We start from the raw sequence: 230,686 nt of genomic DNA, 5'->3' as shown, positions 1-230,686 counted from the left end.
TATGGGACGGCGCAGATTCCCGAGACCTACATCATCGATAAGCAGGGCGTGTTGCGACGGAAGTTCATCGGAGCGCAGGTATGGACCAGTCCCGAGATCACCAGCTATCTCTCGAAGATGTGAGGCCGTTGAAACCTTCCGTTTTCACAAAATTAGCGACTACCCCTGAATCCTCGTCCTACCGGCCGCAAAGGGAAATCTGGCAGATATGGCGAAACGGGTGACGGCGTGACTGGTATCATCGAAGCCATGACACAGCTTGATGTTCTTTACCGCTATGGAGTTCCGCCGACCGAAGCCTCCGTTGTGGCGATGGCGAAGATGCGCGAGGTGTACGGGGTGCGTCACATGGCGCTGGACGAGGCGAAGAAGACAGTGCGAATCGAATACGACGCGACTCGTTTGACCGAGCCGGTGATCCATCAGCTGCTGCGTCGCGCTGGGCTGGATATCGTCGAGACGATGCCGATGTTCACTCCACCCCCTCCGGCTGAGCCTGCGGTTACAACCTAGTTGCTTGAGGATTGTTTCTCCGGTATTTTTAGGATGCTCTTGTAGTTCACTTCCCTGTTTTGCGCGCCCGTAGCTCAGCTGGATAGAGCATTTGGCTTCGAACCAAAGGGTCGGGAGTTCGAATCTCTCCGGGCGCACCACAAATATCAATTGGTCAGGCTTACCGCTACATTCGTATCGGTGCCTGTTGTGCCTTGAGACGGTGATCGTCGAAGGGTGCCGTGCGCGCTCTGAGATCATATCGTGCCGCTAAACATATCTTGAGATCTGCAGCCCCGTTGAATTTGCCTTCGGTTATGAGAGTCTAGATCGTCGGCTCCTGCTTGCTGCGTGGGGTCTTACATGGTCTGCAACCTCGAATGGAGCGTGTCTTAGATGTCGACCCAAAGCCGCAGGGGATTTATCAAGAGTATGGCGTCAAATGCGATCGCGCTTTCAATTGCGAAGAGCGGGATTGCGCAGTCTCGAACTCATCGAGAGAGCGAGAAGTACGTAGTCGCCGCTTACTACTTCGGTAACTATCACCAGGATCCCCGCAATGATGTCGCCCACGGCAAGGGGTGGACCGAATGGCAACTGGTAAAGGACGCCAAGCCGCGTTTTGCCGGCCACAAACAGCCCAAGGTTCCTCTATGGGGTTACGGGGATGAGTCTGATCCAAAGGTCTTTGAACAAAAGATCAGTGCAGCTGCTCGTGCGTCAATCTCCGCTTTCATCTTCGATTGGTATTGGTATAACGACGGTCCTTTTTTGCAGGGCGCTCTCGAGGAGGGCTATCTACGCGCGACTAACCGCGCAGATGTCGAGTTCGCCATCATGTGGGCGAATCATGACTGGTTCGATTTGCATCCTGCGAAGTTGACGGCTCCGCCACACCTTCAGTATGCGGGCGAGGTCACGGCCTCCACGTTTGAGAAGCTCACAACCCACATCGTCAATAACTACTTCAGCCAGGACAACTATCTCAAGGTCGATGGGTGTCCCTACTTTTCCATCTACGAGCTGTATCGATTTGTGCTCGGAATGGGTGGGGTTGAGAAAGCGGCGGCAGCGCTACAACAATTTCGCGATAAGGTGAAGGCAGCGGGGTTCAGAGACTTGCATTTTAATGCAGTCACCTGGGGTGTCCAACTGTTACCGGGGCAGACGGAGGTGACAGACTTGAAGGATCTGCTCGCGCGTTTGAACGTCGACAGCACAACCTCCTATGTGTGGATCCATCACGCACAGCTGGCAAAGTTTCCCGCCTCGGAGTATCAGGATCTGGCCTCTGCTTACGAAGTTTATCGAGCTACAGCGTCCGCGAAGTTAGGAAAGCCCTATTACCCGAACGTCTCGATGGGATGGGACTCCTCGCCACGGGCATGTCAATCTGACATCTATACCCAATCGTCGTATCCGTTCATGCCCGTAGTGCAAGGGAACACCCCGCAACGATTTGGCGATGCCCTTCGTTCGGCGAAGCTCTTTCTTGACAACTCTCCTGACCTCAAGACGAAGCTGCTCACCGTGAACTCATGGAACGAATGGACTGAGGGGAGTTATCTTGAACCCGACACGGAACACGGATATGCCTATCTCGAGCAGATCCATGCAGTCTTCGGCAGCAAGGCTTGATCTCGATCGCGCGGCGCGGATTGGCCGTCCTTCTGCACTTCTGTGAGGAGAGGGATCAGGCGAGATGCGCGCTTTTGCTCGCCGGAACCAGCAAATCCTCAATACGCACCGGCAGATCGCGCACGCGAATACCGGTCGCGTGATAGACGGCACTGGTAATCGCCGCGGCAATCCCTGCAAGACCGATCTCTCCGACACCTCGAGCTCCAAGAGCATTGAGCTGATAATCCGGATAGTCGAGAAATGTGACGTCTATCTCCGGCGTGTCCGCGTTGACCGCTACCACATAGTCGGCCAGGTTATTGTTGATCGGAGCACCCGAGCGTGCGTCGTACATCGTCTCTTCGAACATCGCCATACCGACGCCCATCACCACCGCACCTTCAATCTGGTTGCGAGCCGGCCGCGGATTCAAGATGCGTCCGGCATCGATCACCGTGACAACCCGGCTGACACGAAGGCGTGCGATCTCCGGCTGCCAGGTCACCTCGGCAAACTGCGCACCGTAGGAGTGGAACGAAACCTTGGGCTTAGAGGCTCCGAAGGTACCATCCGACTTGTTGGTGCCCGAGACCGAGTTGACTTTGGCGATCCGCAGAATCTCGGCCATTGGCACTGCGTCCTGCCCTTGTCCTTTCAGGCGAACCGTTCCGTCGACGAGTTCGAGGTCCTCCTGCTTCTTGCCCTTGAACGGCGACCCATCAGACTTGATCGCTGCGAGCAAGAGAGCCTTGCCTGCGTTCTGGGCTGCTCCAAGCACTGCCGGCGTCATGGAGGCCGTGACCCAGGAGCCGCCCGAGATCGGCCCCGGCGGAAGCGAGGAGTCGCCGAGTACGACATCGATCCGGTTAACCGGAATACCCGTCTCATGACTAACGACCTGAGCCATGACGGTATAGGTTCCTCCGCCGATGTCCTGCGTGCCGCAAGCGACTCGCGCTGAGCCATCCTGGAGAAGCTCGACTGTCGCCTCAGTCTCGATTCGCGCCGCCAGCCACGAGCATGCGGCCATACCCCAGCCCAGCGTCAGGCCATCGCGCTTCATCGAGCCTATCTCTGGAGTGCGCTTCGCCCAGCCAAACTTCTCTGCCCCAACCGTCAGACACTCCTTCATGTGACGAGAAGAGAATGGAATATTCAGGCTCTCGTCGAGCGCTGGTTCGTTCTTCAAGCGCAGCTGCACAGGGTCCATCTTCAGCGCGATCGCCAGCTCATCCATGGCCGATTCCAACGCGAACAATCCCGGCACTGCACCCGGCCCTCGCATCGCCGTTGGGTTGCCGACGTTACGGCGAGCGAGTCCTCCGGTCACCAGCAGGTTTGGCGTGCTGTAGAGGAACGGCGTGATCTCGCCGCAACCTTCGTCGTAGTCATCGAGCATCGATGTGTGATTGACGTAATCCTGTTGCACTGCGGTTAGCTTGCCATCGGGTTCGGCCGCGAGCTGAATTCGCTGGTCGATTGCGGGCCTGTGGCCGACGCTCTGGAACATCATCTGGCGGCTCACCACCAGCTTGACGGGACGCCCGAGGTTGCGTGCACACGCGGCAGCCAGTAATCCATGGGGCCACGGCCACAACTTGCCTCCGAATCCCGAGCCCAGGAATCGGGTAATCACCTGTACCTGCTCGGTGGGAACGCCCAGCATCTGCGCCATCACATCGCGATGATTCACAACTGCCTGCGAGGTCTCATACAGCGTATATTTCTTTCCGTCGAAGACTGCTACCGAAGCATGCAACTCGATCGGGTTGTGGGTCTCGACCGGAATCTTGTATACCGCATCCACCTTTACCCTCGCCGCAGTCAATGCCGCAGCCGTATCCCCGCGCTTACTTTTTTCATCAGGCTTGTCGGTTGTGAGCGGCGTTCCCAACAGCTTCTCGCCGGTGTCCGGCTTCTCTTTGTTGTAGGTCACCCTCACACTCTCGGCTGCGGCCCGCGCCTGTTCGACCGTTTGCGCTACAACGACGGCGACATACTGGCCGTAGTAGCGAATCGTGTCGTCCTCGAGCGGAGGGCGCTTCTCATCGATGATGAGCGTGAACCCGCTTGAAGGAGGCACACGGTAGAGCTTCCCAATGTTTTCTCGATGGTAGACAGCGACGACGCCGGGCATCTTCTCCGCTCCGGCCGTGTCCAGGTGCGCAATCTTCCCATTCGAAATCGTTGCGCAGACCGGCCACGCGTAGAGCAGCCCGGGAAAGTGGTGGTCCGAGGCGTACATCGCCGAGCCACTTACCTTGAGCGGGCCATCGATCCGCGGCGTCGAAACGCCAATCACCTTCGACTCAGTCACCTGATCCATCGTCATCTCCTTAGGCGCTTCGACTCGCCTGTCCCATCGCGTGCGTCAGGCAGCGTTTTGCCAGTTCAACTTTGAATCCGTTCTGGCTCTGAGGCTTCGCGCCGTGCATTGCCGCGTCCGCTGCAGCCAGGAAGGTTGACGAGGTCGCAGACCTTCCGAGAAGCGCCTTTTCAGCTTCCGTGGAGCGCCATGGCTTGGTTCCAACCCCGCCCATCGCAACGCGAATGAATTCGATCTTTCCGCTTGAGTCCTGCTTCATCACTATTGCCGCTGAGGCCAACGCGAACTCATAGGAGGCGCGATCACGCAGCTTCAAGTACACGCTCTTTGCGCCGACGGGCAGCTTGGGCAGCGTGATTTGCGTCACCAGATCGCCTGGCTCCAAAACAGTCTCACGCTGCGGAGTAGATCCGGGAACAAGGTAGAACTCCGCTATGGGCACAGTCCGCTGGCCCTTCACTCCCTCGATATGAACCACAGCGTCGAGCGCCATCAATGCGACGTTCTGGTCGGAGGGGTTCGTCGCAATGCAGTGCTCGCTTGTACCCAGAATCGCCAGCATGCGGTTGTAGCCGCCGATAGCAGAACAGCCAGAACCCGGTTCACGCTTGTTACACCCGGTCGCGGTATCCCTGTAGTGGACGCAGCGTGTCTTCTGGAGCAGATTGCCTCCCGTCGTCGCCATATTGCGCAGCTGCGGTGACGCACCGGCCAGCAGCGCCTGCGAAAGCACCGCATACTGCTCCTTCACGGTTGCATTCTGAGCCACGTCGGCGTTGCGTGCGAGAGCTCCGATCTTCAGCCCGCCGTCGGCCGTCTTCTCGATCTGGTCAAGCGGCAGACTGTTGATGTCCACCAATCGGCTAGGCCGCTCGACGTTCAGCTTCATGTAGTCGATCAGGTTGGTTCCACCCGCGATGAATCGCACCTCGGCGCCATTCTGGGCGGTGGACGATTTTGCCTGAGCCTTCACCGCATCCGGGACCGTCTGCGCCGTCACCAGTTCGAAGAGTTCCATTGCCGATCTCCTCCTATGCCATTCGCCGAACTGCCTGGACTGCCGCAACGATATTTGGATAGGCTCCGCAGCGGCAGATATTGCCGCTCATGGCCTCCTTCACATCGCTATCCCCTGTTCCCCACGGCTCCTTCACCATGGCGACCGCGGACATGATCTGTCCGGAGGTGCAGTATCCACACTGAAAGCCGTCGTGCGCCACAAACGCCTCCTGCATCGGGTGCAGGTGACCGGGTTGACCGAGGCCTTCGATTGTGATGATCTCGACGTTTTGTTGCATGCCCGCGAAGGTAAGACAGCTGTTCACGCGCCGGCCATTGATGTGCACCGTACAAGCGCCGCATTGCCCGTGGTCGCAACCCTTTTTAGTGCCAGTGAGATGCAATGTCTCGCGCAAGGTGTCCAGCAGCGTTGCACGCGGATCAATCTGAACCGAGTACGACTGGCCGTTCACCTTGAGAGTCACTGGCATCGTTCCTGGGATGGCCTGCGCGTCAGGAACTGTCCTCTCCTGCGTCTCAGCTATCGCTGAAGAGACGACTAGCGGAGTGACCGCTGTCGCGGCCGTCGCAACGCCTGCGGCTCCCATGTGCGACAGAAACGATCTGCGGCTCAGCTTCCCTAAGGAAGACGTTGGTTCTTTTGTGTCTCTTTCATCAACCGCCAAGATCCACCTCCGGACGCAGCGCTCTTTGAACGTACGAAATTATTTCATACATGCGACCACTTAACCGCCAGCGACCTCCGAAGATTTTTCCTGATGCGTCCGGAAATCAATGGGACAAGCGGTCGTCATCTCGGGACCAAAGAGTCTGCAATCAAATCTCTTCAGACTCCCCGTGTCTAGAGCATTTTTGCCTTCGGTGGGCGATCTTTCGCTGGACTTTTGCTTGCCGGGAGAGACTTGCCGGTCCTCACTTCCGATGTATGCTCGGCTTGCCGCAAAGAGCGAAATCCTATATCTTTAAAAGGTTGCAACCCACGCAATGTGCGCCCGTAGCTCAGTTGGATAGAGCATTTGGCTACGAACCAAAGGGTCGGAGGTTCGAATCCTTCCGGGCGCACCATTCCATCCCAAATTCCAGATCTCAAAATCCAGAATCGTTAGGGCCGCAGCCAAAGATCTTTCCGTGAGAGCTTGCTGACCCTATTCGAACTGCCGGAGACGTTTGTATTCATCGCGGACCAGCACGATGATCAGTCCAAAGATGACGCCGAGTGTGTCTATCATCACGTCGGACCGCTCAAACGCGTTGTTGTAGATTACGTGCTCCAGAAATTCTAGAAGATATCCGAAGAACACTACGACCGCGGCCAGAGCAACTCGAGACCGCAGGGAAGTTACGCTGCTGACCAGCAAAAGGGTCATGGTAAGGAAGGCCACGACGTGGCCCCAACGATGGTAGTGCCCGGTCGTGTGTAACAGTAGCTTGTCGTGGTTGGGCAAAAAGGACAGGACGGCAAGCATCACCATCCAGACGCAACCCAGAACGATGACGGTAGAGCGGCGCTTACGTTCTTCCAACATATATCGATGGTCTCATTTATCGATGGTCTCATTCGGTGGTGTCACGGGTCGATGAGACTTTGGTGACATTTCGAAAGTGCAAGTGTGCAGGCGGCTCAAACTTCGCCCGCAAAACCCCCGAACCCTAAGTTTAGACGTATTCGATCCCAATTGCTGCTTGCGTGAAGCCTCGAACGATCGAAATCTACTGGCCCAAACTGCGATAACTGAACCCTTTTCAAACCTTGCGAGAGATGCGGTGAAGCATCACTCTGCGGACCTCGATGAATCCCATTCGAAGATAGAGCTGAATGGCGTGATCGTTCGTGGCTGTGACGTGAAGCCAGGACACGAGGCCATCGCGACGATGGTTTCTTACAAGCTGCCAGATTAGATTTTCGGCGTAGCCCTTGCCGCGATGGTCGGGGTGAGTGCAGATTCCGCTGACCTCCGGGTAGCCGTCGAGGGTGAGACGCTCGCCGCCCATGGCGATGAGTTGGCCTTCAGATCGTATCCCGAAGTAGGAACCCATCTCGCAGGTTCTGGTGCGAAAGAAGCCGGGGAATGCGAGGTCGGTGAGGGCTACCATCTCTGGCGCATCTTCGTTTGTAAGTGGGACGATTTCGACGGTTCGCACAGGCGATGTTATCTCTGCGGGAAGGACCATCTGGAGACACTCGAGCCTTTGTTCGAAGACGAGCTCCGGCAGATGGGGGTAGCTTTCGCCCACAATCCAGACAGATTCGCCCGGTACCAGGAGAGAGTGAAGCTGCTTCAGTGCGGCTTCGTTCGGCGAAGCTACGGCTGCAAAGGGAGCGACGTCGGCGGGATAGCGGCAGGCCTCCCCAGCTGAAAGGGCGAAGCGGCGGTGCTTCGTATGGAGGGCATTCCACACCGGATTTGCAAAGAGGCTCTCGGGCAGATCGGTCATTCTTATAGAGAATACGGTGTTCGACCGTCTGGCTCGAGTATCTGGCGGGTAGAAATTCCGGCTGATAATCGGGCAGCTTTGATTGACGACCAATTTAGTCCTCATTACACTAGATAGTGGAACGAGGGGTTGATCCAACCTCGTGGAGATGGGCTCGGGGCTGGCGGTTGCCGGCCTGCCGGAGCGCCGCCAGGGAAGAGAAAGACGTTATGTTGCAGGCATTTATCATCACGCTCCGCGAGGGGGTCGAAGCATCGCTGATCGTCGGCATCGTCTTCGCCTACCTATCCAAGATCGGAAGGCCGGAGCTGAAGCGGACTGTCTTCTGGGCCCTGGGCTCAGCAATTGCTGCCAGCGTCGCGGGGGCAGTGGTAATTGCCCGGAGCCAGTTCAATACGGACATCTTCGAGGGCTGGGTGATGCTGGGCGCCGCCGCTTTCGTCATCAGCATGATCTGGTTTATGCATAAGACGGCTCGGACGATGAAGGGATCGATCGAGGAGAAGATCTCTCAATACACGGGCCCGGCGGGCGTCTCGAAGGCGGGGCTGTTCTTCTTCGTATTTCTGCTGGTCCTTCGCGAAGGCGTCGAGACGGTTCTGATTCTTTCCGCAGTCACCCTGAACTCGACCGAGCTGCTGAGCTTTACCGGAACGCTGTTAGGGATCGCGGTTGCGGTGGTGTTCGGCGTGCTGTTCATTCGGGGCAGCGTGAAGATCAATCTGCAGCGGTTTTTCCGCGTCACCACGGTCATCCTTTATTTCGTTGCGTTCCAGCTGATCGTCAGCGGTCTGCATGAGCTGAGCGAGAATGGCGTGCTGCCGTCGAGCCCGACCGAGATGCGTCTCATCGGCCCCATCGTCCGCAACGATCTCTTCTTCTTCGTAACGATGCTCGCGCTGGCCGGACTGATGATGCTGTTGGAGTACAAGCGTCGCACGCCGGCCGTGTTGAGTGCGAACGCGACCCCCGCCGACAAACGCCGCGCCGAGTGGACCCAGCGGCGCGAGAAGATGTGGATGACCGCCGTTGTTGCAACCAGCTTCGTCTTCATCTTTCTCTCCACAGCCGAGTTCATCTACGCGAAGAGTTCGACTACGCTCTCCCCTACGGCGGCGGTGACGCTGGTGGGTTCGCAGGTGACATTGCCTACGGGTGACGTCAACGACGATAAACTGCACCGCTACGGCGTTCACCTTGACGATGGCAAGGGTGGGAACGTGGAGATTCGATTTTTGCTCTTCAAAAAGCCCGACGGAAACATCGTTTCTGTTGCCGACGCCTGTCAGATCTGCGGGCCGGTTGGGTTTTATATCGGCGATCAGGGAGTCACCTGCAAGATGTGCGCCTCGCCTCTGAACGCGTCTTCGATGGGGCAGAAGGGTGGCTGCAATCCCATCCCGCTGAAGTCGACCGTCGGTGGCAGTCAACTGATCATTGAGGCTGCGGATCTTCGGTCGCTCGCTCCGGTCTTCGAACGATGAGGGAGCACTAAATGTTCTTTCGCCTCCTCATGGAGAGCTTTCGCAGACAGCGCCGCCGCAAGATGCTGGCCGGCGTAGCGATCCTGCTCGGAACCACGGCGGTGACGGCGATGCTCGCACTCGCAACCACGATCGGCGATCGAATCCATAAAGAGCTTGCAGTCTACGGAGCCAACATCATCGTCTATCCCAAGGCCGACCTGCTCGACGTGAAGGTGGGTGGTGTGGATCTGAAGCCGGCCTCGGGTGGCGCTTACCTGAAAGAGAGTGATCTCGCAAAACTTAAGACAATCTTTTGGGCGAACAACATCACTGGCGTCTCGCCGGAGTTGCCAGCCCAGATGGCGGTTGCCCGGAACGCAGGCGATCCGCTCGTTGCCGTTAATGCGGTCGGATATTGGTTCGATCACGACTTCAATGGTTTGAAGACTGGAGGGCCGGCCCTGCATCCGTGGTGGCATCTCGAAGGATCATGGCCTGTTCCGCAGAGCAATCCGGACAGCCGGAGTGTGGTCGTTGGTACGAATCTTGCGAAGAAGCTCAACATCAAGATTGGCGACACCTTCGTCATGCAAGAGACGCAGGCCGCGCCCTCTTCCCGACTGACCGCAGACGTTGCCGGCATCGTCACGACGGGCGGCGAAGATGACAATGGCATTCTGCTTACGCTCCACGATGCGCAAGCCTTCGTGGGCGCGAACGATGCTGTCCGCCGCGTCGAAGTAAGTGCGCGGACCAAGCCGGAGGATGCGTTTGCGCGGGTCGATCCTGACTCCCTCCCCCCGAAGCAGCGAGAGATCTGGTACTGCAGGCCTTATGCGAACTCGATTGCCTATCAGATTCGCGAGGCGATTCCCGGAGCGCAGGCGGAGCAAGTAAGACGCGTGGAGCAGAGCGAAGGCAATGTGCTGAAGCGAATCTCGGGGCTGATGTGGCTGATCAGCGCGGCAGCGTTGCTGGCTGCGGGGTTTGCGGTGAGCGCGGCGATGGCGACGGCGATTCTTGAGAGGCGTGGGGAGATTGGGTTGATGCGTTCTCTGGGGGCGAGTAAAGGCTCGATTGCTCTGCTGTTCTATGCTGAGGCAGGTCTGCTGGCGCTGATCGCGGGGAGCATGGGCTATCTGCTTGGTTCGGGGCTTGCCGCTTGGCTCGGCGCGAGGATCTTTGCCGGTGACGGCGGTGCGGCGGAGGCCGTGCTGATTCCGGTGTTGCTGCCTGTGGTGGTCGCGCTGGCGCTGGTGGTGGCGATCGCCGGAAGTACGCCATCGATACGGACAGCTCTGCGAATGGACCCCTCAGCGATCCTGAGGGCAGAGGCCTGATGGTGAAGCTGAGCCTCTTCGGAATGTTGCGGCGGTCGCTGGTACATCGCAGGGCGCGAAGTATCTCAGCGTTAGTAGCGATGACGGTGTCGGCTGGTGTCGCGACGGCGCTGCTTACACTCTACGCGGATCTCGACGCCAAGCTTCATAAAGAGTTTCGTAGCTTCGGCGCGAATGTTGTCCTCACTGCTCCCGCTTCGACGCCGCTACGCGCGAATGCTCTCGCTCGCGTGCAGGAGGCGGCGGGGCCAGATGCGTTGGCCGCAGAGTTTGCCTATGCCGTGGCGACGACCGATACCGGAACACCGGTAGTCGTAGCTGGAACAGATTTTGCGGCGGTCAGGCGGCTGGATTCGTGGTGGCAGGTGGAGACATGGCCTGATGCCACAGCCTCGGACGCTGCGTTGCTTGGTCAGAGGGCGGCGCAGTTCGTTGGGAATGAACACAGGGTCGCCCTGACCTTCGCAGGACACTCCATTACGCTGAACGGGGCAGGACGGCTCAAGACCGGCAGCGATGAAGACAGTCGCATTTACATGCCTCTCGCCGCCTTCATTGCGTGGACAGGAGTTGGGCCGACCGTGATTGAACTTCAGGTTCCGGGAGGCGCGGCGAAGGTCGAGGCCACCATGGCGCGTCTGCGGCAGGACTTTCCGGAGATGCAGGTGCAGCCTGTGCGGCAGCTGGTTGAAGGAGAGTCGAAGATTGTGGATCGCACCCATGCGCTGATGTATGGGGCGGTACTGCTGATTGCGCTGACGGTGGCGGTGAGTGTGCTGGCGACGCTGTCAGCGAGCGTGCTGGAGCGTCGGCGAGACTTCGCCTTGATGAAGGCGCTGGGCGGATCGCAGATGCAGTTGATGGGGATGTTCCTGCTGGAGGCTTTGGTGCTGGCGCTGGCAGGCGTAGCGGTGGGCTTCGTCGTCGGGTCTGCAGCAGCATGGGCGATCAGCGAGGGGAACTTCCACACGGCCACACGGCCGCGACCGTCGGTGCTGCCGTTGGTGCTGCTGCTGAATGTGGCGATCGCCGCGATGGCTGCGCTATTCCCTGCTCGGGTGCTGCGTGGTCTGCAGCCGGCTGCGTTGCTGAAAGGTGAGTGAGAAGATATGACTGTGAGCGAAGTGAAGGTAGTCACGGGGCCGCTGGCTGATCCAACCGGAAGCACGCGGGACGACTGCGCTGTCATCGCACTGAAGCACGTGACCCGCGAGTACGCCGGGCATGGCGGCGTCGTGCGTGCGCTTGGGGATGCCACCTTTTCGATCGTTGCCGGGGAGTGGGTCGCTATCACCGGACCCTCCGGTTCGGGCAAAAGTACGCTGGTCAATCTCATCGGCTGTCTCGACCGGCCGACGGCGGGCGAACTGAAGATAGATAACGTCGATACAGCATCCATGACCGCCACAGAGCTCGATCGTTTTCGTGCGGACAAGATCGGTTTCATCTTTCAGCAGTTCCATCTCATTCCTTACCTGTCGGCTCTTGAAAACGTAATGCTGGCCCAGTATTTTCACTCAATGACGGATGAGGCGGAGGCTCGGGCGGCGCTGGTGCGCGTGGGGCTGGGGGACCGGGTCTCGCATGTGCCTAGTGAGCTGTCAGGGGGCGAGCAGCAGCGGGTCTGTATCGCGCGGGCGCTGATCAACAATCCGCCCATCCTGCTGGCGGATGAGCCTACCGGAAATCTGGATGCGGCGAATCAGAAGATTGTGGCGGAGCTGCTGCAGGATCTGCATAGGAATGGCCACACGATCGTGATGGTGACGCATGATCCGGAGATGGCGGGACTGGCGCAGCGAAGGATCGCGCTGAGCCATGGACAGGTATTCTGCCATCCCGTCAGTGGGCCGATGGTCACCCTGCGCCGTGCGACGGATCGTTTGTAACTGGATTTTTTATTTTTTGTGGTGGATGCGCGTTTTTGCTGGGGGTTTTGGCGAAAAGAGTGCTTTGATGTGGTGTTTTGCTGGTGTGACTGTGGTGAATTGCGTGGCTGATGTGGTGTTTTAGCAGTCACTTTTTGGACGCTGAAAAATACGCCAAGTTTTTAAGATTTATTTTTGGGTTTCGCTGCGCGGGTGTCCTGCCGGACAGGCCTCCTGCGCGGAGGGCGGTCACTTCGTGACTTGTATACCTTTTCTTTCTGGAATGATGGCTGCTGGTCCTCGCGTTGCTCGGAGGAAGGACCCTGATGCCGACCATCGGGAGGCCCACCCGAAGGGGTATACCGCACGAAGTGCTAGCGCTCGCCCCATTTGAGTTTGGAGCGTAGGACGCTGAAGAGGCCGTTGGGGCTGTGGCGAAGGAGGCGGACGCTGGCTTCGGAGCGCTGGCAGTGGACCAGGTCGCCGAGCTTGAGCTGGACTGCTTCCTGGCCGTCGACGGTGAGGTAGATCTCGTTGGGGACGCCGACGACCTCGACGCTGACAGTGGAGTCGCCGGGGACGACGATAGGGCGAATGGTGAGCAGGTGGGGACAGATGGGGGTGACCAGCATGGCGTTGACGCTGGGCATGACAATGGGCCCGTCGGCGGCGAGGTTGTATGCGGTGGAGCCGGTGGGAGTGGAGACGATGATGCCGTCGGCGCGGAAGGTGGCGACGGCCTGCTGGTCGATCTCGACGGAGAAGTCGCCCATGCGGGCGATGGTTCCTTTGGCGACTACGACGTCGTTGAGGGCGTCCCACTGCTTGACGATGTGGCCGTCGCGGATGATCTCGGCTCGCATCATGCTGCGAACCTCGATTTCGGCGCAGTTGTCGCACCAGGCTTCGAGGGTGGGGTAGAGCTCGGAGAGGGGAATCTCGGTGAGGAAGCCGAGGGAGCCGAGGTTGACGCTGAGGATGGGGGTGGTGGTGCGGGCGAAGGCCCTGGCCGCCGCGAGGAGGGTGCCGTCGCCACCGAGGACGATGACCAGGTTTGGCTTGTGGTTGGGGAGGTCTACGCGGGCGATGGGGTTGACGCCCGAGACGTAGGCGGCGCTGTCGGGGTCGAGAAGGTAGTGGTAGTTGCGAGCTTCGAGCCACGCGATGAGATCGCGGAGGATCCCGGCGAGTTCCGGCTTCTGGGGCTTGGAGATAATGGCGGCCTGGAGCATGGATCTTTAGTGTAACTGTATGTCAGAAATGCTTCGTAGACGATGCGCGAGGAATCTGCCTCAGGCTCCGCATTGAGACGTTCGGAGGATCGGTCAGGTTTATCTGCTAGGGCTTTTTGGGAAAGAGCAACGCAATCTGAAGGCGCATGCCTTTGGGGCGGAACCCGGGGGAGGATTCTGTGCGGATAGAGCTGCGGCGTACAGCCATACGGCGCGCATAAGACACTCAGTTTGCGTCGAGTCGCCATAAGACGTAGCCTCTACGTCTGAAGGTAAACGGCCCGCTAATCACGTTCTACTAGTACAAATGCCAGTCTGAGGCGGAGATGGACTAGGTCCTCTCCGGAGCGAACGCCTACTGTCTAACCCTTTCGAGTGGGCGTGCAACATCGATTTTGGCGGTGGCATCAAAATTGGATACGGTACGGACGAGGTGATGGCATGGGAAAACCGGCACGGTTGATCCTGATTGCGGTGGGTGCTGTTCTGGCGCTGATCGTCCTTGCGGCTGTTTGTGTGCCGCTGTTCCTCAACACGGATAGCTTCAAGGCAAAGATTGAATCGACGTTGACCAAGTCGTTGGGGCGGAAGGTGACGATCGGGAAGGTGAATCTTTCGGTGCTGACGGGTAGCCTGGTGGCGGAGAATACGGTGGTTGCCGATGATCCTCGATTCAGCACTCAGCCGTTTATCCAGGCCGATACGGTGAAGATTGGGGTGGAGCTGTTTCCTTTGATCTTCAGTAAACAAGTGATTATTCGCGGGTTTTCGATGCAGTCGCCGAAGATTCAGCTGCTGCGCGCGGCGAATGGCACTTGGAACTACTCCACGATTGGCACTGCAAGCCAGCCGGCGCAGAGTGAGGAGACGAAGCAGGCGTTTCCGAACCTGACGGTGGGCGAGGTGAACGTCGAGAATGGGCGGATTACCGTCGGGGCCGGGCCGGGAACAACGGGAGCGGCGAGCGCGCCCAATCGTGTGTACGAAAATGTGAACTTGAAGGTGAAGGACTTTGCGTTTACGAAGTCGTTTCCGTTTGAGGCTTCGGCTGGTTTGCCGGCTGGAGGGACGGTGGAGCTGAAGGGTTCGGCGGGGCCGTTCAATCAGCAGGATGCGTCTGCGACGCCTTTTTCGGGACATCTTGAGATCAAACATCTGGACCCGTTGGCCGCGGGGTTTGCGGACGCTTCCGATGGCGTGACCGGGACGATAGATAACCTGGTGCTGGATGCGGCGTGGAGCGGGACGCAGATGCATGTGACGAAGCTGCTGGTGGATACTCCGAAGCTGACGCTGGTCCAGAGTAATGGGCCGAAGCAGCCGAAGCCTAAAAATCCGAATGCAGAGGGGGCGACGATGCTCGATAACCTCTCTGTCGACGATGCGCAGCTGAAGAATGGAACGATTACGCTGGCGACGGCGGGCAAACAGGGTAGTGCGGTCTACAGCCAGGTGAATGCTCAGGTGACGAATCTGTCTCCGAAGAGCGCCTCGCCGTTCAGCTTGAGCGGGCAGTTGCCGAATGGCGGAAGCGTGAGCGCGAACGGTACGGCTGGTCCGTTCAATCAGGCGAATAATGCGAGCACTCCGCTGAATGCGGTGGTGAACCTGAAGCATGTGGAGATTGGCACGGCGGGAGTGGTGCCGCCGGATGCGGGGATTAGCGGCGTGGCGGATGTGCAAGCAAAGATTCAGTCGAATGGGCAGACGTTGAACGCGCAGGGAGCGGCGAGCGTTGCGGGAATCAAGCTGGCGAAGGATGGTGTTCCGTCGGCCAAGCCGGTGCAGTTGCAGTTCACGCTGTCGCAGAATGAGCAGGCGAGGAACGGCGTGGTGCAGCAGGCGGTGGTGACGATTGGTAGCGCGGTGATCAATCTCTCGGGCACCTATGAGATGAGTGGACCTTCAACGGCGCTTAATCTGAAGGTGGTTGGCAACGCGCTTTCGATCAACGAGCTTGAGGCGTTTCTGCCTGCGCTCGGAGTGCATCTGCCGCAGGGCTCGCGGCTGCAGGGAGGGACGGTAACGACAACACTCGCGGTGACGGGGACGACGGCTACTCCCGTGATCAGCGGGCCGGTGAGGATTGATAATACTCAGCTGGCGGGGTTCAATCTGGGATCGAAGCTGCAGGCGCTGTCGTCCTTTACGGGAGGGAGAATTACTTCTTCTACCGGATCGGGGACTACGATTCGTTCTTTGAGTATGAATGTGCGGGAAGAGGGCGGAAATATTCGGACGGATAATATCGCGCTGGATGTGGCGGGCGTGGGGACGGCGACTGGCGCGGGGAGTGTGAGTGCTGGCGGCGCGTTGAACTACAACGTGGTGCTGAAGCTGACGGGCTTGTCGATTGGCGGAGGCGGTACGCAGCAGGCTAGCTCGGGTGGGGGTGCGGCTGCTGGGCTGGCTGGAGCGCTGTCCGGGTTTATTCCGGGCGGCAATGCTGGCGGGGCTGCGCTGGGAGGGATTGCCGGAAATGTGTTGAAGTCGGGGATACCTGTAGCGATTGGCGGAACAACGAGCAATCCTACGTTCAGCCCGAATGTGGCGGGACTGGCTGCGGGTGTGGGAGTGGGTGCGGCGCAGGGTCTGCTGAATGGGAGAGGACAGCAGCCTAATGGCAAGAAGGCTGCCGATCCTTTGAGCAATGCGCTGGGTGGTTTGCTCGGTAAGCACTGATTCATTGGTTACAACAGGCGACGGTGAAGGGTGAAGGCAAAAGCAGATTCCTTCGCTTCGCTGCGAATGACAAGCAAAAGAACAGGCAACGGCAAGGGGCGAAGGGTGATGGGTAAGGGCGAAGGCAAAAGCGGATTCCTTCGCTTCGCTGCGGAATGACAACGAAAGAACGCTAGAGGAAGCGGGTGTGGAGGAGGTACTCGTGGTTGCCTTCCATGCCGAGGATGGGAGAGTCGATGAGGTCGATGGCGGTGCCGTGCTGCTCAATGACGCACTCGCGAACGCGCTCGATGGCGGCCTGGCGGGCGTCGGGATCTCGGACGATGCCGCCCTTGCCGATGTTGGCACGACCGGCTTCGAACTGGGGCTTGACGAGGATGATGGTGGTGCCCTGCCAGGATTGATCGGGAGTGCTGAGGGCTGCGAGGACTGCGGGGAGGACGAGGGTCGCGGAGATGAAGGAGACGTCCATCGCGATGAAGGATGGGGTGAGCGTGTGGGGTATGAGGAGTTCGCCTGGGGTGAGAAGGCGCGCGTTGGTTCGCTCGCGGAGAGTGACTCGGGGATCGTCGCGCAGTTTTTGAGCGATCTGGCCGTAGCCGGTGTCGATAGCCAGGACAGATTGTGCGCCGTTTTGGAGCATGCAGTCGGTGAAGCCGCCGGTGGAGGCACCGATGTCGACACAGGGGAGGTTGGTGAGGTCGATGGACCAGTGGGCGAGGGCGCGCTCGAGTTTGAGGCCGCCGCGGCTGACGTATTTGAGGTCGGAGCCGAGGAGGCGGATTACTGCATCGGAGGAGACAGGAGTACCGGGTTTGTCGATGCGCTGCTCATCGACGAGGACGCGGCCTGCGAGGATGAGAGCTTGTGCGCGCTCGCGGGAGGCTGCGTGGCCGTGATCGACGAGGAACTTGTCGATGCGGGACTTTGGTGACTTGGTGCGCTGGAGCTGGATGGGATTGCTCATCGGTTTGGGTCTGTCTGAATCGGAACGAACAAAGTAGGCTGATTTTCTTTATGAGAATGAAATTGCATATTCGATACAGGGGAATAGGAAGTCTGCCACAGGTTGATTTTTCGGGTAAAGTAGCTCTGGTGTGCAGTAGATAGAGTAACTTTTTTGTGGTTACATAGGGTTGCCTGAGGGGACCTAAATACTTGGCGCTTTTTGCAATCTGCAATTGTAGTGGGTGCGTTTTATGTACAGAGAAACGGGACTCGTGAATTCACCACCACCCTCGGGGCAGGACGACTCTGTTCTGCTTGGCCTTGTGCAGAGGGGGGACGAGTACGCCATGGCGGCGCTGTTCGACCGCTATTCGAAGGTTGTGTACTCGGTGGCCCTTCGGGTCCTCCGCGACCCGGCCGCGGCGGAGGACGTGCTCCAGGAAATATTCATGCAGATCTGGCGTAATCCTGATGGCTTTGTTGCAACTCGCGGAAGTCTTGGCGGCTGGCTCGCGGTGGTATCGAGAAATCGGTCGATCGATGCACTGCGAAGGAAGCGCCCGATGGAATCGGTCGACGATATGTCGCTGGCTTCGAACTACAATCTTGCGAACGAAGCGGAACGAAATAGTTTGATGGAGAAGGCAAGAGCGGTGATCAATCTGCTGCCGGTGGAGCAGCGGAAGACGCTGGAGATGGCATTTTTTGATGGGTTGACGCACTCTGAGATCGCGGAGATGACGGGCGATCCACTGGGTACAGTGAAGACAAGAATCCGCAGCGCGCTGACCTCGCTGAGAAAGGCGTTCCCAGCATGAGCGAGCCACGGCGTATCACATCAGAAGATCTGGCGTTGTTTGCCATGCAGCTGCTTCCACCAGAAGAGATGGCGGAGATTGCAGCTTATGTGGAGCGGTCCGGGGAGGCGCGGCGGGAGTTGGCCGAGATTCAAGGCGATCTCGCAGTGTATGCCCATACGGTGGAGATGCAGTCGCCGTCTGCAGAGGCTCGCGAGCGGTTGATGAAGCAGGTGGGCCGCGAGAAGAAGGCAATTCCGATCGATCGTTCTGCCGAGACTGCCGCTGTTGCCAGTTCGAGTGCGAGCGTTGCTGCGAACGAAGAGTTTGGACGCGGGGCAGGAAGCATCTACTCGACTGAGGAAGAACCACCGAGGCGCGGGTTTGCCGGCAAGGTGCTGCCGTGGGTCGGCTGGGCAGTTGCTGCCGGTCTTGCCGTGGCAGCGGGCGATCTTTACAAGGAGCGGGAGACGCTTCGCAGCGCTGTGACCGAGCAGACCAGCAGGATCGATCACCTGACCGCGGATGCGGCGGCGGCGCGCCAGGTTCTGGATGCGATCACCGACAGCTCCGCGCTGAGAGTGACGCTGAACGTGAAGGGCGCGCCACCCGCTGTTCCGCAAGGCAGAGCGACCTATGTTGCGAGCAAGGGAACGCTGATCTTCCTGGCGGCGAATCTTCAACCGCTGCAGCCGTCGAAGACGTATGAGCTCTGGCTGATTCCGGCCGGCGAGGGTCAGAATCCGATTCCGGCGGGTACGTTCCGTCCGGACGCGCGCGGAAATGCCAGTGTGATTATGCCGCCGCTGCCTAAGGGCGTCGAGGCGAAGGCGTTCGGTGTGACCGTGGAGGATGAGGGCGGAGCGGCGACACCGACTCTGCCGATTATCCTGGTCGGCGCGGCTGCCGGCGAGTAAGCCTCATCGTTGGATCGAATAGAACGAAAGAAGCCATCCTCTGCGGGATGGCTTCTTTTTGTGTCCGATGAATCCGCTGCGGTGTTTCAGGGCTTCGAACTGGCTGCTAGAGGCAAAGACGAAATACCGGGGTCTTGACGGGTACCGCAGCATGAATCGGTTCGCTGCAACTGAGAGCTGTGGCCGCAATCCACTGCGTCGCGCGATGAGGCTGCGCGACTTCGGTCGAGATGACGACTTGCAGGGGGTGTCGGTTGCTTATTGGGATTATCGTGCTGCTACAGCCGTCGTTTGCTTTGCTCTAAGGTTGGGTGACGCGAACCGCGACTCCTCCACCCTGCAACGGGACGGTGGTGTCTATGACGTCCGTATCGGTGCGGATGACGGTCATGAAGTTGGAGTCCGGCGATACGACGTAGACCTTGCCAGTGGGGGTGCCGCTGGTGACAGCGATGTAGTTCGGATGGCCGTTGTTGGCCGGGGTAGATGCGTTTGGGCTGAGGCTAAGAGGAAGTGGGATGGTCGCGATGACGGTGTTCGTGCTGAGATTAATCACCGAGACCGTGCAGGTGGTGGTGACGGCTGTGACGGCAACGCCAGGAGCTGCGCAGGGCAGGCTCGTGTTTCCCTTGTTGACGACGTAGGCGCGGCTGTTGGTGGTGTCCTGCAGGACGCCGACCATGACCGGGTTGACGCCGACTGGAACGGTCGCGACGACGGTGCCGAAGCCGATGGCGTCGACGGGATTATTCAGGTCGCAGTTTGGGTTGCCGACCTGAGCAGTCGCCGAGCAGAGAGGGATGCTGATGACGCTGAGCGAGCCCGGGTTGACGCCATCGCCTGCGTTGGCCACAACGACTTCGTTGCGAACGGGTGCGAAGTCTGCCCAGAGTGGGTTGGCCGTCGCGGGATTGGTGCATGCAGGGGCGATGCAGAGTGCGATGGGATTGGTTGCGCCTGGCGGGACAGTGTCGAGCGCGTTGGTCTGCGCGTTGATAACCGAGACGGTGCCGTCGCCCTGGTTGAGGATGAAGGCGCGCTTGGCGTCGGCTGTCATCACACCGTAGACGGGGTCCAGACCGACGGCGATCGCCGCGGGGTCGATGGTATTGCTGGCCGTTTCGATAGTGGAGACCTGACCTACGCAGCCGCCGCTAACAGGCTTGCTGATGGCGTAGACGCGCGGTGCACTCGCCACTCCGACGGTATAGACGGGGGTGAAAGGGGTCGAGGTCGGACAGGGGGCGAGAGGAGGAGCAGGATTGAGCTGCTGGCGGAGTGCAAGGGGGGAGCCGGTGAACTGCGAGATGACACCCTGTCCGGGATTAATGGTGGGGTCGGTAACGTAGGTGTTGATGCCTTCGGGAAGGATTGCGACCGGGCTGGCGCCGGGGAGCAGTGTGGTCTGGAGGATCTGGCTGGTGAGCAGCTGGGTGTCGATGTCGAAGCTGGTGAAGGTGTGGTCGCTATTGAGCGTGAATCCGGTGCTCGCGTTCGAGTTCGTGGTGGTTCCACCGTTCAGGATGAGGTAGTAGGGATCCACGCCTACATTGGCCGTGATGAGGATGGTGTCTCCCGAGAAGTCGACGAAGGTCAGCAGACCGGGTTGAGGATTGGTCGCGGTGCCGGTGCTGGAGATGGCTACGGCGAACTTTTGCGGCTGGGCGGCGGGGCCGACGGGGTTGATGGCGCTGACGACGGGGCGGTAGTTGTTGCCGCAACCACTGAGCAATCCCAGGCTCAGGGCCAGGACGGCGACGACGGCTGCGAAGCTGAGTGTAGACCGGAGGGTCTGAGTTGCAGACCGAACGTGGCGCAGGTGCGACCGCGACTGAGTGGATCCTTTTGCTTCGATACTTGCTAAGTGCAAAACTGCTCCCGCGTTGGTGCTGGTGTTGGCTATGCTCAAGGTTCGATTGTAAATCACGGAATGGCATGAGGTTGGGATGGACGAGGAAATACAAGGATCTCTGAGAGATGAGCACTGGACAAAGGCGATTCCGAGGGCGCGAGACCGGAGGCAGTCCGGGTGGCTGGTTTGGGTGATGGTCCCTTTGCTGGTGCTGGGAGGGGCGTGGAGCGGTCTTTCGGCGGTCGCGGCGGGTTCGGTACGGTCGCTTCTCTTCCCTGTTGTGTTCAGCGTGGGGTTTGCGGGGTTGGTGTGGATGCTGCGGTCGGCTACGCTGCCGGCGGCCGGGGTGGGACTGCTGGTGTGTCTCATTTCAGCGCTGGTGGTGGTGAGAGTGCCGATCGGCTCTGGAGTTTTTGCGAGACCTGCCTTGTCTGCCTTGATTACGTTGTTTGTGCTGACTTTCGCCGCGACTCGATTCGGCAGGCGGAGAAAAGAGGCACGTGGTCTGGCGGAGGCTCGGAGCGGCAGGCGCGCCTCGCAGGTGGTGGCGAATCTTGGAGTCGCGGCGTTGTGCGCGGCTATGGGACGATATAGCGTGGGATGGTATGGCGGGTGTCTGGCGGCGCTGGCCGAGGCTACGGCGGATACTGTGTCGTCGGAGGTTGGGCAGGCGCTGGGTGGACCGACCTGGTTGATCACGAAGCTTAGACGGGTGCGGGCGGGAAGAGATGGGGGCGTGAGTCTTGCGGGGAGTTTGAGTGGGGTGGTGGGTGCGGGGCTGGTGGTCTTGGTGGGATCGCGTGGGTTTGCGAACTGGACGGATGCGGGTGTTGTGTTCGCGGCTGCTTGTGCGGGGTTGGTGTTTGATAGTGTGCTGGGGGCTACGGTGGAGGAGTGGGGGTGGGTGGGGAATGATCTGGTTAACTTTTTATCGACTTTGTTTGCTGCGGGCTTGGCTTGGTTGTGGCTTTGAGAGTGCTCATGTTGGGCTTCTATTTGGCTTCTACAAACTTGAAGAGGAATACGGGGGTCTCTCCACTGGGCAACCGACGGTGAAGCTGTCGATTGCTTCGGTCGAGATGACGGAGTCTGTGAGTTAGGAAGAAAAGGTAACAGCAGAAGCAGATCCCTGCGGGATGACAACAAAGGGACAAGCAACGACAACGACAAAGGCAGCAGCAGCAGAAGCAGATCCCTACGGGATGACAACAAAGGGACAAGCAACAACAGCGGCAACGGCGACGACAAAGGCAGCAGCAAACTAGACGTCGGGTTTGCCTTCGAGCCAGCTGTGCAGGAAGCTTACGTTCACATTCAGCCGGAGGGCCGTGTAGCTGATGATCTCGTGCACATAACGCATGGTGAGGTCGTAGTTGCTGATGTGGCCGAGCAGGGGGCGCGGTGAGGTGTAGACGTCGAGACCGGCGTCTTCGCAGAGTTGGCGGATGCGGAAGAGATGGGTGCCGTCGGAGACGACGACGATGTGGTGGAGATTATTTTCGCGGGCGATGGCGGCGAGGCGGTGGACCTGCTGCTCGGTGTCGATGGAGCGGGTTTCGGCGATGATGTTGGCGAAGGGAATGCCGTTGGCGAGGAGGTAGTCGCGGCCGACGCCGCCTTCGGTGTTGCCGGAGTCTTTGTCGGTGCCGCCGCCGAGGGTGATGACGAGCGGGGCGATCTGTTTGCGGTAGAGCTCGACGGCGTGGTCGAGACGAGCGTGAAGGACGGGGGATGGATGGCCGAGATACTCCGCCGCTCCGAAGACGGCGATGGCGTCGGCGGGCTGCGCGTTGTCCTGATGGGCGACGGTGTCGATCTGCACGTAGACCCAGATGCACCAGGCTGTGGCGATGATGAGCAAAAGCGCGAAGAGGCGGCGCAGGAGGAGACCGCGGGTTGTGCTTCTGCTGCGCAGATTGGATTGAGGCGCGATCATGTTTGTCCAGAGAGCGTGCGAAGGCCCAAGGCTATGCCAGAGAGTTCAACTTTTGCATCGAGCTAGTCTACAGGGTCGGACCCGTGAGGCTCGATGCAAAAGTTGTAGAGGGTGGGGGAGGAGATAAATCGCTAGTGCTGGAGGGCGAGGGCGATCTCGTGGGTGGGGATGGCTCCTTCGCGGAGGATCATCCAGGAGTTGCCGCCGCCGGAGAGATCGACGATGGTGGTGGCGGTGGTGCGGGCGGTGGGGCCGCCGTCGACGATGAGGGGGATCTTATCGCCGAGCTGCTCGAGGACGCCGCTGGCGTAGGCGCACTCGGGAAAGCCGGCGAGGTTGGCGGAGGTAGCGGTGATGGGAAGGCCGAGGCGGGTGACGACAGCGCGGGGGATGGCGGCTTCGGGGACGCGGAGGGCAAGGTTGCCGGTGTTGGCGGTGACGCGGAGGGGAAGCCTGGAGCCTGCTTTGACGACGATGGTGAGCGGACCGGGCCAGAACTTTTCGGCGAGGCGGTCGAAGGCGGAGTCGAGCTGGCGGGCAATCTCGTAGGCCTGGGCTACCTCGGCGATGAGGAGCGAGAGAGGTTTGTGGCGAGCGCGGGCTTTGAGGTCGTAGATACGATCGACGGCCTGGAGATTGACGGGATCGACGGCGAGACCGTAGAAGGTGTCGGTGGGGAGGGCGACGACGTTGCCGTTGTTGAGGCTGGCGACGACGTATTCGATGAGCGCTGGTTCGGGCTCGTCGGGATGGATACGGAGTGTTTCGGCCGTCAAATCTTGCTCCTGTGCCGGTAAGTCCGTCCGCTGGGGCCGGGTTCTGCTGCGATGCCGCAGTCTCGCACCTTAGCATACCGCCTCTGTCGGCTCAATGACAGCGGAGCGGACGGAGAAGAGGGTCGGCGTAAGATTTGGGGAGATGCAGACTCCGGAGTTGGTGGTTTCGAGCAGGGCGAATGCGCGGGTGAAGCAGCTGCGGGCGGCGTTTCAGGGCCATGCGCGGTTGAGTGGCGGGATGGTCGCGATTGAAGGTGATCATCTGCTGGAAGAAGCTCTGCGGAGCGGGATGGTGCTGAAGACGGTGTTTGTGAGTGAGCGGCGGACGGTGCCGGGGATTGTACCGCGTGGGGTTGAGGTGCTGCGGCTGACGGACGAGGTGTTTGGGAGTGTGGTGGAGACTCAGTCGCCGCAGGGGGTGGCGGCTTTGATGGTGCCGCCTGTGAGGACTTTGGCGGATTTGTTTGAAGGCTCGGGGGCCGCTTTGATTTTGATTGCGGCGGGAGTGCAGGATCCGGGGAATCTGGGGACTCTGGTGCGGTCGGCGGAGGCGTTTGGGGCGAGTGGGGTGTTGACGACGCCGGGGACAGTGAGTGCGTGGAATCAGAAGGCGCTGCGGGCCAGCGTGGGGAGTGTGTTTCGTGTGCCGGTGGTTGGGGTGACTGCTGCGGAGGTTGCGGAGTTGAAGGGACGTGGGGTTCGGTTGATTGCTGCTGTGGGGGTGGAGGATTTTGGCGTGGTTGCGGCGCGGGAGATGGATTTTGCGGTGGATTGCGCGGTGATGATCGGGAATGAAGGGAGTGGGTTGGCGGCGGAGTGGTTGGAGATGTGCGATGGGCGGGTAACGATTCCCTGCCCCGGGCCGGTGGAGAGCTTGAATGCTGCGGTGGCGGGTAGCCTGTTGTTGTATGAGGCAAGTCGACAGAGGGGTGTTTGATGTGTCCGGTATTGCGGCGCAGGTGCATCAAAGACAAAATGCGGGGGGTCTCTCCACTGCGGCGGCAAAGTACGCCGCCTCCGGTCGAGATGACGACGATTTTGCTGAGGTTGAGAAGACGGCGATTTTGCTGTGGCCAGCATAACGATTTTGCTGTGGTTGAGATGACGACTAGTTGTTGAGATTTGGGAAAAGATCGTAGCGGCAGGGAGTGAGGGAGAGGAATGAGTTTGTTTGATGCTAGTCCGATGGCCACTCCGGCTGCGCGTGGGCGGCAAGCGCCGTTGGCGGAGAGGATGCGGCCGCGGACGCTTGCGGAGTATGTCGGGCAGGAGCATCTGTTGGGGCCAGGCAAGCCGCTGCGGTTGGCGATTGAAGGGGATGATCCTACGTCGATGATCTTCTGGGGGCCTCCGGGCACGGGGAAGACTACGCTGGCGAAGATTATTGCGCAGATGACGCAGGCCAGCTTTATTGAGTTCTCTGCGGTGTTGAGTGGGATCAAAGAGATTAAGAACGTGATGGTGGAGGCGGAGAAGGCGGCGAGCTTCGGCTCGCGGACGATTCTGTTTGTGGATGAGATTCATCGTTTCAACAAGGCGCAGCAGGATGCATTTCTGCCTTATGTGGAGCGGGGGACGATCCGGTTGATCGGGGCTACGACGGAGAATCCTTCGTTTGAGATTAATGCGGCGCTGCTGTCGCGGTGCAGGGTTTATACGCTGGTCGCGTTGACGGAGGAGCAGGTGGTTGGGCTGCTGCAGCGGGCGTTGGTGGATGTTGAGCGTGGGCTGGGAGCGAGTGGCGTTGAGGCGGATGAAGAAGCGCTGGCTACGATTGCTTCTTATTCCAGTGGGGATGCGCGGAATGGATTGAATGCGCTGGATGTGGCGGCAAAGCTTGCGGAGGGACGCGGAGAAAAGCTGATCACGAAGACGCTTGCCGCGGAGGCGCTGCAGCGCAGGGTGTTGCTGTACGACAAGAAGGGCGAGCAGCACTATGACATTATCTCGGCCCTGCATAAGAGTGTAAGGAACTCGGACCCGGATGCGGCGATGTACTGGCTGGGTCGGATGCTGGAGGCTGGGGAAGATCCGATGTACTGCGCGCGGCGGATTGTGCGGATGGCGGTGGAGGATATTGGGTTGGCGGCTCCGGAGGCGTTGAATCTTTGTTTGAGCGCGCGGGATGCGATGCACTTTCTGGGGCATCCGGAGGGGGAGCTGGCGTTGGCGCAGGCGGTGGTTTATCTGGCGCTGGCACCTAAGTCGAATGCGGTTTATACGGCTTATGGAGCGGTGAAGGCGGATATTGAAGCTACGGCTGCGGAGCCGGTGCCGCTGCATCTGCGGAATGCTCCGACGAAGTTGATGAAGTCGCTCGACTACGGCAAGGACTATCAGTACGCGCATGATGTAGATGGTCGCGTGGCTGATATGGAGTGTCTGCCGGCGGGACTTGCGGGGCGGCGCTACTATCATCCGACGAATGAAGGACGGGAGAAGCTGCTGGCGCAGCGGATGGAAGAGATTTCACGGATCATTTCACGGAACAGGGGACGAAAGCGGGAGCCGTAACGTGATAAGTTGGCTCGGTTCCCGGATCATTCACTCTCTTGAGGTGCTCGCTTGGAATCCTACCCTTCGCTTATCCCCTATCTGGTTGTTCGCGACGCCGCGGCAGCGATCGATTTTTACAAGAGTGCCCTGGGGGCGATGGAGATCGTGCGGCATCACATGCCGGAGTCGACCAAAATTACGCATGCCCATCTTGTGATCAGCGATGGAAGCATCATGCTTTCGGATGATTTCCCCGAGATGAGGGGAGGCAAGGCGTCGACGCCAGAGGCGCTGGGCGGGTCCCCGGTGACGATTCATCTGCAGATGGCCGGTGTGGATAGCTTCTGGGAGCGAGCGGTTGCGGGGGGTGTAACCGTGACGATGCCGCTGGCCGATCAGTTCTGGGGCGACCGTTATGGCCAGTTCACCGACCCGTTTGGGCACAAGTGGTCCGTGGGTCAGACGAAGATCTCGTTGAGTGAGGAGCAGTTGAAAGAGGCCGCGCGGGTGTGGTTCAAGATCTAGCGGCGGTTTCATCAGAAGATAATATTAGTGGGCGTATTTGATGGAGCAGCCGTAGGGGCGGGTGCTCTCGACCTGCAATGGTTTGCCGGCCAAGGCGGCGGTTAAGGTTTCGTTGAGGTAGTTGCGTGCGCCTTTGAGGTCTTCCTGATCTGTGGTTGGCTTGTCGTCGATGGCTCCCTGATAGATGAGCTTGCCGGTGGGGTCGATGACGAAGATGTGCGGGGTGGTCTTGGCTTCGTAGAGGCGGCCGATGGCGCCGTCGGGATCGAGGATGGCGGCGGTGGGTGCGGCGTGCATGGTCTTGAGGTAGGTGTTCTCCTGCGCGGGGGTGACGTAGCCCTGCTGGCCGGGGGCGGAGGAGATGACGGAGAGCCAGACGACGCCCTTAGCGGTCCAGTCGCGCTGCTGCGACTCCATGCTGCCGCTGAGGTAGTGTTTGCGGTCGTAGGGACAGCCCTGGTTGGCCCATTCGAGCACGACGAACTTGCCGCGGTATTCGGAGAGTGTGTGCTGGGCGCCGTTGGAGTCGGTGCCTTTGAAGTCGGGGGCTGGATTTCCAGGAACTACGGCAAATACGGGAAGGCCGATGAGGAGGATGAGGGCGAAGATCAGTGTGAGTTGGGGCTTGTTGTGCAAGGAAGCACCTCCACGACTGCGGATGGCTATATCGAGGCCAGCAAAACAGTGATACGAGATTTGCCAGGCCTTGAGTGTTTAGACGCCGGAGTATGGAAGATGTGTTGGATTCGCTCGACTGAGGGGACGCGGTGATCAGGCGAGGGTTAGGAGGTTGGCGTCGCGCCAGATGCGCCACTGGCCATCGGGGCCGCGGCGGAGTGCGGTGAGGACGTTTCCAGCGTGTTTGCGAGTTTCGCCGCCTTCGACGGGAGTGAAGGAGACCTCGAGGAGATTCCAGCAGAGAGCGAGGTCGCCGCTGATGGTGATCTCCTGCACGTTGGAGCGGCAGGTGAGGTGCGCGATTGCGACCATGGCGGAGAAGGCTTCAGCGAATTGCTTGCGGCGCATGGGGGCGCTGCCGGAGGTGAGGAAGACTACGTCTTCGGTCATCAGTTGCATCTGGGCGGTGAGGTCTCCGGCTTCGGAGGCTTCGCCCCAGGCGTTGATGAGGGCGCGGATCTTTTGTTCGTCAGATTGTGTGGATTCGGCGGGCTGGGAGGTCATGGCTTCACGTCCTTTTCGAGGGCGGTGAGGACGATGTCTTTCGTGAGTAGTTCGGGGAGTACGTCGGCGGAGGAGTTCTTCATCGCGGGATAGATAACGTAGGTGGGAACGCCGCTGCGATTGACCGAGGCGAGTTGCTTGGTGATCTCGGGGTCGTACTGGGTCCAGTCGGCTTTGAGGAGGGTGACGTTATTTTTGCTGAACTGGCGCTGGACGTCGGCGGATTTGAGTACGGCGCGCTCGTTGACCTGACAGCTGAGACACCAGGCGGCGGTGAAGTCGATGAAGACGGGATGGCCGGCTGCGCGGGCTTGATCGAGTGCTTGTTGCGAGTAGGGGGCCCAGACAAGGGTGGTGTCCTTCGGTTGATAGAGAGGGATGGCCAGGCCGAGGGCGGCGATGAGGAGGGCCGCGATGGCGCTCTTCCAGCTTGCGGGCCATTTGCCGAGCGCCCAGCCTGCGATAGCGAGAGCGAGGAAGCACCAGAGGAGCCGGGCGAGGTTATCGACGCCTTGGCTGTTGCCGCTGTGGAGGTTGCCGTAGACCCAGGCGAGCCAGATGGCTGTGCCAAAGAGGGGGACGGCGGTGAGCTGCTTGAGGATCTCCATCCAAGCGCCGGGGCGAGGGAGGATGCGGGTCCATGCGGGTTGGAAGCTGAGGAGGAGGTAGGGTGTGGCCAGGCCCAGGCCGAGAGCAGTGAAGACGGCGAAGGTGACTCCGGCGGGTTGGGCGAGGGCGAAGCCGATGGCGGCTCCCATGAGGGGCGCGGTGCAGGGTGTGGCGACGATGGTCGCAAGGACTCCGGTGAAGAAGCTGCCGGTGTAGCCCTGCTTCTGTGCGAGGCCGCCGCCTACGCTGGTGAGGGAGAGGCCGAGGTCGAACTGTCCGGCGAGCGAGAGGGCGAAGAAGAACAGGCCCGCGGCGAGGACTGCGATGAAGGTTGGGGATTGAAGCTGGAAGCCCCATCCGGCCTGACTGCCGGTGGCGCGGAGAATGAGCAGGGCAGCGACGATGATCCAGAAGGAGACGAGAATGCCGAGGGTGTAAACGATGCCGTGACTGCGCAGGCGGTCGCGCTCTTCTCCGGAAGACTGCACGAGGGCGAGGCCTTTGAGGAAGAGGACCGGGAAGACGCAGGGCATGAGGTTGAGGATGATGCCGCCTATAAAGGCCAGGCCGATGGCGCTAAGTGTGGTGACGCTGCTGGTGGCGGGTGCTCCGGGGAGTTTGCTGCCTGGGATGGGGGCGACTTCGCCGGAGGTGACGGGGGCGGTGACGTCGTAGGCTTCGGTGTCGGAGAGCTTGAGGACACCGTGGAGCTGGGCGGGGAGAGTCTTGAGATCGTCGGAGCGGCGAACGAAGAGGCGAACGCCGTCGGAGGTGGGCTCGATCTGTTGGGGCGCGGCGTTGGCGATCTGATCCTGATCGGCGGGGTAGAACTCGGCGTTAGTCTCGCGGCCACCGGTGACGAGGTTAAAGGCGAAGTCGGTCTTTCCGCCAGTGATGGTGAGCTTCGCGTCGGCGGGTAGGGGCTTGGGGATGAGGGTGAGGGCCTCGCCTACGGCGCCGACAGGCTGTGCTGGAGCGGCTCCGGGGACAACGTTGAGGTTGAGGCCGAGGTGGGCTTTTCCGGGGATGCAGACCTCGCGGCAGACGAGCCAGTTGACCTTGGCGTCGAGGTGGAAGGGGCCGGGCTTGAGGGAGTCGGCAGCGGTGAGTTGGACGGGGAAGGCGACCTCGTCTTCGTAGCCGAAGTCCATGAGGGGGCCCAGCGGAAGTCGGCTGGGGATGGGAAAGAGCATGGGGCCAGCGGTGATGCCTTCGGGGAGGGTCCAGGTGATTTTGGGTGGCTCGCCGGAGTCGCCCGCGTTGATCCAGTAGACGTGCCAGTGCTCTTCGAGGGTGAGGACGAGGCCAACCTGGACGGTGCCGCCGGGGGCGATGCTGGGAGAGAGAGAGACGAGTTCCGCGGTGAGATGCTGGGCTTTGACGGGGCCGGGGCCGCCGTCGCCGACGACCTGGAGCTGGGCGTGCGCGGGTGTCTGGAGGAGGAGGGCGCAGGCGAGGGCTAGAAGTGCGGATAGTTTGCGTACGTTAGTCATTCAGTTCCAATTGTAGGGGTATCGACGTGGGGTGTTGTCATCTGGGTGCCAGGTAGCGGTGTTCGACCATGATGCAGCGATCCATGACGACTTGAATTCCTGCAGCTTCGGCGCGGTTGGCGGCTTCGAGGTTGATGATTCCCTGCTGGACCCAGAGGTTCGGGAGACCGAGCTGAATCATCTCGTCGACGATGGCGGGGATGAACTTTGGCAGGCGGAAGACATCGACGATGTCGGGTTTGATGGGAAGGTCGGAGAGTGACGCGTAGGACTGCTCGCCGAGAACCTCCGTGATGGAGGGATTGATTGGGTAGAGCTTGTAGCCATGCTGCTGCATGTAGGCGGAGACATAGTGGCTGGGTTTGGAAGGGTCTTCCGAGAGGCCGATGACTGCGATGGTGCGCGGATTTTCTTTGGCGGTCACGCCGAGCATGCTGCGGATGATCTCTGGTTCGTTCATTTTGTTTTGAGGGCCTCTGCGTCAGAGTCTATTTGGGCCATGCGCCTAAAAGGCGGCGGATGACGAGCAGTTCGCCGAGGTGATAGGCGTTGTGGTCGGCGACGAGGAGAGCCTCGCGGAGTAGATTCTGGCCATCGCCCCAGCGGAAGGGCTTGTAGAGGTCGGAGTTGGGGTTTTCGATCAGCGAGTGGAAGTGTTCAGCGTCGGAGCGGATTGCTGCGATGCACTGGTCCCAAGAGTTGGTGGCGGGTGGCTGCGGGGACTTGGGCCAGTACTCTTCTGGCCACTTCATGCCGTGATAGCCGCCGGTTGGAGGAGCGGAGAAGTTGAGTATGTCGCGCTGAGTGATGCGGAGATGCTCGAGGATCTGCCACGCGGAGTAGGGAAGGTTGGCGGGAACGGTGCCGCGGAGGTTGGCGGGAAAATCGTTGATGACTTCGTCGAAGGTAGCGTGCGCCTGACCGCCGTGGAGAAGAGATATCAACTGTTTGCGCAGAGGCACTTGTTCGTCTGGTGTTTTCTTCTTGTCGCTGGTCTTAGCTGTGCTCGGTTTGGATATGCTCACTGAGTCTTACCTCCGATGTCCCATTGTTGGATGCGGCGGAGGCGGCAGAGTTACATCGGTTTGCGGGCCATCACCACGGTGAGCGGCGGGAAGGTGGTGATCAGACTGCCCCGTTTCTTTTCGACGATAAGGCCAGCGTTAGCTAATTCCGAAGCGTATTCGCCGGTGAGTTTGTAGTCGGAGAGGAGCGCAATGCCGCCGGGTTTCAAGACGCGGACGATTTGTTGAAGCGCCTGGCGGCGGGTTGGCTGGTCGTAGATGTTGTGGATGCAGAGGTTGGAGAGGACGACGTCAAAGGTGGCGTCTGGGAAAGACATCGTCTGTGCTGGTTGGCTGAGGAGTGTGCAGTATCGAGAGATATCTTCGAGGTCGAGATTATGTTGCGTGGCTGCGGAGGAGTTGCCGCCCATGTCTATATTGGACCAGACATCGATGCCGGTGGCGTGGCCAGTGCCTGAGAGCGCGGAGATCCGTTTGGCTGCCCCGGCAAGAAGGAGGCCTCGTCCGCAGCCTACATCAAGGACTTGCTCGTCGCCACGCCACGGATGCAGGCTGAGCATGAAGTCGCGGTGACGAAATTTTCCGACCTTGACGTAGAGAAGGAAGAGAAAACCCTCTGCGATGAGGAACCCTGCAGGCCAGTAAAAGCTGCGAGCGTTCAGATCGACGGGACCGAGGTGAAGGATGTGAGGAGAGAAGATTGCAAGGAGCAGGCAGGCTCCGCCGATGAGGAAGAAGTTGCGCATGACGGCGGGTGCGTCTACACCGTAGTCAGGTTTCGTTGCTGGTGAGTTGGACAACGCCTTCTCCAAAGCGACGTCTTCTCGATGCTGGACATCAGCTGGAATCAGTATCCCTTGTCCTTAGCTTCTGCAGTAGTGGCGCTTGTCACACCGGCGGATGACAGATGTCATGCGACGTCGTCGTCCTCGGCGGACTCGGCCGGGAAGTTGCCCTCGCGGCGCATGCGCAGATAGCCGCGGATGAAGGGCTCGAGGTCGCCGTCGAGGACCTTGTCGACATCGCCTACTTCGACTCGGGTGCGAAGGTCCTTTGCCATGCGGTAGGGCTGCAGGACGTAGCTGCGGATCTGCGAGCCGAACTTGATGTCGAGTTTGGAGTCTTCGAGTTTGCGGGCCGTGGCTTTTTTCTTGTCGAGCTCGTACTCGTAGAGCTTGGAGCGCATCATCTTCATGGCGCGCTCTTTGTTCTTGTGCTGGGAGCGCTCGTTCTGACAGCCGGTGACGAGGCCGGTGGGGATGTGGGTAATGCGGACCGCGGAGTCGGTGGTGTTGACGTGTTGACCGCCCTTTCCGCCAGAGCGGTAGGTGTCGATGCGGAGGTCTTCGGTCTTGATGTCGATGACGATGGTGTCGTCGATTTCGGGCGAGACGAAGACGCTGGCGAAGCTGGTGTGGCGGCGCTTGGCGGAGTCAAAGGGAGAGATGCGGACGAGGCGATGGACGCCGGTTTCGCCGGAGAGGAGGCCGAACGCGAAGTCGCCGGTGATGGTGAAGGTGGCGGATTTGATGCCGGCCTCGTCGCCGTCCTGGATCTCGTTGATCTCGACTTTGAAGTTCTGGCGCTCGCCCCAGCGGATGTACATGCGCATGAGCATCTCGGCCCAATCCTGGCTCTCGGTACCACCAGCGCCGGGATGCACGGTGACGATGGCGTTGAGCGGATCGGTCTCGCCGGAGAGCATGGTCTTGGATTCGAGCTTTTCGGAGAATTCGACTAAAGACGGAATCTCGCGGACGAGGTCGGGCTCGGTGTTCTCGCCTTCTTTAGCGAGTTCGAAGTAGGCCTCGATGTCGTCGGAGCGGCGAGCGAGTTCGGCGTCGTCGGCGAGGAGGGTTTCGAGGCGTTTGCGTTCGCGCATGAGGGGCTGCGAGCGGGAGGCGTCGGCCCAGACCGTGGGGTCGGCTATCTTTTCTTCAATAACGGAGAGTTCGCGGCGGAGTCGGGCCGAGTCAAAGATACTCCCGCAGATCGCGCACTTTGTCGCGGACCGGGGAGTAGGAGTATTCGAGATCGCTAAGCATGAGTTCTAGTTTACGTGAATTTCGACTTCAGGCTAAAGACGAGGCCGAGCGTGGTGAGGAAGGCGCAGGCGTAGGCGAAGAGATCGCCGTGGGCTGCGTAGAAGGTGAGGTCGTGCTCGTAGCCGAAGTGGACGCGCAGGCTGGAGCGCTGGTGGCGTGGGAGAGCGGCGGTGACGTGACCGAGGGGGTTGATGGCTGCGGTGACGCCGGTATTGGTGGCGCGGAGGATCCAGCGGTGGTTTTCTATGGCGCGCATGCGGACCATGTTGAGGTGCTGCCATGCGGCGCTGGTGTCGCCGTACCAGCCGTCGTTGGAGATGTTGATGAGGACGTCGGCGCCCTGCTGGGAGAGCTGGCGGATCTCGTCGCCGAAGATGGACTCGTAACAGATGAAGACGCCATAGGTGTGGCCTCCGGTGGAGAACACGGTGCGCTGCGCGCCGGGGGAGAAGGTGCCTACTTCGTTGAGAAGATTTTTTGCGAAGAAGAAGAGGTCTTTGAACGGGACGTATTCGCCGAAGGGGACCAGATGCATCTTGTCGTAGTGGCCGTCGAAGGTGCCGTCGGGATTGATGAAAGAGGCGCGGTTGTATGGGGTGTAGCCGGATCGATTGGTGGGGCTGGGCTCGAAGCCGGTGTTGCCGACGATAACGGGCGCTTGTGCGGAGAGGGCCAGGGCGGACATCGCGTTGCGGAACTGTGGGTCTATGTCTTCAAAAGGTGCTGGGGATTCGGGCCAGACGATGAGATTGGTCGCGATGGGAGGGTTGGCTTCGGATTCTTCTTCGTCGCGAGGTCGGACGAGGTAGAGGGTCTGGGTGTCGCGGAGCTCGGGGGTGCCGAGGAGAAACGTTCTTGAGGGATGGCGGCTGAGGTAGGAGAAGGAGTCGAGGAACTGCTGGGTTGTAGGTTGCGGACCGGTGTTCGCGGCTCCAACCTCGAGATTCTCCTGGACGAGCGTTGCGGTTGCGGTGGTGGGCGACGGCTTTGGGTTGGCGATGAGACGAAGGCCGAGGATATAGACGACAACGATGATGACGCCCGCGACGGTGAGCGCGGGACGCGTGTAGCGGCGCTCGCGGAGGCGGATACGAATGAGCCAGAGAGCGTTGACAGCGGCGATGATGAAGGAGAGACCGTAGGCTCCTGTAATGGGAGCGAGGCGGGTCAGCATGGGGTTGTCGACCTGAGCGATGCCGAGAAGGTCCCATGGCAGACCGGTGATGCGGGCACGAGCGAGTTCGACAGCGACCCAGGCGAAGGGGACGAAGATCAGAGCGGATTGACGGCCGAAGCGACTTCGGAATGCGGCGAGGAGAGCTCCGAAGAGGGCGTGATAGAGACCGAGGTAGAGACAGAATAGGACGAGAATGCCTGCGGCGATGGGTTTGGCGAGGCCGCCATAGAGATACATGGTCTGGTAGATCCAGTAGCAGTTGCCCAGATACCAGATAAAGCCGCTGAGATAACCGAGGGCTGCTCCCTGACGGAAGGTAAGTGGGTTGGCGTTCTTGTCGTTAGCGAGCATCGCCCAGATGAGGGGAAGGAGTGCGACCCAGCAAAAGGTGGTTCGCCAGAGAGGCACGGGCCCCGCGATGGGAAAGGGTAAAACCTGGAGAATGCCGGAGAGTACGGCCATGGCCCAAAGTCGCGGGGGGATAAGTCGCATCGCGTCTGAAGTCTAACATTGACATAGCAATTTCCAGTTAGTTTCCAGCTGGTTGAGAGATACAATGGGATGCGCATGGATTTCGTCATTCATCTCGTTGCAAAGATTGTTGTCCCTCTCTTTTTTATCGGGATGGCGGGTTCCGCAGTTGTGATCGTGGTGAGTTTTGCAGAAGACTTGAAGGAGTTGCTGGGGGATGAAGAATAGCTGTCAACGGCGGAAGCAGGATCACACTCTGCTCTTGCCGGTGGGTGTTGGCAGTGTTCCACTTAGGTTGGGGGAGTGGCCGTCGAACATGCTGAAGTTATTCAGTATCGCTGGCTGTTCGCGTTATCAAACAGCAAACCATAATGGGATCTAAACAAACGATCAATAAGCCGCAATCGAACCGCGTCCGCCTGGTCGTGGCGTCGTCGGTGATGCTCACCTTTATTTCTTTCTGGCGAGCTGCGGCGATTGTGCTGAACGATCTGGGGTCTTCCGCGTTCTATGCGGGTGGCATCGCCGAAGAAGCGGTGGGTAAGGCTGCGCCGTGGTTCATCCTGGGTGTGATGCTGTTCAGCTTTGCGGTGCGCGCCGTGTATGTCGAGAGCTGCAGCATGTTCACGCGCGGCGGAGTCTACCGGATCGTGAAGGAGGCGTTGGGGGGAACGTTTGCGAAGCTAAGCGTGTCCGCGTTGATGTTCGATTACATTTTGACGGGACCGATCTCGGGCGTTTCAGCTGGGCAGTACATTGTCGGTCTGCTGAATGAGTTGTTGCGGCTGTGTGCGGCGCATCATTGGGCTAGCAGTTTGGTGCTGCATTCGAGCGGCTCGGCTCGACAGTTGCCGGTGGATGGGACTTCGGCTGTGATTGCGGGACTTATCACCATCTACTTCTGGTGGCAGAACACCAAGGGGATCGAGGAGTCAAGCGATAAGGCTCTGAAGGTGATGAAGATCACGACCGTGATGGTTGTGATTCTACTTAGCTGGGGAGTTTTCTCGGCGATCCATGTGGGGGCGCACCTTCCGCCCTGGCCTACTCCGGACAATCTCCACTTCAGCAAAGATGCTCTGGGATTTTTGAAGCACACAGGATTCATGCGGTCCCTGGGGCTCTTCGGAGTGTTGATGGCGTTTGGACACTCGGTGTTGGCGATGAGCGGCGAAGAATCGCTGGCGCAGGTAAATCGTGAGATTGAACATCCGAAGCTGAAGAATCTGAAACGGGCAGCGATCGTGATTGCGATCTACAGCTTCATCTTTACGGGCATCGGCACGTTGCTGGCTGTGATGCTGATTCCAGATGCGGTGCGGGTGCCGGTTTATCGTGACAATTTGATCGCCGGAATGGCAATGTTCATGGTGGGGCCGCTAGCGGTTCGGATTGGTTTCCGTGTCTTCGTGGTGATCGTAGGGTTTTTGATTCTTGGCGGCGCTGTTAATACCGCAATCGTCGGTTCGACCGGCGTACTGATGCGGGTGGCCGAGGATGGAGTACTCTCCGACTGGTTTCGTAAGCCGCAGCGCAAATATGGAACCAGCTATCGCATCGTGAATCTGGTTGCTGGGCTGCAGTTGTTCACGATTGTTGTAACTCGGGGCAACGTCATCATGCTGGGTGAGGCTTATGCGTTTGGCGTGATCTGGAGCTTCACCTTCAATGCGCTGGCGATGCTGGTGCTGCGGTGGAAGTATAAGGGCGAACGTGGCTGGAAGGTGCCGCTGAATATCCGGATCGGGAAGACAGAAATTCCTCTCGGACTACTTTCTGTCTTCCTGGTACTGCTTACGACTGCAATCGTCAATTTATTTACGAAATCGGTAGCTACGGTAAGTGGAGTTATTTTTGCGGCAGCCTTCTTCGTAATTTTTTCGCTCTCGGAGAGAGATAACAAGAGGCGTCACGATCTAACTACACTCCAGATGAGAGAACACTTTCAGCTGGAGCATCAGGATAATGTGGGACGTGAAGCATTGGAGATTCGTCCGGGCGCAGTCGTGGTGACGATGCGAGACTCGGCCGCGCCGTTTGCGTTGAAGTGGGCTTTGACTCATACCAATACGGACGATCAGGATCTGGTGGTGCTGGCTGCTCGAATGATGGGCGCAGGCGGACCGGAGTATGTCGACGCGTCGGAGCAGTTATTCAGCGAACATGAGCAGATGCTGTTTACGAAGGCAGTGTCTGTCGCTGAGAGCTTCGGAAAGCATATTTCGCTGCTGGTAGTTCCAGCTGGAGATATCTTTTCAGCGTTGGTGCAGACAGCTAACTCTCTTGATGCAGCGGCTGTCGTCTCCGGACTATCGACCAAGCTTACTGCAGAGGAGCAGGCCTACCATGTTGGCCAGGCGTGGGAGGCTCTCCCTGAGCCGAAGCGGCAATTTACTTTTTACGTTGTGAAACCGGATGGCGAGTCACTCAGCTTCCACATAGGTCCGCATGCACCTACTATCGAACCGCACGAAGTGCAGCTTGTACACCGTTTGTGGCTCAACATTCGTCGCGCGCCCGATATGCAGGACCTCCACCACAGCGACATACTCGCATATGCCCTGACCCGCATGGCGACTGAGTTTGCACGAGACAAACAAGGAACCCTGGAAGATCTGCAACGGTGCATTGATGAGTCGCATCATCGTCGTGGTTTGGGGGGCTCGCGGCACGAAGAGTTGGATGAAGCCGGACCGGGATATGCGATCCGCGCTCCCAAAACAGGACATAGAGCCGAAGACCTTAAAGTGACTGCGGCTAAAACGAAATAGTCGGATGAGTTACTTCTTGTTTGCATCACGTTAGTTACTTCTGTATCGTCATTAGGTGGCAAGAAGAATTAGTCGAAGCAGATACACCCTCGAGTAACTCGACCTAGTGATGCCACTGGAGGTAACACGTGGAAGTTAGCCGTATTATTGCCGAGATTGATGCACAGATCGTGAAGCTTCAGCAGGCGCGCGCGCTACTGGGGGGGACGACGGCAACAGCAAAGCGAACGGGCCCTGGCCGTCCCAAAGGCAGTAAGAACGCCGCTGCCGCAACGCCAGCAGCAACCGCCCCTCGCAAACGCAAATTGAGCCCTGAGGGCCGTAAACGAATCGCCGATGCGATGAAGAAGCGCTGGGCAGACCGCCGCAAACAGAGTGCGAAGGGATAGAGTTTTTCTGGAATTTCCGCTAAAGAAATAAGGCGCCTCTAGTCGAGGCGCCTTATTTTCTTTAGACGCGTGCGATTCCGCGCGAAGATTCAGGCTTATCTTATTACCGGGTGATAATGACCTCGCGAAGACTGTCTTTTGCGAGGAAAAATCGGAAATTACTAAACTCGCTGAGCAGGTTTTCGATCTTGCGATTGTTGAAGATGTTAAGCAATGGATAGTTTCCTGCACGCTGCATCTCAACTACATCGGTATCGGTCAGATGATATCGACAGAAGAAGGTCTCGGGACTGCTTGTCTGGTGAAAGAAAGCAAGCATAAGGCCTCCCGGTTGCAGCACCTTGTGGATACGGGATAGTACAGGCCCTATCAGGGGTTCGGGCAGATAGTCCGCCGTGTCCCAAAAGATGACGACGTCGAACACGCGACCGGAAAAATTGAGATTGCTCTCGAGAAAACGATCCACATCAAACTTAGGTTCCTGCCCCTCTTCGCCGGGAGTAAGCCACTCCGGTTTGGAGGCTTCGTCTACAACGCTCGCCATATAGATGCTGTGGCCGAGGCTGGTGATGTAGTTGATGTTGGTGGACGACGTTGGTCCGATGTCGAGGATGCGCAGTGATTCCTGCGTCTGGAGATGCTTCAACAGCTCTTTCCACCCGCTGGAGTGACGCGGAATACGACCGGTGTCGCCACTTCGTTGAGTACTTGTACTATCGCTACCGCCGAAAAGGCTGCGCATTGAGCCCGCTTCCCTTTCTGGTCCTAGGCCTGTGGTTGAGAGAACAGAGGAGCGCCCGACTCGACTGGGGCGGAGTGCGTCGCAACTGGAGTTGAGGACTTCGGCTTCCCTTCAGAGTTTGCTTTGAGTTCGACGCTTCCCTTCAAGATCGCGCTCTCTTCAATGCAGAGCCTGCCGGCAAGGATATCTCCGTTTACGATTGCTGACTGGCGCAGGTCGACGCGACCCGTCGCTTGAACGTTGCCGGTAAGATGACCGAAGACGGTGACATCGCGGACGCTGATGTCGGCCCGTACCCGAGCGTTGGGTCCTATGGTCAAACCGCTCTCTTTGAGAGTGATGGTCCCTTCAATGTCTCCGTCGATGTAGAGGTCTTCATCGCCGGAGAGTTCTCCGCGGATGACGACCGACTTACCGATGACGGTGGAACCCTCTGCTGGTTTCATAATCGATTTGTTCTCCCTTGAGGTCCTGCCTGCTTCACATGCACCTTGCCCGAACTATACCCAAGCTGATGCCGTGAGGCAAACCGCGCATCCTTTGTCGGGCCTCGTGAGTCATAGGAGAGAACCATAGAATGGAGAGACGAGAGGTGTGGATTGGGAAGAACTACCGTGGACGCATGTAGGGGGGCTTCAGTCAGCAAGCCCCGATTCATGGCAGTTTCAGGGCACGGGAGGTCGCGGAAGCGGACCGTCGTTGGATCTGTCCTATTGCTGTTGACCATAGCTGGGGGGGTAACAAGCGCACAGAGTGTCGCTACGACGAAAGATGTAGATGAGGCGGCCCTGCTAACGGTGCCACCCCGTTCGTGGGTAGTCGACGCGTCGAAGAATGAACTAATAGCGCTTCACCACAACGACTCGTACCTGCGGTATCGCACCCACACACTCAGCGAGAAGGGCGACGTTGTTCGCGACGTCGTTGAAAGTAAAGACGGGACTGTGGCGCGTCTGATTATGAGGGAGGGAAAACCGCTGACTGAGGAGCAGGATAAAAGCGAGCGGCAACGGCTGAACGACATGATCGCGTCGCCGTCAGCCTACTTCAGGCATATTCGGAATAGCGACTCGGAGCGGAAGATGGCGGACAAGTTAGTGCCTTTGATGCCAGATGCGGCGATTTATACCTACACCCCGGGGCAGCCGCAGTCCGGCAAAAACGGCGGCGCGCGGGAGATCGTAATCGACTACAAGCCGAACCCGAAGTTCAATCCGCCAAATACCGAAGCCGAGGCACTGACGGGGCTCGAGGGAAGAGTCTGGATCGATGCCAAGTCGCATTATCTGGTTCGCATGGAGGGGACGATCTCGCGTGGGGTGAACTTCGGCTGGGGCATGCTGGCGCATATCTATCCCGGAGGCAAACTGGTGCTGGATCAGACCAATATTAGTGAGAACAGATGGATCTTCACTTACTTTTCGATGAAGCTGAGCGTGAGAGCGCTGATGTTGAAGACGGTAAACGTGCATACCGAGTCCACGGCCAGCGACTTCCAAAAGCTTGGGCCGATGAGCTACCAGGACGCCATTCGCATGATGCTGAATACGCCTTTGCCGGACCGGTAGGGCGAATCACGCTGTTACACGAGCCTTGGCGTGGAGTGTTTGTCGGCGCACAGTGAGGGACTCGACGCGGTCGCGCTGTACTTCGAAGCCTCTGCCAATCGTGGTTGGTACCGCGATCTCGCCCTTGGCACTGACGGTGACCTGTGGCTCGATGATGTCCTGTGCCCAATAGCGGCTGGAGGCGGAGACGTCGCCGGGAAGAGAGAAGTTGGGCAGGGATGCGAGGGCGATGTTGTGGGATCGACCAATACCAGTCTCCAGCATGCCGCCACACCAGACGGGGATCCCGCGTTCCTCTGCCGCGTTGTGAACGGCGACGGCCTCGCTGAAACCACCGACACGGCCGACTTTGATGTTGATGATGCGGCAGGACTCCATGTCGATCGCAGCGAGAGCGTCGCGTCGGTTGCGGATGGATTCATCGAGGCAGATTGCGGTTTCCAGGCGCTTCTGCAGCATGGAGTGGAAGTAGAAGTCGTCGTACCAGAGGGGCTGCTCGATCATGAGCAGGTTGAAGCGGTCCCAGTCGACGATATTTTCAAGGTCCTTCATGCGGTAGGCGGAGTTGGCATCGCAACTGAGGGTGATGTCGGGCCACCGGTCGCGGACGGCTTCGAAGATATTGACGTCCCAGCCTGGCTTGCATTTCAGCTTGATGCGCTGGTAGCCTGCCGCGAGTTCGGTGGCGATTTTGTCCATCAGATGGTCGGGCGAGGGTTGAATGCCAATCGAGACTCCGCAGGGGATGACGCCGCGTGTCCCGCCAAGGAGTTCAGCCAGGGAGACGCGCCTAGCCTGCGCTTCGAGGTCCCATACTGCGTTTTCGAGCGCGGCCTTGGCCATGCGATGGCCGCGGACTTGCCTGAAGATGTTCGGGCAGTCCCCGCCGCGTTCCACATCAGCTTCGAGCAGACGCGGGGCAAGCTCAGACTCGGTGATGATCCAGGCTGTGTCGATGGTCTCGTCGCTGAAGTAGGGGTGTTCACCGGCGACGCACTCTCCCCACGCGGTGAGGCCTTCGGATTCCAGTTCGATCAGGAGGATACGGCGGCTGGTGGTGATGCCGAAGCTGGTCTCGAAGGGATGAGCTAAGGGCAGGTTGATCTCTCGGAGGTGAATCGCATCGATGTTGAGCATGTGCAGTCCTGTCTTTCCGAATTGCTGGATCGCGGCGGGTCTGGTGGGCGTGGCTCAGTGAAATTGTACTGCGAATCGGTGTGCTGATATGTCAGATCTCCGAGGTGTTATTCCAGGGACCGAGGAGGAAGCTGCCGTTGCCCTGTGTATCCCGTTCGTACCCGACGACGGCCAATCCGCGTTGAAACGCCGATTCGAGGGCCGTCCGGTTGTTGCTCTGGAGGGTTCTGGCGAGGCCTCGTTGCTGAGGGTCCTGCTTCCATTGGTAGATGGTGTGCGGGACCGTGATGCGTTCAAGAATCGGCTGGGACTGAGGCTCGCCTTTTAGCAGATCGGTTACGTGCCGGGAGCGCAGCCACCACTCCGCGTATAGCCTATCGGTCGGGAGGCCACCCTGCAACGGGGAGGAGGAAGGCCCGTAAAAGTCGGCCTGGTAGCGTCGAACGATAGCGCCGAGCCGGCTGATGTTCAGATGAGAGTTCCTGATCTCCAGAGGATCGAAGGTCCACTCCATCAGGTCGAAGCCGCGGGCGATGGCCTCGTCGCGCTGGGCGAGCTTGAGCCGGCGGCCGATGCCCGCGTTGCGATACTGCGGGAGGACGGCGAGCATGTGGGAGTGGAGATAAGACTTGCCTTCGCGGTAGCCAGGGAGGGACATAGCGAATCCGACGAGGGTATCGCCAGCGAAAGCTCCCAGCACCTGCCCGCCGATGCGCTGTGCAACTACGAAGACCCGCCGGGGGATCACATCGCCGTCACTGTAGCCCCAGACTTCGAGCTGGAGGACGACGCAGCGCTCAAAGTGTTCGAGGCTGGTAAGGGATTGGATGTGGATAGCTGTCTGAGGACTGGCGTTCATGACCTTGTCGGTTCGGTAGAGGCGTTCTTAGCTTGGTTCCATAGTATTTCGAGCTGCTCCGGGGTGGAAGCCGCCAGCGCAGCGCTATTGCCTGCAGCAGACTCCATTGCGGCGAAGCGGCGGCGAAACTTTGCATTCGTAGCACGCAGGGCAGATTCGGGGTCGACCCTGAGGTGTCGGGCGAGGTTGACGACCGTGAAGAGAATGTCTCCCAGCTCTGCTTCGATTGCGGTCATGGAGCTTGCGGCTAAGGCGGGATCCAACTCGGCCTTGAGTTCGCCGATCTCCTCGTGCAGCTTGTCGAAGAGTCCGTCCGGGTTGGGCCAGTCAAATCCTACTTTTGCGGCGCGGGAGCCGAGTTTGCCCGCTTCCATAACGGCCGGCATCGAGCGAGGGATATCGTCGAGCATGGAGGTTTGCGTGGATGCAGATCCCTTCTTTTCAGTCTGTTTGATCTTTTCCCAGTTGCGCAGAACGGCGTTGGAATCAGTCGCCTCAGCGTCGGCAAAGATGTGCGGATGGCGGCGAATCAACTTCGTGTTCAGATTTTCAGCTACATCCTGGATCGTGAAGTAGCCCGCCTCGGAGGCCATCTGAGCGTAGAAGAGCACCTGGAGGAGGAGATCGCCGAGCTCATCCTTAAGGTCGGGCCACGCGTGGCGCTCGATAGCATCGAAGACCTCGTAGGTCTCCTCAAGCGTATGTCGCTTGATGGAGTCGAAGGTCTGCTCGCGATCCCAGGGGCAACCATCGGGTGCGCGCAGACGTGCCATGATCGCTACGGCCTCAGCGATTGGGTCCGCTGTAGGTGAAGCGACATCTTGCGGGAGACTCTCCGGGCTAGACTCGGACATATATTTCAACTTTACCCGATGAACTAGTCGACGACATGGTTTCCGGCCTCGAGGTAAATGCATTATCCTTTGCACCATATGGTGCCAGAGCAGGAAGCGAACTTTAAACCGAGGCAACGCAGGAGCCGCTGGGTGCTACTGCTCCTACTGCCTTATCTTGGACTGTGTTTCCCGATCGTCTATGCGCGTTCAACACCGGCGCTCTGGGGCTTTCCGTTTTTCTATTGGTATCAGTTTGCGTGGGTCATCCTGGCCTCTGTGCTTTTGGCTATCGTCTATCGCAAACTCAAAACGTAGTCTCTGGAGTCGGGCACTCTTGGTGCTTTTCCACCATGGGGTCGGGGTTAAAGATGAACGCGCCGACAGGAACATCGGCGCGTTTCAGGCTGGTTGCATTGACTCGAGTTTAGCGAACTGACTACATCTGGCCGTTTGGTTTCGCGGAGGAAGCAGTACTCGGCTGGTCGTTGTTCATGTTCGTCATCAGCTTGATGTCGACACGACGATTCTTTGCGCGACCTGCTGCTGTGCTGTCACTTGCGACCTGCTGGTCCTTCCCGATGCCAATCAAGTAGAACTTATGAGGCGGGATGTTGTACTTCGACGATAGATAGTTGACGACGGCATCCGCACGATGCTGGCTAAGCTGGTAGTTATAGGCCGCATCGCCGACTGAGTCTGTCCCGCCGGTCACCTCAAGGATGTAACCGCGAGTACTGGTGAGGTTTGCCGCCAGGTCATCGAGCTGCTTTTTATCAGCGGCGGTGAGAACGTACTTATCGAACGCAAAGGTAACGCTCACGTCGGAGATCTGCTTGTAGTTGTCCAGGTTGGCTACGACGCCACTGAGACTGTCGACCCGGTTATACGCTTCCTTCGCGGATTGATTCGCAGCATCTGCAGATTGGCCTGCTGCAAGGGCGTGCTGGTCGGCTGTGTTCGCTGCAGACTGTGCGCCGGCGATTCCGGTCTTGGCGCGCTCGTCCGTGTCGACAATATTGCGGTGATCAGCGGCGGTCTTGGTGTCCAGGTCGTTGGTTTGTTGGATGATGGGGGTGGTCTGGGAGCGGACGTAGTTTTTGGTGGAGCAACCTACCGTAAACGTGAGGGCTAGAGCACTGGCTAAAGCGGCGGTGCAGGCAGATTTTCTTTTCATGTCCCTATATGTATTGGAGCTCATTCTCTTTCACTCTCCTGGTAGTAAGTGCTGCAACAGTCCATCCACAGCAGTTGGTAAGATGCAATCAGAGTGCCAAAACGTTGGCACAATTAACTACACTCCTCTCAAATACTTACAGCAGTTAGAGCGAATAGCCGAGTGGAGTGTTTGTTGTCGGGCGGGAACTTTTGATCGTCTGCCGCGTCAAATCTACTGAGCAAACAACTGCACACAGCAGCCCTAATGGACTGCGTCTACACTTCAGATGCAGGCTCTGACACTCAGGCATGGATCTTCATCAGAAAATTCGCACTCTCCCCACTCAGCCAGGCTGCTATCTCTACAAAAATGCCGAAGGGGAGGTCATCTACGTCGGTAAGGCGAAAAACCTTCGTGCACGGGTGCGCTCGTATTTCCTGGAGGCGTCTCAGGCTAACGCCAAGACGGGCACCCTGATGCGCGAGGCCGTCGATGTGGAGTACATCACGGTTGCCAATGAGCACGAGGCGCTGGCGCTGGAAAACAATCTCATCAAGCAGAAGAAGCCCCGCTTCAACATTCTGCTGCGCGATGACAAGACCTACCCCTACATCAAGCTGACGATGAACGATCGTTACCCGAAGGTCTTTGTGACGCGTAGGTTGCGCAAGGATGGAGGGGCCTACTACGGTCCTTATTTCCCGGGCAATCTGGCTTATCGACTGGTTGATCTGATTCATCGGAGCTTTTTGATTCCCAGCTGCAAGGTTGACCTGTCGCGATATCATCCGCGGGCGTGCCTGCAGTACTACATCAAGCGCTGCCTGGGGCCATGTCTCGAAGGGCTGACGACGCCCGAGGCCTATCGACAGACCATTCGTGACGTGCAGCTCTTTCTGGAGGGAAGGCCCAACGAGCTCGAGCTGTCGCTGACAAAGCGGATGGAAGCGGCGGCGGAGGCAGAGCAGTTTGAGATGGCTGCTCGACTGCGAGATCAGATCGTTACCGTACACCAGATGCAGGACAAACAGCGCATGGCGAGCGCCGATAATGAGGACGCGGACGTATTCGGTTATCACTACGAGAACGAGATGTTGGCGGTGAATCTTTTTCACATGCGCAACGGAAAGATCGTGGATCGCCGCGACTTCTTCTGGGAGGATCTGCCGGAGTCCTTGCTGGATGCTGCGACGGAGGCTGTCGCCGAGGTCGAGGAACTGGAGGCGCTGCCTCGCATGGAGCCTGACCCTGCTGCGCCGGCACCTGAGATCGGCGAGGGTATCGCCATCGTGCAGCATGCCGCGGTATCGGAGCTGGGAGGCACTTTCAGTCCTGGAGTATTTTTCTCTGCGCTTCTGAAACAGATTTATCTCGATCAGAGTTATGTACCGCGATCGATTCTCGTGCCCGTCGAGTTTCCTGACCGAGCGCTATTGGCTGAGGCTCTGACGGAGCGGACAGGCAAACGTATTGAGATTCTTGCACCGCAGCGTGGTGAAAAACGCTCCCTCGTCGATCTTGTCTGTCAGAATGCGAAGCAATCGTATGATCAGCGATTCCGCGTGTTGCAACCTGGGATGAAGGCGATCCAAGAGGCGCTGCAGGATGCGCTCACGCTCGAGGAACTGCCGCGCAGGATCGAGTGCTTCGACATCTCGCACATTCAAGGCGCCGAGACGGTGGCTTCCATGGTGGTGTGGGAGGATGGCGCGATGAAGAAGTCCGACTACCGGAAGTTTCAGGTGAAGACGGTTACGGGCGTCGACGATTTCGCGAGCATGCGCGAGGTCATTCAGCGTCGCTACAAACGGTTACAGGAAGATAAGAAGCCGTTCCCTTCCCTGATCCTGATCGATGGAGGATTAGGGCAGTTGAACGCAGCCTATTCGGCGCTCGAGGAGATCGGGGTCACGTTGCAGCCCTTGGCATCAATCGCGAAAAAAGAGGAGATTATTTACGTGTACGGACAGGAGAATGAACCGGTCGTGCTGGATCGCCGGTCTCCCGTGCTGCACCTGATGCAGAAGATTCGCGACGAAAGCCATCGATTCGCCGTGACCTATCATCGCAAGCGGCGCCAGATGCGCGACCGGGATAGTGAGTTGTTGTCGATACCCGGTGTTGGGCCGAGAACTCGTCAACGATTGATCGAACACTTCGGCAGCGTGCGTGGGATCAAGCAGGCTGGTCCGGACGCGCTCACTGCAGTAGTGAATACCGCAACTGCTGAGCGAATTCGCAACTACTTTGCCGCGGAGGCGTCTGGCAATGCGGTGTTGCCCGTATTGAACGAAGCGTCGTGACGTTATTCGGCGCTGTCGGTCGGCGGTACTGCACCACCGAATTTGAAGGTATTGCAGGCTGCGATCGTTCCCTGCTGGAATCCTCGTTTGAACCAGCCGACGCGTTGCGCCGACGATCCGTGGGTGAAGCTCTCCGGGCTCACCGTGCCTCGCTCCAGGCGTTGAATATGGTCGTCGCCAACTGCGGCCGCGGCTTGCAGACCAGCGGTGATATCGGAGTCGTGAACGATGTTGCGTTGCGCCGTGCTGTGGGCCCACACGCCTGCGAAACAGTCTGCCTGCAGTTCAAGATCGACAGAGAGGCGATTCCTCTCCGAAGGATTTTGACCTGATAGCTGCCGCACCTTCCCTTCGATCCCGAGAAGGTCCTGCACATGGTGGCCTAACTCGTGAGCGACGACGTAGGCCTGGGCAAAGTCAGCGTTGCTGCCCCCAAGGCGTCTCAGCTCATCCCAAAAACTAAGGTCGATGTAAACCTTCTCGTCCGCTGGACAGTAGAAAGGTCCGCTCTGCGACTGAGCGGTGCCACAGCCTGAGTAAGTACGACCGCGAAAGAGCACGAGCGTCGAGCGCTGGTAGTTTTTGCCTGTTTGCGTGGGGAGAAGCTTCGTCCAGGTGTTCTGCACATCATCCAACGTCCAGGAGACGAGCTGCGCCGCTCTCTTCTCCTGAGGCGATTCAGTTGTCGGCGGGCGGTTGGCTGCGGAAGGCGCACTCTGTTGCGTGTAGGATGGCGACGCGCTATGGCCGGAGAGATAGCTGCCGATATAGTTGCGGCCCGTGACCAGGCTGACGACAAGCAGGATCAAAAAGCCGACGATCCCAATCCCACCGCCACCAAAGCCTCCACCACCGCCTCCGGAAGAACCACGTCTGTCTTCAATGTCGCCGCTGAGTCCGCCGCCAGGTGTCCAGTCCATAGTTCACTCCAGTAGGTGCGTCTCCATCTTATAAGTAAGATGTTTTATTCCGTCTTGTTTGAGTCAGGCTTTCTCACAGATTTTGCGAGTTTAGGCGGATGGGGTGTGCTACTCTCCGGAAACCGATGCCAAACAGCAAGTCCGAACTACCTCGCGTTCTAAACGCGTCCCACGCGACTTCCATCGTCGTGGGCATCATTATCGGAAGCGGCATTTTTCTGGTGCCGCGGGAGATGATGGCTGCGGTGGGCTCGTCTCGCATGGTTTACGTGGTCTGGATTGTGGGGGGCCTGCTCTCACTCTTTGGCGCCATGACCTATGCGGAGATCGCTGCCGCTAGACCGCGGTACGGCGGCGAATATGCTTTTCTGCGCGAGGCCTACGGGGATCTGACCGGCTTCCTCTACATGTGGACCCAGATTACGGTGGCCAAGCCTGCTTCGCTTGCTACCATCGCCGCCGGCCTGGCGCGGGTGTTGGGTACCTTCGCAGTCTTCAGCTTCTTTGCGCGTCCAGCTTTCCTCCATCTTTTCTGGGGACAGATCTTTGCCATCATGGTGACGTGGCTCATCGCCATACTCAACATTATCGGGACGAGAAGATCTGCCAACGTGCAGCTTCTGCTCACGTGGCTCAAGGGACTGCTGATTCTCGTGATTGCGGGTTTCTGCTTTGGAGCCGCAGGCCAACATGGCTCGTGGCACAACTTCAGCACAGACTTCACAGGAGCACGCGGAGGTTTTACTGGGTTCATGATTGCGTTGGTCGCCGCACTATGGGCCTATGACGGGTGGAGCGATGTCGTAACCATGGCGGGCGAGGTTCAGAAGCCGCAGCGCAGCATGCCGCTCGCGTTGGTTGGAGGCGTTGCCATCGTCGGTGCGCTTTACATGCTGACCAACGCTGCCATCCAATACGTATTGCCCGCAGCAACCATCGCCGCAGCGGATCGACCTGCAGCCGATGCGATGCGACTAGTCGCCGGACCGTGGGGAGCAACCCTGGTGTCGATCGGGATGGCAGTCAGTATCTGCGCGACCTTTGTGGGATCTTCGCTCTCCGGTGCGCGCGTTCCGTTCGCAGCGGCCCGCGATGGCCTATTTTTCAAGCAGCTTGCGCATGTCAACTCACGGTTTCAAACGCCGTCGACTGCGTTGATCCTTCAGGCCGTTCTGAGTTCACTGCTGCTACTTGCGATTGGAAAGTTTCAGGCGCTCTTTTCGCTGGCCATCTTCGGCGAGTGGCTGTTCTACATGCTCACAGCCAGTACGATCTTTGTGTTTCGCCGTCGCGAGCCACACATAGCGCGTCCGTATAGCATCTGGGGATACCCGGTTCTGCCGGCCCTTTTCATCCTCGCGGCCGCGGTCCTGTTGGTCTTTTCGTTTGCAGATCAGCCGCGGAACTCCCTTGTTGGAACCGGGATCATCCTGCTTGGAGTTCCGCTGCACTATCTCCTGCAACGAAGACGAACAGCCTAACTGCGATTCTCGATAACCCGCTCATAGACGCGCACGTATTCGGCCGCCGGCTTATCCCAGGAGAAGTCCTGCGCCATACCTCTCTGCATCATTTGATGCCATTCCTGTTTATTCCGGAAGGTTTCAAGAGCGCGCTTGAGCGCATCGAAGAGTGCCCCCGCACTGTAGCCCCAGAATTTGAAGCCATTACCGCCGCCGTTAGGCTGCTCATCGATCGTGTCGTCAAGACCGCCAGTGGCCCGGACAACCGGGATCGTACCGTACTTGAGGCTGTAAAGCTGGTTTAGACCGCCGGGTTCATACCGGGAGGGCATCAGGAAGATGTCGGCCCCCGCCTCGATCTTGTGCGCCATTACATTGTCGAATTTAACCTGCACGCGCACCTTGCCGGGATGGCGGTCGGCCATCTCCCCCAGGAGGCGTTCGTAGTACTCTTCGCCGTTGCCCAGGATCACCAGCACCATGTCCTCCTGCACCAAACGATCCATGATCTCGACGATAAAGTCGAAGCCCTTTTGCGTGGCGAAGCGGGAGACGACTCCGATGATGGCGGTGTCGTCATTGACATTTTCCAGCCCGTAAGCATGAAGCAAATCTCGACGGCACTCTTTCTTGCCGGCAAGGTTTTCAGCCGTGTAGTGCGCTGCAATGTGTGAGTCGGTCGCCGGATTCCACTCGTCGGTGTCGATGCCGTTCGTTATTCCGAGGAGATCTCCGCTACGTTGCCGAAAGACTCCGTCAAGCCCGTTGCCAAACTCGCTCGTCTGGAGCTCTTCGGCATACCTACGGCTGACCGTAGTGATGGCATCTGCATACAAGACGCCGCCTTTCAGGAAGTCGACTTTGTCATAGTGTGCGAGTTTCTCAACAGTGAATAAATCCCAGGGGAGGAGCAGGGTTTCGATGGTCTGCGGAGGAAACACCCCCTGATGTCCGGCATTGTGGATGGTCAAGACCGATGGAACGTGGCGCAGGACGGGATCGAAGTAGTAGATGGAGCCGAGCATGACCGGGAGCATCGCCGCCTGCCAATCATGAACGTGGAAGACGTCAGGAATGCCGAGCATCTTTGAGGCTTCGATAACGGCGCGGCAGAGCAGCCCGAAGCGTTCCGCGTTGTCGGGGTAATCGCCAGAGGGGGTGTCATAGAAGTTCTCGCGATCGAATAATTCGGCGCAATCGATAAAGTAAGTCTGGACTCCGCCCTTGATTCCACCGTCGAGAATACGCACGAAGCGGTTATAGGACGGGAAAGGAATCGTGACACTGGGCAGTACCACCGGAGGGTTCGGTACAGCCTTCGCGACCTGCCGGTAGTAGGGCAGAAAGACACTGACGCGATGACCGAGTTTGGCCAGTGTACGTGGGAGCGCGCTCACGACATCTGCCATACCGCCCAACTTGGCCCAGGGGGAACACTCCGATGCTGCGAAAACAATATGCATACCTTCGTCCTTTATCTTTCCAACCAAACCGTTAGTCTATAGAAGAGCACAGGAACAAACCGCACACATTGGATGCTGATGAAACGTAAGCCGAAGCTGGGGCAGAATTTTCTCGTTGACGACTCCGCCCGTCACGCCATCGTTGATGCCCTTGGTGATCTTAGCAAGCGTACCGTCATCGAGATTGGCCCTGGGCACGGGGCGATTACCGACATACTGGCAGGACGTTGTCACAAGCTGATTGCGCTCGAACTCGACCGTGCTCTGGCAGCCGAAATGACCTTTCGTTTTCGCGATCACCCGCAGGTACAGATTCTCGAGTGCGATGTTCTAGAGACGGACCTGCGAGCACTTGTGCCCGCGGGGGAGACGGCAGACGTGATTGGGAATCTTCCGTACTACATCACGTCGGATATTCTGCTGCAGCTCTTCGCGGCTGGCAAAGTCGGCACGCTCGCCCGCGCCGTTCTGATGATGCAGCGAGAGGTAGCCGAACGCGTCTCGGCTGCACCGGGGGTTCGCGACTATGGCTTGCTCTCCGCGACGGCGCAGATGAACGCGAAGGTCGACACCCTCTTTACATTGCCGCCGTCCGCTTTTTCGCCTCCTCCGGACGTTTACTCCACCGTGCTCCGGTTGCACTTCGCGCCGAGGTTTGCTGAGCTTGGAGTGGATCCTGACGGGTTCAACATCTTTCTCAGGCACTCCTTCGCGCAGAAGCGTAAGACGCTTCAGAATAACCTCCGTGCCGCTGGCCACTCCGCTGAACAGCTCTCCGCGGCATGGCCACGCAGTATCCCTGTGCAGGCACGCGCCGAATCAATCGCGCTGGAATCGATGGCAGAGCTCTATCGATCCTTATCTATACCGCCGATGTCTTATGAGTAAGGTCTACGCGTGATTGCTGCACCTTCTCAGCAGAAGCTTCAAGGACGATCCGCTGCAACCTGCTCGAGCATCTTTGCCGCCCGCAAGCGAACGCGTTGGATCACCGCAGTGTCGTCGGCGATTGAGGCCAGCGTCGACGAGATCGTTCCCAATTCGAGCGCACGTCCCTCCTTCACTTCGTCGGCGAAAGAGTTCATTTCGGCATCGAGGCCGAGGCGGTCGTAACGATGCAGAAATTCCAGCTTACGGCCTTCATCCAGCGTGGAAGCGATTGCAAGGAAGATATCGGTAAGCGTACCAACCATCTTGTTCTCTGAGTAGTTGTAGACACACGATCCCGACCCATCTGAGCCATTGTAAGTGAGCGTCTTCGTGCCCGTGTCGGCTATGTTCTTCGCTTTGGAAGCACATTCGACATTGAAATGATTCAGCCCCCGCGCCGCCTTGAAGATCTTTGCGACGACGCCTGGAGTCAGGTTGATCGGCCGATCGACATGCTGCGCTGCCTGACCCCGCATCGATGTCTGCGTGGCTGGAGTCTCCGCCTGATCTGCCTGATAGGTACCTGTTCCGTTCTCATGGATCCGCAGTGTGAACCGTGGGACAGGAAGCCCCGCGTGGTCGAACTGAAAGCTAACCTCAGCCGGTTGATTTGCAGGCACAGCAGATTGTGCTTCGGGTGTCTGGGCCACGGATGAAAAAGCCGAGGCTAGGAGAAGAGCGGTGCAAAACACAACGCTCGCTGTCGTTCTCATCGGCGCGCGCCCTCGAGTTCAAGTGTCTGCGCGGTGTGGATATGGCAGATCGCAATCGCGAGCGCGTCGGCTGCATCTGCGGAATCGAAGGCGTCTTCGTTGTTGAGTAGACGCCTCACCATGAACTGCACCTGCTCTTTGGCGGCCAACCCATAGCCCACCACCGAGCTTTTTATCGAGAGCGGCGCATACTCGGCCACTGGCATTCCACAGGTCGCCGCGGCCAGCATCGCGACCCCTCGCACCTGGCCAAGCTTTAGTGCAGACTTTGCATTCGCCGAGAAGAAGACCTCCTCGATAGCGACGATCTCCGGCTGGTGCAGAGTCATCAAGGCAGTCAGCTCAGCGTAAACCTGAGCCAGCCGCTGCGGTGTCTTCTCTTTCTTGTTGAGCCGGATCGTACCGGCCGCCAGGTGAACGAGACGAGGCATGCGGGCGCCGCAATCCACCTCCACCACCCCGTAGCCGGTGAACTCCGTTCCGCAGTCGATGCCGAAGACTCGCATGGGCGAAGTTTACTGCATCTCGCGCCAGCTTCGGACTATCGAGGTTGAGTCCACCAAGGGAACTTAGCGCACTAGCGGGAGATCCCTTCAAGCGGGGAGCTGGCCGTAGCGTAGAGTTTTCGTTGCATCCTGCCCGCCAAAAAGGCCTGCCGCCCTGCCAGCACGGCGTGCTGCATCGCCTCGGCCATCAGCAAGGGGTCCTTCGCCGCAGCTATCGCGGTGTTCATCAGCACGGCGTCGAAGCCTAACTCCATCGCGACCGCAGCATCAGAGGCAGTGCCAACGCCTGCATCCACGATCAACGGCACTTCGGTGATCAGCTCCCGCAGAATGCGCAGGTTGGCCGTATTTTGCAGCCCAAGCCCGCTGCCGATGGGTGCGCCCAGAGGCATAACAGCCGCCGCACCAGCGTCAATCAGCCGCTTGGCGAAGACAATATCGTCCGACGTATACGGCAGAACGGTGAACCCTTCTTTGACCAGTACGCGGGTCGCCTCGAGCGTAGCTTGCACATCCGGATAGAGGGTCTGCTGATCGCCGATCACCTCGATCTTGACCCAATCCGACAGCCCCACTTCGCGCCCCAGTCGCGCTGCTCGAATCGCCTCGTCGGCGGTGTAACATCCAGCCGTGTTGGGCAACAGAAAATAACGCCTCGGATCAATGAAGTCCAGCAGTGACTCACTCGTTCGATCGAGATTGACCCTTCGAACCGCGACGGTCACCATCTCGGCTCCAGAGGCTTCAATAGCAGCCTGAGTCTCTGCGCCATCTTTGTACTTGCCAGTACCGACGATAAGCCGCGACTGAAAGGCCCGTCCTGCAATCACCAGAGGTTTCATGGTTAATATCCTACCGTTAGAGTGCGGGGTAAACGCAAACGGCTCGCACTCTAAGGAGAGCAGCGAGCCGTCTGGCGGTGAACTGTTGAGATTGACCTGAGGCGTCCATACTCGGACTGGGCCTCGGCGTGGACTTTTGTACAAAGACCGCCAGGACTAGAGCTATGGACGCTCTAAGCCTCAGTCACCTCACGTTGCGTTGAACTACATCTTCCATCAATTTTCATAGGCTGGACCATCCTCCTTTCCCGTGTAAAAGCAGACTACTCCCGAGGTCCGGTTGCATGCAAGTTCGCCGGTAAACAGTGATGGTGCATCTGCGCAAGTCGAAATCGGCATCAGAAATTAAGTCGCGATCTTCATTCGAAGAAGAAAGGCCTCACTCCATGAAGGCAGCAACTATTGTTGGAATTCTCCTCATCGTCCTTGGCATCATCGGGTACGCCACCGGCGGACTCTCCTTCACACACGAGAAGAAGGTGGTCGACGCAGGACCGGTTCAGATCTCGCGTAAGACTCAGGACACCCTTCCGCTCTCTCCGATCTTGAGCACGGTCTCGCTCATTGCTGGGATTGGTCTGGTGGTAGTTGGAGCAAAGTCGAATTGAGCGATCTTTGAGTGCGGCGATGAAGTCACGAGTTTCATAAGGCAGTCGAGAGGAAACTGTGCAAACTGTTACTTGAGATAGGCGCGCACGAGATCAATCAAATCTTCCCCTAACTCTGGAGTGAGAGGAGCATGTCCGTCGCGCAACAGATGCAGCCGGATATGATCCTCAAGCACCTCAGCCATCAGCCCGTTGATTCCACCACGCGCCGCCGCGAGTAACATCAGCACCTCGGCGCATTCGTGATCCTCTGACGACAGGGTGCGATCCACACGATCTATCTGGCCTCGAATCTTCTTGACCCTGTTGAGCAATTTGATCTGAGCCGACTTTGTGTGTGACATTTGCTTCACCCCATGTACCCTACCGGGGTATACTACCGTGACGGGCGATGTAGATGCAATCTTGCGATCAGAGTCGCCCGACCTTCGAAAGGCTCAATCCGTCGGCCAATTTGCACTCTGTTCACTTTCAGGGCTGAAGATAACAGTTCAATGACACGAAACCTCAACCGGAGTCGCCTGCTTGCTGGCACATGCGCGATGTGGCTATCAGCCTCTTTTTTTTCGGCTGCGCAGACGCAGTTCGCAACAGAGACGACGCAGCCATCACAGATCGATGCTCCTGCTCCAGCCGCTGTTCAAACTGATTCCCCGACCATGTTTCCGCACTGGGAGCATTCACGATTTTTCATCGGCGGTCAGGCAAACATCATCTTCCAGGCGCATGGGCCCTTCCATTCGCCCTACGAGGGCGTCAACAGCCTGCTGCCCCGCGGCGAATACAAGACCTCCCTGCTCGGCACGCTTTATCTGGGTGCGCAAGTAATCACTGATCCGAAGTTCGCGCTGGACGCTCTCTTCGACCTCGAATCTGCAGGCGGCCGGGGCGACAGCGAGGCCCTGGGACTGGCCGGCTTCACGAATCTCGATGTGGTCCGTAATCCGAACCTCGGTTCGACACCCTACATGGCCCGCGCGCAACTCCATCAGACGATCGGCTTCACCAACAAGCTCGTAGAAAATTCGCAAACACAGTTTTCCGTAGCCCGCGAAGTGCCGGAGCGACGTCTGGAGTTCCACGTCGGCAAGATGAGCCTGCCCGACTTTCTCGACATCAACAGCATCGGCAGCGACAGCCATTTGCAGTTCATGAACTGGACCGTCGACAACAACGGTGCCTGGGACTATGCTGCCGACACTCGCGGCTACACCTATGGCATCGTCAGCGAATACGATGACAAGGTTTGGTCCGCACGATACGCGCTCGCACTGATGCCGACCGTAGCCAATGGGATCGATCTGGATTGGGCTCTTCGTCGTGCCAGCGGGCAGAACTGGGAGTTCGAGCTACGCAAGCCACTGCTCGGAAGGCTGCTACCGCCCGAACGCAAAGGCACCATCCGCGTCCTGAGCTACGTCAATCACGCTCACATGGGTTTGTATCGCGACTCCAACAAAGCTTTCCTCGCCGGCGAAGGTACACGGCCGGTCATCCAGAACTCTGAGAGATTCGGCGCGGTAAAGTACGGCTTCACCTTCAATGCCGAACAGGAGTTGACGGAGGATGTGAGGGTGTTTGGCCGTCTTGGATGGAACGAAGGTCAGCATGAGTCCTTTGCTTATACGGAGGTCGACCAGACGGTGGAGTTTGGCGGCGACTACTCTGGCCGCAGGTGGTCTCGTCCCAATGACAAGCTGGGTCTAGTCTTCGTCTCCAATGCCATTAAGAAAGATCACCAGGCGTACCTCAAGCTCGGAGGTCTCGGCTTTCTCCTGGGCGACGGCAAACTGAACTACGCCCGAGAGGACATTCTGGAGAGCTACTACAACCTCCATACCTGGCGCGGAATCTACTATGCGTTGGACCTGCAGTTCATCGAGCATCCGGGCTACAACCAGGATCGAGGTCCTGTGCTTGTCGAATCAGTCCGCATGCACGTCGATTTCTAAGTATTACTCCTACCTGTACTTTTTTGGTGCAAAGTATTCGAAGGAAGAGACTTAGGTACGGACTTCCGCATTTAGCCGGTACCGTAGACTCGGCCATGAAACCGTATACTCATCGGGTGGACCAGCTCGGCATCGTTCTCTTCGCGGCGTTTTTGGTTGGACTTCTCTTTGGCAGCTTCCTCAATGTCTGTATCTCACGACTTCCGCAGCATGAGTCGGTCGTCCATCCGCGCTCACGGTGCCTGCAGTGTGGAGTGCCGATTCGCTGGTACGACAATATTCCGCTGCTGAGCTGGGTTATTCTTCGTGGCCGCTGCCGCGACTGCGGTCAACCTATCTCTTGGCGCTATTTTCTTGTAGAACTTGCCACCGGTTTATGGTTCGCAGTTGTCACACTTGAAGTGACGTCCTCTTCGTCTATCGGCCAATACGTTCAGCTTTCCTCGGAATGGTGGGCAGTTCATATACTGACCGGCATAGGTCTAGCAATCGTCGGCTTTCTCCTCATCGGCCTCATGGTGATGGACTGGCAGACGATGATCCTGCCTGACTCCTTCACGCTCGGCGGCATTGCCATTGCTCTCTTCCTCGTCTGCACCCAAGCCCTTTTCCTCGGCCCGAACGAAGATGAAGTTGTCCTGACCAAGCACCACATCCAGCTCACCAGTCCCGGCGGTGTGGTCGATCGCGGCAATCTCTTCTTTACCGGTCCGGAGAGCCTGATCTTCGGACGCATCGCGGCGGTCTGTGGAGCAGCACTTCTTCTGCTCCTCATCCGCTGGCTCTACAAGGCAGTTCGCCACCGCGACGGCATGGGCCTCGGTGACGTGAAGCTGCTTGCCATGATCGCGGCCTTTCTTGGTTTCTGGCCGGCGATCCTCTCTCTCTTTCTCGGAACCCTGGCCGCTGCGGTCTATGGTGCGGCACTTCTCGCGCGTGGCAAGGCAGGAGCGACCTCCAGACTTGCCTTCGGCAGCTTTCTTTCAATCGGCGGACTGGTAAGCGCGCTCTTCGGTAATTACCTGATCAATATGTACATAGCGTTGCTTCGATAGCCGCACACCGGCCCGACAATCGCTTGACACTTGCCAGCCGCAATCTTAGAGTCGAAGATGGCCATGCACAGTTACCCCTACATTTGGAACTACCTTCCACTCGTGCTTCAGATTCTGGTCGCGCTCGGACTTGCTGTGGGCATGGTCGGCGCCTCGTTTCTCATCGGAAAACACAAAAACTCACGCACCAAGGCCGGAGCCTACGAGTGCGGCATGGACCCGGTGGGCGACGCTCGAGGCCGCTTTACCGTGCGTTTCTACATGGTCGCGATGCTCTTTATCCTGTTCGATGTCGAAGCCGTCTTCATGCTTCCCTGGGCCGTGATCTTCCGCCGTCTCCCAGCCATCACCGGCTCGCGCATGTTCGGATTCTACGAGATGCTCGTCTATCTCGGCTTCGTCGCCGTCGGCCTCTTTTATGTGTGGAAAAAGGGCATCCTGAACTGGGCGAACGATAAAGGGGACCTCTAATGTACGATCCAGCCTCTGCGATTAAAGGCAAACAGGCTGTCTTCGAGGCGCATCCTGAAAACGCTGCGGTCAAGGCCTTGGCCGACCTCGCGACAGATGCCAAATATGACCGCGCTGAGCTGACCATCACGGTGGCTCGAGAGAACATCATCACAGCAGCCAAAGCCGCTCAGCAGGCCGGATACAACTTCCTTGAAGATGTCACTGCAGTGGATTGGTACCCGTCTGAGCCACGCTTCCAGATCACCTATCACATCCTCTCGCTCAAGTTGAAGGAGCGTCTGCGCCTCGCGGTTCGTCTCGACGGAGACGATGCCGCGCTCGACAGCATTACTTCGGTCTGGCCCTCCGCCAACTTCTACGAACGCGAAGTCTTCGACCTCTTCGGCGTCCACTTCGGCGGTCATCCCAACCTTCGCCGAATCATGATGCCGGAAGACTGGAACGGGCATCCATTACGCAAGGACTACCCCGTGGAGGGCTACCGCTAATGACTCCCCCTGTTGAAGAACTTACCGGAGTGGCGGCTATCAATCCGGGCATAGATGATTTAATCGCCAACTCAGCACGAAATCGACAGAACCCTCCGTCCGGCGACCAGACCATGATCATCAACATGGGTCCGCAGCATCCCTCGACCCACGGTGTGCTTCGGCTGGTCATCGAGGTCGACGGTGAAACCATCGTAGGGCTGGCTCCGGATATCGGCTATCTTCACACCGGTATCGAGAAGACCTGCGAGGCCAAGTTCTACCAGCAGGTCGTTCCCATGACCGACCGCATCGACTATCTCTGTCCCATGACCAACAACCTCGCCTACTGCCTTGCGGTAGAGAAGTTGCTGGGCCTTGAGATTCCCGAGCGCGCGCAGTATCTCCGTGTCCTCTTCAACGAGCTCACCCGCATCCAATCGCACCTGGTCTGGCTCGGCACCCACGCCATGGACATCGGCGCACTCACTGTCTTCCTCTACTGCTTCCGCGAGCGCGAAGATCTGCTGCGCATCTTCGAGGCGGTAGCCGGCCAGCGCATGATGACCAGCTACGTTCGCGTCGGCGGCCTTAGCCTCGAACCACCGCGGGATATCTACGACAAGATCCGCACCTTCCTCAAAAACTTTCCTGCCCACGTTGAGGAGTACGAAGGCCTGCTGCAGACCAACCCCATCTGGATGAACCGCCTGAAAGGCGTGGGGTACCTTTCAGCCGAGGATGCGATCGCACTAGGCGTTACCGGGCCGCCACTGCGTGCCTCGGGGGTCGACTTCGATGTCCGCCGCGACATGCCGTACTCCGGCTACGAGAAGTTCCAGTTCAACGTGCCGGTCTCTGATGTCGGCGACGTGTGGGCGCGCTACATCGTTCGCATGCAGGAGTTCCGCGAGTCGGTCAAGATCTGCCTGCAGGCGCTCGATGGTCTTCCCGAGGGAAGCATCGTCGCGGACGCACCGAAGATCATCCTGCCAAATCGCGAGCAGATGAAGACCCAGATGGAGTCCCTCATCCATCACTTCAAGATTGTGACGGAAGGCTTTGGCGTTCCAGCAGGTGAGGCGACCAGCTCCGTCGAAGCGCCGCACGGCATGATGAACTACTACGTCGTCTCCGACGGCACCGCCAAACCCTACCGCGTCCACATGCGCAATCCGGGATTTGCCACACTGCAGGCACTCGAAACCATGTGCAAAGGCCGTCTCCTCGCCGATGTCGTCGCCGTCATCGGGTCGATCGATATCGTTCTGGGCGAGATCGACCGCTAACCTCTGATGCTCGAAGCACGCCTCAGAGCTGAACTTTGGACCTCGTGGGCCTCACTGATCCGCTCTTACGCGGCCGCCCACGGAATGAATAGCAGGCATCATGCGGTAGTTGAAGTGGGAGCAGAAGAGATTACACTTCGTGTGGCCAGCCGATGGCTTCGCTTCACGCACGAGACGATGGAATCAAGTGATGGAAGCCGCTCTACCTTCACCATGCAGGAAGATGGAACGGTCAAATTGAACGGTATCGCCGAAGAGATGGACCTTGCCGCCGAGAGGCTGGCGCGGGAGATGATGCAGAGTGAGTGAAATAGCCAATACGATCTTTTCGCCAGAGACGGCCGCACGCTTCGACCATCTCGTCACCATCTACCCGCTCAAGCGGTCGGCGCTTGTGCCCATGCTGCTCTACGCACAGGATGAGATCGGTTATATCTCTGATGCTGTCATCGCCGAGATCGCGGAGCGCATCGACCTTCTGGAGTTGGACGTACGCAACGTGCTTTCGTATTACTCCATGCTGCGCACCAGGCCCGCCGGAAAGTACAACGTGCAGGTCTGCACCAATATCTCCTGCATGCTGCGTGGCGGCTACGAGATCCTCGACCACTGCAAGCATAAGCTGGGCATTGGCCATAAAGGCACGACCCCGGACGGCGTCTTCTCACTGGAAGAAGTCGAGTGCATCGGCGCCTGCTGCTGGGCTCCAGCCATTCAGATCAACTATGATTTCCACGACGACCTCACCACAGAGAAAGTCGACGTTCTCTTCCAGATTTATCGCGACGGCCAGGGAAAGGACGTGAAGTAGATGCCATCACTCGTCTCGCACCCCGATGAGGTAAAAGTTGTTTCCCGCCGCTTCGGTCTGGGCGCGACCGACATCGACAAGTATGTCGAACTCGATGGCTATAAAGCCGTTCAGCAGGCCATCGCCAAGGGGCCTGAGTGGATCATCAGCGAGATGAAGGCCAGCGGTCTGCGTGGCCGTGGCGGCGCTGGCTTCCCGACCGGCATGAAGTGGTCTTTCGTCCCGAAACAGTCCGAAAAGCCGAAGTACGTGCTGGTCAACGGCGACGAATCCGAGCCCGGCACCTGTAAGGATCACCTCCTCTTCCTGCACGATCCCCACGCCGTCATCGAAGGCACTATGATCGCCGGCCTCGCCATCGGCTCCAAGCTGGGCTTCATCTATCTCCGCGGCGAGTACCGCTACCTGCTCAAGATCGTCGAGAAGGCGGTCGCGGACGCTTACGCGAAGGGCTTCCTAGGGAAAAACATCTTCGGCACCGGCGTGGACTTCGACATCATCACGCAGACGGGAGCTGGGGCGTACGAGGTCGGCGAAGAGTCTGCCCTGATGGAGTCGCTCGAGGGCAAACGCGGAGTGCCTCGCATCAAGCCTCCCTTCCCTGCTGTCGTCGGGCTTTACGGTGGTCCTACGGTTATCAACAATGCTGAGACGATCGCCAACGCACCGCACATCCTGCTGATGGGTGGCGAGGCCTATGCCAAGCTAGGCAGCGAGCGCAACGGCGGCACACGCCTGTTTGGCATCAGCGGCCACGTCGAACGCCCCGGCGTCTACGAACTTCCGATGGGCTACAACCTCAAGCGGGCTATCTATGAGGTAGCAGGCGGTATTAAGGACGGCAAGAAACTCAAAGCTGTCGTCCCCGGTGGCTCAAGCTGTCCCGTCATGACTGCTGACGAGATCGACGTAGGCCTGGACTTCGACCAGATGGGGAAGGCCGGCACCATGCTAGGCTCGGGCGGAATCGTCGTGCTCGATGAGACGGTCTCGATCGTCGAATTTGCGCTTCGCACCATCGCGTTCTACCAGCATGAATCCTGCGGCTGGTGCATTCCCTGCCGCGAGGGCACCGACTGGATCAAGAAGACTCTCACCCGCGTCTATAACGGCGGCGGCAATAAGAAAGATGTCGACAACGTTCAATATCTCGCCGAGAACATGCTGGGCCGTACCTTCTGCCCTCTAGGCGACGCAGCAGCGATGCCCACCATCGCCTTCGTCAAGAAGTTTCGCAAAGAGTTCGAAGACTATATCGAAGGCAACAAAGCCGGAACCCCCATCATCACCGTTGAACAGCTGGTCGGAGCGCACTAAGCCATGGCAGACGTAACCTTTACCGTAGACGGCAAGAAACTTACCGCACCCGCAGGCACTCTTCTTCTGGAAGCCTGTAAGTCCGCCGGTATCGAAATTCCCGCCTTCTGCTACTATCCCGGCCTCTCTCTGCAGGCAGCCTGCCGCATGTGCGTCGTGCGTATTGAAAAGATGCCCAAGCTCCAAACGGCCTGCACCACACCGGTTACAGAGGGGATGGTCGTCACAAGCGAGTCTCCGGAGATCGCTCAGGCGCGCAAGGCGACGCTGCAACTTCTTCTCGGCAACCATCCTCTCGACTGCCCCGTCTGCGACGCCGGGGGCGAGTGTGAGTTGCAGGATATGACGTTCAAGTACGGCGCCGCCGACAGCTTCTACGCTGAGCCCAAGAACCACCGCGAAGAGCAGAAGTGGTCCCCCGTCGTTTATTTTGATCGCCCACGTTGCATCCTCTGTTATCGCTGCATTCGTATGTGCGGCGAAGGCATGGACGTCTTCGCTCTCGGCATTCAAAACCGGGGCAGCTCCTCGGTCATCGCCCCTAACGTCCCCGCGCAGATGTCTCCCGACGACCTTGCCCACGTAGACTGCGAGCAGTGCGGCATGTGCATCGACGCCTGTCCGGTCGGCGCGTTGACCTCCGGCACGTATCGCTACAAGACCCGCCCCTGGGAGATGAATCACGTATCGACCATCTGCACGCACTGCGGCGATGGATGCAAGACCACCCTCGGCGTTCGCAGCACCACGGATGGCTCCGAGATCGTCCGGGGCGATAACCGCGACAAGTCCGGCATCAACGTCGACTTCCTCTGCAACAAAGGCCGCTACGCCTTCGACTTTGCAAACAATGAAGACCGCATCACCCAGCCGCTCGTCCGCCAGCCCAGCGGCGAGATGAAGCAAGTCAGCTGGGAGGTCGCACTCGACTACGTCGGCAAGAAGTTCCGCGAACTTCGCGATACCCGTGGCGGTAAGAGCATTGGAGTCATCGGCTCCAATCGCACCACGAACGAAGAAGCCTACCTGCTGCAGAAGTTTGCTCGCACTGTCCTCGGCACCAACAACATCGATCACCATCGCACCGCCGATTATGTTGCCTTTGCCCGGGCGTTGGCCGGAACCAACCGCACAGCCAGTCTGAACGATACGCTGACCGCGCCGGCCATCATGATCCTCGGCGGCGACCCAACGATTCAGGCACCCGCGACAGCTTGGAACATCCGCACAAACGTCCGCAACAACCGCGCCCGCCTCTACATCGCGAACTCCGCCGAGATCAAGCTTCGCCGTCAGGCAAAAGCCTTCGCGCACATCGCGCCGTTCAGCTACAGCGCACTGGCAAGCTTCATGGCCGGAGATGACAGCGCCGTCGATTCCCTCACCCACTCCGGCGCAGACACGTCCTCTTTCCATGACTTCCGTAAGGCCGTTCGTTCGGAGGAGAGTCTCCTAGTCCTTATCGGGTCGGAGTTCCGCGGCGGCGATCTGCAGCGCCTGCTCGCATTCGGCAAGACTCTGCCCAACCGCAAGTTCGCGCTGATCTCCGACTACGTCAACTCTCGCGGAGCCGCCGACATGGGCCTGCTGCCCGACCTGCTACCCGGCTACACTCCGCTCGCAGGGAACACTACCTTCGCCGAATACAACACTCCAACCACCCCGGGTCTCGACATGCTTGAGATCTTCGAAGCAGCAGAACGCGGCGAACTCTCCGCTCTGTATGTCGTCGGTTCCAACCCCGTCTCCCGTTACGGAATCGATCCCTTATCTCTCAAAGACACATTCGTAGTCGTGCAGGACATGTTCCTCACCGAGACGGCAGCCCTCGCGGACGTGATCCTCCCGGCCGCGAATCTCTACGAAAAATCCGGCTCCGTCACCAACAGCTACGGCGACCTCCAGCTCGTCAACAAGGCTGGTGACCGTGCCGGAGTCCGCACCGACTTCGAGATGATCGTTCGTATCGCCGACAAGATGGGCGCAAATATGCAAGCCCTCATTCCCTTCGGCAAAGGCACTCGCGCCGACATGGGCCAGTCCCGCGGCGCACAGTCCGGCGAGGCCGACCGTCATGCCGTATGGCTTGCCGCAAACAACATGGAGCCGAAACTCAGCCCCTTCGATCCGTTCGCCATTCTCGATGAGATCCAGCGCCTAGTCCCCGGCTACAACCTGCTGCGACTTCAGCTGCTCAGCGGCAATGATCAGCATCTGCAGCCTGCCGTAGCTACCCACGACCTCGTTCAAATCGGCAACCGCCGCGACCTCGTCCTGCCGGCGAACGATACACTGTTTACCTCGGGCACCCTGGGTCGCTACTCCGCCATGCTCTCCGATCTGCAGCACAACGAGAGCCTCCGTCCTCCAACCGGCCTCACGCAGATCCAGCCCGCAGCCGACTAAGTAGACTCAACAGCAGACTCGAAACAACTACAGGAGCCCAACCCACCGCCGTGAGCCACCTCAGCCCATTTCAGACGTTCCTGCTGCTCAGCATCCTTAAGGTCGTGGTCGTCCTCGTCATCACGCTGATGTCGGTCGCCTACACGGTGCTACTCGAGCGCAAGGTTCTGGGTCGCATCCAGAACCGTTGGGGACCTTCTCGCGTCGGACCCTTCGGACTGATGCAGCCGCTCGCCGACGGAATCAAACTCTTCCTCAAGGAAGACCTCCTGCCTATCGCCGCCGAACGCCCTCTCTTCATCCTTGCACCTATCATCGCGTTGGCCTGTGCGCTTATTTCCATCGCGGTCGTCCCATTCGGCGGAATGCAGACCGTCAATGTCAATGGTGTTGGCGTCGAGATGTTCAACATCGCTGACCTCAACATCGGCCTCCTCGTCATTCTAGGCATCACCTCGATCGGGGTCTACGGCATCGCGCTCTCCGGCTGGTCGTCGAATAACAAGTTCGCCTTGCTGGGCAGCCTCCGCGCCACCTCGCAGATGATCAGCTACGAACTCGCCCTTGGCCTATCGCTCGTCGGCGTTGTTCTCCGCGCACAATCTCTCAGCCTCCGCGACATCGTCAACAGCCAGGGCGCTCACGGCCTGCTCTCCTGGAACTTCTTTGGTGGATTCCAGTTCGTTGGGTTCTTCATCTACATCATGGCCGCTTACGCTGAGACCAACCGCGCGCCCTTCGACCTTCCCGAAGCAGAATCCGAACTCGTCGCCGGCTATCACACCGAGTACAGCTCCATGAAGTTCGCCATGTTTTTCATGGCTGAGTACGCGAACATGATCACCGTAAGCTGCGTTGCTTCGCTGCTCTTCTTCGGCGGAGCCTCCAGCCCCCTCGGCCATCTCCTCCCAGCGGACTTCGGCGGCCCTATCCTATCGGCCATCTTTCCAATCCTCTGGTTCGTACTCAAAGTTCTGGCCTTCCTGCTTCTCTTTATCTGGGTCCGCGGCACACTGCCCCGCTTCCGTTATGACCAGCTCATGAGCTTCGGCTGGAAGTTTCTCCTGCCGCTCGCCATGGCCAACATCATCGTCACGAGTCTTGTCATTGCCTTACGGAGTTAGCTCCACGGAATACGCAACAAGGTGTTTTACAATCAGCAGATAGCCCAGTTCTTCGAAATCGGCCTCTGCCCTGTTTCAAGCGTCTCAAGCGACTCACAAAGGACCTGACGGAACATCATGCAACTGGCACTCTTTCTCATCTTTGGCGGGCTGGCCGTAGCGGGAGCGCTCAACCTCCTCCTGCAGCGCCATCCCATCAACAGCGCACTGTCGCTGGTCGTCGTCATGATGTCGCTGGCCGTCCTTTACTGGTCGCTCGGAGCCGAGTTCCTCGCCGCATCCCAGGTCATCGTCTACTCCGGCGCCATCATGGTCTTCTTCGTCTTCGTCATCATGCTTTTGAACGCCGGCGAAGAGGAGCGAACTACAGGCAGCCGCGCCGCCTACCTCGTCGGCTTTCCCGGCGCCGCAGCCATCTTCTGCCTGCTCAGCTTCGTCTTCCTGTCGGAGCGCAAGGCGCTCGGCTACACCAACATCGGCGGCTATCTCAACCACGTCACCAGCAATATCTCCGAGATCAGCACCATTCTCTTCACCAAGCTGCTGCTTCCCTTCGAAGTCACCTCCATCCTCATCCTGGTAGCCATCCTCGGAGCCGTCGTGCTCGCGCGAAAGGAGCAGTAGAGATGCTCCCACAGGTGCCCATCGCCGCTTATCTCATCCTCGCTGCCATACTCTTCTCGGTCGGCGTCGCGGCCTTCCTCATCAAACGCAACCTCATCACTATCTTCATGTCGATTGAGCTTATGCTCAACGCCGTCAACCTCACCTTCGTCGCCTTCGCGCACATGTGGCATCAGCTCTCCGGTCAGATCTTCGTCTTCTTCGTGATGGTCGTCGCCGCAGCCGAGGCCGCCGTCGGCCTTGCCATCATCATCGCCATCTTCCGCACGCGTGAAACGCTGAACGTCGACCAGATCGACCTGATGAAATCGTGAACTCTATGCCCTCTGCCTCCATGATCTCCGACTACCTCTGGCTGATCCCGCTGCTTCCCTTCGCCGGCTTTCTAGTCAACGGAACCGTAGGCCGCAAGTTGCCCCGCGCACTCGTGTCAGCCGTCGCGCTGATCTGCACCGTCATTCCAGCCGCCATCGTCGCATGGCTCTGGATCGTCATGAAGGCCGAAGGCGCGCCCGAAGTCCTCCGGGTCGTCAGCCAGCCGTGGATCGCAATCACCGGCCTCCAGATCGACTTCGCCCTCACCGTCGATCACCTTACCCTCATCATGCTTGGCGTCGTCACCGGCGTCGGCTTCCTCATTCACGTTTATTCCGTCGGCTATATGGCGCACGAAGAGGGATACTGGCGCTTCTTCGCCTACCTGAACCTCTTCATGTTCTTCATGCTCGTCCTCGTCCTTGCCGAGAGCTTCCTCCTGCTCTTCGTCGGCTGGGAGGGTGTGGGTCTGGCCTCTTATCTGCTGATCGGCTTCTACTTTCAGAAGGATTCCGCCGCCAACGCGGGGAAAAAAGCCTTCATCGTCAACCGCATCGGCGACTTCGGGTTTCTCCTTGCGATGTTCCTCCTCGTCCGCGAGTTCGGATCCCTCGACTTCACCCACATCTTCCAGGCCATCAGCGTCAATCCCGGCTGGAATGGCGGCATCCTCACCGCGATCGCCCTTCTGCTTGTCCTCGGCGCAGTTGGAAAATCCGCCCAGATTCCGCTCTACGTCTGGCTCCCCGACGCAATGGAAGGCCCCACGCCTGTCTCTGCGCTGATCCACGCGGCAACGATGGTCACGGCCGGCATATACATGGTCGCACGCTGCCACGTGCTCTTCGACCGCAGCCCCTACGCTCTCGGCGTCGTTGCGGTCATCGGCGCGGCGACGGCCATCTTCGCGGCTTGCATCGGTATGGTGCAACACGACATCAAGCGCGTCCTCGCCTATTCCACCGTCTCCCAGCTCGGCTACATGTTCCTGGCCTGCGGAGTTGGAGCCTACACCGCAGGCATCTTCCACCTGCTCACCCACGCCTTCTTCAAAGCTCTTCTCTTCCTCTCTGCCGGCTCGGTCATCCACGCACTCTCCGGCGAACAGGACATGCGCAAGATGGGTGGACTCCGCAAGCGCATTCCCGTCACCTTCTGGACCATGACGATGGGCGTCTTCGCCATCTCAGGTATTCCGCCGCTTGCCGGCTTTTTCTCCAAAGACGAGATCCTCTATCAAGCTTTCGTCTCAACCAATCCCCTCGGCAAGCTGCTTTGGTTCGTCGGCCTCATCACCGCCGGCATGACCTCCTTCTATATGTTCCGCCTCTGGTTCAAGACCTTCTTTGGCCCAGAGCATTTTGAAGAGCGCACCGACCTTCACGCCCACGGAGCAGCCGTCCACACTCACTCCGGCAGCCACGCAGTTATGGTCGTCGACCCAGAAGACAATCACACCCACGGCGTCCACGAGTCCCCCGCGATTATGACCGTTCCACTAGCCATCCTCGCTCTATTGTCGATTATTGGCGGGTGGGTAGGCGTTCCCGCCGCTATGGGGGGCCACAACGAGATCGAACACTTCCTCGATCCCGTCTTCAGCTCAGGCGCAGCGGTCGAAGCAGCAACCATCAGCCGCGGCCCCGAGCTGGGCCTTGCCGTAGTCTCCGTCCTCGTCGCACTCGCAGGTCTTGGCATTGCCTACCTCTTCTATTACAAGAAGCCCGGCACCGCCGCAGCGCTCGCAGCAAAGATGCCAGCCCTCTACAACCTCGTTGACCACAAGTTCTACATCGACGAGATCTACGGGGCGGTCATCGTCTCCCCCCTGCTCATGTTCAGCCGTCTCTTCCTCGGCGGCATCATCGACGGCGGCATCGTCAACGGCGCAGGCGCGGCCGCTGGCGCAACCACACGAGGATTGAGCTCTCTGGTTCGCCGCGTTCAGTCTGGAAACATTCGCTCTTACGCCGGCTGGCTCGCACTCGGAGCCGCCGCCGTTCTGCTTGTCATGATCTTCGGCCGCTCCATCTGGATGCACTAAAGAAGCTCGTTTACCAGTATCTTGCTTTAGCAACACCCAAAGGAAACGATGAATATCGACCACACCATCCTGACCGTACTCATCTTCGTCCCGCTCGCGGGTGCGGTCCTGCTGGCCTTGCTGCCCGACAAGGGCAGGCTGATGCAATGGGGTGCGCTCGCCGTCACCCTCATCACCTTTATCTGCACCCTGCATCTGCCCGCACGCTACGACTACTCGGCTGTCGCCGGCAGCTTCCAGTTTGAACAGAATCACGAGTGGATTAACTCCCCCGCCATCCGCTATCACCTCGGCGTCGATGGCCTGTCCATGTGGCTCGTCGTTCTCACTGGCTTCCTCGCCCCGCTCGGCGTCCTCGTCTCTTGGAACACCATCGGCGACCGCAAGAAGCTCTTCTACACCCTCTTCCTCCTGCAACAGGTTGCGATGATCGGCATCTTCGTCTCGCTCGACCTCTTCCTCTACTACGCCTTCTGGGAGCTCTCACTCGTTCCCATGACGCTGCTCATCGCCACCTTCGGCCGCAGCGCCAACCGCCGCCGCGCCGCCATCAAATACTTCCTCTACACCTTCATTCCGTCAGCGATCCTGCTGGTCGGCATGCTCTGGGTCTACGCCCGCACCGGCACCTTCCAGCTGCCCGAGCTCGCCCAGCTTGCCGCCGCCCACAATATCTCCAGCAACAGCGCAGCGCTCTGGCTGGCCTCGCTCGCTTTCCTCGTAGCTTTTGCAGTCAAGGTACCAGTCTTTCCGCTTCACGGCTGGCTCTCAGACGCAATCGCCGAAGCACCCACCGCTGCCGTGATGGTTCTGGTCGGCAAACTCGGCCTCTACTCCATCCTGCGTTTCTCCTTCAGCATCTTCCCCGAGCAGTCCCGCCAGATCGCCCCGCTTATGATCGCCCTCGGAGCGATCGGCATCGTCTACGGCGCGCTCATAGCTCTCGTCCAGAAAGATCTCAAGCAACTTGCAGCATACGGCGCACTCGGACACGTCAGCGTCGTCATCCTCGGCATCTTCACCTTCACCATCGCCGGCATCGACGGAGGCATCTACGCCACCCTCAACGAAGGCATCGGCGCTGGCGCCTTCTTCATCCTTCTTGGCATCCTCTACGAGCGCTACGGCACCTACGACATGCGCGACTACGGCGGTCTTGCGGCCAAGCTCCCCTGGATGGTGACCCTCTTCGTCATCACAACCCTGTCGGTGATCGGTCTGCCAATGCTCAACGGCTTCGTGGGCGAGTTCCTCGTCCTCACCGGCGGCATGCAGTCCGCAGTCACCCACCACACTCGCTGGACGGTGCTCGCCACCACCGGCGTCATCCTCACCGCCTCCTACATGCTCTGGATGATCCAGCGCGTCTTCTACGGCGACCTGAACGAGAACACAGCCGACGTGCCAGTCCCTGACGTCACCGCCCGCGAGCACCTTGCACTCTGGCCCCTGATCGCCGTCATGCTGTTCATGGGCATTGCTTCGCCCTATTGGTTGCGCGCCATCGACACCGCAGGCACCTATCTCGCGCAGGAACCTCAGACTATCGAGCCCGCAGCCTCCGTCAGCACCATCGTCCCACAGACACAGACATCCGCCGCCCAGGAGGCCACGAAGTAATGTCCCCTAACGTCCTGGCCCTCCTTCCCGAGCTCATCCTCACCCTTGTCGGTGTTCTGGTCATGCTCGCAGAGCCGTGCCTGAAGCCAGGCTCCAGCCGCAAACCTCTCGGCTGGCTAGCCATCGCCGGCACCGTCGCCGCTCTCGCCGCAAGCTGGTATCAGATCCAGTTTGGGACCGTCCACGCCTTCTCCGGCACAATTCAGATCGACGCTTTCTCGGTCCTCTTCCACTTCGTCATTGGCTCGGTCGTCCTGGTCACGCTCCTGGGATCGCTGGACTACTTCGAAGGCAACGCCAGCCATGCTGGCGAGTACTTTGCCCTCACGCTCTTCGGCGCAGTCGGCATGATGCTGATGACCTGCTCCGTCGAACTGCTCATGGTCTTCGTCGGCCTCGAGATCTCCTCCATCTCGACCTACATCATGTGCGGATTCCGCAAGGGTCAGGCCACCGGCACGGAGTCCTCGATCAAGTACTTCCTGCTCGGCTCCTTTGCCACCGCCTTCTTCCTCTACGGCGTAGCCCTCGCGTTTGGAGCCACCGGTTCGACCAACATCTACGCCATCGCCCACGGCCTCGAGACCACCGCAACCCCGGCTCTCGCTTTCACGGCCCTCGCGCTCATCCTCATCGGTCTCGGCTTCAAAGTCTCCGCCGCCCCATTTCACGTCTGGACCCCGGATGTCTACCAGGGCGCCCCGGCCCCAGTCGTCGGCCTCATGTCGACCGCACCGAAAGCAGCCGCCTTCGCCGTCCTGCTTCGCATCACCTTCACTGGCTTCCCAACCTATCAACATCGCTGGGCCATCATGATGTGGGTTCTCGCCGCACTATCGATGACAGTTGGCAACCTGGGCGCCCTTATGCAGCGCGACGTCAAACGCATGCTGGCCTACTCCAGCATCGCCCACGCCGGTTACCTGCTGGTCGCATTCACCGCCTTCCCCTTCGACGGTATCGCCGCGGCCTGCTTTTACACCGCCACCTACGCCGCGATGAACGTCGGCGCCTTCGCGGTAGTCACCCAAATCGCCGGCTATGACGAGCGCGCCCGCAGCATCGACGACTACACCGGCCTCGGCCAGAAGCGCCCCTACCTCGCCGCCCTGCTCAGTTTCTTCCTGCTTTCGCTCATTGGAATTCCCTTCACCGGCGGCTTCTTCGGCAAGTTCTACGTCTTCTCCGCAGCGATCCATGGCGGCAACGTCTGGCTCGCCGTCATCGGTCTTCTCAACAGCGGCGTCGCCTGTTTCTATTACCTCCGTCTGCTGGCTGCGATCTACACGCGCCCTGGCAGCGAAAGCACTCGCCTCAACCAGCTTCGCCGCATCAGTGTTCCTGCGGCGATCGGTATCGCTCTTGCCGCTGTAGCAACAGGCGCACTCGGTATTCTGCCTAGCGGTGCGGTCTCGTTTGCGGAGTACGCCAGCCACTCCACCTTGATCGAACAAGGCCGGCAGGAGTGTGCTGCCTCTCCTGATAGCTGCCACCTCCAGCTCCAGTTCGACGAGAAGTAATTGCGTCCTGCCGGACGGGCCCACTGCGCGTGGGGCGGCCACTTCGTGGCGCGTATACCGGTCTTGCAAACAGATAGATCTAACTCCTCCCGTTGGTCGGCAAGAGCATCCTTCCGACCAACGGGAGGACCACCAGAGATCTCTTACTCAAACAAGGTAGACCCGTCACGAAGTGACCGCCCCACGCGCAGTGGGCCCGTCGGCAGGACAACAGAAAAGCCTCCGCGAACTCCGGAGGCTTTTCATGCTCACAAACTCCAAAGGCCGAAGCTTTACTGGACCTTCAGGAAGATGATGACGAACGTGAACAGCGCGAGCGACTCAATAAACGCCAGCCCAAGAATCAGGAAGATAAAGATTCCAGGACGAGCACCCGGGTTGCGTGCCAGCGCCTCGGTTGCCGACGCGGTCGCCTTGCCCTGACCCAGACCGCAAAGCCCAGCAGCCAGCGCCATGCCCAAACCAGCAGCCAGAGGAACCCACTGGGCTCCGGGGCTTACAGCGGCAGCGCCCTGCGCAAAAGCCGGCGTTGCAAACAGCAGCGCGGCCAACGACATAAACAGATATTGCAGCTTCTTCATGGTGTTACTCCTGCCTCCGTGGATACGCCGCCAGTGGGTGGTTGATGCTCACCGTGCTGGCACCCTCACGCTATGCGGCGTTGTTGCACACTGCGAGAGGAGGCCCCAACGCAGCGAAACTCAAAGTCTTTAGTGATCGTGCGCTACGGCCAGTGACAAGTAGATCGAAGCCAGCAGGAAGAACACATAGGCCTGCACCACAGCCACACCGACGTGCAGCCCGAGGAAGATCAACGGAATTCCCACCGGAACCAATGAAAAGAACGCGATTGTCACCAGATCTCCCGCAAACATATTTGCGTAGAGACGAACCGTCAGCGAAAGTACACGGGCAAAATGCGAGATGATCTCAATCGGCAACAGCAACGGATACAACCACCATACCGGCCCAAGGAACTGCTTGATGTATGCCCAGCCGTTCTCCCGAACGCCGTGGTAGTGGTAGTAAATGAAGGTACAGAGCGCAAAGCCGAGAGGCACCACCGCATACGCGGTAGGCGACTTCAGTCCCGGAACCACACCCATCAGGTTGGCCAGCAGAATGAACAAACCCAGGGCCGTCAGATAGCTGGTAAACCGCTCCGAACCGTGTCCGATGATCTGTTCGCCCTGCTCCGAGACGAACTCATGGGTCATCTCTGCCAGATGCTGCGCTGCGGCAGGCTTCTCAACGCTCAGCGTCATCCGTACGAGCATGAAGTAAGCAATCAGAACGAAAAACACCAGCAGCTCCATTGCGAACGAGTCCGTAATCGGATAAGCCGGATACTTCGGATGCACATGCAGCGCCTCAAGAAACGAGGTCGTGAACGCACCAAAGTGCTGATTCAAAAATAGGGTGATGGCTGTTTGTGTAGGCATATAAATAAAGCTTCTGCGAAACGTAATCTGCGAACGTCCGGCCTAAACCGTCCACGCCTTCATCAGCCTCAAACCCTCGACCGTCAGTGCAAACACACCCAGAGCGAGGCCAGCGGCAAGCGCATAGACCGAACCATTCAGAATCTTAAGGCTAACATAAAGCAGCACGACGGTCAGCCCGAGCCGTAGGAAGAAACCGAACAAAATCAGCCCCATCGGCTTCGCCTTTCCTCCGCCATCCATCCTGACCATCACCGCTGTCATCAGCCGAAGCCACTCGAACAGCCCCGATCCCGAGATCAGTGCCCCCACCAGCAGCAAAACCGCGGACTGCCACCCCATCTTCCACCACACCACTGGTGCCGCAACCACGGTAATCACCACCAGCAACCGCAACGCGCTCAAAATAGTCCGCTTGAAGTCCGCGTCGCTGAAACTCTCCAACGTTTTCACAAGATCGTCCTCGCCTGTGCCGTTATCCACGCTTGATATACCGAGATGCGGTTCGAAATATCTGGACAAAGCCAGCTGCGGCCCCAAGCAAAATCCCCACAATCGCGATCCAGCCCTGATGAAAGTGCCGATCCAGCCAACTTCCTACCAGCCATCCGATCACGCACCCAGCCGGCAGCGCGATCGCCAACTGGATCATCGACTCAGCCTTTACTAGCTCGCCGAGCGCCCCCTTCCCGCCACCACCCGCTCCGTTACCGCCGTTCCCTGCTCCATCATCCGCCATAGCAGGACTATTACACCACGCACAACGCCGACTGACACATCCTGTGTATCCTTTTGAAGTTCACATGCCTCGCTATACTGGGGTGTCAGCAACATCCAGCTAAAGGAATCCCTGTGTACGAGTCGGAGTTCGAAAAGAATCTTTATCAACAGCGCCGCGAGAAACTCCAACTGATCGCCGCCCTCGGGCAGCTCGAGGGCCTCAGCCACGCCGAGGCGACCTACCCCAATCACTACGCCGCCAGCCACACCATCCCCGAGATCCGTGCCGGCTACGACCTCCTCACCGCCGAGCAGCTCGACGCCGACCCTATCCTCGTCAGCATCGCAGGGCGCATCATGGCCATCCGCGTCCAGGGCAAGGCCGGCTTCGCGCAGCTGCAACAAGGCGGCCAGCGCTTCCAGATCTACGTCCGTAAAGATGACGTCGGCGAAAACACCTTCGCCCTCTACAAGCTTCTCGACCTCGGCGACCATATCGGCGTCCGCGGCCATCTCTTCCGCACCCGGACCGGTGAGCTCACCGTCCACGTCGGAAGCTTCGACAATCTACCCGCCCTGACCTTCCTCACCAAGGCCATGCTGGCCCTTCCCGACAAGTACCACGGCCTGGAAGACACCGAACTTCGCTACCGTCAGCGCTACGTCGACCTCTTCATGAACACCGGCGCCGCTAAACCCGCCACCTCAGGCGAAACGTCGAACGAACCTGCCGAGCCCGAAACTCCCAACGTCCGCGAGGTCTTTGTCAAGCGCGCCGCCATCCTCCGCGCCATCCGCAAGTTCTTCGACCACCGCGGCTACCTCGAGGTCGAAACCCCGATGATGCATCAGATAGCGGGAGGCGCAGCGGCCCAGCCCTTCACCACGCATCACAACGCGCTCGACCTCGACCTCTTCCTCCGCATCGCGCCCGAGCTCTATCTCAAGCGCCTCGTCGTAGGCGGCATGGACCGCGTCTACGAGATCAATCGAAACTTCCGCAACGAAGGCATCAGCACCCGCCACAACCCCGAGTTCACCATGCTCGAGTTCTACCAGGCCTACGCGAACTATCACGACCTGATGACCCTCAGCGAAGAACTCGTCATCTGCGTCGCCAAGGAGGTCAACGGCACGACCATCACCCACTTCAACGGCCACGAGATCGACCTCAGCAATTGGACCCGACTCTCCATGCGCGAGGCCATCATGAAGTGGTGGCCGCCAAACGCGCCAATTCAGCCGACCGAAGACGACTTTTCTTCCGAGGAGAAGTTCAGGGCGCTTATCAACGAAGGCGAGAAGTTTGCCGATCCAGAGAAGTCCTCCTTCGATCGAGCCCTCAATCGCCTCGGCGCAGACTGCCACTTCGTTCGTGAGTTCGTCCTCGACAAAGGCGCACCGTACGGCAAAGCCATCTCCGACCTCTTCGAGCTAAGAGCCGAGGCTCTGCGAGGCGGCGAAATGGGCATCGAAGAACCTCTCATCCAGCCCACCATCATCTACGACTTCCCCTTGGCCGTCAGCCCCCTCTCGAAAATCAAGCCCGACGAGCCCGACTGGGTCGAGCGCTTCGAGTTCTACATCGGCGGCTTTGAGGTCGGCAACGCCTTCTCCGAACTCAACGACCCCGACGACCAACGCACTCGCTTCGAACAGCAGATGGCCGAAAAGGCTCGCGGCGATGACGAAGCCCACCAGATGGACGAGGACTACGTTCGCGCCCTCGGCTACGGCCTGCCCCCCACCGCGGGCGAAGGCATCGGCATCGATCGCCTCACCATGCTCCTCACCGACTCGAAGTCCATCCGCGACGTCATCCTCTTCCCCCTCCTCCGCCCCCAGGTCAAACAGGCCGAGGCCGCTGAAACTAAACACGGAGAGTCCGCCGAATAGCGCACAAGCGGCGACGCCGGTCCGGTCGCCGCGCTCCAAACGCGTTATCCTTACCCTGTGGCTACCTCCGCGACAACCGATGCAGTCCTCGCGCCCGCAAAGCCCCACTCGCTGCTCGCCGACTACGCCACCCTGTTCAAACTCCGTGTCTCCACCATGGTCATCATCACCGCCGGAGCCGGCTTCTACCTGGGTAGCCTCCGCAGCGGCATCAGCCCCTTCCACGCCGGCCTCCTCCAGGCGCTCGCAGGAATCGCCGTCGTCACCTGCGGCAGCAGCGCTCTCAACCAGGCCCTCGAGCGCAAGACCGACTCGCTCATGCGCCGCACCGCCTCACGCCCCATGGCAGCAGGTCGAATCTCTCTCACGCACGGCCTCGTTCTGGGTTTCGCGGCGATCTTTCTGGGATCCCTCTACCTCGCCTACACCACCAACCTGCTCACCGGAACCCTGACCCTTCTCACAGCCATCGGCTACGTCGCCATCTACACCCCGCTCAAGCGCGTCACCACCATCAACACCTTCATCGGGGCATTTCCCGGAGCACTCCCGCCGCTTATCGGCTGGACAGCCGCACGAGGCATAATCGAGTGGCCCGGCGTCGCACTCTTCGCCATCCTCTTCGTCTGGCAGTTCCCTCACTTCATGGCCATCGGCTGGATGTACCGCGAGGACTACGCCCGCGCTGGCATCCGCCTCACGCCCAACCTGCCAAATGCCCAGTACGCTGCCCAGAGCACGGTCATCCAGGCCCTCTTCTACGCAGTCCTCATGATCCCGGTCAGCCTGTGGCCCGCAGCTCTCCACACCACCGGCTACTTCTATGCCGTAGCTGCAACGCTCCTGGGCGCCGGCTACCTCGGGTACACGGTCCGCTTCGCCCGCATCCTCCGCAATCCCGACTCCGACTCCTCCCGCCTCGTAGCCCGCGACCTCCTCCGCGCCTCCGTGATCTATCTCCCGCTACTTTTAGCCGCCATGATGCTCGACGCCAAAGGACGCTTGCTCTTCTAGACCTATGCCTTTCTCCACACAACAAATCAGCCCTGAATACCGCACCCCGCCCTCCGTCATCGCTTCGATCATCGCCGTCAGCGCTGTCGCATCGCTCTTTCTCGCATGGCTTGTCTACTATCACCCTCCGGTCGACGTAGCAGGCACTCACCTGGCCTTCCTTCCTGCGCTCGACGCCATCCTGAACGCCCTGTGCGCTGTCTTCCTCGTCATCGGATATCGCTTCATCCGTCGTCGCCAGATCACAGCCCACCGCAATAGCATGTTCGGCGCCTTCATCGTGTCTAGCGTCTTTCTAGTCGCCTATATCGCCAACCATGTCCTCCACGGCGACATGCTCTTTCCCAAGGCCTATCCCACAACGCGCTTCATCTATCTCTGGATCCTGCTGACGCCGCACATTCTGCTCGCGATCATCTGCCTGCCCATGATCCTGATCACCTTCTTCCTGTCCCTCACCGGCCGCTTCCCCGCACATCGCCGCCTCGCCCGCTGGACCTATCCCATCTGGCTCTACGTCTCGGTCTCCGGAGTCATCGTGTACGCGATGCTTGCCGCATACCGATAAATCAGTCATTGAAACCGCAAACTCCAAGCACGACTCTTATGCAGCCAGACACCAGCAAGCTCCTCCGAACCGGCCTCCTTATCTTCGGCACCGGAGTCGTCGCAGCCGCACTCATCTTTACCAGCTTCGGCGGCATTACCCGCCATCAAGGCCCCCACACCAACCTCGGATGGCTCTCCCTGATGCTCGCAATGGGCTGTCTCCCCACCGGCTTCCTCACGCTTCTTCTGGCGGCAGTCAAACTCATCGGCGACCGCCGCCGCTAACACTCCAACTTCGCGCGACAAAAAAGCCCCGGTCGTTGTGACCGAGGCCTTCTAATTGAATTCCTCCAGAACAGCGGGAAGCCTGAACTCGCTACTTACCCAGAGTCGGAGGATTCGAACTGCTACCCACAGCCGCCCCAGTCGCTCCCGTGCTCACGCCGTCGAGCGACGCCTGGTAGGAGATGATCGTCTTCAGCGTCTCGTACGGAATCCCAGTCAACGGCAACAGGTGTCCGTTCACCGCAAGCATCGGAGTCTGTTCGACATCGATGTCCTGCGCAAGTTTGATCGAAGCATTCACCTGATCCTTGATCGCCTGAGTCGCCGCACACGCGTCGATCGCCGCCGGATCCAATCCAGCCTTAGTCACTGCGTTCTTCAGCGTCTGATCCCCAGTTTCAGGAGTCAAAGCGCCTTGGGTATCAAACACCGCGGCAGAGTAGACAAAGTACGCATCGTTCTTCTGCTTCTGCACGCAATACCCATACGACGCCGCCTTGAACGCGAACGGGTGCAGATCCACCAGCGGATAGCTCTGGTACACCACGCGTGCGTTCGGGAAGTCCTTCACCAACTGCTCCATCGTCGACTGCGCCTCTTTGCAATGCGGGCACTGCAGATCTGCAAACTCAACCAGCAAAAGATCCTTGCTCGTCGCGCCGCGCGTCGCACCATCCGCCCGAGCCTGCAGCGTCTTACGTAGATCAGCAAACGGAGTCGCGCCAAACGGCACCACCGCATCGCCCGCAACCGCATGCTTTCCATCCGGCATCACAAAAAACGCCGTAGGCTGCACCTTCGCATTGGCTGTCTTGTCCGTGACAAACACAATTACCTTACTCACACTCGGCGCCGTGGTGGACTGGATCGCCTCGACCCGCCAGATCCGGTTCGGATCATATCCCCACAGGGCCTTCAAAAACGCATTGACCGTATCCACCGTCGGCGTAGACGCCGTGAAATACTTCTGATTCACCGGAGGAAATGGATCCGCCTTCGTATCCTGCCCCAGACTCTGCAGCTGCAGCGGAGCTCCAGCCTTCTGTGCCGCAGGAGCAGTCTGCGCTCCCGCACCCGCTGACGTCTGTGCTCCCGCCGCTGCCGTAACGCTGAGAGCCGTCACCAATCCCGCCAACATCCAATTCGAAATCTTCGCTTTTGAAATCGTCAAAGACACCATCCTTCGCCGTCGCTATCCGCGCAGCTCCTCTATTACACCTGAACCTTGACCGCAATGGGAAACCGACGACCCATTCCGAACGACTTTCTCGTGACTTTCAACACCGGAGCCGCCTGCTGCCGCTTATACTCGCTCTTCTCCACCAGCTGCAACACCGACCTCACCAGCGCCACGTCCACTCCCTGCTCCTCGGCAATCTGCTCCGCCGAGCAGTACCGCTCCACATATGCCTCCAGGATCGGATCCAGCACCTCATACGGCGGCAGCGAGTCGGTATCCCGCTGCTCCGGCCGCAGCTCCGCCGACGGTGGTTTCGAGATCGTCTCCCACGGTATGACTTCTTTGACGCGATTCACATACCGGCTCAGCGCATACACCCGCATCTTCATCACATCGCCAATTACGGCCAGCGCGCCCACCATATCGCCGTACAGCGTGCAGTATCCGGTCGACATCTCGCTCTTATTCCCCGTCGTCAACACCAGCGCACCAAACTTGTTCGACAACGCCATCAAAAGCGTCCCGCGAATCCGCGGCTGCAGGTTCTCCTCCGCAAGCCCAAACGGCGTGCCGGTAAACAGCGGCTGCAACACATGCTGAAACTGCGCGAACACATCGTGGATCGGTAGCAGCTCAAACCTCACCCCCAGGTTCTTCGCCAGCTTCCGCGCATCCTCAATTGAGCCCAGCGACGAGTACTCCGTCGGCATTCCCACGCCGATCACGTTCTCCTTACCCAGGGCCTCCACCGCAATCGCCGCCACCAGCGCCGAATCAATCCCCCCACTCAACCCCACCAGAGCCTTGCTGAACCCGCACTTCCTCACATAGTCCCGCGTGCCCAGCACCAGCGCACTCCACATCGCAGCGACCTCGTCTACCTGAGTCGCAGCCGCGATCGCCTCGCCATCCCGTGTATCGAAGACCACCAGATCCTCAGCAAACGAAGCCGCCCGCGCCACTACATGACCATCCGGCCGAATCACCAGCGACGAGCCATCAAACACCAGGCTGTCGTTCCCGCCCACCTGGTTCGTCATCGCCACAAACGCATGATGCCGCCGCGCCAGCGCAGCCAGCATGTTCTGCCGCACCTGCGGTTTTCCCTGCCAATAAGGCGACGCCGAGATATTCAAGATCACCCGCTGCTGTCCCGCCAGCTCCTTCGGCTGCGACTCCCACCGCCCCATCAGCTTCTCAACCGGATCGACCGGATACATCTGCCGCGGCCAGAATCCCTTGTCGTTCCAGGCATCCTCGCAGATCGTAATCGCCAGCGGCTCACCGCCGACACAGACCAGCGTCTGCTCCGCGGCCGGCTCAAAGTATCTCTGCTCGTCGAAGACGTCGTAAAACGGCAGCAGCATCTTTTGCTGCACGAAGCTCACCCTGCCCCCATCCAGCAGTGCCGCGACATTCCTTACCTGCTTGCCCACGCTGGCCTTGGTAGCCATCACCGTCCCGCATAGAATCGCCGGTCGACCCGCAGTTGCGGTCCAGCCTGCAAGCTCAGCCACCACCTGCTCTGCCCTCGCAACGAACGAAGCTTTCTCCAAAAGATCGGCCGGCGGATACCCACACACCGCAAGTTCCGGAAACACCACAAGACCCACGCCTAAAGTGTCGGCACGAGTCGCATATTCAAGAATCTTCTTCGCATTCCCGGCGAAGTCCCCCACCGTCGGGTTGATCTGGGCAAGCGCTATCTTCACCCTTCAAGTCTACCGCTTAGGAGCCTGTCCCGCTCAACACCACGCCCACCGTACGCGCCAGAATCCGAAGATCCATGATCAGACTCCAGTTCTCCACATACGCCGTGTCCAGCGAGATATAGCTGTCGAACGACGGGTCCTGCCGAGCCTCCACCTGCCACAGCCCGGTAATGCCCGGCAACACATCCAGCCGCCGCAGATGCGCAAGGTCGTACTGCTCCACCTCAGCCGCCATCGGAGGCCGCGGCCCTACCAGACTCATATCACCCTTCAGAACGTTATAAAACTGCGGTAGCTCATCGAGCGAGTACTTCCGCAACACTCTGCCCACCTTTGTAATCCGAGGATCTTTCTTGATCTTGAACAGCACACTATCGCGCTCGTTCATATGCTCCAGATCAGCCTTCAGCTTGTCCGCATTCTGCACCATCGTCCGGAACTTGTAGCAGGAGAACGCGCGGCCCTTCCGGCCAATCCTCTGCGCCTTATAAAAGATCGGCCCAGGAGAGTCCAGCCGAATCGCGATCGCAATCGCCAGCATCACCGGCGCAGTCAATGCCAGCCCAATCAAGGAAACCGTCGTATCAAGCACGCGCTTCAGCAAAAATCCACCGATCGGAAAGTCCCTGCGGTGCAGTGGAATCGTCGGAAACTGACCGACATATTCAACCTTCGCATTCCACGCCAGGCCGTCGTACATATCCGGAACCACACGAACATCAATGCCGACAATCCGAGCCTCTTCCACCATGCTGATCACCATCTTCTCTTCGGCCGGAACAGAAAAGAAGATCTCGTCCACAAACAACGATCGAGCCAGCGACAGGCAGTTCCTCGCATCGCCGATCACATCTGCATTACCGGACTCCGCCTCACGTTCGGTCAGCGCAACAAAGCCCTTGAATCGGAATCCCAGATGCTGCAGCGTGTCGATATGATTTCTCAGCGCATGCCCCACCCGACCCGCGCCCACGATCAAAACATTCCGCGTCTCGATCCCCGCCCGGAATCGCCGATAGACCATCCTCCGCCACAACGCGCGCCGCACGCACAGCAGCGCCGTCGTAAACACCACCATCAGTCCAACCACGATTCGCGAGATCGCCTCTCCACTCGACAGGTACAGCGTCCCACACAAAAGCAGCCCTGAGGTCAGCGAAGCCTGAATCGTCATCCTCTGTTCATGCAATCCGCTATGGTGCTGAATCGTCCCATACAGCCCATACGAACGCGTAAGGAAGATCAGGCAGATTCCATACCAGCCAATATAAAAAAACAGAAGATTTGGAGAAGATTTGATCAGATGCGGGAGCACATGCAGCGTCGGTACATCGGCAGGCGTCGCCACGCGGAACCTCAAAGCTGCCACCGCCGCAATCACCACCGTCAGCAGGTCCAGGGAAGCCCAGACCGTGCTCGTGATCGACGGCCTGCGGAAGATTCCGCCGTCGGTCCTCGACGCACGCCTTCCGTTCCCCGCGTATTTTCTCTCTGAAACGATGACCTGCTGCAGATAATCCGGTGTCGCCATAGCGAACGCCTTTCAACTCAATAATCCCAGGGCCTTATAGTCGGTAGGATGCCTGAATTGAAGCTCAGGAATACCGTCGATAAAAAAAGTCGCCAGTCGAGCAGTTATGCGGGCAATATAGAAAAATTGAAGACTATCTGGAGCATACGTCTCAGGCAGGGGCTTGGCAACAGGGTACGGCAACACTTGGCAGCAACTGTCTAACACCTTCAGGGGAGACGCTTTACTCGGTTGTAACCTACCTCACGTTGCGCACTCAGACAGGGGTAACTAGCTCATCCAGCGTCAAAAACTCCTGAAGAATCGGATCCTGGCTGCGCTCCATCTCTTCCATGGTTCCAAAGAAAATCGCTTTACCTGCGCTTAAAAACACCACTCGGTCCGCCAGTTTCTTCGCCAGCCGCATGTCGTGTGTCACCACAATGCTGGTGAGATGTAGTTGTTGCTTCAACCGTTCGATTAAATCTCCGAGAAGATGCGCCATCAGCGGATCAACCATCGTCGTCGGCTCGTCATACAGCACCGCCTCCGGCTGCGACGCCAACGCCCGCGCGATCGCAATGGACCGCTTCATCCCTGTCGAGAGGTCAGATGGCAGCAGGCTTTCCATTCCCGCCACACCCACCATCTCCAGCAAACCCTTTACTACCTGCAGAATCTGGTCTTCCGCCATCTCTCCGCGCTCACGCATCGGAAACGCAACGTTCTCTCCCACCGTAATCGAGTCGAACAGCGCTCCATTCTGAAAGACCATCGTCACCTTCCGACGAATCTCTTGTAACTCTTTTTCCCGGAAGCCGCAGATATTTTCACCCGCAACCTTGATCATCCCCTTGTCAGGCTTCAAAAAACCCAGCAGCATCTGCAGCGAGACCGACTTGCCCACGCCGCTTCGTCCCAGGATGCACAGCGTCTCCCCCGGCAGCACAAAGAAGCTCACATCCTCCAGCACCACAAACTCGCCGAACGACTTATATACATGCTCGAACGAGATGTACGGCCCGGGCTTGTTCTTCACATCCGGGACAGCCTCGGCGGCAGCCTCATTCTGCTCCGCCGCCTGCTGGATAAAATCACCCACCTCCGCAGACACGTCCTCCGAGACACTCTCAATCAGCGGAGTATCCGCGGTCACCTCAGGCTGTTGTTCCTCGATCTTGTCATCCGGCTCTGCCATCTCAGCGACTCCCACCAACCAAATCACGACACAAATCTAGCCTAACCCATTGGTCCCCGCTAAGTATCCAACGCATCGACATGCCGCTCCGCCTCCTCAAACTCCTCCGGAGTATTCAGATTCGCAAACCAGAGATGCTTCGCTGACTGCTGGAACTCCGTCGTTGCCATCCAGTCTTCTCGCCCCGGACCGTGCAAGCTTGGCGTGGCCCGAAACGTCGAGTGATCGTTCCATGGCAAATTGCGGAATGTCATCCTGAGCACGACCCCGTGTTTCGCCGCCAGTTCCCTGCCCGCCCGCTCCAGCACCGGATACAACTTCAACTCCCCTTGCTCTATCGCACTCGTCAAAAATGGGGCGACGTCCCGGTGAATCATCGCCAGCGTGGGCTGCGCAAGGCCATCGACCGTAAACATTACCAGCCTCGCTCCCCTCTTCTCCTCAATCAGCGTTCTGCGAACCCAGTGGTGCAAGAATGCCGAAGGAAGAAACGGCATATCTACCGGCAGGAACAGGTTCCAATGGAAGACTGAATGAGCAAGCGCCGCCTCCATCCCTCCCATTGGCCCGCAACCGGGGTGCAGATCAGGAAGAATCCGTGCGTACGCCGCCAGTTCCGGGTTACTGCTCAAAATCCGCACATCCATGCACACCCGCCGCAGCTTCTTCACCGCATGGTGTACCAGCGGCTTCCCAGCCAGCTCCAGCAAAGCCTTTTCTCTTCCCATGCGCGAACTCTTCCCACCAGCCAGCACATAGCCGCCGACCTCCTCCGCGACCGGGCCAGCCATCAGGCACCTACACCACTCAAAAACCGCACAATCGACTCGATTCCGCGATGGAAGTTCGCCAGATGAAACTTCTCGTTCGGCGCGTGAAGGTTGTCATCCGGCAACCCAAACCCCATCATCACGGTCGGCACCTTCAGCTCCCGCACAAAGTCGCCCACAATCGGAATCGACCCGCCCCCGCGCACAAACACCGTCTCCTTCCCGAACACCTCGCGCATCGCCTCCGTCGCGGCCTTCACGTAGGAGTTGTCCGTGCTCACCACAATCGGATCGCCCGCATGAATCAACCGCACCTCCAACGCAACTCCTTTTGGCGCAATCGACTCCACAAAAGCCTTGTACTTCGCAAAGCTCGCCGCCGGCGTCATATCCGGCACCAGCCGCATGCTCACCTTCGCCACTGCCTTCGCGGGAATCACCGTCTTAGCGCCCACTCCAACAAACCCACCCGGCATTCCATGCACATCGAGTGTCGGCCGCGCCCACGTCCGCTCCTGCACGCTCAACCCGGGCTCGCCCGTCAGCACACTCGACCCAACCTCCGTCGCGCGATAGTGCTCTTCATCAAAAGGCAGCGCCTTCCACGCCTTCAACTCATCCGCCGTCGGCTTCTGCACCTCGTCATAAAATCCCGGAATCAAAATCTTTCCGTTCTCATCCTTCAACTTCGCAATCACCTGCGCCAGCGCGACAAAAGGATTCGGAGCCGCCCCGCCATACATCCCCGAATGCAGATCCGTCTTCGCCCCGCGTGCTTCGATCTCGGTATAGATCATCCCGCGCAACCCAACGCAAAGCGTCGGCAGCTCCGGCGCAAACATCTCCGTATCGCTCACCAGCGCGACATCTGCCTTCAGCTGATCTCCATGCTCACGCACAAACGCAGCGATCCCCTCGCCGCCCACCTCTTCTTCGCCCTCCACAATCACGCGCACATTCACCGGCAGCGTCCCCCCGCCCGCCGTCATCAACGACTCCAGTGCCTTCACATGCATCCACATCTGTCCCTTGTCATCCACCGCACCGCGAGCATAGATGTTCCCATCACGCTCCGTCGGCTCAAACGGCGGCGACTTCCACTCATCCAGAGGCTCCGCTGGCTGAACATCGTAGTGACCATAGCAAAGCACTGTAGGCTTAGCCTTTCCATCAGCTCCCGCCCCCGCATGCAGCCAGTCCGCATACACTAGAGGATGCCCCTTCCGCTTCGACGTAGTCGTCTCAATCAGACGAACGTTCTCCATCCCGATCCTCTTCAGCTCCGCCGCCACAAACTCCGCCGCACGCCGCACATCCCCCACGTGCTCAGGAGCCGTAGACACCGAAGGAATCCGCAGCAGCGCCTTCAACTCTTCGACGAACCGTGCTTTGTTCTCCCGCCCAAACGCAACCGCCGTCATCATCCTCGTCGTCACTTGTCCACTCCCGGAGAGTATTCTCCCGCCGGCAAATCCTCGCCCGGCAAAACACAAGTATATGTCCGCCCCACTCCCCAATCATTCCCCTTGCATCTCATCCATCACAAAGCGTAATTAATGCGGGCTGAGGAAAACAAAATGACCACCTCCCTCAAAGACGGCACCATGATCGACAAGATGGCGCAGTTTGACCTCCATCAGGAGATCGCTGACTCCGAGCAGAAAAAACCCTGGCAATCCGGCCACTACGCCAAGACCCTCTTCAAGAAGCACGACCTCCGAGTCGTCCTCGTCGTCATGGAAGACGCATCCAGGATGAAGGAGCATCACGCAGACGGAACCCTCTCTGTCCAAGTACTCAAGGGGCAGATACGTTTCACCGTTCACGGTAAATCCCATGACCTCAAGGAAGGAAACCTCATCACACTCAGCGCCTCTATCCGGCACGAAGTAGAGGCCCTTCAGGACTCCGCCTTCCTCCTCACCATCTCCTGGCCCAGCAATCAGGATCTGCTCGCAATGAAGCACCGCGGTTACGGCACCTAGAGCCACGCAAAGCAAAAGCGAAGACACGATGGAAGCTGAACTCAAGCGCGTCTACGAAGAACCCTCCCTCGAAGACGGCACCCGCATCTTAGTCGACAGACTCTGGCCGCGAGGTCTAAGCAAGGAGAAGGCTCGCGTCGACCTCTGGCTCAAAGAGATCGCCCCCAGTAACGAACTTCGAAGATGGTTCGATCACGACCCCGCAAAGTGGCCGGAGTTCAAAGCGCGGTACAAGAGGGAGCTCAAACATAACGCCAAGCAGCTAGCTCTCCTTAGACAAGCCACAGGTCGTGGTCGATCCACCCTGCTATACGGCGCCCGAGATACAGAACACAATGAGGCCGTCGTGCTTCAAGAGCTCTTGCGCCACGAAGGAACCATCCGAACCTGAACCGTCTCCGCTTATCTCGCTTATCATCGTTTCGAAAATTCTTATCTTCATAGCGTCCCCCATCGCAGTGGCGCACAATGCCTCTATGACGACCACGCCCCCCGCTGACACAGCCTCATTCAAAACCGGCCAAACCTGGAACACCGAGGCCTACGCCGCCAACGGCCGATTCGTCGCCACCCTCGCCTCCGAGGTCGTCGCTCTCCTCGCCCCGCAATCCGGCGAACAAATACTCGATCTCGGCTGCGGCGACGGCGCCCTCACCGAACAACTCGCAGCCACCGGCGCCATCCTCACCGGCGTCGACGCCTCAGCCACCATGCTCGAAGCCGCTCGCCAACGCAGCCTTCACAGCTCCGCCAAATTTGTTGTCGAACAACACAACGCCACCGCCCTCCCCTACCACGAGCAGTTTGACGCCGTCTTCTCCAACGCCGCCCTTCACTGGATCACAGGCATCTCCGGCCAGCAGGCCACGCTCGCCGGTGTTCACCGAGCCCTCCGCAGCAAAAATCCACAAGCCCGCTTCGTCGCCGAGATGGGCGGCCACGGCAACATCGCCGCCATTCGTACAGCACTCCAGGCCATCCTCGCGCCCTTCCACATCGACGCCGAAGCAGCCGCCGCCAGCTTCTTCCCCTCACCCGCGCTCTATCGCCGCCTGCTCGAATCCGCTGGCTTCACGATTCAATCCATCGAACTCATCCCTCGCCCCACGCCGCTGCCCAACGGCATGGAGTCATGGCTTAACACCTTCCGTAACGGAGTCCTCGACCGCCTCAATCCACATGATCGCGCTGCCGCACTCGCTGACACCATCGCCCTGCTCGAACCCATCCTCCGCGATGCCGACGGAAACTGGACCGCCGACTACGTTCGACTCCGCTTCCACGCCACCCTCCGCTAGGCGCAACAGATCCCAGAGCGAGTCCCGCATCTTACCTCAAATCTCTTGCCGCTTCCGTGCCTCAGAATCAATTAAAAGTGGATGAATCATCTCAATTAGACGAAACATCATACTTCTGCGTCTAATGAATTAACAAAACAATCAGGCCTATGAAAATAAAATCGAGTCAGTCTCTCTGCGTCGCCAATTTGTTCCTGTTACTGTATCTTTTCTGCGGAAACGCAAACGGACAGGACACATCGAATTCCACCTCGGACCCGACAGTCAAGCTCAAGACAGTGAGCGCCGACACAACTTCCTCCTCTTCGCTCAATAACTCGGACTTGCCCGACGCCCCCCAGGGACCAGTGTCAGGACCAGTGGCCTCCGAAGAAGGTCAGCAGACCAAGCGCATCCTCGGGATCTTTCCCAACTTTCGAGCGGTCAGTGCCAACGTCCACCTGCCCCCTCAGTCGGTCAAGGAGAAGTTCATCACCGCGACTCACGATAGCTTCGACTACTCTTCCCTCTTCATTCCCGCCTTTGTCGCGGGCATTAACCAGGCTACGAATTCCGTACCGGAATTTCACCAGGGCGCAGCCGGGTACGGCCGCTACTTCTGGCACACCTTCGTCGACCAGACCAGTGAAAACTACCTCGTCGAGTTCATTGTGCCCACTATCACCCGCGAAGACACGCGCTACTACACCCTCGGCAGCGGCGGTTTTATCAAGCGCGCCGAGTACTCCCTCAGCCGCGTCGTCATTACTCGAAACGATGCCGGGCATAATACCTTCAACATCAGCGAAATTGTGGGTGCTGGCGCCGCGGCCGGAATATCGAACTTCTACTATCCTCAGTCCCAGCGCACCTTCAGCAATACCGCAAGCAGATGGGGCACAAGCGTCGGTATCGATGCCGGGACCTTCCTCCTTCACGAGTTCTGGCCCGATATCAACCACAAGTTCTTCCACGGCAAACAGCCTAGCCAATAAAACCAACGGCCTGCCTCCACCGCGGCAGGCCGTCCTATCTTCTCAGACGCTAGCGAACATCCTCCGGCCCAAGATTCGCAAGGCACTGCTCCAGCACTCCATTCAAAGCCTCAATTGAACCTTCCGCCACCCCCCGCCACAACTTCCCTTCGATCACCTTCACCATCTTCTCCGCCGTCTGAAGCAGCTCTTCCCCCTCAGCAGTCAGTCGCGCCGCAAGAATCCGATCATTCTCCCGCCCTTTATTCCGTACGATCCACCCGCCTCTCTCAAGCCCCGTCAACATTGACTGAGCCGACTGCGGCGTCACATAGCACAACCGCGCCAACTGAGCGCCCGACACCCCTGGCTCCTCCCGAATCGTCTTCAGTATGTGTAACTGAGCTGTCGTCACGCCCTGGGGGCGCAGCGCCTCATCCATCTGGCTGCGGAAGTGGACCAGGATGCGCTTCATCATCTGCGCAGCTCGCCGCCTTTCAGCTTGTCTCTTCGTCCCGTTAGAATTTAAAGAAACCATATCAGTCTCCTGATATCATATCAGGAGACTGATATGGCAACAATGACCGCACCTTCGCCCGCGCTAGCCCGGCCTAAGCCCGTCGCCGCGGCCGCCGCGTGGAAGCCCCATCACAACCCCTGGGCCGTCGCGCTCACGGTCACACTCGCGACCTTCATGGAGGTCCTCGACACCTCCATCGCCAACGTCGCCCTGCCCCACATCGCCGGAACTCTCGGCGCCAGCTCCGAAGAAGCCACCTGGGTACTCACCAGCTATCTCGTCTCGAGCGCAATCGTCCTGCCCATCTCCGGCTGGCTCTCCAACCGCTTCGGACGCAAGCGCTTCTACATGGTCTGCGTCGCGCTCTTCACCATCTGCTCCTTCCTCTGCGGCATCGCAAACACGCTTCCCCTGCTCATCGTCGCGCGCATCCTTCAGGGCGCGGGCGGCGGAGGCCTCGCCCCAAGCGAACAAGCCATCCTCGCCGACACCTTCCCCGTAGAAAAGCGCGGCCAGGCCTTCGCGGTCTACGGCATGGCTGTTGTCGTCGCACCCGCCATCGGCCCCACCCTCGGCGGCTGGATCACCGACAACTTCAACTGGCACTGGATCTTCTTCATCAACATCCCCATCGGCCTCATCTCGCTCTTTCTCAGCAACCGCATGGTCGAAGACCCGCCGCACCTCAAGGAGCGCATGGAGCAGGCCAAGCATCTCAAGATCGACTTCCTCGGTCTCGGCCTCGTCGCACTCGGTGTAGGCTGCCTCGAGTTCACCCTCGACAAAGGCCAGGAAAAAGACTGGTTCGGCGACCCCATGATCCGCACCTTCGCCATCCTCGCCGCCGTCACCCTCATCTTCTTCACCTGGTGGGAGTGGCACCACCCCGACCCCATCGTCGACCTGAAGCTCCTCAAGAACCGCAACTTCGGAACTGCCGTCTTCCTCCAACTGATCCTCGGCATGGTCCTCTTCGGTTCGACAGTCCTCATCCCGCAGTACCTCCAGGGCCTCCTCGGCTACACCGCCGAGCGCGCCGGCATGGTCCTCTCCCCCGCAGGCTTCGTCATGATGCTCATGATGTTCGTTGCCGGCCGCACCCTGGGCAAATTCGATCCCCGCCTCATGGTCTGCCTCGGCTACCTCGTCACCGCCATCGGCATCTACAACCTCACACGCCTCGATCTCAACGCCGCCTTCGGCACCGTCACCCTCTGGCGCATGCTGCAGGTCATCGGCCTCGCCTTCATCTTCATCCCCATCAGCACACTCAACTACGTCGGAGTCCCTGCCAGTAAAACCAACCAGATCTCCAGCCTCTCCAACTTTGCCCGCAACCTAGGAGGCAGCGCCGGCACTGCGCTCCTCACCACCTATCTCGCGCGCAACTCCCAGGTTCAGCAGGTCGCGCTCTCCGCCAACGTCGTTCGCGGAAGCGTCCCTTACAACCTCTACATGGACCGCATGAAAGAGATGCTCATGTCGCAGGGCATGTCCGCCGCCAGCGCCTCGCAGATGGCCATCGGCCAGGCCTACCAGCAGATGCTCCGTCAGGCCTCCATGCTCAGCTACAAAAACGCCTTCGCCATTCTCGCCTGCACCATCTTCCTGCTCACGCCGCTGCCCTTCATCATGCGTCTCCCCACCAAGGCCGCCAAACCCGACCCCGAAGCCATGGGCGGACACTAACCCCACATCTAACGGGCAACATCCATCTGCATAATCGTCTGCGCCCGCTCAAACGCAATCGGGCTCACGGACACAGACCCCTCAAACGGCCGTGCCAGGTCTGCAATCGCCGACAGCGTCACAGCCACCACGAACGTCAGCGCCAACACCTGGCAATAGTGCAGCCATTTGTTGTCATTTCCCAGCAGGCACGAAGACCCCACCGTCGCCCCACCACCCGCCAACAACAGAATCCACAACACAATCGGGAGCCTCACGCGAAGTTGTTCCTCCCGCAGGCTGCGTCTCTCCGAAAGCTCACTCAGCACCCGCGTCAGATGGTCGACACTGTTCGCAGCGTCCGCATCCTTCACTGTCCCCAGCAACTTCCACATATCCACTTCGATCAACTCTCCCGCGCGGCTCTCCTCCTGGTGCTGCATCGCTGGCCACTCCTGGTGAATCACCGCATCGGCATACTTCATGCCCAACGCACGAAACGCATCTCTCTCCGCCGCCGGCAGAGCCGAAGCGACTCTCGTCGCCGTCAGCAGCGAGCTCGCCTCCTGCGTCGCATTGATCTCAGCAGAGCGAAAGTCGATCCAGACGGTATAGAGCATGAAGCCCAGAATCACCCCATACGTCGTCCCCAGAATTCCAAGCTGCCACCCCGTCACATCATTGATCAGCTTGCGATGCGGAATCGGCCACACCCGATTAAGCAGGAGCACCAGCAGCACCGACACCAGCAAAGCCAGGAAGACCAGAGAACTACTCTGCACATAACTCAGCATTTCAGCGTTCTCCTCAAAGGAACCTGCAACTGACCAATCAGACTACATCCCGCCCTCGCATCACACCATTCTCAAGACGCCTTCTCCGACCGACGCACCGAAGCGCTACACACAACCCGGCGAATTCGCCTAAAACCGTATGCGCTATCATTCTCCAACTCTTCCTTAGCGGTGACGTAATCACCAGCCCAACGGAAAAGACACGCTCGCCGTGAGGTCTGACATTTGATCCATTCTCTTCGTTCGAAGCAATGGCTTGGTATTGATCGTGATCTGTGGCTCACCGGAGTTCTAGTCGTCGGCTCCATCACGAGCGGCCTGATAACGGTACTCCTCTACAAAGTCCCAAAGCCCGCTGCGGCCCTCATGTGGACCCTCGCCTGTCTCGCCGTCGGGTCGCTCCTTGGCTTCGTCTTCGGCATCCCCCGAGCCGCAACTGGTTCAGCGACCGACGCCACGCAGTCCCACGCCGGCCTCTCTGCCAACACCAACATCGAGCAGATCTCCGACTGGCTCACGAAACTCCTCGTCGGCGTCGGTCTGGTCGAACTCAAAGACCTGCCTCACGGACTCGGCGCAGCATCCCATTTCGTCGCTGCCGGCATGGGCGACGATTCCAAACTGGTCCCATTTGCCGCCGCTCTGCTCGTCTTCTTCATCGTCGAAGGCTTTCTCGGCGGATACCTCGTCACTCGCACCTTCTTCCAACGAGTCTTCGAGCGCTCCGACCTTGACCTGAACGACTCTGGCCATAGGCTGTCCTAGCCGCCCCACTGTCCTAACCGTCACACTCGGTTCACACCCCTGGTCAATAATAGGAAGCCGCTCACACCGCTTCGACCGCTCATCGAAATGGCACGCGCATCGAACAACCATCGGAAAACATCTCAACAGATCAGCAAAGAAAGACTAAAATTCTCGCAGTGACCAAACCAGCCTCAAACGCGGTCTATGTAGTCGTCGCAGTGGTCCTCATCCTCGCATCTTCAGCGAGTGCGACCCCGCTGCCCTCCGCATCCACCCTGCTGGCCTGCACCGCCGCGCAGCTCTCGCTCTCCTTCGACGGCGAAGGCAGCAACTTCGACGGCATGTCGCAGTCCGGTACCCTGCTGGTCCTCCGCAACATCGGTGCGCAAACCTGCACCGTCCCCGGCCGCCCAACCCTGGCCTTCGAAGACGCCTCCAACACCAAACTCCCCATCTCCATCGAAACCCCGCCCGGCATGCACCCCGGCCCGGTGATTCTGCCCGTCGCGATTCCTGCAAACGCCGAGGCGACCGGCGAACTTCACTGGGTCTCCGGCGAGGTCTTCGACAACAGCAAGTGCTTCTCCCCGGCGTTCGTAGCCATAGCCTTCGGCACCGAGACCCTCCGCGCTCCCTTCACCGGCCACCTCTGCGCGCCCTCAGGACAAGACGCCAAGTATCGCTTCGCCTACCTCAAGCGCGATCCGGTCTACGTACGCTCGAAATCCTAGCCGTTCGATCCCTGGCACCCGCGCGCTTCAGATTCGCCGTATCTCCAACGGCCAACTTCACTTCCAACCGCGCCACCCATACCAGTTACACTAGTATTTGGGATTAAGTGCGCCCCGAAGGATACCGTTTTGCTCAACTCAGTCATTGCAAAAGTCTTTGGCACCAGTAACGAACGCGCCGTCAAGCGCATCCAGCCCACGGTTGCGCAGATCAACGCGCTCGAGCCGACCATTCAGGCGCTCTCCGACGAGGCTCTGCGCGACAAGACCGCCGAGTTCCGCCAGCGCATCGCCGCCGCCATCTCCCACATCGCCGACACACCCGAGAACGCCGACGAGCGCAACGCCGCCGAAAAGGAAGCCCTCGACGCCATCCTGCCTGAAGCCTTCGCCGTCGTCCGCGAAGCCGGTAAACGCGCCGTCGGCATGCGCCACTTCGACGTCCAGATGATCGGCGGCATCGTCCTCCACTCCGGCAAGATCGCCGAGATGAAGACCGGCGAAGGAAAAACCCTCGTCGCCACCCTGCCCTGCTACCTCAACGCCCTCGCCGGCCGCGGCGTCCACGTCGTCACCGTCAACGACTATCTCGCCAAACGCGACGCCGAATGGATGGGCAAGATCTACGGCTTCCTCGGCCTTACCGTCGGCGTCATCGTCCACGACCTCTCCGACGAGCAGCGCCGCGAAGCCTACGCCTCCGACATCACCTACGGCACCAACAACGAGTTCGGCTTCGACTACCTGCGCGACAACATGAAGTTCGAGCTCAAGGATCAGGTCCAGCGCGGCCACTACTACTGCATCGTCGACGAAGTCGACTCCATCCTCATCGACGAAGCCCGCACCCCGCTCATCATCTCCGGCCCCACCGACCAGACCACCGACAAGTACGCCCGCGTCAACGTCATCATCCCCAAGCTCGAACTCGGCGAACTCATCGAGACCGTCGAAACCAAAACCTGGTCCGGCGACTACGTCGTAGACGAAAAAACCCGCTCCATCACCGTCACCGACGAAGGCTGGGAGAAGATCGAAGGGTTGCTTGGAATTGGAAACATAGCTGACCCGGAAAATTGGGACCTCAAGCATCACGTCGAAGTCGCCATCAAGGCCCACTCCCTCTACAAGCGCGACGTCGAGTACGTCGTAAAAGACGGCGAAGTCATCATCGTCGACGAGTTCACCGGCCGTCTCATGCCCGGCCGCCGCTGGTCCGACGGACTCCATCAGGCTGTCGAAGCCAAGGAAGGCGTCGCCATCCGCAAGGAAGACCAGACGCTCGCCACCATCACCTTCCAGAACTACTTCCGCATGTACAAAAAACTCAGCGGCATGACCGGCACCGCCGAGACCGAAGCCGCCGAGTTCGACAAGATCTACAAGCTCGACATCGTCGTCACCCCCACCAACCGCACGATGCGCCGCATCGAAAACGCCGACGTCGTCTACCGTACCGCGCAGGAGAAATACTTCGCCGTAGCAGACGAGATCGCCCGCCTCCACGGAGAAAAGCAGCCCGTCCTGGTCGGCACCACCAGCATCGAAAAATCCGAGCTCCTCTCCGAGATCCTCAAGCGCAAAGGCGTTCGCCACGTCGTCCTCAACGCCAAGTTCCACGAGAAGGAAGCCGAGATCGTCGCCCAGGCCGGCCGCCTCGGCATGGTCACCATCGCCACCAACATGGCAGGCCGCGGCACTGACATCCTCCTCGGCGGCAACGCCGAGTTCATGGCCCGTCAAGATCTCGTCCGCAAGCAGCAGGCCCGCGCCGTCTCCGCAGCCGAAGGCATCATCAGCCCCGTCGCCGGTCCCGGCATGGTTCGCTTCTACTACACCGGCCAGGAGTTCGAAACCACGCAAGCCAACTGGGACGCCGCCACCGCAGCCCACGAGGGCGCAGCCAAAGCCGAACACGAATCCGTCATCAGCGCCGGCGGCCTCCACATCCTCGGCACCGAGCGTCACGAGTCCCGCCGCGTCGACAATCAACTCCGCGGACGCGCCGGCCGTCAGGGCGATCCCGGCTCTTCCCGCTTCTTCCTCTCCCTCGAAGACGACCTCATGCGCATCTTCGCCCGCGAGTGGGTCTCCACGCTCCTCCAGCGCCTCGGCATGGAAGAGGGTGTTCCCATCGAATCCGGCATGATCTCCCGCCGCATCGAAGCCGCGCAGAAGGCCGTCGAAACGCAGAACTTCGAATCCCGCAAGCACGTCCTCGAGTACGACGACGTCATGAACAAGCAGCGTGAAGCCGTCTACGGCCTCCGTCGTCAGCTCATGGAAGGCGTCGACCAGAAGCAGCTCATCACCGAGGACTACACCTCCACCATCCTCTCCAACATCCTCGACGAGAACGCTCCGGAAAAAGTCCACGCCGATGAGTGGAAGCTCGAACCTCTCTTCGCGCAGATCTACGACATCTTCGGCGCACACCTTGAAAAAGAAGTCGATGCCACGGCACTCAACCGTCACGAACTAGGCGAAGCCATCTTCCAAAACCTCCGCGGCCGCTACGACATCAAGGAGAACATCCTCGGCGCCGAAGCCATGCGCTACCACGAGCGCATCGTCATGCTCTCCGTCCTCGACGGTCTCTGGAAAGATCACCTCCTCGCCATGGACCACCTCAAAGAGGGCATCGGCCTCCGCGGCTACGCGCAACAAGATCCACTCGTCGCCTACAAGAAAGAGTCCTTCGAGATGTTTGAAGGCATGATGATGCGCTTCCAGGAAGACACCGCACGCCACCTCTTCCGCATGCAGATCATCGGCCCCGACGGCACACCCATCGAGTCCGCCGAGCAGCTCGCTCAAGCCCAGGCCCACGCCCAGGCTCTAGCCCAGGCCCAACAAGCCCAGCAGCTAGCCGCAGCCAGCGCGCAAAACGCCCTGCCCCCATCCGGTCCACCGCAGCACACCAACGCCCCAGCCGCGCGTCAGAATCCGGCGCCGCCCGCCAACCGCGCACCCTCCACCACCATCGATGCACTCGAGCGCGAGTTCCAAAAGAAGAAGCAGCGCGAACTCGAGCAAGCCCGCTCCGTCAGTTCCTCCTCATCCGCCACCAACGGTTCAGGCCCGCGTCACGCCGGCGAAAAAGTAGGCCGCAACGACGAGTGCCCCTGCGGCTCCGGCAAGAAGTACAAAAAGTGCCACGGCGCCACCGCGTAGCTCAAGCGAGTCAGCGATAAATCCGTCAGCGAGTCAGCAAGTAGTTGCCCAGCGCAAGAACTCCGCTGACTTGCTGACTCGCTAACCAGCTTTTCCGCCGACTCGCTGTCAGTCTGCTAATAGGACCGGACAATCACCTTGCCAACCATGCCAAGATTGTCATGCAGCGCGCAAATGTAGTTGTATGTCCCCGCCTCCGTGAAGGTAATGCGAAAACGCGTATTGCCCGGAGGAGACTGTGGCACGCCAACCTGGTTTTCCGACGCCGCGACAATAAAGCCCGAATGAACGTTGTCCCCTTGCGAACTGATCGTTGCATGCAATACGCCGTCCGCATCCAGAGTTATGGGCACATTGCCGGACGGAGGAATGGGATTCGCCGGCTCCTTTCCGAAGGTGATCGTATGCGGCAAAGCCGGGTCTAGATTGGTCCACTCGATCGTCTCTCCCTTGCGGATTTCAATCGTTCCCTTCAGAAAACGCACAACGGAAAGCGACTCAAATCCAGCGCCAGTCACGTTCATCTCTCCAACGCCGGCAGTCACGCCGTTCTTGTTTGCCAGCACGTGTGCTGAGAGCATGTCATCCATGTCCCTATGGTTGTCCGTATCGGTGAGCAGACTCTTTCGCTGCTCCGCCCCCTGCTCGTCGTAGAAGGCCTGATCGTGCGGTAGAGTCGCCGACGCCGCGAGGACGTGTATGACCCCAGTCATGTGCGGGTGGACCAGACAGACAAGGCTATAGTTGCCGGGTTTAGGGAAGTTCACGGTAAAACTTTGCCCCGTAACCAACGGAGGCGTGCTCACGCACTTCGAGCCATCGAAACTCGTGCCGCTGGGCGAGTACCCCGGACAACCCACCATGAAATTGGTATATGCCTGACCGGCTATCAGGAATGACACCGTATGAATCTCACCGCTGCCGGAGGTCCAGGTGATGTTATCGCCCTCGTGGATCCAAAGCTCGTTGGGAAGAAAGGCGATAGCCAGCCTACCCATATCCTTGCTTTGACCGCCCAACACCGCTTTCCAGTCTTGTTGGGCATAAACGCTACCTGGGATACAAACCGACAGCGCCGACAGCGCCGCCAGCGACAGAAACATCGAGTCTCTCGATTTCATGATCGCCTCTTGAAAATATAGATTTTGGGGGAGCAGGCCCGGAGCCCGGCGGGAATTATAATCCCTGTCGCAACTGTGTCAACTTCGTGTTTGTTCGAAGCGCCGCGACTTTGCCGCAGCTAAAGATGCGCCGGCTGCAACCTCGCAACAGCAGCGGAAATCGCCCGACAGATCTGATAAAGGAACAACGAGTGTCTCGTTACTTCTCCAGATCATCCAGCAACAACTTAGCCTTCGTAGCCAGCGTCTTGGCTCCTTCAGCATCGCCGGACTTCAGCGCATCCTGCGCATCCTTCCAGAAGTTCTTCACCTTACTCACCTGCGCCTTTTGCTCTTCCACTTTTGCCGCAGGAAGACCATTCAGCCTCTTCTCGATCGAAGCAATCAGGTCCTCTGCCTCTTGTTTCGTCTGCGGGTTCGTCTCTCCGCCAGCCGTCAACGCACCAACCGCGGCATCGGGCGACGGCGGTCCCGCAGCGGCGCTGGCCACCTGCGTCTCCGGCGGCGGTTCCGATGGCGCGACAACCTTGGGCGTCTTCTTCTTCCGCTTCAGCTTCCCTGCGTCGGTCGAAACCGGCACCGGCGGCAGCTTCTCCGTCTGCGCCTCTACCATCGGCAGATCATCCGGCTCCGGAATCTCCTCCAGCGCCACCGGAGCCATCACCGGAGGCAAAGGCGCAAGCTGCGGCTTATGCCGGCATCCCGCCATCCCCATCGCCAAACCAAACCAGAGAGCCGTCCATGCGATCTTCTGCGTAATGTTGCTCGTACCCTTCAAACCCGTTCCCCTAGTTCTTTGTGAACTGCTCCTGCGGCCTTCCTGCTCTCGCCGCCAACTCCCGCCGCAACCGGCAGCCGAAACGTAAAGGTCGTCCCCCGCTCGACCGAATTCGGGTCGGCATTGGATCGCACCTCCATCGCTCCGCCATGCAGCTGCAAAATCCTGTACGTCATCGCCAGCCCGATTCCGCTGCCCTTAGGTTTGGTGGTGAAGTACAGTTCGAAGATACGCGGTAATAGCTCCGGAGGTATACCCTCTCCTTCATCGATCACTTCCACCACTGCAAACTGGTGGTCCCGCCGCATCCGCACCACCATCGCCCCGCCCTCGGGCATAGCCTGCATACCGTTCAGCAACAGGTTCAGCAGCGCCTGCTGCATCAGCTGCGCATCCACCCTCACCATCAACGGATCCTTCGGAGCCTCCACCACCACCCGCACCCGATTTTCCTTCATCTCGGCGGATGTCAGGTCCATCACCACTCCCACCACCTGCCTCAGATCATGCTCCCGCAGATGCAGCTCCATCGGTCGCGAAAAGTCCGCCAACGTCTGCACCACTCTGTCCAGCCGCTGCATCTCGCCCGCCAGAATCTCCACGTGCCGTTGCGCTCCGCCAAACGCCTCCGCCCCGCCCGGCGCCAGCTTCCCGCGCAACAGCTCCAGATGCAGCACCATCGCGTTGATCGGGTTCTTCACCTCGTGCCCCACCCCAGCCGTCAGCCTCCCAATCGCCGCCAGCCTCCTCGCGACCTCCAGCTCCTGCCCCAACTGCGCCACCGACTCCATATCCCGCAGCGTCAACAGCGTCGCTACACTCCCCACCCCTGCCAACTTGTCGTCGATCCGGTCCAGTGAGAATTGCACCTGCCGCCCATCCTCCAGCGTCAACGCCTGCGCACTCACCTGCCCGCCCTCGGCAAACGCCTCCAGCACCGCCTCTCCGAGCACGCTGTCCGGCGCAAAGATCTCTTCAAGCCGCATCCCTACCAGCTTTTCGTGATCTTCGTTCAACGGAGCCCCAAGAAAGTAAGCCACCGCATCCGACACCATCACCGCTCGCCGATCCGCCGTAAAAAGCAATACTCCATCGCGCAGCGTATCCAGCATCTGGTTCAGATTCGCCTGCAGCGCCGTATACCCGGCCTCCTGCGTTCGCATCTGTTCTCCCAGGCGATCCAGCGTCTTCGTCACCCGAACCACCGCGTCGCTTCTGGTATTCCGACTCTCCAGCAACTTCTCCGGAATCGCTCCCCCTGCCAACGTCAAGCTCTCCAGCCGCGCGCTGATCGCCTCCAGCGGTCGCAACGCCACATTCGCCAGCAACCCAGCCGACAACATCGCCGCCAGCGCCGCCAGTGCCGCAAAGATCAGTGCATCCAATAACCACGGCTCATACGAGTTCTTCAAAAACGTCGATCGCACCCCAACGTGCACCACCAGAAACGGATCCCCGTTCCGCTGCAACGCCTGCGAGATATCCAGCACTCGCGGCTTGCCAAACACCACTCTCATCTGCCGCGGGATCGGCCCGTTCTGAACACTCGCCAGGCTGAACCGAAACACCGACGGCTGATCCACCGCGTCCGGATCCGTACTCAATAGCGTCATTCCGTGGGCATCCGTCACACTCACGTCCTGCACCGTAGGCGAGTACCGCACGATCGTATTCATCACCTCGATCAGCGCCGTATGACTCCTCAGCGCATCCACCACCGCCGCATGCAGCGCCTCATCGCTTCGGTCCACCGGTGGATTCGCCCGCAGCCCCGTCTCGATTGCCTTCCGCATCTCCAGCCAGACCTCATGCACCAGCACATCGTTCGCCGCAGCCGTCTGCTCGATCCTCTGCCGCAGCAGTTCGCTTACGAACAGCGCCGAAAGCACCAGCACGATCGCAAACGTCAACCCCGTTGCCGCAAGCACCAGCTTCGTCTTCAGCCGCATCGTTACTCCGTCACAGCAGCAGCGTTCGAGTACTCCTTCAGCTTATTCTGCAGAGTCTTCGAACTGATCCCCAGAATCTCAGCGGCCTTGGTCTTGTTGTTATGGGTCGCCACCAGCGTCTTCAGAATCAGCTGCCTCTCTGCCTCATCCACCGTCGTTCCCACCTCCACCCGCACCGAGTTCGACTCATCCAGACGCCGCTGACCGTCCTCAAAGTGCGCCATCTGCGCAGCAGCAGCCTCCACTACGCCAACCCGGTTAGGTGGAGGAGCAAATCCCGGCTCGCCAAAGTGCGGCGGCAGATGTTCAATCCCCAGCATCCCCGACCCGGCCAGAATCACCGCCCGCTCAATCGTATTCCGCAGCTCCCGAACATTGCCCGGCCACTTGTAGCTCTCCAGCCGCGTCATCAGCGAATCCTTCAATCCCGCAACCGTGCAGTGATGCCGCTCGTTCATATCGTCGATCATCTTCTCCGCAATCGCCGACACATCCATCAGGTGATCCCGCAGCGGAGGCATCTGGATATTAAAAACATTCAGCCGATAGTAAAGATCCCCACGCAACTCCCCACTCGCCACAGCCTTCTCCGGATCTTTATTCGTCGCCGCCACCACTCGCACATCCACCGGCGTCTCGATCTTGCTTCCCAGCCGTCTCAGCTTCCGATCCTCCAGCACCCGCAGCAGCTTCGCCTGTGTCGCCATCGGCATCTCGCCGATCTCATCGAGCAGCAGAGTTCCCTCCTCCGCCAACTCAAAGCAGCCAGCGCGACGCTCCAGCGCCCCGGTGAACGCGCCCTTCTCATGCCCAAAGATCTCGCTCTCGATCAGCGTCTCCGGAATCGCCGCGCAGTTCACCGCCACAAATGGCTTCAGCCTTCGCGCACTCAGGTCATGAAGAGCCCGCGCTACCAGCTCTTTTCCCGTCCCACTCTCACCCGTCACCAGCACCGACACATTCGACGGAGCGATCCTCTCGATCATCGAAAAGATATCCACCATCTGCGGCGACGACCCAACCATCGGCCCCAGCACGCCCGTGTCCCTTAGCTGCCGACCCGTCGCCTCCAGTTCAGCATCCGCCTCCCGCTGCCGACTCGCATTATGGAGAATCGTCTTCAGCCGATGCGGGTCCACCGGCTTCGGAATATAGTCGTACGCCCCCATCCGCATCGCATCGACGGCCGACTCAATCGACCCCTGCGCCGTCAGCATCACCACCGCAATCCTCTGCGGCAGCTCGCCAATCCTGCTCAACAGCTCCATCCCATCCATCCGTGGCATCTTCAGGTCGGTCACAATGATCGCGGGAGCCCACGACACCGCCTTCTCCAGACCCTCCATGCCATCCGCCGCGCACTCAGCCCTATAGCCCCAGCTCTCAATCAGCTCCGTCAGGCCACTCCGTGCATGAACCTCATCTTCAACAATCAGTACCTTCTCCAACACACTCTCCAAACCAAAACCAGTAGTCGAACCCAAGACAGTCTCCAAAGCAGCCACCGTCCGCAATTAAATTCGAGAGCTTATCAAACAGGATGCACCCTGCTCAATCACATCCTCAGCCCGGCACGCTTCGCGGAACCGACTCCATTAACTCAATCCTCGCCCAGGCCCCGTCTCGGGACCTGTGCCGTACGCCATCTCTAAGGATATCCTTGAAACCATGTTAGAGCCCGAAATTACCGTAGAAGCCTTCTCCGCCCTCCGCCAGCAGCCCAACTCCCCCCTCCTGTTAGACGTCCGCGAGCCCTGGGAGTACCAGACGGCCCACCTCCCCGACTCCACCCTCATCCCCATGGGCGAGATCCCCTCCCGCGCCCACACCGAACTCGACCCCGACGCCCCCATCGTCGTCCTCTGCCATCACGGAGCCCGTTCCCTCAGCGTTACTATGTGGTTGCGTAATCAAGGCTTCGAACACGTCCAGTCCCTGGCCGGCGGCATCGATTCCTGGTCCCGCACCATCGACCCAGCCATCCCCCGCTACTAACCCAAAACGTCCCTTTGCCGCTTCTCTCGCTGTCGCTCTGTCGTTCCGCTTTTTTGGTTGTCATTCCGCAGCGCCAGCGGAGGAATCTGCCGTTGCCCTTGCCGTTGCAGTTGCCGTTCTTCGTTGTCATCCCCGAAGGGGATCTGCTGTCGTCCCACCGCTGCAATCGCCCGTTTCCCACCCTCAACGCATCACACCCACAGGAGGCCTTGCTTGCATAAGATCCTTCCGTTGATCGTCCTTCTCTCAAGCTCGCTGCCCCTCGCAGCCCAGCAGAACCCGAGCCCCCTTCCCTCCAACTACCACACCGTCCTCACCAACGACGCCTTCAAAGTCATCAGCGTCCAGTACGGCCCGCACGAAAAAGTCCCCGCCCATGACCACCCCGCCACCCCAACCGTCTTTGTCTACCTCAACAACTCAGGCCCCGTAAACATCATTCACGACGAAGCCCCACCCTCCACCGTCACCCGTCCGCCCACCCATCTCGGAGCCTTCCGCTTCAACAGAGGCATGATCGAGCGCCACTCCATCGAAAACCTCAGCGACCTCCCCTCCCTCTTTCTCCGCGTCGAACTCCCCAACCTCACCCTGCCCGACACCACACCCGACTTCCGTGGCCCCGCCCCCACCGACCTCACCCATAACATCAGCGCCACCGAGTTCTCCTCCCCGCACGTCACAGTTCTCCGCGTCGTCTGCGTCAACCCCGCGCCCTGCAACGTCCCACCCACGGCAGCCCCATCTGTCCTGATCGCCTTCTCCCCCACATCCCTCACCCACGACGGTCAAACCACGAAGATCGCGATAGGCACCGTCCTTCCCATAGCCCCCAGCCAATCCTTCCAGATCTCTCCGGTCGCATCCGAGCCCGCCCACATCCTGCTCATCTCAAGACACTGATCCACAAGACCCTGACCGGTCAAAAATCCCTGCTAACTCTGCGGCGGCACCTGCGGTTGCTCTTGATTCGGCTGCTCCGGCGAAGGATTTGTCCCCGGCTGCTCCGGCTGTTCGGGCTCAGCCTGCTGCTGCGGCGGCGGCACATTCGGATTATCCGAAATCCGCGGACCCTCCTGCCCCGGCACCGGCTGTTGCGTGATCGGAACCTGCGGCGCCTCCTGAATCCTCGGCTCCGCCTGCTGGTCCTGCTGAATCTTCAAGCTCCGCTGCACCACCCCATTCAGCTCCTGCTGTTGCCTCTGCGAAGCCGCCTGCTGCCGTTGCAAAAGACTTGCATCCCTCTGTCTCTGCGCCTCGGCCATCGCCTCCGGGTCGACCACCGGCCTGGGAGCCTGAACCACAGGCGGCGCCACTCGCCGTACTGAGTGATGCGCTCTCTGATCCGCTACCACCGGCACCGGCGGCGGATCATCAGGAAAATCCGGCTGTGCAGCCCGGGGCACCGTGCGAACCACAGGCTGCACCACCACCGGAGCCTGCTTCTTCTTACATCCCTGCCCCACGATCAACGCCAACCCCACCGCCGCCAACCCCGTGCCCTTCGCCAATCGTGCCAGCATCTCGTACCTCGTCCCCATTGGATGCAGGCTTACCACACGCCGCACCTCGAATCTCCCCGCAGAATACTCGAAAAGCAGTCGCCCGTGCCTTACGCCGTTGCACTTGAGGTTCAACTGCAGACCTGCGACAAATCGCACAGGGTCCTCACTTAGGCATCATGATAAGCTTTGTGAAAATCCGGCGAAACATACTTGCTCAACTAACTTCTTTTTGCTCCTCGGGTCCAAACTAAAAGTGGCCGTCCTATCGCCAGGTAAATGAGGTAACCGAATGCTAGGAAGCGTCAAGTCCTTCCTAAAGAACGTCCCGGTTCTTGGTCAGGGTCTCCTTCAACTCCGCAGAGCGCGGTTCAGGAGCTCGGTCGACTACTGGGATCAGCGCTATCGCAAGGGCGGCGATTCAGGCGCAGGCAGCTACAACCGGCTGGCCGAGTTCAAAGCCAACTTCCTCAACACATTCGTCGAGCAGCACCGCATCTCCTCCGTCATCGAGCACGGCTCCGGCGACGGTGCCCAACTCAAACTCGCCCGCTATCCCAGCTACACCGGCGTCGACATCTCCCCCAAAGCCGTTGAGATATGTCGCACTCTCTTCGCCAGCGATCCCACCAAACGCTTCTTCGAAGCCAGTCTCCTTCCCGCAGGCACCATGGCCGATCTGGCGCTGTCCCTCGACGTGATCTACCACGTCGTCGAGGACCACGTCTTTGACGCCTACATGCAAAAACTCTTCGCCTCCGCCAGCCGCTTCGTCATCGTCTACTCCAGCAACATGGAGCGGGACTGGCCTTACAAGCACGTCCACCATCGCAAGTTCACCGACTGGGTAGCCCGAAACCAACCGCTGTGGTCTCTCCAGTCCAGAACACCCAACGCCTATCCCTACGACCCGGCCAACCCCGGCGAAACCTCCTTCGCGGACTTCTATGTCTTCGCCGCCACCAGCTAGAGCAAAGTAGCAGTTGGCATGGAGTCTGCCGTGCCCTCCTGTTTGTCCTTCCCGGAGGGAATCTGCGGTTGCCTTCCTCACACCAAAGGCAAATCCGCTATAAGCGCGCCATCGCAATCAGCAAACCCACCGCAACCTCCGCGAACCCGATCAGCGCGGCCGGAGCGGATCTCATGACACGAAAATAAATCTCAAAATCCTGTCACTTTTTTCGCCACCAGAAACAACACCATCAACCAACCACCAACTCACCACAATCCACCACAATCCCACCATCAAAAAACCACGTTCAAAACACCACTTTCCGCAAAAACCCCAGCAGCCACAAGCTGAAAAAATCTCCCGGCAACCCAAAAAATATCCGCAGAAAAATCTCACTTCGCCCGAGGATGCGTCTCGTCATACACCTTCTGCACCTGACCCACCGTCAGCTGTGTATACCTCTGCGTCGTCGACAGTCGCTCATGCCCCAGCATCTCCTGGATCGCCCGCAGATCCGCACCCTCCTCCAGCATGTGCGTCCCAAACGCATGTCTCAGCGTATGCGGATGAACATCCGCTGCCAGCCCCCGGCTCAGAGCAATCGCCTTCACAATCCGCCCCACACTCCGCGTCGTCAGCCGGCAATCCCCACGCATTCGCAGATTCATCACCAACGGCCCATCATGCACCAGCGCACCCTTGCCTGCCACCACCAGCTTCGCCTCCCGCAGCGGCAGATACGCTCGAAGCGCCACCGCCGCCTCATCTCCCAGAGGCACCAGCCGCTCCTTTCGTCCCTTGCCACGCACCAGCACAGCATCATCGCGCCACTTCACGCTGCCCATATTCAAACCCACCAGCTCCGAGTTACGAATCCCGCACCCATACAGCAACTCGAAGATCACCCGATCCCGCTCCGGCCACGCCGAAGCATCTCCCTCATCAGAGTCGCCACTACCATCCAGGCGCCCCGTCTTTCCCACCCTTTGCGAAGGGTCGGAGATGACACCGCCCATCCCGCCAGCCCTCTTCTCAGTCGAACCATCCAGCGAATTCAAAACCCGATTCACCTCTTCCATACTAGGCACCCGCGGCAGATGCTTCGGTAGCTTCGGCGTACTCACCAGCAGCGCTGGATTCTGCGCCACCTTCCCCTCCTTCGCCAGCCACTTGAACCAGCTCCTCACCGCCGCCAGCGCCCGCGCCGCACTCGCCTTCGTCAATCCCCGCTCGTACAACATCCCCAGGTAAGCGCGAATATGCAGATGCTCCACCGCACCCACCTTCGCACCCTTTCCCAACGTCTCGTTGAGATAAGCCGCAAAGCTCCGCACCTCGCGCGCATAAGCCCGTACGGTATGCTCCGACGCCCCGCGCTCATTCGCGAGCATCGCCAGAAACCCTTCGGCCAATCCTTCGATCTCGTCAGCCTTATCCCGCATTTGCCTCTGCCTGTGCCTTCGGCTTTGTCTTTGCCTTAGCTTTTGTCTTTGCCTTTATCTTTGCCGTCATCCTGAGCGCAGCGAAGGATCCCGAAGCCCCTCACCCGCCCCCACAATCCGAACCTTTCAACCCAACCTTCAAACCACCCGCCTCTTCCCCCGCGGATGATGCTCCCGGTGCACCTTCTTCAAATGCCCCAGTGCCACATGCGTATAAACCTGCGTCGTCGCAATATCGGCATGCCCCAGCAAAGTCTGCACACTTCTAAGATCCGCCCCATGTTCCACCATGTGCGTCGCACAGCTATGCCGCAGCATATGCGGACTAGCCTTACTTCCCGTCCCCGAAACCGACCGCACCATCTCCCAAACCCACTGCCGCGTCAGCGCATGCCCCCGCACACTCAGAAACAGCGCCCGCTGCACCGTATGACTTCCCCGCTCCAGGCCGCCCTTCACGAGGCTCGGCCTTCCCATCGCCACATACCTCTCCAAAGCCTCCACCGCCGACCGCCCCAGCGGCACAATCCTCTCCTTATCGCCCTTCCCCCGAACCTGCGCCCGCGCCTGGTCCAGATGCACATCCTCCACCCGCAACGCGCAGATCTCCCCCACCCGCAGCCCACCCGCATACAGCAGTTCCAAAATCGCATGATCCCGCAGCGCCAGCCCATCTGCATCGGCACTTCGAGCGGCAACCCCCGTCCGCTCCAGCATCTCGGCCACCTCGCCCTCGGCCAAAGACTTCGGCAGCACCTTCCAACTCGCAGGAGTCTCCACGTTCACCGTAGGATCATGGGCAATCCGCTTATCCATCAGCAGCCAGCGATAAAACCCCCGCAGACAGCTAAGCTTCCGCGCAATCGACCGCGACTCCACCCCATGCCCCCGCAGCCCCTCCATAAACCCGCTCACATCCGCCTGAATCGCCCCCACCAGCAACCCATTCCGCCCCTCGACATGCTCAGCAAACTGCTCCAGATCCCGCTGATACGCCTCGCAGCTGGCCGGTCTTAGACCCTTTTCGACCCGCAGATACGCTACAAACTCCCTCACCGTCCGGGCGTTCCCGTCAGCCTGACCAATCTCGTGCATAGAAGTCGATTATCCCGCTCCCGAATCCTCTGTGCCTGCCGACTCGCACCCCGAACCAACCTGGCCACTCACCAAGTCCGCCACTTGCCAGAAGGCGTCCTGCCGGACGGGCCCACTGCGCGCGGAGCGGTCACTTCGTGACGCGTATACCTTGTTTGGGCGAGGCTAGCTGCTTCGGTCCTCCCGTTGGTCGGAGTCAACTTCTCCTCCGACCAACGGGAGGACCTGAGCGAAGCGGTAAAAAGGCGTGCGAACGCCCGCTCCACGCGCAGTGTGCCCGTCCGGCAAGACAGACTTCTCTCAAAAGTCTCTGCCCATAAATCATCTTTCCTCCCATCGCGGCATGGGGTATCTTCCATTCAAATGCGCTCGACCACTCTCAGGCTCACTCTCCTCGCTCTCTGCCTTTCCGTCCCCACCCTCCACCTCTCCGCACAGTCCTTCACACTGCCGCCCGTCACCTTCACCGGCGCTCCCACCTTCTCGCAGGCAGACCTCCTCAAAGTCAGCGGCCTGCACCCCGGAGCAACCGCCACCCAGGCAGACGTTCAAGCCGCCGCCCAGGACCTCAGCGACACCGGTCTCTTCTCCGACATCCGCTTCGAGTCCAACGCAACCGGCCTGGTCTACGATCTCAAGCCGATGCCGCCCGAAAACCTCCTCCCCGCCTCCTTTACCAACTTCGTCTGGTGGTCTCCCGCCGAACTCACCGCCGCGCTCAAGGCCCGAGTCCCTCTCTACACCGGCCTCGTCCCCACCGCCGGCAACCTCCAGGACACCATCTCTTCCGCCCTCAAAGCCATGGTCGCCGAAAAGGGCGTCACCGCCAACATCGTGGCAATCGCCGTCAGCTCACAACCCGGTGCCACCCCATCCTCCATCGGCTTCGCCATCGACTCCCCCCAGGTTCGCGTCCATACCCTCACCCTGGTGCACGCCTCTCCCGCCATGCAGCCGAAGCTCGACACCGTAATCAAAGACCAGACCAATCAACCCTTCGACACCAACACCACCCATACCTCCATCACCACCGCACTCACCTCGGCCTACCACAACCAGGGCTACCTCGACATGGCCGTGCTCAAACTCACTGAGGCCCCGCCTCAAGTTACCCCGAGTGGTATCGATCTCGACCTCACCGCCACGCTCAACGAAGGCCAACCCTACCAGCTCTTTCAGCTCACCTGGCCAGGCTCCGACATCATCAGCACCGCCGACTTCAACAAACAAACCAAAATGAAGCCCGGCGACATGGCCTCCGAAGCAGCCCTTCGCCAAAGCCTCTCCATCATCGCCGGCGCCTACTTCGCCAAAGGCTTTCAGGACGCCAAAGTCAAGGCCCCCGCCACCTTCGACCACCTCAGCCACCACGTCTCCTACACCATCACCGTCGACCCTGGCCCGCAGTACCACATCCACAGCGTCAAAGCCCTCGGCCTCTCCGACGAGCAGCAGAAACAGTTCGACTCCGCCTGGCACATGAACCCCGGCGACTTCTACGACGCCACCTACCTCACCGAATTCCTCCACAAGAACAGCGCCCTCCAGTCCCTCGCCGGCTATTCCGCCACCTACAAAGCCACCTCCGACCCCGACACCCACCTCGTCGATCTCACCATCACCTTCGCCAAAGGCGGCGTATTAAATTAGCCGTAGCTCCCCCCATCGCGACCAACGGGAGCGCCAACCGAAGGGGTATACAAGTCACGAAGTGACCGCCCCACGCGCAGTGGGCATTTCCCCCGCCCGCCACCATCCGCCGCCATTCCCTGTAAACTTGTAGCAGTCATGTTTGAAAACCTAAGCGACAAACTCCAGCGTTCCTTCAAGACCCTCCGCGGCCAGGGCACCATCTCCGACGAGAACATCTCCGACGCCATCCGCGAGATCCGCCTCGCCCTCCTCGAGTCCGACGTCAACCTCACCGTCGTCAACGAGCTCGTCGAGCACATCCGCACCCGCGCCATCGGCGAAAAGGTCGCCACCGCCCTCTCGCCCTCCGAGCAGATCGTCAAGATCGTCCACGACGAGCTCGTCAACGTCCTCGGCCGCGACACCGCCCGCTTCCAGAAGTCCTCCCAGCCGCCGTCGGTCATCCTCATGGCCGGGCTACAAGGTTCAGGAAAGACTACGACGAGCGGAAAGCTGGCCCAGTGGCTCAAAAAAGCCGGCCACCGCCCCATGCTCGTCTCGGTCGACGTCTACCGTCCCGCCGCCCGCGAGCAGCTGGCCATCGTAGCCCGCTCCATCTCTGCCCAGCTCTACGAGGGCAAGCTCAGCGACTCCGATATCGCGAAGCCCGGCACCGAAGCCGTCCTCCGCCTCGCCAAAGAGGCCAAGCGCGACGCCGCCAACTTCGGCTGCGACATGCTCATCGTCGACACCGCCGGCCGCAACCAGATCGACGCCGCATTGATGCAGGAGATGGCCGAGCTCAAAAAGCTCCTCAACCCCTCCGAGATCCTCTTCGTCGCCGACGCCATGACCGGCCAGGACGCCGTCAACTCCGCCAAGGCCTTCAACGATCTCCTCACCATCACCGGCGCCATCCTCACCAAGATGGACGGCGACGCACGAGGCGGCGCTGCCCTCTCCATCCGCCACGTGACAGGAGCGCCGATAAAGTTTTTGGGCACCGGAGAGAAGCCCGACGCCTTCGAGCCCTTCCACCCCGACCGCATCGTCTCCCGCATCATGGGTCACGGCGACATCGCCACCCTCCTCGAGCGCGCCGAATCCACCCTCGACCGCGGCAAAGCCGAGCAGTTCGCCAAGAAAGCCCTCTCCGGCGACGGCTTCACTCTCGACGACTTCCGCGACCAGCTCCGTCAGATCAAAAAGATGGGCTCCATGAAGTCCATCCTCAAGATGCTCCCCTCCGTCGGCCCCTTCGCCGGCATGCAGCAGGCCGTCGAAAACGTAGACGAGGGCCAGTTCACCCGCGTCGAATCCATCATCAACTCGATGACGCAAAAAGAGCGCCTCGACCACGAGATCATCAACGGCAACCGCCGCAAGCGTATCGCCCGCGGCAGCGGAACCACCGTACAAGACGTCAACAACCTCCTCCGCCAGTACGCCCAAATGCGAAAGATGTTCAAGTCCATGGGCTCAGGCGGCGGCATCAAAGCCCAGCAACGCATGATGAGCCAAATGCAAGGCCGCCAGAAATTCGGCAGATAAGTTGATAAAACTTTCGCGATTGAGGAGCAACTGACCTTTCGCAAACAGAAGGCGGACGTTTTGCTAGACGAAGTGAAAAAATGGCTGACCGAACAGGGATATCCGCTTGAAATGCGAGCCGCCAAAATATTTAGGAAGGCAGGATTTGAGGTTCAGCAAGCTCAGCTTTACACTGACGATGAGGCAGGGAAACGGCGAGAAATCGACCTCATCGCGATGTCGCCAGACCATGTCGGATTAACGCAGATCGCATTCACCATAGAGTGCAAATCATCTAAAAAGCCGTGGATTTTGTTCAGCTCCGGTAACAATCTTGGCCAAAACGTGTACTGGACATATTGCCTAATGAATCAGGCGACCAGGAGTGTTATGGCTTCTATCGGTTGGGACGATTTATCCGAAAGTGACTTAGCGCCGGAATCGCCGTTCGAAAAGTTTCGTTGGCTAAGAAAGAGTGTCGATACAGCTTTTTCCATTCGCCAAGCGTTCAATGATAAAGACGTCGCCTATGCCGCCGTCGTATCAAGCATTAAAGCTGCCTCTCATCTACTGCGGGCTGAGCGAAGTAGTAAACTTCCCAATTTTCGCTTCATTTTTCCTGTAGTTGTAATCGATTCGCCACTTCTCCTCTGCAAGCTTGGAGAAATGGGCGACCCAGAACTTACTCAAGTCAGTTCTGGTGAAATACTTTTTACGAATCCAGATAGAAATGAAGATATGACGTGCGTCAGAATAACTACGATTGATGAACTTCCTAATCTTCTTAATGAAGCAAAGATCGAGATCAAGCAAATTCGTAAAGAGTTTCGTTCGTCGGAAGTGGCCTTGTGGGAGGAGAGGTATGAAACTCCTTATCCTCACAAATTGGCAGATCTAGCGATAAAGCAATATGACTAGGACGTAGATCTTCCGGCGGGTGCCCCATATCTCGATTCTGAGATGTGGGCATTCGCGCGGAAGCGCGAACCCGATACCCTAAAATCAACCCATGCCGCTCGGCCTCAAGCGCTACCAACAGGAAGGCGATCACCACTTCATCACCTTCAGTTGCCACAACCGCAAACCCTACCTCAACACCTCAACCTCAAGAGACATCTTACTAGACTCCCTGGAACGGACCCGAGACAGTTACAAATTCGAAATCCTCGGATACGTAGTCATGCCCGAGCACATCCACCTCCTTGTAAGCGAACCTCTTGACGATCCCCTGTCAAAAGCCGTCCAGTCCCTAAAACTGTCCACTTCCAGACGCCTAACCGAGCGTCCCTTCTGGCAGCCTCGCTACTACGACTTCAATGTCTTCACCCACAACAAGCGCGTCGAAAAACTAAAATACATGCACCGCAATCCAGTCACACGAGGCCTCGTCCCACACGCCGAAGACTGGCCATGGTCCAGCTATCGCCACTATCTCCTGAACGAACCATCCCCAATCCTGATCACGAAATACTAACCCACAACAACAAGCTCAAAGCATCACTTTATCTCCTCCACCGTTCCATCCGACCAGGTCGTCACCGGAACCATAAAGATCGTCACAGGCTCAGGGTTTCCCTGCGCAGCGAAGACCTGCGACCCATCGAGGTTTGCACCCCAGCTCGCCGCATCCACGGAGGGAAGGAAGAACATCAGATGCGGACGCCAGTGGCCGTCATGATCGTTCAGATAGCCCTGCTTGGACAGCATGTAGCACATCGCTCCCTGCTCAGGCACCCCAATGACCTTCGTCGCCACCGCCTCCCTCATGCGCGCCTCCACCTGATCCTTCGGCAGCCCGGACAGCACCAACTCCGTCCGCTTCAGGTACGCCGGCATCACCGACCGCGCAGCAGACGCATTGAAGCAGTGCGGCGCACGCAGCTTCGGATTCCAGAACTGAGAGTCGTCGAAGTTAGTAGCCCACGACCGCTCGACCAGGCAGACGAAGCCGTTCTTGCCCTTCGCCGCCGTCTCATACCCGTGGCTGCCGAGCACCATCACCTCCGCATCGCCGCTCACCGCCGCATTTGCCGCACTGCGCGCCAGCGCAACCTCCTCCGCCACGCTCGCCACGCGGTACTGCTCTATGGGAGCCATCGCCGGATACAGCGCCTTCGCTCCCTGCCCCCAGCCGACACCAGCCGCACCGAGTAGAACCACACCACACACCACGCCAGACACTATCGCTCCTGCCATTCGATTTGTCATTGCACCAGCCTCCTGAAGGTCGATTCACCTGCCCGGGCCGTCATTCATAACTGTGAGACCGTTCAGACGCAACAATGTTATGCCCGATGCCCATATCTCGATCCTGACATCTGGGCACTTGCGCCACCCGCGAACGAAGATGCCAGACGTCTAACCGCGTGCTAAACTCCTCGCCACAAGGAGACACCCATGAAGCACGCCACCCGCGTGGCCGCCCTCTTAGCGGCCGCCCTCAGCACCTCTGTTCTCATCTCGCAGGTCGAACAGAAGACCCAAAGATTCCCTCAGTTTGACAATGAAGACGTCAAAGTCTGGAAGACGATCGTCATGCCGCACCAGCCACTCGCCATGCACCACCACGATCATCCCCGCGTCATCATCGCGCTCACCGGCGGCACCATGAACATCGTCGAGCCCTCCGGCGCAACCGAGACCCACGTATGGGAGACAGGCAAAGCCTACTGGCTCCCCGCCATGGCACCCAACACCCTCCACTCCGACATCAACGCCGGAGACAAACCAATGGAAGTCATGGTCGTCGAACTCGAAAAGGAAAAATAATCGCAAACCCTCCCCAATTCAACCGCAAGGGAGCACAGCACCCCTCTCAACAACGATTGATTAGCCCGGAGCGAAGATCGTAGCTCCTCTACGCAAAGACTGCGGCAATCTCCTTTGAACCGGCCGGTCGCTCCACAGCTATCCACCGACGTATCCCCATTTAGAGAAGAAAACTCTCGCAGACCCCCATCCAGGCACCTCGCCGCGTCGTACCTCTATCGCAAGTCTCTTTCGAAGAAGGAGGCACGATATGTCGATCCACTCCTGTCCCGACGCCGCCCTGCTCATAGGAAACCTGGTGGAATCCCTCCGCCGCCAGTGCGAACTCCCCGGCACAACAAGATCCAGCTACGAGATCGCCCTGGAGATGGACACAGCAGAAGCACTCCAGGCCGCATACCGTCACGCCGCCGACCACCTCGTCCGCTGTCCCGTATGTCGAGACCTGATCGCCAGCAGAAGACCCGGCATTCCTCGGCAGACACCAGAACAAGCCTGCAACATACCTGAAAAACAACCCATAAATCGCATGTCAAGCCCCATACACGCGAAAACCCGCTCCAGATGCGGTTTTTCGCGTGGCGTATCTACCCGCTTGAAACAGATATCCTGTTAACAGCGGTCATGAGGTGGAATGGATGGACCTAAGCAGCGAGGGATGTGTAGCTCGATAGAAATCTTGCAACTCATTCAAAACAAGTATTTTGCACGCAAGTCTCCTGTTTTGAATATTTTATAGATATACCCTCCCTTCAAGTTACTGAAAATAGATAAGTTAGCCGCAAGATCCCCTTGGGGGGAGGGGGAGGGGGTACCAACGAGTTCGAGCCCGGCCTGAAGACAATCAGTGGAGCACGGGAGAAATTGTTATTGCGTCCGCAACAAAATCTGCATCACACCTCCAACTGGCGAAACTTCGCCGAACGGAGAAAAACTAAAGATGCTTATCCTTTTGATCATTCTGATTCTGGTGTTCGGCTTTGGCGGCTATCGTTTGGGACCTGGCCTCGGCTACTACGGAGGCGGCGGCATCAGCCTCATCCTGCTCATCGTTCTCATCCTGCTTCTGCTAAAAGTTATCTAACTGAGACCGGCCCATTCCGCGCAGCCCTCAAGCAACGAATGGGCCGACCCAGCCCTCCGCGCCTTCCCCTTCTAGTTGAGACTATCTTCGCAACACGCTAAGATAAGCGTGCCAAGCGCGCTCATGCCAATATCGGTCCAGACCCGTAACACCCGCCAGAAAGACGCCATCCGCGCAGCCTTCGTTGAGGCCGACCGCCCTCTCTCCCCCGACGAGGCTCTCGCCCTCGCCCAGAAAGAGGTCGACGCGCTCAGCATCGCCACCGTCTATCGCAACATCGGCAGCCTGGTCGACGACAAGTGGCTTACCCCAGTGGACGTCCCCGGCCACTCCACCCGCTACGAAGTAGCCGGCAAGGCCCACCACCACCACTTCCAATGCAACACCTGCGGCACCGTCCATGAGCTAGAAGGTTGCGAGATGCAGTCCAGACCGAAGCTACCCCGCGGCTTCAAGTACTCCAGCCACGAGTTCTTCGTCTACGGCACCTGCTCCTCCTGCGCCAAGTAGCCAAGCTTACCTCTTCGATCCTCCCAGCAACGATCCCAGCACCCCGCGGATCAGCTGCCGTCCCACCGTGCTCCCCATCGTCCGCGCTGCACTCTTCACCGCCGCCTGCAACACGGTATCCCCTCTCCGTGAACTCCCCTGTCCCAGCACCCCACCCAACGCCGTCCCAGCCGCCTCTATCCAACCCGATCCCGAACCTGTGAGAGACCCTGCCGAACCGGCAGCCCCACCCCCCGAAACCACGGCCTTCCCCTTCAGTCGCTCATACGCCGACTCCCGATCCACCACTGTCTCGTACACCCCCGCCACCACCGAATTTTTGATAATCTCCGCCCTCTGCTCCGGCGTAATCGGCCCAATCTGGCTATGCGGCGGACATACCATCGCCCGCTCCACCATTCCCGGAATCCCCTTCTCATCCAGGAACGAGACCAACGCCTCCCCCACACCCATCTCTGTAATCACAGCCTCCACATTCACCTTCGGATTCGCGCGAAACGTCTGCGCCGCCGCCTTCACTGCCTTCTGATCTCTTGGAGAAAACGCCCGCAGCGCATGCTGAACACGGTTGCCCAACTGGCTCAACACCGTATCCGGCACGTCGATCGGGTTCTGCGTCACAAAGAATACCCCAACTCCCTTGGACCGGATCAGCCGCACCACTTGCTCAATGCGATTCTGCAAAACTGAGGGCAGATCGTTGAACAACAGATGAGCTTCATCGAAGAAAAAAACCAGCTTCGGCTTCTCCTGATCTCCAACCTCGGGCAATTTCTCAAACAATTCACTCATCAGCCAAAGCAGAAACGTCGCGTACAACTGCGGCGATTGCAGCAGCTGATCCGCAGCCAAAATATTCACTACACCTTTGCCGCTGGAATCTACCTGCAGCAGGTCATCGATATTCAGCGCCGGCTCGCCGAAGAAAAGGTCGCCTCCCTGCTGCTCCAACGCCACCAACCCACGCTGAATCGCCCCGATACTCGCCGCCGAAATATTTCCATACTGCGTCTGATACTCTTTCGCGCCCTCACCCACATGCTGCAGCATCGCCTGCATATCTTTCATATCTAACAGCAGCAATCCACTGTCATCGGCGATCTTGAAAACCAATGTCAGCACACCCGTCTGCGTATCGTTCAGATTCAGAATCCTGCTCAACAGCAGCGGCCCCATTTCACTGACGGTAGCTCTCACAGGATGTCCCTGCTTGCCGAAGACATCCCAGAACACCACGGGACACCCCGCAAAGCTCCACTCCCCCAATCCCATTGCAACAACCCGCGCATCAAACTTCGGCGAACTCTTCCCCGCCTGCGAGATTCCCGACAGGTCTCCCTTCACATCCGCGGCAAACACCGGCACCCCAATCGAACTCAACGCCTCCGCCATGACCTGCAGCGTGACAGTTTTGCCAGTCCCCGTGGCCCCGGCGACCAGACCATGTCGATTCGTCATTCCCGGCAGCAAATAGAGCTCGTCTGCACCCTTCGCAATCATTGGAATCTCAATCATCGGTTCACTCCCAACTCTCAATCTGCCTGAAGACTACACGGCGTCGTGCCAACATCAAAGCCGCGCCGCTTCACCATCCTCACCACTTCAATGGTCTCCCCACCGCCCACCGGAACCTGCCGACGATCCAACTCCAGATACCCCTTCAGCGCATAAAGCCCCACGCCCGTCAACGTACTGCCCATCTCGAAGTGCGTAAACCCTTCCGCGATCGCAGCATCCTCGGCAGCCGCTAGAATCAGACTTCCCAAGCCCTTTCGCGCAAAATCAGGATGCACAAAGATCGCCCGAATCTTCGCCGCATCCACCACCGGATTCAGCCTCTCCAGAGCAATCTTCTCGACCTGATGATCTCCTCCATACAGGGTCTTCCGAAAGCTCCATCCACCACACCCTGCAATCTCACCACCTTCAGCAATCGCGAGAAAGTAAGTCCCATCCGCAATCAGTTGACTGTCCACCGTGAATACTGTCGCCAACGCACCCTCCCTCTGCGCCGTCGAATAATCCTTCGCCTGAAGCCCACGCACCGAAGCCTCGATCAGTTCGCGAATCGCTCCCACATCCTTCGCCGTAGCCACTCTCAATTGAAATCGCATGGTCAGCAAAGTATAAAAGCCCAGATGGCGAGCCATGTCACTGCAGCGGAATCCGGCGTGACGATCTTCCGGGTTGCACCTCAATGATTTGTTTCGCGATTAGTAGCCTTAATTAATTCATTTACCATGACGGAAACAGCCGCATCTCCGACCAATCCTGGGATGCACGGAACGACACTTTATGAAATTTCTAGTCACGGGCAGTGCAGGTCACCTGGGTGAGGCTTTAGTTCGAACTCTGCACAGCTTGGATCATGAAGTTGTGGGACTGGATATTTTGAAATCTCCCTTTACGACTCACATCGGCTCGATATCGGAGCGGTCTCTCGTAACGCACTGCATGAAAGAGGTCCAGGTGGTCTTCCACGCTGCCACGCTGCACAAGCCACACATTGCCACACATAGCCGACAGGAGTTTGTCGACACCAACATCACCGGCACGCTCAATCTGCTGGAAGCCGCTGTCTCCGCAGGCGTGAAGTCTTTTGTCCACACAAGCACAACCAGTGTGTTTGGCGACGCTCTTGTGCCCCCTTCGGGACATCCTGCGGCATGGATCACCGAAGATGTAACGCCGGTTCCCAAGAATATCTACGGCGCGACCAAGGCAGCCGCCGAGGATCTCTGTCAGTTATTCCATCGCAATCAAAATCTCCCATGCATCGTGCTCAGGACGTCTCGATTCTTTCCTGAGGAGGACGACAACCAGGAAGTGCGCGAAGCTTTTTCGGATCTGAATTCAAAGGCGAACGAGTACCTCTACCGGCGTGTTGATATCGAAGACGTCGTGAGCGCACATTTGCTGGCTGCAGAACGCGCGCCAGATCTTGGTTTCCGAAGATATATTGTCAGCGCAACAACCCCATTCCACCGCGACGATCTAGAACAGCTACGACACGATGCACCCGGAGTCGTGCGGAAGCGGGTTCCGGACTACGAGGTCAAATACAGTCATCGGGGCTGGAAGATGTTTCCCGGTATCGAACGGGTTTATGTGAACGAACGTCCCCGCGACGAACTGAGATGGTTGCCGCAATATGACTTCACCTCTGTCATAAATAGTCTCAACGCGGGGGTTGATTTTCGAAGTCCTCTCGCAAGAGCGGTTGGAGCCAAGGGCTATCACAACGAAGTATTTTCTCAGGGACCATATCCTGTGGACGACGGATCCATCAAAGCCTGACGAAAACTTTCCGTGCGCCTTGTCGAGTCCTTACCGCAGGACTAAACTCCTCCCATGCGCCGACCTGCTCTGCACCTCCTAGCCCTTGCTCTGCTCCTCCCCCTCACATCTACGATCCAAGCGCAGGACTGGGCCAAGACCCGCCTCGAAGCCTCGCCCCGCCACCACGAATATGTTCCTCTCAAGCATGGCGACCGCACCGTTCAGGCCTTTGTCGTCTACCCAGAGGTAAAGACAAAGGCCCCCGTCGTCATTCTCATCCACGAGATTTTCGGCCTCAGCGACTGGGCTAAAGAGATGGCCGACGAGCTAGCCGCCCAGGGCTTCATCGTCATCGCTCCCGATCTGCTTACCGGCTTCGGCCCAAATGGCGGCGGCTCCGACGCCTTCCCCAATCAGGACGCCACCGTCAAAGCCATCTCCGGCCTCGATCCCGCCGTCGTCACCGCCGACCTCGACGCCGCAGCGGACTACGGCAAGAAGCTACCGGCGGCCAACGGCAAGATCGCTGTGACGGGCTTCTGCTGGGGAGGTGGTAACTCCTTCGCCTTCGCCGCTCACCGCAAAGATCTCTCCGCCGCCTTCGTCTTCTACGGCCCCGGCCCCTCGGACGTCACCACGATCACCGCTCCCGTCTACGGCTTCTACGCCGGCAATGATGCCCGCATCGGCGCAACCATCCCCGCTACCACCGATGCTATGAAGGCCGCCGGCAAGAAGTACGAGCCCATCACCTACGCCGGCGCAGGCCACGGCTTCATGCGCGCCGGCGAAGACCCAGGCAACACAGTCCCCGGAAACAAAACCGCACGCGAACAAGCCTTCACCCGTCTCGTAACTCTGATTAAGGAGATGAAGGCGGCCCCGGTTGCCAGCAACGCAAATCACAATAAGACCGTAGCGCAAAAAGCACAGCCCGCCATCTCCTGCCACACCAACACGAAAGTTGCGAAAGCCAGTCCAACAAACCAACCCACAGAGACAGCTGCAATAATGTAATCGTGGCCGCTGCTCTCAACATCTCGCTTCAGGATCAACTGGACCGCATCACGCAAAACACTCGTGCTCTAGTCCAGCCCGAGCGTCTCGCCATCTCCGAAAAAGCGACCGAAGACCTCTTCAACACCGGCATTGAAGACCGTACCCTCAAAGCCGGGGCGCAAGCTCCGGCCTTCACACTCGAAGACGCCCTCACCCACAAGCCCGTCAGCTCTGCCGATCTGCTGGCCCTCGGACCCCTCGTCATCAAATTCTTTCGTGGGCGCTGGGATCCCTACTGCGTCACAGAACTCGAAGCCTGGCGCGAGCTGCACACCGACCTCCGCAGACACGGCGCCATCTTCGTCGCCATCTCCCCGCAAACTACTCGCCAAAATAACTTCACCCTCGAGCAGCATGGCCTGCAATACCCCCTCCTCTCCGACCCCGGCGCTACGATCGCAGACAAATTTGGGATAGCCCACACCATCCCGCAAGCCCTTCGCAGCTACTACCAGTCCATCCTCATCAATATCCCCTTCAATAACGCCGGCCTCAGCTATCACAACGCCACCGAAGCCAGCTGGCGCCTCCCGCTCCCCGCCGTCTTCGTGATCGACCGGACCAACACCATCATCTTCTCCGAAGGCCACGCCGACTTCCGTGTCCGCCCTGAACCTGCCGATGTCCTTGCAACTCTCGACCAGAGATAAAACAGTTCACACCCTCGATCGCCAGCTTTCCACGGACGGACGCGTCGCTGATTCCTCTAGAGACTTCCAATCTTCCAGCAATATTGAAACCCGATCCCGGCGAGATCTTGCGATATCCTAAGCGTGCGTTTATCGTAGTGATAGTCCGTCTATCGAACACTCTTGTTCGACAACGTCACGGAAAGGGACCCGCATGAGCCTCACCCCCCGCCAATCCATCGCATTGCCCACCGAATCCCTCCCACCCTCTCCCCCCGCAGCTCCCAAACCCACCCCGGCCTCCTCTCTCGACATCTTTACCGGCGACCCCAACTTCATGACCTCGCTCGCTCGCGGTCTTATTGTCATCCAGGCATTCACCCAGCAATCCCCGCAGATGACCATCTCGCAGCTCAGCGTAAGGACCGGCCTCTCCCGCGCCGCAGTCCGCCGCTGCCTCTACACACTCACCAAGCTAGGGTTTGCCGGCGCGGAAGACGGTTCGCGCTACTCCCTTCGCCCGCGCATGCTCACCCTCTCCCAGACCTACACCACCTCGAACACCCTCTCCACCGCCGCTCAGCCCATCCTCGAACGCATGTCCGCCGCTCTCCGCGAGTCCTTTTCCGTCGCCACGCTCGACGGCGAAGACATCGTCTATATCGCCCGCACTCAAGTCAGCCGCGTCATGGCCGTCGATCTCCACATCGGCAGCCGGCTCCCCGCTTACTGCACCAGCATGGGCCGTGTCCTTCTTGCCTATCTCCCCACCGAGCAGCTCGAGCAGTATTTCGCTAAAGCCGTGCTCACCCCTCACACCACCCGCACCATCATTTCAGTCGAAAAGCTCCGCCTCGCTCTGCGCAACGTACGTCGCAACGGCTACGCCCTCGTCGATCAAGAGTACGAGGTCGGCCTCCGCTCCCTCGCCGTGCCCGTCTATGCCGCCTCAGGCCGCGTCGTCGCCACACTAAATCTCAGCGGCAACGCCCCTCGTCTCTCCGTTCTCGAGATGCAAAGCCGATTCCTCAATCACCTTCGCAGTGCCGCCAACGAGCTAAGCGCCTTCCTCAACTAGCATCAGCAAAATTCAAGCGAACGAGATCGCATCTCAAGTCGTCATCTCCGCGAGCTTCACAACCGTTCGCCAGTTCCGCATTGTGCTCACAGTCTTCAGCTTCGAGTCGAAGTAGGCATTAGTCAGCTTTGTCTTCGCCGCCCCAGTCACTAGCTTTGCGTAAATGTCTCTCCCCACCACCACGAACTCGTCCGGCGCTGACCGAGCAGGATCCAGCCCCGCAACTAGATCCGCACTTGGTCGATCTGCCAAAAATAAAACATACAGCATCTCCTCCGCAGCCCCGGCATTCAAGAACGGATTCCCGCGAATCACAGCATTCAGTTCAGCAGCAGATCGCATAACAACAGGCACCTTCAACCCAAACTGCTTCTCCACCTGCTTCGTGATCACTCCGCCCAGCCTCTCGGCAATCTTATCCTCTGCGCAGAAGACGACATTACCACTCTGGATATACGTCGTAACATCCGCACAACCAGTAGCGGCAAACATCTCCGCGAGTATTTTCATTGGCAGCATGTTCTTGCCACCGACGTTGATCCCTCGCAGCAGCGCAACGTGTCGCGGAGCTCTCTTCGACACTCGATCCTTCATCGAAAGCCCCTCCCTAAACCGGAGCCACACATCTCGTAAACGAGACCCCGGAACCGGTCTCAACAATCACACTCGCATTGCCGACCGGCACCACCACAGCCTTCCCCGGAGCTATCTCCAGCTGGCCTTCGCCGGTAATCACAACCCCGCGTCCCGCCAATCCCACCAGGCATCCTGCTCCATCGAAAGCGACAGTCACTTCATCAGCCGAAGCAACATCAAATCGGTCCACAACAAAATACTTTTGCTCAATCAGCCGCGTAAACCCGTCCATCTTCCGAGACGCAACCTTTCCCGCTTGTGTCTTAGGCCTAATCACCTGCAGGCCCTTCTCCAGATGCAGCTCCCTTGGCCGCCCATAGTCATACAGCCGATAGGTCACATCGCTCGTCTGTTGCGTCTCCAGCAGCACCACCCCAGGTCCGATCGCATGTACAGTCCCAGCATCCACAAACAGCATGTCCCCCACTGACACCGGAACATGCTCCAGCAGCAGTTCCATCGTCCCGCTCTCCACAGAAGCCGCAACCTCCTTCGCACCCACACCCGGCTTCAACCCGAGTGCGACCGTCGCACCCGGCTCCGCCTCCAGCACATACCAGCATTCGGTCTTTCCCCGCGTCTCGCCCATAGCCGTCGCCTGCGCATCATCCGGATGCACCTGCACCGAAAGCTTATCCGCCGGAAACAGAATCTTGACAAGCAGCGGAAACTCGCCACCCATCTTCTCCGCAACGGAAGCCAGCGTCTGCCCCGTATACGGTCCACTCTCCACCAGACACTGCGGCCCGGTCAGCCAGGCCTCCCCCACCAACTCGGTCGTTCCAGTCTCTTCATACCAAGGCTTCAGATCGCTCTTTCCCCATACTCTTTCGCTAAACCACGGCTTCAGGCTAAACGGTGCAACTTTGGTCCCAATCGTCATACTTCAAGCCTATCAACTCCCACCTTTGGGTGGCATTACAAAAGTCTTACACCACGTCTCCCTTCGCCCCTGATAGCGTCAGTATTAGCAGTTCATCGGTACCCGAAACACAAGGACAGCGATACATATATGACCCCCATCACCACCATCGAAGAAGCCCAGGTAAAAGCACCCAAGCTCGCCGCCGTCGTTCCGGCCGTCGCCGAAGTTACCCAGAAGATCAAGCAGGATCTGCGAATGGGCCGCGAGCACCAGGAAGGCCGCATCAACTGGATCACCACGATCGCCATGGGACTCTTCCACGTTGGAGCCATCGCCTCTTTCTTCTTCTTCTCCTGGAAAAATCTAGCCGTCTTTTTCGTCATGTACTTCTTCGCGATCAACGTCGGCATCGGCGTCGCCTATCACCGCCTGTTGACCCATCGCGGCTACAAAGTTCCCAAGTGGGTCGAGTACTTCGTCACCATGTGCGGCTGCCTCGCGCTCGAGGGTGGCCCGATCTTCTGGGTAGCCACCCACCGTGTCCACCATCAGAACTCCGACCAGGAAGGCGATCCGCACACACCGCATGACGGCACCTGGTGGGCTCACGCCGGCTGGATCCTCTCCGGTCGCGCCCTCCACTCCGAAACCGCCCTCCTCGGCCGCTACGCTCCCGACCTCACCAAAGACCCGGTCCACGTCTGGCTCAGCAAATACCACTACGTGCCCCTCGTCGTCACCGGGCTTCTCCAGGTAGCGCTCGGCGCAGCTCTCGCACCTGCAGGTCACCACTTTGTAGGCGCTCTCGGCATGGTCCTCTGGGGAACCTTCCTACGCGTCACCATCGGTCTCCACGCCACCTGGCTCGTCAACTCCGCCACCCACCTCTGGGGCAAGCGCCGCTTCGAGACCAAGGACGACTCCCGCAACAACTGGTGGGTCGCCATGTTAACCGGAGGCGAAGGCTGGCATAACAACCACCACGCCCATCCCGTCAGCGCGCGCCACGGTCTCGAATGGTATGAGTTCGACATCAACTACTACTGCATCTGGGTTCTCAGCAAAGTCGGTCTCGCAGAAAAGATCCAGATCGCCAAATTCGATCCGAAGAATCCCAAACCAGCGGGCGTCATCTAGTCCACCGTTCACAAAAAAAGAAAAGGCCGTCATCCAAAAAGGGTGGCGGCCATTCTTATTTCTGCATCCAATATCGACAAGCATCCAACTCCGCACACTCCTCATCCGGAATCGCAAACGCTTCAAGGGCCCTTAGTTGCAATCGCCGACTTGAAAGAGGAAAGATGACGCGCACAATCAAGCTCCTCCTCACAGCCACGACTCTCATCGCCGGCTTCTGCGCCCTACCCGCAACCGCAGCGGCGCAACCTGATTACGGCGGTCCCCCGAGAATTACCTGCTCCTCCGACGATGGCCACAGAAACTGGTGCGATATCGGACCGACTCGCGATCGCGAGGTCCGCATGGTCCGACAGATCAGCGGCTCCCCCTGCGTCCAGGACGACACCTGGGGCGTCGACCGCCGCGGCCTGTGGGTTGACCGCGGATGCCGCGCAGAGTTCATCCTCGGCCGCAGCGAACCACCTCCTCCTCCCATTACCATCACCTGCTCCTCCAACGATGGCCGCAGAAACTGGTGCGATATCGGCCCCGCTCGCGATGTCCGCATGGCGCGACAGATCAGTGGCTCCCCCTGTATCCAGGACGACACCTGGGGCATCGATCAACGCGGCCTCTGGGTCGACCGCGGATGCCGCGCCGACTTCCTCGTTCGCACAGGACCACCACCACCTCCTCCCATCACTGTCACCTGCTCCTCCAATAACGGAGACAGAAATTGGTGCGACATAGGTCCCCGAACCGAAGTCCGGCTCATCCGGCAGATCAGCGGATCTCCCTGCGTTCGCGGCCAGACCTGGAACGTCGACAATCGCGGCCTGTGGGTAGACCAGGGCTGCCGTGCCGACTTCCAGGCTCGCTAGCACGAGCATCAATACTTCGCACCATGTCTCTGACCGAACATCAGCAACCAAAAAACCCGTCCTCCGAAAGGACTGACAGTCTTCTAAATCTCTTCATCCAATCTCGACAAGCATTCCACTCCGCGCTATCCTCATCCGGAACCGCACGTTTCAACATCAGTGGCAATCTTCAACTCGAAAGAGGAAAGATGACGCGCACAATCAAACTCCTACTGATATCCACCCTGCTTATCGCCGGCACCTCCGTCGTAACCACATCCGCGACAGCACAACCTGGTTACGGCGGCCCGCCACCAAGGATCACCTGCTCCTCCAACGATGGCCGCAGAAACTGGTGCGATATCGGCCCCTCTCGCGATGTCCGCATGGCGCGACAGATCAGCGGCTCTCCCTGTGTTCGTGACAGCACCTGGGGCGTAGATCGTCGCGGCCTTTGGGTCGACCGCGGATGCCGCGCAGAGTTTATCGTCGGCCGGGGAGGCCCACCACCGCCACCACCAGCCCGCATCGTCACCTGCTCTTCGAATGATGGCAGGCGAAACTGGTGCGACATCGGGCCTAGTCGTGACGTCCGACTAAATCGACAGATCAGCGGCTCCCCCTGTGTCCGAGACAGCACCTGGGGCCTCGACCGTCGCGGCCTCTGGGTCGACCGCGGCTGTCGCGCCGACTTCCGCGTCCGCTATTGATCGCCTGTTGATCGCCGAACTCGACGGTAGTCACCTGCTCCAAGATGACTACCGTCCAGCTACACTAAGCACCAATGCTTCGTACCATCCGCGCCACCCAGTACGTCACTCCTCTTCGTGAAGGCGGCTCTCTTCCCGCAATTATCGAGGCCGACGACCTTGGCCTCTACGTCGTCAAATTCCGCGGCGCGGGCCAGGGTCCTCTCGCCCTCGTCGCCGAACTCGTCGCCGGCGAAATCGGCCGCACCCTCGGCCTCAACGTTCCTGAACTTGTCTTCGCCCAAGTGGACCCCGCGCTAGGACGCAACGAACCCGACCAAGAGATCCGCGACCTCCTTCGCGCCAGCTCCGGGCTCAACCTCGCCCTCGACTATCTGCCCGGCTCCTCCATGTTCGACCGGGCAGCCGGCGACAAAGCCGACCCGCACACCGCCTCACTCGCCGTCTGGTTCGACGCCTTCACCCTCAACGTCGACCGCACCCCGCGCAATGCCAATCTCCTCAACTGGCACACCCAGCTCTACTTTATCGATCACGGCGCGGCACTCTACTTCCACCACAATTGGCCCGACGCCAGCCGCCTCGCCGACTCTCCCTTCTCCGACGTCCGCAACCACATCCTTCTGCCCTGGGCCACAGATCTGGAACAAGCTGCCGTGCATGCATCCAGCCGCCTCAACCGCCAGGTTCTCACCGAGATCCTCGCGCAGATTCCCGACGAGTGGCTTCAGTCCAGCCATCCCACTCCCGCCGAGGCACGCGCAGCCTATCTCGATCTCCTCACCCGGCGGCTGGCTGCATCCCCCATCTTCACCCAGGAGGCCATCCGTGCTCGCGCCCATCTCATTTGACTATGCGGTCGTTCGCGTCGTTCCCCGCGTCGAGCGCGAAGAGTTCGTCAACGCGGGCGTTGTCGTCTTCTGCCTGCAGCAACGCTTCCTTGAAGCCCGCATCCACATCGACAATCAACGCCTCCGCACCCTCTGGCCCGAGATCGATCTCGATCTGGTTCGCAACCGCCTTGAGGCCTTCCCTAGAATCTGCGCCGCAGACCCCGCTGGCGGCCCCATCTCGCAACTGAGCCAACGCGAACGTTTCCACTGGCTCGTCTCTCCTCGCAGCACCATCATCCAGGTCTCGCCCGTCCACACAGGTCTCTGCGACGCCCCGGCAGACCTCATGGACAATCTCGCCCGACGTTATCTCCTTCTCTAAACCTCCCCCGCTATACTTCCAGCAAGCCATGAACATCACCCGACGCCGCGGAGCCATCGCAACCTTCATCACCCTGGGCGTCCTAACCGTCGGCCTCGCCATCACCCTCAATATCACCTGGATCGTTCTCAACGAGCGCACCGTCGCCATCGCCGTCCTCGGCGTCATTCTCTTCGCAGCCCTTATCGCCGGCGTCGTCCTCAACACCGTCTTCCTCGTCCGCGAGATCCGCCGCAACGAACGCCAGGACTCCTTCCTCAACGCCGTCACCCACGAGCTCAAAACCCCTATCGCCAGCATCCGCCTCTACCTCGAAACCCTCCAGCGGCGCCCCGTCGAGGAGTCCCAGCGCCAGGAGTTCTACAAGATCATGCTCTCTGACTCCGACCGTCTCCTGGCCACCGTGGAGCAGGTCCTCAAAGCTGGCCAGCTCGGGCAGCGCCACCGTCAACAAAACCGCACCCTCATCGACATGCAATCCCTCGTCTCCGACTGCATCGCCATCACCCTCCAGCGGCACCACCTTCCTGCCGAAAGCATCGTCCTCGAACCGATTTCGGGCGTCGTCCGCCTCTATACCCAGGGCATCGCCGAAGATCTTCGCACCGCCGTCCTCAACGTTCTCGATAACGCCGTCAAATACTCCCCTGAAGGAGTTCACATCCGCTGCTCGCTCTCCATATCCAACTACACCTGGGTCGCCCTCCGGGTCACCGACACCGGCGTCGGTCTGCCCGCCAACCAGTTCAAACGCATCTTCACACGCTTCTACCGAGTCCCCGGTAGGGCCATGGCCAAGATCAAAGGCACAGGCCTCGGCCTCTTTCTCGTTCGTAACATCGCCCGTCAACACGGCGGCGAGGCAACCGCCATCAGCCCCGGCCCCGGCCTCGGCACCACCATCTCCATCACCCTTCCGCTCGCCGCACCAGCCTCTTCAGCCATCACCAACTAGCGCACCCTTGTACTCTCCTTCAAGAACTCCTTAAGGAATACGAGACGTACAATCACATCAAAGCTTGTAGCTAATCTCAATCGACTTCGTGATCTCCATGCTTCTGCTCTGGAAATACTTCGCCCTTGGATTCAGCGCGCTTCTGCCGCTCATCAACCCCCTCGGCTCCGCGCTGATCTTCCTTGGTCTCGTCGGCGCTGCACCCATTGACATCTATCGTGGCCTCGCCCGCCGCATCGCAATCAACACCGTAATCTTCTTCGCCGTTATCGAACTCATCGGTTCTTATCTTCTCGGCTTCTTCGGCATTTCGCTTCCCATCGTTCAAGTCTCGGGAGGCATCGTCATCGCCATGATCGCCTGGTCGCTCCTGAATCAACCGGACAGCACCCCCAGCCCAGAGAAGACCGAAGCCGCGGCCCCCGCCGTAACACCTGCAGAGATCGACAGCCTTCAACAAAAAGCCTTCTATCCCTTCACCTTCCCGATCACCGCCGGCCCTGGCTGTATCGTAGTTATGCTCACCCTCAGCGTGCACACGGAACAGACAACTCTCGAAGACAAAGTCCTCGCCCATCTAGGCCTCTTCATCGCCGTCATCGTGCTCAGCGCTCTTATCTATCTGTGTTACGCCTATGCTCCCAAAATCGCCCGCACCATCTCGCCGGCGACCGCGCACGGCATCCTTCGCGTCGTGGCCTTCATTCTGCTCTGCATCGGAGTTCAAATAGCATGGAATGGCCTCAGCGGTCTGTTCACCGAGCTTCTAAAGAAATCGTAACGTCTAAAGTTACAAAACAGAACGGAAGAGAGCCGGACCGGAAACGCCATGACCGAACCCACCGCCCCACTCATCGTTCTCGTAGAAGACGAAGAGCATCTCGCCCAGGGCCTCCTCTTCAACCTTCAGGCGGAAGGCTATCGCACCCATCACGAATCTGACGGCGACGCCGCCCTCGCATATCTCCTCGCCGAAAAAAACAGTCCCGAAGAACGCATCGCCGCCATCATCCTCGACGGCATGTTGCCCGGAACCGACGGCTTCACCATCGTCCGCGCACTCCGCGAAGCCCATCACTACACTCCCGTCCTCATGCTCACCGCCCGCTCCCGCCCCGAAGAGGTTCTCGAAGGCATCGAGGCCGGCGCCGACGACTACCTCGCCAAGCCCTTCGACCTCAACATCCTTCTTGTTCGCCTCAAATCACTACTCCGCCGCACTGCCTGGCAGAACGCCGCAACCCCAGAGACTCCACCGCCCGCCGTCACGGATCAAACGGATGAATACGCCTTCAATCACCGCACCATCCGATTCGACACCCTGGAACTCATCGCACCCAATCGCATCACCCACCTCACCCTGATGGAGGCCGATCTTCTCCGCTATCTCACCGAGCGAGAAGGCCAGATCGTCTCGCGATCAGCCATTCTTGAAGACGTCTGGCGAGTCCACGAAGACACGGACACCCGTGCCATCGACAACTTTATCGTCCGACTCCGCCGCTACATCGAAGACGATCCCGCCGATCCCCAACACCTCGTCACCGTCCGCGGCGTCGGCTACCGCTTCCTCGCCAATCCCTAGGCGTATTTATAATTAAGGAAGTCTTGGCATCAACGTGGCTATCGAATTTGAGGGAGCCATTGAGCATTCCTGACCTGTTCCATCATCGATCGAAGGAAAACACATAACCTTGTCCCATACATCGACACCGGCACTCGGGTCAGACCTCGCCACTCAACTTAGGACGGCCACGCCTGAAGACACTGGTCGACTGGTGCCCTTCATCAATCGCGCCTTCGCCCGCGACAACTATTTCAAGCGCACCGAACGAACCAACGCTGAACAGGTCGCGGAATATCTTCAGAAAGGCACCCTTCTCCTCAAGGAAGATGGAGATGGATTGCTCGGTTTGATATACATCGAGCTGCGCGATAACGACCACGGCTATATTGGCATGGTTGCCGTCGATCCCGGCTGGCAAAGCATGGGAACCGGCAGAGAGTTGATGAAGGCAGGCGAGCAACTCTGTCGCGACCACGACTGCCGTCTCATCGAGATCTCCGTTATCGATCTCAGGCCGGAACTCCTCGCGTGGTATCAGAGACAAGGTTACAAAATCGTTGGCGAAGCTCCTTACATACGCCCTGAAGTTCTCATCCTGCCGTGCCACTTCATCTTAATGGAAAAAGAACTCCGACCCACCAACCAAGAGCGCTAATACTCGTCGCCGAAAGACTGGCAGCAAGCAATCGTTAACGCGCCTCTCTCCACCTCTGCGCCTCCATCGGCGCAAGAATCCGATGCACTGTGCTCAACAACTCCGGCAATCGGAACGGCTTCGCCAGGAAACTCCAACCCTCCTGTTCCAACCGCAACTTCTGCGCGCCATCCACCATCCCACCCGAAATCATCAGTACCGGCAACTCACTACGGATCACCTTCAACTCGCGTGCCAGTTCCATGCCCGACCTGCCGGGCATATACAAATCCGTCACCAACAGATCGATCTCCGGCACGCTGCGAAAGATCTGTGCTGCCCGTTCCGCGTCCCCCGAACTAAAAACCCCATAACCTTCATGTTCAAGGAACGTCCGCGTCAACGCGCGCATATCCGGATCGTCATCGACCAGCAAAATCCTGCTCGGCGAAAGCTCAGCGGCAACACGCTCAGAGGCAAAAATATCTAGCGACATCGGCGAATCATCATTTCTGAATCTCGGTTCTAACTTCAATCCCGTCTCAAACTCCCAGTTTCGCACTCGGCATCAACTGCCGCGCGAACTCACCCCATGCAGTATTTGTCTCTGAAGATGGAGTGCACAATCTCTCTCCGAGTTGCCTCGAGTTCGAATCAGCACCTAACTCCTTCCCCATCAACCAGCAATCCACCGCGCACACGATACACTTGAAACCAGCCACATTAAGCAGCAAACAAATGCGCATCATCACCCGGTACATTCTCCGCGAAGTCACCTCGCACGCCCTCCTCGGCGGAGCCCTCTTTACCTTCATCATCTTCATGCGCGACCTCGGCCGTATCCTCGAGTTCGTCGTACGCGACTCCGCCACTATGGGGGATGTTGCCCGCATCATTGCCTTCACCCTTCCTCCAGCCCTCACCGTCACCATCCCCATGGCCGTTCTGGTCGGCATCCTTCTGGGCCTCTCCCGCCTGGCCGCTGACAGCGAAATCACCGCAATGCGCGCCAGCGGCATGGGAGCCATCGACTTCGTCCGCATCGTCTCCATCGTCTCCGCGGTGGCCCTCGCGCTGGGCCTCTTTAACTCGCTGTATCTCGCCCCACGCGCCGCCTCCGGCCTCATCGCCCTCGGAGAATCTTTGAAGTCTTCGCAGGCCTCCTTCGAGGTTCAGCCCCGCGTCTTCTACGAAGAGTTCAAAGACCGCGTCCTCTACATTCAGGACGTCAGCCCCGCAGCCGGAGCCGCTCTCTGGCATCACGTCTTCCTCGCCGACCTCACCGAGCCAGCCGATCCCCACATCACCACCGCCGACCAGGCCGTCGTCGTCAACGGCGCGCCCAACACGCAGGACGCCCAAACCATCCGCCTTCATCTGCTCAACGGCGGCCAGCACGACACCTCCTCCAGCGACCCCAACCAATACAACATATCCACCTTCACCAGCACCGACGTTCCAATCGAGACCGAAGCCCCCGAAGACGCTCACCTCGGCCGCGTCAACACGCCCATTCAGGCGCTCTCCCTGCCCGAACTCTGGCGCCGCGCTAACGCCATCAAGGCCTCTAGCGGCCACGAATCCTCCGTCTATCGCATCGAGTTCAACAAACGCTTCTCCTACCCCTTCGCCTGCCTTGTCCTCATGCTCGTCGGCGTTCCGCTAGGAATCTCCTCCAAACGTGGCGGTAAATCCACCGGCTTCGTCCTCACCATCCTGCTCGTCTTCATCTACTACTTCCTCTCTTCCGTTGGAGTAGCCTTCGCGCAATCAGGCAAGCTCTCTCCCTTCCTCGGTGTCTGGGGAGCGAACCTCCTCTTCGCCGCCGCCGGAGCCATCCTCCTCTATCAAATGTCCCGCGGAGGCATCGCCCTCAGCCTCGTCTCCACCATCGGCGTCTGGCTCAGCAAACTCATCACCCGCCTCACCAGCAACGGACACGAATCCGCCAACGTCCGCTCCAGATACGACGTCGCCACTCTCCTCCGCCGCTTCCGCAGCATCGTACGCATTCAATTCCCTCTCCTGCTCGACGACTACGTCATGCGCGAGTACGCCACCAACTTCGCCATCGTCCTCAGCTCCTTCTCCACACTCTTTCTCATCTTTACCTTCTTCGAGCTCATCGGCCCAATCTTCAAAAATCGCACGCCGCTCATCACCGTCGGCGAATACCTCGTCACGCTCATCCCTTACATCCTCTACAACATCACGCCCCTCTGCGCACTCGTCGCGGTCCTCGTTACCTTCGGCTCTCTCAGCCGAACCTCAGAGCTCACCGCCATGAAGTCCAGCGGCATCAGCCTCTACCGCATCATTACCCCTGTTTTGGTCGTCACCATCCTCATCTCCGCTGGCCTCTTTGCCTTCGACGAGCTCTACCTCCCCGCCGCCAACCGCCGCCAGGAAGCTCTCCTCTCCATCATCAAAGACAAACCCACCCAGACATTCTCGCGACCCGACCGCCAGTGGATCTCCGGCCAGACCAACAACGCCGGTGAACCCTCCCGCATCTTCTACTACCAGTACTTCAACGCCGAAAAAGATACCTTCGCCAACCTCACCGTCTTCGAGTTCGACCCCGCTTCCTTCACCCTCCAGCGCCGCATCTTCGCCGCAACCGCCCAATGGGACCCCAAAGTCAACAACTGGGTCTTCGACAACGGCTGGCAGCGCACCTTCTCCGGCGAGACCATCGCCAGTTATCAACCCTTCACCGTGGCCACCTTCCCCGAGATCCGCGAGCAACCCGGCTACTTCAAGAAGGAGTACATCCCCTCGCAGGAGATGAGCTACACCGAACTCTCGCGCTACATCACCGACCTCAAGCAGTCCGGCTTCGACACCAAGCGCCTCAGCGTCCAGCTCAACAAAAAAATCGCCTACCCACTGATTACCCTCGTCATGGCCATCCTCGCCATCCCCTTCGCTTTATCCATGGGTAAGAAAGGATCCCTCACCGGCATCGCCACAGCCATAGGCCTCGCCATCACCTACTGGGTCATCGCACTCATCTTCGAATCCCTCGGCAACGTCAACACCCTACCCGCAGTCCTCGCCGCCTGGACGCCCGATCTCCTCTTCAGCATCACCGGCGCCTATCTTCTCCTGCGCACACCGACGTAGCCGTCGTTCGAACAAAAACGGCGTCACCTCGACCCGTTTTTGTTGCTGCTTTTCGCTTGTCATTATTGCTCTTCGTTTGTCATCGTTGCTCTTCGTTCGTAATTGTTTTTTCTTTTCTGTTTGTAATTGCTTTTTTGTTGTCATTCCGCAGCGAAGCGGAGGAATCTGCTGTTGTCTCGAACTCTCCAAATTCACTACCAGCTCTGCCCGCCAGCAACCCGTCGCAAAGCAGTCGACGGCAGCGGACCCACCCGTCCGCCACTCGCCGTTCCTCCCATCAGCCCTCCAGCGCCGTAGCCAGCTTCCCAAACAAGCTCTCCCAGCCCATCCCATGACCATCTCGCGAGCTCTCCGTAGCGAACTGTTCATGCTGCAACCGTATCTCCGTTCCGCCCTCGACATCTCTCAGAAACACCGTCACCATCGAGGTTTCCGTTGGAGCCCAACTTCCGTTCCACGTAAACTGCAGCAGCTCGTTCGGAATCACCCTTAAATACTGCCCACGAACCGCTACTTGACGCTTTCTCTCTTCGTCCGTCATCCCCTCCTTGGCACACATCATCCCCTGCGATAAAACTTCGTAAGTTCCCCCCTCGCGCACATCGAGCGTGGCGCTCACAAAATTCATATCGCCCGGCGCATGCCATTTCTGCAAGATCTCCGGCCGCGTCCAAGCCTCGTAGACCCGTGCCCTGCTCGCCCGAATCACCCGCGTCAACTCAAGCTTCAAAGCGCTTCCGTCAACCTTCTTTTGATCCATCTCCAGAGTTGCCATTCCGCACATCCTCTCCCGGCGTCTCCGCCGTCTCCAGGTAATTCTGGAGGGCATCCAACTGGCCCGTCCAGAATGTTTCGTAGTAGGCAAGCCACTCCTGCGCTGCCCGCAAACTATCCGCATTCAACTGCACCATCCGAAAGTTGCCCTTCTTCTCCCGCCGAATCAAATCCGCCCGTTCCAGCACCTGCAGATGCTTCGACACTGCCGCCAGCGACATGTTGTAAGGCTCTGCAATCTGCCCCACCGTCCTGGCCTCCCGGCTCACGTCCCGCAGAATCGCGCGACGCGTAGCGTCCGAAAGAGCATGAAACACGGAATCCAAAGAAGCAACTGACAATTCAACCATGTGGTTGAATATAATTCAAAAACTAAAACTATTCAACCAAATTATTAAATAGTTTTATACTCAAGGCGAAAATCCTCTACTGTTCACCTCTGTTAAGCGCAAACGTCCTAAACTGGAACCACAATGATTGCAAAGCTCCCCTCGATCGCCCTTTTGGCCGCTTTTACAACCGTCGCCACCGCCCAAACCACCCCAAAAGCAACCACGACCACCCCGCACCACACCACCGCTGCAAAGACCGCAACCACGCCGCCCAACATCCCCAAGGTAGTCGGACTCCCCAAGCCTCTCTACACGCTCAGGTATATCGACACCAAAATCGGCACCGGAGGCCCCGCTGAAGAGCGCAAGTACTACACTGTCCACTACACCGGCTGGCTCACCAACGGCACCAAGTTCGACTCCTCCTTCGATCACCCCGGCGGCGAACCGATAACCTTCCCCTACGGCGCGCACCGCGTCATCATGGGCTGGGACACAGGTTTTCAAGGCATGCATGTCGGCGGCAAGCGCCGCCTCTTCGTCCCGTACCAACTGGCCTACGGAGAATCCGGCCGGCCTCCCGTCATCCCGGCGAAAGCAGACCTCATCTTCGACGTCGAGCTGGTCTCCATGTCCGACACTCCACCGCAGCCAAAGCAGGCTCCCGTTCCTCCAAATGCAGCGCCGAAGCCATCCGAGACACCCGCGCAGCCCTCCGCCACTCCGCCCGCGCAGACCCCGTCCACTCCGCCGGCCAAGCCAGCAACCGATACGCCACCCGCAAACCCGACGTCCCCGACCCCTCCATCAACCACTCCCCCGCATCCTGAGACCCTCTAGCCTCATCTGATCCCAAGGACACCCAGAAATCACTATGTTGGAACGACTTAAACCGCTAGTACCCTACCTCCGGCGATACTGGAAGAATCTCGCCTGGGGTGGGGTCGCGGTCATCCTCTACAACGCCATCAAAGTGCTCATCCCCATCGTCATCGGCCACGCCATCGACGACATGCAGCACGGCATCACCGAAGCCAAGGTCGTCCACCACACCCTTCGTCTTCTTCTCATCGCAGTCCTGTCCGCGATCTTTCTCTACATCACCCGTCAGGTCATCATCGGAGCCTCGCGCGAGATCGAGTTCGACCTCCGCAACGACCTCTTCAGCAATCTGGAACGCCAGGCCCCCAGCTTCTACCACACCACCCGCACCGGCGACATCATGGCGCGCACCACCAATGACCTCAACGCCGTCCGCCAGCTTCTCGGCCCCGCGATCATGTACTCGGCCAACACCATCGTCTTCACCGCGGCCGCGCTGCCCTTCATGTATCGCATCAGTCCGAAGCTGACCTTCTTCGCCTTCGTCCCCCTCCCCATGGCCTCGGTGCTCGTCCAGTACTTCGGCAACCGCATCCACCGCCGCTTCGAGCGCATTCAGGCCATGTTCTCCGACATCTCCGCCAAGGCACAGGAGAACTTCTCCGGCGCCCGCCTCATCCGAGCCTTCGCCCAGGAAGACGCTGAGATCGACTCTTTCGAAACCGCCAACCTCGAGTACATCAAGCGCAGCCTCCATCTGGTTCGCCTCATGGCCATGCTCTGGCCCACCCTCGAATTTGTCCTCGGTCTCTCGTTGATGATCACGCTGCTGGTAGGCGGCCACGAGGTCGTCTCCCATCACATCTCGGTAGGCCAGTTCACCTCCTTCAACGTCTACATGGTGCAGCTCACCTGGCCCATGATCGCAGTAGGTTGGGTCGTCAATCTCTTCCAGCGCGGCACCGCCTCGGTGGTCCGCATCGACGAGCTCCTCAAACAGCAACCAGCCATCACCGATCAGGACGTCACCCCGCAGCAAGTACATCGCTTCGAAAACGCAGAAGAGATCGCCGGCGAGATCGAGTTCCGCAATCTCACCTTCGCCTATCCTGACGCCCCGGCGGTCTTGAAAAACATCAACCTCCGCATTCCAGCCGGCTCCTCGTTAGCCATCGTCGGCCCCACCGGCTCCGGAAAATCAACCCTCGTCGGTCTCATCCCTCGTCTTCACGACGCAGCTCCAGGCATGGTCCTGGTAGATGGCGAACCTATCCGCTCGTACCCACTCGCCGACATCCGCCGGCAGATCGGTTTCGTCCCGCAAGAGACCTTCCTCTTCTCCGACACCATCCGCCAGAACATCGCCTTCGGCAGGCCCGACGCCTCTGAGGAGCAGGTCCAGGACGCAGCCAGCATCGCGCACATAGGCAACGAAATCCTTGAGTTCCCCAAGGGCTTCGAGACAATGGTAGGAGAGCGCGGAATCACCCTCTCCGGCGGCCAGAAGCAGCGCACCGCCATCGCGCGCGCCGTCATCCGCGAACCCCGCATCCTCATCCTCGACGACGCCCTGGCCAGCGTCGACACCTACACCGAAGAGCGCATCCTGAACGGACTGCGCCAAGGCATGGGCACCCGCACCACCGTCTTCATCTCCCACCGAATCTCGACAGCCCGCAACGCCGATCTGATCGCCGTCCTCGTAGCCGGCCGTATCGCAGAGCTGGGAACCCACGAAGAACTCATCGCTCGTAACGGCTACTACACCAGCCTCTTCGAAAAGCAACGTCTGGAAGAAGAGCTCGCCGTAGCCACGTAGCGAGTCAGCTAATTAGCTAGTTAGCTAGTTACTGCAAGCCTGACAAGGAAACGAATCGCATTTCCCAACCGCTGACTTGCTAACTCGCTGATTTGCTGACTTGCTAACTCGCTGACTTGCTGACTAGCTAACTCGCTGACTTGCTGACTAGCTAACAAAACTAAGCCGACCACCCCGAAGCTGCAGCCTCGCTAACAGGCGCATACATCTCCGTCTGCGGAACGAACCGCTCCTCCCGCGTTCTCAGCTCTCGCGGCAACACCTTGCCCGCCTCCGGATCACGCGCCACGACCACCCAGGCCTCGCGGACATTGCGAACAAAGCCAATCACCTCTTCAAACTGCTCCTTCGACTCCAGGTGCGAAGCCTCCAGCGTCATCGTGAACATCGTCGCGTAGAAGTCTGCGAGCGAAGCAGCTACCGTCCCACCGAGATCCGGCCGCAATCGCGCCTGAAGATACGTCAGGATATCGAGCACCTTCTTCACCGCGATGCGACGTCCCCGCACGTCGTCCTCTTCCACACACTGCATCGCGCGATAGAGAAAGCGAATCGTACCATCGTAAAGCGCGACAACAAGTTCGACGCCGGTCGCACCGGACAGACTTTGATCTTGGTAGCTCATCTTTGCTCCTAAGTTATGCCTGCGTATTTGGGTTGAAACCCGTCAAGGAATCAAAGACCGAATTGACCTCATTAAGTTGACTCGGGATTGACTGCAAAATCTGATTCGCAGCATTCAATTCATTCGTCAGCTGCGTCTTCTGCGTCGCCAGAATTGCGTTTTCGTTGGTAATATCCGCATTCAGCGCCGTCTCCTCACTGCTGTTCTGTTGCTGTGCAAGATAGATGGCTCCACTCGGCGCCTGCGTCCCGGCATTGTTCAGAGCGGTGGCCAACGTCTGGCCGAAACTTCCCGAGTTCTGCAAAAAGCCGGTCACGTCGGCCAGATTGGAGTTCAGAGCGCTGGTCAGGGTATCCGCACTCAGTGTCAGAGTTCCATCATTGTTGACACTGATTCCCAACTGGGTAATGTTGTTGATCGAACCACTTGCCGAACCGGAGAAGAGGGATCCCGTAATGGACTCCTGCAACTGAGCTATGATCGGACTTCCCAGGAGCGGCGAAGAGGTTCCCCCCGCGCCGCTTTGCTCCTGAGTATTTATGTCTCCTACCACCGTGTTATAGGCCGAAACAAAACTGCTTATCGCGGTTGCAATGTCCGTAGTGGCGTCCGTAATCTGTACCTGCACCGGGGTGGTAGAGGGCGCTAGCAGTTGAAATGTGACTCCGGGAATCGCGTTACTCACAGTATTGGACGAACTTGTAATCGATACTCCATCGACGGTCAGGTTGGCATCCTGTCCGTTCTCACCAGTCTGGAAGGTAATATTTCCCGAGGATGCGCCAGACAAAGAACCAGAGATGGTCAGCTGTCCCGCCGCTCCGCTGGTCCCACTTACAATCGAAAGCCGCGACCCGCTTGAGTCCGTGATCACGCTTGCGCTAACGCCGATCCCGGCGGAGTTGATCGCAGCAGAGAGAGACGCGAGTGTAGTGTCGTTATCGGTGCTGTCCACATTAAACGTGTGCCCCTGAATCGTCACACTCCCCGACAGCGTGTCGTTCGCGTTCGAAATAGAAGTAGACGCATCGGACGAGGTCTGCGCCAGTTGCCCGATAACGATCGTGTGACTTCCTGCCACCGCCGTCGAGCTCGCCGAGGTCAGGCTGAGCACGTCCGTATTCGAGCTCGACCCCTGTTTCTCGGCGAAGACACCCTCAAAATCCGTCAGCTTTTGCAAACTAGTAGAGAGGGTCGAAAGATCTGTTCCAAGCGAAGAGAGAACCGTATCCTGAGCCTTCAAGGCCGTAAGTTGATTCTGCCACGGAGTCTCAATGGCCTGGCTTGCCGCTTGAATCTGCGTCACCGTCGACGCCACGTCGAATCCCTGACCACTCGTCGCCGACCCGAAACTCAATCCAACAGTGCCCATGTCACCTTTCCGTTCTTCTTGCACGGTCAGGAAGCAAGCGCCTTGCCAGATCTGACCATCGAAGATTAGAAGCAGCTAACCCTCACAAAAACGAAAGAACGGCGGCCACGCCTCTTCGCGTGGCCACCGTCGCTTTCATCCGCTTATTGCAGCAGCTTCAGGATCTCCTGCTGTGAGCTGTTCGCCTGGGCAAGAGCGCTGATACCGGTCTGGCTCAGCACCTGGAACTTAGCCAGATCGCTCGTCGCCTGACCGAAGTTCGTCGCACGAATTGCGCTATTGGCAGAGGAGAGATTCACCTCTTCCGAGCTGGCAACGCTGGCAGCCGCGTTCAACTGGTTGATGTTGGCACCGATCGCGCCACGGTCGGCCGAAACGCCGGAGATCGCCGCGGTAATGGCGGTCAGCGTGGTCAGCGCCGAAGCCTGCGGCGTCGCGCCAGCCAGAGTGTCGGCAGCGGTGAAGGCTTGTCCCCCGATGCTTGTGGCAGTAAGTGCTGTCGCCGCCGCGGTGATGGTTGTGAGTCCGGTAGCCGTACCATCAGTGAGATTGAAAGTCGTTCCTGCTGCCTGATTGAAGACACCGGTACTGTTGAAGTTCGTGGTGCTACCGATGTTGCCGATCTCAGTCAGAATGCTCTGAAATTCGGTGTTGGCAGCAGTCGACTGAGCGGCAGTCAAACCACCGTTGGAAGCCTCGGTAGCAAGCGTAACCGCGCGATCGAGAAGGTTGGTCACCTGAGACAACGCACCGTCAGCGGTCTGCAGCAAGCCCACGCCGTTCTGTGCATTCTGTGCCGACTGGGTCAGCGCAGCTTGGTTGGCGGTAAGGCCGTCCGCGATCGAAAGGCCGGCCGCGTCGTCCGCGCCGCTGTTGATGCGCGAACCCGAGGAGAGCTGCTGGAGAACATTCTGAAGACTGTTCTGCGTCGAGTTGAGGTTGTTCTCAGCATAGGTTGCTGCAACGTTTGTAAGAATGCCCAAGGACATGTGGAAACGCTCCTGTACTGCTCGGTTTGAGTTACCGCGACGCCAGTCCCGGGTGTCCGACCGGCGAACTCACCTCCCTGCCGAAGCAGTCTGTGAGATCCGGTTCACCAAGCGGTAGGCTCCGCGTTCAAACCCCTCATCGGCGTCCCCCGCGCCGACTTTACGCAAATCTCATTTCGCTCCATCGTCATGGTCACCTGTCTCCTGCTCCCTATTGACCGTCACTTCTCTGCCGATGAGAGATCCGGGAGGAGTCCTCACACACATGATCGAACTGACACGCCTCAACGGTAGTCCTCTCGCCGTAAACTGTGACCTCATCAAATACGCCGAAGCCGCACCCGACACCGTCCTCACCTTAGTCACCGGCGAAAAGCTCGTCGTCCTCGAACCCTGCAGCGAGGTCTCGCAACTCACTCTCGAGTTCCGTGCCGCCGTTCTGCGCACGGCATGGCCCGAGGCTGCGCCCTCGGTCATCGCACGATCCGCCCACGATGCCGAACAGATTGTGCGCGAACAACAGCACAAGGCCTCGCACGAATAACCAACTTCATCCTGGAAGAGGAGACCCATGGACATCGCCAGCATTGGTGGCATCGCTCTCGCCCTCATCGGCATTCTCGCCGGCATGATGGTTGAAGGCGGCAGCATCGCCCAGATCACTCAGCCCACTGCGGCCATGATCGTCATCGGGGGCACTCTCGGCGCTGTCATGCTCCAGTTTCCGATGAACATCTTTCTCGCCGCCATCAAGGCCGTTGTAAAAGTCTTCCTCCACAAGGGCTCGAACGGCGAAGCCACGCTCGCTCAGATCGTAGCCTTCGCCAACAAGGCCCGCAGAAGCGGAATCGTCTCGCTCGATGCAGACCTCTCCACCGTCTCCGACCCCTTCCTCAGACAAGCTCTTATGCTCGCCGTTGACGGCACCGAACCCGCCGAAGTCCGCAAGATCATGCAGCTTGAACTCGACAACAAATCCGAGATCGAAGAAAAAATCCCCGCCGTCTTCGAGGCCGCCGGCGGCTACTCTCCCACCGTCGGCATCATCGGAGCGGTCCTCGGACTCATCCAGGTCATGAAGAACCTCTCCAACATCGATGAGGTTGGCCGTGGGATCGCCGTCGCCTTCGTCGCCACCATCTACGGCGTCGCCATGGCCAATCTCATCTGCCTCCCCGCAGCAGGCAAGCTCAAGTTTCGCCATCGCGAAGAACAGATGATCAAAGAGATGATGCTCGAAGGCGTCATCTCCATCCTCGAGGGCATGAACCCGCGCATGATCGAGACCAAGCTCCGCACCTACCTCTTCGACTCGCATCCACCCAAACCCGGCAAAGCCACAGAGGTTGGCGCATGAGCAAGAAGAAACATCCCGAACACGTCAACCACGAGCGCTGGCTGGTCTCTTACGCCGACTTCATCACGCTGCTCTTCGCCTTCTTCGTCGTCCTCTTCGCCTCCAGCCAGTCGGACAAGAAGAAACAGCTCAAGCTCTCCGAGGCGATGCAGACCGCCTTCACTCCCCTCGGCACCTTCGACGCCCACTCGAAGACTCCGCCGCTCACCGACATCAACGCCTCCGCCATCACCAACTCCATTCCCTCGCCGATCGTGCGGCCGCTTCCCTCAGCCAGTACCGAGACTCTCGAAGAAACCGAAGCCCGCCTCCGCAAACTCATCGCCCAGCAAGTCGCCGCCGGTGGCATCCCTCCCGGCGGCATCGCCATGCGCATCACCCCCGACGGCCTCGTCATCTCCCTCCATGAGGCCGGCTTCTTTCCCTCCGGCTCCGCAGAGGTCCGTCCGGCATCGATCCCCATGATCTCGATCCTTGCCACCACCTTGCCCGCAGGCCCACTCCGGGTCGAAGGCCACACCGACAACGTCCCCATCCACACCGCGCAGTTCGCCAGTAACTGGGAGCTCTCCACCACACGCTCCACCGCCATCGCGCGCCTTCTCCTCGAACACGGCCCCATCGACCCCGCCAACCTCGCCGCCGCAGGTTACGCCGAGTTTCACCCCGTCGCCAGCAACTCCACCGAAGACGGCCGCACCCACAACCGCCGCGTCGACATCATCCTTCTGCGAAAGCAGCCAGCTTCACAATGACAAGTTTTTGAGATCTCTTCCTCGCGACGCTTCGACTCGACCAGAAGATCCCTCCGACCGCTCAGCTTCAAGTCACACACCAATAAATGACCATGTCCGAAAACCGCTAGTTTGAGACTCTCAACATGCGAAACTTCGTACATGGAACTGCCCGACAAAGAGGCGTGCTACCGGGCTCTACAGAGCCGTGATCCGCGCTTCGACGGACTCATGTACGTCGGCGTCAAATCCACCGGAATCTACTGCCGCCCCGTCTGTCCGGCCCGCACCGCGAAAGTACGAAAACTGCACCTTCTATCCCTCCGCAGCAGCAGCACATGAAGCCGGCTACCGCCCCTGCCTGCGTTGTCGTCCGGAGACCGCACCCGAACTGGCTTCGTGGCGCGGAACCTCGAACACCGTCTCACGCGCGCTTGCGCTCATAGCCGACGGTGCCCTCGACGGCGAAGGCAAGACCGTAGACGCGCTCGCCGAACGTCTGGGCGTCGGCGAGCGTCACTTACGCAGACTCTTCCTTCAGCACCTCGGAGCCTCTCCAATCGCCGTAGCACAGACCCGGCGCGTGCTTTTCGCCAAGCATCTCATCCATGAAACCCGAATGCCCATGACCGAAGTTGCACTCGCCGCGGGCTTCAACAGCCTGCGCCGGTTCAACGAACTGTTTCAACAGCTCTTCCATCGCCCTCCCAGCGCACTCCGGCGAAAATCGTCCGTGAGCCGCCCAAATGCCTCGGCAGGTATCACTCTCCGCCTCCGCTATCGCCCGCCCTACGACTGGGAGTCCATGCTCACCTTTCTACAGGCGCGTGCCATTCCCGGTGTCGAAGTTGTAGAGAAGGGATGCTACCGGCGCACCGTTGAGATTGACGGATCAGTTGGGAGTATCGCCGTGACTCACCTGCCGCACCAACAGAGCCTCAGCGTAACCATCCACTTCACGTCCGTGCAGTCACTGCCTGCAATCGTAGCTCGGGTGCGTCGCCTCTTCGACCTCGGCGCGGACATCGAGACGATCGACGCACACCTCTCGCACGATCCGCAGCTCGCACCGTGGGTCGCGCTTCATCCCGGCCTGCGAGCGCCGGGAGGCTGGGATGGCTTCGAACTGGCTGTGCGCGCGATCCTCGGCCAACAGATTAGCGTCGCTGCGGCACGCAAGCTTGCAGGACAACTCGTCGCACTTCACGGCAAGCCGCTACCGAAAAACCCCAGCGCCTCTTCAGGTCTGACGCACACCTTCCCCACGGCGAAGCGTCTCGCCACCACAAAGTCACTAGGACTGGGCATGCCGGCTGCACGCTTAGTATCGTTGAAGGCACTGGCGCAGGCTGCCACCGATGACCCCAACCTCTTCCGTCCCTTTGGGACAATCGAAGAAGCCATCGCACGTCTGCGCACCATCCCCGGCATCGGCGAATGGACCGCCCAATACATCGCCCTCCGCGCCATCCGCGAGATGGACGCCTTCCCCGCATCCGACATCGGCCTGCTCCGAGGAGCAGCGAAGCTCGACGGAGCACCTACAACTCCAAAGTCTCTCCTTCATCGCGCCGAGTCGTGGAGACCGTGGCGCGCCTATGCGGCTCAGCACCTGTGGGCCGCCAACACCAACGAAATCCCGCACACCGAGGGAACACATGCCTGAACCTTTGAGCCTGCTAACAGATCGATTCGACACCCCGATCGGCGAGATCATCATCGTGGCCGATCATGACGGAAACCTACGCGCCGTTGAATGGACAGATCATGAAGAGCGCCTGCAAAAGTCCTTGCGGCTTCACTATGGTCGCAACGGGTTCAAGCTTGAGCCAGCCAATAATCCGTCTGGCTTATCCAACGTGATGAAGCGTTACTTCGCAGGAGAGCTTGCCGCGATAAACGAGCTCCCGGTACGCACAGCTGGCACGCCATTTCAACGCGAGGTCTGGCGCGCGCTGCGACAGATTCCACACGGCACAACCGTCTCCTATGGAAAGCTGGCCGAACAGATCGGCAGGCCTAAAGCCGTCAGAGCAGTCGGGCTCGCCAACGGCTCCAACCCCATCGGAGTGGTCGTCCCGTGTCACCGCGTCATCGGATCCAACGGCTCCCTCACAGGCTACGGCGGAGGCATCGAGCGCAAACGCTGGCTCCTGGAGCATGAAAACAAACACCAGCCCGCACACCTTACGCTAAAGCTCACTTGAGAATACAATCGCAACAGCAAAAAAATAATTCTTGGGACAAATGTATCCAACGCCCTCGCTTCTTCGTCAAACTTCACAACGATGAAAAAAGCTCTTCACCTCTTCGCAACGTTGCTCTGCCTCCTGACGATCGCCGTCAGCGCAGCGACCTGTGCAGAGCTTTCGCTACCGAAGCAATCCTCATGCGATCATTGCCCGAAACAGTCTCCGCTCGATCACCACTCTCCCGCCTGTTGTAGCGCGCAACAACAACAGCCGTCTGCGATCGTCTCCAAACCGGTCGAGCCGCAGGCCCAACTTCACGTTGTCGCCGTCTTCGCATCTTCCAATAAAATCTTCATCCCGCTAGACGCACCAGCCCCACGATGGGCCGCTCCACCGCCGCTTCCTCCCCGCACTCCGCTTCGAATCTGATTCTTTCTTGATCTAGCGCCGTGTCACAGCGTCCTCCCGCGCTGCCTCCCGACAACGCACGCCTCAAGATAAGGAATCTCCATGCGCTCCATCCTGCAAGCGGCCCTGCTTTCATCGTACTTTTTAGCTCCGCCTCTCGCCCTGTCCCAGACAGGTCAAAGTTCCATGCCTAACATGCCAGGCATGCAAATGGACTCCCCTCAAGCATCCACCACCGCGACGCCCTCCATGAAGATGAGCATGAACATGATGAAGCCGCCATCAAACCTCATCGACACCATCCTCAATCACACCACCTCCGGCACCAGTGCCGAACCCGCCTCCACTCCCGTCTCCATGATCATGCGCAACTATCGCGGCTGGATGCTCATGCTCCACGGCACCGCCTCCATCTCCGACACGCAACAGCACGCCACCTCCAACCCCACTGGCCCATACCCTGACACCTGCACGCAGTTCAACCTTCCCTGCGCCCCCCCCGTCACTCGCGGCGGCGACAAGCTCTTTTCCACCAACTGGATCATGCCCATGGCCATGCGCCAGCTAGGTTCCCACGGACAGTACGGCCAGCTCACCCTCCGCACCATGCTCTCGCTCGAACCCGCCACCATCAGCGCACGCAGCTACCCCGAACTCTTCCAGCAAGGCGAAACTGCCTTCGGCAAAGCCATCATCGACGGCCAGCATCCGCACGACTTCTTCATGGAGCTCGCCGCCCTCTACGACCTCCGTCTCGGCAAACAAACCCTCCTCAGCCTCTACGCCGCTCCCGTAGGCGATCCCGCCATCGGCCCCACCGCCTACCCGCATCGCCTCTCGGCCTCCGAAGATCCTATCGCCGCTCTCGGTCATCATCAGGAAGACTCCACCCACATCGCCTTCAACGTCTTCACTGGCGGCATCACCTGGCGCTGGCTTCGCTTCGAAGAGTCAGGCTTTCACGGCGCCGAACCCACCGAACAGCGCTGGGGCTTCCAACCCTCCCCCAACGGCCACGCCATCGACAGCTACTCCTCCCGCATCACCTACGCCCCCACAAAAAACTTGTCCGCCCAATACTCCATCGCCCACATCGTCAGCCCCGAAGCCCTCTATCCCAAAGAAGACCAGCAACGCCAAACCGCCTCCATCATGTACAACCTCCCCTTCGGCCGCTCAACGCCAGACGGCGGCCACGCCAACAACTGGTCAAATAGCCTCATCTGGGGCCGCACAAAATCCCTCACCGACAACAGCAAAGAAAACTCCTACCTCCTCGAATCGCTCCTGAAGTTCCGCACCCGCAACTACGTCTGGACCCGCATCGAAAACGCCGGCCGCTCCAACGAACTCCTCATCCCACCCGGCTCCCCCCTTCCACCCAACTTCACCGAATCCCCCATCGGCCACGTCGCCGCCTACTCCTTCGGCTACGACCGTGACTACCGTGTAGCCCCCCACCTCCTCGCCGCTCCCGGCGCACAGTTCACCACCTACACAACCCCCGGCGCACTCATCTCCACCTACGGAGCCCACCCCTTCGGCGTCGTAGCCTTCGTCCGCTTCCGCATCACCAGGTAACTGGCGCTCTTCATCCGCCCAAGGCCACTGCCTCGGCCTTTGCTTTTGTCGTTGCCTGTTCTTTTGTTGTCATCCCGTAGGGACCTGCGGTTGCCGTTGGCTTTTGTCGTTGCCTGTTCTTTTGTTGTCATCCCGCAGGGATCTGCGGTTGCCGTTGGCTTTTGTCGTTGCCTGTTCTTTTGTTGTCATCCCGCAGGGATCTGCGGTTGCCGTTGGCATTTGTCGTTGCCTGTTCTTTTGTTGTCATCCCGTAGGGATCTGCGGTTGCCGTTGGCATTAACGGCCATCGTCAGGAAACGTCAATGAGTTGACCCTGATACCACTGCAAAATCATCGTCACTCAAGTTCCAGCAAAGCCGCTAAAGTTATACCAATAGATCATGAATCTCTTCGTCGCCACCACCAACCCAGGCAAGCTTCGCGACTTCGCCGCCACAGCCTCTCCGCAAATCACACTCACTCCCCTACCCAACCTCAAACAAATCCCCGCACCCGCAGAAGACGAGCCCACCTTCGAAGGCAACGCCCGCATTAAAGCCATCTTCTACTCCCACCACGCCCCCGGCGAAATCGTCATCGCCGACGACTCTGGCCTCGAAGTCGACGCCCTCCACGGAGCGCCCGGCGTCCGCTCCGCCCGCTACGCCGATGATCACAACTTCTCCCCGAGAGACTTCCCCGACAACGTTCCTCACACCCCCGACGAGCGCAACAACCTCTATCTCCTCTCCAACCTCACCGGCATCCCTCTCACCGAGCGCAGCGCCCGCTACCACTGCGTCCTCGCCGCCGCACGCAACGGCCGCATCCTCGCCATCGGCCACGGAGCCGTCGAAGGCGAGATCCTCCCCGCCCCACGCGGCACCGAAGGCTTCGGCTACGACCCCCTCTTCTACCTCCCCGCTCAAAACAAAACCATGGCAGAGCTCGACCTAACCTCCAAGCTCACCTTCAGCCACCGCGGCCGAGCCTTCGCCGCCCTGCTCCCGCAACTGCTTCCACATGCTTGATAGACTTCCTGCATGCTACCCACTCTCTACATCGATCACCTCGTCTTCCGCGTCGAAGACTTAGAACCGACAGCAAAGTTCTATCGCGCACTCCTCGGCGAACCCACCGCACAAGGCAAAGACTTCCTGGTTTACAAGATCGGTGACGCCACCCTTTTCTTCACACCCTCCGCCAGACCCTCCGCCCCCTACAACAAAGAGTTGCCCGGCCTGAACCATCTCGCCCTCGGAGTTCATGATCCCGCCGACCTCCGCAAAATCGAGGATCACCTCAACAACTCCGGCCTCAAACACAGCGGAATCGGCATCGACTCCCACGGCGGCAAAGAGTACATCTGGTTCAACGACCCCAACGGATTCCGCCTCGAGTTCTACTGCCGCCCAGCGTCGGAATAAAGCCTCGCAAGAATCAGAAGCACACCGGTAATCGACGCGATGCGACTTAATCGCACAAACATAACGATAACCGCACAAATTCAAGCACTTTCCTTGACGCTGATAATCCCCGGGCGGAATAATCGCCCAGCTGCACTTTTCCATCTCTCCAGAGTGCATTCGTCACGAATCCACGAATTCAAGGAGCCCTCATGGCCACCGCCGCCCCGCCAGCACCTCCTGCCGCGCCCCCCAGCGCGTCCAAGCTCAAAGGCGTGCAGCCCCTCCGCGCCGGCCAGGGCCACTCCTTCCTCTGGCACAAGCTCCACTCCCTCTCCGGCATCGTCCCCATCGGCGCCTTCCTCGTCGAGCACATCATCTCCAACTTCGAGACCCTCAACGGCCCCCTCGCCTACGCCCAGCAGGTCAAGTTCCTCAACTCCCTCCCGCTGGTACGCGTTCTCGAGTGGGCCTTCATCTTCATCCCCCTCGCCTTCCACGCCCTCTACGGACTCTTCATCGCCTTCCGCGGCCGCGTCAGCGTCAACGTCTACCCTTGGGCCTCCAACTGGATGTACCTCTCCCAGCGCATCACCGGCATCATCGCCTTCTTCTATATCGTCCAGCACGTCTGGCGACAGCGCTTCAGCGGCATCTCCCTCCCCGATAACCCCGGCGCAGCCTTCCATAAAGTACAGGTTGAACTTTCGAACCCCTGGATGCTCGCCATCTACGTCATCGCGATGATCGCCACCACGTGGCACTTCGCCTACGGCATCTGGCTCTTCGCCGCCAAGTGGGGCATCACCCCCGGCGAAAAGGCTCGCAAGAAATTCGGCTACGTCTGCACCGCCTTCGGCCTTGCTCTCTGCATCATGGGCCTCGCCAGCATCTACGCCGTCGTCTACATGTACCCGAACGCTCCCGTCGACGTAATGCCCGCCCAACCGGCCGGCATAGCCCTACCCGCCCCAACAGTCCCACCACCAAATTCAACAAACCCAGACCAACCGGGCGAGGTTCGGTAAAGCTGCTTGGCTATTGGATTGATTGATCAATTCTTCGTTCCTGTTTGAATTTTCAGATCGTTCGTAAAGCTGAAGGCAATCATGATGTTTCAAGGGATGTTTCGTTCTAAGGTCAAATGGGCCAGTCTTTCGTTGGTCGCCCTGTCACTCGCCGGCCTGTGCAGTCTCTATCAGGTGATGTTCGACGTATGGATGACAGCGTACCCGTATGCAAATCCAACCGAATGGCGAGCGCGATTTTATATCCGGCTGACGACGACCATCGTGATCGGATTCTTATGGAGCTTCGTTGCTCTGTGGTTGTTTCGACAAAGACATAGATAATCAGATTTCACTAGGAAGAAGCTCATGGCAGCAACACCCAGAATCATCGTAGTAGGCGGCGGACTAGCCGGACTAGCCGCCGTCATTAAGATCGCCGAAGCGGGCGGCAAGGTCGACCTCTTCTCCATCGTCCCCGTCAAGCGCTCCCACTCCGTCTGCGCCCAGGGAGGCATCAACGCCGCCAAGGACCTCAAAGGCGAGGGCGACTCCGTCCTCAAGCACTTCGACGACACCATCTACGGCGGCGACTTCCTCGCCAACCAGACCCCCGTCAAAAACATGACCGCCCAGGGCCCCGCCATCATCGACCTCCTCGACCGCATGGGCGTCCCCTTCAACCGCACCCCCGAAGGCCTCTTGGACTTCCGCCGCTTCGGAGGCACCCTCTACCAGCGCACAGCCTTCGCCGGAGCCACCACCGGCCAGCAGTTGCTTTACGCACTGGATGAGCAAGTAAGAAGATACGAAGCTGAAGGCAAAGTCACCAAGTACGAAGGCTGGGAGTTCCTCTCCGCCGTCCTCGGCTCCAAGGGCGAAGCCCGAGGCATCTGCGCCATGGACCTCCGGTCGATGGAAACGAGAACATTTCCGGCGGATGCAATTATCATCTGCACCGGAGGCAACGGAGCCATCTTCGGAAAGTCCACCAATTCAGTAGTTTGCACCGGATCAGCTCAATCAGCACTTTACCAACAGGGAGCCTTCTACGCCAACGGCGAATTCATCCAGGTCCACCCCACCGCCATCCCCGGCGAAGACAAGCTCCGCCTCATGTCCGAGTCCGCCCGAGGCGAAGGCGGTCGCGTGTGGGTCCCCAAAGACAAGAACGACAAGCGCGTAGCCCGCTCCATCCCCGAGTCCGATCGCTGGTACTTCCTCGAAGATTGGTACCCCAAGTACGGCAACCTCGTCCCCCGCGACGTCGCCACCCGCGCCATCTTCAAAGTCGTCTACGAGCACGGCATGGGCATCGATGGCCAGCCCATGGTCTACCTCGACCTCACCCACCTCCCCAAGGAACGCCTCAACAAACTGGAAGGCATCCTCGAGATCTACGAGAAGTTCGTTGGCGACGACCCCCGCGAAGTCCCCATGAAGATCTTCCCCGGCATGCACTACACCATGGGCGGCCTCTGGGTCGACTTCGACCAGCGCACCAACATCCCCGGCGTTTATGCAGCCGGAGAAGCAGATTATTCGATTCATGGCGCCAATCGACTCGGCGCCAACAGCCTCCTCTCCTGCATCTACGGAGGCTTCGTCGCCGGCCCCCACGCCCTCGCCTACGCCAAAGCCCTTCCCGCACAAGAGGGTGACGGTGGCCACGCCGCCGAACTCGCCCGCCAGAAGGAGTTCAACAACGCCCTGCTCAACAACAAGGGCACCGAAAACCCCTTCAAGCTCTGGCGCGAACTCGGCGAAACTATGACCAAGCACGCCACCATCATCCGCTACAACGCCGGCCTCGACGAAGCCGACGCCAAGATCGTCGAACTCCTCGAGCGCTACGAGAACGTCAACCTCTCCGACAAGAGCCAGTGGGCCAACACCAGCTTCGCCTTCACCCGCCAGCTCTGGAACATGCTCCAGCTGGGCCGCGTCATTGTCCAGGGCGCACGCCTCCGCGACGAGTCCCGCGGAGCCCACTACAAACCCGACTTCCCCGACCGCAACGACGAAAAGTTCCTCAAGACCACCAAAGCCAGCTTCAAAGACAACGCCCCCGCCTTCGAGTTCGAAGAAGTAGACATCAGCCACATCACCCCACGCCCCCGCCGCTACGACGCCACCGCCTGACAAACGCCCTAAGATCCTGATCAACCCCGCTCATAGCCTGACAAACACCGTCCTAAACAGATGCCAGCCTACCCACAAAAATCGTCATCTCGACCGAAGGTGGCGCACTTTGCCGCCGAAGCGGAGAGACCCCCGTATTTGTCCTTGCCGTTGCCTGTTCTTTTGTTGTCCTTGCCGTTGCCTGTTCTTTTGTTGTCCTTGCCGTTGCCTGTTCTTTTGTTGTCATTCCGCAGCGCAGCGGAGGAATCTGCTTTTCGCCTCGTCGCTGCACCACAGTGGCAGCCAGCAACAAAAAGACCCAACACGACGGATCTCCCTAAAACCCGCCAACACCGTCTAACCGGGCATGGAAAACATCACTTTCGTCTACATAGGCCTTGCCCTCGTATACGCAGCGGTCATGACGTATATGTATCTCTACACCACGCACCTTCACCCCAACGAGCGGACCATGGCCCTCAAAGGCCGTCTTCCGATCAGCAAAGAAGAGGGCATAGCGGTCGCCACTCTGGAGAAAGAACGCCTGCACAAAACCGGCAGCTTCTAATCCACGCCTCGCCGACTGCAGCCCGCATCACCAAACGCCTCCAGCTAACCCCCACGCCGAAGGCACAGGATATGTGCAGGCCCTAAGGAGCAGTCGCATGCCCAGCACCATCAAAGTCGAGATCAAGCGCCAGTCCACCCCGGACGCCCCCTCCACCACCGAAAAATTCGAGATTCCCTATCGCCCGGGCATGAACATCACCTCGCTCCTCGGCGAGATCGCGCTCAACCCCGTCGACGTCTCCGGCCGCGCCACCACGCCTATCACCTACGATGCCAACTGCCTCGAGGAGATCTGCGGCTCCTGCGCCATGCTCATCAACGGCAAAGCCCGCATGGCCTGCTCCGCCTTGGTCGACAAGCTCACCGGACCAAATCGGGATCAGCCCATCACCCTCGCCCCGCTCTCGAAGTTCCCCGTAGTCCGCGACCTCGCCGTAGACCGCTCCGTCCTCTTCGAAAATCTCAAGAAGGTCCAGGCCTGGGTTCCCATCGACGGTTCGTACGATCTAGGAGCTGGGCCACGCCAAGCTCCTCAAATCCAGGAGCAGCGCTACCCCCTCTCGAACTGCATCTCCTGCACCATCTGCATGGAGGTCTGCCCCCAGTTCAACGACGTCACCAACTTCGTCGGCGCCGCCACCATCGCCCAGGCCAAGCTCTTCAACATGGACCCCTCCGGCGCCGTCCTCAAAGAAGAACGCCTCCGCGCCCTAGCCGGAGACGGCGGCATCCAGGAGTGCGGCTTCGCGCAAAACTGCGTTCAGGCCTGCCCCAAACAGCTCCCCCTCACCGAAGCCATCTCCGACATGGGCCGCGACGTCTTCATCCAGCAAGTCAAAGACCTCTTCGCAAGATAGGATGTAGATTGAATCACCCTCTGATGCCGCGATCGCTTAGGAGTATAGGTTCTCTAGTCGTTTTCCTGCTTCTTCCGTCTCTGGCACGACCAGAGTCATTGCAAGATAATCCCGCAGCTGCGGCGCCACCAACGGCTTCTCAATCACAACCGCTGGAAATCGCTAAAATTGGAAAAGACGTTTCAGCACCTGTTTTGATTCATTCAACCAATCCAAACATCCCAAAATCTGTTCACAAAGCGAAGCTTAATGGTTTTGTGATTGTGAACTTCTATGTGGAACCTGACGGAACAACGAGCAACGTTCACATTTACCGCACCATCATCAAAGGAGCTAATAGCCCTGATCAAAGTGCTGTGAAAGAACTCGAACAGTCAGCTATCGGTGCTGTTCAAAGCTACAAGTTCAAACCTTCCAGAAAAAACGGGCAGCCGGTTCGCGTCGAACTCAACGTTCAGATCCACTTCGAAAGCTAGCCGGATGTTCTAGATCGCCATCTCACACATGCGCACTCTTTTTCGACTTGGTTGTCTCTCACTCCTCTTCGGCGCACTCTCCTACACAGCCTTCGTCATGACCGACGGCAGAGGCTCATGGCCCAGCACACCAAAGTACCTGGTCGTCCTGGGCATGTACGGCTTTACCGCACTCGGCGTCGCCCTCCTGATCGCAGTATGCCTAGCAAGACTAATCAGCTTCTCTCGCTCCAACAAATAGCCGGGTGCTCCATCCATCGCAGTCTCTTCGTGATGGGATGGAAAGGTAAAATCCCACCTCGCTCGCGTCAAAATACAAGCCACTCAACCGCACCATAAGCGTCAAACCGATAAGCTCGTATCAGGAGAAAAAATGATCCAACTAGCAGACGCCCGCCGCATCATCGCCGCCGCCGAAAAGAAGGCCGAAGAACTAGGCCAGCCCATGAACGTAGCCGTAGTCGATGAAGGCGGAAACCTCATCGCCTTCGAGCGCATGGCCAACGCCTGGCTCGGCTCCATCGACATCGCGCAGAAAAAAGCCTGGACCTCCCGCGCCTTCGACATCACCACCAAAGACCTCGGCGACAACTCCCAATCCGGAAACCAGTTCTTCGGTATCCACGCCTCAAACGACGGCAAAGTCATGATCTTCGCCGGCGGCATCCCCCTCAAGCAAGAAGGAAAGGTAGTTGGAGCCATCGGAGTAAGCGGAGGCTCAGGAGTCCAGGACCACGCCGTAGCCGAAGCCGGCGCAGTGGCTCTCTAAACAAGCGTCCAAATAAAGACGGAGACGCCCCGCCGGCCCGCGGGGCATCTCCGTCTCGTTACTGCTCAGCCAAGAAACTACTTCGAAAAGATCGAGTTCGCCGGAGTCGTCTCTTCGTTCGAGTGAATCCGGTTCTGAGCGCGTTTGGCGCTTTCCATCGCAGCATGATCCATCTTCTGCTGATCGGTCTTGCCGACCTCTGTCGCGGTGCTCTCATCTTCAATCGCTTCGTGGGAAGGACGTGCTCCGGTCTTCGAAGAATTCATACCCTGTGCCATACATCACCTCTCCATAGACAGATGGCATCGCACTGCCTCTAGGTTGCTCCGACGCCCAAGCCTTACGGACGTCAAAAAAATAAAAAACTTCGAAAACCTTGGCGCATTTTTCGTCCCTCAAAAATGTGGTGCAACAACACTACGTTAGCCACACAATTCACCACAACCACACCACAAAAACACCACACCAATCAGTCACTTTTTTCAAAATCCCCCGCAAAAAACGCATTTTGCCACGCGCAAAAAAATAACAAAAACCGCACCGCAAAATCCTAAGCAGACCAAAACCATCCCCTTGCTACAATCGGCTATCCCATGACTGAAAGAGTGGCGACCCAACATGCACAAACGCGGCATCTTCGTCTCTGCCCTGCTCCTCCTCACCCTGCAAGCCCACACCCAAACAAAATCCCAAACAAATTCAATGACTGATCCCGCCGCCGTCCATCAATCCTCCATCGTCATAGACACTCACGCCGACACCCCTCAACGATTCGTCGACGAACACTGGGACTTCACCGATCCCCTCAACGGCGGCATGCTGAACTACGAAAGCGCGAAACAAGGCAACCTCGACGCGCAGTTCTTCTCCATCTGGGTCGACCCCGGCCAATACCCCGCCAATGCCAGCGCCCACCGCACTCTCTCCCTCATCGACGGCACCCTCGAGCAGGTCCGCAAACACCCCGACAAACTAGCCCTCTGCGTCTCCGCCGACGACATCATCGCCACACACGCACAAGGAAAATTCGCCGTCCTCATGGGCATCGAGGGCGGCCACTCCATCGAAAACGATCTCGGCCTTCTCCGCGACTACTATCGCCTCGGCGTCCGCTACATGACCCTCACCTGGTCCAACACCAACAACTGGGCTGACTCCTCAGGCGACATCGAGGACGAAAAAGTCCACCACCACAACGGCCTCACTCCTTTCGGTAAACAGGTCGTCGCCGAGATGAACCGCCTCGGCATGATGGTCGACATCTCCCACGTCTCCGACAAAACCTTCTGGGACGTCATCGCCACCACGCACACTCCAGTCATCGCATCGCACTCCTCCGCCCGCGCTCTCACACACGCCGCCCGCAACATGACCGACGAGATGCTCCTCGCCATGAAGAAGAACAACGGTGTAGTCATGGTCAACTTCTTCCCCGCCTTCATCGACGAAGACTGGCGCAAAGCCTGGGCCGCGCAGGAGCCCGAGCGCAAGAAAGCCCAGGAAGCCCTCGCCGTCCAATATAAAGCCAAGGGCCTCCCCGTCCCCTACACCGCCTCCGACAAGGTCGACCGCGAGTTCGCCGCAAAGATCGGCCGCGCGCCTTTCAACTCACTCATCGATCACTTTGATCACGTCATCAAGATCGCCGGCATCGACCACGTTGGCATCGGCACCGACTTCGACGGCATCCCAGTCCCACCCGCCGGGATCGACTCCGCTGCCGATCTGCCCAAAATTACCGCAGCCCTCATGGCTCGCGGCTACACTGCCGACGACATGCACAAACTACTCGGAGGCAACATGCTCCGCGTCTTCCGCGAGGTGCAAGCCGCCTCCGATCACAACCCATAGTCAATTCGAGCAGTCAGAAGCTAGATTTTCTCAGCGATCAAACTAATCTTGTGAATCTTCGGAGCCTCCGAAAACAGCGTCTCCGCATTCGCCATCAACGCCTTCGCAATCTCCCCATTCAGATGAGCATCGCGCCCTGCTTCATCGTTGAAGGTGTCGAACACGCCAAAAAACCCACCTTTATCTTCCTGGAACCCATACCAGTGCACGGTCCCGGCCTCTTCCTTTGCCATCTCCGCACCTTTCTTCAGGAAAGCCTCGACATCCGCTTCTTTCCCCGGTTTCGCCTTCAACTCCGCATACAACGCAAACTTCGCCATCTCAAAATCCTCCTGCCAGTGAGATGCCGAAATTCAAACTCCGTTACAAGCTTATGCATCTGAGTCGCAAGAGGTACCACATGCGTCGAGACAAACCATCTGTCCTAAGAGGAATCGTCACAGGAATCGCTGCGGGTATCACCGCGACCCTCATCATGGATCAGTTTCAAAAGCTCGTTGCAGCAGGCCAAAAAGTTGCTGAGAAGCAGATTAAACTGACCCAGGGAGAGCCGGAAGACAAGATCGTCCATGATCAACAGCAACAGGAACGCCAGGCCGCTCAACAAGAGGGCTCAACTGAAATCGTTGCTCGTAAGATCGCGGAAGTTTCGGGAACCCAACTCGACGACGAAAAAAAGAAAGCCGCCGGCCAGGCCGTTCACTACACCTTTGGCACGCTGATGGGAGTCGTTTATAGCGTCTCGGCGGAACTCCTTCCCGAAGTCACCACCGGCGCCGGAACCGCCTTCGGCACTCTTCTCTTCCTCGCCGCAGACGAAGTCGCCGTGCCCGCCCTCCAACTCTCGCCGTCTCAGACAGACACTCCAGCCACCGACCATCTCCAACACTGGGCCGCGCACGTCGTCTACGGGGGCTGTCTGGAACTCATGCGCAGCCTCATTCGACGCATTCTGTGATCACACCCACATTGCCCCCACCGCCCGTCTGCGTTAGCCTGTTTATTGGAGCTACAAACCGCATGATGCTTCGTACTCTCGCACTCTCCCTGGCCCTCGCCGCATCCGCCCAGGCGCAGTCGACCCCACCGCCCCCCGCCGACGCTCTACCCGACGCCCCCAGCACCACCAACAACATCAAGGCCCCCGTCGTCCCCACCGGCCCCACCGCCGTCATCGACACCACCATGGGCCGCCTCACCTGCAAACTCTACGACAAGCAAGCCCCCGTCACCGTCGCCAATTTTATAGGCCTGGCCGAGGGCAGCAAAGACTGGACCGATCCCAAGACCCTCCAGAAGATGCACCATCAGCCCTTCTACAACGGCACCACCTTCCACCGAGTCATTCCCAACTTCATGATCCAGGGCGGCGACCGCGTCGGCGACGGCACCGGCGATCCCGGCTACTTCTTTCAGGACGAGATCGACCCCGACCTCACCTTCGACCAGGCCGGTCTCCTCGCCATGGCCAACGCCGGCCCCGGCCCCTCAGGCGGTGGCACCAACGGCTCGCAGTTCTTCATCACGGAAACCGAAGTCCCGCAACTCAACGGCAAACACACCATCTTCGGCCAGTGCGACGCCCACACCGCTCTGCTCGTAGCCTCCATCGCGCGCGTCGATCGCAACTCGAGCGACAAGCCACTCACCCCGGTCGTTATCAATCGCGTCACCATCGTGCGCGACGGCCAGCCCATGCCTCCGCTCCCGGTGGCATCCACAGCGGCGCCTGCAGCACCTGCGACACCAGCTACCGCTGCCGCCCCGCCCAAATAACCTTCCGGCCTCCGCGATCTAAACGGAAACGCCTCTCTGCTAACAAAGCAATCAACCTGTCACCGCAAGGAGATTTCGAAATGCCCACCAAACCTGGCACCTACGCCACATTCAAGACCACCGAAGGAACCGTCGTCTGCGAGCTCTTCGAGAAGGACGCGCCCGACACCGTCGCCAACTTCATCGGCCTCGCCGAAGGCACCAAGGAGTGGAACAGTCGCAGCAAGAAGGGCGCAAAGCTCTACGACGGAACCATCTTCCACCGCGTCATCCCCCAGTTCATGATCCAGGGCGGCGACCCCGAAGGCACCGGCATGGGCGGCCCCGGCTACAAGTTCGCCGACGAGACCAAGGGCTCCAGGCACGGCTTCCAGGAAAAAGGAAAGCTAGCCATGGCGAACGCCGGCCCCAACACCAACGGCAGCCAGTTCTTCATCACCGTCGCCGACACCAGCTGGCTCACCGGCAAGCACACGATCTTTGGCGAAGTAGTCGAAGGCTACGACATCGTCGAAAAAATCTCCAAGGTCAGTAAAGACGGCATGGACCGCCCCAAAACCCCAGTCGTCCTCGAGTCCGTCACCATCGAACGTATCGCCTAACCAACAGCTCGCAATCCAACAAAAGGCCCGCTCACAAGAGCGGGCTTTTCTCATGAAGCAACACCATCGGCAACGCATGATATCTTCACTTACCAAGAAGCCTATGGACACATCGACGGACACCTTCTATGACGATTTGGCCGACCACTACCATCTCATCTTCAAGGATTGGAGCCAAAGCATCGAGAGACAGGCAGCAACTCTCGGCCCGTTGTTGGAGCGATATACAACTCAAGTCGCGCCTCGAGTTCTGGACTGTGCCTGTGGAATAGGAACTCAAACCCTCGGCTTATCCATGCGAGGCCATAGCCTCGTTGCCTCTGATCAAAGTCGAGCCTCCGTCGCACGCGCAGCAAGAGAAGCCAGCCTTCGAGGACTGAAGATTCAGTTTCACGTAGCGGACATGCGTGATCTCAGTCCCATCCCTGAAGAAAACTTTGATGTCGTTCTAGCCGCAGACAATGCGCTACCCCACCTGCTCCTCAGAGAAGATCGCGATCAGGCATTACGCGAGATAGCTGGCAAACTGAGACCCGACGGCATAGTGGTAGCGACGATTCGAGACTACGATCACCTGATTCAAACACGTCCGTCCATACAAGCCCCCTCAATGTACGGACCAAGAGGCCAGCGCCGCATCGTTCATCAGGTCTGGGATTGGGACGGCGAGGAATACGACGTCCATCTCTATCTCTCCTTCGAAAGATCAGCACAATGGACGGTAAAGCATTACGTCTCCCGTTATCGCGCCTTACTCCGAAACGATCTCTCCACCTCTCTTCACGATGCCGGCTTCACCACGATTCAGTGGCTTGAACCCGCAGAGACAAAGTTCTATCAGCCTGTCCTCATCGCAAGAAAGTAAAGAGTGCTCACCTCATCCTGGGCATGATTCAAAAAAGAGCGGTCCGTTTTAGCGGGCCGCTCTAAACGTTCTGACTTCGCAGCAGCGCTCTTACGCCACCCCAATCACAGTGCAAAGCTCCTTCACCGAATCAGCACTCTTCTGCAGCGCCGCCTGCTCCTCCGGCGTCAGCTTGATCTCAATAATCTGCTCGAGTCCCTTCGCCCCAAGCTTGCAAGGCACGCCAACATATAAGCCCGTGATCCCGTACTCTCCCTGCAGATAAGCCGCACAAGGCAAAATCTTCTTCTTATCCTTCAGGATCGCCTCAACCATCTCCACCGCCGCAGCGCTCGGGGCGTAGTAAGCCGAACCTGTCTTTAGGTGTTTCACAATCTCCGCGCCGCCATTGGCCGTACGCGTCTCCAACTCCTTCAACCGATCCGGCGCAATCAACTCCGTAATCGGAATTCCCGCCATCGTCGAGTACCGCGACAGCGGCACCATCGTATCGCCATGGCCCCCCAGCACAAACGCCGTCACATTCTCCACCGAAACCTTCAACTCCTCCGCGATAAACGTCCGGAACCGAGCCGAATCCAAAACACCAGCCATCCCAATCACGCGCTCACGCGGAAACCCAGCCTGCTTGAACGCGGTCTGCGCCATTGCATCCAGCGGATTCGACACCACAATGATGATCGTATTCGGCGACGCCTTCACCACCTCGCCCACCACCTTCGACATAATCCCATGATTCGTCGTCAGCAGATCGTCGCGACTCATCCCCGGCTTGCGCGCAATCCCCGCCGTAATCACCACCACATCGGAGTTCGCCGTATCCGCATAATCGTTGGTCCCGATAATGCTGCAGTCTCGCTTCTCAATCGGCATCGCCTGCAGCAGGTCGAGCGCCTTCCCCTGCGGCACCCCCTCGACAACATCCAGCAACACCACATCCGCAAGCTCCTTCGCCGCAATCCAGTGCGCAGCAGTCGCTCCCACGTTACCTGAACCAACAATAGTTACCTTCTTCCGCATCATCTCTCCTTATCGCGTCGCGTACCGCTATCACTCTCTATTCTAGAGTCGACCCGCGGGCTTCGCGTTCAATATCGCCCACGCCGAACGAATACCGCACACTCCCCAAGACAAACAAAATGGGGACAGCTTAGAAACTGCAAGCCATCCCCACCCTTTACTACATGTTCTCGATCATGCGCGTCGCAAACTCGCTCGTCTTCGCCTTCGTCGCACCCTGCATCCCGCGCTCGAAGTCGTACGTCACGAACTTCTGCCCAATCGTCTTCTCCATCGAGCTTTCGATCAGCCTCGCCGCCTCGGTCCATCCCAGAAAATCAAACAGCATCACGCCCGAAAGAATCACCGACCCAGGATTGATCACATCTTTGTCCGCATACTTCGGAGCCGTGCCGTGTGTCGCTTCGAACACTGCGTATCCATCGCCGATATTCCCACCCGGCGCAATTCCCAACCCGCCGACCTGGGCCGCAGCAGCATCCGAAATATAATCTCCATTCAGATTTGTCGTCGCCAGCACGCTGTAGTCCTCAGGCCGCAAAATAATCTGCTGAAAGATCGAGTCCGCAATCCGATCGTTGATCAGTATCTTCGTCTTCCACTTGCCGCCGCCGTGCGACTCACCAATCGAAGCCAGAACCGACTTCACCTCAGCGATCACCTCTTCACCAAACTCCTTGGCCGCAAACTCAATGCCCGGCTCAATCAGTGCAGCGTTCTCCTCCGGCGTCAGCTTAGGATTCGCCTCGACGTTACCCAGAATCCAACTCTCGCGCTCTGTCACCGTCTGCTCACGAAACTCCTGCGAAGCAACCTCATACCCCCACTCGCGGAAGGCCCCTTCGGTGAACTTCTGAATATTTCCTTTATGCACCAGCGTCACGGTCTTGCGTTTGTTATCGAGCGCATACTGAATCGCCGCTCGCACCAGTCGTTTCGACCCCGTAATCGAGATCGGCTTCACCCCCACACCCGAGTCCAGCCGAATCTTCTTCTTGGTCCCCTTCAGCATGTCGTCGTTCACAAACGCGATGAACTTGTCAGCCTCAGGCGTACCCTGCCGAAACTCGATCCCCGCATAAATGTCCTCCGTATTCTCCCGGAAGATCACCACATTCAACTTCTCCGGATGTTTCACCGGGCTCGGCACACCCGCGTAGTACTTCACCGGCCGCACACACTGGTAAAGATCCATCAACTGCCGCAGCGCCACATTCAAGCTGCGAATCCCACCACCCACCGGCGTCGTCAGTGGCCCTTTGATCGACACGCGAAAATCCACTGTAGCTTTCACCGTGTCATCAGGCAACCAGTTCTTCGTCTGGCGATAAGCCTTCTCCCCTGCCAGCACCTCATACCACGCCACTGACCGCTTCCCGCCATAAGCCTTCGCCACGGCCGCATCGAACACTCGCTGCGAAGCCTTCCAGATATCTCGCCCCGTCCCATCTCCCTCGATAAACGGAATAATCGGATGGTCGGGAATCGTAAACTTCCCGTTGCTGTACTCGATCGCCTGCCCATTCGCCGGCACTGGAATCCCGTTGTAGCTCGTTTGCATCGTCATCGTCTCCGCAGAAGAAATCGAAGACCGAGGCTACCATCCACGCAAGACGAGTGGCAACCGGTATGCGGCACACGCGTGCGTTTATCGAACAAGATAATAATCCACCGTCGACACCACGCGCACCTTCTTCATGATGCTCGCGTCCGAGCTTGGCATGCCTGAGCCGCCTTCATCCTGTGCGACGACCCCTTCCTCAATTCCACCCGCAGGCGAGATTGAGAACACTCCCTGATTCGCCGAACGAATCGACCCCACCTGACTTCCCGAATCCGCCGCAAACCGATCCGCTGAAGCCCGCGCATTCCTCGTCGCCTCTGTAATCATGTCCGGCTTCAACGCATTCAGCCCCGTAAATTCATACCGAATCCCACCCTGCCCGTTCCCTCCACCAACTACGATCCCCGCCTGCACCAGCTCCGCCGTCTTCTGCCCCGCCTTCGCAATCCTGTCCACGTCCTTCGACTGCACCGTCACCGTCTGCTCCACAATGTATCGCGGCCCGGTATTAGTCCCGCCGTATTCATTCGCCAGCTTGTCCGTTACCTTAATCTGCCCCACCGAAATCTCGTTCGGTTGCACTCCCTGCGTCGCAAAGAACTTCAACACCGAATTCTTATCTGTCTCACTCTTCGCAAATACCTGCGGCAGATCGTTCCCCGCCTCCTTGAAGCTCACCGGCCAGATCGCAGTATCCGACTTCACCGTCCGCTCCACGAGCCCCTTCACCGTCACATACCGATCCCCCAGCTTCAGGTCTTTGATCTGCGACCCGAGCACCCACCCACCCACCACCAGCCCCAGCAGCAAACAAACTCCAACCACCGCCGCAGGAGCAAACAACGAAGACCGTTCCGTATCCAGAGAGAAACCCTCCATCCGCACAACAGCAGCAGAATGCAGCAGCCCACCTCTCATGTCAACGCAAAACACAGCAACGCAAAAGAAAAGCCCCCGCAGTATTGCGAGGGCCTTCTGTCTTTAGGAATTCTGCCGACCTAGAAGATATTCCAGAGCAGCTGATTATAAACATCGTGATGAAACTGCACCTCGGGCGCCTTCACGATCGTCCCCAGCAGCCGCGCACAGCGATCCGCCGAGGCCTGCTTCAGATCCGCGTACCGAGCCTTCACATCCTCGCCCAGCAACGTCGTCGTCCACTCCGCCGCACGGAAGTTCTCCAGCGCCGTGTAGACATTGTCCGGCAGATACCTCTCCGCCTGACGCAGGTTCTTGATCTTCGAAGTCTCCCCATGTAAACCGCTCTTGAAGATCGAGTACAGCACCAGGTAAGGATTCGCATCTGGCCCAACCGAACGAACCTCCACACGCGCCGACTTCTCATTCCCAATCGGAATCCGAACCATCGACCCGCGATCGGTAGCCGAAGCCTTGATCTGGTTCGGCGCCTCAAAGTGAGGATCGAGCCGGCGATATGCGTTCACACTCGCATTCAGCAGCAGGCAAATATCATTGCCATGCGTCAAAATGCGATCCGTAAACTGCCACGCCATCTTCGAGATCTTCTCCTCACCCTTCGGATCCCAGAAAAGATTCTTCCCGCCCTTGGTGATCGAAATATTCGTATGCATGCCGCTGCCGTTCACGCCGACAACCGGCTTCGGCAGAAAGCTCGCGGTCATTCCCATCTGTGTCGCAACCTGCCGGCAGATCAGCTTGTAGAGCTGAATCTGGTCCGCAGCTGCAACCACCTCACCATAGCTATAGTTAATCTCAAACTGCGAAGGCGCAACCTCAGGATGGTCCTTCTCATTCTCGAAGCCCATCGCGCGCTGAACTTCAGCCGTCGTGTCGATGAACTCCCGTAGCGGATCCCCGGGGAGCGAGTGATAGTACCCGCCCTTGTTCACATACTCGAAGCTCCCCGTATCGTGATAGCTCCGCTCAGCGTCGATGCCTTCAAACAGAAACCCTTCAATCTCATTCGCCGCATTCAACGTGTAGCCGTTCTTATCGAACAGCTCCTGCGAAAACTGCTTCAGCACCCCGCGAATATCAGCGCTGTACGTCGCGCCGTTCTTATCGATCACCTCGCCGAACACCATCACCTTGCCCGCGCCAAACACATCCGCCGGCACCCAGTAAAACGCGCTCCAATCGATCCCCAGCCGCAGATCGCTCTCCCGCTGCGCCGTAAATCCGCGAATCGACGAGCCGTCAAACGTCAGGTTGTCATAGCTCTTCACCAGGAACTTCTTGTCGTAGTCCAGCATGTGCAGACGGCCTTCGAGATCGCTGAACAACACCGTCACGGCCTTGATCCGCCTCTCATCGGTCAGGTACTTCAACCGCTCTTCACGAATCACATCGGCCGCAACCCGGTTCCTGCGCTGCTCCTTCGCCGCAAGGTTCAGGTCCTCGAGTTCGCCATACGAAAGCTCCAGAAAATCACGAAATTCGCTCAAAATAACACTCCTTCTGCAATGAGATACACGTCCTGCTGCAACCGCTGGGAAAGATGTTTTTAGGTGATTGGAAGAGGGCGTGCCCGACCGTGATCTGACCGCTCTATCAATCAAAAGTAACAGAAAATTCACCGGCAATAAAGCAAACTTCGCCAGTCAGCGCAAAGACGCCGCGCGACAATCGCTCTTCCCCACGTCTGAATCGCGGCGCCCCGTCACAACGTCTAATCACTTGTCCGTCCGAACCCTCGGCGAAAAGGATACCCATGCAATACAAAACTCTCGGCGACACCGGCCTCCTCGTCTCCACCCTCTGCTTCGGCACCATGACCTTCCACGGCGGCGCCGGCCTCTTCCGCGCCATCGGCACCGTCGACCAATCCGGAGCCGATGAACTCATCAAGTCCTCCATCGACGCCGGCATCAACTTCTTCGACACCGCTGACGTCTACTCCGAAGGCGAGAGCGAAAAAGCCCTCGGCCAGTCCCTCAAAAATCTCAACATCGCCCGCAACAGCGTCGTCATCGCCACCAAAGTCTTCGGACGCACCGGCCAAGGCCGCAACGACGTCGGCGCCTCCCGCGGCCACATCATGGACGCCGTCGATGCCAGCCTCCGCCGCCTCCAGACCGACCACATCGACCTCTACCAGATTCACGGCAACGACACCGTCACCCCAATCGAAGAGACCCTCCGCGCCCTCGACACCCTCGTCCAGCAAGGAAAGGTTCGCTACATCGGCGTCTCCAACTGGCAGGCCTGGAAGATCACCAAAGCCCTCGGCATCTCCCAGTTCAAAAACCTCGCCCGCTTCGACACCCTCCAGGCCTATTACTCCATCGCCGGCCGCGACCTCGAGCGCGATCTCGTTCCTCTCCTCGAAGCCGAAAAGACCGGCCTCCTCGTCTGGAGCCCACTCGCCGGCGGCCTGCTCTCCGGCAAGTTCTCCCGCGAAAATCAGCGTCCCGAAGGCTCCCGCCGCTCCGAGTTCGACTTCCCCATCGTCGACAAAGAGCGCACCTGGCGCATCCTCGACGTCATGGCCCCCATCGCCAAGGCCCACAACTGCAGCCCCGCCCGCATCTCCCTAGCCTGGCTGTTAGAAAAGCCCGTCGTCACCTCCATCATCATCGGAGCCAAACGCCTCGACCAGCTCAACGACAATCTCGCCGCCGTCGATCTCAAACTCACACCCGAAGAACTCAAGCAGCTCGACGAGGTCAGCGCCTTGCCACCCGAGTACCCCGGCTGGATGCTCCCCTTCCAAAGCGTCAACCGCATCGAGCCCATCGCCCGCACCGTGCCAGTCACGCCGAAGAGCTAGCCTTATGAAACTCTGATTAAGCGCCGCTCCCGAGTTTTGCTGTCATCCTGAGCGGGAGCGAAGGATCCCGATAAGCTTCACATCCCCCATACCATCAAAGCCTTTCGACCCCGGGGTGCCCCATTCATGCAGTCTCATCGCATGAGTGGGCATTCGCGCCCCGCGCGAACCGCTTTCCATCGAGCCGCCAATCACCCAAAGATTAACCTCTTGCAAATAACCCGTTTCCTGGCCGCCAACAGCCTCATCTCGCGCAACAAACGCCTATAAACTTGAATCAGGATCATCATGACGACAACCAGCAGCAAGACCACCCCCAACAAACGCATCGGCCTCATCCAGATGTCCTGCGTCCCCGACACCGCAGCCAACCTCGACAAAGCCGCCGACCGTGTCCGCGAAGCCGCCCGCGCCGGAGCCAACGTCATCTGCCTCCCCGAGCTCTTCCGCGCCCAGTACTTCTGTCAGCGCGAAGAGCACGCCCTCTTCGACACCGCCGAGTCCATCCCCGGGCCCTCCACCGAGCGCCTCAGCTCCGTCGCCAAGGAAGAAAAAGTAGTCGTCATCGCCAGCCTCTTCGAGCGACGCGCCCCCGGCCTCTACCACAACACCGCCGCTATCCTCGAAACCGACGGCAGCATCAAGGGCATCTACCGCAAGATGCACATCCCCGACGACCCGCTCTACTACGAGAAGTTCTACTTCACCCCCGGCGACCTCGGCTTCAAAGCCATGAAGACCACGCAGGGCGACATCGGCACGCTCGTCTGCTGGGACCAGTGGTACCCAGAAGCCGCCCGCGAGACCGCCCTCCGCGGCGCCAACACCCTCTTCTACCCCACCGCCATCGGCTGGCACCCCTCCGAGAAAGCCGAGTACGGCGAAGCCCAGTACTCCGCCTGGCAGATCACCCAGCGCGCCCACGCTATCTCCAACGGCGTCTTCGTCGGCGCCGTCAACCGCGTAGGCCACGAGCACGGCGACGTCATCCACAACGGCGTCGAGATGCGCGGCCCTGGCGACCACACCCCAAGCTCAGGCCTAGAGTTCTGGGGCGGCAGCTTCATCGCCGACCCCTTCGGCCGTGTCATCGCGCAAGCCTCCCACGACAAAGAGGAGATCCTCATCGCAGAGATCGACCTCAAGCTCCAGGAAGACACTCGCCGCAACTGGCCCTTCCTCCGCGACCGCCGCATCGACGCCTACAACGGCATCACCAGCCGCTTCATCGACTAGAACTCACGACTTCACAGATCCTTCACTGCGGCGTCATTCTGCACGAAGTGAAGGATCTGCTTGGCGTAGGTCTGACTCTTGATCGCTATTCCTTTTTCGCCGGACGGGCAAACGTAGCTGGCGAGGTGACAAAGCCATCCGTTAGCGTTTGAAGGAAGGCAACAACATCGTCTTCCTCAGCGCTGGTTAAGCCCAGATTGCCCAACTGCGTCGTGTTCAGGGTGGCCGGGTACTCAGGCGCTGGCCAGCAGGTCACCTTCTCGCCGGGTGAACCCTGCGCGCAACGCGGCAGTGCCTGTGAGGTGTTATAGAAGTGAACGACTTCTTTCAGGCTCTTTAGATACCCGTTGTGCATATACTCCTTCACGAAGGTGGGGCTCGGCCTCTTGTCGACGTTGCGCGCGGTGGGCGTTTGGAACATACCGTTAAACAGTGGCGCAAGCTGTTTCCACTGCAGCGTATTCGGATTGGGCGCAGCGCCCGTGCCGTTCAGAAACCCTCCTACTCCCAAATCGACGAAGGCGAAGCCCAGGGGATTCGCGGTGTATCCAAACTGGTCAGGCTTGTTCTCGCAATAGTACGGAAGAGCCAAATTCTTGGGGAGCCCAATATTGTTTGCCGTGAAATCGGTGAAGAGCGGTCCCACATCGGCCGGCGCCTGGCTATTGGTCGAACCTACCGCGGTGCCGCTCAGATGGCATTGATTGCAACGCGCTTTGCCATTGAACAACGTGTAGCCGTTCAGTTCTGCGGGAGTCAAGGTCGCATTGCCGGCGAGATAGGCGTCGAACTTCGAGGAGAAACCACTGACATCGGGGGAAGATTCATACGATGCCATTGACATCGCTATATGGTCATACGTGGTGTCTGATGTTCCCCGATCAACAGTACTGAGATGTACCGGGAGTGGATCGTTCGTTGGAGGTGGACCTGGCTTGGCGCATACAGCGGCCACATTCGAAGGCCAACGGATCGCGAACGATTGAGCGCCCCATATCAGTGTGATCAGCGAAGCATATTGGCTCTCTGACGCCTTCCAAACCACGCATGCCGTGTCGATATTTCCCATCTCCACAGGATTCACCGGCGGTCCTTCTGCCTGTTCTGCCGCTGGATTGCCGAGGCGGATTCCAGTGGCGCGCATATCCCAGAAATTGCCGCCATAGAAACTATTCTGCGTTGCGTTGTAGTGCAGGATTGGCGCGAAGGCGGCGTACGCATAACTTTGGGGATTTCTTGGACCGATACGGTAGTTCGGCTCTGGCGGAGTTGCATTGGTGATTGCAGTCCCTCCAGGCTGAGCAGCGGTGGTTGCATTGAAGACACTCGAAGCGCCTCTGAATCCTGTGTACGGGACATGGCAGGTCGCGCAGGCTATGTTCTTGGCGGGGGACAGGTTCACATCGTAAATCTCGGTTTTACCGAGCAAGGTGAGCTGGTGATACAGGTCCAGCGAAGGCGCCTGTTCGACCTGCTGGAGCAGGCTTGATTCAGTGAGGGTGATAAACGCGTTCGCAATCACGACATCCGGGTCTTCGTGGGCTCCGCCAGGGAGCAACGAAGCAATGTTCACATTCCTGCTGCACACGGAGAATGGCGGTATGACCGTTGCGGCGGATGGCGATGCTTGACTTTGTCCGTGCACGATGTGATGGGAAAAGGACATGACAGCCGCGACCGTCGCACAGCCCGCGGCTAGTGCTAGCAATCTAGTCTGGTTCATGGGGAACCCCTATTTAGGTCGTTAGGGTTCGGATAGGACGAATGGCTCGCCCAAGCTAGGCGATCGCAGCGACGCTTTCGCGGATACTTCTGATATTTACCCGAACAGGGAGGTAACTCTTGGACCTTGGGAGCTGCTCCTCAAACAAAGGGAGCCAATGAAACACTCAATCGCACTGAGAAAGACTGACCTGGAAATCACCCGGAAACAATTAGGCCTATCTGACGTGCCGAAAGATCATGAGTCCATGGAGAAGGAATGTCAAGAAGGAATGCCAAGGTAGACGCAGTGCGGCGGGGACGCTCAAAGAGAGAGCCCCCCACCTCTCCTGTTGTTTTTCTTAAGCTTCTCTGTCAACCCCTAAACTCACCCAAACCCCCATCCATCAACGGCATCCACATGGCATATTAGTTACCCCCCGCCAGCTATACTTAAAAACAGAGTACCGACAGGTGCAAAGCACGGCCCCGGTTCACCAGAGTGTGACTCAAATCTGGTACCTTGCCTCAATCGTGTACCCAAAGTACGACGTGAAATCTTTTGGATGGAAGACTTTACGCAACTAAGACGGGAGGGAGGGGGGTACCTTCCCGAAAGGAACGGCACTCGAGTGACCAGCACCAACCACAAACTGACGACCTACCGCATGCCCGCCGAGTGGTCCCCTCACGCCGCCACCTGGATCGCCTGGCCCCACAACGCCGAGGACTGGCCCAGCAAATTCCAACCCATCCCCTGGGTCTACAGCGAAATCGTCCGCCATCTCTCCCGCGTCGAAGACGTACACATCCTCGTCAACGATCTCGCCGCCGAGCGCCGCGTCACCAACCTTCTCCGCCGCACCGGAGCCAACCTCGCCCGCCTCCACTTCCACCAATGGCCCACCGACCGCGTCTGGCTCCGCGACTCAGGTCCCATCTTCGTCAAGAATCCCCACGGCGACCTCGCCGCCACCAACTGGAAGTTCAACGCCTGGGCCAAGTATGACAACTGGCAACGCGACGACCAGATCCCTGTGCACGTTGCCCATCACTACGACATCCCGCAGATCCGCCCCGAGGTCCAGCTTCCCGACGGCAGCGCACATCGCCTCGTCCTCGAAGGTGGCAGCATCGACACCAACGGCGCCGGCCTCCTCCTCACCACCGAAGAGTGCCTCCTATCCAAGATCCAGGAGCGCAACCCCGGCCTCGGCAACGAATCCGAAACCCGCCAGCGCCTCGAGCACGCCTTCCACGAATACCTCGGCATCGAAAAGGTCCTCTGGCTCCACAAAGGCTGCGCCGGCGACGACACCCACGGCCACATCGACGACATCACCCGCTTCGTAGGCGAAAACAAGATCCTCACCGCCGTCGAGCCCAACACCCACGACGAAAACCACCTACCCCTGGCCGAAAATCTCGACCGCCTCCGCAGCTTCCGCAATCTCGAAAACCAGCCCTTTGAAATCGTCGAGCTCCCCATGCCCGCCCCCGTCATCTTCGACAATCAGCGACTCCCCGCCAGCTACGCCAACTTCTACATCGCCAACTCGCTCGTCCTCGTCCCCACCTTCAACGATCCCAACGACCGCTACGCCCTCAACATCCTCGCCGCCTGCTTCCCCGACCGCGAGATCATCGGCATCCACGCCGTCGACCTCGTCTGGGGCCTCGGCACCCTCCACTGCCTCAGCCAACAGGAGCCCGCATAACACGGTGACCATTCAACCCTATCGCGCCGCACTCGAAACCTACATCGCCACCCACGCGAACCCGACCCACAAGTTCGGCCATCAGCCTCGCCTCTACGCCCTCACGCAACAGATCGGCCGCGGCCGCACCTACGACGACGACGTAGTCTTCGCCGCCGTCTGGCTCCACGATCTCGGCGTCTTCATCGGCCACCGCCCCGAAGACGAAGCCGCCCTCAAGACCTGGAACCACGTAACCTACATCATCGAGAAAGCCCCCGCCATCCTCACCGAAGCCGGCTTCCCCTCAGAAAAAATCTCCGCCGTCCTCGAAGTCATCCGCACCCACCAGCCGCAAGACGCTCCCCTAACCCTCGAAGCCACCATCGCCCGCGACGCCGACATCCTCGAGCAACTCGGAGCCATCGGCATCACCCGCACCCTCGCCAAACTCGGCAGCGACACACGCTTCTGCACCTTCACCGAAGCCCTCCACGCCCTCAAAAAACAACTCGCCACCCTCCCCGATCAGCTCAAACTCGACACCTCCAGAGCCCTCGCCATACCCCGCTTTCACATCATGCAATCCTTCCTCGATGCCCTCGAATCCGAAGCCGGGACCAATCTCTACTAACCCCGCGGAACGCAAACCACAGCTAAACTAGCCTTCGATGCTGTCCTCCAACGAAACCGACGAAGCTCACCTCCGCGAAGCTATCGCTGAAGCCAACGACGCCGAAGCCAACGGCGAAGTCCCCGTCGGCGCCATCGTCGTTCATGGAGACAAGATCATCGGCCGAGGCCAGAACCGTGTCCTCCGCGACAGCGATCCCACCGCCCACGCCGAGATCGTCGCCCTCCGCCAAGCCGGCCTTCACCTACGCAACTACCGCCTCGCAGACTGCACCCTCTACGTCACCCTCGAACCCTGCGCCATGTGCGCCGGAGCCATCCTCCACGCGCGCCTCAGCCGCCTCGTCTACGCCGCGCCCGACCCCAAAGCCGGAGCCTGCGGCAGCGTCCTCTCCGTCATGAACCACCCCCAGCTCAACCACACAGTCGAAGTCACCCCCAACCTCCTCGCCGAAGAGTGCAGCACCCTCCTCACAACTTTTTTCCGCAAGCGCCGCCAGGAAAACTCACAAGCTCGCATCCTACAAAACGAAGCAGCGAACAGAGACACAGTCAAGGAGATGCTCATGGCGACAAAGAAAAAATGGTCCGCAGAGGTGGACACCGACTCGACTCATCCCGACGAAGGTCTCTTCAAAAAGAGCGCGTCGGCTATAGCCAAAGCCCTCGCCACGAAAAAAGTCTCGCCAAAAGGTCCAGCCTCCGGCATGCAGATGTTGAACTTCTACATCAACCGCGCCGGCAAAAACCTGTCGCAGGAACGTCACGCAGAACTGGAAAAAGCCAAAACTCTCCTCTCCGAAATCATCGCGAAAACAAAACCAGAGTCCGAAAAGCCAGCCGCAAAATCCGCTGCAAAGAAAGCTCCGAAGAAACCCGCAAAGAAGGCAACGAAGAAAGCTCCCGCAAAGAAATCTCCTGCAAAGTCGTCCGCAAAAAAACCACTAGGAAATAGGAGCCTCCCATGTCAGGTCGTCTCGCAGGCAAAGTAGCAATCGTCACCGGCTCCGGCTCCGGCATCGGCCAGGCCATCGCCATTCGCTTCGCCAGCGAAGGCGCATCCATCGTCGTCGACTATCGCAAAAACATCGACCAGGCCCAGGAGACCATCTCCAAAGCCGAAGCCGCCGGCGGCAAAGCCATCCTCGTCAAAGCTGATGTCTCCATCCTCGCCGACACGCAAAACCTGGTCGACCAGGCCTACACCCAGCTAGGCCGCTGCGACATCCTCGTCAACAACGCCGGCATCGAGAAGGAAGCCGCCTTCTGGGACGTCACCGAAGCCGACTACGACGCCGTCCTCAACATCAACCTAAAAGGCGCCTTCTTCCTCGCCCAGGCCTTCGTCCGTCGCCTCCGCGACGCCAAACTCCCCGGCCGCATCATCAACATCTCCTCGGTCCACGAGGACATGGTCTTTCCCAACTTCGCCACCTACTGCGCCTCCAAGGGCGGCATCCGCACGCTCATGCGCGACCTCTCCGTCGAGCTCGGCCCCCTCAACATCACCGTCAACAACATCGCCCCCGGCGCCATCGCCACCCCCATCAACACCAAACTGATGGAAGACAAACCCAAGCTCGACGCCCTCCTCGCCAATATTCCCCTGGGCCGCATGGGCACCCCCGACGATGTCTCTGGCGTAGCTCTCTTCCTCGCCTCCGACGACGCCGCCTACGTCACCGGCTCGACCTACTTCGTCGACGGCGGCCTGATCCGCAACTACCACGAGCAATAATTGCAACGCCTCAAACGAGGATTGACGATGATTACAGACAACGGAATAGAAATCTTCACGGCTCTTCAAGACCTGGTTCATCCGCAGCGTACCGCTCTGCTGGTCTATGACATGCAAGTCGGCATCATCCCGCAGATCAAAGAGGGAGCCGAGATTCTTTCAAAGGTAAGCAGTCTCCTCCAAGCCACTCGCCGCGCGGGCATACGAACCATCTTTACCCGCCACATGTCGCTGCCTCCCGAACTGATGGGGTCGTTCCAATACCGAATGGCCATGGCTTGGCAAGGCAAACAGAACCCCGCTGAAATCTCCTCTCCTTTTCTTCGCGATTCCCAGGCCTTCCAATTAGCTCCCGAACTCCAACCACTCCCAAGCGAAGCAATCTTCGACAAGCTGTCCATGTCCGCCTTTGAAGGCACTCCTTTGCAGTTCACTCTTCGCGACTGTGGCATCCGCAGCCTTCTCCTGGTCGGCATAGCCCTCGAAATCGGCATCGAACCGACCTGCCGTCAAGCCGCAGACCTCGGTATCATCCCCATCCTCATCCGCGATGCATGCGGTGCAGGGAATGCTGAAGCCGCCAACCACTGTGTCGCTTCCCTTCAGCACATGGGAGACACCATCGTCACAGACCTCGCGACTATTTCTGCCCTTGTTAGCGCCATCCCTGTTCCGGGAACCAGCGACTCCCGGTAAAATAGAAACATGGATCTCACCGTCTACTCCGCCTCTTGGTGCCGCGACTGCCGCGAAGCCAAGCGCTTCCTCACCACTCACAATATCCCCTACAAAGAGATCGACATCGAGAACACCCCCGGTGCCGCCGACCTCGTCATCGCCAACGTAGGCAAGCGCGCCATCCCCCAGTTCGTCATCGACGGCAAATGGGTCCAGCCCTACCGCCCCGGCGAAGGCTTCCTCCACGACGAGATGGCCGAACTCCTCGGCGTCTCTCAATAACTAAACTCCTCGCACCCGCAGCAGTCACTGACGAAGCACAAGCCACAAGCTCTGCTCTAAGACCCTTAATAACGTTGCCTGTGTTGTTGCGGTTGCCAGTTCTTTTGTCATCCCGTAGGGATCTGCTGTTGCCTTTGTTGTTGCGTTTGCCGTTGCTGTTGCTAGTTTTTTTGCTTGTCATCCCGTAGGGATCTGCTGTTGCCGTTCCTTTGCTGTTGCCGTTCCTTTGCTGTTGCCGTTGCTGTTGCCTTTGCTGTTGCCTTTGCTGTTGCCGTTGCGTTTGCCGTTGCTTTGCCGCTGCAGTTGCCGTTTCTCTTGCCGTTCACTGTTGTTTTTTTGATAGGCCGGGCTTTAGCCCTTGAGATATACCCTCCGCCGGCGGTCAACACTACCACCAAGATCGACACATTCGAATGCGCAGCCGCAGACTTTACCAATAGAAGGAAACATCATGATCGCCCGCTACACACGTCCCGAGCTAGGCTGCATCTGGTCCGACGCCAACAAGTACCAGTGCTGGCTCACCGTAGAAGTCGCCGCCTCGCAAGCCCTCGCCAAGTTCGGCCTCGTCCCCCAGTCCGCCGCCGACACCATCCGCGACAAGGGCGCCTTCACTGTAGACCGCATCAACGAAATCGAAGCCGAAGTCCGTCACGACGTCATCGCCTTCACCACCACCGTCGCCGAGCACATCGCCGACCCCGAAGCCTCCCGCTGGCTCCACTACGGCCTCACCAGCACCGACGTAGTCGACACCGCCCAATCCCTCCAACTCAAAGAAGCCTCAGCGATCATCCGCGCCGGCATCGTAGCCCTCTCCGAAACCCTGAAGAAGCGCGCGATAGAGTTCAAGCACACCCCCATCATCGGCCGCACCCACGGCATCCACGCCGAACCCTCCACCTTCGGCCTCAAGCTCCTCCTCTGGTACTCCGAGATGCAGCGCAACCTCACCCGTTTCGACGCCGCCGCCGAAGACCTCCGCGTAGGCAAGCTCTCCGGAGCCGTCGGCACCTTCGGCCACCTCAAGCCCGAGCACGAAGAAGCCATTTGTAACCAACTCGGTCTCAAACCGGTTGCGATAGCAACCCAGGTCGTCCAGCGTGACCGCCACGCCGCCTACATCTCCACGCTAGCCGTTCTGGCAAGCACGTTAGACAAAATAGCCACCGAGATCCGCCACCTCCAGCGCACCGAAGTCCGCGAAGCCGAAGAGTTCTTCAGCGAAAAACAAAAAGGCTCGAGCGCGATGCCGCACAAGCGCAACCCCATCACCAGCGAACAAATCAGTGGCCTAGCTCGAGTCATCCGCGCCAACGCGCAGACCGCCTTCGAAAACGTAGCCCTCTGGCACGAACGCGACATCTCCCACTCCTCCGCCGAGCGCGTCATCCTCCCTGACTCCACCATCCTCGCTGACTACCTCCTCGCCAAAACCCAGAACCTCATCGCCAAGCTCCTCGTCTACCCAGCGCGAATGCTCAAGAACCTCGAGTCCACCGGCGGCCTCATCTTCTCAGGCCAACTCCTGCTCGACCTCGCCGAATCCGGCATGTCCCGCGAAGACGCCTACCGCCTCGTCCAGGGCCACGCCATGAACTCTTGGAAGAACGACCTCATCTTCCGCGACGAGATCGCCAAAGTCCCCGAGATCACCGCCCGCCTCTCCCCTGAAAAACTGGCCCGCGCCTTCGACTACAACCGCCAGCTGGCCAACGTAGACGCCATCTTCGCCCGCGTCCTCAATCAATAGACTTTTTCCACCTGAACGAACATTCTTCCTCATCCCATTCCCGCATCCCATCTATGGGAGTTTCCATGCAGAAGAGGCTTTCCCACGAAGTAATCCGAGTCGTTGCCACTTTGGCCTTCTTAGTCCTGCCCCTCTGCGCGCAGACCTCCGACTACGACCAGCCCTATCGCCCGCAAGTCCACTTCTCCCCCGAAGAACACTGGACCAACGACCCCAACGGCCTCGTCTTTTACCAGGGCGAGTACCACCTCTTCTTCCAGTACAACCCCTTCGGCAACCAGTGGGGACACATGAGCTGGGGCCACGCCGTCAGCACCGATCTCCTCCACTGGCACGAGCTCCCCGTCGCCATCCCCGAGCACGACGACACCATGATCTTCACCGGCAGCGTCGTCGTCGATCACCAGAACACCAGCGGCCTCTGCACTCACGGCGACTGCCTCGTCGCCATCTACACAGGCCACACCCAAACTCCAGAAGGCATCCGCCAGACCCAAAACCTTGCCGTCAGCCTGGACAAGGGCCGCAACTGGGCCCAGTACCCCGGCAACCCCGTCCTCGATCTGCACATGGCCGACTTTCGCGACCCCAGCGTCACCTGGGATCCCACCGCGCACCACTGGATCATGGCCGTCTCCCTGCCCAAAGAACATAAGGTCCGCTTCTACTCCTCCCCCGACCTCAAGCAGTGGACACAGCTCAGCGACTTCGGCCCCACCGGCGACACCAACGGCGACTGGGAGTGCCCCGACCTCATCCGCGTCCCCTCATCCAACAGCGCCAGGACCATCTGGGCCCTCAAAGTCGGCCTCAACCCAGGCGCTCCGCAAGGCGGCTCCGGAGAGCAGTACTTCCTCGGCGACTTCGACGGCAAAGCCTTCCATCAGTCCCGCCTCCGCGGCTCCCACGGCTGGACCAACTACGGCAAAGACGACTACTGCGCCATCAGCTTCAACAGTCTTCCCAAAGATCAGAAGCCAACCCTCCTCGGTTGGATGAGCAACTGGCAGTACGCCGCCAAGATCCCCACCACACCCTGGCGAGGACAGATGAGTCTTCCCCGTCGTCTCTCCTACATCAGCGACTCCGCAGGCCTGGCCCTCATTCAGGAGCCCGTCGTCGCTCCCCTCCGAGGAAAAAACTACGAAGTCTCTGCCCTTTCCATCAACTCCTCCGCCCTCTACGGAAGCGGCCATACCATCCAACCTCCCTTCGAGATCCGACTCCAATTCGGCCACCCCGTAGAACCGGTCTTCGGCCTCAGGATCTACTCCGACCAGCAACACTGGACCGAAGTAGCCTTCGACACCAACAAGAAAGAGTTCTACATCGACCGCACCCACTCAGGCGCAGCCATCAGTCCGGACTTCCCCGTCCGCACCACCTCGCCACTCATCACCACCCGCCCCTATGACCTCACCCTGATCGTAGACCGATCCTCCGTCGAAGCCTTCGCCCAGGACGGCACCATCGCCATGACCGACTTGGTCTTCCCCGTCTCCAACAATCTTCAGATCCAGATCTTCCCCGACGACGCCAAGCCAATCCAAAGCGAAGGCCAACTCTGGGAGCTCAAATCAATCTGGTAAAACAAAGCAACGCTCCAAAAAGCTTAGACGAGTGAAGTGACGATTAGAGGAGTAAGACCTTACCCGTGAATATTCTGACGACGCTGAAAATAGGTAAATGGTTTTTTCTGATCGTTTCGGTTTTCTGCGGTCTCGTCTTAGTCGGAGATTTGACAATTAACCCCAAACCAAATGATCCGTGGACAGCCTTAGCGGGCATGTGCGGATTTGGATTGCTGTATCTCCGCGCGAGGAGAAGAATCAAGCGAATTTCGAACTAGCCGACCCTGCCAAGCCTTCAGTGAAGGTAAGGGCTACTTCACCACAAAAGCCAAACCCTGTTCGAAAACCATCAGCCCGTTATACGATCTCTCTATGAGTGATTTCATTCCAAAAGCAGCCGAAGTTAAGACACGCGGGCTAAGCCCAAAAGCACAGAAGCTTCAAGCCGCACGTGAAAAGGCCGCAGCTCAGGCAAAAGGCGGCGACAAATCCCTCGCCGGATCGTCGACCGCATCCGTCAAGGCGAAGGACTCCTTCGCTGGAACCAAAAAAACAACCTTCCAGCGCAAAGCTGTGTAACAACGTGGCGCCGGTCGGCCAGCCAATCTGCAGGCCCGGCCGGTGCCTCGAACGCGCAATCGAGCACACAACCCTCCTCCGAATCGCCACACACACAAACTTCATCCAATCGCAGTCGGCCCCTGACCGAGAGGATCTCCCATGTCCCGCACCGCACTCATCGCCGGAGTCACCGGCATCGTCGGCATCAACCTCGCGCAACAGCTCCTGTCCAACGGCTGGGAGGTTCACGGCCTCGCCCGTCGCGCCTCAAACATTATCGAAGGCGTAGACTTCATCGCCACCGACCTCCTCGATCCTAGCGCTCTGCGCGACGCAGTCTCTCATCTCAAACCCTCGCACGTCTTCATTACTACCTGGCTCCGCCAACCTACCGAAGCCGAAAACATTCTCGTCAACTCCGCAATGGTGCGCAACCTCCTTAAGGCCGTCGCGCCCGCCAAGTCCGTCCGTCACGTAGCCCTGGTCACCGGCCTCAAGCACTACCTCGGTCCCTTCGAGGCCTACGGCAAAGGCAAACTCCCCGCCACACCCTTTCGCGAAGACCAGCCCCGTCTCGACATCAAAAACTTCTACTACGCCCAGGAGGACGAGCTCTTCGCCTCCGCCACGCATCACCAGTTCAGCTGGACCATCCATCGCCCGCACACCATCATCGGCTACGCCCTCGGCAACGCGATGAACATGGGCGTCACCCTCGCCGTCTACGCCACCATCTGCCGCGAAACCGGCCGCCCCTTCGTCTTCCCCGGCTCTTCGGCCCAGTGGAACAGCCTCACCGACATGACCGACGCAAGACTCCTCGCCCGCCATCTCGAGTGGGCCTCAACAACTCCCGCAGCACGCCATCATGCCTTCAACGTGGTCAACGGCGACGTCTTCCGCTGGAGCTGGATGTGGTCTCGCCTCGCCGACTGGTTCGGCATCGAACCCGCTCCACTTCCCAGCCAGATCACGCCGCTCGAACAACAACTGGCCGGCACAGAAGAGATCTGGAGCACCATTGCAAAATCCCATAACCTCATCGAACCCAACCTCAACAACCTCGCCTCCGCCTGGCACACCGACGCCGACCTCGGCCGCCCCATCGAAGTCGTCACCGACATGAGCAAGAGCCGCAAGTTCGGCTTCCTCGACTACCAGCCCACCGACGAAAGCTTCCACGACCTCTTCACCCGCCTCCGCCAAGACCGCATCATCCCCTAGTCGCCCCTTGAAAAGGGCGATCAATAAGCGCTGCGAACCTACATTCCGCACGATGGACCTTTACAATCGCTTCCGGAGTCTAAGAAACTAATGAACGCGACTAGAAGGACAGCGCTACGCTCCACTTACTTTCTTCGGATTGCGTTGCTCTTGGCTACCCTGGTTTCAACAACGCATGCCCAAGACTGCGGCCTCTCCGCATCGAACAAGAAAAATCAATGGAAGGGCTTACAGCCGATCGTTCTCCTCACAGAATACAATCCTTGGGCGATGGCGATTGGCTCCGATTCTCCGTCCTTCGCTCTTTACGTCGATGGGACCGTAATCTATTGGCAAGGAAATCGACGATCTGGCCACTATGTATCAGGCCACCTTTCCAAAATCGAAATAGAAAATCTACTCTCACTCTCGCATCTCGATCACGCTTCCGAATTCAACGATTGCTACAGCATTGTCGATGCAACTGATATGCCAACCAACGTTCTCGTTGTAAACGCCGCGAACGGCTTCAAGACAGTCTCCGTGTACGGTCCACTTCGCCAAAGCATTCCAGATCTACTTACAAGAAAACTACCTTCCGATCTGCAGACGGCATTCGAAACACTATTCGCTTTTCGCGTCAGCGATCCCAAACCTTGGCAGCCCCCTTTTTTCGAAGTAATCATATGGCCATTTGCATACGCAAAATCCAGTGCAAATTGGCCAGCCGATTTTCCGACCGTTAGAGATGCCCGCTCCGTACAAACGAAGCACGGATACAATTTGTTCGTACCGATTGCAAAACTTGCCGAGTACGAAACGTTTGTAGCGAAGCTGCGACCAACACAGGCGGTAGAGATCGACGGAAAGAAATGGACAACGAGCGCACGTTTCCCTTTTCCGCACGAATGACCTTCTCAAATCGTATGACACAGGTCCCGAGATGTGAGCATCCGCCTAAAACGCAAATCCTTCCACTTCGTTGCAAATGTCAGACACCCTCATCCAAATCGTAGACACAGCCGCAGCCGACGCCTACCAGCGCGGAGGCCATCACCTCGTCTGCCATCCCGGCTGCTCCCAATGCTGCATCGGCGTCTTCCCCATCGCCCACGAAGACGGAGCACGCCTCCGCGAAGGCCTCGCAGTCCTCGAGCAAACCGACCCGGCCAAATCCCTCCGCATCAAAAAACGAGTAGCCGAATCCTTAACCCGCCTAGACCCCTGGTTCCCCGGCGACCTCACCACCGGCATCCTCAGCGAGGACCACGAAGCCGCCATCCTCTTCGAAGAGTTCGCCAACGACGAGCCCTGCCCCGTCCTCGACCCCGACCACGGCACCTGCGACCTCTACGAATACCGCCCCATCCTCTGCCGCACCTTCGGACCACCCATGCGCAGCGAAGGCGACAACGGTGAAGTCAATCTCGCCACCTGCGAGCTCTGCTTCATCCACGCCACCGCGGAAGAGATCGCCACCTGTGAACTCGACCCCACCATCCCCGCCCAGGAGGAAGCCAGCAATCAGACCTTCAACGCCGCCCACGCTCTCCACGGCCAGACTCTCATTGCCTACGCCCTCCGCCAATGACCTCGCCAAATCGCAAAGCAGCCAAATAAACTGTCAAGCCCTCGCCAGTCATCCCTGACATGCGATCCCCGCGTAACTCATTGCAAATAGAACTCCTGTACCCCAAAAATTTCGCCCCGAGAGATGGCGTATCAGTTACAGCCGGTCCGCTATAATTGAACGTAGAAGCATCAAAGCAAGTGGCCCGGCGAACCTGCTGGGCCACTTTTCTTTTCACCCTACGAAAGGAAATGCCGTAACCCCATTGTTTAGACGATTTTGCCAGTAACCCCTTTATTTAGAAGATTTTACCGAAACGGGAAATCGCCATGTACTTCAAAATAATAGGCTTACGCTCGAGATACCCCCAGGGGGTAGCCCCAAGGGGTGATAATCAGACCTGATGCCAGAACCTAGCAAAATCACCCTAGCGATCACCGGAGCCAGCGGCAGCATCTACGCCGCCGAGATCCTCCGCGCCCTGGCCGCCGACGAGCGCGTAGCAAAGATCAACTTCGTCGCCTCCGACAGCGCCCTCCGCGTCTTCGCCGAAGAGCTCAACCTGAGCGGCCGCAACGACCTCGCCGAAAAGCTCCTCGGCTCCTCCTGCCCCAAACTCCAACAGCACGCCGAAAACGACATCGGAGCCAACATCGCCAGCGGCAGCTACCCGACCGACGCCATGATCGTTCTACCCTGCTCCATGGGCACCCTGGCAAGCATCGCCAACGGCCTAGCCGCAAACCTCATCCAACGCGCCGCTGACGTCTGCCTCAAAGAGAACCGCCCCCTCATCCTCTGCATCCGCGAGACACCCTTCAACCGCATCCACATCCGCAACATGCAGCTGGCCTCCGACGCCGGAGCCACCATCTTCCCCGCCATCCCCACCCTCTACAACCATCCCCAAAGCACACAAGAGATGGCCCGCAACTTCATCCACCGAGTCCTGGCCCACATCGGTCTGCCCCAACCCAACGCCTACCAGTGGCAACCCGACTAGAAACCTTTGTCCCTGCCGGACGGGCCTCCTGCGCGGAGAGCGGTCACTTCGTGACGCGTATACCGGTCACGGCTAGAACGAACCTTGAAGGTTCTCCCGTTGGTCGAAATCAATCTCTCCCCCGACCAACGGGAGGACCAGCCGAAGGGGTCTACAAGTCACGAAGTAACCGCCCCACGCGAAGTGGGCCCGTCCGGCAGGACCGCTCTAATACCCCGCAGCAAACGTCCTGCCACCCCCGCGCATAGGCGGCTGCGCTCGCAAAAACTCCACCGTCCCCTCGACCACCGGCTTCGCACACTCCGCTGGAGCCAGGTGCCCGCACCCTTCGACGATATCCAGCACAGACTGCGGCACACTCTTATGGATCGCCTCGCCCGACGCCAGCGGAATTAACTCATCCTGCGCGCCCCACACGATCAACATCGGCTGCGAGATATTATGCAAACGAAAGTCCAGCAGATCTCGCCCGCCGATCATCGAAGCCGTACTGCGATTCACCACCCACGCATTGGCCTGCAGCTTCCGCACCATCGCCTCCGCCGCAAAGTCAGGAATAACCCGAGGCTTCGGCGTCAGAATCGCAATCAACTTCCTTACCCCAGCCGGATCGCTCGGAGTAAACAACTCCGGCCCAAACGTAGCCGGAAAATACAGCCCCGCACTGTCATACACCATCAGCCGATCCACCATCTCCGGATGATCCAGCGCAAGCTTCATCACGACCCAGCCGCCCATCGACCATCCACCAACATCTGCCCTCGCAACATGCACCGCCTGCATAAACTGAGCCACAGTCTGCTCCTGCAGCGAGATCGAGTAGCTCACATCGGGCTTGGGCGATCGGCCGAAACCAAGCAGATCCGGCACGTACACATGAAATCCCTGCGCAGCCAGCGCAGGAATCATCGCCCCCCAGTCTTCCCCCCGAGCCCCCAACCCATGAACCAACACCAGCGGCGTGCCACCCCCGCCCGCCGGTCCCGCCTCAAAATAATGGAGCCTGTACCCGCCAGCTTCGACATACTCGCTCTTCACGCCCTCGCGCCACAGATGAAATCGAGTGTGCTGATCCGCAACCCAAAGGGGATATCGATAAAAGATCAGCCCGGCCGAAATCATCAAAAGCAAGAGAACAGCCAAAACGCGCAGTGCAAGCTTCATAGCAGAATCATCTCCACCTTACAGCTTCAGAGGCTTGCCAAACTCTTCGCCAAATACGGTATGTCCGATCTCAAATCGACCGCCATCGAACTTGTCCGGACCCTTTACATGCCCAATCGCCAATAGCGCAACTACCCAATAGCTCAGCGGAAGCCGCAGTACCTCATGCACCTTGTCCTGTTCGAACCCTTCCATCGGCGCGGTGTCATATCCCATCACCTCCGCCATCAACATCATGTGCGTAAACGCCAGCATCACCTGCTTATTCAGCCAACCCTGCATCTGTCCGCTGCTGAAGCTCGACATGTAGTTCAGCACGCTGCTCTGTGCCTGCGCCGCGTAACTCTCCGGCATCCCGCCTTTGCGTCCCTTCTCGAGTATCAGGTCCAGATCCTTACGCCATCCATCTGTATCGCCGCAGGCCACAATTACCGCCGACGCCTCTTCCACCTTGCCCTGGTTGTAACTCGCTCCACGCAGCTTCTTCTTCTGCTCCACCGACTGCACCACGACAAACCGCCAGGGCTGAAGGTTGTACCCGCTCGGTGCATGCAGACCCGCATCGAGAATCTGGCGCAGGTCCTCAACAGGAATCGACGCACCATCAAAACTTGGTGTCGCTCTGCGCTCCTGAATTGCCTGACTCAATGTCTTTTTATTTTTTGTCGTCATTTCTTTCTTATCCATATCAATAGAGTGACAGTTTTAACCTGGAAGGTGAGTCTTCGTCCGGCGCATTGCCTATCGTCCTGCAGAAACGATTCTCAAGATATCACTACCCCATCAAACCCTTATCAGTCATCTGAAATGATGCTGCGATCCTCGCCGTGTGTTCAATGAATCTGGCTCATCGCCTGTTCCGTCGCGAAGGGGTTCTGACCGGGAACCTCCGCAATCATCCAGACTCCATGAAACGGCTTCCTCAGCTCCGGATACGCAGCCAGCAGTGCGTTCATCGCATCCGAGTTTCGCTTCCGGGCCGCAGCTGCATCCCCAAGCTGGTCCACCTTCAAGTGTGCTGTGACATCCACCTTGTCATTCCCCAGGGAGTCATCAACGCCAAGCGCGGTAAAGCGGTACTCCGCTCCATCAGTTCCCTTCACCACCAGCGGAGACTCTGCACTCACGCCCTCCGACAATGCGGGCGGAGCAGCGGCAGTCTCCTCTGCCTTCAGCTTCTCAAGGTGCGTGCTTTGAATGAAGTTTGTTGGCCTCAGTAAACTCTCCGCCTGTTGATAGTAGAGCCATGCATTCCAGTGTTCCTTCTGCGCGGTCATCAATCGCGCCTGCGTCCAGTACCACAACCCATCATGCCCCGCCGCCAGCAGAGGCTTCGGATAAAACCCCGCCATCACCCACTGCCCCTGATCCTGACGTAAAAGAAACGACAGCCGCCACGGCGAGCTTCCATCCCGGACATCCACCATCGCAAATCCGTAACGTCCCGGAGCGAGTCCAGAGATAATAAAATCTGCCTCAGCCGCTGACTTATTCAACGAACAGAAAAACTGTGCATCGGGCACCGACCCATCCGCACCACGTTTCAGCTGCGACCCATCCAGCAGATACACCTGTTCCACCTGCAACGCGCCGCCCTTCACATGCGCTGAAGTGCTGCCCACAACATCTCCAATGCCGCCGAAGTCCTTCGCGTACTCCGCAGCTGTGGCCGCACGCAGACCATTCACATCACCGGCCTGAACCTTCGTTGCCAGCCCGCGAGCCGCTGCAGCCAAAGCGTCCCGATCCGCCCCCGTCATCTGCGACTGCGTCGTGCACACTTCAGCCGACGCAACCCCTCCCACTAGTAGCCCCAACGTCAGCCATCCGGTCTTCAATCTAATCATCACGCCCGCCATATTAGCCTGTTGCGGTGCCTCGAGGACTCAGCGGACTGATTCGAGACTCGCCAAAGGCATCCTCAGTCTACAGCCACTCTCACAAATCCAGACAGGCGGCGTCTTCAAAGTCGTCGTCACCAAACACCTGAATCAAAAGAGTCGGATCCTTCACTCATGATTGCATGCCACTCGAAAGCTCCGGAACGAACAGGACCAACCCGCTGGCTGCGATAGAAAAGTAACTCTACCGAGCCTCGTCCGCGATAAGCTGATCATGAGAGCACGTACTCGTCACGGATGACATTCCTTCGCCGCAACTCGTCCTACAACTACATGCAGAGCAGCACGCCAATTCGTCTCATCACCGCCGCCAGCTTCGCCTTCTCCGCTCTGCTGTCGGCGCAGACCGCTCCGGCTCCGCAGGCTAAACCCGCGGGCGCGGTCCAGACGCTGTCCACCCTCCCAGCCACAGCTCTCACCACTGCACCCACGCCGCCGCCCACGCCCGCCACGCCCCTCACTCCATCCCAGGAGCAGCCAAAGCACGCCCAGGTCACTCTGGCCAACGGCATCCTTTCGGTCACCGCCGACAACTCCAGCCTCAATCAGATCCTCCGTCAAATCTCCCGCGAGACCGGCATAAAGATCACAGGAGGCGTCATGGACGAGCGCGTCTTCGGCCACTACGGTCCCGCCGCGCCGGATCAGGTATTAGCCGATCTGTTGGACGGCACCGGCAGCAATATGCTCCTAGTGGCTCGCGATGGCACGACGCCCGCCGAACTCATCCTCACCCCGCGCCAAGGCGGTCCAACGCCTCCCAACCCGAACGCGCAAACCTTCGACGACAAATCCGATACCGAACAGGCTCAACCAGCACCCGAGCCGCCACCACCCTCCACCTTTGAAGCACCCTCCGCCCGGAATAGAACGGCCCCGCCCATCACTCCCGCCACACCAGATTCAGCGACTCCGGCCGACGCGTCCCAGCCGGACTCACCCAATGGCGTCAAAACGCCTCAGCAGATCTACGAGCAGCTCCAGCGCCTCCGCCAGCCCGCTCCGCCTCAATAACTCTCGAATCTCCAATTGAACCTTCAGACAGCCCGCAGCTACCAGGCTCTCGACACGGCGCCTAGCTCTTCAGCACCTGCACAGTGGCCGACACCTGCCGGGCAGCATTCCCCGCAATCTGACGCGCGTGCATCTGGAACGCACTAAACATGGCGATACAAACTCCGTAGGCCACCAGGACGCCCACCGCCAACGAAGCCAACACCGCAGAAACCAATACAATCGACGAATTCACACCCACTCCTCGGATTCCCAGGCCGCCAGCCCATTCCGCCGGCAACAAGACTTTTACATCGTGGTTATTGTTACAAACTTCTGTGTGATTACAATGGCCCGAAAGTAGCTGTTATTGCTCCTTCGGATACATCTTTCCCATTCTGGGGTTGCCTCGATCCAAACCAACGATCCCTCCAGCAAATCCCTCCCCCTAAAAATGCCGTATTCTAGAGACTTGGCCGAACACCGCCACAGACATCTCATGGGCATTACTCACATCACCGTCCGCGGCGCTCGCCAGCACAATCTGCGCAACGTCGACGTCAGCATTCCGCGCAACACCCTCACCGTGGTCACCGGCCTCTCCGGCTCCGGAAAGTCCTCCCTCGCCTTCGACACCATCTACGCCGAAGGCCAACGCCGCTACGTGGAAACCTTATCGGCGTACGCCAGACAATTCTTAGACCAGATGGAGCGCCCCGACGTCGACGCCATCGACGGCCTCTCCCCCGCCATCTCCATCGAGCAGAAAACCACCAGCCGCAGCCCCCGCTCCACCGTCGGCACCATCACCGAGATCTATGACTATCTGAGGCTTCTTTACGCGAGCGTAGGCCAGCCCCACTGCCCCAACTGCCACCGCCCCATCACCCGCCAGTCCGCCGAGCAGATCGTCGAACGCATCGCCGCCCTCTCCCCCGGCGAACGCATCACCGTCTACGCCCCCATCGTCCGCGGCCGGAAAGGCGAGTTCCGCGAAGAGCTCGAAGCCCTCGACCAGCAAGGCTTCCGCGCCCGCATCGACGGCGAGATGACCGAGCTCACCGAGGGTATGCGTCTCGAAAAACGCAAGAACCACACCATCGAAGCCGTCGTCGACCGCATCATCCTCAAGCCCCTCCCACCCGACAACACCAACGCCGCCCTCGCCGCCGCTTCGAAAGAATCAGCAACCCCCAAATACGACACCCGCCGCCTCGAAACCTCCGTCACCAAAGCCCTCCAGATGGCCAACGGCCTCGTCCTCATCGGCATCCAGAACCCCAACACCCGCGAGCAGGACGAAACCCTCTACTCCTCCTCAATGGCCTGCCCCGACTGCGGCATCAACGTCCCTCGCCTCGAGCCCCGCAGCTTCTCCTTCAACTCCAACTACGGCGCCTGCCCCAACTGCCACGGCCTCGGCAGCATCTACGACTTCGACCCCGCCAAGACCATCACCGACTGGTCCAAGCCGCTCCTCGACGGCGCCATGGGCCCCGGCAGCGGCTCCGCCTACCTCCTCCGCCTCATCAAGCTCTTCGCCGAAAAAACAAAAATCAACATTAAGCTCCCCTTCGAAGACCTCACCACCGAGCAGCAAAACCTCTTCCTCTACGGCCCCCCGCGCGCCGAAGCCGGCCGCACGGGCTTCCATGGCATCTTCGAATACCTCCGCTCCAACCTCGAAGACACCAAATCCGAGGGCTATCGCGAGTACATGATGCAGTACATGTCCGCGACCATCTGCCCCGTCTGCAAAGGCCGCCGCCTCCGCCCCGAATCCCTTGCCGTGACGGTAAACGGCGCATCGATCGCCGACTTCACCGCCCTACCTCTCGAGCGCGCTCTTACCTCCGCCCGCAACATAAACTTCGTAGGCCGCGACCGCATCATCGCCGACCGCCTCCAGCGCGAGATCATCGAGCGCCTCGAGTTCCTCAACGCCGTCGGCCTCGGCTACCTCGCCCTCGACCGCAGCGCCGCCACCCTCTCCGGCGGCGAAGGCCAGCGCATCCGCCTCGCCACACAGATCGGCTCCCGCCTCCGCGGCGTCCTTTACGTCCTCGACGAGCCCTCCATCGGCCTCCACCAGCGCGACAACCAGCGCCTGATCAACGCCCTCGAAAACCTCCGCGACCTAGGCAACACGGTCCTCGTCGTCGAGCACGACGAAGACACCATCCGCAAGGCTGACTACGTCCTCGACCTCGGCCCCGGCGCCGGCAAAAACGGAGGCTACCTCATCGCCGACGGCACCCCTCAGCAAATCATGGACAACCCGGCGTCCATCACCGGCCAGTACCTCGCCGGCAAGATCGAGATCCTTGCCCGGACCCAACCCCGCGAACTCACCAACAACTGGGTCACCGTCGAAGACGCCCACTCCCACAACCTGCAAAACGTCACCGCCCACTTCCCCCTCGGCGTCATGACGGTCATCACCGGCGTAAGCGGCAGCGGCAAATCCACCCTCGTCAACGACATCCTCTACCGCTCCCTCGCCAAAGAACTCTACGGCTCCCGCGAAGAGCCCGGCCAGCACGGCAAGGTCATCGGCATCGATCAGCTAGACAAAGTAATCCAGATCGACCAGTCCCCGATTGGGCGGACTCCTCGTTCAAATCCCGCCACCTACACCGGCGTCTTCACCGCCATCCGCGACCTCTTCGCCATGCTCCCCGAATCGCGCGAGCGCGGCTACAAACCTGGTCGCTTCTCCTTCAACGTCCAGGGCGGACGCTGCGAAGCCTGCCAGGGTGAAGGCCAGCGCCGCATCGAGATGAACTTCCTCCCCGACGTCTATGTCCTCTGCGAAGTATGTAACGGACGTCGTTACAATCAGGAGACCCTGTCCGTCAAGTTCAACGGCTACTCCATCGCCGACCTCCTCGACCTCCCCATCGCCGACGCCGTCCCAATCTTAAAAGACATCCCCACCGTCAACATCAAGCTGCAAACCCTCGTCGACGTAGGCCTCGGCTACATCCATCTCGGCCAGTCCGCCACCACCCTCTCCGGCGGCGAAGCCCAGCGCATGAAGCTCGCCCGCGAGCTCAGCAAGCGCCAGACTGGCCGCACCCTCTACCTCCTCGACGAGCCCACCACCGGCCTCCACTTCGACGATGTCAGAAAACTGCTTGAGGTCCTCCACCGGTTAACCGACCTAGGCAACACCGTCGTCATCATCGAGCACAATCTCGACATCATCCGCAACGCCGACTACATCCTCGACATGGGTCCCGAGGGCGGCGAAGGCGGCGGCCGCGTCATCGCCCACGGCACGCCCGAGCAGATCGCCACCGTCGCCGCCTCCCACACCGGAGGCTTCCTCGCCCGCTACTACACCTCCCACAAATCCAACTTCGCCAGCCGCAACGGCACCAGCCACGCCGGCCCCCAGCCCCGAACCATCGCCGCCGCCCCCGACGCGATCAAACAGCCAAAAGCCAAATTCATCGCACCAGAGAAGAAAACCGGTCTCGCCAAAGCCAGCACCACCAAACCCGCCGAAAGATCCCCCAAAAGCATCAAGCCAAAAGCCGCAAAGAAGTCCACAATAAGCAATGCAGGGACTCGAAAAGATTCAGGATCGAAGAACAAACCACCCGCCTCAAAGCCGGCCCCAAGCACGAAAAAAGCATGAGCGAACTAACCCCGAACCCCGCAACCCAAGCCTCCGGGTCCCCCGTGTCCCGATCCGCTAGCTCGGACATCGCCCAACACACGGCCGCTTTTCTTTCTCCAAACCCGGTTCCCGCCCCACCCCAGACCCGAAGCCAATCAGACGCTCCCGTCGTGCACCCCATACTCCCCGAAGGCGAGGCCATCCTTCAGCCTCCCATGGACAACACCCCCAATGACGCGCCCGAGGACGCTCCTCACCGCATCCCCAACCTCGGCCACGCCCTCCTCTTCCTCTCCATCGCCGGCCTCTTCCTCTTCCTCACCCAGCTACTTCTCCTCGGCTTCACTCACGGTCCCGCGATCGGCGGCAAACTATCAGCCGCCTCCTTTCCGCCCAAGCTGCTCATAGCCTCAGAGGCGTTCACCTACCTCGCGACCCTCGCCATCTCCTGGTTCGTCTTCCCCCTCCTCTGGAAGCGTCCCTTCGCCAACGGCATCGACGCGAACCCCGACGCCGCCCGCCGCAACGCCTTCCGCCTCATCCCCATCGGCCTCACCCTCTCCTTCGCCGTGCAGGCCATCTCATCCGTCATCGCCATCCCCAAAGACATCCCCATGGACGACTTCTTCCGCACGCCATCGGACGTCTGGCTGGTCACCTTCTTCGGCATCCTCCTCGCCCCCCTCTTCGAAGAGATCCTCTTCCGCGGCTTCCTCCTTCCCGCCGTCGCCATCGCCTACGACTGGCTCTCGCTCCCCCGCACCCCCGCCGCCCGCGAGTTCTGGTACTCCAACAACAAGATCTCCACGCCCGCCCTGGTCTTCTCCGCCGTCTTCACCAGCATCCTCTTCGCCGCGCTCCACGGCCAGCAGACCGCCTTCACCTGGCCCGTCCTGCTGCTTCTCTTCTGCGTCTCGCTCATCCTCAGCGCCATCCGCATCCGCCTCCGTTCCGTCCTGGCTTCCACCCTCATCCACGCCAGCTACAACTTCACCATCTTCCTCACCGCCTTCATCGCCACCGGCGGCTACCGCCACCTCGACCGCATGACGCGCTAAAGCAAATTTCTTGTTGCTATAGCTATAGAGGTGTTCTACCGCTCATTTTTGTTGTCATTCCGCACCCTGAGCGAAGTCGAAGGGGGAGGAATTTGCTTTTGCCCTCCGTTCGGCATCCTCTACATCAACTCGAAATTTGCTCTAGCTCGAACACCTGGCCCGTCGTTTCACTCAATCACTGATCCCGACAATCTGCCTCACGTAGCGCGGCGCAGCCGCCTCCTTCAGCATGAAGCTCGCCACATCGGCTCTCGAGATCACGGTGCCGCCCTTCGGCAGGTGCCCTGCCACCTCTCGTATCCGACCCTTTGCAGTCTGGTTCACCAGCCGCGGAGGCCGCACCATCGTCCACTCCAGATCAGGCTGCATCATCTCAGCCTCCGACCTCACATGGTCTTTCACCACATTGTGAAACAGCGTGCCGCCAAATAACGCAACCATCGCTCCTGCGTCCGAAAACAAAAACGCCGACGTGACGTGGATCAAACGCCTCACTCCGGCCACCCGCATCGCTTGCACCACTGCATGCCCAAAATCACGCCGCAGCGTCGTCTTGCGCAGGGTAGACGGACCAAATCCGGAGATAACCACCTCACTCTCGCGGACAGCAACAGCCATCTGCTGCACATCAAAAAGATCGCCGCCAATCACACGCAACCGCGGGCTCTTCTGGCTTACCTTCTCTGGAGAACGCACAAACGCCGTCACCTCATGCCCTGCTTCGAGCGCACCGGAAACAAGCAGCCGTCCGATCCCGCCCGTCGCACCAAGAATCATTAATCGCATTGCATTCTCCTCTCACTCACTCTGTCCAGCACCCTCTTGTTTAGCGCCTTCGCATCTAGCGCTCCGCTCCAGCCTTCGCCGGAAGACCAGGAATCTGCACGCCAATCTGACGCAGCACACCAAGCTGGTCCACCTGAATCCAAACCTCGGCAATCTTCACTCCCTCAAACCGGTAGAACACCACGCCATGATTGGTCAGCTGTCGCCCCGTCGGAGCCACACCAAGAATGGGCACCGTATTCGTCGCAACCATCGTCCATCGCGCCGCGCCCTTGTCCCCATTGGCTAACACATCGTCCACCGTGAAGTGACGATCCGGATACATCGCTCGAACCTGCTGCATGCCTTGCTCGAACGCAGCCAGTCCCCTCTGTTCGTTCGACCCCGTATGATTCACCACATTCGCCGTCACCAGCTCAGGCAACAAATCCGTCCGCCCTTGATTCAGGCACTCCTCATAAAGACGATGGATCGTAGCAGCATGGGCATCAACGTTCGACATCTGTCCTCCTCCTTGCATGGAATGGGCCGCAGGCTGCTGCGCCGCGGAGTTGAGAGCCAACGCGCCGATTGCCACCGAAAACGCAATCGGAAGAGACTTCAAGCGAAACGCATCGATTTTCACAACAGCACCTCATATTCGATATATATATTTATATCGAATAATTGACTATACTGCGAATGTGAAGAAAAAGTCCACCCCCGGCTCAACCGCAAAAAAGAAGCCCAGGCAGAAGCGAACCTACGAGTCCCCCGCCCGCCAGCGTCAGGCCGACGAAACTCGCAGCCGCATCGCCGCAGCCGCGCGCCTGCTCCTTACTCGCAACGGTTACGCCGGCATGACCATCCCCGCCGTAGCAGCGGCCGCCGGAGTAGCCGTCCCCACCGTCTACGCCATCTTCGGCTCCAAAAAAGGCATCGTTGCAGAGCTGCTCGATCAGGCCCGCTTTGGCGACGACTACCACGCTCTCGTCAACGAGGTTCAGCAAGTCACCGCCCCCCTCGAGCGCCTCACCTTCGTCTCGCGCATCGCCCGCCGCGTCTACGAGTCCGAAGTTCCCGTCGAAGATCTTCTCCGCGGAGCCGGCATGCTAGCTCCCGAACTCGCGTCCGTCGAAGAGGAGCGCGACTGCCAGCGCTACGATCGCCAGCTCCTCGTCATCGACGCCCTCCACAAGGCAAAACTATTCCGCCCCGGTCTCACCCGCGACACCGCGCGCGACATCCTCTGGTGCCTCACCAGCCGCGACCTCTATCGCATGCTCGTCCGAGACCGAAACTGGACTTCCCAGCAGTACGAAACCTGGCTTAACGAAGCCCTCCGCCGCGAGTTGGTAAAGACCACCTAGGCTTCAACGCCCTCCAGTGATCGATTCCATAAAACAACGCCAATTCAGCCTGTCAAGCCCCTAGTCTGCTCAACCATATGCAAACAAACAACTTCCATGTGGCGTATTGGTTTCACCAAATCCGCTACACTGGATACACATCAGCAAAAGCCCCGGACAAAACCGGGGCTTTTCCCGTTATCCGCCGCTAACCCCAATCAGGAGAAGAATTTAGCTATAACCCATTTCGATGGAATAATTTAGCGATCCAAAAAAACGTATATCACTGCAAGCAAGAGGCTTATCTCTGGGTCCCCCCAGCGGGTACCCTCCCCGAACCGCCCATCACAACCTGCTCTACAATCGACCTGACCATGTCAACCGACAGCCGCACCACCCTCCTCAACCTCATCGCGACCCACTCCTTCAAGCTAGGCGACTTCACCCTCGCAAGCGGACAGAAGTCGGACTACTACATCGACTGCCGCATCACCACCCTCCACGCCGAAGGCGGCCGCCTCTCCGGCCTCGTCCTCTACGACCTCATCCGCGAAATCCTCCCCAATCCCGAAAGGATCGAAGCCGTAGGCGGCCTGACCATGGGTGCCGACCCCCTGGTCTCCAACACCGCCAGCGCAAGCGCCTGGGCGCTCGCCGACTACAACGAGATCGCCGAACTCTCCGACGCCCTCGAACTCGATCCCGACGAACGCAGCGACGAAGGCCCCGCACCCACCCTCATCCACGGCTTCCTCGTCCGCAAAGCCGAGAAGACCCACGGCACCGGCCGCCGCATCGAAGGCTTTCTCAAACCCGGCGCCTACGTCGTCATCGTCGACGACGTCTGCACCACCGGCGGTTCCACCATCACCGCCATCGAATCCACCCGTGAAGCCGGCATGCACGTCGCCGGAGTCCTCTGCCTGGTAGACCGCGAACAGGGCGGCCGCGCCAACATCGAAGCCGCCATCCCCGGCGTCCCCTTCCACTCGGTCTTCACCGCCTCCGACGTCCGCGCCGCTCACATCGCTCAGCAAAAATCGAGATGAGCGCAGCCGAACAACAATCCAGAGCGCTCGCCTTCCTGCGCATCTCCATCGGCCTTCTCTTCCTCATCTTGGCCGAGTACAAACTCACCAGCACCAAATTCATCTGGGGAGGAATGGCCCAGAACATCGGAGGGTTCCTCAAAGAGGGCTCCTACGCCTTCATCCGCCCCCTGCTCAAAAACATCATCCTTCCGCACGCCGTCTTCTTCGGCGCCGTCGTCGCCATCTCCGAACTGTTGATTGCACTGAGCTTGCTCGCAGGAGTTCTGGTCCGCTGGGCTAGCCTCGGCGGTCTGACCATGGTGCTGCTCTTCCTCTTCTCTTCGAACTATCCCGGCCCCAACTCCCCTTTCTGGCTGTTCTTCGGTGCCTCTCTCGAGAACTCCGTCCTCGCCCTCTGCTTCATTGCTTTCCTGATCAGCCCTCCCCCGCAGCGCTGGATTCCTCGCCAGCCCAAGCAATAAGGCAATCTCCCACCTCTCCAAACAAGCCTCGCGCATTCGCCGTTTTCCGCTGTATAAACGCGTTGCCAAGGGAAGTTCCTGTTTATTTTCTTGACTGTCTCCCATCGCCGCTGGTAGGGTTCGTTCGCTCTTCAAACAATAACTATTCCGGGCCTGAAAAGTTGTAACACCTTTCGGAGGTTTTCACGTGATCACGCTAAAGAAACTAAGACTCATCATTCCCCTTCTCGTCCTCGCTCTATCACCCTGTGTCTTCGGGCAGGCAGTCAACGCAACACTGCTCGGCACGATCAATGACCCAACTGGGGCAACTGTTCCCGGGGTCAAAGTCACCGTGATAGAAGCCGCGACCGGCGCCGTTCATCAGACTGTGACCAACGAGAGCGGCAACTACACCATTCCCGATCTTCCGCCCGGAACCTACAACATCACCGCAGAGGCTCCGGGATTCAAGAAGGACACGCATCAGAACATCGATCTCCTCACGAACTCCTCCACACGCATCGACATCTCCATGGTGACCGGCAGCGTCTCGGAGACCGTTCTTGTGACGACCGCTCCCCCTCTCCTTCAGACCGACCGTGCCGACATCAGCACCAAGATCGAGTCCAAACAGGTCGCTGATCTACCCCTCGGAACCAACCGCAACTTTCAAACACTGCTTAATCTCGTTCCCGGTATGGCGCCTGCGACCTTTCAACACTCCCAATTCTTCAATGCCGCCAGCACGCTACAAACTGAAGCGAACGGCCTGCCACGCATGGGCAATCTCTACCAGATCGAAGGCATCGATGACGATGAGCGCACCGGACTTCTTCAGATCATCATCCCGCCCGCGGAGTCCATTCAAACCGTAGACATCTCAACCAATAACTTCGAAGCAGAGCTTGGCCGCGCCACCGGCGCCGTCACCAACGTCATCCTGAAATCTGGGTCGAACGCCTTCCACGGTTCGGCCTTCGAATTTATTCAGAACAGCGCCGTAAATGCTCGCTCCTACTTCGGTGGCCCCCTCGGTCATCTGTCGTACAACTACTACGGCGGCAGCATCGGCGGTCCCATTATCAAAGACAAACTTTTCTTCTTCGCGGACTATCTCGGAACCTCAGATCATGAGCGCGTTAGCAGCACTCTCACCATTCCAGATTCGCGTTATTACACTCCGAACGCTCAGGGCAACATCGATCTCAGCGCTGCCCTCGGAGCAGTCGACCCGGCAAGCCAAACCAAGATAGGCCAGGTCTTCGATCCCGCCAGTGGAGATGGTAAGACGACACCGCGCACACCTTTCGCGAACAATCAGATACCGATCAGTGCGGTCAATCCAGTTTCGCTAAAGATTCTGCAGATGGTGAATGCTGCAGCCCTTACCAATGGAACCCTGAACCATAGCGCGCCTCTCATCAACCCTGCCAACAACTACACGACCAACCTTCCTTTCACCAAGGGCACAAACAGCTTCGATACAAAGGTCGATTGGACCATCAACGAGCGGAACCACCTCAGCGGCCGATACAGCTATCAGCGTGTCAACACCTTCCAGGCTCCCGCATTTGGCTCTTTCCTGGGTGGCCCTGCTGGCGGCGGCTTTGAAGGTACCGGCCTCCAGACCTCTTACAGCACTGGCGGCAACTACGACCACATCTTCTCTCCGACCCTCTTCACGGAAGTCCGATTCGGCGTTGCCCACCTGCGAAACAACTCACAGCCAAGCGACTACGGCTCCAACGACGCGGACGCTCTGGGTGTCCCAGGCGTAAACATTGCGGGACAGCCCTTTACCTCCGGACAGGTTGGCCTCACCATCAACGGCGGCTTCTCCGGAACTCTCATCGGATACTCAGCCTCGGTCCCATGGATTCGCGGCGAATCGAACATCGACTTCGTTAACAACTGGACTAAGGTCATCCGCAACCACACCATCAAATTTGGTGGCGACCTTCGCCGTGTCCGCGACGACCTGCTCCAGGATCAAACCTTCAGCCCACGCGGTGCATTCACCTTCTCCGACGTTCAAACTTCAAGCAACGTCTGCCCGTCCGGGCCAGCCAGTTGTGTCGCGGCAAAAACAAACATCTCCAACGACATCGCCAGCTTCCTCTTCGACCTTCCCAGTCAGACGGGACGCGACCTCAACACCTTCTTTCCGGCCTACCGTCAATGGTGGTTCTTCGCCTTCGCCAGCGACAAGTGGCAGGCAACCTCAAAGCTGACCGTCGACCTCGGCATTCGCTGGGAGTTCTATCCGCCTGCAACGCCAAGGCACTCCGGTGGTTTTTCCAACTACGATCCCACGACCAACAACATCGTCATCGCGGGCACCGGCGGCAACCCGGACAATCTCGGTTTAGAGACTCGATACAGGTACTTCGCACCGCGTACAGGATTCGCTTACCGCGCGACAGACGATACCGTCATCCGCGGAGGCTTCGGCATCAGCTACATGCCGTTCCCGGACAACGTCTACGCCTATAACTACCCGATCCGCGCCAACAACAGCTATCAGCCGGCGGGAGCATCGCCCTTCACTCCTGCAGTACTTGGTGATGGGGTAACGCCAGCTACCTTCCAGGCCGGCTTCCCCGCCCCGGTAAAGGTCACTATCCCCTCCAGCGGCATCATTCCCGCGAACACCAGCTTCTTGAAAAATCAAGCCTATTTTTACATCCCTAAAACCTTCAAGAATGCATACGCCGAATCCTGGAACGTCGCAGTGCAGCAGGCATTCCGTGGAAATCTCTCGCTTCAACTCGCATACGTCGCAAACCACGGCGTCGATATCTCCGGCGCTCAGAACATCAACCAACCGACGACCTACGGCGGGGGCGCAAAGTCTGATCCTGAAAATATCCTGTTCGGACGCACTGCGGCGACCAATCAATACTTCCTCCCCTTCTCTTCCAACTACCAATCCCTTCAGGCGCAACTGACAAAACGATTCTCAAACAGCCTGGCATTTACCTCCGCCTTCACCTGGGGCAAAGCAATGGGCTACATCAGCAATAACGTCTCGCCCGCGAACAGCCCTGACGATGGCGGCCTCTTGTTCTATGCGAACCCTCGCAAAAACTACGCTCCACTCGACTTCGACCGCACCCTGAACTTCGAGCAGAGCTTTACCTACGAGCTTCCCTTTGGTCGTGGCCATAGCACTTTCAACTCCGGCTTCGCGAACGTCGCTCTCGGAGGCTGGAAGATCTCCGGAATAATCTCTGTCCTCTCCGGCCTTCCCTTCAGCGTCCTCACAAACGGTGCAAACCTCAACACTCCCGGAACCTCTCAGACGGCAAACCTCACTGGCACATACCATGTCACGCATCAGGTCGGTGCGAACGCGCACTGGTTCGACCCGACAGCCTTCTCTGTCCCCAGCGGATGCCCTACAAATACCACCTGCACACCTGAGAATGTCGGCGCCGGCAACACCGGAAGAAATCAGTTCCGCGGCCCTGGTTATATTCAGGACAACTTCTCCTTGTTCAAGAGCTTCAATATCTTCCGAGAAGCCACCATGGAGACTCGCATTGAAGCCTTCCAGTTGAGCAATACCCCGCAATTCGTCTTCAATCCAAACTTCAGCAACACCAACAACTGCTGCACGGCTTCTAGCTTCGGTCAGATCACAAACACCCTCGGCAGCGGCCAGGGCAGCGTAAACGGGGTCGGAGGAGGCCGCACCCTGCAGGCGTCGGTGCATTTCCTGTTCTGAGAATCAACTTATTGGCCGGTCAACGCGTCCATTAGTTGACCGGCCTTTACTCAACCCGTCGTACCACTATCGATTCCTTTCAACCACGAACAAACAGGAGAAACATGCCAGGCGTTTCCAGACGAAATTTTCTAGCAGGAGCCGGAATGGCCGTTGCAGCCACCGCAGCCCGACCATTGTTTGGCCTCCCTACCGCGGCGCAATCCCCCTTCAAAATCGCAGTCATCTCGGACGAGATCTCGCAAGACTTTGATCATGCCTGCTCCGTCATCGCGAACGACTTCGGCCTGCACTATGTGGAGCTGCGCGAGATGTGGGGCAAGAATCTCCAAACCGTCTCCGACGCCGAGATTGCCGAAGCTCAGAAAATCCTCGCGAAATACAGCCTTCAGGTCACCGACATCGCGAGCCCACTCTTCAAAGTCGACTGGCCCGGCGCCCCCAAGTCCCAATACAGCTCCAAGGAAGACCTCCACGGCGCCGCCGAGTCCGCCTACAAGCAGCAGGACGAAGTCCTCGCTCGTTCCATCTCTCTCGCAAAACAGTTCAAGACCGACAAGATTCGCTGCTTCGACTTCTGGCGCCTGGATGACGTCGCTCCCTACCGTGCAGCCATCAACGAGAAGCTTCGAGCCACCGCTGAGATCACCGGCCAACAAGGCATTCTCTTAGTCATCGAAAACGAATTCGCATGCAACACTGCCACCGGCCGCGAGGCAGCAAAGACCCTCGAAGCCATTCAATCCCCGCACTTCGTCCTCAACTGGGACGCCGGAAACGCCGTCATGCGCGGCGAACTCGACGCCTTCCCCGGTGGCTGGGACGCTCTGCCCAAAAACCGCATCCACCACTGCCACTGCAAAAACGCCGTCAAGGACGACACAGGAAAGATCGTCTGGTCGCCCGTGGATAAAGGTTACGTCGACTGGACCGCACAGTTCCGTGCCCTAAAACAAGCCGGCTACCGCGACGCCGTCAGCCTCGAAACGCACTGGCGCGGAGCGGGCACCCCGGAAGCCTCCACGCGAATCAGCTGGGCTGGCATGAAGCAGTGCCTGGTGAACTCGGGAACCTTTTAGACCGTCTCGAGCGGCAGCCATCACTTCGAAAGATATTCTGTGCCGTTTCAGACCATGGGAGAAAAACAATGATTACCAGACGAGAGTTTCTCGACACACTAGCAGTAGGAGCAGCGGGCCTCGCTGTCGCATCAACCGCAAAGAGTTACGCGCAGATCCTCGGCTCCAACGACCGCCTCAACTTTGCCGTCATCGGTGTTCGAAGCCGAGCCTATGCTCACCTCTCCGCGCTCAAGGCGAACAAGAAAGATGCACGTATCGCCTATGTCTGCGACGTGGACAGCAACACGCTAAAGAAGTTCGCCGACGACACGCAAAAAGAGATGGGCGAAGCACCTGCAGCCGAAAAAGACTTTCGCCACATCCTTCAACAGAAGGACGTCGACGCCATCACCATCGCTGCGCCCGACCACTGGCACACCCCAATGGCCATCGCTGGTTTACAGGCAGGTAAGCACGTCTACGTCGAAAAGCCCTGCAGCCACAACCCGGCCGAGGGCGCGCTCCTCGTACAAGCCCAGCAGAAGTACGGAAAGCTCGTCCAGATGGGCACCCAGCAGCGCTCCTCACCCCACACCATTGAGATCGTCGACAAGATTCACAACGGCCTGATTGGCCGTGCTTACTTCGCCAAGGCCTGGTACAGCAACGTAAGAAAGTCGATCGGCACAGGCAAGGAAGCGCCCGTACCGCCGCAGCTCGACTGGGACCTCTGGCAGGGTCCCGCGCCGCGACGTGCCTACACCGACAACATTCAACCCTACAATTGGCACTGGTTCCGAACCTATGGCACCGGCGAAACCCTCAACAACGGCACTCATGAGATCGACGTCTGCCGTTGGGCACTCGGTGTCGACTTCCCCGACCGGGTGACCTCATCCGGTGGACGCTATCAGTTCAAGGACGACTGGCAGTTCTATGACACTCTCGTCACCAGTTTTTACTACGCCGATAAGATGATCACCTGGGAGGGCAAGAGCTGCCAGGGAATGAAGTACTACAACCGAGACCGTGGATCGGCCATCATGGGAACCACTGGCTCTGTGCTCGTCGATCGCGACGGATACGAGATCTACGATCTCAAAGGAAACAAGACCAGCGAGTTTGCAACTGGAAAAGAAACATCCTCCTCCGATCTCACCGGCCGCGACTCCATGACCGACGCTCACTTCGCGAACTTCATCGCCGGAGTTCGCAAGGGTGAGAAACTCAACGCTCCCGTCTCCATTGGAAACGTCGCCGTTACCATGCTTCAACTCTCCAATGTCGCCTGGGAGGTCAACCGCGAGCTTCAACTCGATAACACCGACGGGAAGGTGCTGCATGATTCTGAAGCCATGAAGATGTGGGGCCGCGACTACGAAAAAGGCTGGGCGCCTCACCTCTAGGCTTCTTCAAAACAGAGTGTGACGCTCGGGCTTCCCACCCTTCGCGCCTTTGCGAAGGGTGGGAAGCCGATACTGTCCACATCGCAACAGCAACCAAATACTTTCGTCGCTATCACCTACCACAACCTTCGTCCGCAAAACCTCTTCTCAGCAACGAACTTCAGGAAAGCGCGAGCCCCCACCACTCATGACCAATACGCTCTCACGTCGCAGCTTCGTCCAATCCGGCGCTCTCCTCGCGGCGGCAGGAATCACCTCCAACGCCCTTCCCTCCCTGGCGCTGCAGCCCTCGCACGCCGCCGGAGCGCCGTCTCCCATTCAACTTGGTCTGGCCAGCTACACCTTCCGCAACTTCACCCGCGCACAGATGATCGGCTTCATGAAGCAGCTCAACGTCACGGAACTCAACGTGAAGGACACCAAGGATCATCTTCCCATGGATCCAGCGGAGGAGAGCAAGGCACTCGCAGACTACACCGCCGCCGGCATCAAGCTCCACGCCGCCGGAGCGATCTACTTCGCCAAAGACGAGGATGCTGACATCCGCAGCAAGTTCGAGTACTGCAAACGCGCCGGAATCTCCGTCATCGTCGCCGGCGACCCAGCGCCCGACACCCTTCCCCGCGTAGAAAAATTCGTCAAGGAATACGACATCCGCATCGCCATCCACAATCACGGCCCCGAAGACAAACTCTGGCACTCCCCGCTCGATATCCTCAAGGCCGTCAAAAACATGGACCCACGCATCGGCTGCTGCATCGACGTCGGCCACACCGTCCGTGCGGGCACAGATGTAGTTCAAGCCATTCACGAGGTCGGTCCACGCCTGTTCAACGTCCACATGAAGGACCTCACCAACTTCGAAAGCAAAGAAAGCCAAGTTGCCGTGGGAGACGGAATTATGCCGGTGAGAGGAATCTTCGAGGCTCTTATCAAAACCAAATACAAAGGTTTCGTCGACCTGGAATACGAGGTCCACGCCGACGACCCAATGCCAGGTGTCATCGCCAGCTTCTCCTACATGCGAGGCGTCCTGGCCGGAATGGGATATCTAACCCACGGCTGATCCCGCCAGATCTCCACTACAAGCAATCCGAGTCACGCCCCGATATGAATCTCGTCGTCCGATGTCATTGTTAGCGCGAGAATGTTATCCTGCCGCTGGCTGGCGCGGCTGAGTTCTCTGCTGCCGACGGATTTGACAGTCGACACAAGCAATGACGATGGGCTAATCCAGAGGGGCGGTCGTCGAGATGAAGGAGCAGCATTGAACACACTTGAGATAAACATCAGGAACCACGAGGGAATAGAAGCCGTTGAACTGAGCGGTGCACTCGTCCTCGGCGTTCCGGTCAATAACCTGCGACAAAAAATAGACAGTCTGACTGCTCATGGAGCGACCCGGTTCGTCTTCAATCTCACCGGCATCAGCCGCATGGACTCGAGCGGCATCGGACTCCTGGTGATGATCATGAGTTCAACGAAAGAGGCGGGCGGGGCCTTGAAACTCGTAAATCCATCGAAGCAAGTAACGCAAACCTTGAAGATGTGCAACCTTTTACCGCTCTTTGAGGTGTTTTCCGAGGAACAGGAAGCTATATCCTCTTTCTCTAATCCTGAGTGACCACACAACACAGCGCCTCTCAAACGCTGGCTCCAGGATCGACGCACACGATCGCTTTAGGCGACTGTGTTGTATTGTTACCTTCCTTCTGTCTCGATAGAGATTAGTGCGGAAGAAGCATAACCCGCGTGTAGAGATCCTTTGCACTGAATCCTCTCAAGTCCAAATTCCAACCGACGCATCTCTGAGACCGCGAACCGATGGTCAAAGACCCTCGCCGTTCAGCCCCGTAGAGGGAACGTTGCCATTCGGAATCCACGCCTGGACGCATGAGAAGAGCAGTCAAATGTGCTGGGCCCTGCCGCAGGCTACCTGTTCCGAGCCCTATGACCGATATCGACGAGAAGAGGTTCCAGATCTTTTCATGAGCCTGTAAGCCTCAAAGCCCAACCTTGACAGTCATTTGTCGGGACGTGCATAGTCTCTACCGGTCAAACGTTTGCCTAAATCACACCCTGTCTCCAAAGAGAGTTCAGCCATGGCGAAGATTTCCTCAAACGTTTCCAATCAGGAGGCATAATGCAACACTTTCATTCCAGCAACACCACTCATCTCACGAGGTTCCTGCATTCTGTGCTGGGCCCGGCCGTTGTCGCGATCATATTCAGCCTGTGCGCCGTCACCGCTCACGCTCAATTCCGCGCGTCCATCCAGGGAACCGTAGCCGACCCCGAAGGCGCCGTCATTCCAGGTGCAACCCTCACCCTCACCGACAATGACACCGGCCGCGCACTCACCGCAACCTCCAACGACAGCGGCGTTTATAACTTCAACGCTCTTCCCTCGGACCACTTCACCCTCACCGCAGACGCGAAGGGATTCAAGCAGCAAATCATCAAAGACGTGCATATCATTCCCGAGCAGTCAAACGCCATCAACATAACCATGGCGCTCGGCGATACCTCTCTCTCGGTCACCGTCAATGGTGATCAGATCTCCGCTCTTGAAACCGAGACCGCCTCAACCAGCGGAACCGTCGACAGCAACCAGATCGAGCATCTCCCATCCGCCGGCCGCGACGTCTTCCAACTTGTCCAACTCGCGCCCGGAGTCTTCGGCGACGGCTCGCAGGGGGGCGCCGGTGGCACGAACAATCTACCCGGTACTCAGGGTCCAGGCGGCACCAACGCCAGTGCCGGTATCTTCGCTACCGAAAACGGGCCCCAGGCCGTCTCCAACGGCGGTCAATACGAAACCAATGGCATCTCGATCGACGGAATCAGTACCGTTAGCGCAGTGTGGGGCGGCACCTCCGTCATCACCCCAACTGAAGACTCCGTAGGTAACGTCAAGATCGTCTCCAACACCTACGATGCAGAGAACGGCCGTTTCAGCGGAGCCCAGATCCAGGTCACATCCAAGGCCGGCACCAACGACTTCCATGGCAGTCTGTTCTTTCGCGCCAGCCGTCCCGGCCTTAACGCCTACCAGAAGTACAACGGCCCCGGTTCGCTCACTCCGGGCACGGCCTCGGAACGCGGTCTCCTTAGAGACACTCAACGATTCAACCAGTACGGGGGCAGCATCGGCGGTCCCATCTTAAAGAACCGCCTCTTCGCCTTCTTTGCCTACGAAACCCAGCGAAACAGCTCCTCCGTCACCAGCACAGGTTGGTATGAAACCTCAGCCTTCGCGGCCCTTGCACCCGCTAACAGTATCTCGAAGACCTTCCTCACATTCCCGGGGGCTGGCGTCAGCTCCGCCGGCCTCATCAACCAGACCTGCGCGAACGTAGGACTAACCGAAAACGTCAACTGCCGCACCATCCCGGGCCAGGGCCTCAACATCGGTTCGCCGATCACCACAGGTCTCGGCACCCAGGACCTCACATGGCAGAGCACCGCGAATCCTGGAGTCGGCGGTGGACTCTCCAATGTAGCCGATATCGCCAACTACACCTTGTCAAATCCCAGCTCCATCACTGAGAGCCAGTACAACGGTCGCCTCGACTCCGACGTCACCAAAAAAGATCACATAGCGTTTGCCATTTACTGGGTGCCGCAGACTGTCACTCAATACAACGGCTCCATCCGCGCCTACAATCTCTTCCATCACGAACAGATCAATGACGCTTTCTCCGTCATCTGGAACCATATCTTCACGCCTTCCTTCCTGAATGAAGCTCGTGCCAACGCGGCAGGATATCGCTACAACGAGATCGGCTCCAACCCGCAGGCGCCCTTCGGCCTACCCACCGACTCAATCGGAGCACTCGGCAGTATCGCCACAACCTCCATCGGCAGCTTCGGCGCACCCGGCCCCGGCGATTACAACCAGTGGACTTATAGTTACCGAGACATCGCAACCAAAATCTTAGGGAACCACACCATCAAATTTGGCGGCGAACTGACACGCCTCTACTACCTCAACAACCCAACTTACTCCGCCCGTCCCAGCTATGTTTTCTATAACTACTGGGACTTCCTGAACGATGCACCGAGCTCCGAAAGTGGCAGCTTCAATCCGTTCACCGGCACTCCAGCCACCAACCGTCAGGACACACGCGAAGACCTCTGGGGCTTCTTCGCTCAGGACGATTGGAAGGTTCTCCCAAATCTGACCCTCAACTTCGGCCTTCGCTACTCCTATTTTGGGCCCTTCGGTTCGAAGGAAAATAACATTAACGCTGTCATCCTGGGCTCCGGCACCAGCACCTTCAGCGGTCTTAGCATCAGGCCAAGCAGCACACTCTACAACTCACAGAAAGGTAACTTCGGACCGCAGTTTGGCTTCAACTTCAGCCCGCCTCATTTCAATGGGAAGTTCGTCGTACGCGGCGGTTACGGCCTCAACTACAACCAGGAGGAGATTGCCATTGCGGGCAACGTTGCTAGCAACCCGCCGACGGTCGTCAGTCCGAACTTCTCCAGCGCCAGCCCCGCCAACATCAACTCGAGCATCGTCTACGGGATAGCGTCCGATCCTCACTCACTCTTCGGCTATCCCCCAAACCCGCACACCATCACCACCTTCAACAGTGCTAACCTGCCTGTCGCCGGCGGCGTCGGACTCGTATCTCTCCCTCACAATCTACCCACCATTTATACCCAGCACTACTCGCTCGATACTCAGTTCCAGCTTCCCTACCAACTCGTCGCAACGGTCGGATATCAGGGCAGCACCACCCGCCACGTCATCGTCAACTCCAACCAATACGTCACCGCTGTCGCTCAGGGTCTTCCCCTCAACCCACTCGTCAACAGCCTCCAGCTCTTCGGAAACAATGGAGCGTCCAACAACAACGCCTTCCTCGCAGGCCTCAAACATCAAATGTCGCATCACGTCCAAATCGACGCTCAGTTCCAATGGGCCAAGAGTATGGATGACGGCTCCGGCCCTTACTATCAGGACCCCTACCCCTATGCGCCATACTTAGCTCGCGGCCGCTCAGACTACAACGTAGGCAAAGCGTTCAAGATCTACGGCCTCTGGCAGCCCGTCTTCTTCCACGGCTCTAGCGCCTGGATGGAGAAGGTTCTCGGCGGATGGTCGGTCAGCGGCATCTTCAACATTCACACTGGATTCCCATGGACCCCCGTCTTCAATGCACCCGGAAGCCTCTACTACGCCAGCAGCGGCTACAGCCAGTTGCGTCCAGCCACCTATCTCGGCGGAGCAGGTCACAGCACCAGCAACGACGCCTTCAAATCAGGACCCGGTGTAGGCAACGGCCTGAACCAGAACTTCCCACTCGCCAAGACTGAGAGCGGGACCGCGTACTACGTCCCACCGACCGCACCCGTCCCGACCGGATCGGGTCCACTCGCAATGGCAGCCCTGCCACAACTCCCGGGAGTAGCTCGTAACTCCCTCGACGGCCCCGGCTATAAAGATGTCGATGGCACCATCACAAAAGCCTTCGGCCTTCCCAAAATGCCCATCCTCGGAGAAAACGCGCAGTTCGAGATCCGCGCCGATGCCTTCAATCTCTTCAACAACCTCAACTTTCAAACCTCCAGCATCTCCAACGTCATCACCTCCAAAAACTTTGGCCAGGCACAAGCCGCTCTCGGTGCACGAACCGTCAACATCCAGGCCCGTTTCAGCTTCTAGCCAACCTCTTCCCGTCTGCACCAAATCCACCCAGGTGCAGACGGGGAGTTCTTCACCGTCATTGCAAAGTTATTCGTCGTAACCTAAGTTGTTTGTGGACAACCAGAGCCCTTCGTCGTCACTTTGAATCGTCACCCAAGATCCTTTCGGTCGTCATCCTGAGCGAAGCCGAAGGATCCTGTATTTCGTCTTTACCTTTGCCTTCCCTGAACTCGAAGGGCAAGGTCCCAAGAAAAGTGGCTGCCTCATTTATGGTGCATTTTTATCCAGGTATTTTTCTACACACAAAAACCACGAAACCCGCGTCATTCCTGCTCCCGCACCACGCGAACATGGTGTTAGTTCACCACGTCGCACCACCGAAACATCACGTTGTCACCATGAATTCACCACAAGCTGCACACCCTTGGAGAGATCCCTCATGATTCGATCCCGCACTCTCGCCCTTGCCGCGCTTAGCCTCTCCCTTTTCAGCTCGTTCCCCCTCGCCGCCCAGCAGCCCGAGCAGATCCGCATCGACGCCGGCGCCCCCACCACCCCCTTCCCCCACTTCTGGGAGCAGACCTTCGGCTCCGGCCGCGCCATCCTCTCTCTCCGCCAGAGCTACCGCGACGATCTCCGCACCGTCAAGAACGTAACCGACTTCAAATCAGTGCGATTCCACGGCATCTTTCTCGACGAGGTCGGCCTCTACGACCCCGACGCAACGACGCAGAATCCCGGACTGCCTCCCGAAAAGGTCCAGGGCGCCGGCATCTACAACTTCTCCTACATCGACCAGATCTACGACGGCCTTCTCGCAAACGGCGTTCGCCCCTTCGTAGAACTCAGCTTCATGCCCCGCAAGATGGCAGCCGACCCAAACCAGACGCAGTCCTTCTTCTATAAACCAGTCGTATCTCCACCTAAGGACTACGCGCTCTGGGATGCCATGATCGCCGCCTTCGCCCAGCACTTGATCGACCGCTACGGCATCGACGAAGTCGCCACCTGGAACTTCGAGGTTTGGAATGAGCCGAACCTCGACTTCTGGGGCGGCCGACCCAACATGCCCACTTACTTCGAACTCTACGATCACACCGCGCTCGCACTCAAGAAAGTGAGTCAAAGGATTCGCGTAGGCGGACCATCGACGGCCCAGGCCGCATACGTCGCGGACTTCCTCCAGCACTGCAAAGACCACAACATCCCCGTCGACTTCGCCTCAACGCACGTCTACGCAAACGACACCGCCAAAGATGTCTTCCACACCGACGAACAGATTCCGCGAGACGTCATGGTCTATCGCGCAGTAAAAAAGGTGCACGACGAGATCGCCTCCTCTCCCTACCCCACGATGCCGCTACTCTTCAGTGAGTACAACGCCAGCTATTCGAACGAGCCCGACGTAACGGACACCACCTACATGGGATCCTGGTTAGCGAATAACATCCGCCAATGCGACGGCCTCACAGAGTCGATGAGTTACTGGTCGTTCTCCGACGTCTTCGAGGAACAGGGGGTCGTTCGAACGCCATTCTACGGTGGCTTTGGCCTCATCGCCGCCGACAGCATTCCAAAGCCATCATTCAACGCTTTCGCGATGTTGCATCGCCTTGGAGACCACAGAATCAAACTCGAGAATGAGGATGCATTGGCAACCAGATCGGACGATGGCGCCGTAGAAGTCGCTCTTTGGAACTATGCACCACCCTTCGGAACCGGCGCCGCCTATACCCCACCCCCCACCAGCAAGGGCACAGACAAAAACTTCCAGGTGACCGTCGCCGGCGTTCCATCAAACGCTAAAGTTGAGCTCTTGCGACTGGATGACGACCACGGAAATGCAGTAAAAGCATTTGACACAATGGGAAGACCGCGTGGCAGCCTCACGCAGGGCCAGATCAAACAATTGAAAGCAGCCGGTTCAATGGAACCTGCAGAACAACTGCGGCTCTCGGGCGGTCATCTGCAGATCACTGTGCCGCCACACGGCCTCGTTCTTCTTGTAGTCAAATAAACAGCCGCTGTTTGAGCGACTCGGGCCCGGTCCTGAACTCTTGAGTTAAGCCTGTGCCTCCTCGACGTGAAGTGAAACGCAGACTAACGACTCGTCACAATGCTTTGCGTCACAAGTAAAATTTTCTCCAAACGCCTCCCTCCGTCCAGAACGAGGTAACAATGACTAGCCGCAGAAGCAAGTTCCTACCGCTCTCTCTGATTCTTCTGTGCATTGCGTGGCCGACCTTCGCTCAATCTCAGGCGTCCGGCGACGAAGTCGTCACCATCGACCCCCACGCGACGACGACTCCATTTCCGCACTTTTGGGAGCAGATGTTCGGCTCCGGTCGCGCCATCCTCACCCTGCGCGAAGCCTACCGAGAAGACCTGCGCGCTGTTAAAAAAGTAGCGGACTTCCGCTACGTACGCTTTCACGCGATCCTTCACGACGAAGTCGGCGTCTACAACGAGGACGAGCATGGCAACCCCGTCTACAACTTCGCCTACGTCGATTCCATCTACGACGGCCTCCTGAAGAACGGTGTTCGTCCGGTCGTAGAGATCAGCTTCATGCCCAAGAAGCTTGCCTTCAACCCCGACGCTCTCCACCCCTTCTGGTACAAACAAAACGTCTCGCCACCAAAGAGCATGGAGCGTTGGGACGACCTCATCCAACACTTCGCCCAGCACTTGGTCGAGCGATACGGCATCGACGAAGTCGCCCAGTGGTACTTCGAAGTATGGAACGAACCTAACATCGACTTCTGGAACGGCATCCCCCGGCAAGAATCGTACTTCGAACTCTACGACCACACCGCACGCACTCTAAAATCCGTCAGCCCTCGTCTGCGTGTAGGCGGACCAGCAACGGCCGCGGCTCAATGGATCCCCGAGTTTCTCCAGCACACCGCGGAAAATCACATCCCCGTCGACTTCGTCTCCACCCATGGATACGCCGACGACACCGTCCACAACATGTTTGGCACCAACGAAGACATCCCCATGGACGACCGAGTCGGTCGCGCTATCGCAAAGGTTCGTGGAGAGATCAACCGCTCCGCCACACCTCACCTGCCGCTGTTTTGGACAGAATGGAACGTTCCGGGCATGATGGAGGCTCGCGACACGATCTACGTCGGCCCCGCCCTGGCCAACACAGTACGCGAGTGCGACGGCAACGTCGACATGCTCTCCTTCTGGACCTTCTCCGACGTCTTCGAAGAAGGCGGTCCCACCAGCACCCCATTTCGCGGAGACTTCGGCCTACGCGCCTTCGACGGAATCAACAAGCCCAGCTACTACGCCTACGGGCTCTTACACCAACTCGGCGATCAACGCCTTGCCAACGTCTCCAACAACGTTATCGTCACGCGAACGGCGAACGGAGATTTGGCGATCGCGGCATGGAATATGGTTGACCCCGGCCAACAGGGAACTTCCCGCGAACTAACCCTCCATCTGCTCGGTGTCCCACAAAACGCAAAGGCCGCGATTCAACGAGTCGACCAGACCCATGGAAATGTTCTGCCGCAGTGGGCCGCCATGGGTAAGCCCAAAAACCCGACACCGGAACAGGCCGAGCAGCTAAACCGCGAGACCGCACTCCCCGCCCCAGAAGAGATGGAACTTAGCAATGGAACTTTACACCTTAGTCTCAGTCCGAACGCGCTGCTACTGATCCACGTCGAAAACTCACGACATTGAATCGGCTCAGCCCAAGCCATCACACTTGCTCAGAGCGAGGCTCGGGGCATCCATACCCAGAGCGTCAACATTGTCTTCCGCATCATTCGACCAGACAGGAAGAGATTCAAGAACCCTCGACCTGGCGAATATTGTCATAAAAGAAATCTCTCCTCTACCAAAGACCCCCGAAGAGTGTATCTTCGCTGAACAACTATGACCGTCTATGCGGACCTCTCAACCAAATCATTTCCCCGCCAGTTTGGGGGCAACCCCGACTGCGGACAGTATGACTACATCGCTTCCATCGGACTGGCAGCCGTGCGCCGTCCGTCATCGGCCCGCTCCCGCCGCTCACCTCTTCATGGCCTCCGCCAAAATAGGCGAAACCGGCAAAGCTCCTCTTCGCCAAAACCGATCATCCAAATAAAACCATCTCCATTCGAAATCCCGTGAGGAAACATGCACTTTGAAAACCGGAATGGGATTACACTTCATGGCAACGAAAGAGGAACGATGATCGAAGAATGTATCGGCCGACCAGAAGTTGAATTGAGGCGCGAACTCGTGCAGTTCGGCAGATGGCTCTCGCGGCTCGGCTTTATGCCGGGAACCTCAGGAAACCTCTCCGTCCGGCTCGATCAGGAGCGCCTGCTGGTCACTCCCACCGGCATGAGCAAGTACCTCATGCGCCCCTCCGACATGGTTATCGTCGACCTCGAAGGACGTCAGCTCACGGGCTCACGAAAGGTCACCAGCGAACTCAGCATGCACCTCGCCGTCTACCAGATGAGAACGGACATCGAAGCCGTCGTCCACTCCCATCCCCCCATCGCAACCGCCTTCGCCTGCGCCGGCCGCGCCCTCGACGAGATGCTCTGCCAGGAAGCCGTCATGACCCTCGGTTCAGTCCCACTGGCACAATATGCCACCACCGGTACCGACGAGGTCGCGGCCAGCCTCAGACCCTTTATCCCCCATCACACCGCCATCCTCATGGCCAATCACGGTGCCGTAGCGTATGGTCCCACGCTCCTCGACGCCTTCCTCAAGATGGAGACCGTCGAGCACCTCGCCCACATCCGCCTCGTCGCCCACCAGCTAGGCTCCTCGCAGACCCTGAGCGACGATCAACTGGACGATCTGCGCCGCGCAAAACAAAAATACCTCCGCAACGCAACTTAGCAACACCATAGACGTCCTCCAGCCTCACCCATGTGCGAAGTCGATGAACGCATTTTGCGGATCAGTATGCAGCAGCGTCACATCTACCATGTCCCCCACGTCCAGCCCCTGCGCGCCTCGCACCACCTTACCCTCCACCGGAGGATCGAATACCCGAACATAGGTCCCCTTATCGTTCGCGCCGGTAATCACTCCATGAAAGCTCTTCCCCAGGCTACCGGCCAGAGCCACCGCTGCGACTCGCTTCAGCATCGCCCGTTCCACCTTACGCGCAGCCGACTCCCTCTCATTGCAGTGCTTCGCAATCGCCTCAAGCTCATCGTCGGTATAAGGAGCAGCCTCCCCCGCCAGCATTGCCTTCACCACCCGCTGCGTCACCAGGTCCACGAAGCGTCGGTTCGGCGCCGTCGAGTGGGAATAATCCTGCGCCGCCAACCCGAAGTGCCCCTGTTGCTCCTCTTCATCGCCCTTGGCCAGCACGTACTCGCCCGGCCCCATCAGCTTGATGATCGCCAGCGAGAGATCCGGATAGTGCACCGCATCTGACTGCCTCTGTGCCTGCAGAAACGCGTTCAGCGCGCCCGAGTCTGGATTCCCCGGCAACACCGTCCCATACCTCCCCACAAGCTCCACAATCCGCGCCCATCGCTCTGGCGACCTCACCACCCTACGAATTGAAGATCGCTTCGCAGCCCGCAGCGTCCGCGCCATCGTCTCGTTCGTAGCAATCATCAACTCTTCAATCAAATCGCTCGCCCGGTTATGAAACGCCGTGCCAATCGACTCCACCTTGCCATCCACAACCACCGGATCGGCCTCCGCCCGGTTGAACTCCAGCGCTCCCATCTTCACTCGCTCAGCCCGCAGCGCCACCGCCGCCTCATCCTGCAATCGCAACTGCTCCTGCAACTCCGCCGAAGCAGCCACCTTCGCATCCGGCCCCGCTTTCCCTTCAAGCCACGGCCCGACGTGGCTGTACGCAAGCTGCGCCGTGTTCCGAACCTGCGCCCTGTAGATGGCAGTGTCCTGCACCTTCCCTTGACCGTCCACCACAAACTCAACAACCACCGCCATCCGATCCTCGTCTTCATTCAACGAAGTCAGATCCGTTGAAAGCTCCGTCGGCAGCATGGAAAAATTCCGCACCGCCGTATAAACCGTCTGTGTCTGCTCCGCCGCATGACGATCCAGCGGCGTATCCTTTAGCACCGAAGCCGAAACATCGGCAACCCCGACCCTAACGCGCACCCCACCTTCCACGCGTTCGGCTACCTCAATCTGGTCCAGATCCCGCGAAGTGTCATTGTCGATCGAAGACCACGACAGCCCACGCAGATCGCGAACATCCGCATCGGCCTTCGCTCCCTCAGCCGCACGAATCGCCGCCACCTGCGCGTCGCTGCCGTCAGGAAAATCGGTACGAAAACCTTCGCGAACCATCTCAGCGGAGGCAGAAGCAACAAGATCAAAAGGATGAGCAGACATGCAAGGGAAGCCTACCACGCGAGTGCTAACTCTTCGTAACCGCCTCTTCCAGCGCCAATGCCAATCGCCCCGCCCAACGCGAAACCTGCTCTGCATCCGCACCGGTCACATCATCCCGGCTACCCTCCAGCACCGCCAGCTGCACCGCAAAGTTCCCAACCGTCGAGCTCTCCGCCGAGCCACGAAACAACTCCAACCCCGTAGCCTCCTGCGTCAGCCGATTCAAAAAATCATTTTGACTCCCACCACCCACCACAAACAGTCGCTTTAACCTCTTGCCACTGTGGTACGCCACGCGCTCCAGCACCTCCGCATACCGAGCCGCCAGGCTATGAAAGATCAAACTCGCAAAAGCCGGAGCATTCTCCGGTCCTTCCTCCAAAGCCACTAACCCCATCCTCACCCGTTGCGCATTAATCCTCTGCGGCATCCCGCCCGCCAGCAGCAAATCGGCGTCGTCCACATCCAACAGCCCCTCCGGCTTCGCCACCTTCTCCGCCGCAGCCACCAACTCCGGTACGGTCCACTCCCGCCCCCCCGCTGCCCACTCATGCAGACACTGCCGGATCAACCACATGCCGTTCACATTCTTGTGAAAACAGACTCTTCCTCCCACTGCTCCAAGATTCGTGAAGTTCTCCGCTGCCGCAGCCGCATCATTCCTTGGCTCCTCCAGCACAGTCCCCACCAGCGACCACGTTCCCGAGCTGAGGTAAGCCCAATCATCCCCCACCGCAGGAATTCCCGCAATCGCCGAAGCAGTGTCATGGCAAGCCGGAGCGATCAGCACCGTATCGCGAAACGCCGCCAGCTCCGCCAACTCGCCACTCAATTTGCCAACCTCAGTCCCCGGCGGAACCAGCGTCGGCGCAAGACCAACATTCAGATCCGCCGCCTGAAAGATCTCCCCGCACCACTTCCGGGAATTCAGATCCACCATCTGCGAATGAGTCGCGTTCGTAAACTCCGCCACCCGCGCGCCACCCCAACGCGACAAAATATACTCCGGAAGATTCATCCACTGACTGCCCGCAGGCAGTCCCTGCAACCGATCCGCATACAGCTGATACAGAGTGTTAATACGAAGCAACTGCACCCCCGTGCACTCGCGCAGTCGCTCAGGCGCAATCTCGAGGTGCAGACTCTGCTCCGCCTCAATCGTTCTCTCGTCGCGATAACAAAATGGATCAGCCAGCGCCTTTCCATCTGCATCCACGCGCGCATAGTCCACAGCCCAACCATCCACCGCAATCGAGCGCACGCCATCCACCGCAATCTCCGCGCAGAGTCGAAGCCCATGCTCCAACCCGGCTTCGATCATGCCCAAATCCCATCGCAGTCCACCATCCGCCTCACGTGGAGCATTGGCAAACCGATGCACCAGCGTAATCACGGGCTGTCCCGCCACCCATCGCAGCAGCGAAACCCGGCAACTCTCTGCCCCCAGGTCCACCGCCACTAAAGCCCGCGTATCCTGCGGAACCAGCGCCACATCTGGCGTCTGTCTCATCGCGCGCCTCTCCTATCGCAAACCCTATCGCAGATAGGCTTCCGTCAAACCGCCATCCACCGGAATCAAGTGCCCCGTCGTGCAGCGAGCCAGAGGCCCCGCAAGAAACATAATCGCCTCCGCACAATCCTTCGGATCAATGGGCTGATGGGTCAGAGTCCGCGTTGCATAAAACTGCGCCAGAACGTTCCGCAGGCCGTCATCCGTATTCGTCTCTTCAAATGGCAGCTTGTACTTCTTCAACGAAGCAATCACGCGATCCCGCGGAAACATCGTCGAGCCCTTCACCACCGTAGCCGGACTAATCCCATTCACCCGCACCTTAGGCGAAAGCGAAACCGCCAGCTCCCGAACCAGGTGACTCAACGCCGCCTTACTCACGTCGTACGCCTCGCTGCCACGCTTCGCCACAACCGCATTCGCCGAACTCGTCAGCACCACGCTCGCGTCCAGTCCCTGCTCCGCGAAGATCTTCGCCGCCTCATCCGTCAGCAGGTAGTTCGCCGTGACATTAACTTCGAGCGTCAAAGCCCACTGCGCATCACTGATCACACCATCCGGCGACGAAGGAAACAAGGCAGCCGTATTGATCAAGATATCGATTCCACCAAACTGCTTCACCGTCGACTCGAGAGCAGCCTTGATCGTCTTCCGGTCACGAATATCAATGCTCGTCCAGCTGACAGCCTCTTTCCCGGCAATCGCCTTCACCTCTTCAGCAACCGCCTCTGCACCCTTTACATCGCGGTCGGCAACCACAACATGCGCTCCGCGCTGAGCCGCAAGCAGTGCGACCTCACGCCCAATCCCGCTCCCTCCGCCAACTACCAGAGCGACTCGCCGGCTCAACTCCTTCTCCGGCGGCTGTCTGCGAATCTTCGCCTCTTCCAGCTTCCAGTACTCAATCCGAAACGCCTCACTCGGCGGTAGCGCAACATAGTTCGCATGCACCGTAAACTGATCCGCGGAAGCCGCCGGTCCAGCCTGTGGAATATCGTTGCAGACCACACCCCCGCCCAGAGCCCCCGCGCCCTGCATCACGCCAATCGCATTGATATAGAACTCGCCGGTAATCCGCGACTCCGTCTTGTTCTTTCCAAAGCTGAACATTCCCACACCCGGCACCAGAACCACCGTGGGGCTTGCATCGCGCACAGCAGGCGAATCCTTCACCGCGTGTTTTTTGTAGTACTCCGCATACTCCACACGATACGTCTCAAGCGACGTCTCGATCAGCTCCTTCAACTCCGCTGGCTCACCCGCCGGGTTCCACTTGATAAACATCGGCCGAATCTTCGTTCGAATAAAGTGGTCCGGGCAGCTCGTCCCCAGGTGCGCCAGCTTCTCCGCCTCCGCCGAGTTCACAAACTCCATCACCTGCGGCAGATCACTAAAACTCCCAATCCACCTCTGCTTACGCGACACAACCCCACGCAGATAGGGCATCACCCGCAAGGCCACGTCCGCCCTGTCCTCGCGAATCTTTACCTCGCGCCCGCCAAAGTGCACATGCCCCGCAACGGAACCATGCCGTTCAATAAACTGCCCCAGCTGATCGATGATCGTAATCGTATTCAGGTAGCTCTCGCGCTGCGTATCTCCCCACGTAAACAGCCCATGGCCGCCAAGCACCACGCCATCGCACCCCGGCGTCTCCTCCACGATCTTCTTCAACATCATGCCCAGCTCAAACCCGGGCCTCTGCCAAGGCAGCCACACCAGCTTGTGTCCAAACTCCTTATTGAACTCCTCCATCTTGATCTTCCCATTCGCCGAGGCCGCCAGCGCGATCCCCCAGTCCGGGTGCAGATGGTCCACATGGGCAAACGGCAAAAAGCCATGCAGCGGAGTATCAATCGAAGCCGCAACAGGATTATTCCCGAACGTACACAGCGGGTACATCTCCACCATCTCGTCTTCGAGATCGACCCCGCGATACGCCTTCTCCAGCGCCAGCAGCTTCTCCATGTAAAGCGTCGCAAACCCCGCACGCTTGATGCTGCCCAGATCTCCTCCGCTCCCCTTCACCCAAAGAATCTGCTTCGTCCCTCCATCCAGCGGATCGACCTGCTCCAGCTTCGAACTGGTATTTCCACCGCCGAAGTTGGTAATCCGCAGATCCGAACCCAACAGGTTCGATCTATATCTCAGCAGCTCCGGTGCATCCAGTTTTGCCGCGACCGCCTCGTCCCAACGATCTTCCAAAAACCGCAGCCCACTCTGTGCCGTCGTCATGTGTCAACCTCTATCGTCTCGGCCAATTCCAGGCCCCGACTATCATTCCACACACAACACCAATACGGCAACTATTTCCAATGAGAAAATAACCCTCAAACTTGCACTACACTAAGTGACTCCCGGGTCACCATCTTATGGGCCACATAGTTGTAAGGAGGAACCGTCTGTCCCCGCAGCAGTGACAGTCCAAGATGAATCAAACTCGGCCCATACGAGCTCGCCTCATGCGAAACCGATCCGATCAGCGGTGATTTGTCCTTCCGCATCTCCTGCATGGCCTCTGCAATGCAATCCTGCCCCACAATCGCCACATGCTTCTCGCGTTTCTGCTCTCGCACCGCATCCACCGCACCCAGCGCACTCGAGTCCGTAGCCGCAGCAATCAGAATGTGTCTGTCCTTGGGATGTCGCTGCAGAAAATCCGAGATCAGCTTCTTACTCCGGTCGCGCATCCCCCGCCCGTCGATCCGAACAAAGACCTCCACCGGTAACTCCGGATGTCCACTCCTCACTCCTTCAAACGCACCCGTAATCCGGCTCTGCACCAGCTGCCCCGCCTCAGCCAGATCCAGCCCGATCACCCAATCAACCTTCCCCTCCCAACTCGTCGTCGCATGCGCCCCCAGCGTCTCTCCCGCCTCAATTCCAACCCGGTAGTTATCCACTCCAAAATAAGTCGCGTGAGGATGCGGAATATCGATCGCAATCAGCGGAATCTTCGCTCCCGCAATCTTGTCACCGATCATCGGCGCAACCTCTTGCTCCACCTGGAACTCGATCACCAGATCCACTTTGCTTGAGACAAACTCTTCTGCGTTCCTCAAAGCAGTTGCAGAGTCATAACGGTTATCCAGAATCAGCAGATCGACGCCCACCGCCGCAGCCGCATCCTTCAAACTCTCGGTCACCTCCACCGAAAACGGCATATCCGCGCTCTGCCCGCCAAACCCGAAACGCATCTTCTTCGGCCGCGTCACCTGCCGGTACATCCCATCGGGGGACTGCGAAAGATATCCGCGATGAACAAACGTCTTCAACACCCGGTAGACGGTCGTCTTCGAGATCCGCGTCTGTCGATGGATCGATTCCAGCGTCATCGGCTGATTTTCCGACTGCAGCAGCTCCAGAATATCCAGCGCCTTCGACAACACAGGAATCAGATAAAGTCTTTTCGAGGTCTTTCGTACCGCCATAGTCTCCCGCTGAGGAGCAACCACTCAGCCGATCCATTATGCGGCACATGCGTTAGTTTCGCTAATGGAATTCCCCGTCTGGCCCGGAAGCAAACAGTACGCACCGTCGACTTTCGCTCCCTACAGTTCCTAGAAAGACGGTAATGTAACCCTCTGTGTTTTCCAATCTGCGGTGTGCTACAAGAGAAATACCTTGCCCCGTCCCAACACACCCGCCTTTCCCTTTACCTTCCCGCTCCCGTCGATCATAGCGATCCTCTTGGCCATAACGCTCCATCTCAACGCCCAGCAATTTACCTTTCAACGCTTCGATCAGGACGAAGGCCTCAAAAATCACGACGTCTTCAAACTCATACAGGACAAGACAGGATATCTCTGGGCCGCCACCGAAAACGGCCTCTTTCGCTACGACGGCGCAGAGTTTCATCGCTTTGGTGCGGCTGACGGAATCCTCGAAAGCCTGGTCATCGACGTCTATCAGGACGACTCCGGCCGCATCTGGGTAGCGACCAACGATCACCTCTACTATCTCTCGGGCTCTCGCTTCGAAGCCATTCCCTTCACACCCGGCGCACAGTTCACCCCCGGCCAGCATCTCACTTCCATCGACTCCCGCCACATCCTCTTCCTCAACAAGGGCGCGTTGATGCTCGCTCAGCCCGCCGGCACGCCGCAACACTGGATCGTCACGCCCTACTTCAATCCTCAGCAGATCGCCACACATCCCGCGCTCTCCCAGCTGCACAACGTCTTCGCAGATCGCGACGGCACCCTCTGGCTGGGCTGCGCACAACAGCTCTGTCACATCAACGGAAGTCAGATCGAAATACTGGGCGCTCAACAAGGAGTTTCCGCCGAGCCGTGGCGAGTTATCTTTCGTGATCGCCAGAATGCGCTCTGGATAAGAGACAGCCAGCACATCCGCGCTCTCACCCCCGGAAGCAGCGCCTTCATTGACCGCAGCATAGCTCCGGACACCCTCGGGACCTTCAGCGGATCAGGTATCCTCACCATCGCCGAAGATCGCAACGGATGCGTCCTGACGCAGACCGCCTCCGGCATAGCCCGTTGGAGCGGCGATCGTTGGCAGTTCTTCGACCGCGCCAACGGCCTCGATTTCCCCGACATCAGCACCATCTTCTCCGACCAGAACGGCTCCCTCTGGTTCAGCAGCCGCGGACATGGTCTCCGCCGCTGGCTCGGCTACGACGACGTAGAAAACTGGACAGTCTCTCAGGGCCTCAGCAACGACATCGTCTGGACCATCTTCCGCGATCGTCAAAGACACATCTGGTTCGGGGACGAATCTCAGGTAAGCCAGCTCGACGAAGCTCAAAACCACATCCTCCCGTCAAAGGCTCTTCCGCCAGCTCCCTTCGAAAAGACAGACGGCATCACCCAATCTCCCGACGGCTCCCTCTGGATCGTCAACATCTACGGCCAGCTCTTGCACTCCAATCCCGCCACCCGGCGATTCACCCAGATCGCAAAGCTGCCAACCATCGCCAGGCTCTTCACCGACTCCTCCCATCGCATCTGGCTACTCTCTCGCGAAGGCCTATACGTCATCAAGGATCCGGTCTCAGATCCTCACCCCGAAAAGGTCGACAACGCCCTCACCGCCACCGATGCCTTCGCAAACGCAACCGAAGCCGCCAATGGCACACTCTGGTTCATCTCCGACCATCATCTCTACCGTCTCTCGCGCAACCAATTCAACGAGCCCGATCAATGGACCGAGATCACCCTCGACAAATCCCTCATCCAGGGACAGATGCGTGGCATCGCCGCCGCAGCTGACGGCACCCTCTGGATCGGCGGCGGCCTTCCTTCCCTGCTCCATCTCCGCATCGACAGCAATCAAGGCCATCTCGTTGCGTCTTTTGCCAGCCCCGAGATCGTCTCTACCGACGTTCAGTTCGTCCGCTTCGACCGCCGCGGCTGGCTCTGGGTCGGAACCGACCTCGGCGTCAACGTCTTCAACGGAACAGTCTGGAAGCTCCTCACCCAACGCGACGGTCTCATCTCCAACGACACCAATGAAGGAGCCTTCCTCGCCGACGCCGACGGCTCCGTCTGGGTCGGCGTCAACGGCGGAGCCATTCATCTCCTCCATCCCGAACACCTCTTCTCCAACGTGCCTCTCAAGGTGATGATCGAGTCCGCGACCCTCGGCACCCGCCCTCTCAATCTCGCTGCCAACAAAGATGTATGGCGTTGGCGCGACGCTCCACTCGACGTCGCATTCACCTCACTCAACTACGACCGTCAGGGCTCCACGCTCTTTCGATATCGCCTCCTCGGCCTCGAGCCCGCATGGAATCAGACCGCCTCGCACCATCTGCACTACGCCGCCATGCCACCCGGCAGCTTCCGCTTCGAAGTCGAAGCAATTGACCCTGATCAGCAAAGACACTCCGCCATCGTATCCTTCGCAGTCTCCATCCGGCCTCCCTGGTGGCGTACCCGCACCTTCTATCTCTGCCTCGCGGTCTTCTCCTTCCTCTGCTCTCTCCTCTTCTGGCATCTGCGCGAGCGCCGGCTCATCAAGCGACAGCTGCTATTGGAAAAACTCGTCGCACAGCGCACCAGCGAACTCGAAGCCGAAAAGAGGGAGCTCCTCACAACCCGCGAAGCTCTCCACCACCAGGCCACTCACGATGCACTGACAGGCCTGTGGAACCGATCCGCAATCCTCGACATCCTTCAGCGCGAGTTGGACCACGCCCGCCGCGACGGCACTCAATTAGCCGTCGTTCTGGCAGACATCGACTACTTCAAAAAAATCAATGACACCCTCGGCCACCTCGCCGGCGATCTCATCCTGCGCGACGCAGCTCATCGCATGGCACAAAACATCCGCCCCTCGGACTTCATCGGGCGCTACGGCGGAGAAGAGTTCCTCATCGTTCTGCCAGGGCTTCCTGAAGGCGATCCTCCTGCGCGTCTCAGCCAGATCCAGCACGCCATCTCCCAGACTCCATTTTTCTATCTCGCCGAGTCCATCCACGTGACCTCAAGCTTCGGAGCAGCCTGGATCAACCTCGAAACCATCAGCGTGGAAGACATGATCCGACACTCCGACGAAGCTCTCTACGCCGCCAAGGCCTCTGGTCGCAACCGCATCGTCTTCCACCCCAGCCCCCACAGCCAGGCGCTCTCTACGAGACAACCTAAGCGACCCGTCACCACTCGCGACCGCCATGATGACGACAACATCTCTCAGACGTAGCTCGAAACGCTACGTGCATTCCTGCTCGCTCGCTCACGTGTAATCTTCTCCACATACCCACTCTCCGCCAACGCCTTCAGAGGTTCCACCGGTAATCCACGTGCCACACGCCACTCCCTCACAACCGGCCGCACATCGTGCCAGAAGGTGTCTCTAAAGCACTCCTCCGCCTCCACCAGCCGACACTCCTGCTGCAACTCCGCAAGCCTCGCCTGATTGATCAGCGCCGCCTTCGCATATAGCTCCTGCGCCGTCACCACTGTCTGCACCATCGCCTCCACCTTGCCCTTCAGGTTATGGCTCTGGTCGATCATGAACGCGACATCCGCACGATCCTTCTCGTCCGCACTCAGAATTTCATGGAAGATGCGAAACACCTGGTAAGGATCGATCGAGCCCAGCGTCAGGTCATCGTCCGCGTACTTCCGGTCGTTGAAATGAAACCCACCCAGCTCCTTCACGTGCAGCAACCACGTCACGATCTGTTCAATATTTGTCCCTGGCGGATGATGCCCCGTATCCACCAGCACCTTCGCCTTCGGCCCGCACCGTCGCACCAACTCCAGCGCCATCCCCCAGTCGGCAATATCGGTGTGATAAAAAGCCGGTTCGAACGGCTTGTACTCGATCAGCATCCGTTGATCTTCACCCAGCGCAGCATGAACCGCACCCAGCACCTCTTCCATCCATCCAATCCGCTTACGAATGCTCTGCGTCCCGGGATAGTTCGACCCATCCGCAATCCACAACGACAAATCTTTCGACCCAAGCTCCCGCCCAATCTCCGCAGAGTCCAGCAGATGCTTCAGCGCAATCCCGCGAATCTCCGCGCTCGGATTCGCAATCGATCCATACTTATACTCTGCGCTCTGAAACAGATTCGGATTGATCGATCCTGCCTTCATTCCATACTTCTTCTCGAGCGCCTGAATCGCAGGAATATCGGCCGTCCCATTTGGTAGATCCCACAGCACGTGCAGCGCCACCGTAGGGCTTGCCCCAGTCAATGTATTCACCTGCGCGGCATCGCTGAACTTTTCTTCAATCGTCGTCGCAGCCCCGCCCTGTACAAACTTTCCGAACCGCGTACCGGTATTCGCAAATCCCCAGGAAGGAACTTCGATTCGAAAACTATCCAGTGCACTGAACACTCTTTGTGCATCCCGCTCTGCAACCCCTGCACCGTTGTTTCCCATCTCTCAATCCCTCACAGATCCAAGATATTACGATATAGAAATATACTCTCTATTGAAACATCAGCAGACTGCGCCTTTTTACTGCCATTTGTCAAAAGATTTTTTCCACGCTTCAAACAATCAGGATCACATCCAGAAATCGCGGCCCATGCACCCCTTTGATCCGTGTCATCTCGATATCTGCCGTCGCAGACGGCCCCGAAACAAACGTAGTCGCCAGCCCCGCGGTCCGTTGTAGCTGCGCCATAGACTCCGGCACCGTCTCCACCACATCCTCCGCCCTCACAACACAGAGGTGGTAATCCGGCACCAGCGTCGCCGCCCGTCTCCCCTGCCCGGCGACACTCTGCAGCACGAACGTCCCCGTCTCCGCAATCGCCAGCGTCGCCCCCGTCATCACCCCATCAAAATCATCCAAGTCTCCCGACGACAGACCCTCATCGACAACAAACTCCACTCCACCGGCCCCCGCTGCAGCCGGCAGCCACGCAACAGGCAATCCCACCGGCACCACCATCCGCCGAACTCCGCGCTCAGCCAGCATCTCCGCCACACTCTGCGCTACTCTCCCACCCGCAACACGGACCACCCGCGCGTCATAGTCCCGCAGACGATCCTCCAGCAGCGCCAGCACCCCCTCGCGCTCCCGCGTCCCCTTCCGCCTATAATCCCGCGCAATCCCCTCCCACCCAGCCTTCGCCACACCCCCATCCGAAGTTCCACCTGTAGCCGCCCTGATTCGCCGCAAAACCTCATCCCGCGTCGAATTTGTAACCGTATCAGTTGCCATTGTCGCCCCGCCTCTCCCACCAGTCTCGAAATGTCTCCTTCGGCATCTCCCGCAGATCTCTAACCTGCGTCCACCCGCCCAGCAGCCCCGGCAGCCACCGGATCCACCCCTCACCCTGTCCATCCTTATGCACCAGCGGCCCCTCCGCCACCCGCCCCAGCCGCTGCACCGCCCTGAATCTCCTCTCACTCCGAAAGATCATCGCCATCGCCTTCATCGCGCCGGCCTCCACGTCAAAGAATCCCGCGACCCCAGCCGTATTCTGCCTCACCACCCTATTCCGCAAATGAATCAGTACCTCCGGGATGTTGATCTTCACCGGGCAAACCTCGTAGCACGCTCCGCACAGCGAAGACGCATAGGGCAGCGACTGTGCATGCTGCATCTCCTGCAACTGCGGCGTCAAAATCGCACCAATCGGCCCCGCATACACGCTCCCATACGCATGCCCACCCGTCTGCCGATACACCGGGCAGGCATTCTGGCACGCCCCGCATCGGATGCAGTTCAACGTCTGCCGCGCCTCCTCATCCGCCAGAATCTCCGTCCGCGCATTATCCATCAACACCACATGAAACACTCGCGGGCCATCCGCAGCATCCACCCCAGTCCAGATCGAGTTATAAGGATTCATCCGCTCTCCGGTAGCAGACCGAGGCAGCAACTGCAGCATCACCTCAAGGTCCTGAAACCTAGGCAGCACCTTATCAATCCCCGCAATCGTAATCAGCGTCTCCGGCAGCGTCAGACACATCCGTCCGTTGCCTTCGCTCTCCACCACACAAACACCGCCCGTCTCCGCAATCAAAAAATTCGCCCCACTCACCGCCGTCTTCACCCGCAGAAACTTCTCCCGCAAAAACATTCGCGCCGCATCCGCCAGATCCTCCGGCCTCTCGCCCAACTCCGGCAGATTCATCTTGCGCTGAAAGATCTCACGAATCTGTTGCCTGTTCTTATGCAGAGCAGGCACAACAATATGCGAAGGCCGATCCTCCCCTAACTGAATGATCAACTCCGCCAGATCGGTCTCAAACGCATGAATCCCCGCCGCCTCCAGCGCCGTGTTCAGTTCAATCTCCTCCGTCGTCATCGACTTGATCTTGATCACTTCATCCGATCCCGAGGCCTTCACCAGTCCGACAACAATCCCTCGCGCCTCCTCCGCATCCCGAGCCCAATGCACCACTCCACCAGCGCGCGTGCAGTTGGCCTCAAACTCCTCGAGATAAAAATCCAGATACTTCATCGTGTGCTGGCGAATCTGCCTGCCCGCCTCACGCAACTCCTGCCAATCAGGCATCTCGCCGACAACACGAGCCCGCTTGCCCTGGATCACATCCGTAGCATGCCGCACATTCTTCCGCAGCTGCGTATCTCCCAGCATCGCCTTCGCCGCCATCGGAAACGTCGGAGCGGTCTTCGGATCCAACCCAACCCCACTCATTGCCTATCCCCGTCTTCCCCTGCCAGAATCTCCGCCAGATGCACTGTCCTGACTCCCGTCTTCTGCCGATGTAACGCTCCCTGAAGATGCATCAGGCAAGAGTTATCGCAAGCCGTACAAGCCTCCGCCTTTGTATTCAAGACCGCCGTCGTCTTCTCCGCCAGCATCGCGCTCGAAACATCAGCGTTCTTCACGGCAAACGTCCCGCCGAATCCGCAGCACTGTTCCAGCCCCTCCAACTCCACCAGATCAATCCCTCTCACCGCCTTCAGCAGCCGCATCGGTCCATCACCCAGCAACAGATTTCTCAACCCATGGCAGCTCGCGTGATACGTCACCCGATGCGGATAATAAGCCCCCACATCCTCCAGCCCCAGCCGCTTCGTCAGAAACTCTGAAAACTCAAACACCTTTGGCAGCAGTTCCTCAACCTCCACAATCAACTCCCGCCGGCCGATCGCCAAAGCCATCTTCGGATAGTGATCTCGCATCATCGCCACACACGAGGACGAAGGAACCACCACAGCCTCCGCCCCACGAAACTGCGCAACAAACCGCTCCAGCAGGGGCATCGCCTCCGCCTGGTAGCCAGTGTTATAGTGCATCTGCCCGCAGCATGTTTGCCCTCGTGGAAACTCCACAGTATGCCCCAGACGCTCCAGCACCCTCACCACAGCCTTACCGGTCTCAGGAAACAGAGTGTCGTTATAACAGGTGATGAACAGTGAAACTCGCAGACCAACCTCCAACGAAGCAGCGATCCAGGAATAAGATTCAATAGAGAGTATATTTCCCTAACGCAACTCGCGTCAGGTACGATAGTACCCGCTCAACCCTAGCATCACCATCATTCACCAGAACGAGGCCTCGTGGGACCCAATCCTTTCATCGGCGTCATCTATCACTGGATCGGCGGTTTCGCCTCCGCCACCAACTTCATCCCCTTCCGCGGCATCAAGCGCTGGTCATGGGAGATCTACTGGCTCATCCAGGGATTCGCCGCCTGGATCGTCGCGCCAGTCGTCCTCGCAAGCCTCTTAGTCCCTAATCTCTTCGGCATCCTCCACGCCGCGCCCGCCTCCAGTATCCACTACGCCATCTTCTGGGGCATCCTCTGGGGAGCAGGCGGCCTCACCTTCGGCCTCGCCATCCGCTACCTCGGCATCGCCCTCGGATACGCCATCGCCCTCGGCCTCTGCACCGCCTTCGGCACCCTCATCCCGCCCATCTACGACGGCTCCATCCACGTCATCCTCCACGAGACATCCGGCCAGATCATCCTCGTAGGCGTGCTGATCTGTCTCATCGCCGTAGCCGTCAACGGAGCCGCCGGCCTCTCCAAAGAGCGCGAGGTCACCCCCGAAGAAAAAGCCGAAGCCGGAGAGACCGACTACAACTTCGGCAAAGGCCTAGCAGTAGCAATCTTCGCCGGCGTCATGAGCTCCTTCTTCGCCTTCGGCCTCAAAGCCGGCGCCCCTATCGGAGCCCTCGCCAAAACCGAACTCCTCGCCCATAACCGCCTCGACCTTTGGCAGAACCTGCCCATCCTCATCGTCGTTCTCTGGGGAGGCTTCCTCACCAACTTCGTCTGGTCCGCCATCCTCATCCTCAAAAACGGCTCCATCAAACAGTTCGCAGGTCAACCCGGCCTCAACCCCATGCGCGCCTCCCACGCCACTGGTCAGACCCTGGTCGACTTCGACCCACTCGACCCCTCAACCTACGACCACCTCGCCCCCAAAACCCTCGTCCAGAACTACATCTTCGCCTCGCTCGCCGGCGTCATCTGGTACTTTCAGTTCTTCTTCTACTCCATGGGCCAGACCAAGATGGGCAAGTACGACTTCTCCAGCTGGACCCTCCACATGGCCAGCATCATCATCTTCGCCACCCTCTGGGGCCTCTTCCTAAAAGAGTGGCGAGGCACCAGCCGCCGCACCAAAACCCTTGTAGCCGCAGGGCTATTCCTTCTCATCAGCTCCACCATCGTCGTCGGCTACGGCAACTACCTCAAAGCCAACGAAGCCCCCACCACCATCACCGCCCGTTAGCCGCCACTACCTCAACCGCCCTTCCGTACGCGTCGATAGAATGACTGCATGTCGGCATGCCGTTCTTTTCACGTATTCGTTTGTGTTTGCGCGTTCTTGTGCCCGATCGAATGCTCTGCTGCCGGACCAGCTGCCAAACAAGGAATTAGCCAGTATTCGCTCACTCAATGGGGCCACCGCGATGGCCTGCCCTCCGCCGCCATCTATGCCATCGCCCAGACCCCCGACGGCTTCCTCTGGCTGGGAACAGCCGACGGTCTCATTCGTTTTGACGGCATTCGTTTCTTCCAGGTCCCGCTCATGGGCAAGGGAGACACAGCCTTCGGTAAAGTGAAAGCGCTTGCAGCAAGCGCAGATGGTGCGTTGTGGGTCGGCACGGAGACCGGGATACTCGTCCGGATCGATGGCCCCGCGATGAAAAGCCTGACACTCAACCTGCCTATCTCGTCGATCCGGGAGCGCCCCGATTCCCTGATCGAGGTAGAGGCCTCGAATCAGGTCTTCCGCGTCTCTCCCGCGACCATGCAGGTTACAACAACATGTCAGGTACGGTCGGCCTCGGCTCTCGTTTCTGCGCCCCATCCACCTCAGTCGATGCCACTGGCAAAAGTCGACCCAACGGAATGCGGTCTCCAGTCCGCCCACAATATTGCACCGTCCATCCTCGACAGGACGCATCTCGCCTCCGATCAGATTCGCAGCATCTTGCCCGATACCGATGGCAACCTGTGGTTGGCAACCCGAGAGAGCGGTGTCATCCGCGTGAGTACTACCGTGGGTGAAGCTCGCGCTGAAAAGGAACAGTTCTCCGTCGTCGATGGCCTGTCGAGTGACTCCGTATGGACCCTCTTTCAGGACCGCGAACACAATCTCTGGATCGGGACGCAGAACGGACTCAATCGACTTCGCTATGACAAGTTCGCCACCATGACCCGCCGCTCAGGCCTTCTGAGCGACAACATGACCTCGCTGGCGGTAGTCGGGAGCAAGGTCTTTGCCGGATCAGCAGTCGGCCTCAACGAGATAACGGCCACAGGCGCGAAGAGCGTGCTGCGCGAAAGCATCCTCTCCCTTACGGGGGGCATCGACGGCACCTTGTTCGCAGGTACGCCCCACGGGCTAAGCGTAGTAAAGGATGGCCGCAGTCACGTCGTCCAGCCCGGCGTTCAGGTCACACAGATCACATCCATAGCGCAATCTTCCACTGGCGAACTCTGGTTCTACGACCAGCACGGAGGTCTCTTTCGCTGGGAGCCGGGGCAAGTTGCCATCGCAGTCACCACGCCTGCGCTCCAAAGCAAGGCCGTTTCGGTCATTGCAGCAGGCACGCACGGAGAAGTGTGGTTCGGACTCAGTACCGGCGAGATCGTCCTCTATAACGGTGTCACCTTCCACCAGTTCACCGCCGCGGATCACCTGCCCGGCGGATCACCCCACGCCATCTCTGCCGACAGCGACGGCGGTGTCTGGATCGCTTCAGAACGCGGCCTAGCGCGCTACAGCGGAGGTAGATTTACCTCTTGGTCCAGAAAGAACGGGCTGCCTGGCAGCCGAGTTCTCTGGGCAGTGCCAGGCCCAGGCGGCCGGCTCTGGCTCGGCTACAACATTGGTGTCGCCTCGGTGACTGTCAGTGATCTTCTGCATGCCGCAACAGATCCAAAGTTTCTTGTTCCGTACGATTTTTATGACGACGGCGATGGCCTTCACAACAACCCAGACCTCCACGGCAGCACTCCTGTTGCGGTTCTACCCGATGGCCGCATCTGGCTCACGACATCGGAAGGCCTCGCCACCATCGATCCTGCGCACATCCGCAAGAACCCCGTCCCTCCGCCCGTGCAAATTGTCCAGCTCACGGTAGACGATGCGAACGTGGAGGTCGCAAGAGCCATCACCCTCCCTCCGCTAACCCGCCGCATCGAGATCAACTACACTGGCCTCAGCTTCATCAACCCTCGCAAGGTAACGTTTCGTTATCGGCTCCTGGGTTTCGATGCTCAGTGGAATGCGGAGTCCACACGCCGCTTTGCGACCTATACGAATCTCCCTCCAGGTAAGTACCGCTTTGAAGTGCTGGCTGCGAACGACGATGGAGTGTGGAGTACGGAGCCCGCTGCTTTGGACTTCACCCTGTTACCTGCCTTCTATCAGACGAAATGGTTCATCGCACTATGCCTCTTGGCGCTGCTGCTGGCTATCCTCCTCCTGGTCCGGTTTAGGATTCGTTCCGTCGCCGATGGGCTTCGGCGGCGTTTCGAAGAGCGGCTGGACGAACGCACACGAGTGGCCCAGGATCTGCATGACAATCTGCTCCAGGATGTCATGGGAATCAGCCTCCAACTTGAGATCGCCGATGAGTTGACTCCTCCTGGAGCGGCAGGCAAGCCAATACTCAGTCGAGCCCTTCAGCTCTCTGAATCAGCCTTGGCCAAAGGGCGTGGCGCACTCACGACTCTGCGAGCAACTATGGTCTCGGCACAGGACGTGCTCCAGACCCTCAAACTTACCGCGACGCACTTCACGGAAGACCGGCACCAGGCGATCCGCTACATCACCGAGGGAACAGAACTCCCGCTCCGGGCCGGCGTCGGCGATGAGATCATCCAGATCGCGTGCGAGGCCCTGCGAAATGCCCTGAAACATACGCGCGGTCGCGTTGAGGTACGCCTGAGCTATACCTCCAACGTCTTCACTCTTCACGTCGAGGATGAAGGGCCGGGCATCACCCAGCCGATCCTCGACGCGGGCGTACCCGGCCACTTCGGCATTGTGGGCATGCGGGAGCGGGCCTCCAGAATTGCGGCTACCCTTACCATTGAATCAAAGCACGACAATGGTACCCGGATCCGGCTTGTGGTCCCTGGACACATGGCCTACCCCGACCACAAAGCGAGACCGAGCATCTGGCGCAAACTCCAGACACGTTGGTCGAGCACACACCGTCAACCATAGACACACCGTCAACCATAGAATCGACCAGAGATGACAAAACATCCGCGAATCCGAATCCTCTGCATAGACGATCATCCTATCGTCCGCGACGGGCTCATCAGCATTGTGAGCCTGCAGCCCGACATGGAGATCGTCGGCGCGGCAGGTTCCGGTGCGGAGGGCCTCAGCATGTTTCGTGACGTCAACCCTGACATAACCCTGGTCGACCTTCGTCTTCGTGATACCACTGGATTCGACCTCATTCGCAACATCCTCGCGCTCTCGCCCTCTGCTCGCACCATTGTTCTCACCTCGTTCGAAGGTGACGCGGACATTGAGCGCGCCCTCGCCGCGGGCGCAAGAGGTTATGTGGTGAAGGGCATGGTTCGCGAGGAACTCCTTCATGCGATCAGGGCCGTTCATGCCGGCAAGCAGCACGTGCCCTCCGCCGTCGCGGCGAAGCTCGTCGATCACCTCGCCTCAGAGAAACTCACCCAGCGTGAGCTCGATGTGCTGAAGGAAGTCGCACGGGGCAAGCGAAACAAAGAGATCGGCGCAACGCTCTCCATCGCGGAAGACACAGTCAAGATGCACGTAAAAAACATCCTGATGAAGCTCGGCGTGAACGACCGCACCGAGGCGGTTACGAACGCTCTGCGCCGTGGCATCATCCACCTGAACTAGCCCACCGATACACCCGAAAGAGTTATCTTTTCTACGCTCGGTTTGGGGTATCGAAGGCACACGAAGAATCCATAGAGTGGTTCTTAAGCAAAGCGTGGTTCGCAATCATCTGCGCAACCGCTCAGATGCTTCTTAGAGGACTGCCATGTGGATCGTTAGACTCGCACTCAACCGGCCGTACACCTTCGTAGTACTCGCGCTCCTGCTGTTTCTCGCCGGACCCGTGATGTTGATGCGCACGCCCGTCGACATCTTTCCCGAGATCAACATACCGGTGGTCAGCATCATCTGGACATTTACAGGTCTCGTGCCCTCCGAGATGGAGTCCCGGATTACCTCCATCTACGAACGCGCTCTTACAACGACCGTTGGCAACATCGACCACATCGAGTCGCAATCTCTCAACGGTGTCGCCGTCATCAAAGTGTTTCTACAACCGCAGGCCAACGTCGATGGAACCATCGCCGAGGTGAATGCGGAAGCAGAGGCGACACTCAAACAACTTCCAGCCGGAATTACTCCACCTCTTGTCATTCGTTACAGCGCATCCACCGTACCGATTCTTCAACTCGGTCTCAGTGGACGAGGACTCTCAGAGCAGCAGCTCAACGACTTCGGGACGAACTTCATCCGCCCTCAACTGTCGACCATTCCAGGCGCTGCAGTTCCGCTTCCCTATGGCGGCAAGGTTCGCCAGATCATGGTGGACATCGACTCGTCCCAGTTGCAATCCAAGGGACTCTCCCCGATGGACATCGTCAACGCCATCAATGACCAAAATGTCATCCTGCCCTCGGGAACAGCGAAGATCGACAAGACGGAATACAACGTCGGTCTCAACGGCACACCGGTCACAGTTCAAGAGCTCAATAACCTCCCCGTGAAGACGATCAATGGCGGCACCATATTTATGCACGACGTCGCGCATGTGCGAGACGGCTTCGCCGTGCAGCAGAACATCGTCCGCCAGGACGGGCAGCGTGGAGCTCTGCTCACAATCGAAAAAACCGGCAGCGCCTCGACGCTGGCCATTGTCGCCGGAATTCGCGCAGCGCTACCCCGCATCGCGTCCACGCTGCCACCCGAGTTGCAGATGCATCCGCTCTCTGATCAATCGGTATTCGTGCGTGCATCCCTGAATGGAGTCGTACGTGAAGGAATCGTCGCCGCTTCACTCACGTCGATCATGATCCTCGTGTTTCTCGGAAGCTGGAGAAGCACTCTGATCATCTGCATCTCAATCCCACTCTCGATCCTTACGTCGCTACTGTTGCTGAGTGCATTAGGCGAAAGTATCAACATCATGACGCTGGGTGGGCTGGCGCTGGCGGTCGGCGTGCTGGTCGACGACGCGACCGTAGAGATCGAGAACATGCAGCGGAATGTCGCCATGGGGAAAGATCTGCGACAGGCCATCCTCGATGGCGCCCAGGAGATCGCAGTCCCTGCGTTCGTCTCCACGGTCTGCATCAGCATCGTTTTCGTCCCCATGTTCTTCCTCTCCGGCGTGGCGCGTTACCTGTTCGTACCACTTGCCGAAGCAGTGGTCTTCGCTCTATTCGCCTCCTACTTCTTCTCCCGCACCATCATTCCCACGCTCGTCATGTTTCTTTTGCCTAAGGAACTCGAACAGCATCGGCACCCTATTACAGGCGAGCGAACAAGCCGCTTTGCGCGCATCCATCAACGCTTCGAACATGCGTTTGAGGCCTTCACGGTCCGATACACAGGCTTACTGCAGCAGTGCCTCGACCACCGCAGAATCTTCCTCAGTCTCTTCTTGGTTTTCTGCCTGTCCAGTCTCGTGTTGATACCTTTTCTCGGTCAGGACTTCTTTCCCGCTGTCGATGCCGGACAATTCCGCCTGCACCTTCGGGCCAAGACCGGCACACGCATTGAGGAAACCGCCCGGCTGGTAGATGAGGTAGATCGTTACATCCGCACCCAGATACCTGCGAATGAAGTCGGTGGAATCCTCGATAATATCGGCCTGCCAACCAGCGGCATCAATCTCTCCTACAGCAATAGCGGAACCATCGGAAACGCGGACGCGGAGATCCTCGGCTCCCTCCAGCCAAATCATCATCCCACCGCTGACTACGTCGCACGTCTCAGAGAGGAGTTGCCCAAGCGCTTCCCAGGGACATCGTTCTTCTTCGAACCTGCTGACATCGTCGCGCAGACATTGAACTTTGGCATACCCGCCCCCCTCGACATTCAAATTGTCGGACGTGACGTAAACGCCAACTTCGCAATCGCGTCGCAGATTGCCGAGCAGATGCGTGCCGTACCGGGCGCAGTGGACGTCCATATTCAACAACTGCTGGACCAACCCCGGTTGCAATTCGATGTGGACCGCGTGCGGATCCAGCAGCTCGGACTCACCGAGCGGGACGTTGCCAGCAACGTACTCGTATCCCTGAGTTCAAGCTTTCAAACGCAGCCTAACTTCTGGCTCAATACCGCGAACGGCGTCTCCTACAACATCGCCGTCCAGACGCCGCAATACAGGATCAACTCTCTCGACACCCTGCGCACGATCCCGGTGAATTCGCCGACGGTCACCTCGCCGCAGCTCTTCGAAAATCTGGCTGGCATGACCCGGAAGAGCGAACCGGCAGTCGTGAGCCACTATGACGTTCAGCCCGTCATCGATATCTATGCGAGCACACAGGGGCGTGACCTTGGGGGCGTCGCAAAGGACGTACAGCGAATTACCGCGGAGGCCGAGAAGCACCTGCCCAGAGGCAGTCACCTCGTCACTCGCGGGCAGGTGGCCACCATGCACTCGTCGTTCGTGGGCCTCTTCGCCGGCCTTGCCTTCGCCATAGCCTTGGTCTACTTCCTCTTGGTCGTCAACTTCCAATCGTGGTCAGAGGCCTTCATCATCATCACCGCTTTGCCCGGGGCGCTGGCCGGAATCTGTTGGGTGCTCTTCCTGACCCATACTTCGCTCAGTGTTCCAGCGTTGATGGGAACGATCATGAGCATCGGTGTCGCGACCTCGAACAGCGTGCTTGTCATCACCTTCGCGAACGAACACTTCGCCGAGAACCGGGATTCCTTCCGCGCCGCGCTTGAGGCAGGTGCCACGCGTCTGCGTCCAGTCTTGATGACGGCGATGGCCATGATCATCGGCATGATTCCCATGGCCCTTGGTCTCGGCGACGGCGGAGAGCAGAACGCTCCTCTAGGCCGCGCGGTCATCGGCGGCCTGCTCTTCGCCACCGTCGCCACGCTCTTCTTCGTTCCAATCGTCTTCGCCGTCCTCCGGCGAAACACCAAACCACGCTTGCCTATCTCCGAGGTGAGTCATGAGGCATGAGGGAACTATGACAAATCAAACGCAGGCAACACCACCACCCACAACTGAAACCAGCCGAGACAGCATCAAGTGGTTCCTCCTCATCCCCGTAGTCCTCTGCATCTTCGGGGCGGTTACCTTCTTCCTGCGCGCTCAGGATGCCAAAAAACTGACCGCAGGTACCAACGCACTCGATACCGAACCGGTAACTCTCACTCACGCGCAACAAGGTGCGCCCGACAGTGAGATCACCCTGCCTTCTACGCTTCAGGGATATTCCGATTCCCCCGTCTACGCTCGCACCAGCGGTTACATTGCCCACTGGTATGCGGATATCGGAACCCATGTTCACCAGGGCGAACTTCTGGCCCAGATCGAATCGCCCGAGGTCGATCAGGAGCTGAACCAGGCACGAGCAGCCCTGAGCCAGACCCAGGCAAACCTCGTACTGGCCGGCATCACCGCCAAGCGGTATCAGGAACTGATCCCAACAAACGCCGTCGCTCAACAGGAAGTCGATCAGAATAATCAAAATCTCGACGCTCAGAAGGCCGGCGTGCAGGCAGCGACCGCCAATGTCAATCGCCTGGAACAACTGCAGGGCTTCGAAAAGGTTGTCGCCCCGTTCGACGGCGTCATCACCCAACGTCGCACAGACGTCGGCGACCTCATCAACGCAGGCAATAGCGGCATGGGGGCTGAGCTCTTCCGCATCTCCAAAATCAACATCGTGCGTGTCTTTGTGCCTGTTCCAGAGAGCTACAGCGACCAGATCTCGGACGGTCTGAAAGCGACTCTGGAACTGATAGCCCTGCCAGGCCAGCAGTTTGAAGGAACCGTCACCAGAAGTAGTCACTCGATTGCGTTAGACTCTCACACCCTGCTCACCGAGATCGACGTCCCCAATCCGTCCGGCAAGCTGCTGCCAGGCGCATACGCAGAGGTGCACATCCACCTTAGCGCGCCCGTGAAGCACTTGGTTGTGCCGGTCGGAGCCATCCTCTTTCAGTCCGCAGGACCACAGATCGCCATCGTCAACGGGACCAATCAGATTGAGTTGCGCAAGGTAGCTTTAGGACGCGACTTCGGCAATACGATCGAAATCACCAATGCCATCAC

The 230,686-nt window shown here is 58.9% G+C and carries 215 protein-coding genes, 2 tRNA genes and 1 pseudogene (2 of these 218 only partly in view); 137 read left to right on the top strand and 81 right to left on the bottom strand.

All coding sequences use genetic code 11. The features are described from left to right. From RBB81_RS12390 to RBB81_RS12375, 4 genes are all read left to right on the top strand, one after another. Window positions 1–123 carry the end of a TlpA family protein disulfide reductase gene (locus RBB81_RS12390; protein ID WP_353070830.1) on the top strand. 345 nt of this gene lie to the left of the window's left edge, so the window shows 123 of its 468 coding nt (coding positions 346–468); its start codon lies beyond the left edge, outside the window; its stop codon occupies window positions 121–123. Between the two features lie 105 nt (window positions 124–228). Further along, window positions 229–513, top strand: coding sequence for a hypothetical protein (locus RBB81_RS12385; protein ID WP_348641560.1), 285 nt, complete (start codon window positions 229–231; stop codon window positions 511–513). 63 nt (window positions 514–576) lie between these two features. Next, window positions 577–653: transfer RNA gene (locus RBB81_RS12380), tRNA-Arg, on the top strand. Window positions 654–888: 235 nt separating this feature from the next. Next, window positions 889–2,130: a glycoside hydrolase family 99-like domain-containing protein gene (locus tag RBB81_RS12375; RefSeq protein ID WP_353070828.1), complete on the top strand. Its 1,242-nt coding sequence runs from the start codon at window positions 889–891 to the stop codon at window positions 2,128–2,130. A 55-nt stretch (window positions 2,131–2,185) separates the two neighbouring features. Here RBB81_RS12375 and RBB81_RS12370 read toward each other — a convergent pair whose 3' ends face one another. The 3 genes from RBB81_RS12370 to RBB81_RS12360 are packed head-to-tail and all read right to left on the bottom strand — an operon-like array spanning window position 2,186 to window position 6,123. Next, a complete protein-coding gene (locus tag RBB81_RS12370; RefSeq protein ID WP_353070827.1) occupies window positions 2,186–4,438 on the bottom strand; it encodes a xanthine dehydrogenase family protein molybdopterin-binding subunit in 2,253 nt (750 codons plus the stop codon). A 10-nt stretch (window positions 4,439–4,448) separates the two neighbouring features. Beyond that, complete coding sequence (locus RBB81_RS12365; RefSeq protein WP_353070826.1) at window positions 4,449–5,456, bottom strand: FAD binding domain-containing protein; 1,008 nt, start codon at window positions 5,454–5,456, stop codon at window positions 4,449–4,451. 13 nt (window positions 5,457–5,469) lie between these two features. Beyond that, complete coding sequence (locus tag RBB81_RS12360) at window positions 5,470–6,123, bottom strand: (2Fe-2S)-binding protein (protein WP_353070825.1); 654 nt, start codon at window positions 6,121–6,123, stop codon at window positions 5,470–5,472. Between the two features lie 323 nt (window positions 6,124–6,446). Between RBB81_RS12360 and RBB81_RS12355 the strand changes: the two genes are divergently transcribed. Continuing rightward, window positions 6,447–6,523 (top strand) — tRNA-Arg (locus tag RBB81_RS12355). 80 nt (window positions 6,524–6,603) lie between these two features. On the opposite strand, the gene RBB81_RS12350 is transcribed toward RBB81_RS12355, so the two are convergent. Beyond that, window positions 6,604–6,984 carry a hypothetical protein gene (locus RBB81_RS12350; RefSeq protein WP_353070824.1) on the bottom strand — a complete coding sequence of 127 codons (381 nt, stop codon included), beginning with the start codon at window positions 6,982–6,984 and terminating at the stop codon, window positions 6,604–6,606. A 217-nt stretch (window positions 6,985–7,201) separates the two neighbouring features. After that, complete coding sequence (locus tag RBB81_RS12345; RefSeq protein ID WP_179582268.1) at window positions 7,202–7,894, bottom strand: GNAT family N-acetyltransferase; 693 nt, start codon at window positions 7,892–7,894, stop codon at window positions 7,202–7,204. A gap of 209 nt (window positions 7,895–8,103) precedes the next feature. Here RBB81_RS12345 and RBB81_RS12340 point away from each other — a divergent pair, with 209 nt between their 5' ends. The 4 genes from RBB81_RS12340 to RBB81_RS12325 are packed head-to-tail and all read left to right on the top strand — an operon-like array spanning window position 8,104 to window position 12,589. After that, window positions 8,104–9,378 (top strand): Fe-S-containing protein, encoded by a 1,275-nt coding sequence (locus RBB81_RS12340; protein WP_353070823.1) that lies wholly within the window; start codon window positions 8,104–8,106, stop codon window positions 9,376–9,378. An 11-nt stretch (window positions 9,379–9,389) separates the two neighbouring features. Next, window positions 9,390–10,700 (top strand): ABC transporter permease, encoded by a 1,311-nt coding sequence (locus tag RBB81_RS12335; RefSeq protein WP_353070822.1) that lies wholly within the window; start codon window positions 9,390–9,392, stop codon window positions 10,698–10,700. After that, entirely contained in the window at window positions 10,700–11,803 is a 1,104-nt protein-coding gene (locus RBB81_RS12330) for an ABC transporter permease (RefSeq protein ID WP_353070821.1), read from the top strand. The genes RBB81_RS12335 and RBB81_RS12330 overlap by 1 nt, the downstream gene beginning before the upstream one ends. Before the next feature lie 12 nt (window positions 11,804–11,815). Further along, the gene (locus tag RBB81_RS12325; RefSeq protein WP_353070820.1) at window positions 11,816–12,589 is read left to right on the top strand and encodes an ABC transporter ATP-binding protein; all 774 of its coding nucleotides are present in this window, start codon (window positions 11,816–11,818) and stop codon (window positions 12,587–12,589) included. Window positions 12,590–12,942: 353 nt separating this feature from the next. Here the strand turns inward: RBB81_RS12325 and RBB81_RS12320 are convergent, their stop codons facing one another. Then, window positions 12,943–13,800 carry an NAD(+)/NADH kinase gene (locus RBB81_RS12320; protein ID WP_179582257.1) on the bottom strand — a complete coding sequence of 286 codons (858 nt, stop codon included), beginning with the start codon at window positions 13,798–13,800 and terminating at the stop codon, window positions 12,943–12,945. Window positions 13,801–14,241: 441 nt separating this feature from the next. Here RBB81_RS12320 and RBB81_RS12315 point away from each other — a divergent pair, with 441 nt between their 5' ends. Then, window positions 14,242–16,482: an AsmA family protein gene (locus RBB81_RS12315; RefSeq protein ID WP_353070819.1), complete on the top strand. Its 2,241-nt coding sequence runs from the start codon at window positions 14,242–14,244 to the stop codon at window positions 16,480–16,482. 172 nt (window positions 16,483–16,654) lie between these two features. Here RBB81_RS12315 and RBB81_RS12310 read toward each other — a convergent pair whose 3' ends face one another. Continuing rightward, a complete protein-coding gene (locus RBB81_RS12310) occupies window positions 16,655–17,449 on the bottom strand; it encodes a TlyA family RNA methyltransferase (protein WP_353070818.1) in 795 nt (264 codons plus the stop codon). Between the two features lie 232 nt (window positions 17,450–17,681). Between RBB81_RS12310 and RBB81_RS12305 the strand changes: the two genes are divergently transcribed. Both RBB81_RS12305 and RBB81_RS12300 read left to right on the top strand, forming a co-directional pair. After that, window positions 17,682–18,248 carry an RNA polymerase sigma factor gene (locus tag RBB81_RS12305; protein ID WP_179582251.1) on the top strand — a complete coding sequence of 189 codons (567 nt, stop codon included), beginning with the start codon at window positions 17,682–17,684 and terminating at the stop codon, window positions 18,246–18,248. After that, a complete protein-coding gene (locus RBB81_RS12300) occupies window positions 18,245–19,144 on the top strand; it encodes an anti-sigma factor (RefSeq protein WP_353070817.1) in 900 nt (299 codons plus the stop codon). Before RBB81_RS12305 ends, RBB81_RS12300 begins: the two co-directional genes overlap by 4 nt. A 301-nt stretch (window positions 19,145–19,445) precedes the next feature. Here the strand turns inward: RBB81_RS12300 and RBB81_RS12295 are convergent, their stop codons facing one another. Further along, entirely contained in the window at window positions 19,446–21,014 is a 1,569-nt protein-coding gene (locus RBB81_RS12295) for a YncE family protein (RefSeq protein ID WP_353070816.1), read from the bottom strand. Window positions 21,015–21,090: 76 nt separating this feature from the next. On the opposite strand from RBB81_RS12295, the gene RBB81_RS12290 reads away from it, so the two are divergent. Next, entirely contained in the window at window positions 21,091–21,969 is an 879-nt protein-coding gene (locus tag RBB81_RS12290; RefSeq protein ID WP_353070815.1) for a DUF92 domain-containing protein, read from the top strand. Window positions 21,970–22,257: 288 nt separating this feature from the next. Here the strand turns inward: RBB81_RS12290 and RBB81_RS12285 are convergent, their stop codons facing one another. Together RBB81_RS12285 and RBB81_RS12280 are read right to left on the bottom strand one after the other, a co-directional pair. Then, entirely contained in the window at window positions 22,258–22,932 is a 675-nt protein-coding gene (locus RBB81_RS12285; protein ID WP_179582245.1) for a YdcF family protein, read from the bottom strand. A gap of 131 nt (window positions 22,933–23,063) precedes the next feature. After that, complete coding sequence (locus tag RBB81_RS12280; protein WP_353070814.1) at window positions 23,064–23,708, bottom strand: L-threonylcarbamoyladenylate synthase; 645 nt, start codon at window positions 23,706–23,708, stop codon at window positions 23,064–23,066. Window positions 23,709–23,850: 142 nt separating this feature from the next. On the opposite strand from RBB81_RS12280, the gene RBB81_RS12275 reads away from it, so the two are divergent. The 4 genes from RBB81_RS12275 to RBB81_RS12260 all read left to right on the top strand — a co-directional run bounded on the left by RBB81_RS12275 (window position 23,851) and on the right by RBB81_RS12260 (window position 26,729). Next, complete coding sequence (locus RBB81_RS12275) at window positions 23,851–24,645, top strand: TrmH family RNA methyltransferase (RefSeq protein ID WP_353070813.1); 795 nt, start codon at window positions 23,851–23,853, stop codon at window positions 24,643–24,645. Between the two features lies 1 nt (window position 24,646). Then, window positions 24,647–24,790: a hypothetical protein gene (locus RBB81_RS12270; protein ID WP_353070812.1), complete on the top strand. Its 144-nt coding sequence runs from the start codon at window positions 24,647–24,649 to the stop codon at window positions 24,788–24,790. 79 nt (window positions 24,791–24,869) lie between these two features. Beyond that, window positions 24,870–26,222, top strand: coding sequence for a replication-associated recombination protein A (locus tag RBB81_RS12265; protein WP_183788922.1), 1,353 nt, complete (start codon window positions 24,870–24,872; stop codon window positions 26,220–26,222). A 51-nt stretch (window positions 26,223–26,273) separates the two neighbouring features. Then, window positions 26,274–26,729, top strand: a complete 456-nt coding sequence (locus RBB81_RS12260) for a VOC family protein (RefSeq protein ID WP_183788924.1) — start codon at window positions 26,274–26,276, stop codon at window positions 26,727–26,729. 24 nt (window positions 26,730–26,753) lie between these two features. Here the strand turns inward: RBB81_RS12260 and RBB81_RS12255 are convergent, their stop codons facing one another. The 8 genes from RBB81_RS12255 to lnt all read right to left on the bottom strand — a co-directional run bounded on the left by RBB81_RS12255 (window position 26,754) and on the right by lnt (window position 34,752). Further along, the gene (locus tag RBB81_RS12255) at window positions 26,754–27,365 is read right to left on the bottom strand and encodes a redoxin domain-containing protein (protein WP_183788926.1); all 612 of its coding nucleotides are present in this window, start codon (window positions 27,363–27,365) and stop codon (window positions 26,754–26,756) included. Between the two features lie 135 nt (window positions 27,366–27,500). After that, window positions 27,501–27,911: a YybH family protein gene (locus RBB81_RS12250; RefSeq protein WP_183788928.1), complete on the bottom strand. Its 411-nt coding sequence runs from the start codon at window positions 27,909–27,911 to the stop codon at window positions 27,501–27,503. Then, on the bottom strand, window positions 27,908–30,013 hold the full coding sequence (locus tag RBB81_RS12245) for a protein-disulfide reductase DsbD family protein (protein WP_353070810.1): 2,106 nt from the start codon (window positions 30,011–30,013) through the stop codon (window positions 27,908–27,910). The genes RBB81_RS12250 and RBB81_RS12245 overlap by 4 nt, the downstream gene beginning before the upstream one ends. Window positions 30,014–30,050: 37 nt before the next feature. Then, window positions 30,051–30,473: a CoA-binding protein gene (locus tag RBB81_RS12240; protein WP_353070809.1), complete on the bottom strand. Its 423-nt coding sequence runs from the start codon at window positions 30,471–30,473 to the stop codon at window positions 30,051–30,053. A 28-nt stretch (window positions 30,474–30,501) separates the two neighbouring features. Further along, on the bottom strand, window positions 30,502–31,038 hold the full coding sequence (locus tag RBB81_RS12235) for a DinB family protein (RefSeq protein ID WP_353070808.1): 537 nt from the start codon (window positions 31,036–31,038) through the stop codon (window positions 30,502–30,504). Window positions 31,039–31,088: 50 nt separating this feature from the next. Next, complete coding sequence (locus RBB81_RS12230) at window positions 31,089–31,838, bottom strand: class I SAM-dependent methyltransferase (RefSeq protein ID WP_179582227.1); 750 nt, start codon at window positions 31,836–31,838, stop codon at window positions 31,089–31,091. A gap of 110 nt (window positions 31,839–31,948) precedes the next feature. Further along, window positions 31,949–33,083, bottom strand: a protein-coding gene (prfB, locus tag RBB81_RS12225) for a peptide chain release factor 2 (RefSeq protein ID WP_183788936.1) whose coding sequence is annotated in 2 segments (ribosomal slippage) — window positions 31,949–33,013 and window positions 33,015–33,083 — 1,134 coding nt in all. Because the reading frame shifts where the segments join, the coding sequence is not laid out codon by codon here. A gap of 10 nt (window positions 33,084–33,093) precedes the next feature. Continuing rightward, window positions 33,094–34,752, bottom strand: coding sequence for an apolipoprotein N-acyltransferase (lnt, locus tag RBB81_RS12220; RefSeq protein ID WP_353070807.1), 1,659 nt, complete (start codon window positions 34,750–34,752; stop codon window positions 33,094–33,096). 75 nt (window positions 34,753–34,827) lie between these two features. Between lnt and RBB81_RS12215 the strand changes: the two genes are divergently transcribed. From RBB81_RS12215 to RBB81_RS12205, 3 genes are all read left to right on the top strand, one after another. After that, window positions 34,828–34,959 carry a hypothetical protein gene (locus RBB81_RS12215; RefSeq protein WP_257025438.1) on the top strand — a complete coding sequence of 44 codons (132 nt, stop codon included), beginning with the start codon at window positions 34,828–34,830 and terminating at the stop codon, window positions 34,957–34,959. Window positions 34,960–35,102: 143 nt separating this feature from the next. Next, on the top strand, window positions 35,103–37,502 hold the full coding sequence (locus RBB81_RS12210) for an APC family permease (RefSeq protein WP_179582223.1): 2,400 nt from the start codon (window positions 35,103–35,105) through the stop codon (window positions 37,500–37,502). 128 nt (window positions 37,503–37,630) lie between these two features. Beyond that, a complete protein-coding gene (locus RBB81_RS12205; protein WP_179582221.1) occupies window positions 37,631–37,891 on the top strand; it encodes a hypothetical protein in 261 nt (86 codons plus the stop codon). Between the two features lie 103 nt (window positions 37,892–37,994). On the opposite strand, the gene RBB81_RS12200 is transcribed toward RBB81_RS12205, so the two are convergent. Further along, window positions 37,995–38,633 (bottom strand): class I SAM-dependent methyltransferase, encoded by a 639-nt coding sequence (locus RBB81_RS12200; RefSeq protein ID WP_246373497.1) that lies wholly within the window; start codon window positions 38,631–38,633, stop codon window positions 37,995–37,997. Between the two features lie 23 nt (window positions 38,634–38,656). Further along, window positions 38,657–39,079 (bottom strand): bactofilin family protein, encoded by a 423-nt coding sequence (locus tag RBB81_RS12195; RefSeq protein WP_179582219.1) that lies wholly within the window; start codon window positions 39,077–39,079, stop codon window positions 38,657–38,659. A 351-nt stretch (window positions 39,080–39,430) separates the two neighbouring features. Between RBB81_RS12195 and RBB81_RS12190 the strand changes: the two genes are divergently transcribed. After that, window positions 39,431–40,201 carry a hypothetical protein gene (locus RBB81_RS12190; protein WP_353070806.1) on the top strand — a complete coding sequence of 257 codons (771 nt, stop codon included), beginning with the start codon at window positions 39,431–39,433 and terminating at the stop codon, window positions 40,199–40,201. 6 nt (window positions 40,202–40,207) lie between these two features. On the opposite strand, the gene menC is transcribed toward RBB81_RS12190, so the two are convergent. The 3 genes from menC to mazG all read right to left on the bottom strand — a co-directional run bounded on the left by menC (window position 40,208) and on the right by mazG (window position 42,970). Continuing rightward, complete coding sequence (gene menC / locus RBB81_RS12185; protein WP_353073878.1) at window positions 40,208–41,338, bottom strand: o-succinylbenzoate synthase; 1,131 nt, start codon at window positions 41,336–41,338, stop codon at window positions 40,208–40,210. A 91-nt stretch (window positions 41,339–41,429) separates the two neighbouring features. After that, complete coding sequence (locus tag RBB81_RS12180; RefSeq protein ID WP_353073877.1) at window positions 41,430–42,197, bottom strand: GNAT family N-acetyltransferase; 768 nt, start codon at window positions 42,195–42,197, stop codon at window positions 41,430–41,432. After that, window positions 42,194–42,970, bottom strand: coding sequence for a nucleoside triphosphate pyrophosphohydrolase (gene mazG / locus RBB81_RS12175; protein WP_423248059.1), 777 nt, complete (start codon window positions 42,968–42,970; stop codon window positions 42,194–42,196). Before mazG ends, RBB81_RS12180 begins: the two co-directional genes overlap by 4 nt. A 213-nt stretch (window positions 42,971–43,183) precedes the next feature. Between mazG and RBB81_RS12170 the strand changes: the two genes are divergently transcribed. Continuing rightward, window positions 43,184–43,348, top strand: coding sequence for a DUF3311 domain-containing protein (locus RBB81_RS12170; RefSeq protein WP_353073875.1), 165 nt, complete (start codon window positions 43,184–43,186; stop codon window positions 43,346–43,348). Between the two features lie 121 nt (window positions 43,349–43,469). On the opposite strand, the gene RBB81_RS12165 is transcribed toward RBB81_RS12170, so the two are convergent. Next, on the bottom strand, window positions 43,470–44,231 hold the full coding sequence (locus RBB81_RS12165; RefSeq protein WP_246373498.1) for an OmpA family protein: 762 nt from the start codon (window positions 44,229–44,231) through the stop codon (window positions 43,470–43,472). Between the two features lie 266 nt (window positions 44,232–44,497). Here RBB81_RS12165 and uvrC point away from each other — a divergent pair, with 266 nt between their 5' ends. Then, on the top strand, window positions 44,498–46,492 hold the full coding sequence (uvrC, locus tag RBB81_RS12160) for an excinuclease ABC subunit UvrC (RefSeq protein ID WP_179582209.1): 1,995 nt from the start codon (window positions 44,498–44,500) through the stop codon (window positions 46,490–46,492). A 2-nt stretch (window positions 46,493–46,494) separates the two neighbouring features. Here the strand turns inward: uvrC and ypfJ are convergent, their stop codons facing one another. Further along, on the bottom strand, window positions 46,495–47,412 hold the full coding sequence (gene ypfJ, locus RBB81_RS12155) for a KPN_02809 family neutral zinc metallopeptidase (protein ID WP_179582207.1): 918 nt from the start codon (window positions 47,410–47,412) through the stop codon (window positions 46,495–46,497). A 125-nt stretch (window positions 47,413–47,537) separates the two neighbouring features. On the opposite strand from ypfJ, the gene RBB81_RS12150 reads away from it, so the two are divergent. Beyond that, on the top strand, window positions 47,538–48,893 hold the full coding sequence (locus RBB81_RS12150; protein WP_179582205.1) for an APC family permease: 1,356 nt from the start codon (window positions 47,538–47,540) through the stop codon (window positions 48,891–48,893). Here the strand turns inward: RBB81_RS12150 and glgA are convergent. Next, entirely contained in the window at window positions 48,890–50,338 is a 1,449-nt protein-coding gene (glgA, locus tag RBB81_RS12145) for a glycogen synthase GlgA (protein WP_179582203.1), read from the bottom strand. The genes RBB81_RS12150 and glgA overlap by 4 nt on opposite strands. Window positions 50,339–50,410: 72 nt before the next feature. Here glgA and rsmA point away from each other — a divergent pair, with 72 nt between their 5' ends. Continuing rightward, complete coding sequence (gene rsmA / locus RBB81_RS12140; RefSeq protein ID WP_353073874.1) at window positions 50,411–51,226, top strand: 16S rRNA (adenine(1518)-N(6)/adenine(1519)-N(6))-dimethyltransferase RsmA; 816 nt, start codon at window positions 50,411–50,413, stop codon at window positions 51,224–51,226. A 38-nt stretch (window positions 51,227–51,264) separates the two neighbouring features. Here the strand turns inward: rsmA and RBB81_RS12135 are convergent, their stop codons facing one another. The 3 genes from RBB81_RS12135 to RBB81_RS12125 form a co-directional block, all read right to left on the bottom strand. Next, window positions 51,265–51,981 carry a hypothetical protein gene (locus RBB81_RS12135; RefSeq protein ID WP_353073873.1) on the bottom strand — a complete coding sequence of 239 codons (717 nt, stop codon included), beginning with the start codon at window positions 51,979–51,981 and terminating at the stop codon, window positions 51,265–51,267. Then, window positions 51,978–52,487, bottom strand: coding sequence for a crossover junction endodeoxyribonuclease RuvC (gene ruvC, locus RBB81_RS12130; protein ID WP_353073872.1), 510 nt, complete (start codon window positions 52,485–52,487; stop codon window positions 51,978–51,980). The genes RBB81_RS12135 and ruvC overlap by 4 nt, the downstream gene beginning before the upstream one ends. 71 nt (window positions 52,488–52,558) lie before the next feature. Beyond that, a complete protein-coding gene (locus tag RBB81_RS12125; protein WP_183762088.1) occupies window positions 52,559–53,329 on the bottom strand; it encodes a thiazole synthase in 771 nt (256 codons plus the stop codon). Window positions 53,330–53,715: 386 nt separating this feature from the next. On the opposite strand from RBB81_RS12125, the gene RBB81_RS12120 reads away from it, so the two are divergent. Continuing rightward, on the top strand, window positions 53,716–53,937 hold the full coding sequence (locus RBB81_RS12120; protein WP_179582193.1) for a DUF3185 domain-containing protein: 222 nt from the start codon (window positions 53,716–53,718) through the stop codon (window positions 53,935–53,937). A gap of 68 nt (window positions 53,938–54,005) precedes the next feature. Here the strand turns inward: RBB81_RS12120 and RBB81_RS12115 are convergent, their stop codons facing one another. Further along, complete coding sequence (locus RBB81_RS12115; RefSeq protein ID WP_179582191.1) at window positions 54,006–54,281, bottom strand: metal/formaldehyde-sensitive transcriptional repressor; 276 nt, start codon at window positions 54,279–54,281, stop codon at window positions 54,006–54,008. A 150-nt stretch (window positions 54,282–54,431) separates the two neighbouring features. Here RBB81_RS12115 and RBB81_RS12110 point away from each other — a divergent pair, with 150 nt between their 5' ends. The 15 genes from RBB81_RS12110 to RBB81_RS12040 all read left to right on the top strand — a co-directional run bounded on the left by RBB81_RS12110 (window position 54,432) and on the right by RBB81_RS12040 (window position 70,955). After that, on the top strand, window positions 54,432–55,889 hold the full coding sequence (locus RBB81_RS12110; protein WP_257025434.1) for a carbohydrate porin: 1,458 nt from the start codon (window positions 54,432–54,434) through the stop codon (window positions 55,887–55,889). A 95-nt stretch (window positions 55,890–55,984) separates the two neighbouring features. Next, window positions 55,985–56,944: a prepilin peptidase gene (locus RBB81_RS12105; RefSeq protein WP_179582189.1), complete on the top strand. Its 960-nt coding sequence runs from the start codon at window positions 55,985–55,987 to the stop codon at window positions 56,942–56,944. Between the two features lie 63 nt (window positions 56,945–57,007). Further along, a complete protein-coding gene (locus RBB81_RS12100; protein ID WP_179583558.1) occupies window positions 57,008–57,415 on the top strand; it encodes an NADH-quinone oxidoreductase subunit A in 408 nt (135 codons plus the stop codon). Beyond that, a complete protein-coding gene (locus RBB81_RS12095) occupies window positions 57,415–57,906 on the top strand; it encodes an NADH-quinone oxidoreductase subunit C (protein WP_179582187.1) in 492 nt (163 codons plus the stop codon). Before RBB81_RS12100 ends, RBB81_RS12095 begins: the two co-directional genes overlap by 1 nt. Beyond that, entirely contained in the window at window positions 57,906–59,174 is a 1,269-nt protein-coding gene (gene nuoD, locus RBB81_RS12090) for an NADH dehydrogenase (quinone) subunit D (protein WP_183788956.1), read from the top strand. Before RBB81_RS12095 ends, nuoD begins: the two co-directional genes overlap by 1 nt. 84 nt (window positions 59,175–59,258) lie before the next feature. Then, entirely contained in the window at window positions 59,259–59,483 is a 225-nt protein-coding gene (locus RBB81_RS12085) for a transcriptional regulator (protein ID WP_353073871.1), read from the top strand. After that, complete coding sequence (gene nuoE / locus RBB81_RS12080; RefSeq protein WP_183788959.1) at window positions 59,476–59,985, top strand: NADH-quinone oxidoreductase subunit NuoE; 510 nt, start codon at window positions 59,476–59,478, stop codon at window positions 59,983–59,985. The genes RBB81_RS12085 and nuoE overlap by 8 nt, the downstream gene beginning before the upstream one ends. Beyond that, window positions 59,986–61,302: an NADH-quinone oxidoreductase subunit NuoF gene (gene nuoF, locus RBB81_RS12075; protein ID WP_353073870.1), complete on the top strand. Its 1,317-nt coding sequence runs from the start codon at window positions 59,986–59,988 to the stop codon at window positions 61,300–61,302. 3 nt (window positions 61,303–61,305) lie between these two features. Beyond that, window positions 61,306–63,708: a molybdopterin-dependent oxidoreductase gene (locus tag RBB81_RS12070; RefSeq protein ID WP_179582177.1), complete on the top strand. Its 2,403-nt coding sequence runs from the start codon at window positions 61,306–61,308 to the stop codon at window positions 63,706–63,708. Between the two features lie 50 nt (window positions 63,709–63,758). Continuing rightward, a complete protein-coding gene (nuoH, locus tag RBB81_RS12065) occupies window positions 63,759–64,832 on the top strand; it encodes an NADH-quinone oxidoreductase subunit NuoH (RefSeq protein WP_353073869.1) in 1,074 nt (357 codons plus the stop codon). A 117-nt stretch (window positions 64,833–64,949) separates the two neighbouring features. Continuing rightward, the gene (locus RBB81_RS12060) at window positions 64,950–65,456 is read left to right on the top strand and encodes an NADH-quinone oxidoreductase subunit J family protein (protein ID WP_179582173.1); all 507 of its coding nucleotides are present in this window, start codon (window positions 64,950–64,952) and stop codon (window positions 65,454–65,456) included. 2 nt (window positions 65,457–65,458) lie between these two features. Further along, window positions 65,459–65,770, top strand: a complete 312-nt coding sequence (nuoK, locus tag RBB81_RS12055) for an NADH-quinone oxidoreductase subunit NuoK (RefSeq protein WP_179582171.1) — start codon at window positions 65,459–65,461, stop codon at window positions 65,768–65,770. Window positions 65,771–65,775: 5 nt separating this feature from the next. After that, on the top strand, window positions 65,776–67,815 hold the full coding sequence (gene nuoL, locus RBB81_RS12050; RefSeq protein ID WP_353073868.1) for an NADH-quinone oxidoreductase subunit L: 2,040 nt from the start codon (window positions 65,776–65,778) through the stop codon (window positions 67,813–67,815). Between the two features lie 48 nt (window positions 67,816–67,863). Then, window positions 67,864–69,435 carry a complex I subunit 4 family protein gene (locus RBB81_RS12045; protein ID WP_353073867.1) on the top strand — a complete coding sequence of 524 codons (1,572 nt, stop codon included), beginning with the start codon at window positions 67,864–67,866 and terminating at the stop codon, window positions 69,433–69,435. Continuing rightward, window positions 69,435–70,955, top strand: a complete 1,521-nt coding sequence (locus RBB81_RS12040) for an NADH-quinone oxidoreductase subunit N (RefSeq protein WP_353073866.1) — start codon at window positions 69,435–69,437, stop codon at window positions 70,953–70,955. The genes RBB81_RS12045 and RBB81_RS12040 overlap by 1 nt, the downstream gene beginning before the upstream one ends. 272 nt (window positions 70,956–71,227) lie before the next feature. On the opposite strand, the gene RBB81_RS12035 is transcribed toward RBB81_RS12040, so the two are convergent. The 4 genes from RBB81_RS12035 to RBB81_RS12020 form a co-directional block, all read right to left on the bottom strand. Further along, window positions 71,228–71,536 (bottom strand): ATP synthase F0 subunit C, encoded by a 309-nt coding sequence (locus RBB81_RS12035; protein WP_183788973.1) that lies wholly within the window; start codon window positions 71,534–71,536, stop codon window positions 71,228–71,230. A 129-nt stretch (window positions 71,537–71,665) separates the two neighbouring features. Further along, a complete protein-coding gene (gene atpB, locus RBB81_RS12030; protein WP_353073865.1) occupies window positions 71,666–72,397 on the bottom strand; it encodes a F0F1 ATP synthase subunit A in 732 nt (243 codons plus the stop codon). 42 nt (window positions 72,398–72,439) lie between these two features. Continuing rightward, the gene (locus tag RBB81_RS12025; protein WP_353073864.1) at window positions 72,440–72,850 is read right to left on the bottom strand and encodes an ATP synthase subunit I; all 411 of its coding nucleotides are present in this window, start codon (window positions 72,848–72,850) and stop codon (window positions 72,440–72,442) included. Window positions 72,851–72,872: 22 nt separating this feature from the next. Continuing rightward, a complete protein-coding gene (locus tag RBB81_RS12020; protein WP_179582163.1) occupies window positions 72,873–73,136 on the bottom strand; it encodes an AtpZ/AtpI family protein in 264 nt (87 codons plus the stop codon). Between the two features lie 113 nt (window positions 73,137–73,249). On the opposite strand from RBB81_RS12020, the gene RBB81_RS12015 reads away from it, so the two are divergent. From RBB81_RS12015 to RBB81_RS12000, 4 genes are read left to right on the top strand one after another with little or no spacing between them, the layout of a single operon-like run. After that, the gene (locus RBB81_RS12015; RefSeq protein WP_353073862.1) at window positions 73,250–75,013 is read left to right on the top strand and encodes a lysine--tRNA ligase; all 1,764 of its coding nucleotides are present in this window, start codon (window positions 73,250–73,252) and stop codon (window positions 75,011–75,013) included. 57 nt (window positions 75,014–75,070) lie between these two features. Further along, on the top strand, window positions 75,071–76,027 hold the full coding sequence (gene cyoE / locus RBB81_RS12010) for a heme o synthase (RefSeq protein ID WP_353073861.1): 957 nt from the start codon (window positions 75,071–75,073) through the stop codon (window positions 76,025–76,027). 4 nt (window positions 76,028–76,031) lie between these two features. Further along, entirely contained in the window at window positions 76,032–76,595 is a 564-nt protein-coding gene (locus RBB81_RS12005; protein WP_353073860.1) for a DUF420 domain-containing protein, read from the top strand. A 38-nt stretch (window positions 76,596–76,633) separates the two neighbouring features. Then, on the top strand, window positions 76,634–76,861 hold the full coding sequence (locus RBB81_RS12000; protein ID WP_179582158.1) for a hypothetical protein: 228 nt from the start codon (window positions 76,634–76,636) through the stop codon (window positions 76,859–76,861). A gap of 91 nt (window positions 76,862–76,952) precedes the next feature. Here the strand turns inward: RBB81_RS12000 and RBB81_RS11995 are convergent, their stop codons facing one another. From RBB81_RS11995 to RBB81_RS11970, 6 genes are all read right to left on the bottom strand, one after another. Further along, window positions 76,953–78,032, bottom strand: coding sequence for a DsbA family protein (locus tag RBB81_RS11995; protein ID WP_353073859.1), 1,080 nt, complete (start codon window positions 78,030–78,032; stop codon window positions 76,953–76,955). Between the two features lie 41 nt (window positions 78,033–78,073). Then, the gene (locus tag RBB81_RS11990; protein WP_353073858.1) at window positions 78,074–79,753 is read right to left on the bottom strand and encodes an NAD+ synthase; all 1,680 of its coding nucleotides are present in this window, start codon (window positions 79,751–79,753) and stop codon (window positions 78,074–78,076) included. A gap of 16 nt (window positions 79,754–79,769) precedes the next feature. Continuing rightward, window positions 79,770–81,284, bottom strand: coding sequence for a sugar transferase (locus RBB81_RS11985; protein WP_179582154.1), 1,515 nt, complete (start codon window positions 81,282–81,284; stop codon window positions 79,770–79,772). Window positions 81,285–81,540: 256 nt separating this feature from the next. After that, window positions 81,541–82,461 (bottom strand): ABC transporter ATP-binding protein, encoded by a 921-nt coding sequence (locus tag RBB81_RS11980; protein ID WP_179582152.1) that lies wholly within the window; start codon window positions 82,459–82,461, stop codon window positions 81,541–81,543. Between the two features lie 59 nt (window positions 82,462–82,520). Then, window positions 82,521–83,252: a molybdenum cofactor guanylyltransferase gene (locus RBB81_RS11975; protein WP_353073857.1), complete on the bottom strand. Its 732-nt coding sequence runs from the start codon at window positions 83,250–83,252 to the stop codon at window positions 82,521–82,523. Further along, window positions 83,252–84,655: a dipeptidase gene (locus RBB81_RS11970; RefSeq protein WP_353073924.1), complete on the bottom strand. Its 1,404-nt coding sequence runs from the start codon at window positions 84,653–84,655 to the stop codon at window positions 83,252–83,254. Before RBB81_RS11970 ends, RBB81_RS11975 begins: the two co-directional genes overlap by 1 nt. Before the next feature lie 153 nt (window positions 84,656–84,808). On the opposite strand from RBB81_RS11970, the gene RBB81_RS11965 reads away from it, so the two are divergent. From RBB81_RS11965 to RBB81_RS11950, 4 genes are all read left to right on the top strand, one after another. Further along, window positions 84,809–85,216: a cupin domain-containing protein gene (locus RBB81_RS11965; RefSeq protein ID WP_179582147.1), complete on the top strand. Its 408-nt coding sequence runs from the start codon at window positions 84,809–84,811 to the stop codon at window positions 85,214–85,216. A 28-nt stretch (window positions 85,217–85,244) separates the two neighbouring features. Then, complete coding sequence (locus RBB81_RS11960) at window positions 85,245–85,607, top strand: DUF488 domain-containing protein (protein WP_179582145.1); 363 nt, start codon at window positions 85,245–85,247, stop codon at window positions 85,605–85,607. Between the two features lie 85 nt (window positions 85,608–85,692). Next, window positions 85,693–86,514, top strand: coding sequence for a class I SAM-dependent methyltransferase (locus RBB81_RS11955; protein ID WP_353073856.1), 822 nt, complete (start codon window positions 85,693–85,695; stop codon window positions 86,512–86,514). Window positions 86,515–86,861: 347 nt separating this feature from the next. Beyond that, window positions 86,862–87,488 carry a hypothetical protein gene (locus RBB81_RS11950; protein WP_353073855.1) on the top strand — a complete coding sequence of 209 codons (627 nt, stop codon included), beginning with the start codon at window positions 86,862–86,864 and terminating at the stop codon, window positions 87,486–87,488. Window positions 87,489–87,537: 49 nt separating this feature from the next. On the opposite strand, the gene RBB81_RS11945 is transcribed toward RBB81_RS11950, so the two are convergent. Beyond that, window positions 87,538–88,005, bottom strand: a complete 468-nt coding sequence (locus RBB81_RS11945; RefSeq protein WP_179582140.1) for a MarR family winged helix-turn-helix transcriptional regulator — start codon at window positions 88,003–88,005, stop codon at window positions 87,538–87,540. A gap of 42 nt (window positions 88,006–88,047) precedes the next feature. Between RBB81_RS11945 and RBB81_RS11940 the strand changes: the two genes are divergently transcribed. After that, on the top strand, window positions 88,048–89,676 hold the full coding sequence (locus RBB81_RS11940; protein ID WP_257025606.1) for a DHA2 family efflux MFS transporter permease subunit: 1,629 nt from the start codon (window positions 88,048–88,050) through the stop codon (window positions 89,674–89,676). An 8-nt stretch (window positions 89,677–89,684) separates the two neighbouring features. Here the strand turns inward: RBB81_RS11940 and RBB81_RS11935 are convergent, their stop codons facing one another. Then, entirely contained in the window at window positions 89,685–90,449 is a 765-nt protein-coding gene (locus RBB81_RS11935) for a hypothetical protein (RefSeq protein WP_353073854.1), read from the bottom strand. Between the two features lie 225 nt (window positions 90,450–90,674). Here RBB81_RS11935 and RBB81_RS11930 point away from each other — a divergent pair, with 225 nt between their 5' ends. The 3 genes from RBB81_RS11930 to secA all read left to right on the top strand — a co-directional run bounded on the left by RBB81_RS11930 (window position 90,675) and on the right by secA (window position 95,101). Then, a complete protein-coding gene (locus RBB81_RS11930; RefSeq protein WP_353073853.1) occupies window positions 90,675–91,214 on the top strand; it encodes a hypothetical protein in 540 nt (179 codons plus the stop codon). Window positions 91,215–91,372: 158 nt separating this feature from the next. Then, the gene (locus tag RBB81_RS11925; RefSeq protein WP_353073852.1) at window positions 91,373–91,927 is read left to right on the top strand and encodes a DUF4232 domain-containing protein; all 555 of its coding nucleotides are present in this window, start codon (window positions 91,373–91,375) and stop codon (window positions 91,925–91,927) included. Window positions 91,928–92,056: 129 nt separating this feature from the next. Continuing rightward, window positions 92,057–95,101, top strand: a complete 3,045-nt coding sequence (gene secA, locus RBB81_RS11920; RefSeq protein ID WP_353073851.1) for a preprotein translocase subunit SecA — start codon at window positions 92,057–92,059, stop codon at window positions 95,099–95,101. A gap of 116 nt (window positions 95,102–95,217) precedes the next feature. Here the strand turns inward: secA and RBB81_RS11915 are convergent, their stop codons facing one another. The 4 genes from RBB81_RS11915 to RBB81_RS11900 all read right to left on the bottom strand — a co-directional run bounded on the left by RBB81_RS11915 (window position 95,218) and on the right by RBB81_RS11900 (window position 100,433). Further along, window positions 95,218–96,222, bottom strand: coding sequence for a cupredoxin domain-containing protein (locus tag RBB81_RS11915; RefSeq protein WP_353073850.1), 1,005 nt, complete (start codon window positions 96,220–96,222; stop codon window positions 95,218–95,220). A gap of 199 nt (window positions 96,223–96,421) precedes the next feature. Continuing rightward, complete coding sequence (locus tag RBB81_RS11910) at window positions 96,422–97,000, bottom strand: hypothetical protein (protein WP_353073849.1); 579 nt, start codon at window positions 96,998–97,000, stop codon at window positions 96,422–96,424. Further along, window positions 96,997–98,949, bottom strand: a complete 1,953-nt coding sequence (locus tag RBB81_RS11905; protein ID WP_353073848.1) for a sensor histidine kinase — start codon at window positions 98,947–98,949, stop codon at window positions 96,997–96,999. Before RBB81_RS11905 ends, RBB81_RS11910 begins: the two co-directional genes overlap by 4 nt. Before the next feature lie 2 nt (window positions 98,950–98,951). Then, entirely contained in the window at window positions 98,952–100,433 is a 1,482-nt protein-coding gene (locus tag RBB81_RS11900; RefSeq protein ID WP_353073847.1) for a sigma-54-dependent transcriptional regulator, read from the bottom strand. A 184-nt stretch (window positions 100,434–100,617) separates the two neighbouring features. On the opposite strand from RBB81_RS11900, the gene RBB81_RS11895 reads away from it, so the two are divergent. Together RBB81_RS11895 and RBB81_RS11890 are read left to right on the top strand one after the other, a co-directional pair. Next, window positions 100,618–100,944, top strand: coding sequence for a rhodanese-like domain-containing protein (locus RBB81_RS11895; protein ID WP_179582127.1), 327 nt, complete (start codon window positions 100,618–100,620; stop codon window positions 100,942–100,944). Between the two features lie 213 nt (window positions 100,945–101,157). Next, a complete protein-coding gene (locus RBB81_RS11890; RefSeq protein WP_353073846.1) occupies window positions 101,158–101,847 on the top strand; it encodes a hypothetical protein in 690 nt (229 codons plus the stop codon). Between the two features lie 32 nt (window positions 101,848–101,879). On the opposite strand, the gene RBB81_RS11885 is transcribed toward RBB81_RS11890, so the two are convergent. Next, window positions 101,880–102,512 carry a hypothetical protein gene (locus RBB81_RS11885; protein WP_353073845.1) on the bottom strand — a complete coding sequence of 211 codons (633 nt, stop codon included), beginning with the start codon at window positions 102,510–102,512 and terminating at the stop codon, window positions 101,880–101,882. 226 nt (window positions 102,513–102,738) lie between these two features. On the opposite strand from RBB81_RS11885, the gene RBB81_RS11880 reads away from it, so the two are divergent. Then, window positions 102,739–103,416 carry a class I SAM-dependent methyltransferase gene (locus tag RBB81_RS11880; RefSeq protein WP_183789010.1) on the top strand — a complete coding sequence of 226 codons (678 nt, stop codon included), beginning with the start codon at window positions 102,739–102,741 and terminating at the stop codon, window positions 103,414–103,416. Window positions 103,417–103,790: 374 nt separating this feature from the next. Here RBB81_RS11880 and RBB81_RS11875 read toward each other — a convergent pair whose 3' ends face one another. Next, complete coding sequence (locus RBB81_RS11875; RefSeq protein ID WP_353073844.1) at window positions 103,791–104,840, bottom strand: tyrosine-type recombinase/integrase; 1,050 nt, start codon at window positions 104,838–104,840, stop codon at window positions 103,791–103,793. 138 nt (window positions 104,841–104,978) lie between these two features. Then, window positions 104,979–105,935 (bottom strand): site-specific tyrosine recombinase, encoded by a 957-nt coding sequence (locus tag RBB81_RS11870; protein WP_353073843.1) that lies wholly within the window; start codon window positions 105,933–105,935, stop codon window positions 104,979–104,981. 363 nt (window positions 105,936–106,298) lie between these two features. Here RBB81_RS11870 and RBB81_RS11865 point away from each other — a divergent pair, with 363 nt between their 5' ends. From RBB81_RS11865 to RBB81_RS11850, 4 genes are all read left to right on the top strand, one after another. Then, window positions 106,299–107,585 (top strand): POTRA domain-containing protein, encoded by a 1,287-nt coding sequence (locus RBB81_RS11865; RefSeq protein WP_353073842.1) that lies wholly within the window; start codon window positions 106,299–106,301, stop codon window positions 107,583–107,585. A 138-nt stretch (window positions 107,586–107,723) separates the two neighbouring features. After that, complete coding sequence (gene ffh, locus RBB81_RS11860; protein WP_353073841.1) at window positions 107,724–109,118, top strand: signal recognition particle protein; 1,395 nt, start codon at window positions 107,724–107,726, stop codon at window positions 109,116–109,118. A gap of 60 nt (window positions 109,119–109,178) precedes the next feature. Then, window positions 109,179–110,015 (top strand): hypothetical protein, encoded by an 837-nt coding sequence (locus RBB81_RS11855; protein WP_353073840.1) that lies wholly within the window; start codon window positions 109,179–109,181, stop codon window positions 110,013–110,015. Window positions 110,016–110,106: 91 nt separating this feature from the next. Next, complete coding sequence (locus tag RBB81_RS11850) at window positions 110,107–110,571, top strand: REP-associated tyrosine transposase (protein WP_353073839.1); 465 nt, start codon at window positions 110,107–110,109, stop codon at window positions 110,569–110,571. 23 nt (window positions 110,572–110,594) lie between these two features. Here RBB81_RS11850 and RBB81_RS11845 read toward each other — a convergent pair whose 3' ends face one another. Then, complete coding sequence (locus RBB81_RS11845; RefSeq protein ID WP_353073838.1) at window positions 110,595–111,305, bottom strand: hypothetical protein; 711 nt, start codon at window positions 111,303–111,305, stop codon at window positions 110,595–110,597. A 189-nt stretch (window positions 111,306–111,494) separates the two neighbouring features. On the opposite strand from RBB81_RS11845, the gene RBB81_RS11840 reads away from it, so the two are divergent. The 3 genes from RBB81_RS11840 to RBB81_RS11830 all read left to right on the top strand — a co-directional run bounded on the left by RBB81_RS11840 (window position 111,495) and on the right by RBB81_RS11830 (window position 113,460). After that, window positions 111,495–111,866, top strand: coding sequence for a hypothetical protein (locus RBB81_RS11840; protein WP_353073837.1), 372 nt, complete (start codon window positions 111,495–111,497; stop codon window positions 111,864–111,866). A gap of 940 nt (window positions 111,867–112,806) precedes the next feature. Then, window positions 112,807–112,950, top strand: a complete 144-nt coding sequence (locus RBB81_RS11835; RefSeq protein WP_179582110.1) for a DUF3309 family protein — start codon at window positions 112,807–112,809, stop codon at window positions 112,948–112,950. Window positions 112,951–113,073: 123 nt separating this feature from the next. Then, a complete protein-coding gene (locus RBB81_RS11830; protein WP_179582108.1) occupies window positions 113,074–113,460 on the top strand; it encodes a Fur family transcriptional regulator in 387 nt (128 codons plus the stop codon). Window positions 113,461–113,466: 6 nt separating this feature from the next. Here RBB81_RS11830 and RBB81_RS11825 read toward each other — a convergent pair whose 3' ends face one another. Beyond that, window positions 113,467–114,975 carry a helicase HerA-like C-terminal domain-containing protein gene (locus tag RBB81_RS11825; RefSeq protein ID WP_353073836.1) on the bottom strand — a complete coding sequence of 503 codons (1,509 nt, stop codon included), beginning with the start codon at window positions 114,973–114,975 and terminating at the stop codon, window positions 113,467–113,469. Between the two features lie 17 nt (window positions 114,976–114,992). Next, the gene (locus tag RBB81_RS11820) at window positions 114,993–115,610 is read right to left on the bottom strand and encodes a GNAT family N-acetyltransferase (protein WP_246373506.1); all 618 of its coding nucleotides are present in this window, start codon (window positions 115,608–115,610) and stop codon (window positions 114,993–114,995) included. A 145-nt stretch (window positions 115,611–115,755) separates the two neighbouring features. Between RBB81_RS11820 and RBB81_RS11815 the strand changes: the two genes are divergently transcribed. From RBB81_RS11815 to RBB81_RS11800, 4 genes are all read left to right on the top strand, one after another. Then, window positions 115,756–116,757: an NAD-dependent epimerase/dehydratase family protein gene (locus RBB81_RS11815; protein ID WP_353073835.1), complete on the top strand. Its 1,002-nt coding sequence runs from the start codon at window positions 115,756–115,758 to the stop codon at window positions 116,755–116,757. A gap of 54 nt (window positions 116,758–116,811) precedes the next feature. Further along, complete coding sequence (locus RBB81_RS11810; RefSeq protein ID WP_183789031.1) at window positions 116,812–117,756, top strand: dienelactone hydrolase family protein; 945 nt, start codon at window positions 116,812–116,814, stop codon at window positions 117,754–117,756. 2 nt (window positions 117,757–117,758) lie between these two features. Continuing rightward, window positions 117,759–118,448 (top strand): peroxiredoxin-like family protein, encoded by a 690-nt coding sequence (locus tag RBB81_RS11805; RefSeq protein ID WP_353073834.1) that lies wholly within the window; start codon window positions 117,759–117,761, stop codon window positions 118,446–118,448. A 193-nt stretch (window positions 118,449–118,641) separates the two neighbouring features. Continuing rightward, window positions 118,642–119,505 carry an IclR family transcriptional regulator domain-containing protein gene (locus tag RBB81_RS11800; protein WP_353073833.1) on the top strand — a complete coding sequence of 288 codons (864 nt, stop codon included), beginning with the start codon at window positions 118,642–118,644 and terminating at the stop codon, window positions 119,503–119,505. 33 nt (window positions 119,506–119,538) lie between these two features. On the opposite strand, the gene RBB81_RS11795 is transcribed toward RBB81_RS11800, so the two are convergent. Together RBB81_RS11795 and RBB81_RS11790 are read right to left on the bottom strand one after the other, a co-directional pair. Next, entirely contained in the window at window positions 119,539–120,099 is a 561-nt protein-coding gene (locus RBB81_RS11795; protein WP_353073832.1) for a DUF1697 domain-containing protein, read from the bottom strand. Window positions 120,100–120,112: 13 nt separating this feature from the next. Next, window positions 120,113–121,024, bottom strand: coding sequence for a type I phosphomannose isomerase catalytic subunit (locus tag RBB81_RS11790; RefSeq protein ID WP_353073831.1), 912 nt, complete (start codon window positions 121,022–121,024; stop codon window positions 120,113–120,115). A 129-nt stretch (window positions 121,025–121,153) separates the two neighbouring features. Between RBB81_RS11790 and RBB81_RS11785 the strand changes: the two genes are divergently transcribed. From RBB81_RS11785 to RBB81_RS11745, 9 genes are all read left to right on the top strand, one after another. Continuing rightward, window positions 121,154–122,143 carry an acyl-CoA desaturase gene (locus RBB81_RS11785; RefSeq protein ID WP_353073830.1) on the top strand — a complete coding sequence of 330 codons (990 nt, stop codon included), beginning with the start codon at window positions 121,154–121,156 and terminating at the stop codon, window positions 122,141–122,143. A gap of 164 nt (window positions 122,144–122,307) precedes the next feature. Then, window positions 122,308–123,006 (top strand): DUF3011 domain-containing protein, encoded by a 699-nt coding sequence (locus RBB81_RS11780; RefSeq protein WP_353073829.1) that lies wholly within the window; start codon window positions 122,308–122,310, stop codon window positions 123,004–123,006. A gap of 188 nt (window positions 123,007–123,194) precedes the next feature. Next, window positions 123,195–123,695, top strand: a complete 501-nt coding sequence (locus RBB81_RS11775; RefSeq protein WP_179582094.1) for a DUF3011 domain-containing protein — start codon at window positions 123,195–123,197, stop codon at window positions 123,693–123,695. A gap of 74 nt (window positions 123,696–123,769) precedes the next feature. Then, window positions 123,770–124,546, top strand: a complete 777-nt coding sequence (locus RBB81_RS11770) for a HipA family kinase (protein ID WP_179582093.1) — start codon at window positions 123,770–123,772, stop codon at window positions 124,544–124,546. Continuing rightward, window positions 124,524–124,910 carry a DUF3037 domain-containing protein gene (locus RBB81_RS11765; RefSeq protein ID WP_353073828.1) on the top strand — a complete coding sequence of 129 codons (387 nt, stop codon included), beginning with the start codon at window positions 124,524–124,526 and terminating at the stop codon, window positions 124,908–124,910. The genes RBB81_RS11770 and RBB81_RS11765 overlap by 23 nt, the downstream gene beginning before the upstream one ends. A gap of 28 nt (window positions 124,911–124,938) precedes the next feature. Beyond that, on the top strand, window positions 124,939–125,865 hold the full coding sequence (locus RBB81_RS11760; protein WP_353073827.1) for a sensor histidine kinase: 927 nt from the start codon (window positions 124,939–124,941) through the stop codon (window positions 125,863–125,865). Window positions 125,866–125,962: 97 nt separating this feature from the next. Next, the gene (locus RBB81_RS11755; protein WP_353073826.1) at window positions 125,963–126,646 is read left to right on the top strand and encodes a MarC family protein; all 684 of its coding nucleotides are present in this window, start codon (window positions 125,963–125,965) and stop codon (window positions 126,644–126,646) included. Between the two features lie 48 nt (window positions 126,647–126,694). Next, the gene (locus RBB81_RS11750; protein ID WP_353073825.1) at window positions 126,695–127,450 is read left to right on the top strand and encodes a response regulator transcription factor; all 756 of its coding nucleotides are present in this window, start codon (window positions 126,695–126,697) and stop codon (window positions 127,448–127,450) included. Between the two features lie 109 nt (window positions 127,451–127,559). Then, window positions 127,560–128,087 carry a GNAT family N-acetyltransferase gene (locus RBB81_RS11745; protein ID WP_353073824.1) on the top strand — a complete coding sequence of 176 codons (528 nt, stop codon included), beginning with the start codon at window positions 127,560–127,562 and terminating at the stop codon, window positions 128,085–128,087. 34 nt (window positions 128,088–128,121) lie between these two features. On the opposite strand, the gene RBB81_RS11740 is transcribed toward RBB81_RS11745, so the two are convergent. After that, window positions 128,122–128,562, bottom strand: a complete 441-nt coding sequence (locus RBB81_RS11740) for a response regulator (RefSeq protein ID WP_179582087.1) — start codon at window positions 128,560–128,562, stop codon at window positions 128,122–128,124. Window positions 128,563–128,804: 242 nt separating this feature from the next. Between RBB81_RS11740 and lptF the strand changes: the two genes are divergently transcribed. After that, window positions 128,805–131,192 (top strand): LPS export ABC transporter permease LptF, encoded by a 2,388-nt coding sequence (gene lptF, locus RBB81_RS11735; protein WP_353073823.1) that lies wholly within the window; start codon window positions 128,805–128,807, stop codon window positions 131,190–131,192. Window positions 131,193–131,469: 277 nt separating this feature from the next. Here the strand turns inward: lptF and RBB81_RS11730 are convergent, their stop codons facing one another. Together RBB81_RS11730 and RBB81_RS11725 are read right to left on the bottom strand one after the other, a co-directional pair. Further along, window positions 131,470–131,967 (bottom strand): SRPBCC family protein, encoded by a 498-nt coding sequence (locus RBB81_RS11730; protein WP_353073822.1) that lies wholly within the window; start codon window positions 131,965–131,967, stop codon window positions 131,470–131,472. Then, window positions 131,933–132,283, bottom strand: coding sequence for an ArsR/SmtB family transcription factor (locus RBB81_RS11725; RefSeq protein WP_353073821.1), 351 nt, complete (start codon window positions 132,281–132,283; stop codon window positions 131,933–131,935). Before RBB81_RS11725 ends, RBB81_RS11730 begins: the two co-directional genes overlap by 35 nt. A gap of 156 nt (window positions 132,284–132,439) precedes the next feature. On the opposite strand from RBB81_RS11725, the gene RBB81_RS11720 reads away from it, so the two are divergent. Both RBB81_RS11720 and RBB81_RS11715 read left to right on the top strand, forming a co-directional pair. After that, entirely contained in the window at window positions 132,440–133,138 is a 699-nt protein-coding gene (locus tag RBB81_RS11720; protein WP_353073820.1) for an FKBP-type peptidyl-prolyl cis-trans isomerase, read from the top strand. A gap of 34 nt (window positions 133,139–133,172) precedes the next feature. Then, window positions 133,173–134,939, top strand: a complete 1,767-nt coding sequence (locus RBB81_RS11715) for an ABC transporter ATP-binding protein (protein ID WP_353073819.1) — start codon at window positions 133,173–133,175, stop codon at window positions 134,937–134,939. 160 nt (window positions 134,940–135,099) lie between these two features. On the opposite strand, the gene fliS is transcribed toward RBB81_RS11715, so the two are convergent. From fliS to RBB81_RS11700, 3 genes are all read right to left on the bottom strand, one after another. Then, window positions 135,100–135,564, bottom strand: a complete 465-nt coding sequence (gene fliS / locus RBB81_RS11710) for a flagellar export chaperone FliS (protein WP_179582082.1) — start codon at window positions 135,562–135,564, stop codon at window positions 135,100–135,102. Window positions 135,565–135,577: 13 nt separating this feature from the next. After that, window positions 135,578–136,936, bottom strand: a complete 1,359-nt coding sequence (gene fliD / locus RBB81_RS11705) for a flagellar filament capping protein FliD (RefSeq protein ID WP_183789056.1) — start codon at window positions 136,934–136,936, stop codon at window positions 135,578–135,580. Between the two features lie 143 nt (window positions 136,937–137,079). Next, window positions 137,080–137,925, bottom strand: a complete 846-nt coding sequence (locus RBB81_RS11700; protein ID WP_179582080.1) for a flagellin — start codon at window positions 137,923–137,925, stop codon at window positions 137,080–137,082. 265 nt (window positions 137,926–138,190) lie between these two features. Between RBB81_RS11700 and RBB81_RS11695 the strand changes: the two genes are divergently transcribed. From RBB81_RS11695 to RBB81_RS11615, 17 genes and pseudogenes are all read left to right on the top strand, one after another. Then, the gene (locus tag RBB81_RS11695) at window positions 138,191–138,469 is read left to right on the top strand and encodes a flagellar FlbD family protein (protein WP_179582079.1); all 279 of its coding nucleotides are present in this window, start codon (window positions 138,191–138,193) and stop codon (window positions 138,467–138,469) included. Window positions 138,470–138,496: 27 nt separating this feature from the next. Further along, window positions 138,497–139,282, top strand: coding sequence for a flagellar motor protein (locus RBB81_RS11690; RefSeq protein WP_179582078.1), 786 nt, complete (start codon window positions 138,497–138,499; stop codon window positions 139,280–139,282). Beyond that, complete coding sequence (locus RBB81_RS11685; protein WP_353073818.1) at window positions 139,279–140,037, top strand: flagellar motor protein MotB; 759 nt, start codon at window positions 139,279–139,281, stop codon at window positions 140,035–140,037. The genes RBB81_RS11690 and RBB81_RS11685 overlap by 4 nt, the downstream gene beginning before the upstream one ends. A 141-nt stretch (window positions 140,038–140,178) precedes the next feature. Continuing rightward, window positions 140,179–140,358, top strand: coding sequence for an Ada metal-binding domain-containing protein (locus tag RBB81_RS11680; protein WP_353073923.1), 180 nt, complete (start codon window positions 140,179–140,181; stop codon window positions 140,356–140,358). Continuing rightward, window positions 140,354–140,680 (top strand): annotated as a pseudogene (locus RBB81_RS11675) (helix-turn-helix domain-containing protein); the annotation flags it as partial. The gene RBB81_RS11680 and the pseudogene RBB81_RS11675, both read left to right, overlap by 5 nt. 141 nt (window positions 140,681–140,821) lie before the next feature. Then, window positions 140,822–141,682: a DNA-3-methyladenine glycosylase family protein gene (locus RBB81_RS11670; RefSeq protein ID WP_353073922.1), complete on the top strand. Its 861-nt coding sequence runs from the start codon at window positions 140,822–140,824 to the stop codon at window positions 141,680–141,682. Then, on the top strand, window positions 141,675–142,223 hold the full coding sequence (gene ogt, locus RBB81_RS11665) for a methylated-DNA--[protein]-cysteine S-methyltransferase (RefSeq protein WP_353073817.1): 549 nt from the start codon (window positions 141,675–141,677) through the stop codon (window positions 142,221–142,223). Before RBB81_RS11670 ends, ogt begins: the two co-directional genes overlap by 8 nt. 603 nt (window positions 142,224–142,826) lie before the next feature. Next, window positions 142,827–144,197 carry a hypothetical protein gene (locus RBB81_RS11660; protein WP_353073816.1) on the top strand — a complete coding sequence of 457 codons (1,371 nt, stop codon included), beginning with the start codon at window positions 142,827–142,829 and terminating at the stop codon, window positions 144,195–144,197. Between the two features lie 380 nt (window positions 144,198–144,577). Then, entirely contained in the window at window positions 144,578–145,207 is a 630-nt protein-coding gene (locus tag RBB81_RS11655; RefSeq protein ID WP_353073815.1) for a non-canonical purine NTP pyrophosphatase, read from the top strand. Between the two features lie 12 nt (window positions 145,208–145,219). Next, window positions 145,220–145,603: a VOC family protein gene (locus RBB81_RS11650; RefSeq protein WP_353073814.1), complete on the top strand. Its 384-nt coding sequence runs from the start codon at window positions 145,220–145,222 to the stop codon at window positions 145,601–145,603. 191 nt (window positions 145,604–145,794) lie between these two features. Next, window positions 145,795–146,610 (top strand): succinate dehydrogenase, encoded by an 816-nt coding sequence (locus RBB81_RS11645; protein ID WP_353073813.1) that lies wholly within the window; start codon window positions 145,795–145,797, stop codon window positions 146,608–146,610. Between the two features lie 348 nt (window positions 146,611–146,958). Further along, the gene (gene sdhA, locus RBB81_RS11640; RefSeq protein WP_353073812.1) at window positions 146,959–148,731 is read left to right on the top strand and encodes a succinate dehydrogenase flavoprotein subunit; all 1,773 of its coding nucleotides are present in this window, start codon (window positions 146,959–146,961) and stop codon (window positions 148,729–148,731) included. Window positions 148,732–149,077: 346 nt separating this feature from the next. Next, complete coding sequence (locus RBB81_RS11635; protein WP_179582068.1) at window positions 149,078–149,278, top strand: hypothetical protein; 201 nt, start codon at window positions 149,078–149,080, stop codon at window positions 149,276–149,278. Window positions 149,279–149,375: 97 nt separating this feature from the next. Continuing rightward, window positions 149,376–150,137, top strand: coding sequence for a succinate dehydrogenase iron-sulfur subunit (gene sdhB / locus RBB81_RS11630; RefSeq protein ID WP_353073811.1), 762 nt, complete (start codon window positions 149,376–149,378; stop codon window positions 150,135–150,137). A gap of 98 nt (window positions 150,138–150,235) precedes the next feature. Beyond that, entirely contained in the window at window positions 150,236–150,613 is a 378-nt protein-coding gene (locus RBB81_RS11625; RefSeq protein WP_353073810.1) for an energy transducer TonB, read from the top strand. 28 nt (window positions 150,614–150,641) lie between these two features. Continuing rightward, complete coding sequence (locus RBB81_RS11620; RefSeq protein WP_179582064.1) at window positions 150,642–150,854, top strand: hypothetical protein; 213 nt, start codon at window positions 150,642–150,644, stop codon at window positions 150,852–150,854. A 132-nt stretch (window positions 150,855–150,986) separates the two neighbouring features. Beyond that, the gene (locus RBB81_RS11615) at window positions 150,987–151,382 is read left to right on the top strand and encodes a GlcG/HbpS family heme-binding protein (protein ID WP_353073809.1); all 396 of its coding nucleotides are present in this window, start codon (window positions 150,987–150,989) and stop codon (window positions 151,380–151,382) included. 77 nt (window positions 151,383–151,459) lie between these two features. On the opposite strand, the gene RBB81_RS11610 is transcribed toward RBB81_RS11615, so the two are convergent. After that, the gene (locus RBB81_RS11610) at window positions 151,460–151,660 is read right to left on the bottom strand and encodes a hypothetical protein (RefSeq protein ID WP_353073808.1); all 201 of its coding nucleotides are present in this window, start codon (window positions 151,658–151,660) and stop codon (window positions 151,460–151,462) included. 340 nt (window positions 151,661–152,000) lie between these two features. On the opposite strand from RBB81_RS11610, the gene RBB81_RS11605 reads away from it, so the two are divergent. Continuing rightward, complete coding sequence (locus RBB81_RS11605) at window positions 152,001–153,233, top strand: dipeptidase (protein ID WP_353073807.1); 1,233 nt, start codon at window positions 152,001–152,003, stop codon at window positions 153,231–153,233. 20 nt (window positions 153,234–153,253) lie between these two features. Here RBB81_RS11605 and RBB81_RS11600 read toward each other — a convergent pair whose 3' ends face one another. After that, on the bottom strand, window positions 153,254–153,553 hold the full coding sequence (locus tag RBB81_RS11600; protein WP_353073806.1) for a putative quinol monooxygenase: 300 nt from the start codon (window positions 153,551–153,553) through the stop codon (window positions 153,254–153,256). 80 nt (window positions 153,554–153,633) lie between these two features. On the opposite strand from RBB81_RS11600, the gene RBB81_RS11595 reads away from it, so the two are divergent. From RBB81_RS11595 to RBB81_RS11580, 4 genes are all read left to right on the top strand, one after another. Then, window positions 153,634–154,191, top strand: coding sequence for a DUF1440 domain-containing protein (locus tag RBB81_RS11595; protein ID WP_179582060.1), 558 nt, complete (start codon window positions 153,634–153,636; stop codon window positions 154,189–154,191). 62 nt (window positions 154,192–154,253) lie between these two features. After that, the gene (locus RBB81_RS11590) at window positions 154,254–155,009 is read left to right on the top strand and encodes a peptidylprolyl isomerase (protein ID WP_353073805.1); all 756 of its coding nucleotides are present in this window, start codon (window positions 154,254–154,256) and stop codon (window positions 155,007–155,009) included. Between the two features lie 80 nt (window positions 155,010–155,089). Beyond that, window positions 155,090–155,611: a peptidylprolyl isomerase gene (locus RBB81_RS11585; protein ID WP_353073804.1), complete on the top strand. Its 522-nt coding sequence runs from the start codon at window positions 155,090–155,092 to the stop codon at window positions 155,609–155,611. 103 nt (window positions 155,612–155,714) lie between these two features. Next, on the top strand, window positions 155,715–156,476 hold the full coding sequence (locus RBB81_RS11580; protein ID WP_353073803.1) for a class I SAM-dependent methyltransferase: 762 nt from the start codon (window positions 155,715–155,717) through the stop codon (window positions 156,474–156,476). 90 nt (window positions 156,477–156,566) lie between these two features. Here the strand turns inward: RBB81_RS11580 and mdh are convergent, their stop codons facing one another. The 4 genes from mdh to RBB81_RS11560 all read right to left on the bottom strand — a co-directional run bounded on the left by mdh (window position 156,567) and on the right by RBB81_RS11560 (window position 161,489). Beyond that, the gene (gene mdh / locus RBB81_RS11575; protein WP_179583536.1) at window positions 156,567–157,496 is read right to left on the bottom strand and encodes a malate dehydrogenase; all 930 of its coding nucleotides are present in this window, start codon (window positions 157,494–157,496) and stop codon (window positions 156,567–156,569) included. A 160-nt stretch (window positions 157,497–157,656) separates the two neighbouring features. Further along, window positions 157,657–159,057, bottom strand: a complete 1,401-nt coding sequence (locus RBB81_RS11570; protein WP_179583534.1) for an NADP-dependent isocitrate dehydrogenase — start codon at window positions 159,055–159,057, stop codon at window positions 157,657–157,659. An 87-nt stretch (window positions 159,058–159,144) separates the two neighbouring features. Beyond that, the gene (locus RBB81_RS11565; RefSeq protein WP_353073802.1) at window positions 159,145–159,978 is read right to left on the bottom strand and encodes an SIMPL domain-containing protein; all 834 of its coding nucleotides are present in this window, start codon (window positions 159,976–159,978) and stop codon (window positions 159,145–159,147) included. Window positions 159,979–160,058: 80 nt separating this feature from the next. Further along, a complete protein-coding gene (locus tag RBB81_RS11560) occupies window positions 160,059–161,489 on the bottom strand; it encodes a glutamine synthetase family protein (protein WP_353073921.1) in 1,431 nt (476 codons plus the stop codon). Between the two features lie 263 nt (window positions 161,490–161,752). On the opposite strand from RBB81_RS11560, the gene RBB81_RS11555 reads away from it, so the two are divergent. After that, a complete protein-coding gene (locus RBB81_RS11555) occupies window positions 161,753–162,811 on the top strand; it encodes an aldo/keto reductase (RefSeq protein ID WP_353073801.1) in 1,059 nt (352 codons plus the stop codon). A gap of 288 nt (window positions 162,812–163,099) precedes the next feature. Next, window positions 163,100–164,047, top strand: coding sequence for a carbon-nitrogen hydrolase (locus tag RBB81_RS11550; RefSeq protein WP_353073800.1), 948 nt, complete (start codon window positions 163,100–163,102; stop codon window positions 164,045–164,047). A gap of 85 nt (window positions 164,048–164,132) precedes the next feature. Here RBB81_RS11550 and RBB81_RS11545 read toward each other — a convergent pair whose 3' ends face one another. Then, window positions 164,133–165,620: a cytochrome-c peroxidase gene (locus RBB81_RS11545; RefSeq protein ID WP_353073798.1), complete on the bottom strand. Its 1,488-nt coding sequence runs from the start codon at window positions 165,618–165,620 to the stop codon at window positions 164,133–164,135. 796 nt (window positions 165,621–166,416) lie between these two features. Between RBB81_RS11545 and RBB81_RS11540 the strand changes: the two genes are divergently transcribed. The 13 genes from RBB81_RS11540 (at window position 166,417) to RBB81_RS11480 (ending at window position 178,437) form a co-directional block, all read left to right on the top strand. Next, window positions 166,417–167,466, top strand: a complete 1,050-nt coding sequence (locus RBB81_RS11540; protein WP_353073920.1) for an agmatine deiminase family protein — start codon at window positions 166,417–166,419, stop codon at window positions 167,464–167,466. 4 nt (window positions 167,467–167,470) lie between these two features. Then, window positions 167,471–168,079 (top strand): HD domain-containing protein, encoded by a 609-nt coding sequence (locus RBB81_RS11535; RefSeq protein ID WP_353073796.1) that lies wholly within the window; start codon window positions 167,471–167,473, stop codon window positions 168,077–168,079. A gap of 37 nt (window positions 168,080–168,116) precedes the next feature. Next, complete coding sequence (tadA, locus tag RBB81_RS11530; protein ID WP_353073795.1) at window positions 168,117–169,070, top strand: tRNA adenosine(34) deaminase TadA; 954 nt, start codon at window positions 168,117–168,119, stop codon at window positions 169,068–169,070. Then, the gene (locus RBB81_RS11525; protein WP_353073794.1) at window positions 169,043–169,816 is read left to right on the top strand and encodes an SDR family NAD(P)-dependent oxidoreductase; all 774 of its coding nucleotides are present in this window, start codon (window positions 169,043–169,045) and stop codon (window positions 169,814–169,816) included. Before tadA ends, RBB81_RS11525 begins: the two co-directional genes overlap by 28 nt. A 27-nt stretch (window positions 169,817–169,843) precedes the next feature. Then, complete coding sequence (locus RBB81_RS11520) at window positions 169,844–170,512, top strand: cysteine hydrolase family protein (RefSeq protein WP_183789097.1); 669 nt, start codon at window positions 169,844–169,846, stop codon at window positions 170,510–170,512. Between the two features lie 9 nt (window positions 170,513–170,521). Then, a complete protein-coding gene (locus RBB81_RS11515; RefSeq protein ID WP_179582048.1) occupies window positions 170,522–170,776 on the top strand; it encodes a glutaredoxin family protein in 255 nt (84 codons plus the stop codon). Window positions 170,777–171,227: 451 nt separating this feature from the next. Further along, window positions 171,228–172,529, top strand: a complete 1,302-nt coding sequence (gene purB, locus RBB81_RS11510; RefSeq protein ID WP_353073792.1) for an adenylosuccinate lyase — start codon at window positions 171,228–171,230, stop codon at window positions 172,527–172,529. A 65-nt stretch (window positions 172,530–172,594) separates the two neighbouring features. Next, window positions 172,595–174,118 (top strand): glycoside hydrolase family 32 protein, encoded by a 1,524-nt coding sequence (locus tag RBB81_RS11505; protein WP_353073791.1) that lies wholly within the window; start codon window positions 172,595–172,597, stop codon window positions 174,116–174,118. 354 nt (window positions 174,119–174,472) lie between these two features. Further along, window positions 174,473–174,679, top strand: coding sequence for a hypothetical protein (locus RBB81_RS11500; protein ID WP_179583524.1), 207 nt, complete (start codon window positions 174,473–174,475; stop codon window positions 174,677–174,679). Between the two features lie 141 nt (window positions 174,680–174,820). Beyond that, window positions 174,821–175,885, top strand: a complete 1,065-nt coding sequence (locus RBB81_RS11495) for an SDR family oxidoreductase (RefSeq protein WP_353073790.1) — start codon at window positions 174,821–174,823, stop codon at window positions 175,883–175,885. Between the two features lie 150 nt (window positions 175,886–176,035). Beyond that, window positions 176,036–176,776: a hypothetical protein gene (locus RBB81_RS11490; RefSeq protein ID WP_353073789.1), complete on the top strand. Its 741-nt coding sequence runs from the start codon at window positions 176,036–176,038 to the stop codon at window positions 176,774–176,776. A 76-nt stretch (window positions 176,777–176,852) separates the two neighbouring features. Then, complete coding sequence (locus tag RBB81_RS11485; protein ID WP_179582043.1) at window positions 176,853–177,455, top strand: YkgJ family cysteine cluster protein; 603 nt, start codon at window positions 176,853–176,855, stop codon at window positions 177,453–177,455. A gap of 382 nt (window positions 177,456–177,837) precedes the next feature. Continuing rightward, on the top strand, window positions 177,838–178,437 hold the full coding sequence (locus tag RBB81_RS11480; RefSeq protein WP_353073788.1) for a UbiX family flavin prenyltransferase: 600 nt from the start codon (window positions 177,838–177,840) through the stop codon (window positions 178,435–178,437). 207 nt (window positions 178,438–178,644) lie between these two features. On the opposite strand, the gene RBB81_RS11475 is transcribed toward RBB81_RS11480, so the two are convergent. The 3 genes from RBB81_RS11475 to RBB81_RS11465 form a co-directional block, all read right to left on the bottom strand. Then, window positions 178,645–179,601, bottom strand: a complete 957-nt coding sequence (locus RBB81_RS11475) for an alpha/beta fold hydrolase (RefSeq protein WP_353073787.1) — start codon at window positions 179,599–179,601, stop codon at window positions 178,645–178,647. A gap of 18 nt (window positions 179,602–179,619) precedes the next feature. Continuing rightward, window positions 179,620–180,273 carry a nitroreductase family protein gene (locus RBB81_RS11470; protein WP_179582040.1) on the bottom strand — a complete coding sequence of 218 codons (654 nt, stop codon included), beginning with the start codon at window positions 180,271–180,273 and terminating at the stop codon, window positions 179,620–179,622. Between the two features lie 161 nt (window positions 180,274–180,434). Continuing rightward, window positions 180,435–181,448 carry a hypothetical protein gene (locus RBB81_RS11465; RefSeq protein WP_257025419.1) on the bottom strand — a complete coding sequence of 338 codons (1,014 nt, stop codon included), beginning with the start codon at window positions 181,446–181,448 and terminating at the stop codon, window positions 180,435–180,437. Window positions 181,449–181,739: 291 nt separating this feature from the next. Between RBB81_RS11465 and RBB81_RS11460 the strand changes: the two genes are divergently transcribed. Further along, window positions 181,740–182,516, top strand: coding sequence for a hypothetical protein (locus RBB81_RS11460; RefSeq protein WP_353073786.1), 777 nt, complete (start codon window positions 181,740–181,742; stop codon window positions 182,514–182,516). A gap of 61 nt (window positions 182,517–182,577) precedes the next feature. On the opposite strand, the gene RBB81_RS11455 is transcribed toward RBB81_RS11460, so the two are convergent. Further along, a complete protein-coding gene (locus RBB81_RS11455) occupies window positions 182,578–182,751 on the bottom strand; it encodes a hypothetical protein (protein ID WP_179580184.1) in 174 nt (57 codons plus the stop codon). 243 nt (window positions 182,752–182,994) lie between these two features. Here RBB81_RS11455 and uvrA point away from each other — a divergent pair, with 243 nt between their 5' ends. Together uvrA and RBB81_RS11445 are read left to right on the top strand one after the other, a co-directional pair. Further along, window positions 182,995–186,138, top strand: a complete 3,144-nt coding sequence (gene uvrA / locus RBB81_RS11450) for an excinuclease ABC subunit UvrA (RefSeq protein WP_353073785.1) — start codon at window positions 182,995–182,997, stop codon at window positions 186,136–186,138. Between the two features lie 152 nt (window positions 186,139–186,290). Beyond that, complete coding sequence (locus RBB81_RS11445; RefSeq protein ID WP_353073784.1) at window positions 186,291–187,178, top strand: CPBP family intramembrane glutamic endopeptidase; 888 nt, start codon at window positions 186,291–186,293, stop codon at window positions 187,176–187,178. Window positions 187,179–187,349: 171 nt separating this feature from the next. Here RBB81_RS11445 and RBB81_RS11440 read toward each other — a convergent pair whose 3' ends face one another. Next, entirely contained in the window at window positions 187,350–187,964 is a 615-nt protein-coding gene (locus tag RBB81_RS11440; protein WP_353073783.1) for an NAD(P)-dependent oxidoreductase, read from the bottom strand. A 55-nt stretch (window positions 187,965–188,019) separates the two neighbouring features. Continuing rightward, window positions 188,020–188,589 (bottom strand): ester cyclase, encoded by a 570-nt coding sequence (locus RBB81_RS11435; protein WP_353073782.1) that lies wholly within the window; start codon window positions 188,587–188,589, stop codon window positions 188,020–188,022. 58 nt (window positions 188,590–188,647) lie between these two features. Between RBB81_RS11435 and RBB81_RS11430 the strand changes: the two genes are divergently transcribed. The 12 genes from RBB81_RS11430 (at window position 188,648) to RBB81_RS11375 (ending at window position 207,506) form a co-directional block, all read left to right on the top strand. Beyond that, window positions 188,648–189,313 (top strand): TetR/AcrR family transcriptional regulator, encoded by a 666-nt coding sequence (locus tag RBB81_RS11430; RefSeq protein ID WP_353073781.1) that lies wholly within the window; start codon window positions 188,648–188,650, stop codon window positions 189,311–189,313. 353 nt (window positions 189,314–189,666) lie between these two features. Beyond that, window positions 189,667–190,341, top strand: coding sequence for an orotate phosphoribosyltransferase (locus tag RBB81_RS11425; protein WP_183789128.1), 675 nt, complete (start codon window positions 189,667–189,669; stop codon window positions 190,339–190,341). Continuing rightward, complete coding sequence (locus tag RBB81_RS11420) at window positions 190,338–190,805, top strand: DoxX family membrane protein (RefSeq protein ID WP_183789130.1); 468 nt, start codon at window positions 190,338–190,340, stop codon at window positions 190,803–190,805. Before RBB81_RS11425 ends, RBB81_RS11420 begins: the two co-directional genes overlap by 4 nt. 187 nt (window positions 190,806–190,992) lie before the next feature. Beyond that, entirely contained in the window at window positions 190,993–194,514 is a 3,522-nt protein-coding gene (locus tag RBB81_RS11415) for a TonB-dependent receptor (protein WP_348641567.1), read from the top strand. A gap of 146 nt (window positions 194,515–194,660) precedes the next feature. Beyond that, complete coding sequence (locus tag RBB81_RS11410; RefSeq protein WP_353073778.1) at window positions 194,661–195,593, top strand: sugar phosphate isomerase/epimerase family protein; 933 nt, start codon at window positions 194,661–194,663, stop codon at window positions 195,591–195,593. Window positions 195,594–195,661: 68 nt separating this feature from the next. After that, window positions 195,662–196,981 carry a Gfo/Idh/MocA family protein gene (locus RBB81_RS11405; protein WP_353073777.1) on the top strand — a complete coding sequence of 440 codons (1,320 nt, stop codon included), beginning with the start codon at window positions 195,662–195,664 and terminating at the stop codon, window positions 196,979–196,981. Between the two features lie 187 nt (window positions 196,982–197,168). Beyond that, window positions 197,169–198,047, top strand: coding sequence for a sugar phosphate isomerase/epimerase family protein (locus RBB81_RS11400; RefSeq protein WP_179582029.1), 879 nt, complete (start codon window positions 197,169–197,171; stop codon window positions 198,045–198,047). 201 nt (window positions 198,048–198,248) lie between these two features. Continuing rightward, window positions 198,249–198,605, top strand: coding sequence for an STAS domain-containing protein (locus tag RBB81_RS11395; protein WP_353073776.1), 357 nt, complete (start codon window positions 198,249–198,251; stop codon window positions 198,603–198,605). Between the two features lie 519 nt (window positions 198,606–199,124). Further along, on the top strand, window positions 199,125–202,658 hold the full coding sequence (locus RBB81_RS11390) for a TonB-dependent receptor (protein ID WP_353073775.1): 3,534 nt from the start codon (window positions 199,125–199,127) through the stop codon (window positions 202,656–202,658). A 421-nt stretch (window positions 202,659–203,079) separates the two neighbouring features. After that, on the top strand, window positions 203,080–204,657 hold the full coding sequence (locus tag RBB81_RS11385; protein WP_353073774.1) for a GH39 family glycosyl hydrolase: 1,578 nt from the start codon (window positions 203,080–203,082) through the stop codon (window positions 204,655–204,657). A gap of 161 nt (window positions 204,658–204,818) precedes the next feature. Then, the gene (locus RBB81_RS11380; protein WP_353073773.1) at window positions 204,819–206,342 is read left to right on the top strand and encodes a GH39 family glycosyl hydrolase; all 1,524 of its coding nucleotides are present in this window, start codon (window positions 204,819–204,821) and stop codon (window positions 206,340–206,342) included. A 495-nt stretch (window positions 206,343–206,837) separates the two neighbouring features. Further along, window positions 206,838–207,506 carry a class II aldolase/adducin family protein gene (locus RBB81_RS11375; protein WP_179582024.1) on the top strand — a complete coding sequence of 223 codons (669 nt, stop codon included), beginning with the start codon at window positions 206,838–206,840 and terminating at the stop codon, window positions 207,504–207,506. Window positions 207,507–207,530: 24 nt separating this feature from the next. On the opposite strand, the gene RBB81_RS11370 is transcribed toward RBB81_RS11375, so the two are convergent. From RBB81_RS11370 to RBB81_RS11355, 4 genes are all read right to left on the bottom strand, one after another. Beyond that, complete coding sequence (locus RBB81_RS11370) at window positions 207,531–208,991, bottom strand: RNB domain-containing ribonuclease (protein ID WP_353073772.1); 1,461 nt, start codon at window positions 208,989–208,991, stop codon at window positions 207,531–207,533. 25 nt (window positions 208,992–209,016) lie between these two features. Beyond that, entirely contained in the window at window positions 209,017–210,501 is a 1,485-nt protein-coding gene (locus tag RBB81_RS11365) for a rhamnulokinase (protein WP_353073771.1), read from the bottom strand. A 24-nt stretch (window positions 210,502–210,525) separates the two neighbouring features. Further along, window positions 210,526–212,736: a bifunctional rhamnulose-1-phosphate aldolase/short-chain dehydrogenase gene (locus tag RBB81_RS11360; protein ID WP_353073770.1), complete on the bottom strand. Its 2,211-nt coding sequence runs from the start codon at window positions 212,734–212,736 to the stop codon at window positions 210,526–210,528. A gap of 95 nt (window positions 212,737–212,831) precedes the next feature. Next, window positions 212,832–213,932, bottom strand: coding sequence for a substrate-binding domain-containing protein (locus RBB81_RS11355; RefSeq protein ID WP_183789148.1), 1,101 nt, complete (start codon window positions 213,930–213,932; stop codon window positions 212,832–212,834). A 193-nt stretch (window positions 213,933–214,125) separates the two neighbouring features. Between RBB81_RS11355 and RBB81_RS11350 the strand changes: the two genes are divergently transcribed. After that, window positions 214,126–217,164: a diguanylate cyclase gene (locus tag RBB81_RS11350; RefSeq protein WP_353073769.1), complete on the top strand. Its 3,039-nt coding sequence runs from the start codon at window positions 214,126–214,128 to the stop codon at window positions 217,162–217,164. On the opposite strand, the gene RBB81_RS11345 is transcribed toward RBB81_RS11350, so the two are convergent. From RBB81_RS11345 to RBB81_RS11330, 4 genes are all read right to left on the bottom strand, one after another. Next, entirely contained in the window at window positions 217,155–218,360 is a 1,206-nt protein-coding gene (locus RBB81_RS11345) for a TIM barrel protein (protein ID WP_353073768.1), read from the bottom strand. The genes RBB81_RS11350 and RBB81_RS11345 overlap by 10 nt on opposite strands. A 112-nt stretch (window positions 218,361–218,472) precedes the next feature. Then, on the bottom strand, window positions 218,473–219,150 hold the full coding sequence (locus RBB81_RS11340) for a LutC/YkgG family protein (protein WP_353073767.1): 678 nt from the start codon (window positions 219,148–219,150) through the stop codon (window positions 218,473–218,475). Further along, the gene (locus tag RBB81_RS11335) at window positions 219,140–220,597 is read right to left on the bottom strand and encodes a LutB/LldF family L-lactate oxidation iron-sulfur protein (RefSeq protein ID WP_353073766.1); all 1,458 of its coding nucleotides are present in this window, start codon (window positions 220,595–220,597) and stop codon (window positions 219,140–219,142) included. The genes RBB81_RS11340 and RBB81_RS11335 overlap by 11 nt, the downstream gene beginning before the upstream one ends. Then, complete coding sequence (locus RBB81_RS11330) at window positions 220,594–221,334, bottom strand: (Fe-S)-binding protein (RefSeq protein ID WP_179583518.1); 741 nt, start codon at window positions 221,332–221,334, stop codon at window positions 220,594–220,596. Before RBB81_RS11330 ends, RBB81_RS11335 begins: the two co-directional genes overlap by 4 nt. Before the next feature lie 132 nt (window positions 221,335–221,466). Between RBB81_RS11330 and RBB81_RS11325 the strand changes: the two genes are divergently transcribed. From RBB81_RS11325 to RBB81_RS11305, 5 genes are all read left to right on the top strand, one after another. Continuing rightward, on the top strand, window positions 221,467–222,648 hold the full coding sequence (locus tag RBB81_RS11325) for an L-rhamnose/proton symporter RhaT (protein ID WP_353073765.1): 1,182 nt from the start codon (window positions 221,467–221,469) through the stop codon (window positions 222,646–222,648). A gap of 96 nt (window positions 222,649–222,744) precedes the next feature. Further along, window positions 222,745–225,600 carry a ligand-binding sensor domain-containing protein gene (locus RBB81_RS11320; RefSeq protein ID WP_353073764.1) on the top strand — a complete coding sequence of 952 codons (2,856 nt, stop codon included), beginning with the start codon at window positions 222,745–222,747 and terminating at the stop codon, window positions 225,598–225,600. A 30-nt stretch (window positions 225,601–225,630) separates the two neighbouring features. Next, window positions 225,631–226,263 carry a response regulator transcription factor gene (locus tag RBB81_RS11315; RefSeq protein ID WP_353073763.1) on the top strand — a complete coding sequence of 211 codons (633 nt, stop codon included), beginning with the start codon at window positions 225,631–225,633 and terminating at the stop codon, window positions 226,261–226,263. A gap of 145 nt (window positions 226,264–226,408) precedes the next feature. Continuing rightward, window positions 226,409–229,588 carry an efflux RND transporter permease subunit gene (locus tag RBB81_RS11310; protein ID WP_353073762.1) on the top strand — a complete coding sequence of 1,060 codons (3,180 nt, stop codon included), beginning with the start codon at window positions 226,409–226,411 and terminating at the stop codon, window positions 229,586–229,588. Between the two features lie 7 nt (window positions 229,589–229,595). Then, a protein-coding gene (locus RBB81_RS11305; protein WP_353073761.1) for an efflux RND transporter periplasmic adaptor subunit crosses the window boundary here: on the top strand, window positions 229,596–230,686 show its 5' portion. 94 nt of this gene lie beyond the right edge of the window; only the first 1,091 of its 1,185 coding nucleotides appear in the window; it begins with the start codon at window positions 229,596–229,598; its stop codon lies off the right edge, out of view.

Origin of the sequence: Tunturibacter gelidoferens, from assembly GCF_040358255.1 — a bacterium.
Taxonomy (GTDB): Bacteria; Acidobacteriota; Terriglobia; order Terriglobales; family Acidobacteriaceae; genus Edaphobacter; species Edaphobacter gelidiferens.
The sequence above is the reverse complement of the archived record's forward strand: the minus strand, read 5'-3'. Positions and strand labels throughout refer to the sequence as shown.

Bases quoted from the DNA above. Each gene is read 5' to 3' on its own strand.
- RBB81_RS12375 (WP_353070828.1), top strand. From the start codon at position 889: ATGTCGACCCAAAGCCGCAGGGGATTTATCAAGAGTATGGCGTCAAAT.
- RBB81_RS12370 (WP_353070827.1), bottom strand. From the start codon at position 4,438: ATGGATCAGGTGACTGAGTCGAAGGTGATTGGCGTTTCGACGCCGCGG.
- RBB81_RS12365 (WP_353070826.1), bottom strand. From the start codon at position 5,456: ATGGAACTCTTCGAACTGGTGACGGCGCAGACGGTCCCGGATGCGGTG.
- RBB81_RS12350 (WP_353070824.1), bottom strand. From the start codon at position 6,984: ATGTTGGAAGAACGTAAGCGCCGCTCTACCGTCATCGTTCTGGGTTGC.
- RBB81_RS12345 (WP_179582268.1), bottom strand. From the start codon at position 7,894: ATGACCGATCTGCCCGAGAGCCTCTTTGCAAATCCGGTGTGGAATGCC.
- RBB81_RS12340 (WP_353070823.1), top strand. From the start codon at position 8,104: ATGTTGCAGGCATTTATCATCACGCTCCGCGAGGGGGTCGAAGCATCG.
- RBB81_RS12335 (WP_353070822.1), top strand. From the start codon at position 9,390: ATGTTCTTTCGCCTCCTCATGGAGAGCTTTCGCAGACAGCGCCGCCGC.
- RBB81_RS12330 (WP_353070821.1), top strand. From the start codon at position 10,700: ATGGTGAAGCTGAGCCTCTTCGGAATGTTGCGGCGGTCGCTGGTACAT.
- RBB81_RS12320 (WP_179582257.1), bottom strand. From the start codon at position 13,800: ATGCTCCAGGCCGCCATTATCTCCAAGCCCCAGAAGCCGGAACTCGCC.
- RBB81_RS12315 (WP_353070819.1), top strand. From the start codon at position 14,242: ATGGGAAAACCGGCACGGTTGATCCTGATTGCGGTGGGTGCTGTTCTG.
- RBB81_RS12310 (WP_353070818.1), bottom strand. From the start codon at position 17,449: ATGAGCAATCCCATCCAGCTCCAGCGCACCAAGTCACCAAAGTCCCGC.
- RBB81_RS12305 (WP_179582251.1), top strand. From the start codon at position 17,682: ATGTACAGAGAAACGGGACTCGTGAATTCACCACCACCCTCGGGGCAG.
- RBB81_RS12300 (WP_353070817.1), top strand. From the start codon at position 18,245: ATGAGCGAGCCACGGCGTATCACATCAGAAGATCTGGCGTTGTTTGCC.
- RBB81_RS12290 (WP_353070815.1), top strand. From the start codon at position 21,091: ATGGACGAGGAAATACAAGGATCTCTGAGAGATGAGCACTGGACAAAG.
- RBB81_RS12285 (WP_179582245.1), bottom strand. From the start codon at position 22,932: ATGATCGCGCCTCAATCCAATCTGCGCAGCAGAAGCACAACCCGCGGT.
- RBB81_RS12275 (WP_353070813.1), top strand. From the start codon at position 23,851: ATGCAGACTCCGGAGTTGGTGGTTTCGAGCAGGGCGAATGCGCGGGTG.
- RBB81_RS12265 (WP_183788922.1), top strand. From the start codon at position 24,870: ATGAGTTTGTTTGATGCTAGTCCGATGGCCACTCCGGCTGCGCGTGGG.
- RBB81_RS12250 (WP_183788928.1), bottom strand. From the start codon at position 27,911: ATGACCTCCCAGCCCGCCGAATCCACACAATCTGACGAACAAAAGATC.
- RBB81_RS12245 (WP_353070810.1), bottom strand. From the start codon at position 30,013: ATGACTAACGTACGCAAACTATCCGCACTTCTAGCCCTCGCCTGCGCC.
- RBB81_RS12240 (WP_353070809.1), bottom strand. From the start codon at position 30,473: ATGAACGAACCAGAGATCATCCGCAGCATGCTCGGCGTGACCGCCAAA.
- lnt (WP_353070807.1), bottom strand. From the start codon at position 34,752: ATGCGACTTATCCCCCCGCGACTTTGGGCCATGGCCGTACTCTCCGGC.
- RBB81_RS12215 (WP_257025438.1), top strand. From the start codon at position 34,828: ATGGATTTCGTCATTCATCTCGTTGCAAAGATTGTTGTCCCTCTCTTT.
- RBB81_RS12210 (WP_179582223.1), top strand. From the start codon at position 35,103: ATGGGATCTAAACAAACGATCAATAAGCCGCAATCGAACCGCGTCCGC.
- RBB81_RS12200 (WP_246373497.1), bottom strand. From the start codon at position 38,633: ATGCGCAGCCTTTTCGGCGGTAGCGATAGTACAAGTACTCAACGAAGT.
- RBB81_RS12195 (WP_179582219.1), bottom strand. From the start codon at position 39,079: ATGAAACCAGCAGAGGGTTCCACCGTCATCGGTAAGTCGGTCGTCATC.
- menC (WP_353073878.1), bottom strand. From the start codon at position 41,338: ATGCTCAACATCGATGCGATTCACCTCCGAGAGATCAACCTGCCCTTA.
- RBB81_RS12180 (WP_353073877.1), bottom strand. From the start codon at position 42,197: ATGAACGCCAGTCCTCAGACAGCTATCCACATCCAATCCCTTACCAGC.
- mazG (WP_423248059.1), bottom strand. From the start codon at position 42,970: ATGGCACGTCTGCGCGCACCCGATGGTTGCCCCTGGGATCGCGAGCAG.
- RBB81_RS12165 (WP_246373498.1), bottom strand. From the start codon at position 44,231: ATGAGCTCCAATACATATAGGGACATGAAAAGAAAATCTGCCTGCACC.
- uvrC (WP_179582209.1), top strand. From the start codon at position 44,498: ATGGATCTTCATCAGAAAATTCGCACTCTCCCCACTCAGCCAGGCTGC.
- ypfJ (WP_179582207.1), bottom strand. From the start codon at position 47,412: ATGGACTGGACACCTGGCGGCGGACTCAGCGGCGACATTGAAGACAGA.
- RBB81_RS12150 (WP_179582205.1), top strand. From the start codon at position 47,538: ATGCCAAACAGCAAGTCCGAACTACCTCGCGTTCTAAACGCGTCCCAC.
- glgA (WP_179582203.1), bottom strand. From the start codon at position 50,338: ATGCATATTGTTTTCGCAGCATCGGAGTGTTCCCCCTGGGCCAAGTTG.
- rsmA (WP_353073874.1), top strand. From the start codon at position 50,411: ATGCTGATGAAACGTAAGCCGAAGCTGGGGCAGAATTTTCTCGTTGAC.
- RBB81_RS12135 (WP_353073873.1), bottom strand. From the start codon at position 51,981: ATGAGAACGACAGCGAGCGTTGTGTTTTGCACCGCTCTTCTCCTAGCC.
- ruvC (WP_353073872.1), bottom strand. From the start codon at position 52,487: ATGCGAGTCTTCGGCATCGACTGCGGAACGGAGTTCACCGGCTACGGG.
- RBB81_RS12125 (WP_183762088.1), bottom strand. From the start codon at position 53,329: ATGAAACCTCTGGTGATTGCAGGACGGGCCTTTCAGTCGCGGCTTATC.
- RBB81_RS12120 (WP_179582193.1), top strand. From the start codon at position 53,716: ATGAAGGCAGCAACTATTGTTGGAATTCTCCTCATCGTCCTTGGCATC.
- RBB81_RS12115 (WP_179582191.1), bottom strand. From the start codon at position 54,281: ATGTCACACACAAAGTCGGCTCAGATCAAATTGCTCAACAGGGTCAAG.
- RBB81_RS12110 (WP_257025434.1), top strand. From the start codon at position 54,432: ATGACACGAAACCTCAACCGGAGTCGCCTGCTTGCTGGCACATGCGCG.
- RBB81_RS12105 (WP_179582189.1), top strand. From the start codon at position 55,985: ATGAAACCGTATACTCATCGGGTGGACCAGCTCGGCATCGTTCTCTTC.
- RBB81_RS12100 (WP_179583558.1), top strand. From the start codon at position 57,008: ATGCACAGTTACCCCTACATTTGGAACTACCTTCCACTCGTGCTTCAG.
- RBB81_RS12095 (WP_179582187.1), top strand. From the start codon at position 57,415: ATGTACGATCCAGCCTCTGCGATTAAAGGCAAACAGGCTGTCTTCGAG.
- nuoD (WP_183788956.1), top strand. From the start codon at position 57,906: ATGACTCCCCCTGTTGAAGAACTTACCGGAGTGGCGGCTATCAATCCG.
- RBB81_RS12085 (WP_353073871.1), top strand. From the start codon at position 59,259: ATGAATAGCAGGCATCATGCGGTAGTTGAAGTGGGAGCAGAAGAGATT.
- nuoF (WP_353073870.1), top strand. From the start codon at position 59,986: ATGCCATCACTCGTCTCGCACCCCGATGAGGTAAAAGTTGTTTCCCGC.
- RBB81_RS12070 (WP_179582177.1), top strand. From the start codon at position 61,306: ATGGCAGACGTAACCTTTACCGTAGACGGCAAGAAACTTACCGCACCC.
- RBB81_RS12060 (WP_179582173.1), top strand. From the start codon at position 64,950: ATGCAACTGGCACTCTTTCTCATCTTTGGCGGGCTGGCCGTAGCGGGA.
- nuoK (WP_179582171.1), top strand. From the start codon at position 65,459: ATGCTCCCACAGGTGCCCATCGCCGCTTATCTCATCCTCGCTGCCATA.
- nuoL (WP_353073868.1), top strand. From the start codon at position 65,776: ATGCCCTCTGCCTCCATGATCTCCGACTACCTCTGGCTGATCCCGCTG.
- RBB81_RS12045 (WP_353073867.1), top strand. From the start codon at position 67,864: ATGAATATCGACCACACCATCCTGACCGTACTCATCTTCGTCCCGCTC.
- RBB81_RS12040 (WP_353073866.1), top strand. From the start codon at position 69,435: ATGTCCCCTAACGTCCTGGCCCTCCTTCCCGAGCTCATCCTCACCCTT.
- RBB81_RS12035 (WP_183788973.1), bottom strand. From the start codon at position 71,536: ATGAAGAAGCTGCAATATCTGTTTATGTCGTTGGCCGCGCTGCTGTTT.
- atpB (WP_353073865.1), bottom strand. From the start codon at position 72,397: ATGCCTACACAAACAGCCATCACCCTATTTTTGAATCAGCACTTTGGT.
- RBB81_RS12020 (WP_179582163.1), bottom strand. From the start codon at position 73,136: ATGGCGGATGATGGAGCAGGGAACGGCGGTAACGGAGCGGGTGGTGGC.
- RBB81_RS12005 (WP_353073860.1), top strand. From the start codon at position 76,032: ATGCCTTTCTCCACACAACAAATCAGCCCTGAATACCGCACCCCGCCC.
- RBB81_RS12000 (WP_179582158.1), top strand. From the start codon at position 76,634: ATGCAGCCAGACACCAGCAAGCTCCTCCGAACCGGCCTCCTTATCTTC.
- RBB81_RS11985 (WP_179582154.1), bottom strand. From the start codon at position 81,284: ATGGCGACACCGGATTATCTGCAGCAGGTCATCGTTTCAGAGAGAAAA.
- RBB81_RS11980 (WP_179582152.1), bottom strand. From the start codon at position 82,461: ATGGCAGAGCCGGATGACAAGATCGAGGAACAACAGCCTGAGGTGACC.
- RBB81_RS11975 (WP_353073857.1), bottom strand. From the start codon at position 83,252: ATGGCTGGCCCGGTCGCGGAGGAGGTCGGCGGCTATGTGCTGGCTGGT.
- RBB81_RS11970 (WP_353073924.1), bottom strand. From the start codon at position 84,655: ATGATGACGGCGGTTGCGTTTGGGCGGGAGAACAAAGCACGGTTCGTC.
- RBB81_RS11965 (WP_179582147.1), top strand. From the start codon at position 84,809: ATGACCACCTCCCTCAAAGACGGCACCATGATCGACAAGATGGCGCAG.
- RBB81_RS11960 (WP_179582145.1), top strand. From the start codon at position 85,245: ATGGAAGCTGAACTCAAGCGCGTCTACGAAGAACCCTCCCTCGAAGAC.
- RBB81_RS11955 (WP_353073856.1), top strand. From the start codon at position 85,693: ATGACGACCACGCCCCCCGCTGACACAGCCTCATTCAAAACCGGCCAA.
- RBB81_RS11945 (WP_179582140.1), bottom strand. From the start codon at position 88,005: ATGGTTTCTTTAAATTCTAACGGGACGAAGAGACAAGCTGAAAGGCGG.
- RBB81_RS11940 (WP_257025606.1), top strand. From the start codon at position 88,048: ATGACCGCACCTTCGCCCGCGCTAGCCCGGCCTAAGCCCGTCGCCGCG.
- RBB81_RS11935 (WP_353073854.1), bottom strand. From the start codon at position 90,449: ATGCTGAGTTATGTGCAGAGTAGTTCTCTGGTCTTCCTGGCTTTGCTG.
- RBB81_RS11915 (WP_353073850.1), bottom strand. From the start codon at position 96,222: ATGAAATCGAGAGACTCGATGTTTCTGTCGCTGGCGGCGCTGTCGGCG.
- RBB81_RS11905 (WP_353073848.1), bottom strand. From the start codon at position 98,949: ATGCGGCTGAAGACGAAGCTGGTGCTTGCGGCAACGGGGTTGACGTTT.
- RBB81_RS11895 (WP_179582127.1), top strand. From the start codon at position 100,618: ATGTTAGAGCCCGAAATTACCGTAGAAGCCTTCTCCGCCCTCCGCCAG.
- RBB81_RS11880 (WP_183789010.1), top strand. From the start codon at position 102,739: ATGCTAGGAAGCGTCAAGTCCTTCCTAAAGAACGTCCCGGTTCTTGGT.
- RBB81_RS11875 (WP_353073844.1), bottom strand. From the start codon at position 104,840: ATGCGGGATAAGGCTGACGAGATCGAAGGATTGGCCGAAGGGTTTCTG.
- RBB81_RS11870 (WP_353073843.1), bottom strand. From the start codon at position 105,935: ATGCACGAGATTGGTCAGGCTGACGGGAACGCCCGGACGGTGAGGGAG.
- RBB81_RS11865 (WP_353073842.1), top strand. From the start codon at position 106,299: ATGCGCTCGACCACTCTCAGGCTCACTCTCCTCGCTCTCTGCCTTTCC.
- ffh (WP_353073841.1), top strand. From the start codon at position 107,724: ATGTTTGAAAACCTAAGCGACAAACTCCAGCGTTCCTTCAAGACCCTC.
- RBB81_RS11850 (WP_353073839.1), top strand. From the start codon at position 110,107: ATGCCGCTCGGCCTCAAGCGCTACCAACAGGAAGGCGATCACCACTTC.
- RBB81_RS11845 (WP_353073838.1), bottom strand. From the start codon at position 111,305: ATGACAAATCGAATGGCAGGAGCGATAGTGTCTGGCGTGGTGTGTGGT.
- RBB81_RS11840 (WP_353073837.1), top strand. From the start codon at position 111,495: ATGAAGCACGCCACCCGCGTGGCCGCCCTCTTAGCGGCCGCCCTCAGC.
- RBB81_RS11835 (WP_179582110.1), top strand. From the start codon at position 112,807: ATGCTTATCCTTTTGATCATTCTGATTCTGGTGTTCGGCTTTGGCGGC.
- RBB81_RS11830 (WP_179582108.1), top strand. From the start codon at position 113,074: ATGCCAATATCGGTCCAGACCCGTAACACCCGCCAGAAAGACGCCATC.
- RBB81_RS11825 (WP_353073836.1), bottom strand. From the start codon at position 114,975: ATGATTGAGATTCCAATGATTGCGAAGGGTGCAGACGAGCTCTATTTG.
- RBB81_RS11820 (WP_246373506.1), bottom strand. From the start codon at position 115,610: ATGGCTCGCCATCTGGGCTTTTATACTTTGCTGACCATGCGATTTCAA.
- RBB81_RS11815 (WP_353073835.1), top strand. From the start codon at position 115,756: ATGAAATTTCTAGTCACGGGCAGTGCAGGTCACCTGGGTGAGGCTTTA.
- RBB81_RS11810 (WP_183789031.1), top strand. From the start codon at position 116,812: ATGCGCCGACCTGCTCTGCACCTCCTAGCCCTTGCTCTGCTCCTCCCC.
- RBB81_RS11800 (WP_353073833.1), top strand. From the start codon at position 118,642: ATGAGCCTCACCCCCCGCCAATCCATCGCATTGCCCACCGAATCCCTC.
- RBB81_RS11795 (WP_353073832.1), bottom strand. From the start codon at position 120,099: ATGAAGGATCGAGTGTCGAAGAGAGCTCCGCGACACGTTGCGCTGCTG.
- RBB81_RS11790 (WP_353073831.1), bottom strand. From the start codon at position 121,024: ATGACGATTGGGACCAAAGTTGCACCGTTTAGCCTGAAGCCGTGGTTT.
- RBB81_RS11785 (WP_353073830.1), top strand. From the start codon at position 121,154: ATGACCCCCATCACCACCATCGAAGAAGCCCAGGTAAAAGCACCCAAG.
- RBB81_RS11780 (WP_353073829.1), top strand. From the start codon at position 122,308: ATGACGCGCACAATCAAGCTCCTCCTCACAGCCACGACTCTCATCGCC.
- RBB81_RS11775 (WP_179582094.1), top strand. From the start codon at position 123,195: ATGACGCGCACAATCAAACTCCTACTGATATCCACCCTGCTTATCGCC.
- RBB81_RS11770 (WP_179582093.1), top strand. From the start codon at position 123,770: ATGCTTCGTACCATCCGCGCCACCCAGTACGTCACTCCTCTTCGTGAA.
- RBB81_RS11760 (WP_353073827.1), top strand. From the start codon at position 124,939: ATGAACATCACCCGACGCCGCGGAGCCATCGCAACCTTCATCACCCTG.
- RBB81_RS11755 (WP_353073826.1), top strand. From the start codon at position 125,963: ATGCTTCTGCTCTGGAAATACTTCGCCCTTGGATTCAGCGCGCTTCTG.
- RBB81_RS11750 (WP_353073825.1), top strand. From the start codon at position 126,695: ATGACCGAACCCACCGCCCCACTCATCGTTCTCGTAGAAGACGAAGAG.
- RBB81_RS11740 (WP_179582087.1), bottom strand. From the start codon at position 128,562: ATGTCGCTAGATATTTTTGCCTCTGAGCGTGTTGCCGCTGAGCTTTCG.
- lptF (WP_353073823.1), top strand. From the start codon at position 128,805: ATGCGCATCATCACCCGGTACATTCTCCGCGAAGTCACCTCGCACGCC.
- RBB81_RS11730 (WP_353073822.1), bottom strand. From the start codon at position 131,967: ATGGCAACTCTGGAGATGGATCAAAAGAAGGTTGACGGAAGCGCTTTG.
- RBB81_RS11720 (WP_353073820.1), top strand. From the start codon at position 132,440: ATGATTGCAAAGCTCCCCTCGATCGCCCTTTTGGCCGCTTTTACAACC.
- RBB81_RS11715 (WP_353073819.1), top strand. From the start codon at position 133,173: ATGTTGGAACGACTTAAACCGCTAGTACCCTACCTCCGGCGATACTGG.
- fliS (WP_179582082.1), bottom strand. From the start codon at position 135,564: ATGAGCTACCAAGATCAAAGTCTGTCCGGTGCGACCGGCGTCGAACTT.
- fliD (WP_183789056.1), bottom strand. From the start codon at position 136,936: ATGGGCACTGTTGGATTGAGTTTCGGGTCGGCGACGAGTGGTCAGGGA.
- RBB81_RS11700 (WP_179582080.1), bottom strand. From the start codon at position 137,925: ATGTCCTTGGGCATTCTTACAAACGTTGCAGCAACCTATGCTGAGAAC.
- RBB81_RS11695 (WP_179582079.1), top strand. From the start codon at position 138,191: ATGATCGAACTGACACGCCTCAACGGTAGTCCTCTCGCCGTAAACTGT.
- RBB81_RS11690 (WP_179582078.1), top strand. From the start codon at position 138,497: ATGGACATCGCCAGCATTGGTGGCATCGCTCTCGCCCTCATCGGCATT.
- RBB81_RS11685 (WP_353073818.1), top strand. From the start codon at position 139,279: ATGAGCAAGAAGAAACATCCCGAACACGTCAACCACGAGCGCTGGCTG.
- RBB81_RS11680 (WP_353073923.1), top strand. From the start codon at position 140,179: ATGGAACTGCCCGACAAAGAGGCGTGCTACCGGGCTCTACAGAGCCGT.
- RBB81_RS11670 (WP_353073922.1), top strand. From the start codon at position 140,822: ATGCTCACCTTTCTACAGGCGCGTGCCATTCCCGGTGTCGAAGTTGTA.
- ogt (WP_353073817.1), top strand. From the start codon at position 141,675: ATGCCTGAACCTTTGAGCCTGCTAACAGATCGATTCGACACCCCGATC.
- RBB81_RS11660 (WP_353073816.1), top strand. From the start codon at position 142,827: ATGGACTCCCCTCAAGCATCCACCACCGCGACGCCCTCCATGAAGATG.
- RBB81_RS11655 (WP_353073815.1), top strand. From the start codon at position 144,578: ATGAATCTCTTCGTCGCCACCACCAACCCAGGCAAGCTTCGCGACTTC.
- RBB81_RS11650 (WP_353073814.1), top strand. From the start codon at position 145,220: ATGCTACCCACTCTCTACATCGATCACCTCGTCTTCCGCGTCGAAGAC.
- RBB81_RS11645 (WP_353073813.1), top strand. From the start codon at position 145,795: ATGGCCACCGCCGCCCCGCCAGCACCTCCTGCCGCGCCCCCCAGCGCG.
- sdhA (WP_353073812.1), top strand. From the start codon at position 146,959: ATGGCAGCAACACCCAGAATCATCGTAGTAGGCGGCGGACTAGCCGGA.
- RBB81_RS11635 (WP_179582068.1), top strand. From the start codon at position 149,078: ATGGAAAACATCACTTTCGTCTACATAGGCCTTGCCCTCGTATACGCA.
- sdhB (WP_353073811.1), top strand. From the start codon at position 149,376: ATGCCCAGCACCATCAAAGTCGAGATCAAGCGCCAGTCCACCCCGGAC.
- RBB81_RS11620 (WP_179582064.1), top strand. From the start codon at position 150,642: ATGCGCACTCTTTTTCGACTTGGTTGTCTCTCACTCCTCTTCGGCGCA.
- RBB81_RS11615 (WP_353073809.1), top strand. From the start codon at position 150,987: ATGATCCAACTAGCAGACGCCCGCCGCATCATCGCCGCCGCCGAAAAG.
- RBB81_RS11610 (WP_353073808.1), bottom strand. From the start codon at position 151,660: ATGGCACAGGGTATGAATTCTTCGAAGACCGGAGCACGTCCTTCCCAC.
- RBB81_RS11605 (WP_353073807.1), top strand. From the start codon at position 152,001: ATGCACAAACGCGGCATCTTCGTCTCTGCCCTGCTCCTCCTCACCCTG.
- RBB81_RS11600 (WP_353073806.1), bottom strand. From the start codon at position 153,553: ATGGCGAAGTTTGCGTTGTATGCGGAGTTGAAGGCGAAACCGGGGAAA.
- RBB81_RS11595 (WP_179582060.1), top strand. From the start codon at position 153,634: ATGCGTCGAGACAAACCATCTGTCCTAAGAGGAATCGTCACAGGAATC.
- RBB81_RS11590 (WP_353073805.1), top strand. From the start codon at position 154,254: ATGATGCTTCGTACTCTCGCACTCTCCCTGGCCCTCGCCGCATCCGCC.
- RBB81_RS11585 (WP_353073804.1), top strand. From the start codon at position 155,090: ATGCCCACCAAACCTGGCACCTACGCCACATTCAAGACCACCGAAGGA.
- RBB81_RS11580 (WP_353073803.1), top strand. From the start codon at position 155,715: ATGGACACATCGACGGACACCTTCTATGACGATTTGGCCGACCACTAC.
- mdh (WP_179583536.1), bottom strand. From the start codon at position 157,496: ATGCGGAAGAAGGTAACTATTGTTGGTTCAGGTAACGTGGGAGCGACT.
- RBB81_RS11570 (WP_179583534.1), bottom strand. From the start codon at position 159,057: ATGCAAACGAGCTACAACGGGATTCCAGTGCCGGCGAATGGGCAGGCG.
- RBB81_RS11565 (WP_353073802.1), bottom strand. From the start codon at position 159,978: ATGAGAGGTGGGCTGCTGCATTCTGCTGCTGTTGTGCGGATGGAGGGT.
- RBB81_RS11555 (WP_353073801.1), top strand. From the start codon at position 161,753: ATGCAATACAAAACTCTCGGCGACACCGGCCTCCTCGTCTCCACCCTC.
- RBB81_RS11550 (WP_353073800.1), top strand. From the start codon at position 163,100: ATGACGACAACCAGCAGCAAGACCACCCCCAACAAACGCATCGGCCTC.
- RBB81_RS11540 (WP_353073920.1), top strand. From the start codon at position 166,417: ATGCCCGCCGAGTGGTCCCCTCACGCCGCCACCTGGATCGCCTGGCCC.
- tadA (WP_353073795.1), top strand. From the start codon at position 168,117: ATGCTGTCCTCCAACGAAACCGACGAAGCTCACCTCCGCGAAGCTATC.
- RBB81_RS11525 (WP_353073794.1), top strand. From the start codon at position 169,043: ATGTCAGGTCGTCTCGCAGGCAAAGTAGCAATCGTCACCGGCTCCGGC.
- RBB81_RS11520 (WP_183789097.1), top strand. From the start codon at position 169,844: ATGATTACAGACAACGGAATAGAAATCTTCACGGCTCTTCAAGACCTG.
- RBB81_RS11515 (WP_179582048.1), top strand. From the start codon at position 170,522: ATGGATCTCACCGTCTACTCCGCCTCTTGGTGCCGCGACTGCCGCGAA.
- purB (WP_353073792.1), top strand. From the start codon at position 171,228: ATGATCGCCCGCTACACACGTCCCGAGCTAGGCTGCATCTGGTCCGAC.
- RBB81_RS11505 (WP_353073791.1), top strand. From the start codon at position 172,595: ATGCAGAAGAGGCTTTCCCACGAAGTAATCCGAGTCGTTGCCACTTTG.
- RBB81_RS11500 (WP_179583524.1), top strand. From the start codon at position 174,473: ATGAGTGATTTCATTCCAAAAGCAGCCGAAGTTAAGACACGCGGGCTA.
- RBB81_RS11495 (WP_353073790.1), top strand. From the start codon at position 174,821: ATGTCCCGCACCGCACTCATCGCCGGAGTCACCGGCATCGTCGGCATC.
- RBB81_RS11485 (WP_179582043.1), top strand. From the start codon at position 176,853: ATGTCAGACACCCTCATCCAAATCGTAGACACAGCCGCAGCCGACGCC.
- RBB81_RS11480 (WP_353073788.1), top strand. From the start codon at position 177,838: ATGCCAGAACCTAGCAAAATCACCCTAGCGATCACCGGAGCCAGCGGC.
- RBB81_RS11475 (WP_353073787.1), bottom strand. From the start codon at position 179,601: ATGAAGCTTGCACTGCGCGTTTTGGCTGTTCTCTTGCTTTTGATGATT.
- RBB81_RS11470 (WP_179582040.1), bottom strand. From the start codon at position 180,273: ATGACGACAAAAAATAAAAAGACATTGAGTCAGGCAATTCAGGAGCGC.
- RBB81_RS11465 (WP_257025419.1), bottom strand. From the start codon at position 181,448: ATGATTAGATTGAAGACCGGATGGCTGACGTTGGGGCTACTAGTGGGA.
- RBB81_RS11460 (WP_353073786.1), top strand. From the start codon at position 181,740: ATGACATTCCTTCGCCGCAACTCGTCCTACAACTACATGCAGAGCAGC.
- uvrA (WP_353073785.1), top strand. From the start codon at position 182,995: ATGGGCATTACTCACATCACCGTCCGCGGCGCTCGCCAGCACAATCTG.
- RBB81_RS11440 (WP_353073783.1), bottom strand. From the start codon at position 187,964: ATGCGATTAATGATTCTTGGTGCGACGGGCGGGATCGGACGGCTGCTT.
- RBB81_RS11425 (WP_183789128.1), top strand. From the start codon at position 189,667: ATGTCAACCGACAGCCGCACCACCCTCCTCAACCTCATCGCGACCCAC.
- RBB81_RS11420 (WP_183789130.1), top strand. From the start codon at position 190,338: ATGAGCGCAGCCGAACAACAATCCAGAGCGCTCGCCTTCCTGCGCATC.
- RBB81_RS11410 (WP_353073778.1), top strand. From the start codon at position 194,661: ATGGCCGTTGCAGCCACCGCAGCCCGACCATTGTTTGGCCTCCCTACC.
- RBB81_RS11405 (WP_353073777.1), top strand. From the start codon at position 195,662: ATGATTACCAGACGAGAGTTTCTCGACACACTAGCAGTAGGAGCAGCG.
- RBB81_RS11400 (WP_179582029.1), top strand. From the start codon at position 197,169: ATGACCAATACGCTCTCACGTCGCAGCTTCGTCCAATCCGGCGCTCTC.
- RBB81_RS11390 (WP_353073775.1), top strand. From the start codon at position 199,125: ATGCAACACTTTCATTCCAGCAACACCACTCATCTCACGAGGTTCCTG.
- RBB81_RS11385 (WP_353073774.1), top strand. From the start codon at position 203,080: ATGATTCGATCCCGCACTCTCGCCCTTGCCGCGCTTAGCCTCTCCCTT.
- RBB81_RS11380 (WP_353073773.1), top strand. From the start codon at position 204,819: ATGACTAGCCGCAGAAGCAAGTTCCTACCGCTCTCTCTGATTCTTCTG.
- RBB81_RS11375 (WP_179582024.1), top strand. From the start codon at position 206,838: ATGATCGAAGAATGTATCGGCCGACCAGAAGTTGAATTGAGGCGCGAA.
- RBB81_RS11370 (WP_353073772.1), bottom strand. From the start codon at position 208,991: ATGTCTGCTCATCCTTTTGATCTTGTTGCTTCTGCCTCCGCTGAGATG.
- RBB81_RS11365 (WP_353073771.1), bottom strand. From the start codon at position 210,501: ATGAGACAGACGCCAGATGTGGCGCTGGTTCCGCAGGATACGCGGGCT.
- RBB81_RS11360 (WP_353073770.1), bottom strand. From the start codon at position 212,736: ATGACGACGGCACAGAGTGGGCTGCGGTTTTTGGAAGATCGTTGGGAC.
- RBB81_RS11355 (WP_183789148.1), bottom strand. From the start codon at position 213,932: ATGGCGGTACGAAAGACCTCGAAAAGACTTTATCTGATTCCTGTGTTG.
- RBB81_RS11345 (WP_353073768.1), bottom strand. From the start codon at position 218,360: ATGGGAAACAACGGTGCAGGGGTTGCAGAGCGGGATGCACAAAGAGTG.
- RBB81_RS11340 (WP_353073767.1), bottom strand. From the start codon at position 219,150: ATGGCAACTGATACGGTTACAAATTCGACGCGGGATGAGGTTTTGCGG.
- RBB81_RS11335 (WP_353073766.1), bottom strand. From the start codon at position 220,597: ATGAGTGGGGTTGGGTTGGATCCGAAGACCGCTCCGACGTTTCCGATG.
- RBB81_RS11315 (WP_353073763.1), top strand. From the start codon at position 225,631: ATGACAAAACATCCGCGAATCCGAATCCTCTGCATAGACGATCATCCT.
- RBB81_RS11310 (WP_353073762.1), top strand. From the start codon at position 226,409: ATGTGGATCGTTAGACTCGCACTCAACCGGCCGTACACCTTCGTAGTA.